Below are 225,107 nucleotides of genomic sequence, written 5' to 3'. Positions count from 1 at the left end.
ATAAACGACAAAACGGACGTCGATCGTTCGTTGCGCAAGGAGTCCTTCCCCCGTGCTGCCCACAAGAGCGCTGCTCGCCGCCTGCCTGCTGGCCCCCCTTCCCGTCGTCCTGCAGGGGACGGCGCACGCGGCCGCGTACTGCTCGATTCCCGACACGCCCGCCCTCACCGCCCAGGAGTCGGGGCCGCGTGAGGGTTACCTGGCCGGATCGGGCAGCGACGCCTTCGTGGACTGGGTCTACCCCAGCCCGCGCCCGGCGGCCAAGGAGCCGACGGCGGCCCAGCGCCGCGACTACGCCGGCTTCCCCAACCTCACCGCGATCGACGTGGTCCGGCCCGACGGCACGCCCGGCCAGAAACTGATCGCCACCTGGTCCACCAACGTGGACGCGGTCATGGCCCAGACCAGCGGCATGGCCGTCTCCGACGACGGCGGCCTGACCTTCGGCCCGGCGCGCAGCACGCCGCTGCGCGAGGCGCCGGTGCAGTTGCACGACGGCCGCCTGTTCGGCACCGCCTACTACCTGTCGAAGGTCGACGCCCACACCAACGAGCTGGACGTGCACACCTCCACCGACCTCGGCCAGACCTGGGACACCGCCAAGGCCACCTTCACCAGCCCGGACGAGCTGGTCGGCGGCGGCGTGGCGCACGGCGTGCCGATCCAGCTGGCCGACGGGACCGTCCTGGTGACCGTCTACGCCCGCTACGCCGCCACCGGCGGGAAGAACCAGGCCGAGGTGTACGCCAGCGCCGACGGCGGCCGGACCTTCGCCCGCCGCGGCGTCGTCGCCCGCCCGGCCGGCGAGGCGACGTACAACGAGACGGCCGTCGAGCAGACCGCCGACGGCAGCCTGCTGGCGGTCATGCGCAAGGACGGCGGCACCTACTCCACGCTGGCCTGGAGCCGTTCGACCGACGAGGGCCGCACCTGGTCGGCGGTGCGCGACCTGCAGCTGTCCGGCCAGAGCTGCACGGTGCGCGGCGTGGCCCCGCGCCTGCTGCTCATGCCCAACGGCGTGCTGGTGCTCAGCGCCGGCCGTCCGGACGACTGGCTGGCGATCTCCCCCGACGGCCGCGGTGACTCCTGGACGCAGCAGCGCGTGACCTACCACAACCGCGACGGCGTCTACGACACGCACGGCTCGTCCGGCTACACGGCGCTGGCCGCCGTCGGCGCCAACCGGCTGGTCCAGCTCTTCGACAACTGCAAGCTGCCCGGCGTCAAGGCCGACGGCACGCTGAACGAGACCGCCTGCCCGGCGAGCGGAAAATTCGAGAACGGCGGCTGGTACGCCGTCAAGCGCCGCCACCTGGACGTCCTGGCCCCCGGCGCGGGCCGGATCGACCTGGCCGCCAAGCAGCGCGCCGGCGAGCTGACCGTCGAGACGAACATGACCTGGGCCGACGCCCGGCGGCCGCGGGTGCGCCCCGACGGCGCCTTCGACGGCAGCACCGCGTACTGGTCCAGCGCCGTCTCCCAGGGCCCCGGCGAGTACGTCCTGCACCTGGACCGCGAGCAGACCTTCAACCGGATCGGCCTCAGCCTGCGCCCGGGACACCCGGCCTCGGCCAGTGTCTACGTCTCCAAGGACGGCGCCGACTGGGGCCGCCCGGCGGCCACGGTCACCGGGCGCACCGACTACGCGCTGCGCCACCAGCCGGTGAACGCCACCGGCCGGCACGTCAAGATCGTCGTCGAGGCCACACCGGACTGCGACGCCGAGATCGGCCCGAGCTGCGCGATGCTCAACGAGGTCGAGCTCTACTCCACGACCGACACCTTCGACAACGACCCGATCTGGCTGCGCCCGCGCGGCTACCAGAGCCTGTCGGCGGCGTGGGTGTCGCCGTACGAGGTGGGCGCCGACCGGGCGCTGACCCTGTCCGACAAGTCCACCACCCTCATGGCCAAGGCCGCCCGCACCACGACCGCGAGCGCGCGCAAGACCCTGGAGTTCCGCTACAAGCCGGTCAGCGTGACCAACTCCTTCCTGTTCACGGTGACCAGCGGGACGACGTCGGCCTACCACCTGAGCATCAGCAGGGCCGGCGCGGTCAGCCGCTACGACGCCGCCGCCAAGAAGTGGACGCCCCTGGCCCCCGCCGGGACGGTCGGCGAGGGCTGGACCAGGATCCGCCTGGAGGCCACCGCCTCCTCCGCCACCCTGTACGCCGGTGACCGGCAGATCGCCACGCTGCCCCGCACGGCCGCCGTCACCTCGATGGACGGCTACGCCTTCAGCAGCGCGGGCACCGCTCCGACCGGCGACGAGGCGCTGTTCGACGACGTGCGGTTCGAGGACCGCTGACCTCGCGCGGCGGCGCGGGAGCGTGCCCGCGCCGCCACCGTGGCCTGCCTTGCGCCGCCTCGACGGGCCGTGCCTATGATCGCGCCATGCCTCCCCTGACGCTTCCCCGCCAGCACGCCCGCACGGCTCGCTTCACCTACGGCGTCCCGCGGAACTTCACGATCTCCCCGGACGGCGCGCGGGTGATCTTCCTGCGGTCGTCCTCGGGCGAGGATCCGGTGCACCGGCTGTGGTCGTTCACCGTGGCCACGGGGGAGGAGCGCCTGCTGGCCGAGCCGGGAGCGCCCGTGCCCGGCTCGCGGCTGTCGGAGGCCGAGCGCGCCCGCCGGGAGCGCACCCGTGAGCGCGCCTCCGGCATCGTCGCCTACGCCACCGACGCGGCCGTCACCAAGGCCGTCTACGCGGCCGACGGGGCGCTGCACACCGTCGACCTGCTGACCGGCGAGGTGACCGCGCTCGGCCTGACCGGCTCCGACCCGCGGCTGGACCCCACCGGCGAGCACGTCGCGTTCGTCTCCGGCGGCGCGCTGCACGTGGGGGAGCGGCCGCTGTTGGTCCCCGACGGCACCGACGTGACGTGGGGGCTGCCCGAGCACGTGGCGGGCGAGTCGATGGGCCGTCACCGCGGCTACTGGTGGGCGCCCGACGGCACCCGCCTGCTGGCCGCCCGGGTGGACAACGCCGCGGTGCAGAAGTGGTGCCTGGCCGAGCCGGCCGAGCCCGGCCGGCCGCCGCGGACCATGGCCTACCCGCCGGCCGGCACGGCCAACGCCGACGTGTCGTTGTGGCTGGTCACGCTGGAGGGCCGGCGCACCCGGGTGGTGTGGGACCGCGCGGCCTTCGAGTACGTGGCGGCGGTGTCATGGACCGGTCAGGGCCTGCTGGTGCTGGTGCAGAGCCGCGACCAGCGCACCACCCGCGTCCTGGAGGTCGATCCGGCCACCGGGGCGACCACGCCGGTGCGCGAGGACACCGACGACGCCTGGCTGGAGCTGGTGCCCGGTGTGCCGTCGCGCACGGCCGCGGGCGAGCTGGTCTGGACGGTCGACCGCGACGACACCCGCCGCCTGATGGTCGGCCAGGACGTGGTGACCCCGCCCGGCCTGCAGGTGCTGGCGGTGCTGGCCGTCGACGGCGACACCGTGCTCCTCCACTGCTGCGAGGAGCCCACCGAACGGCACCTGTGCACCTGGTCCAGGGCCGAGGGCCTGGTCAGGGTGACCGCCGAGCCCGGCGTGCACACCGGCACGCGCGCGGGCGGGGCGACGGTCGTGGTGCGCCGTTCCCTGGAGGAGCACGGGGTGCGGGTGAGCGTGGGCGGCCGGACGATCGCCTCCCACGGCGCGGTCCCGGTGCTGCGGCCGCGGGTGGAGCTGGTGTCGCTGGGCAAGCGCGACCTGCGTTCGGCGGTCCTGTTCCCGTCCGGGCACGTGCCGGGGGCGGGGCGGTTGCCGGTGTTGTTGTCGCCGTACGCCGGGCCGATGGCGGCGCGGGTGCTGCGCGGCCTGGACGGCTTCGCGATCGAGCAGTGGTTCGCCGACCAGGGCTTCGCCGTGCTGGTGACCGACGGCCGGGGCACGCCGGGCCGGGGGCCGGCCTGGGAGCGCGCGGTCCGGTTCGACAAGCTGAGCGCCGCGCTGGAGGACCAGGCCGACGCGCTGCAGGCCGCCGCCGCCCGCCATCCCGACCTGGACCTGGGCCGGGTGGCGATCCGCGGCTGGTCCTACGGCGGTTACCTGTCGGCGGCGGCGGTGCTGCGTCATCCCGACGTCTTCCACGTGGCCGTCGCGGGCGCCCCGGTGACCGATCCCCGCCTGTACGACACCCATTGGCAGGAGCGCTACCTGGGCCATCCCGACGAGCATCCCGAGGCCTACGACCGCTGCTCGCTGCTGGCCGACGCGCCCGGCCTGAGCCGTCCGCTGATGCTGGTGCACGGCCTGGCCGACGACAACGTCTTCGCCGCCCACACGCTGCGCCTGTCGGCGGCGCTGCTGGCCGCCGGCCGTCCGCACACGGTGCTGCCGCTGAGCGGCGTGACGCACATGGCCCCCCAGGAGGACGTGGCCGAGAACCTGCTGCTGCTGGAGCTGGACTTCATCCGCCACCACCTATCCCAGGTTTGACTTATATAAGTCGCACCTGAAACACTGAGGTCGTGCACGCGTTCGACGTCCTCGGGGATCCGGTCCGCCGCCGGATCCTGGAGCTGCTGGCCGGCGGCGAGCAGAGCTCCGGCGAGGTCACCGCAGTCATCCAGCGAGAGTTCGGCGTCTCCCAGCCGGCGGTCTCCCAGCACCTGAAGGTGCTGCGCGACAACGGGTTCGCCAGCGTGCGGGCCGAGGGCACGCGACGGCTCTACGCCGTGGAGCCCGCGCCGCTGCGGGAGGTCGACCTCTGGCTCGACCGTTTCCGCGGCTTCTGGGAGCAGCGCCTCGACGCGCTGGCCACCGAGCTGGCGCGGGGCAGAAGAAAGAAGCACGATGGACAGCCTTGACGAGATATCCCGGATCAGGCGCGAGCTCACGGACGGCGAGCGCAAGTCCGTGACCCTGACCCGCCACTACGACGCGGAGGTGGCGGACGTCTGGGACGCCTGCACCGACGGTGAGCGCATAGCCCGCTGGTTCATGCCGGTCTCCGGCGACCTGCGGCTGGGGGGCACGTACCAGCTGGAGGGGAACGCGGGCGGGCAGATCCTCGCCTGCGAGCCGCCCTCCTACCTCAGGGTGAGCTGGTTGTTCGGGCCCGACCCCGGTTTCTCCGAGGTCGAGGTGCGCCTGTCGGCCGAGGACGGGGGCACCCGGTTCGAACTGCGCCACACCGCCGAGGTGCCGCCGGAGATGTGGGGCCGGTTCGGGCCCGGGGCGGTCGGCGTGGGCTGGGACCTCGGGCTCCTGGGCCTCCGGCTGCATCTGTCCGGGCTGCCGATGCCCGACAAGGCCGGCTTCGAGCTGACCGCCGACGGCCGCCGCTACATCACGGCCAGCAGCCGGGCGTGGGGCGCGGCCTTCGAGGAGGCCGGGGCGCCGCCCGAGGCCGCCGCCGCCGCGGTCGCCGCCACCACCGCTTTCTACCTACCGACGGAGGACCAGTCATGAGCCAGAAGACCACCACGTTCCTGATGTTCCAGAACCGCGACGCCGAGGAGGCGATGAACTTCTACGTCTCGCTGTTCGAGGACTCCAAGGTGGTGGCCGTCTCCCACTACGGCCCGGAGGGGCCGGGGCCCGAGGGAACCGTCATGCACGCCACGTTCACCCTGGCCGGCCAGGAGTACATGTGCATCGACAGCAGTGAGCGGCACGCGTTCGGCTTCACCCCCTCGATGTCGATCTGGGTCGCGTGCGACACCGAGGAGGAGATCGACCGGCTCTACGCGGCGCTGGCGGAGGGCGGCCAGCCGCTGATGCCGATCGGCTCGTACGGCTTCAGCACCAGGTTCGGCTGGGTCAACGACCGGTTCGGCGTCTCCTGGCAGCTCAACCTGGCCTGAGGGCCGCCCCGGACGACGAGTAGGGTGAGTAAGTGTTTACCCACCCTCTCGTGAAGGGGCCCGACATGAGGCTCGTCATCTTCGGCGCGACCGGCCGCACGGGGCTGGAGCTCGTCCGGCAGGCGCTCGACCTGGGGCACGAGGTCACCGCCGTCGTCCGCGACGCCGCCCGGTTGCCGGCCGGGCTGCGCGACCGGGTCGAGACCGTGACCGCCGACCTGGCCGATCCTCAGGCCGTCGCCCCGGCGATCAAGGGCGGGGACGCCGTCCTGATCGCGCTCGGCCCGCGCGGGCGCGGCCCGACGACCGTGCACACGACCGCCATGCGCTCGATCCTCCAGGCGATGGCGCGGGTCTCGGCCCGGCGGGTGCTGCTGGTGAGCGCCGCGGGCCTGGTCGCCGACGCCGGCGACGGCCCGTTCACGCGGTACGTGCTCAAGCCCCTCGTCTTGCAGCCGCTGCTGAGGAACTCCTACACCGACCTGGCCGAGTCCGAGCGCCTGCTGCGCGCCTCGGGCCTGGACTGGACGATCGTGCGCCCCTCCCGCCTGCTCGACGGCGGGCCCACCGGCCGCTACCGCACCGCCCTGGACCTCAACCTGCGCGGCGGCCGCTCCACCACCCGCGCCGACCTGGCCGACTGCATGCTGAAGCTGGCCGCCGACCCGGCCTCGGCGGGGCACGTCGTCTCGGTGGCCACCTGAGGGCCAAGGCCATGTGAGGTCCTGACGGCCACCACGCGACGCGCGTGGTGGCCGTCAGGGTCGGGTCAGTACACCTCGATCTTGTTGGCGTTGACGTCGTCGAGCACCCCGATGATGTCGCTGTAGCGAGCCGAGGTGCCGGAGTCGATCGGCAGCGCCATCGTCTCCTGGGCGTAGATCATCGCGGCGCGCACGGTGCCCAGGCCCAGCCGCCTGGTCGTCGCCGAGTCGATCGCCGTCCCGGCGTTGACGCGCCTGGTCGCCAGGTTGAAGTACGTGCCCAGGGCGTGCTCGCGGAGCACGGTCTTGGGCCCGTTGGCGTCGTGGAAGGCGGAGTCGATCTCGGCCGCCGACAGGGCGCCGCTCTGGTCGCTGTCGTAGCGCTGGTCGGTGGCCTGGATGCGGGCCAGGGACTCGGCCGTCCACTGTCCTGAATGGTTCGTCCAGTAGCCCTTGGACAGCGGATCCCTGGTGGGCGGAACGGCCGTGACCGTGGTCGTGGCCGAGTCCGAGACCGGGTCGAAGGTGCACGCCCCGCCGGTGTTCTTGTAGGTCACGGACACCTCGCTCGCGTACGCCGTGCCCGCCGTCGCCAGCAGTGTCGGCCGCGCGGTGAAGACGATGTTCCGTTCGCCGGACCTGGCGGGCAGGGCGCCCACGTTCCAGACCAGCGTCCTGGTGCCGTCGGCGTTGAGCGTCACCGAGTCCGGCTTCGGCCCGGCGCCCAGGTCGAGCGCCTTGCTGTAGTAGACGCCGGCGGGCAGCGTGCCGGTGACGACGGCGTCGGAGGCGCCGCCACCGCCGGTGTTCGCGTAGGCGATGGTGTACGTGATCGCCTCACCGGCGTTGACCGTGGCGGTCGCCGTCTCGTTCACCGTCAGCACCGGGGCGCGCACCGTGGTCGTGGCGCGCGCGGTGTTGTCGCTGGTGTACGGGTCGGGCACGCCGTTCGTGTCCTTGCCGGTCACCGTGACGGTGTTGGTGAGCACCGTGCCGTCGGTCGTGTCGCACGGCACCTGGTAGGTGAACTTCGGCGTGACGGTGTGCACGTCGTCCTTGTTCAGGTCGGGCACCGGGCGTTGCCGGGTGGTGCCGTCGGGCATCGTGTCGGTGAGCGAGACGGCGGTGGCCTTGCCCGGTCCGAGGTCGGTGACGTCCACGGTGTAGGTCACGGTGTCCCCGCCGTCGGCTTCGGCCTGGTCGGCGGACTTGGTGACCTTCAGGTCGGCCTGCTGCGACAGGGCCAGGACCATCTCCTCCGTCATCTCGTCGGGCGTGCTCCGCGGCACCCCGTCGTTGAAGCCGTCGGCGTTGAGCCTGGGGTTGTACTGCAGGTGGGCCCAGTCGTCGTAGCCGTGCAGCGTCTGGGTGTCATCGGTGATGTGGCATCCCTTGCCCGGGACGCCGATGGACTCGATGTAGTTGATGTCGGCGGGGATGTCGCCCTCTGTGTTGCCCTTTTCCCCGTTCCAGTCGATCGGGCCGCTGTTGGCGGGCTCGACGTGGGGTTTGCCCTTGATCCCGTACACGGTGTAGCGGTCGGGGTGCGGCGTTCCGCGCACGCCGAGGTTCTCGTTGAGGTGCTGCTCCACGAGCCGGGTGGGCTCGGTGGTGCCGAGCGCGGTGCCGGCGGCCGTGCTGCTGAAGTCCATGGGCCGGGTGAAGTTGATGTCGGGGAACTGGAGCGCGTAGTTCATCACGCTCAGGTAGTTGGGTTTGCAGTTGACGTCCTCGTCGCCGCCGTGGCCCAGGCTGAGCGTGTGCCCGAGCTCGTGCATGAAGGTCGAGGCCTGGGCGACCCTCAGTCCGCCGACGTCGTTGATCGCCTGGGCGCTCCACGTGCCGAGCGTCACGACGAAGTCGTTGCCGCCCTGGGGGCCGACGGCGTACCACTCGGAGTTGCCCGAGGAGTCGGGATCTTCGAGGTAGCTCTCGGCGAAGATCATGTAGCGGTACACGTCGCGTTTGGCCTTCAGGATGTTCGCGCAGTTCCCGTCGTTACGGTCGGCGCGGGTGCCGAAGTGTCCTGTGCAGGGGCCGGCCGGTTCGCCGTTCTTCAGCTCGTTGAAGTCCACGAGCACCGGATCGGACCTCTCGAACCGGATGTTGGACGTCTTCGGCAGTTCCTCGTCCTTCAGCACGTGGAGGTTGACGCCCAGGTATTTGGTCGCCGCCGGATGGGCCGGGTCGGGGTGATAGGGGTCGACCGGTGCTGCGGCGAAGGCGTCCACGACGTCGCCGAGCCCGAACCAGTCGGGCTCGTTGTCCTTCATGTAGTCCGCCTCGACGAACAGGTCCTTGCGGTAGGGCAGCGCGTTGTACGGCGGGTCGCCCAGGGCCAGGTCGACGTGGTTGTCGTTGTTGACGTCGTAGCCCACGCCCGGCGTCTCCCAGGCGTTCATGATGCCGTCGCCGTCGCTGTCGGCGGCGCCGCCCGTGGTCCTGGCCAGCGTGATGCAGGCGGGTGTGGTGATGGTGAAGAAGCCGCGGGCCGAGTCAGGGCCGGTGGTCTCGCTCTCCCCCGACAGGGTCAGGGCGCCGGCGCCCTGCTCGGCGGTCAGGCCGCCGCCGGTGAAGACGCACGTGTTCAGGTCGAACTTGAGATCCAGGTAATCGCCGTTCTTGGCCCAGTGAATGACGTTGTTCTGGCTCAGGTCGTCCTGGTCCCACAGTTCCAGGTGGATGTCGACGGGATTCCGGCTGGTGTCGACCGTGGCCTTGTGGACCCAGTTGGTCCGGAAGTCGGGGCCGTGGGCACAGCAGTAATCGTCCTCGCCGTCGTACAGGTCCTCGTTCCCGATCTTGAATTTGGGGTAGTAGTCGTTGCCGCAGGACTCGCCCGCGCCCTCGTCGCACGACAGCTCGACCACCCGGTACAGGCTGACGGTGACCTCCACGGTCGCCGCCTGGGCCGGGCTCGGACCGAGATACGCCAACCAGGCCAGCACCAGTAACGATGCGGCTAACGCACGAATGCTCCTCATTCCGCGTCCCCTCCAGACTGTGTATCCCGCTCAGTATGCGAAGGCGCGAAACAAGGCGCGTGAGTAACCGGGTACTCAAGCCGCGCGTCTCTATCATCGTGAACGTGCCTGGCATCCGCGGGACTTCGACGCCGATTCCGTACGACTCCTTCATCTCCTACAGCCGGGCCGCCGACGGGCTGCTCGGCCCCGCTCTGCGTGATGGGCTGCACCAGTTCGCCCGTCCCTGGTACAAACTGCGGGCGTTGCGGGTCTTCTGCGACACGCGCAGCCTGTCGGCGTCCCCGGGACTGTGGACGACGATCGAGGCCGCGCTCGATGCCTCGCGCTGTTTCGTCCTGCTGGCCTCCCCCGAGTCGGCGCGTTCGGTGTGGGTGCGGCGGGAGATCGAGCACTGGCGCTCGCTCGATCCGGGACGGCCCGTCTTCCTCATGCTCACCGGCGGCGACCTCGTCTGGGACCACGCGGCCGGGCACTTCGACCAGACCCTGACCACGGCGCTGCCCGAGTCGCTGCTCACGTCGTTCACCGAGGTCCCCCTGTGGGCGGACCTGCGCTCGATCCGCAGCCAGAGCGACCTCTCGCTCAGCAACCCGGCCTTCCTCGACGCCGTCGCGACGCTCGCCGCCACCCTGCACGGCCGGGCCAAGGACGAGCTCGTCGGCGACGACGTCCGGCAGCACCGGCTGGCCCGGCGCTTCCGGCGGCTCTCGTGGACCGGGCTGTCCGTCCTCACCACGGCGGCGGTCGTCGCGGCCGCCGTGGCCGTCCACGCGGCCGACGTCGCCGAGGCCCAACGCGTCAGAGCCGACGCCGAGCGCGACCAGGCCCTGTCGTACCTGGCCAGTGATCGCGGCATCCAGATCGGCGAGAGTGATCCGGTCGTCTCCGGCCTGCTGGCGGCCACCGCCTGGCACTTCGCCCAGACCCCCGAGGCCCGCTACGGCATGGTGGCCGCCCTGGCCTCCCCGGTGCGCGCCATCCTGGACAGCGGCTCCTACCACGGCGGCGCGGTGGCCTTCAGCCCGGACGGCCGGACCCTGGCCACCGGCGGCACGGACGGCACCACCCGCCTGTGGGATCCGGAGACCGGCCGGCCCGCTGGGGATCCGATCAAGGACGGCGGCCTCGCCCTGGCCTTCAGCCCGGACGGCCGGACCCTCGCCGTCGCCGGCTTCGACGGGACGATCAGGCTGTGGGACCTCTCCACCAGGACAGCGGTCCCGCTCACGGGTCATCGGTCCGTCGTGTGGGCCCTGGCCTTCAGTCCGGACGGCCGGACCCTGGCCAGCGCGGGCCAGGATCACACCGCCCGGCTGTGGGACCCCGCCACCGGGAAACCCGTCGGACGACCTCTCAAAGGCCACACCGGCGAGGTCAGCGGGGTGGCGTTCAGCCCGGACGGCGCAATCCTGGCCACCGCCGGCCGTGACGGGATCGCCCGCCTGTGGAATGCCGCCACGGGACGCCCCGTCGGAAAGCCCCTCAAGGGCCACACCGACGACATCCGAGCCGTCACGTTCAGCCCGGACGGCCGGACGCTGGCCACCGGCGGCTACGACGGAGAAATCCGGCTGTGGAACCCCGCCACCGGGGAACCCGTCGGACGACCTCTCACAGGTCACACCGGCGCCGTCACCGGACTCGCGTTCAGCAAGGACGGCCGGACCCTGGCCTCCGGCAGCTGGGACAGGACCGCCCGGCTGTGGAACCTGGCGACCCGGCGCCCGGCCGGCGACGCGTTCACCGGCCACAGCGGCTTCGTCTACGGCGTGGCGCTCAGCCCGGACGGCGCAACCCTGGCCACCGTCAGCGGGGACGGGACCACCCGGCTCTGGCGCGCCGCCGCCCGGCGGCCGGTCACCGACCCGCTCATCGGCCACGAGGACGAGGTCTCGCAGCTGGCGTACAGCAAGAACGGCGACATCCTGGTCAGCAGCGGAGCTGACGGAACCATCCGCGTCTGGGACCGGGTGACCGGCAGGCGACTCGGTCCGCCGATCCGCGGCAGGTACCCGTACACATGGCCGGTGGCGATCAGCCCGGACGACAGGACGCTGGCCGTCGGTGACGACGACGGCGGTCTCCACCTGTGGGACCTGGCCACCCGGCAGCAAATCGGCACCCCCGTCAAGGCCGCGGCCGGCACCATCTCCGTGCTGACATTCAGTCCGGACGGCAGGACCCTGGCCGTCGCCTCCGGCAAGGGAATCCTCCAGTTATGGGACCCCGCCGCCCGCCGTCCGGTCACCGCTCCGATCAAGGCCCACAGCGACGTCCTCCACCGGATCGTCTTCAGCCGGGACGGCAGGATCATGGCCACCGTGGGAGGCGGCACGGCCAGGCTCTGGGACGCCGCCACCCGGCGGCCGATCGGCGCCCCGATCGGGGACTCCAGCGTCACCTGGCTGGCGTTGAGCCCGGACAGCAAGCTCCTGGCCACCGTGGGAGAGCAGGGAACGGTCAGGATCTGGGACACGGCAGGCCGCCGCCCCAAGGGCGCCTTCAAGGACCGCACGGGCACCGTCTCCACCGTCGAGTTCAGCCCGGACGGCAGAACGCTGGCCACCGACGCCGCCGCGGGCGTCCAGCTCTGGGACGCGGCCACGACGAAGCCGATCGGGAACCCGTTCAAGAGCGGCGAAAGCGCTGTCTCGTCGCTGGCCTTCAGCCCGGACGGCCGGACCCTGGCCGGCTCCTACGACAAGGGCACGATCCTGCAATGGAAGGTGGACGTCCCGGCGGATCCGTTCCCCTCGCTCTGCGCGGCGGCCGGTCGCTCGCTCACCGAGCAGGAGTGGGGCCGCTACCTGCCGTCCGGCACCCCCTTCGAGAAGGTCTGCTGAAACCACGGCCGACCCTCTACAGCCGGAGGGGGATCACACGTAAAGTCTGATCGTCGCAGTCGGCCGAGGAATGGGACCCCCCGGATGAAGGCACGTGTCGTCGCGATCATGCAGGTGCGGTGGGTGCGGCTGCTCGCGTCGGCGCTCGTCGGCGCCGTCGTGGGCCTGGCGATCTTCGAGATGACCGAGGCGGGCGGCCGGTGGATCTTCGTCGTCACCGGTGCGGTCGCCGGCATGGCCGCCGTGATCATGGTCCAGTTCTATGCCAGGACGGCCAGGCTGACCGAGGTGAAGGTCACCGTGCCGCAGCTCAGCGAGCTCACCTTCCTGGTGAACAACGAGAGCCGCCAGGTGGCCTGGCACCTGTTCGTCGAGACCGTCACCCGGGTCTCCGTTCAGTCGCTCGACGACGAGGAGGGCCTGGTCAGGGAGGCCATGAACTCTCTGTACGGCCTGTTCGCCACCACCCGCGACGCCCTCAAGACCAGCCGCCCCTCGGCCCCCGTGCCAGGCGGGCAGACCGTGGAGTACTTCGCGATCTCGATGCTCAACAAGGAACTGCGCCCGTTCCTGTCCAAGTGGCACCCGCTGCTGACCGCCTGGGAACGGGCGCATCCCGGCGAACCGGAGTCGGCCTGGCCCGGCGACCAGGAGTGCCGCGCCCATCTGCGCCTGCTCCAGTCCGCCATCTCCGCGTACGCGGAGGGCTTCGGCCACCTCGCCGGCATCCGTGACCCGCAGACGCTGATCGCGGGCATGACGCCCGCCGGGTCGCAGGTCCCTCCGACCGCCGGCTGACCTGAACCCCACGGGCTTCGTGCCCAAAAGCTCAAGGCCATGACCTAAGGGCGGGCCGCGATCGAGGAGAGGAAGTCGTCGAGCAACGCGACCTGGACGTCCTCGGGGAAGCGGCCCGGGTCGAACAGCGCCTGGACGACGAGCCCATGGGTGAACGCCACCGCACCGGCCGCCAGCCGTTCGGGGTCGGCCTCCTGGGGCAGTTCGCCGAGGTCGCGGGCGGTCTCCAGGTGGGCACGCAGCGCCGAGCGCAGCCGGGTGTAGCGGGCGGCCTGGCCGGCGCCGAGGTCGTCGTCGGCCAGGGCCAGGTCCCATGAGCTGACCCAGATGCGGTTGCGGGCGACGTCGGCCGGGCCCAGCGGCAGGATGTCGAGCAGCGCGGCCCTGAGCGCCGCCAGGCCGGGGGCCGGGGGCTCGCGGCGGGGACGGGCGGCCGTGCGCCGCTCCAGCTGGTCGAGCGCGTGCCCGACCAGGGCCCGCTTGGTGGGGAAGTAGTGCATGAGCAGGCCGGTCGACACGCCCATGGCGGCGGCGACGGCGCGCAGCGTCAGCCCGCCGAACCCCTTGTCGGCCAGCACCTGCCAGACCGCCTGCGAGACGTCCTCACGGCGGGCTTCACGGTCTCCTGCTGCGGGCGGCATGCTGCTACCTTACATACCGAACGCTCGTTACGTACTTTGGGACGGTGTCCGTGTTCGCACTTCCGCTCGGCGACGAGGCCGAGCTCCGCCCGCTGGAGCCCTGGCGGGCCCAGGAGTTCCTCGATCACATCGACCGGGCCCGCCCGTCGGTGGACCCGTGGATCCCGTGGGCCGAGCGCAGCACCGACCTGGCCTCGGCGACGGCCGTCCTGCAGCGCTACGCCGACGACCAGGCCGCCGACGGCGCCCGCATCTACGGGATCTGGCTGGCCGGCACGCTGGTCGGCGGCGTGATGTTCACCCGGTTCGAGGCGGTCTCGGGGGTGTGCGAGATCGGCTGCTGGCTGGAGCCGGCCGGCGAGGGCCGGGGGCTGGTGACCCGGGCCTGCCGGCTGCTGATCGACTGGGCGTTCGCCGAGCGCGGCATGGCGCGCGTGGAGTGGTGGGTCTCGCCGGGCAACACGCGCAGCATCGAGGTCGCGCGCCGGCTCGGCATGACCCGCGACGGCGTGCTGCGCAGGCGTTTCCCGCACCGGGGCGAACGGCACGACAGCGAGGTCTGGTCGCTGCTGGCCGGCGAGGCGCCCGCCTCCGGCGTCAAGGCCGAGCTCGACCGGCTGATGGCGGCCTTCCTGGACGCCTTCACCAACACCGGCGGGCGCCGCCCGGACGTCGGCGCCGTCCGGGAGCTGTTCGTCCCGCAGGCGGTGATCGTCAACAACACCGGGCCCGAGCCCGTGGTGCACGATCTGGACGGTTTCGTCGAGCCCCGGCAGCGCATGCTCACCGACGGGACGCTGACGGAGTTCCGCGAGTGGGAGGTGGCCGAGCGCACCGAGATCTTCGGGTCGGTCGCCCAGCGGTTCAGCGACTACCGCAAGTCCGGCGTCCGGGACGGCGTGCGGTTCGCGGGCGCGGGCCGCAAGACCACCCAGTTCGTCCGGACGCCCGCCGGGTGGCGGATGAGCTCGATGGCCTGGGACGACGAGTAGCGGGCGGGTCAGGCGGTCACCTTGTCCAGGAAGGCGCGCACGTTGGCGTGCGCGCGGGCGGCCTTCTCGGCCGGCGTCAGCGACTCCTCCACGACGCCGGCGCCCGCGGCCTCCCTCTTGCCGCGCAGGTAGAGGGAACAGGCCAGGTCGGCGCACAGGTACTGCCCGACGGTGTTGCCCTGGCGGCCGGGCTCGCCGGTGCGGCGGGCGGTCATCAGGGCGACGCCGCCGCTGGTGTGCGTGGTCAGGCAGAAGGAGCACATGCTGCGCGCGGTGAAGGAGCGCGAGGCGCCGGAGGTGACCCGCAGGGCGACGCCGACCAGGGAGCCGTCGGCCTCGGCCACCAGGTAGGCGCGCTCGGGGGCGCCGGGATCCCGCCAGCCGAGGAAGTCGAGGTCGTCCCAGGGCAGGTCGGCCAGATCCCGGGGCAGGCCGGCGCGTTTGGCCTCGCCTTTGGAGCAGTTGATGAACGACGTGCGGATGTCGTGTTCGGTCAGGGGTCTCATGAGTGTGGAGGCTAGCTTTTCTTAACGGTAGTATGCAAATACTTAAAGGCTGTAAGAAAGGGTGTTGCCGTGGCCCGCGCGGGAGTGACCGTCGACCGCCTGACCAGGGCGGCCGCGGACCTGGCCGACGAGGTCGGCTTCCAGAACGTGACCGTCTCCGCGCTCGCCCGCGGCTTCGGCGTCAAGCCCGCGGCCCTGTACGCACACGTCAAGGACATCCAGGAGCTGCGGGTCAGGGTGGCCGGGCTGGCTCTGGGCGAGATGGCCGACCGGGCCGCCGCCGCGCTGGCCGGCCGGTCGGGCAAGGAGGCGCTGGTGCCCTTCGCCGCGGCCTACCGCACCTACGCCAAGGAGCATCCGGGCCGATACGCCGCCACCCAGCTGGAGCTGGACTCCGAGTCGCTGGACGTCAGCGCGGGCCGCCAGCACGCGGAGCTGACGCGGGCCGTCCTGCGCGGCTACGACCTGGCCGAGCCCGACCAGACCGACGCGCTGCGCATGCTGAGCAGCACGCTGCACGGTTACGTGACCCTGGAGATGGCCGGCGGGTTCCGCCGCCATCCCCGCGAGGTGGACGCCTCCTGGTCCAGGGCCCTCGACGCCCTGGACGCGGTGCTCAGGAACTGGCCGCCGGCCTGAGCCCGTGGTCAGACCGCGTGGTCAGACCGCGGCCCACAGCTGGGCCTTGTTGGTCAGCCCCGGCGAGCAGGGGAAGATCTTGACGAAGGTGTCCAGGGTGTCCAGGCAGCTGCCCGGCGCCAGGGACGAGCGGATCTGGTTGAACCCCGACCCCTTGACGAACGGCACCCCGCCCAGCGTGAACCAGCGGACGGCGGGGTCGGCGTCGCCGCAGGCCCGTTCCACCACCTGCGCGCCGAAACCGGCCGAGTCGGCCGCCACGCAGAGCCGGGTCAGCGGGTTGCGCAGCAGGAACGAGTCGCTCGCCAGCGGGACGATCTCCCACCGCTGCTCGTTGACGTCGTGGCAGGTGAAGCGCTGCAGCCGGGCGCCGGGGACGAAGATGTCGTCCTCGGTCCGGATGTCGAGGCATTTGCCCTGCTCGGCCTCCTTGACGTGGACCGGGGTGGCGGCTTGTGCGGCGGCGGGGACGAGGCCGAGGGCCAGCGCCACGCCCAGGGCGGACACGATCCGGAGCGGGTGTCGCATGCGGGTCTCCTTGTGGTCGACGGGGTGCCTGTCCTCAAGGGCGTTCCATGGCGTTCCATCGCGGTGTCCGCTGGCCGCGGCGGCGCCGGTGCCGCACAGTGGCCGGATGAGCGATGCGACGAAGGGCTGGGCCCTGTCCGGTGGCGTGGGCGGGGCGGCCGCGCTGGAGCCGCTGCTGCGTGAGGTGCTGGCCGCCCTGGCCGAGGGCGCGCGGCGGCGCGGCGGCCCGCTGCCCGCCCGCACGCCCCAGGAGCTGGCCGCCGAGGTGGCGCGAGTGTTCGCGCCGGAGGGCGAGCGGCTGGGGGCGCTGACCGAGCTGCTGGCCTATGGGAGCGCTGATCCGGCCGATCCGTTCTGCGCGGCGCACCTGCACTGTCCGCCGCTGGCGGTGGCGGTGGCGGCCGATCTGGCGGTCTCGGCGCTCAACCCGTCGCTGGACTCCTGGGACCAGGCGCCGGCCGCGACCGCGCTGGAGACGGCGCTGCTGGCCGAGCTGGCCCGGATGGTGGGGTTCGGGGCGGCCGCGGCCGGCGTGCTGACCTCGGGCGGCACCGAGTCCAACCTGATGGGCCTGATGCTGGCCAGGGATCTGGCGGTGGGCCGGTCGGCGGGCGTCCGGGCCGAGCTGTCGGGCCTGCCGGGCGGGGGTCCGCGGCTGCGGATCTTCGCCTCCGAGGCCGCGCACTTCTCCACCCGGCGGGCCGCGGCGCTGCTCGGGCTGGGTGAGGACGCGGTCGTCGCGGTCCCGGTCGACCGGGAGCTGCGGATGGAGGCCGGAGCGCTGGCCGGGGCGCTGCGGGCCAGCGCCGGGCGCGGTGAGCTGCCGGTGGCGGTGGTGGCCACGGCGGGCACCACGGACACCGGGGCGATCGATCCGTTGCGTGCGTGCGCGTCGCTGGCCGCCGAGCACGGCGCCTGGCTGCACGTCGATGCCGCCTACGGCGGTGGCGCGCTGCTGTCGGACCGGCTGGCTCCGCTCCTGGACGGTCTCGCGCTGGCCGACTCGGTGTCGCTGGACTGGCACAAGCTCGGCTGGCAGCCGGCCGCGGCCGGGGTGTTCCTGGTGCGCCGGGCCGAGACGTACGCCTCGCTGGCCCGGCGGGCGGTCTACCTCAACCCGGCCGACGACGAGGAAGCCGGTTACCCGAGCCTGCTGGGGCTGTCGCTGCGCACCACGCGCCGGGCCGACGCGTTCAAGATCCTGGTGACGCTGCGCACGCTGGGCCGGTCGGGGCTGGGCTGCCTGGTGGACGCCTGCCACGACCTGGCCCGGCACGGCGCGGCGGCGGTGCGCGCCCATCGGCGGCTGGAGCTGCACGCCGACCCGGTATTGACCGCGTTCCTGTTCCGGTACGTGCCGGCCGATCCGGCGCGCTCGGACGAGGTGAACGCGGGGCTGCGGCGCAGGCTGCTGCGGGAGGGCCGGGCGGTGGTGGGCCGGACCGAGCTGCCGGGGACGGGCCCGGGCCGGGTCCGGCTCAAGCTCACGCTGCTCAACCCGCACGCCAGGCCGGGCGACCTGGACCGGCTGCTGGCCGTGGTCGCCGCGGCGGGCGAGGCCGAGGAGTCCGGCCTCTGACCTCGCCTCCCGCCTGCCGGGGTCAGGTGAGCAGGGTGGACGGGTCGCGTTCCGGCGGGCCGGCGGGCCACCAGTGGCCGTCGTGCTCGGTGAAGGGGTACCAGCGGCCGTCGCGGCCGTAGCGGACCTGGCGGGGGCCGAGGGTCCAGCGGTTGCGCCAGGTCTCCAGCTGGGGCGGCGGGTCGCCGTCCCAGCCGGACTCCAGCAGCGCCTGGGCCCTGGCCAGCTCCTGGCGGGGCGGGGCCCAGGGGGTTTCGAGCACGTCGAGCCCGGGGGCGCCGCCGTACCGCCAGGCCCGGACGGCGGCGTCCAGGCCGAGGTCGAGGTCGTGCTCGGCGGCCAGGCGGACGCGGTCCTGGTACTCGGTCAGCGGTTCCAGGTGGCCGTGCAGCAGGATCTGGCGGGCGCGGGCGGCGGCGGAGGCGGCCAGCACGGCCAGGGCGGCCACGTCCACGCCGGGTGCGGGGTCCAGGGCGAGGGGGGTGAAGGCGGTCTCCGGCGGGGGCGGTTCGGGCAGCGGCGGCTCGCCGAGCGCGAACGCCTGCGCGGCGGGCACCCCGCCGCCGGCGTCCTGCTCGGTGGTTCCGCCGCCGGTCGCGCGGGCGGGGGCCGGGAGGGGCAGGTCGCGGTTCTGCAGGGCCTCGATCAGCTCCTGTTCGCCGCGTCCGCGCAGCAGCAGCAGGACGAACGGGTCGCCGTCCAGCAGCCAGGACGCCTGGTAGCACAGGGCGGCGGCGTGCTTGCAGGGGTGTCCCCAGTCGGGGCAGGAGCATTCGGGCTCCAGGTCGCCGACGGTGGGCAGCAGCGGCACGGCGGCGTCCTCGGCGGCCTCGACCAGGTCGTGCGGGACGTCGCGGTCGAGCAGGGCGGCGATGTGCCCGGCCTTGGCGGCGACCTGGTCGAGGAAGCGTTCCCAGGCAGCGTCGGTGAGCTGTTCGACGCGGACGACGGTGTCGTACTCGTGCTCGGTGACGGCGGCCAGCCGGCCGGGGCTGACGGTGATCGGGCCGACCTGGCCGGTCTTGGCATAGGCGCGGCCCTTGCGCAGCAGGGTCTGGTCGAGCGAGGTGTCCTCCAGGGCCTTGATCCACGCCTGGCCCCACCAGGTGGTGGCGAAGCGGGCGCCGGCGCGTTGCGGGGGGAAGGCGGCGAATCCGCGTACGGCGGTCATCTGAGCTCCACGAGTGCGGCGAGTTCGGCGTCGGTCAGCTCGGTGAAGGCGGCCTCGCCGGAGGCCAGGACGGCGTCGGCGAGCGAGCGCTTGGCGCCGAGCATGGCGGCGATGCGGTCCTCGATCGTGCCTTCGGCGATGAGCCGGTGCACCTGGACGGGCCTGGTCTGGCCGATGCGGTAGGCGCGGTCGGTGGCCTGGTCCTCCACGGCTGGGTTCCACCAGCGGTCGTAGTGGATGACGTGGTCGGCGCGGGTGAGGTTCAGGCCGGTGCCGGCGGCCTTGAGGGAGAGCAGGAAGACGGGGACGTGGCCGTCCTGGAAGCGGGCGACCATCTCCTCGCGACGGGCGACCGGGGTGCCGCCGTGCAGCAGCTGGGTGGCGACGCCGCGGCCGGACAGGTGGCGTTCCAGGAGCCTGGCCATGGCGACGTACTGGGTGAACACCAGCACGGCGCCGTCCTCGGCGACGATCGTGTCGACGAGCTCGTCGAGCAGTTCCAGCTTGCCCGAGCGGCCGGTCAGGCGGGGGGACGATTCGTGCAGGTAGTGGGCGGGGTGGTTGCAGACCTGTTTGAGCCCGGTCAGCAGTTTGACGATCAGGCCGCGCCGGGCCATGCCCTTGGCGTTCTCGATCTGGGTCATGCTCTCGCGGACGACGGCCTCGTACAGGGCGGCCTGTTCGGTGGTGAGGGGGACGGGCCGGTCGGTCTCGGTCTTGGGCGGCAGTTCGGGGGCGATGCCGGGGTCGCTCTTGCGGCGGCGCAGCAGGAACGGCCCGACGAGCCGGGCCAGCCGGGCGGCGGTGTCGGCGTCGCCGGACTCGACCGGTTTGGCCCAGCGGGCCCTGAAGCGGGCCAGGGGGCCGAGCAGTCCGGGGGTGGTCCAGTCGAGGATGGCCCACAGTTCGGACAGGTTGTTCTCCACGGGGGTGCCGGTGAGGGCGACGCGGGCGCCGGCGGGGATCTCGCGCAGCGCCCTGGCGGTGCCGGAGGCGGGGTTCTTGACGTGCTGGGCCTCGTCGGCGACCAGCAGCCCCCAGGGGTGGGCGCCCAGGGTGGCGGCGTCCAGGCGCATGGTGCCGTACGTGGTGAGCACGAATCCGTCGTCGGCCAGGGTGCGGGCGTTGCCGTGGTAGCGGCGGACCGGGACGCCGGGCGCGAACTTGGTGATCTCGCGTTCCCAGTTGCCCAGCAGCGAGGCGGGGCAGACCACGAGGGTGGGGCCGGTGCCGGCGCGGTGCAGGTGGAGCGCGATCAGGGTGATGGTCTTGCCCAGGCCCATGTCGTCGGCCAGGCAGCCGCCGAGGCCGAGCGAGGTCATCCTGGCCAGCCAGCGCAGCCCTTGGAGCTGGTAGTCGCGCAGGGTCGCGGCCAGGCCGGGCGGCGCCGGCACGGGTTCGGGGTCGGTGAGCCGGTCGCGCAGGTCGGCGAGCCAGGCGGTGGGTTCGACGGTGATCTGTTCGGGTTCGTCCCCGCCGTCGATCTCGACCGTGCCGGTCAGGGCCGCGCCGAGCGCCTGCAGGCCGGTCAGGGGCTTGAGGTCGCGCTGGCGGGCCTTGCGGGCCAGCGCGGGGTCGATGAGCACCCATTGGTCGCGCAGCCGTACGACGGGCCGGTGGGACTCGGCCAGCAGGTCCATCTCGGCGGCGGTCAGCGGGGCGCCGCCGAGCGCGAGCCGCCAGTTGAAGCTGGTCAGGTGGTGGCCGCCGAGGAAGGAGGGCAGGTCGGAGGGCGCGCTGTCGCGGTCGCCGACGACGGCCTGGGCGCTCAGGCCGCGGACCAGGGAGCGCGGCCAGTGGACCTCGACGCCGGCGGCGGCCAGCCGGTCGGCCGCGCCGGTCAGCAGGTCCGCCACGTCGCCGTCGGTGAGGGCGAGCTCGTCGGGCACGGCGTGCTCCAGCAGCCGTTCCAGGCGGGGCCAGGAGCGGGCGGCGCGGCGCAGGGAGAGGGTGACCTCGATCCTGGCGCGGAGGCCGAACCCGGGGTCGCGGCCCTGCCACAGGTCGGCGGCGTCCACGACGAGCGAGGGGTCGGCCAGGCCGTGCACCTGGACGACGGCCCGGAACTCGGCCTGGGCCAGGTCGTCGGCCTCCAGCCGGAGCGAGAGCCGCACGCCGGAGTCGAGCCCGGCCGAGACCTCCTCGGCCCAGGGCCGCAGGTGGGGCACCTTGACGGGCTTGACGGCGGCGAAGGCGGTGGTGCCGGTGGCGCGTACGGCTCCGGGCGAGCGCGGCATGGCGTCGGCCACGGCGTCGAGGAAGGCGCGCACCAGAGGCTCGGCGTCGGGCAGCAGCAGGTCGCCCACGGGGAGGGCGCGGGCGGCGGCGGGCATGGCCGCGGCCAGCTCGCGCACGCGGCGGGCGTCGGCGGCGTCGAGGGGGCCGGCGCGCCAGGAGTCGTGGCCGTCGGGCGAGACGGCGGGCAGGATGCGGCCACGGGTGACGAGCTGGAGGGCGACCAGCGCGACGGCGCCCCAGAAGCGGGTGGCCGGGTGGGCGGCGGCGTCGGCGCGGGCCCTGGCCAGCACGGCGACGGCGTCGGCGACCGGGATCTCGGTGACGGCGCGCTCGCGCGCGCGAGGTTGTCCGTCGTCGTCCTGTTCGATCACCGTGGCCGTGCCGTCGCCCTGGTCGTCGAGGAAGACCAGGTGGCCGGACCTGGGGGGATCGCCGGGACGGAAGATCGCTGGGTGTCGCGCCAGATCCGGAAGAGCACTCATAGGCCGTACAGTGTACGGTACATCGGGGTGTGGTTTACCACAGAGCACATCGGCCGTCCGCCTCATTACCGCCATAACGGATCATTCGTAGCCTGGGGGACATGACGGATTGGTTGATTGCGTTGATGGAGAACCTCGGCGCCTTCGGGGCCGGGCTGGCGATCATGCTGGAGAACCTGTTCCCGCCGCTGCCCAGCGAGGTGATCCTGCCCCTGTCCGGCTTCACCGCCAGCCAGGGCGAACTGGACCTGCTCGACGTGCTGGTGTGCACGACCCTCGGCTCGGTGGTCGGGGCGCTGGCCCTGTACGGGGTGGGCGCGCTGCTCGGCCGCGAGCGCACGCTGGCCATCGCCGCCAAGCTGCCGCTGGTCAAGGTGACCGACATCGAGAAGACCGAGGCGTGGTTCCTGCGGCACGGCCGCAAGACCGTGTTCTTCGGCCGGATGATCCCCATCTTCCGCAGCCTGATCTCCGTGCCGGCGGGGGTGGAGCGCATGCCGCTGGTGACGTTCACCCTGCTCACGACGGCCGGCAGCGCCATCTGGAACACCATCTTCGTGCTTGCGGGATACTTTCTCGGCGAGAACTGGTCGCTGGTCGAGGCGTACGTGGGGATCGGCACCTACGTGGTGATCGGCCTGGTGGCGCTGGCGATCGCGGTCTTCGTCGCGGTACGGCTGACGGAACGGCGTAAGGGAAGGCATGCGAACCGCCGCTGAGGGGCTGAGGGTGCTGGGCGCGGTGGTCCTGGGCGGGCTGACCGCCCTCGCCGGCGCGCTGTTCCTGCTGCTCACGCTGCCCTTCCTGGGCCGGCCGCGGATGCGGGCGCTGGCGGCGGGACTGGCCGGGTTCGAGGCGCGCCGCCTGCGCCTGGACACCGCCGCGCTGGACGCGTTGTCCGGCTGGGACACCCGGCCGGCGCGCTACCTGGCCGCCAGGATCCCGGCCGGGGTGCTGGGCGGGCTGGTGGTGGCGCTGCTGGTCCTCGGCGCGCGCACCGCGATCCTGCTGCTGGGGGCCTGGGCCCGCGGCGAGCCGTACGACGGGATGACGCCGACGCCGCCGCTGGTGTTGTACTTCCTGGTGGGCGGCTGCGTGTTGCTGTTCATCGCCGTGTCGGGGCTGGTGGGGGTGCACGCGCTGGAGCGGCGGCTGGCCGGGCGGCTGCTGGGGCCCGACCGGACCGAGGCGCTGGAGCGCCGGATCGCCGAGCTGGCCGAGAGCCGGGCCGGGATCGTGGCCGCGGTCGACTCCGAGCGCCGCCGGATCGAGCGTGACCTGCACGACGGGCTGCAGCAGCGCCTGGTGGCGCTGTCGATGCTCATCGGGCGGTCCCGGCGGGGGCGTCCCGAGCTGCTGGAGCAGGCGCACGAGCAGGCCCAGCAGGCGCTGGCCGAGCTGCGCGAGGTGGCCTGGCGGGTCTACCCGAGCGGGCTGGACTCCCTCGGGCTGGGTGAGGCGCTGGCCGGGGTGGCCGAACGCGCGGGCGTGCCGGTCAAGGTGGTGTGCGACCTGCCGAACCGGCCGCCGATGGCGGTGGAGACGGCGGCGTACTTCGTGGTGAGCGAGGCGGTGACCAACGCCGCCAAACACGCGGCCGCCACGATGGTGACGGTCGAGGTCAGACAGGAGGACGACAGGGTGCTCGTACGGGTGAGCGACGACGGCACGGGCGGCGCGCGCCCCTCGGGAGGCGGCCTGTCGGGGCTGGCCCGGCGGGTGGCGGCGCTGGACGGCGCCTTCGAGGTGGTCAGCCCGCCCGGCGGCCCGACGACGGTGGCGGCGGGGCTGCCGTGCGGGTGATCCTGGCCGAGGACTCCACGCTGCTGCGCGAGGGTCTGGTACGCCTGCTGGGCGAGGAGGGCCACGAGGTGCCGGCCGCCGTGAGCGACGGCGAGGCCCTGGTGGCGGCGGTGGCCGAGCACGCCCCCGACGTCGTGGTGGTGGACGTGCGCATGCCGCCGACCCACACCGACGAGGGGCTGCGGGCGGCGCTGGAGATCCGGCGGCGCTGGCCGCAGGTCAAGGTGCTGGTGTTGTCGCAGTACGTGGAGAAGCGGTACGCCACCGAGCTGATGAGCGCCGACGTCGAGGGCGTGGGCTATCTGCTGAAGGACCGCGTGGCGCAGGTCGGCGACTTCCTGGACGCGCTGGAGCGGGTGGCGGCGGGCGGGGCGGCCTTCGACCCGGAGGTGGTGCGGCAGTTGCTGGCCCGTACCACGCAGGTCGATCCGCTGGCCCGGCTGACGGCGCGCGAGCGGGAGGTGCTGGAGCGCATGGCCCAGGGCATGACCAACGCCTCGATCGCCGGGCAGCTGCACGTGTCGCAGAGCGCGGTGGAGAAGCACGTCAACTCGCTGTTCGACAAGCTGGGCCTGTCGCACGCCAGCGGGTACAGCCGCCGGGTGCTGGCCGTCCTGCACTTCCTGAAGTCCTGAAGGGGGACCTTCGTGCGTCCGCGCGTCTTTCGTCATGAGGACCTGCCGCGGCTGCGGCAGGTCCTGTCGGGGTGGATCGCCGAGGCCGGGCGGTGCGGCTACGACCACGCCGGTGAGCTGCCGCACCGGGTCTATGACAACCTGCGCGACCGCCGTCCGGCCGCCGAGCTGGTCCGGCTGTGGGAGGACGCCGGCGGCCTGGCCGGGATCGCGATCCTGCTGCGGTTCGGCTGCGCCTTCGACGTCTTCGCCGCGCCCCGGCTGCGCGGCGGGCCGGCGGAACTGGACATGCTGGAGTGGGCGGCCGGCGCCACCGCGCGCCGTGCCGCAGGACGCGCCGGGCCTGGCCGAGGCGCGTAACGCGGCGTTCGGCGACGACTGGACCGGGCCGCTCCACCGTTCTGCGGTGATGGAGCGGCCCGGCTACGACCCGGCCGACGAGATCGTGGTCCAGGCGCCGGACGGCCGGATCGCGGCCTTCGCGGTCGGCTGGCTCGACGGCCGCAACGCGACCGGTCACTTCGAGCCGGTCGGCACCCATCCGGCGTTCCAGCGCCGGGGTCTGGCGCGGGCGGCGATGCTGCACGCGATGCGCCGCATGCGGGCGGCGGGCATGACGGCGGTGACGGTGAACCACGACGCCGACAACGTGGCCGCCCGCGAGCTGTACCGTTCGCTGGGTTTCGTCCGCCGGCACGAGACCTACGGCTACCGCCGTCCGGCCGGCTGATCGGCCTGCTTGCCGTCGATCCGGCCCAGGGGGTGGGGGGCCGCTTCCAGGGCGGCGCGGGCGGCGGGCCAGGCGGGGTCGCCGGGGTTCAGGGCGGTGCGCAGGTAGGCGGTGGTGAGCCACTGCAGCAGGGCCAGGCGTTCGGGGCTCTCGTCGGTGGTCTCGGCGACGTGGTGTCCGGCGACGCCGCCGAGGGTGTGCTCGGCGCCGAACAGCGTCAGCAGGCTCTTGTCGCCGGGGCTGTGGCGGTAGCCGTCGGTGAACCAGTCCGGTCCTCGCGTCGACAGGGGTGAGTCGTCCTTGTCGCCGGCGACCAGCAGGGCCGGGGCCTTCATGAACTCGAAGGCGGGGTTCATGAAGGGGAAGTGCTCGGCGGCGAACGGTGACAGGTCCCGGCCGCCGGTGCCGGGCAGGGCGAGCAGCACGCCGGCCGTGACGCGCGGGTCGGACAGGTCCTGCCCTGGGTGGCCGGCGGCGTCCAGGATGCGGGCGCCGAGGAGCATGCTGGCGCTGTGGGCTCCCCAGGAGTGGCCGGCGACGGCGATGCGGCCGCGGTCCAGGCGTCCGGCCAGGCCGGGCAGGGCTTTCTCCAGGACGTCGAGGCCGTCGATGACGCGCTTGAGGTCTTCGACCCTGATGCGCCAGATGTGGGGGGTGCGGGGGTCGTCGGCGGGGAGGGCGAGCGTGCGCGAGTCGAGATGGGTGGGTTGCAGGACGGCGAAGCCGTGGGCGGCCCAGAAGTCGGCGAGGGGGGCGTAGCCGTCCATGGACCAGCCGTGGCCGTGGGACAGGACGACGACGGGCAGGTGGTCGCCGGTGGCGGGGGCCGAGACGCGGACCTGGAGGTCCTGGCCCCGTCCGGGGGCGGGCAGGACGACCGGCCGGACCGACACGACGGGGGCGGTGGGCGATGCGGGCATGGTGGTGCCTTCCGGGTGGAGTTGCCGCAGGTGGGCGTGGGAGAGGGCAGGGCTTGGCCGTCGGGCCTTCGCTCTGGCATGATGGTGCAAGCGGGACCGTGTCCCGTTTTTGACGATACGGGACCGTGTCCCGTTTAGCAATCCGACCCTGGGAGGAACGGCGTGGAGGAGTCGCGTCCGAAACGGGCCGATGCGCGACGCAACGAGGAGAACCTGCTGCGCGCGGCCGCCGCGGTGTTCGTCGCCTCGGGCGTGGAGGCGCCGATCCGCGACATCGCGGCCGAGGCCGGCGTCGGCACCGCCACGATCTACCGTCATTTCCCCACGCGGGCCGACCTCGTCATCGCCGTCTACCGCCACCAGGTGGAGTCCTGCGCGCAGGCCGGTCCGGCCCTGCTGGGCGCCGGTCCGAGCCCGTACGCGGCGTTGCGGGAGTGGATCGGGCTGTTCGTCGACTTCCTGGTCACCAAGCACGGGCTGGCCGCGGTGCTGCAACCGGACAACACCGGCTTCCAGGCGCTGCACGCCTACTTCCTGGACCGCCTGGTGCCGGTGTGCGCCCAGCTGCTGGAGGCCGCGGCGGCCGCCGGCGAGATCCGCGGCGATCTGGACGCCTTCGAGCTCATGCGCGGCGTGGGCAACCTGTGCATCGGGGCCGAGGCCGATCCCCGCTACGACGCCCGCCGCCTGGTCGGGCTCCTGGTCGCCGGGCTCAGCCGGAAAGGAAGACCTTAAGAGATCCGTAAGCCGGTCCGGCGAGACTTCAGGCATATCCCGAGACGCATGGAGAACCATCATGAGGAAGATCAGCGCGAACCTGTTCATCTCGCTCGACGGCGTCGTCCAGGACCCGGCGGACTGGCACTTCCCGTACTTCAACGACGAGATGGGCGCGGCGGTGACGGCGCAGATGGCCGACACGCTGCTGCTGGGGCGCGAGACGTACGACAGCTTCGCCGGGGCGTGGCCCGAGCGCGAGGCGGCCGGCGGCGAGGACGCCGACTTCGCCAGGACGATCGGCGACGCGCGCAAGATCGTGGTCTCCCGCCAGCCTCTGGAGTTCACCTGGCGCAACTCCGAGCTGCTGCAGGGCGACCTGGTCAAGGGCGTGACGGCGCTGAAGGCCGAGCCGGGCGGCCCGATCGCGATGAGCGGCTCGGTCTCGGTGGTGCGGCAGCTCCTGGCCGCCGGGCTGCTGGACGAGCTGCACCTGCTGGTGCACCCGATCGCGGTGCGCAAGGGCGAGCGGCTGTTCGACGAGGGCGACAGCTCGATCCCGCTGGAGCTGGTCAGCTCGCAGACGTTCACCACCGGCGTGCTGTACCTGGTCTACCGGCCGGCCGGGGCGGCCGGTGCGGGCTCCTACGACGACGCCAAGACCCACCTGCCCCAGGACGTCCGGTAACGCGCTCTGCCTGTTGCGACAGGCCCGGCCTCGCCTTCCGCGGCGGGCCGGGCCTTTCGTGCGCACGGGATCAGCGGGTCAGCGGGTCAGCGGGTCTGGGGGACAGCAGGTCGTCCAGCTCGGCGGTGAAGAGCAGGGCGGGGTCGAAGCCCATGCCGGCGAAGTGGCCGGCCAGTTCCAGGGACAGCACGCCGTGGATCCGGGTCCAGAAGCTGAGCGCCCGGTGCAGGACGGCGGGCGGGGCGGGGTGGTCGCCGGCCCAGTCGCGGTGGGCGGCCAGGTGGTGGTCGAGCGGGGTTTCGGGGCGCCGGGGCGGGGCGGCCGAGGCGGCGTCGAGCAGGAGGGTCATGATCTGGGCGGAGATGGCGGTGATGTCGTCGGGGGCGTGGTAGCCGGGGACGGGGGTGCCGTAGATGAGCAGGTAGCGCTGGGGGTCGCGCAGGGCCCAGCCGCGTACGGCGTGAGCCAGCCCGGCCAGCCCGCCCCCTTCGGCGGCCTTTTCGGCGGTTGAGCGGAGGGTGTCGGCGAGGCTGCGGTAGGCGTCGCGGATGAGTTCGGTGATCAGCTCGTCGCGGTTGGCGTAGTAGCGGTAGAGCGCGGGGCCGCTCATGCCCATCTGCTTGGCGATCGCGTTGAGGGACAGCGCGGAGGCCCCCGTCGTGGCGATCTGCTGCCAGGCGTGTTCCTTGATCTCGGCACGGATCTGGGCGCGGTAGCGCTCGCGCGGGGTCGCCGTGCCGGTGTCCGCCATGCCGTGCCGCCTTCCGTCGCTACACCCCAGAGATTTAGTTAGAGGCTATCACGAACGTTGTTGACACTTCTTTTCCTGTGCGGTTATAACTTCTAACGAAAGCACGAGCGTCTAGCCGTTCGTGTCCGTCCAGGTGAAGGGAACGTCATGACCACGTACCAGCCGTCCACCCGTCCCGGTCGTAGTACGCCGGTGGCGGTGAGCGTCGCCGCCTGGGCGGTCCCCGTCATGATCGTCGGCCAGTTCGCGCTGCTGGCGATCGTTCCGGTCGCGGTCGTGCTGGTCGGCGCGCTGCGCCATGCCCGGGACCGGCTGGTCCGGTGGGCGGCCGTGCTGGTGGCCCTCGCCTACGCGGCGCCGTTGGCCGTGTGGGTGGCCCGGCCCGGCGGTGCGCCGAGCCTGTCGAAGGACATGCACCCCGCCTTCGCCGTGCTGATCGTCGCCGCCTGCGCCGCGCTCGTCGCGGCCATCGTGCGGGCCGGACGGCGCTGACGGCGTCCCCGGCCTGGCAGCCCTTTTCTACGATCCCTCAACGAGAGGAACACCATGTTCAGCAACGTCCGCGTCGCCTCGATCCTGATCCCGTTCGCCGTGGCCGGCGTCCTGGTGGGCAACGTCCCGGCCGCCCACGCCGCCGCCCACGCCGCCGCCGGCGCGGCCCAGTGCCGGGGGGAGGGGGTCGACGCCTCCGCCCGCATCCGTTATCGGGCCGACATCGTCATCAAGGCTCCGCTGAGCAGGATCTTCGGACTGCAGACGCGGGTGGAGCAGTGGCCCGACTGGCAGCAGCCCGTCCTGTCCAGCAAGCGGCTGGACCACGGCCCGCTGCGCGCCGGTTCGTCGTGGCGGTGGACCACGCCCGCTCCGGCCACCGCCACCACCCCGGCCACCACCATGCACATCACCTCCACCCTCCGGCGCGTCAAGCGCGACGCCTGCCTGCTGTGGAGCGGCCCGGCGGTCGGCACGGGCGTGCGCATCGACCGGGGCGTGCACCTGTGGACGTTCACCGAGGTCAAGGACGGTGTGCGCGTGCACACCGAGGAGACCTGGACCGGCGGCCAGGTCGAGGCCGACGTGGCCACCGCCACCGAGCTCCTCGGCGCGGGGCTGGAGGCATGGCTGCGCGACCTGAAGGCCGCCGCGGAGTCCCGCTGACCGCCCGCGCGATGTGACGGGCGCCACTGTCCCCGGATGTCACGCGGCGGCGGCGACCGGCGTCTGGTGCGTGTGGCAAGGTCGAGAACCGACAGGCGGGAGCACGAGATGGACACCAGCGTCGAACCGGCCGACCAGGCGGACCAGGCCGACAGTGCGACCCGGACGTTCGTCGAGCATCGCAACCTGCTGTTCACCGTCGCCTACGAGATGCTGGGCTCGGCCGCCGACGCCGAGGACATCCTGCAGGAGACCTGGCTGCGGTGGGCGTCGGTCGAGCTGGGGTCCGTGCGTGACCGGCGCGCCTTCCTGGTCCGCATGGTCACCAGGAAGGCGCTGACGCGGCTGCGCACGATGCGCCGGCGCAAGGAGTCCTACGTCGGGCCGTGGCTGCCCGAGCCGCTGCTGACCTCGCCGGACGTGGCCGAGGACGTCGAGCTGGCCGAGAGCGTCTCGATGGCGATGCTGCTGGTGCTGGAGACCCTCCATCCCACCGAGCGCGCGGTGTTCGTGCTGCGCGAGGTGTTCGGCCTGGAGTACGACGAGATCGGCGAGGCCGTCGGCAAGACCCCGGCGACGGTGCGGCAGATCGCCCACCGCGCCCGGGGGCATGTGGCCGCACGGCGTCCTCGGGCGAGCGTGTCGGCCGAGCAGGCGGGTCAGGCGCTGGCGGCCTTCCAGAGCGCGATCGAGACCGGCGACCTGCAGCGTCTGCTCGACCTGCTGGCTCCTGACGTCGTCCTGCTCACTGACGGCGGCGGCGTGGTGCGGGCGGCGCTCGCGCCGGTCGAGGGCGCGGCCACGGTGGCCGCGGTGCTGTCCAGGATCGCCGGCACGGCCCGTCTGCGCCGGGCCCACGTCAACGGCCATCCGGCGCTGCTCGTCGACCTCGACGGCGAGATCGACAGCGTCGTGGCGATCCGCCTGGACGGCGGCCTCATCAGCGGCCTGTACGCCGTGCGCAATCCCGGCAAGTTGTCGCGGATCGGACACGAGACCGTTGTGAGCCGCTGACGGGCCGCGGGGAAATCCGGGTGCGGCCGCCGCCCGTCGTCGCCGATCATGACCGGTATGGGAACGTGCGTCTTCTGCGAGATCGTCGCCGGACGGACCGTGGCCAGCGTGGTCTACGGCGACGACGACGTCCTGGCGATCCTCGACCATCACCCGGCCACGCCCGGACACGTCCTGGTGATGCCGCGCGCGCACGTCGCCGGCCTGGCCGAGGCCGGCGACGCGGTCGGCGGGCCGATCTGGCGGGCGGCCCGGCGGGTGGCGGCCGCGCTGCGGGCCTCGGGGCTGCGTTGCGAGGGGGTTCGGCTGTCGCTGGCCGACGGCGAGGCCGCCGGTCAGGACGTCTTCCACCTCCATCTGCACGTGGTGCCGCGCTTCGCGGGCGACGGCGTGGTGGTCAGCGCCGAGTGGCGCAGCCGCTCGCGCGCCCGGCTCGACCAGGACGCGGCGCTGATCCGTGCCGCTCTGCCGCGCTGACCCGCCCGCCGCCCCGCTGACCCGCTGACCTGGGGCCGGCCGCGTGCACGGCATGTTGTTATGCTCCCCGCATGTTCCGCGAGGCCCGCCTTGACGACTTCGAGCACATCGTCCGCCTCTACCGGCAGTTGCAGCCGGATGACCCGGAGGTCGTGGAGGGGTCGGACGCGGCGGTCTTCCGGCAGATCCTCGCGTCCCCCGCGCTGCGTCTGTTCGTGCTCGAACTGGACGGGGCCGTCGTCGCGACGACCTACCTCAACGTGATCCCCAACCTCACGCGGTCGGCCTCGCCGTACGCCGTGATCGAGAACGTCGTCGTCGAGGCGTCCCGGCGGGGCGCCGGGCTGGGCAAGCAGATCATGGCCGCCACCCTCCAGGCCGCGTGGGAGGCCGGCTGTTACAAGGCGATGCTGATGACGAGCTCGCGCCGGCCTGCGACCCACGCCTTCTACCGCGCCTGCGGCTTCTCCGGCGACGCCAAGCACGCGTACGTGGCCCGTCCCTCCTGACGGGCCGCCGCCCGAGGCAGGGCGCGGCCGTCACAGGGAGCGTTCGAGGAAGCCGAGGATCGTGCGGGCCAGGGTGACGCGGTGGTCCGACAGGGCGTGGTCGGTGGGGAAGAGGTGGTCTTCGAGGCGTTCGACGGGGTGTGCCCGGTACGCGGCGACCAGGGGCTCGTGGTGCACTTCGTGCGGCGTGACGACGTCGTGGCCGGTGCCGGCGAGCAGCACGGGGCGGCCGGCCAGCCGGGGCGCGAGCCGGGCCAGGCGCCAGGCGTCGCCGTTCGCCTCCATCTCGTCGACCAGCGCCTGCCCGCTGGTGCCGCGCAGGGGGGCCAGCTCGCCGTCGAACGCCTTGACGTACCCGGCCCGTACCTCGGCGTCGGCGCGGCACAGCGCGGCGGCCACGCCCAGGTCGAACGCGGCGACGGAGGCGACGGCGGTCACGGACGGGTCCGCCGCGGCCGTCGTCAGCGCCGCGAAGCCGCCCATGCTGTGGCCGACCAGCGCCAGGCGCCGCGGGTCGAGCCGGTGGGCGGCGGCCAGGCCGGGCAGCGCGGCGACGACGGCGGCGGCGTCCTCCAGCACGTGTCCCCAGGACCAGGTGCCGCCCACGCCCCATGATCCGCGGTAGTGGAACACCAGGGCGGCGTAGCCGGCACGGCGCAGCGTCTGGGCGAGGTCGAAGTTGCGCTCGTTGCCGGGGAATCCGTGCAGCAGCACGACGACGGGGTGCGGGCCGCGTCCGGCGGGCAGGTGCAGCACGCCGAGCAGGCGCTCGCCGCCGCTGTCGAACGTCACGTGCGGCGTGGTGGCCGGGAAGTCGGGGTCGCGCGGCGGGTCAGCGGCAAGCGGGTCAAACATGGGTGAACTCCCCGAGATCGAACCGATCAGTACGACCCGAGACGTTAGCAGCCGATCGAACCGACCGGTACTATCCAAGCCATGCCCGTGGCCAAAGGCTCCACGATCGACCCCGCCCGCACCCGCGCCGCCATCCTGAGCGCCGCCACCGACCTGCTGTACGAGCGTGGGCTCGACGGCATCGGCGTCGCCGGGCTGTGCGCCGGGATCGGCATCTCCAAGGAGACCCTGTACCGGCACTTCGGCACCAAGGAGGGCCTGGTCGAGGCCGTGCTCCGGGAGCGCAGCGACCGGGTCGCCCGCTGGCTGGCCGGCCGCGTCCAGGCCGCGGGCGACGATCCGCGCGCCCAGCTGGCCGCGGTGTTCGAGGCCCTGCGGCAGTGGTACGCCGACCCGGGCTTCCGCGGCTGCGCCCTGCTGAACGCCGCCGCCCAGCACCACGCCGACCCCGTACGGGCCATCACCGCCCGCCACCTGGACCGCTACCTTGAGCTGCTGACCGGCATCGCCGAACGTGCCGGGGCCGGCGATCCAGGGCTGGTGGGGCGGCAGCTGCTGATGCTGGTCGAGGGCGCGACCGTCGTCGCGGCCCATCATGACAGCCCAGCCGCCGCCGACCACGCCCTTCAGGCCGCCCTGACCCTCCTGTCCGCCACCACCCCCTGAACGCCCTCCGCCCCCGCCCCTGGAAGCCCTTCCACCTAAGGCCGGAACGTTCCCCGCGACCGACACCGAAGGCGCTCCGCACGACTGATCCAGAGCGTTCCGCGGCAACCGGCGACCGGAGACCCGTCCACCGGCGAGCCGTTCCCACAGCCCCACACGGGAACCCCATCCGTGGTGGAGGCGGCTTGCGGCATGAGGGGCCGCCCTCAGGCCCGCCCCTGGGGCATGCTCGCCACACCGGGCCGGGAGGCATCCTCCGTGACCCGTGGCCCGGGCCCCGCCCGTCGCGATGGCGGCACATGCCCGGAGCACCACCCCCGGCGCCCTCGGCCCGAGAGCCGCCGCCCGGCCGGGGGGTGCGCAGATCCGCTCCCTCCTGAAGGGGGCGACCCGCGCCGGAGCCGTGCCGGCTCTACCGCTCCGTTCCTTCGGCACGCAGCCCTCGCCTTCCGGCCCGGCCATCACGTGCCCAGCAGGCACGAACGCGCACTTCGGACAACGGAAGTCGTCTTGACAACTTCATTTGTCGGTGGGAAGGTTGAGGCACCTCAGGAACTCAAGGAGCGACAATCATGCGAAAGATCACCGCGGGCCTGTTCATCTCCCTCGACGGCGTCGTCGAGGCCCCCGACACCTGGCACTTCCCGTACTTCAACGACGAGATGGGCCAGTCGGTGGGCGCGCAGATGCAGGCCGCCGACGCCATGCTGCTGGGCCGGCACACCTACGAGGAGTTCGCCGGATACTGGCCGCACCAGGACCCCGAGAAGGAGCCGATGGCCGAGGCGATGAACTCCTCGACCAAGTACGTCGTCTCCACCACGCTGACCTCGCCGTCCTGGCAGAACACCGAGGTCGTGAGCCTGGCCGACCTGGCGGCGTTGCGCGAGGGCCCCGGCGGGAACATCTCGGTCGTCGGCAGCGGCACCCTGGTCGTCTCGCTGCTGCGCGAGGGCCTGCTCGACGAGCTCAACCTGCTGCTCCACCCGATCGTCGTCGGCTCGGGCAAGCGCCTGTTCGACGACGCGCGCGAGCAGATCCCGCTCACCCTGACCGCCTCCACCACCTTCAGCACCGGCGTGCTGAACCTGATCTACACGAGGGCATGACATGGCCGCCAAGACCGTCGCCGACAAGCTGCTCATCAAGCCGGCGACCACCGTATGGGTCTCCGACCCCGCCCATCGGCCGCTCCTGGGGCCGCTGCCCGAGGGCGCCGGCGAGGCCGGAACCGTCAAGGAGGCGGACGTCGCGCTGATCTTCGCCCCCGACGCCGCCGCGGCCCGCCGGACCCTGGACGAGCACCGCGACGAGATCACCGCGCCGCCCGTGGTCTGGGTGGCCTACCCCAAGGGCAACAAGTCCGACATCAACCGCGACACGCTCTGGCCCATCGTCGGCGAGTACGGGCTGCGCCCCAACGGCCAGGTCGCGGTGGACGAGACGTGGTCGGCGCTGCGCTTCCGCGTACTGAAGGACGGCGAACCCCCCTTCACGGGCGGCCGCAGCTGACCCCAGCCGCCACCCGCCTGACCGGTCAGGCGGACGGGTCGTCGCCCAGCACCAGCAGCAGATGCTCGTCCTCGCCGTGCCGGACCGTTCCGGCGCGCCGGAACCCGTGGCGTTCCAGCAGCCGCACCGAGCCGGTGTTGCCCGCGAACGGGTCGGCGTACAGGGGTCTGGTCTTCTCCTCCGCCAGGAACAGCCCCAAAGCCGCGGTGCCGACGCCGCGCCCCCAGAAGGGGCGGCCCAGCCAGTAGCCGACGAACCGCCGCTGACCCTCCCACCAGGACACCACGTTCCCGGCCACCTCAGCCCCGACCGTGACCGTGCGCACCAGGACGGTGGGATCGCCGAGCACCCGGGTGGTCCAGTGGGTCATGAAGGCCGCCCGCTCGCGAGGGGCGAACCTGGACCGCCGGACGGCCTCCTCGTCGTGCTCCTGCTCCAGGAACACCTCCAGATCGGCCTGCAGGACGGGCCGCAGCCGCACGTCATCGCTCATGCCCGCCGAGTGTGCCACCAGGCACCGACAGTTCCGGCGGACACGCCTCTCAGCGCCGCCGTTCCCTCACCCAACGTGATCGCAGCCCTGCCTTTGGGCTGCTGACCGGGGATTTTACCCGGCCATCGAGCTTCACGGAGAGTGACATGGGGTAGTCACGGTGCAGAGTCGCCCGCTCGGGCAGGGAGGAGGAGCGCATGACAGGCACAGCCGTCAGCGGGCCGGGGGCCGTCGTCGAGGTGCCGACGGTCACGCTCGCCGGCGGCGGAGTCGCGGCTCGGGCCGCGACGGGCACGGGCACGTCCCCGGTCAGGGCCGCGAGCCGCTGCGGTCACCACGGTCACCCCGACGGTCACCCCCATGACGCGGGGCCGGCCGTTGTCCGCAGCGCAACCGCGTACCGCCCGGCCGGCCACGCAAGGCCGTACCCCACCGCGTACGGCATGGCCGGCCACGGCGGGAGCTCCTCGCCGGGGTCGTGATCCCGATGCCGGTCCCGCCGCCGGGTCTGACTTCCCCAGTCCTCAGCCCGGCGGCGGGACCTTCTCATGCCCACCCCTGCGCCCGCGCCGGGTTCGTCCGGCAGGATCATGAGCACGTATCTCATGTCCCGAAGAAGGAGCCGGCACACGAGGAGGCCAGGGATGAGACCGGTGTACGCGGGCGCGGCGGTGGAGGTGGCCGCGCGGCCGGAGGAGGTGTTCGCGCTGATCACCGACTGGTCGCGGCACCGCGAATGGATGTTCATGACGTCGGCGCGGCAGGTGGGCGAGCGCCGGGTGGAGGCCTACACCGGGGTGCGGCCGGTGGGGTTCCTGGACACGATGACGATCGTGGCCTTCGAGCCGCCGTCGTACGTGCTGATGGAGCACACCGGGCGGCTGGTGCGCGGGCGGGGCGCGATCCGGGTGCGGCCGTGGCGGGGCGGTAGCCGGGTGATCTGGGCCGAGGAGCTGCTGCTGCCGCTGGGCGCGGCCGGCCGGGCGTTGTGGCCGGCGGGACGTCCGGTCGTGACGGCCCTGGGCCGGCATTCGCTGCGCAGGCTGGCGCGCCTGCTGGAGGCGCCGGCCCGTTAGGTGGCGTCGTGGACGACCAAAGCCAGTTGCACCCGGTTGTCCAGGCCCGCCTTGGTCAGCACGCGCGAGATGTAGCCCTTGACGGTGCCCACGCTCATGTGCAGCTCGCCGGCGATGACCGCGTTGGGCTTGCCCTGCCCGACGGCGAGCGCCACCTGGCGCTCCCGCTCGCTGAGGGCCGACAGCATCCGGCGGGCCTCGGCGCGCCGCCGGTCGTCCTCCTCGGGCATCAGGTGGGCGATCAGGCGGCGGGTGACGCTGGGCGACAGGCTGGGCTCCCCGGCCGCCACCCGTTTGACGGCCTCGACGATGCCCTCGGGCGGGGTGTCCTTGAGCAGGAACCCGCCGGCTCCGGCGCGCAACGCCCGGAAGACGTGCTCGTCGGCGTCGAAGGTGGTCAGGATGATGACCTGCGGGGCGCCGGTGCGGGCGCGCAGCCGCCGGGTGGCCTCGATGCCGTCGAGGCCGGCCATGCGGATGTCCATCAGCACCACGTCGGGGGAGTGCTCGGCGACCGCGGCCTGGACCTGCCCGCCGTCGGCCACGGCCCCGACCACGCGCAGGTCGGGTGCGCCTTTGAGCATCAGGGTCAGCCCGGTGCGGACGAGCGCGTCGTCGTCGACGATCAGCACCCGGATCGGGCCGGGCTCACTCCGCGACTCCTCCACGGGGCCATGGTAGCCGTGCGGCCAGCCGGAACCCGCCGTCGCCGGCCGGTCCGCGGTCCAGCTTGCCGCCTGCCAGGGTGACGCGTTCCTCCAGGCCGGCCAGCCCCGCTCCGGCGCCGGTGTCGGCCAGTTCCGCCCGCGGCCCGGCGGGCGGCGGGTTGCGCACCTCGACGGTCAGCTCCCGGCCGGCCGTGCCGCGCACCTCGACGGTGACGGTCCGGCCCGGGGCGTGCTTGCGGGCGTTGGTCAGGCCCTCCTGGACGACGCGGTAGGCGGTGCGCCGGGTCGGCTCGGGCAGGTCGGCGAAGCGTATGCCGTGTTCGCGCAGGTCGATGCGCATCCCGGCCCGCCGTGACTCCGTCACCAGCGGCTCCAGCCCGGCCGGCGGCTGCTCGGCGGAGGGCCGCTCGGCGAAGGCGGGCTGGTCGCCGGGGTGCCGGCGCAGCACGCCGATGACGCCGCGCAGCTCCTGCAGCGCCTGGTGGGCGCTGGCGCGGATGACCTCGGCCGCCTCGGCGACCTCGGCGGGCGTGGCGGCGGCGTTGAAGCGCAACGCGCCGGCGTGCACGGCCAGCAGCGACAGCCGGTGGGCCAGCACGTCGTGCATCTCGCGGGCGATGTCCAGGCGTTCGGCGCGGCGCGCCTCCTCGGCGCGTTGCCGCTGGTCGGCCTCGGCGCGGCGGGCGCGTTCGGCCAGCGAGGCCAGCAGTTGGCGGCGGGTCCTGGCCAGGATGCCCCAGCCGGTGACCGCCCCGCCGAACAGCACCGCGACCAGCGCCCACACCGGGTACGGCGCCAGCCCCGGCGGCCGCAGGGCGAACCTGGCCAGTGAGGCGGCCACCCACGCCGCCCCGACGGCCACGGCCGCGGGCGGACGCCGGTGGAGCGCGACGACCAGCGTGGCGATCCCGGCGGCGACCGAGGCGGCGGCGGCCGGGATCGCCAGCGCGACGGCGGCCAGCCCGGCGGCCACCGGACGGCGGCGGCACCACCACAGCGCCGCGCACGCCGCCGCCCCGCCGATCACGTCGGCCCACAGGTGCCAGCGGGGCGTGCCGGACGCGAGGTCTCCCCACACCACCGAGACGGCGCCGGCCAGGGCGAGCACGACCCCTCCGGCAACCGCGACCCGCTCCCGCCGCGACCGCCCGCCCTGATTCTCGTCGCCCGTCTGCGGGCTGTTCGCCCCGAACACCATGGCCGATCGTAGCCCGCACCCGCCGTGCCGGGCGGCAACCGGGGTCACCGGCCGTGGCAACCAAAGTCGTGCCCGGTGCGCGACCGCGGTGGCCACGGACCGGCCGCAAGGCAGCAGCGCCGCCCCCGCGCGGGACGGGAACGTGGAGGCATGGTCTCCCTTCAGGCACGCGGCCGGTGGGCCGCGCTCGTCCTGGCCGGGCTCACCCCGGTCGTCGCCGAGCTCACGCTGGGCAATCCGCCGCTGCGCCAGGCGTGGCTGCTGCTGGTGTGGACGCCGATCTACGGCGCGGGCACCGTCCTGATCCGCGAGCTGGTACGCCGTGCCGGTCGCGGGTGGGGGTCGGTGCTGCTGCTGGGGGCGGCGTACGGGATCGTGGAGGAGGGGCTGGCGCTGCAGGCGCTGACCAGCCCCACCCTGTACGGCGCGGCGGGGTGGGCGCCGCGCGTCCTGGGCCTCAACAGCGCCTACACCGAGCTGAACATCCCCTACCACGCGGTGTTCAGCGTGGCGCTGCCGATCCTGCTGGCCGACCTGCTGTTCCCGGCGCTGCGCCACCGCCCCTACCTGGGACGGGCCGGGCTGGTGGTGGCGGGCGTGGTGTTCGTGCTGGGCGTGCTGCTGCTGCGCTGGACGGCGGCCTTCATGGACCCCGGCTACCTGGCGCCGTGGCCGGTGCAGGCGGGGCTGCTGCTGGCGGTGGCGGCGCTGGCGGTCCTGGCGTTGCGGGTCGTCCCCCCGCCGCCGGCCGGGTCGGCGCAGGCGGCCGGGGGGTCGGCGGGCGCGCCCGCTCCTGCGCTGGTGGCGGTGGGGGCCGGGGTCGTCGCGTTCGGGTATCTGGCGCTGCTGTTCCCCTTCGGCGGGGCCCGGCATCCGGCCTTCACCCAGGGCGGCTGGGTGGCGGCGCCGATGGCGGCCGCGGCGCTGCTGGCCGTGGTGGCCGCGCTGCTGGTACGGCGGTGGGCGGCGCACGGCGGCTGGGGCGACCGGCACAGCCTGGCGCTGGCGGGCGGCGCGCTGATCGGGCACACCGCCTTCGGCGTGCTCGCCAACGGCCAAACAGCCGCCGACCGGGTCTCGCTCACCGTGCTCGGCCTGGTGACGGCCGCTCTCCTGGCGCTGCTGGCCCGCCGTACGGGCCGACTCACACCGCCGGCCCGTACGCGCTGACCCGCAGCGCCGTACGGACTGACGTTCAGCGGGCCGCGGCGGCGGGCTGGGCCTGGCGCTGCACGGCGGCGGCGAACGCGGCGATCAGCGGGTGCGGACGCCGCCCGTCGCCGGCCAGCTCCGGCTGGAACAGCGTGCCGACGAAGAACGGGTGGCCGGGCAGCTCGGCCACCCGCACCATGCCGTCCTCGGCGTGGCCGGAGAAGACGAGCCCGTGTGCGGCCAGCGTCCCGCGGTAGGCGTCGTTGAGGCCGTAGGAGCAGCTGTAGGCCTCGACGATGGACGTGGTGCCCATGATCTGCTCGATCCGCGAGCCGGGGGTCAGGCGCACCAGCCCCTCGTGCCCGGCCAGCGAGCACGACAGCGGCTCCAGCAGGAACGCCCCGGCGCCGGGGGTGTTCTCGGCGTGCTCGACGTCCAGCCCGCACACGTTGCGGCCGTACTCCAGCAGCATGTGCTGGAAGCCGCCGCAGGTGCCCAGGAACGGGATGCGCCGCTCGCGGGCGGTGCGGGCTGCGTTGACGGCGCCGGCCTCGCTGGCGTACGGGCTGCCGGGCATGATCCAGATGCCGTCGAAGCCGTCGAGGTCGTCGGCCTCGGTGGTGGGGATCCAGTAGGGGTCCAGGGCGATGCCGTCGCGTTCGCGCAGCGCCTCGATCAGACGGGGGACGCGGGCGTGGGACCGGACGCCGGGTGAACGGTCTGCGACCAGGGCGATTCTCATGCCTCCCATCGTGACCTCCCCCCATCCTTAAGCGCCAACGATGATGTCTGCACCTGCTATAAGCATTGCTGATGGACCCGAATCTGTTGCGCACATTCGTGACGGTGGCCCGCCTGCGCTCCTTCTCGGCCGCCGCCCACGAGCTCGGCTACACCCAGTCGGCGATCTCCCAGCAGGTGGCGGCGTTGGAGGCCGATCTGGGGCTGCCGCTGCTCGGCCGCCGCCCGGTGGAGCCGACCCCGGCGGGTGAGCGGCTGCTGGAGCACGCGGGGCCGCTGCTGCTGCGCCTGCGGGCGGCGCGCGCCGACGTGCTGCGCGCGGCGGCCCAACCGGCCCACCGGCTGCGGCTGGCCGCGACCCCGCTGGCGGTCAACGCGGTGCTGGCCGGACGGCTGGCCGAGGCGCGCGCCGCCCAGCCGCGGCTGCGGGTGGAGGTGCGCACCTGTGACCGGGAGCTGCTGGCCGAGCTGCTGGCCGAGGGTGAGGCCGATCTGGGGCTGGCCGACGGCATCGCCGCGCCCAGCGACCCGCTGCGCCTGCCGGAGTCGGGCCCGATGACCACGGTGGGCGTCAGCGAGGAGGACCTGGTGGTGGCGTTGCCGCCGGGGCATCCGCTGGCGGGACGCCGGGCGTTGCGGCTGGCCGACCTCGTCGACGCCCGCTGGCTGCAGACGCCGCTGTGCCCGTTGCCGCGCCTGCGTGACCTGGCCGGTGACGGGTTCGCCGCCGCGCTGGTCTACCAGGGCGACGACGTGCACACCGTGCTCAACCTGGTGGCCGCCGGGCACGGGCTGACCCTGCTGCCTGCCTCGGCCGGGCGGGGGGTGCCGCTGGTGGCGCCGCGCCTGGTGCACCGCGTGGAGCTGGTGCACGGCGCGCTGCCGCCCGGCCCGGCCGCCACCCTGGCAAAGGCCCTGACCGGCCCGGCCGGCCTGACACCCCAGGCCGGTCCCCGTCCGCCGGCCTGACACCGCGAGCCGATCCCCGTCCGGCGGGCTGACGCCGTCGGCGTCCGGCCCGGTCCGTGTGCGGCGGCTGGGCGGGTCAGGCGTGCCAGCCGGCCACCCCGCCCGGCACCGGCGCGGCCGGGTCGTAGGGCTCGCGGGTGAAGACGAACGTGTTGAGGTCGAGGTGGTCGGCGGCCACGCGCAGCCTCTCGCCGGCGTAGTAGCCGTCCAGCCCGAGCCAGGTGCCGTCGTCCTGGGGCACGAACCGGGAGGCGCGCCCGCTGCCGTCGACGGGCGCCAGCGACAGCCCGCGGTCGGGCAGCAGCCGCAGCGCGTACGGCTTGGGCCCCCAGTGCCACAGCCCGGTCAGCGCCAGCAGGTCGGGGTCGGCGGGGGCGGGCTGCCATTCCTCGGGCAGGCGCGGCTCGTGCTCGTCGAGGATGTCGAGCAGGTCGGTGGGCAGGGAGCCGGTCATGCCGCTGGTGGTGTTGGCCATGAACAGCACGCCGACGCGTTCGGCCGGGTCGGCCCAAACGGTGGCCAGGAAGCCGGGCATGGACCCGGTGTGCCCGGCCAGGCGGCGCCCGCCGACGCGGGCCAGTTGCAGGCCGAGCCCGTAGCCGGCGGTCCAGGAGTCGCCGTCGGCGACGCCGGCCGGTTCGCGCATCTCGGCCAGGGTGTCGGGCGACAGCACGCCGCCGGTGTCGCCGCCGACGAAGGCGGCCCAGCGGGCCAGGTCGTGCGGGGTGGACCACAGCTGCCCGGCCGGCCCCATGGCCACGGCGTCGTGCTCGGGCTCGGTGAGCACCGTGTCGGCCCACGGGTGGACGGCGTAGCCGGTGGCGTGCGGGGCGCGGGGGCGGGCGGTGGTGGCGTTCATCTCCAGCGGCGCCAGCACCTCCTGCCGCACGGCCTGCTGCCAGTCGGTGCCGCGCAGCCGGGCCACCAGCTCGCCCAGCAGCGCGAACCCGACGTTGGAGTAGTGGTAGAGGCGGCCGGGCCGGTGCCTGACCTGGTCGGGGCCCACCCGCTTGAGCAGGTCGGGCAGCTCCAGGCCGGGGGTGCGCTCCCACCAGTCGGTCGGCGGTTCGGCGGTCAGGCCGGAGGTGTGCGACAGCAGCTGGGCGATGGTGGCCTGCCCGGCGGCGGTGCCGGGCAGGTGACGCTCCAGCGGGTCGGTCAGCGCGATCCTGCCCTCGTCGCGCAGCCGCATGACGGCCACGGCCACGATCGACTTGGTGATCGATCCCAGCCGGTACTGGGTGGCCGGGGTCGGCGGGCCGTCGCCGACGCGGCCGCGGCCGCCGAACCACACCGTCCGCCCGTCGCGGACGATCGCCGCCGTCAGCGACGGCACCCTGCACTCGGCCTGCTCGACGGCCAGCCTGCGCAGCAGCGCGCGGGCCGTCACCTGTCCCACCTGACTCATGGGCGACAACACTAGCGGCGTCGGGTGGCCGCCAGGTGCGTACCTGCCGCCTCGCCGCGGCCGGCCGGGCCGCCGGGCTGTCATCGATCGTGGTGCGGGGTGACCAGGCCGGCGTCGTAGGCGGCGATGACGAGCTGGACCCGGTCGCGGGCGCCGAGTTTGGTGAGCAGGCTGGCGATGTGGGCCTTGGCGGTGCCGGGGCTGATGTGCAGCTGGGCGGCGATCTCGGCGTTGGACAGGCCGCGCCCGGTCAGGGTCAGCACCTCGCGTTCGCGCGCGGTGACGCCCAGCGGCTCGCGCGGCAGCGGGCGGGGTTCGGGGCGGCCGGCGAACTCGGCGATGAGGCGGCGGGTGACGCTGGGCGCGATCAGCGCGTCACCGGCCGCGACCACGTGGACGGCGGACAGGATGTCCTCCAGCGCCATGTCCTTGACCAGGAACCCGCTGGCTCCGGCCCGCAGCGCGGCGTGGACGTTGGCGTCGTCGTCGAACGTGGTGAGCATGATGACGCGGGTGGCGGGGGATTCGGCGGTGATGTTCTGGGTGGCCTCGATGCCGTCCATGCCGGGCATGCGGATGTCCATCACGACGACGTCGGGGCACAGCTGCCGGGTGAGCTGGACGGCTTGGGCCCCCGTCCCGGCCTCCCCGGCGACGACGACGTCGGCGGTGCCGTCGATGACCATGCGCAGACCGGCGCGGATCAGCGGCTGGTCGTCGGCGAGCAGGACGCGGACGGTCACCGTGCCTCCTCGTGCGTGCTGCGGCCGCTCTCGCCCACCGGGGCGTGCTGCGGCAGCGGCAGGGCGGCGGTGACGCGGAAGCCGCCCTGCGGGCGCGGCCCGGCGCTGAGGCGGCCGTCGAGCAGGGCGACTCGCTCGCGCATGCCGGCGATCCCGTACCCGCCGCCGGGCGAGCCCGCGCCGGTTGAGGCGGTGCCGGTTGAGGCGGTGCCGCGTCCGTCGTCGGTGATGTCGAGGCGTAGTTCGCCGGGCGCGTAGTCGAGGACGACCTGGCAGTGGCGGGCGCCGGCGTGGCGGACGACGTTGGTCAGCGACTCCTGGACGATGCGGAAGGCGCACCGGTCGACGGCCGGGGGCAGCTCGCGTGGCGTGCCTCGGCGGCGCACGTCCACGTGGAGGCCGGCGGCCGTGGTCGTCGCGGCGAGCCGGTCGAGGTCCGCCAGCCCCGCCGGCAACCCCGACCCCGACCCCGCCCTCGTTTCCGACCCCGACCCCGACCCCGACCCCGACCCCGGCCCCGCCCCCGCCCCTGGCCCCGCCCACGTTTCCGGCTCTCCGGCGGCCGGGGGCTCGCGGAGCACGCCGAGCATGTGCCGCAGCCCTTGCAAGGTCTGCCGGCCGGCGGCCTCGATCGCGCCGAGCGCCTGGCGCGCCTGGTCCGGCCGGGTGTCGATCACCCGGGCGCCCGCGCCGGCCTGGATGGCGATGACGCCGATGCTGTGGGCGACCATGTCGTGCAGCTCTCGCGCGATGCGCAGCCGGTCGGCCGTGACCGCCTGAAGCTCGGCCTGCGCACGCAGCGCCTGCCCGTACTCGCGTCGTTGCCGGAGCGTCGTGCCCGCCGTCCAGGCGACCACGACGCCCAGGCCGAGCAGCAGCGACAGCGCGAGGAAGCCCGGCGCGGCGGCGCGCAGCCCCTGGGCCAGCAGGGTCCCGTGCCAGACCGCCTGCTGCACGATCAGCGTGGCGGCCGCCGCCACCAGCCCCCTCCGGCGCGTACGGGTGGCCGTGATGAGGCAGACCAGCAGGTCGGCCGCCGGCAGCAGCGGCCAGATCCGCTCGGCGGGCTGCGCCGAGGCCACCGCCACGACCAGTTCGGCCAGCAGCACCGCCAGCACCGCGCACGGCCGCCGCCGGGCCCACACCATCGGGACCGCCATCGCGGCGGCGAACCCGATGTGTGCCGCGCCCACCGGCAGCGGGCTCTCGCCGTCGGTCAGCGTCACGACGTACAGCAGCGGCAGGCAGGCCACCACGGCGCACCACGACAGCGCCGTCCGCACGCCGTGCGGCAGCCGCTGCGTCAAGGGTGGCCTGGGCGTTGGTTCGCGCACCCGGCCGATCGTAGTCACCGGTCGCCGCCGCGGGCATCGGCCCGCCGGCCTATGCCCGCGGGCCACCCCACCGGCAGGCGAACCGGCCTGCGGCCAGATGTGCCGCCTGCCCGGCCTGCGACACCGTTGGCCGGGTGATCGAAGTCAACCAACTGACCAAGCGTTACGGCGCGGTGAGGGCCGTCAACGCGCTGACCTTCACCGTGCGGCCGGGCTGCGTCACCGGGTTCCTCGGCCCGAACGGCGCCGGCAAGAGCACCACGATGCGGATGATCCTCGGGCTGAACAGGCCCACCAGCGGCACCGCCACCATCGGCGGCCGCCCGTTCGCCCGTCACCGCGCCGGCCTGCGGCACGCCGGCGCGCTGCTGGACGCCGGCGACGTGCACGGCGGGCGCACCGCGGCGGCGCACCTGTCGGCGCTGGCCCGCGGCAACGGCCTGCCGCGCCGCCGGGTGGGCGAAGTGCTGCGAGAGGTGGGCCTGGAGGGCGTGGCCCGCCGCCGGGTGGGCGGTTTCTCCCTGGGCATGCGCCAGCGGCTCGGCATCGCCGCCGCCTTGCTGGGCGACCCGCCGGTGCTGCTGTTCGACGAGCCGGTCAACGGCCTGGACCCCGAGGGCGTGCGCTGGGTGCGCGGCCTGTTCCGCCGCCTGGCCGCCGAAGGACGCACCGTGCTGGTCTCCAGCCACCTGATGAGCGAGATGGAGCACACCGCCGACCGGCTCGTCGTCATCGGCCGGGGCGAGTTGATCGCCGAGGAGAGCGTGGCCGAGTTCGCCGCCCGCGGCACCGGCTCGTCGGTGACCGTACGCTGCGGCGACCCCGCCGAACTGGCCGCCGTGCTGGCCCAGGCAGGCGCCCGCGCGCAGCAGGGCGACGACGGCGCGCTGACCGTCACCGGGCTGAGCGCCGCCCGCATCGGCGAGCTCGCCTTCGAGCGGCGCATCGTGCTGCGGGAACTCGCTCCGCGCCGGGCCTCGCTGGAACAGGCGTTCATGGAGCTGACCGCCGACCGCGCCGACCACCGCGCCGACTCCCATGCCGACTCCCATGCCGACTCCCTGGCAGGTGACCGGCGATGACGACCGCCCGCTTGCGTGACCTGCTGGCCGCCGAGTGGATCAAACTGTGGTCGTTGCGCTCCACCCGCTGGCTGCTCGGCCTCGGCCCGCTGGCCATCGTCGCCTTCGCCGCCCAGAGCAGCCTGAACGCCTACCGCGAGTGGCCGAGCTTCCCGCCGATGCAGAAGGCCACGTTCAGCCCCTTGAACGAGGCGTTCAGCGGGCTGTCGGCCACCATGTTCATGATCGGGGCGGGCGGCCTGGGCGCGCTGACGATCGTCGGCGAGTACGCCACCGGCCTCATCCGCACCACCCTGACCGCCGTCCCGGCCCGTCACCGCGTCGTGGCCGCCAAGCTCGCCGTCGTCGGCGGCGTGCTGCTGGCCAGCGGCGTGCTCGTCTCGGCCGCCACCTTCGGCGTCAGCCAGGCCATCCTGTCCGGCCGCGGCGTCGCCGTCGCCCTCGGCGATCCCGGCGTGCTGCGCGTGCTGGCCGCCAACGCGCTCCTGGCTCCGGTGTCAGGGCTGGTCGGCATGGGGATCGGCGCGCTGGTTCGGCACACCGCGGCCGCCGTCGTGTCCGTCTGCGCGGTGCTGGTCATCGTGCCGACGTTCTTCCGGCCGACCGTCCACCAGTGGCTCAACGACCTCTACGCCCTGGTGCCCTTCTACGTCTGGCGTACCTGCCTGGGGCTGCCCCAGCTCCGTGACGATCCCGCCCTGCCCACGGTGGCCGGATCCTGGGCCGTGTTCGCGGCCTGGCCGCTGGCCGCCGCCGTCCTGGCCGTGCTCCTCGTGCACCGCCGCGACGTCTGACCGCTCCTGAGAGGAATCCGATGAACTCCCTGCTGTTCCGGCCGCTGGCCGCCTGCCTGGCCCTGGCCGTCACGGCCTGCGCCACGCCGACCGCCTCGGCCACTCCCTCCGGCCCCGCCAACCCCGCCGGCCCCGCCAACCCCGCCGGCCCGGCCGGCCCGGCCGGCCCGGCCGCCACCGCGTCCCCGGCCGTTCGCCGGCTGGAACTGCCGCGCCCCACCGGCCCCGATCCGGTCGGCCGCGACGTCCTGTACCTGGTCGACACCAGCCGTAAGGACCCGTGGGTCCCGCGATCGGGCCCGCGCCGGCTGATGGTCTCGATGTACTACCCCGCTCGCTCGGCCACCGGCGCCCCGGCGCCCTTCATGACGGTGGAGGAGGCCGCGTCCCTGCTGCGGCGCAAGGCCCCCGGCGCCGACCTGCCCGCCGAGATCGTCAGCGGCATCCGCACCTACGCCCACACCGGCACGCCCCCCAGGCGCGGCCGCCGCCCGCTGGTGGTGCTCTCACCCGGCCTCGGCCTGCCGCGGGCCAGCCTCACCTCCCTGGCCGAGGACCTGGCCAGCCGCGGCTACGTCGTCGCCTCGCTCGACCACGCCTACGAATCGTCGGGGACCGTCTTCCCCGGAGTCGGCCTGCTCACCTGCGCACCCCTGTGCGACCAGCCCAAACCCCCCGAGGGCGGCAAAGCCGCCATCGCCCGGAACCGCGCCAAGGACGTCTCCTTCGTCCTGGACCGGCTGACCGGCCGCCACCCGGCCTGGAAACGCGCCGACCTGATCGACTCCAGGCGCGTCGGCATGGCCGGCCACTCCCTCGGCGGCGAGGCCGCCTCCACCACCATGGCGACCGACAAGCGCGTCAAGGCCGGGATCGACCTCGACGGCACCATCAGCGCAACCCTCCCCGCCACCGGCCTGGGCGATCGCCCGTTCCTGCTGATGGGCAGCCAGAGCGACCACAGCCCCGGCAAGGACGACACCTGGGACAGCGCCTGGCGGACCCTGCGCGGCTGGAAGCGCTGGCTCACCCTCGCCCAGGCCCAGCACGGCAGCTTCACCGACCTGGCCATCCCGCAGAGCAGGATCGGCCCGCCGGCTTCCGGCGTCATCGCCGCCGAACGCGGCCTGGCGCTCACCCGCGCCTACGTCGCCGCCTTCTTCGACCAGCACCTGAAGAACATCAGACGGCCCCTGCTCGACGGGCCCACCCCGGACAACCCCGAAGTCGGCTTCCACAACCCGTGACCCGGCACCGGGAGGCGCACGCGCCGCCTTCCCCGTCCGCCGCCTCCCCCTGATCGCCTCCGGGGCCGGTCAGCGGGTGGGGGCGCGGTCGAAGGCGTCGAGGATGAGGCGGCTGGCGTCCAGGTCGCGGGCGGTGTCGCCGAGGCCGGGCACCTCGATGGGGCCGGGCCAGGTGTGGCCGCCGCCGTCCACCGTGTACAGGCGCAGCGTGGCTCCCCGCGCGCAGGACGTCCACAGGCGCAGGCGGACGCGGCGCAGGGGGTGGCTGGTGGCGGGGGAGGAGCAGTGCTGGGCGGCGGCCCAGGCGTCCATGGTCTGCTCGACCGGGGGCAGCACGACGAGCGCGGCCAGGTGCCGCAGCTGGCCGCCGGGCTCGGGGTGGCCGCCGTCGTAGGGGACCAGGCGGTCGGCGGTGCCGTGGAAGGCGACGATCGTGGTGGGGACGGGCTGGGCGCAGGGCTGGGCGATGGGGATCCCGGCCACGGCGGCCACGCCGCTCAGGCGTCCGTCCAGGGCGCAGACGAGCGAGGCGGCCAGGCCCGCGCCATAGGACAGGCCGGCGGCGAACTCGCGTCCGGGGTGGGCGCACTGGTGGCGTTCGACCTCGTCCAGCAGGGCGGCCAGGTAGGCGGTGTCGTCGGGGCCGGCGGTGTGCGGCAGGGTCCAGGCCAGCCGTCCGGGCGCCGATCGGGGGGTGATGACGATGTAGCCGCGGCTCGGGCCGATCTGGGGCAGGCGGCTGTAGGCGGCCTGTTCGGCGGCGTTGGAGCCGAGGCCGTGCAGGTTGAGCAGCACGGGGTGGGGGCCGGGCCCGTCGGGCACGGCCAGCAGGTAGCGGCGGGTCAGCCCGGCGGTGGTCAGCTGGTGAGCACCGGAGGTGAGCCGGCGGGCCGTGGCCGCGCATCCACTGCTCGCCGCACCCCGCCCCCGCCCCCGCATCCGGCCCAGCGCGCGGTCCTGCGCCGGGCCTTGCGTCCGCGGGGGAGTCGCCTCCTGGGACGATCGAGGAAGGGGTGCCACTGCGGAGGGCGGCGAGGAGGCCCGCCCGCCGGCCGAAGGCGACCGTTCGCCTGCGCCCGGCAGAGAGGGCACCGCGCAGCCGGACAACACCGCCATCACCAGGAGCGACATCAACGCCAAGACCGTGGTGCCCGCGGCGCTGGTGGTGGTGATGCTTGCGCTGGTGGCCGTGCTGCTGCTCGCGGTGGTGTCTGCGCTCTTGCCCATCTCGCCCCCCCGCGCGTGCTGATGGTCGTACTGGCAAGTGTGCCTCGAACGGCCGTCCGTACGCGCGCATGCCGAAACCGGCCGCCCCCTGTGCCCGGGGGACGGCCGGTCAGGGGCGGCGGGTCAGCACACGATGAAGATGCTCTTCCAGCCGACGGGGGTGCGCTGCTCGGCGTTGCGGTTGGAGGCCAGTTCGAAGTGCATCACGCCGGAGGCGTTGGGCTGGTTGTACATGCGGCCGCTCTGGCCGTCGCCGTACCACTTGTAGGAGCCGTGGTAGGGGATGTTGGACACGCCGCAGGCGTCCAGGACGACCGAGCGGCCGGTGAAGCCGGGGCCTTCGTAGGCGACGTACTGGGAGGCGTACGCGGCGCCGGCCGAGGCGAGGACGAACCCGGCGGTGATCGCGGGGACGAGAAGGATCTTCTTCAACGTGTACTCCTTCGAGGGTTCCTGACGAATGCCCACGGTGGGTAATCGTATGGCAACCCTTCGTACACGTCGAGGCGTTTTCGCTGATGGCGAGGGCGAGGGGCCGTCGAGGACGGTCCACGGCAGCGGTCCGGGCCGTCGAAAAAGCCGCTCACCGCCGCGCCTGCCGGCGGCGGTGAGCGGCTGGAAGCCGGCCCGAGAAGGGAGGGGGAGCGGGGGAGCGGTCAGGACTTGGCGTGCAGGGCGCTGCCCTTCTTCCACTGCGAGAAGGGCAACTGCCAGTAGCCCCAGCCGTTGTTCCACTCCAGCTCGCGGTTGGTGCCGGTGATCTCCACGACGTCGCCGCGCTGGAAGTTGTCGTAGAACCACTTGGCCTGGTCGGGGCGGGAGTTGATGCAGCCGTGGCTGACGTTGCGCACGCCCTGGGCCCAGACGTTGTCCTTGGCGTGGACGTACTCGCCGGAGTTGGAGATGCGCACGGCGTGGTCGATCATCACGTCGTAGTAGCCGGGGTCGCCCTTCTTGCGGCCGGGGGAGATCATGCGCACCGGGTTGCCGCGTTCCATCGTCAGGTGCACGCCGGAGGTCGTGGTGTACTCGCGGGTGGTGGCCATGCCGGCGCTGATGCGCATGGTCTGCACGCGCTTGTTGTCCTTGTAGACGTACATCATGTGGGTCTTGGTGTTGACCTTGCTGATGACCTTGGCGCCGATCTTGAGGCTGGCGGAGTAGTCCTTCACGCCGTACAGGCCCTTGCCGGCCTTGACGCCGGTGATGCGGGCGTTGAAGGTGACCTTCTGGTGGGCGGGCCAGTACTTGGCGGTGCGGTAGATGACGGTGGTGTCGTTGATCCACCGCCAGGCGCCGGTGACGGGCTTCTCGGCCTCCACCTCCAGGGCGCGCTCGACGGCCGCCTTGCCGGTGACGGGCTGGTTGAAGGTGACGATGATCGGGGCGCCGACGCCGAGCGTCTCGCCCTTGGCGTTGGGGGTGACGTCGGCGACCTGCAGCTCCCGCTCGGGCTTGACCGTGGTGAAGGTGCTGGTGGCGGCGGTGACGCCGGCCTTGGCCGAGACGTTGTAGTTGGTGGAGGGCTTCAGCGGCGTCCGGGAGACCCATTTGGTCTTGTCGGCGTTGAACCTGCCCTCGACCATGTGGCCGCCGCCGTCGACGGTCACCTCCTCCAGCGCGCCGCCGGCGGCGGTGACCACGACCTTCTTGTCGGGGCTGACCTTGGCGCTGCCTTCGGCGGGGCTGATGGTGACGGTGGGCGCCTGCGGGGTGGCCACGGTGGTGGCCTCGGGCGCTTCCGGCCCGCGCGAAGCGGCGTTCCCGCTCGAGCAGGATGCCGTCAGGGCCGCGACCGCCAGCAGCGCGAGGCCGGCGGCAGACTTCGTCCATGCGGGCGCAACGTTCAAGACTGTCCTCTCCCCCAGGGCGGCAAACCCACCCCAAAGACTTTAATGCTCCTGCATGTATGACGCAGAAGCATTTAGGAGAGTTCGGTCACATTTGCATCACTAATTGCTGTCAACCCCAGGTCAACCTGCGTCAACGCGACGATCAACGTTCTTGCCCGTGAGGGGTTCAGCGCCGCTCCAGGCGGTGGGTCAGGCTCGTGTGCCGCCGTCCGGCGCCCTTGGTCCGTACGGCCTGGGCCAGCGCCCGCCGCGACCCCACGATCACCACCAGCCTCTTGGCCCGCGTGATCGCGGTGTAGAGCAGATTGCGCTGCAGCATCATCCACGCGCTGGTGGCCAGCGGGATCACCACCGCCGGATACTCGCTGCCCTGACTGCGGTGGATGGAGACGGCATAGGCGTGGGCCAGCTCGTCCAGCTCGTCGAAGGCGTAGTCGACCTCCTCGTCCTCGTCGGTGCGCACGGTCAGGCTGTGGTCGTCGGGACGGATGCCGGTGACGATCCCCACCGTGCCGTTGAACACCCCCGCCGCGCCCTTGTCGTAGTTGTTGCGCAACTGGGTGACCTTGTCGCCCACCCGGAACACCCGCCCGCCGTACCGGCGTTCGGGCATGCCCTCGCGGGCCGGCGTCAGCGCCTCCTGCAACGCCATGTTCAGCGCCCCCGCCCCGGCCGCGCCGCGGTGCATCGGCGCCAGCACCTGCACCTCACGCCGGGCGTCCAGCCCGAACCTGGACGGGATGCGCCGCGCGACGACGTCCACCGTCATCGCCGCGATCTCCTCCGGCTCCTCGCACGGGAACAGAAAGAAGTCCGACATGCCGGCCAGCACCGGATGGTGCCCGGTGTTGACCCGGTGGGCGTTGGTCACCACCCCCGACTCCTGCGCCTGACGGAAGATCTGCGTCAGGCGCACCCGCGGCACGTCCACGGCGGCCAGCAGATCCTTCAGCACCTCCCCGGCCCCCACCGAGGGAAGCTGGTCCACGTCGCCCACCAGCAGCAGATGCGTGCCCGGCGCCACCGCCTTGAGCAGCTTGTTGGCCAGCAGCAGATCCAGCATCGAGGCCTCGTCCACCACCACCAGGTCGGCGTCCAGCGGGTTGTCACGGTCGAAGGTGGCCTCCCCGCCCGGCCTCAGCTGCAACAACCGGTGAACCGTGGTGGCCTCGTGCCCGGTCAGCTCCGACAACCTCTTGGCCGCCCGCCCGGTCGGCGCGGCCAGGATCACCTTGGCCCGCTTGGCCCTGGCCAGCGTCACGATCGACCGCACGGTGAAACTCTTGCCGCACCCCGGCCCGCCCGTCAGCACCGCCACCTTGCACGTCAGCGCCAGCCGTACCGCCTGACGCTGCTCGGGCGCCAGCTCGGCGCCCGTCTGGGCCGCCAGCCACGACTCGGCCCGCTCCCAGTCGACGTCGGCAAAGGACCGCAGCCGGTCATGGCCGCTGTTCAGCAACGACAACAACCCGCCGGCCAGCGACAGCTCGGCCCGGTGGAAGGGCGGCAGATACACCGCCGGCACGCTGTTGTCCCCGGCGGGCACCTGCTCGCGCACCACCCCCTCCTCGGCCGCCAGCTCCTCCATGCACCGCGTGGCCAGCTCGGCCGGCACGTCGAGGATCTTGACCGCGTCGGCCACCAGGTTCGGCGCCGGCAGATAGCAGTGGCCGTCGTCGGCCGCCTGCGACAACGTGTACCGCAGCCCCGCCTTGACCCGCTCGGGACTGTCATGGGGGATCCCGACGGCCTGGGCGATCGTGTCGGCCGTCTTGAACCCGATGCCCCACACCTCGTCGGCCAGCCGGTACGGCTGCCCGCGCACCACCGAGATCGACGACTCCCCGTACTGCTTGAAGATCCGCACCGCGATCGAGGTGGACACCCCGACCCCCTGCAGAAAGATCATCACCTCCTTGATGATCTTCTGCTCCTCCCACGCCGCCGCGATCATCTTCGTCCGCTTGGGACCCAGCCCCGGAACCTCCACCAGCCGCTGCGGCTCCTGCTCGATCACCTCCAGCGTCCCCGTGCCGAAATGATCGACGATCCGCTCGGCCATCTTCGGACCGATCCCCTTGATCAGCCCCGACCCCAGATAACGCCGGATGCCCTGAACCGTGGCCGGCAACACCGTGGTGTAGGACCACACCTCGAACTGCCTGCCGTACCGCGGATGCGACGTCCACCGCCCCCGCAACCGCAACGACTCTCCGACCTGCGCCCCCAGCAGCGGCCCCACCACGGTCAGCAACTCCGCCCCCGACCGCTCGGTGGCCACCCGCGCGATCGTGTACCCCGTCTCCTCGCTGGCGAAGGTGATGCGCTCAAGCACCGCATCGAGGGACACACCGAGCGAACCGTTGGCGTCAGGCTTCACGCAAACCCCTCTGTTGCCTGTTTTGAAGGCAAGGGTAGAGCAGCAGGCGGACAAGGACGGGGGAGCCGCGTGCACCCCCGGCAGCCCTGCGCCTCCGGGCTTGTGTGGTTCTGTGTCGATCACGTGACTCGTATGAGAACGATAGTGATCACGAGGACCCGCGCCGAGATTCCCTGTCTCCCGAAGAGGCCGCACGGGCCGCATTCGCGCCCGGCGGGCCGATCGTGGAGGAACTGGCCGCCCTCGGTGAGGTCGACCACCATCTCATCGCCGACGTCCTCGCAGGTCAGAAGTGACAGCTCTGCGGCACCGCCATGGCGATGGCACGCCCGGGGAACTTCGGCAGGGGGTCAACTCGCCCCGGACCGGACCGCGGCAGGTTCGGAGGGGGCACCCTCACCTCTCTGACGCACCACCGGCGTGCGGCGGCCAACGTGCTGCTGTACGCCTCCATGCCAGTTACTCACCTGGCCCGACATGGGCCGAAACGGTCGAGATCAATGCGAGTGCCGTGCCCCGAAGGTTTCAGGGCACGGCAAGCGGCGTCAGCGGATCAGACCCTGTCGACTCAGTGGGGCGGCGTGATGTCGAGGAAGGGGCTGCAGTTGGCGGGCCAAGGCCGCGTCGCCATGGTGCCCGGAGGCGGGAAGACGGTGCACGTGCTCTGCGCTATGCGCGAGTGCGCGTTGAGGACAGTGATATGCACGGTCGTCCCCTCGTCGGGCGCAGCCAGGGTGATGTCGACCAGGCGGCCGAAGTTTCTGGGCAGCCGCGAGGACAGGTCGTGCCATCGTGGCGTCGTCCGCGGGTCCCTGATCAGTACCTTGTCCTCCCGAACGACCCCGACGAACTTGGTCGGCGGCCTCTCCTCGTCCTCGGGGTCCCCTTGGAAGGCCGAGTCGATCGCGACAGCGTTGTCGTCGTCCATCCCGCCGGGGAAGGAGCGATTCTTTGCTTTCACGACCTTGGCATCCGCGAGGCCGTGAACGCCGGCGACCGATGTCGTGTGGACGCCGGCAAAGGCTGGCGCTGGAACTGAAAGAGCCGTGAGTGCGCTGGTTGCCGTAGCGGCTAGAGCAAACGCCAGCACGCGTGTGATGCCGAGTGGGTGCGAAGCGCGCCCGCTCTGGTATAGAGCCACGTGTTTCCCCTGTAGATGCCAGATTCGAACGAAAGGGGCCAATAGCCGCCCCTAAATGGTTGCAAATTTGAAACTACCCCTTCGATGAAGCGATAAAGCGCATATGTTTTCTGCGGAAGGTAAGGAGTATCGAAAGACAAATAAAAAGCAATCGTTTCAGATATTTAGCGGCAAATAGGGGGAGGCGTGCATATTTGCGCATAATGATCCCGGACAGGGCGAATGAACTCCGGGGCTGCACGTACGGGCACAGACGCGACGGCCCGCCCCGGGCTCCGCCTCGCGCCCCGGGGGACGAGCTGTACGCGCGCGGGTGAAGCGGGACCCCGGTCAGACGACGTGACGGCGTCCACGGCGTCCACGGCGTCCACGGCCCGGAGTCGAAGGCCGTGCGCGCCGGCTACCAGGACAAGGTCGGTGCGACGCCGACCGGCGTCATCGACGAGACGACCCGGGATCCGACCTGGTCGTGGAGACCTGCGTAGCTGCCCGCTCGACTCCCGATGCCCCGAAGACGCCTAGAAGAGCACGACCCCTGTGAACGTGGTCAATGTCGCAGCCCACAGCAGCCAGCCTGCGAAGAAGTCCTTGTACTGACTTCGGAACAGGCCCACCAGTCCCGCGCCCAGAAGAAACACGCAAACCAGCAGGAACCCGACGGGCACGCCGACGGCCAGGCTACTGAACGCCAGCAACATCAGCGAACCGACTCCGGTCAGGAACAACCCGGCTGCGACATGCACTGCCTTGCCGATCGCCACGACGGCACTCCTTGATCCACGAGCAAGACGAAATCGCGATGAGAAGCACAGCGGCGTCAGATCGCGCTTCGCCGATCAAGAGCCTACAGATGTGCCGTCCCCAGCGAACTGGGCCCCCCTTCTTGCGCCGAATCAACCACTTGCCGAACAACTCCCAGCGTCCGCCCTGCTCGCAGTGGGCGCCTCCGCACAGCAGCACCCTGTGAAGGAAACCTCATGTGCCGCGTGGCCAATCGCCATCAGGGATGTCGCAACCCTCGCGCACGGCACATGCGCGGATGGCGTTCCCGGACGGCCGAGGCGGCGCCGCGGAGTCGAGCCCCCTGCCGATCCGGGCGCCCAGCGAGCACAAAGCCTGCCTGAGCTCGGCCGGTTCGATGTGTGCGAGATCGGCGTCGAACGTGAGCAGCAGCCCCGCCAGCCCCGGCCATGACCACGCGCCGAGCGTGAGCCGGCACGCGCCCTCGGAGACGTACTCCACCGTCGACCCGCCCGGAGCGAACCGGGCGACCGTGGCAGCGGGCAGAGCCAGAACAGCCGAACCGCGACACGGCCACTCAGCGGCGGCATCCCCACGGTCGTGCGCCGTCATCACGAAGACGACAGGATCACCGTGCGGGACGTCACGCCGGTCGAAAGGGACGTGCGTGGGCGGGTGCGGCGTGCAACGTCAAAGACGGCAACCAGCCCGGCTACTGGCCCCTCGCCCTCGCACTGCTCGCCGGCGGCCTCGGACTCGGCCTCGGCCTCGCCGCCCCCATCCTCGTCAACGTCGTCCTGGCAGGCATCCCCGGACGCAACGCAGGCGCCGCGAGCGGGGTCCTGTCCACCGTCAACCAGATCGGCGGCGCGGCCGGCATCGCCGTCCTCGGCACCATCTTCTTCACCACCGCCACCGCCACCCCACCAGCCGCCACACCACCGGCGCTGCCCGCCTACAGTCACACGCAGCATCGTCCTGATCGCCTCCACCGCGCTCTACCTCACCACCGCACTCGTGATGCTCGCACTCCCGAAAACCGCAACCACGAACGCCCCATAGAGACGACCCCCAGACGGGGGAGCGGGAACCACACCACGAACCCGGCCCCCGTCAGCACCCAACCCACCCACCACCCCTTACAGTGTCACCGGTGAAGATCAGAGAAGGCCGCCCCGGCGACGACGCCGTCCTCCTGACCATGTTCGACAGCGCCGTGCAATGGCTCGTCAGCCAGAACCGCACCGGCCAATGGGGCACCCGCCCCTTCACCGGCGACCCCCGCCGCACCCAGCAAGCCGCCGACTGGCTCGCCGGCGGCGGCATGCGCATCGCCGAGATCGACGACCAACCAGCCGGCTGCATCGTCGTCGGCGACGCCCTGCCCTACGTCACCCCCGCCACCGAACCCGAGCTCTACGTCCAGGTCCTCGTCATCGACCAACGCCACGCAGGACGATCCGTCGGACGACACCTCCTGCAATGGGCCCTGCAAGAAGCCCGCGACCGCGGCCTCGGACTCCTCCGCGTCGACTGCTACGCCGGCGACGACGAACGCCTCGTCTCCTACTACGAAAGCTGCGGATTCACCCGCGACCAGCCCTTCACCGTAGGGGAGTGGCCCGGCATGATCCTCCACCAACGCCCCTGACCCCGCAGATCACACCAGCGACAACTGAGCCACCGACGGCCCCCGACCCACCGGCTCCGGCGCACCGCACCGCATCCCATAAACCCGGCACAACTGCGCGATCTGCCCCGTGATCCGCTGCTCATAGCCGGGGGAGGGGAACCCCGCCCGATCGTAGAGCTCCTCATAACGCTCCACCAGATGCGGATGCGCCCCAGCCAACCACCGCAAATACCACTGCCGCGTCCCCGGCGGCAACCGCAACACCACCGGCTCCACCGCCACCGCCCCCGCACCCGCGATCCGCCGCACCGTCGCCGTCAACTGATCAGCCGCATCACTCAGCAACGGCAACACCGGAGCCATCAACACCCGGCACTCCACCCCGGCCTCCACCAGCGCCGACACCAACTCCAACCGCGCCTGCGCCCCCACCGCACCCGGCTCCACCGCACGCCTGATCCGCTCGTCCACGAACGCGATCGACACCGCCACCCGCGCACCCGCCCGCGCCAGCACCTCCGCATCCCGCAACACCAGCGCACTGCGCGTATACACCGTGAACGGCACCCCCGCCGCCCCCAGCGCCGCCACCACCCCCGGCATCAACCGATACCTCTCCTCAGCAGGCTGATAACCATCGCCCGCCACCCCCACCGCCAGCGGCTCGCCCTCCCACCGCCCCAACTCCGACCGCAACCGCTCCACCACATTCGCACGGACCACGATCCGCGCATCGAAATCAGCCCCCGCATCCAACCCCAGCTTGCGATGACCCGCCCGCGCCCCACACCCCAGACACGCATGCGCACAACCCCGATAAGGCGAAACCGCCCACCGCTCGACGATGCCCGCACTCCCAGGCACCCGCTCGATCACCGTACGGGCCTGCGTCTCATAAAAACCGTCACGCACCACCGCGCGCCGCTCGATCAGCGGCCGCTCATCGACCGCCTCGACAAGCGCCAGCGCATCCCAACCCACCCAACCAGTGGAACACGCATTCGACTACCTTTTCAAGCGGAACCCGCAACACCCACACCCCGAAGGAACCCCCCATGGCCTGGATCCTGCTCGCCCTCGCCATCGCCTCCGAAGTCCTCGCCACCACCGCACTCAAACTCAGCAACGGCCTCACCCACATCGGCTGGACCATCGCCGTCGCCACCGGCTACATCACCTCCTTCGTCCTGCTCGCCCGCGCCCTCAAACTCCAACTCGACATGGGCACCGCCTACGCCATCTGGTCCGGCGCCGGCACCGCCGCCATCGCCCTCATCGGCGCCACCCTCATGGGCGAAACCCTCACCCCCCTCAAGATCAGCGGCATCCTCCTCATCATCGGCGGCGTCATCGTCCTCAACCTCGCCGGCAGCCACTAACCCCACCAAAAACGCATTGAACACCCCCCAACCCCTCCCTACACTGCCCCCGTGCTCACACCCGAATACCCCCTCACCACCCCCCGCCTCCACCTACGCCCCTTCACCCCCGACGACCTCGACGCCCTCCACGCCTACGAATCCCGCCCCGACGTCGCCCGCTACCTCTACTGGGAACCCCGCGACCGCCAAACCACCCGCACCTCCCTCGACAAAAAAATCACCCGCCACACCCTCCACGACGAAGGCGACGCCCTCGACCTCGCCATCACCCTGCGCACCACCGGCCAACTCATCGGCAACGCCCTGCTCATCTGGACCAGCACACAACACCGCCAAGGCGAAATCGGCTACGTCCTGCACCCCGACCACCACGGCCACGGCTACGCCCCCGAAGCCACCCGCCCCCTCATCCACCTCGGCTTCACCCAACTCGGCCTCCACCGCATCACCGGCCGCCTCGACGCCCGCAACAAAGCCTCAGCCCGCGTCCTGGAAAAACTCGGCATGCGCCACGAAGCCACCCTCCTCGACAATGAAATCGTCAAAGGCGAATGGACCAGCGAAACCATCTACGCCATCCTCGAAACCGAATGGACCCCATGACCGTCCTCCACCACCTCGCCCTGCAAACCGACTGGCAACACGCCCAGCAAGCAGGGGAGTACCGCATCTCCACCCTCGGCCACACCCTCGACGACATCGGCTTCATCCACCTCAGCCACGACCACACCCAACTCCGCACCGTCCACGACACCTACTACACCGCCGTCACCCAACCCCTCCTCATCCTCGACATCGACCCCACCGGCCTCGACATCCGCACCGAGAACGGCTACCCCCACCTCTACGGCCCCCTCCCCGTCACCGCCGTCACCGCCACCCACCCCTACGCCCCCTGACCACCCGTCCACCCCATCGCCCGCAACAACCGCAACACATGCGGCGGCGTCCCCACCAACTGCGTACGCCCCGCCCGGCACGACACCACCAGCAACCGCGCCCCCTCCACCCCCAGAAAATCCAGCCCGCTCACATCCACCACCAGCGACTCGTCGATCCGCCGCGCCCGCCCCAACGTCTCGGCCAGCGCCACCTGATTCGTCGCGTCCACCTCGCCCACCAACCGGATGATCGACGGACCCGGCATCGGGCAGCACGTGATGCGCAATTGGTGATCGACATAGAGCAGATGGGGGAGGGACGCACGCCCGAGGGGGTCCGGGGTATTCACGACAAGCCGCCATTCCCGGGCTCTCACATGCCCGGTGTCGGAAGGGGGGAGTGGACCGTGGACCGTGCGGCCGGTGACATGCGCCGGGACCGCCGACCCCCCTGGACCAAGGCGGCCCCGCCGAGGCCGGAGGGGTTTCACGCCCCCTGTTCACACACCCGCACCCCGACAGCATAGAGCAGCCGTCCGACCGCCGTGCGTAATCACGGGGATCTCCAGAGCCCCCCGAGCAGCCCTGTTGCGGACGAATTACACAAACCACACAGAATCCACGTTCTGTACGGTATGAGCAGTTTGTCCGGCTAGAGGCGGTTCACGAAGCGGGAGGCGGCACGCTGGCTCATGCCGGTCTCGCCGCGTACCAGGAAGACGGCTTCCTGGATCTGGCCGAGGGCCTTGAGCTCCCGGGCCTGGTCCACCAGGTCGACGCTGGGGTTGGGGCGATTACGGGGGCTTTTGGTGAACCGTACGGCCAGAATGATCAGCCAGATGGCGGCGGCGACGATGACGGCGGTGAGTGCGACGAGGCCGGCCGTCGAGGCGGCCAGAGCCGGCGGGGCGGCGAGGAACTGGCTGGACGTCAGGCTGGGCATGGTGGAAATCTGCCCGGCGGGTGACTGTTCATGCGGGGTGTTTTTGCCGCGTCGTGGCGTTGGCTGGTTGCTCGATAATGAGCATTATGTCAAGTAGACCTGATCGAGGGCCTCCTCCGCGCTTCCGGTCGCGGGTGGGTGTGCCGTCGCGGTGGGTGGGTCGGCTGCGTACGGCAGCTGTGTGATCGAACTCGGGTGCGATCGCTGTCGTGCTCCCCGCCGGGGGTCTGCGCGTACGGGGCGGATGGGCGACCCGCTTCTGGCGCCTGAGGCTTGGCGGCGCGGTTCGGCCTCCCCTTTGCGGACGAGACCGATGGGCGGTTGTGTCGGCGGCGCTGCCTTCCGATGGTTGTCCATCGTTGGTTCGTGGCGCTACTCCCCCGTGCAGGGTGGTGGGGGCGGTGATCGTCTAGCCTTTCGTGCGGCATTGTCGTCGTCTGGGGTGTGGTGATCGGGATGAGCACGGTGTGGTTGTTCACGGGTGACAGCGTGACTCAGGGGGCGTTGCACACGTTCGGGTGGCGTGACTACACGCAGTTGTTCGCCGAGCGGGTGCGGTTCGAGCTGAACCGGCCGTCCGATGTGGTGATCAACACCGGGGTGAGTGGTCAGAAGGTCTGTCAGCTCGATGTGGAGAACGCGGTGTTGCGTCATCGGCCTGATGTGGTGGTGCTGATGTTCGGGCTGAACGACTGTGTGGCGGGGCCGGCGGGTCTTGCGGCTTTTGCCCGTGACTATGCCGCGGTGGTTTCCCGGGTGCGGGAGGCGGGGGCGAAGGTGGTGCTTCAGACGCCGAATCGGGCGCCGGAGTCCGGCTGGGCTGATCTGCCGGCTTATGCCGAGGTGGTGCGCTCGCTGGAGGCGGATGTGTTGGTGGATCATCATGCGGCCTGGGACGGTGGCGAGCATTGGATGGGGTCCGGGTGTCATCCCAATGAGTACGGGCATCGGGCGTTGGCGAGGAATCTGCTGCGGGCGCTCGGCCTGTGGGAGCCGGTGGGGGTGAGTGGGTCTTTGTTCATCCCGTGAGGGGTGCTGGGGTGGCAGGGGTGGGCTCCAGTGGGTGCCGTAGGTGAGTTGGAGGTGCGGCAGTCGCCAGTCGTCGCCGGTGACGGTTTCCCGGCAGCTGGGTGTGGCGCAGTGGCAGGTCATGGACCAGGTGGTGAGGCCGCTGTGGGTGGCGTAGTCGATGGTGAGCTCTTGGCCGGGGGTGATGTGTGTGCGGGCGGTCAGGGTGGTGGCGTCGGTGTGCCAGAGGTTGGGTTCGCAGGAGTGGTTGCCGTAGCGCGCCGGGTGGTCCGGGTCGAGGAGCAGGTGGAGGTTTTCCTCGACGGTGAGGCTGCTGTAGGGCGGGGTGAGGGTGGCCAGGGTGTGGTTGTCGATCAGGTGGCCGCCCAGCCGCATGACGATTTCGCCTTCGTGGATGTGTTCGCGGGCGAACAGGCCGGTGCTGTGGATGGGTGAGGTGGTGGCGTGGGCGTGTGGCGTGAGCCAGGACTGGGGTGGATAGGGGTGGCTCGTCATCGGTGGTTCCCTGGCGTTGCTTGTGGGGTTGGTGGGAAGTTTTTTCGGGCGTTTCCGCCTTCATTGTGATCTTGGCGGGTGAATTGTGGATGGGGGTGTGATCTGGGGTTTTGCGGGGTGATGGGGTGGTGTTGTGGGGCTCTCCTGGGGGCTGACGGGGGCTTTGACGGCGTGTTGATTCACTGTCTTTGTCATGTTCGGGGGTTTTAGGGTAGAGCTCCTGCTATTCGCTCAGCGAGAGGAGCAGCACGTGGGGAACCAGTCGGTTTTATGTCCGGTGTGTCAGGGGGTTCTGCCTGCTTCCGACAGGGAGGCGTACACCCCGCTGCGGGGGCGGTTGATCCTGACGAACGGGTATTGCGGGGGTGGGCACGCCGAGCGGCGTGCGGAGGTGGCGGAGGTTGAGGAGACGCGGCAGGTGGCGCGTCCGTTGCCGGTGCCGGGGGTGGTGGCGCCGGTGCCGATGGGGCGGCGCTGATTTCTCTGCTTATCGGTGGCCTGGGGTGGTGTGCCAGTAGTCGCGGGTCTGTACGGCCAGGCCGTCGGGGTTGAAGCGGGCGAAGACGCAGCCCGCGAGGGTGATGGGGTGGCCGTTGTCGAGGGCGTGGACCCGGTATTCGATGGCGGCCTGGTCGCCGTCGACGATGGGGGTGGTGAAGGTGACGTGGGGGTCGCTTTCGCCGGTGAAGGATTGCCGGATGTAGTCGGCGATGGCGTCTTTTCCGTGGTGGGGTGGGCGGAAGGGCATGCTGGTGTGGGTGGCGTCGTCGCTGTAGAGGGCGATGATGGCGGTGGTGTCGTGGTGGGTCCAGCCGTGTTGCCAGGTGTCGGCGAAGTGCTGGGCGGCGGCGCGGGTGTCCATGTGATCCATTGTGGGGTGGGTTGTCCCTTGCGGTGGGTTTCGGGTGGGGTTCCTGGTCGGGGTTGAGGTGTCTCCCCCGCCAGGATTTTTCCGGGCATATCAGGGCAATTTGGCTGCTCAGCCTGGCTGTCTGTGGTGATTTGTCAGCATCGGTGGAAGATTCGTGTCAACATCTAGAGATGCCTGGGCCTTATGGGACTGCCGTTAATGCCGGTACTGGTGGTGTTCGTCCGCTCGCGATCGGTTGACGCCTCTCCCCTGCCCGCTGCCCTTGACGTCTTGAGAAGGAAGTTCCGCGTTGCGCATCCTGCTCCTGTGTTCCTCGTTCAACGGCCTGACCCAGCGTGCCTGGCTGGAGCTGCGGCGGGCCGGCCATGATGTGAGCGTCGAGCTGGCGATCTCCGAGCGGGTCATGGTGGAGGCGGCCGAGCTGGTCAAGCCGGACCTGGTCATCTGCCCGTTCCTGAAGGAGCGGGTTCCGGAGGCGTTGTGGCGCGGGCACCGTACGGTGATCATCCATCCGGGGCCGCCCGGGGACCGGGGGCCGTCCTCGCTGGACTGGGCGATCGCCGAAGGCGAGCGCGAGTGGGGGGTGACGGCGCTGCAGGCGGTGGAGGAGATGGACGCCGGCCCCATCTGGGGGTGGCGGACGTTCCCGATGCCCTCGGAGCCGCCGCGCAAGTCGGCGCTGTACAACGGGCCGGTGGCCGACGCGGCGGTGGAGCTGGTGGCCGAGGTCGCGGGCAAGGCGGCCGATCCGTTGTTCGCGCCGGCGCCGCTGGACTACCGCTCCCCCGAGGTGACGGGGCGGCTGCGGCGGCCGATGCGGCACGCCGACCGGGAGTTCTCCTGGGAGCAGCCGGCCGAGGAGATCGTGCGGCTGGTGCGGGCGGCTGATGGGGCGCCGGGCGGCCGGGCCCGGTTGTGCGAGTTGCCGGTGCGGGTGTTCGACGTGCACCGGGGGCCGGATCTGGCCGGGGCGCCTGGGGCGGTGGCGGCCCGGCGTGAGGGTGCGGTGCTGGTGCACACCGGTCAGGGGACCGTGTGGGTGGGCCACCTGCGCCTGGAGGCGGGCGCAGAGGCGGGCGCAGAGGCGGGCGCAGAGGCGGGCTCGCAGGTGAGCGGGGTGAAGCTGCCGGCGACGATGGTGCTGGGTGAGCGGCTGGCGGGTGTGGGTGAGCGGGCCGGCTACAGCGAGATCACCTACGAGCGCGGCGAGGAGGTCGGGGTGGTGAGCTTCGACTTCTACAACGGCGCGATGTCCACCGACCAGTGCCGGCGGCTGGCGGCGGCGTTGCGGTACGCGGCGGCGCAGGACACGCGGGTGCTGGTGGTGCGCGGCGGCGAGGTGTTCTCCAACGGCATCCACCTGAACGTGATCGAGGCGGCGCGTCATCCGGAGCTGGAGGCGTGGATGAACATCAACGCGATCAACGCGGTGTGCCGGGAGATCGTGGCGTGCACGTCGCAGCTGGTGGTGACGTCGATCGCGGGGAACGCGGGGGCGGGCGGGGTGATGATGGGGCTGGGCGCCGACCGGGTGATCGTGCGGGAGCCGGTGGTGCTCAATCCGCATTACCGGACGATGGGGTTGTTCGGCAGTGAGTTCTGGACGTACGTGCTGCCGCGGCGGGTGGGGGCGCAGGCGGCGGCGGAGCTGACCGGGCGGGCGTTGCCGGTGGGGGCCGCCGAGGCGGTGGAGCTGGGGCTGGCCGATCGGGTGGCGGGCGGGTCGCGGCAGGAGTTCGAGCGGCGGGTGGTGGACTTCGCGCACCGGCTGGCCCAGGACTCCTCCTACGAGGCGTTGCTGGCGGCGCGGCGGCAGGCGCGGGAGGCCGACGAGCGGCGCAAGCCGCTGGACGCCTACCGGGCCGAGGAGCTGGCGGAGATGAGCCGGGACATGTTCGACGACCGCAACGGGTTCCGGGAGGCGCGCCGGGCGTTCGTGGGCAAGGCGCGGGCGCAGGCCACTCCCCCGCATCTGGCGGGTCATCGGGAGCTGTCCGGCGCGTCGGGCCCCGGGGTCGCGGCGGCATCTCATATGTGAGATATGGTCGTGTGTTGTGGCAGATGATTACCTTGTGCGGATCGGCCGGCTCATCCGGGATGCGCGTCAGCATCGCGGTTGGACGCAGCTTCAGCTGGCCGATGCGCTGGCGACGAGTCAGAGCGCGGTCAACCGGATCGAGCGCGGCAACCAGAACATCAGTCTTGAGATGATCGCCCGGATCGGGGAGGCGCTCGACAGCGAGATCGTGTCCCTGGGGTATGCCGGTCCGATGCATCTGCGGGTGGTGGGTGGACGCCGGCTGTCGGGCAGCATCGACGTCAAGACGTCCAAGAACGCCTGTGTGGCGTTGTTGTGCGCGTCGCTGCTGAACAACGGCCGCACGATCTTGCGCAAGGTGGCGCGGATCGAGGAGGTCTACCGGATCCTGGAGGTGCTGGCCTCGATCGGGGTGCGGGCGCGGTGGATCAACGAGGGCAGTGACCTGGAGATCGTGCCGCCGGCCCGGCTGGAGCTGGAGGCGATGGACACCGAGGCGGCCCGCCGTACCCGCAGCGTGATCATGTTCCTGGGGCCGTTGATGCACCGTACGGGGGAATTCCAGATCCCGTACGCGGGCGGCTGCGACCTGGGCACGCGTACCGTCCAGCCGCACATGTCGGCGCTGAAGCACTTCGGGCTGGACATCACCGCGACGGGCGGTTTCTACCACGCCAAGGTGGACGGCGGCGCCGCCCCGGCGCGGCCGATCGTGCTGACCGAGCGCGGCGACACCGTGACGGAGAACGCGCTGCTGGCCGCGGCCCGGCATCCGGGGGTGACGGTGATCCGCAACGCCTCCTCCAACTACATGGTGCAGGACCTGTGCTTCTTCCTGGAGCAGCTCGGCGTGCGGGTGGAGGGCATCGGCACCACGACGCTGACGGTGCACGGGCTGGCCTCCATCGAACGCGACGTCGACTACTCCCCCTCCGAGGACCCGGTCGAGGCGATGAGCCTGCTGGCGGCCGCGGTGGTGACCAGTTCGGAGCTGACGATCTGCCGGGTGCCGGTGGAGTTCCTGGAGATCGAGCTGGCGGTTCTGGAGGAGATGGGGCTCGACTGCGACCGCACGGGCGAGTACTGGGCGGCCAACGGGCGTACCCGGCTGGTGGACCTGACGGTGCGGCCCTCCAAGCTGGTCTCCCCCATCGACAAGATCCACCCGATGCCGTTCCCGGGGCTGAACATCGACAACGTGCCGTTCTTCGCCGCGATCGCGGCCGCGGCGCAGGGCTCGACACTGATCCACGACTGGGTCTACGACAACCGGGCGATCTACCTGACCGAGCTGACCCGGCTGGGCGCCTCGGTCAAGCTGCTGGACCCGCACCGGGTGCTGGTGGAGGGGCCCACGCGGTGGCGCAGCGCCGAGATGATGTGCCCGCCGGCGCTGCGCCCGGCGGTGGTGGTGCTGCTGGCCATGATGGCGGCCGAGGGCACGTCGGTGCTGCGCAACGTGTACGTGATCAACCGCGGCTACGAGGACCTGGCCGAGCGGCTGAACGCGCTGGGCGCGCGCATCGAGACCTTCCGCGACATCTGATTTTCGTCGGTGGCGGCCGCTACCGTCTCCTCTGCAAGCTGCATCCCTGCGCGCGGCGTCGTCCGCGGGTGGGTGCGTTCGGTGCGTCGCCGAGATGTGAGGAGGGGAGCCGGTGCGGCCCGCGGAGCTCGACAGGTTGACGGTGGGACAGGCGGCTGACCGCTACGTGGAGCTGGTGGTGGCCAAGACGTCGACGGGCGCGCTGTCCCCGGCCACGGCCGAGGTCTACGCGCGTGACGTGGCCACGCTGGTGGCGCTGGCCGGCGCCGACGTGGTGCTCGACGACCTGACCGGCGAGGACGTCGATGCGATCTTGCTGGCGTTCGCGCGCAAGCCCGACGCGCGGCAGGCGGGCGGGTCGGGGGCGGGGCAGTCGCCGTCCTCGCAGGCCCGGTTCCGGCGGTCGATCTCGGCGTTGTTCAAGCACGCCACCCTGGCCGGGTGGGTGCAGATCAACCCGATGACGGCGGCGACGGTGACGGCCAAGCAGCGAGGCGGGCTGCGTCCGGAGCGGCGGGCGCTGACGCGGGAGCAGGCCCAAGGGCTGATCGGCGCGGCGCGGCAGTTGCGGGAGGCGCCCGAGCAGGAGGGCAAGCGCCGCGACCAGCGCACGCAGTTGCGTGACGCGGTGATCGTGCTGCTGCTGTCGACGGTGGGGCCGCGGGTGTCGGAGCTGGTGCGCGCCAACGTGGAGGACTTCTACACCAACGACGGGGTGCGCTACTGGCGGATCTTCGGCAAGGGCGGCCGTACGCGTGACGTGCCGCTGCCCGACGACGTGGCCGAGGTGTTGCAGGCCTACCTGGCGCGGGGTCGCAGCCAGGTGGCCGGCGCCGACGACGGCAAGGCGCTGCTGCTGTCGTGGCGGGGGCGGCGGCTGGCGCGGGGCGACGTGCAGGCGGTGATCGACCGGGTGCAGCGGCACGTCGATCCCGATCAGCGGCGTTCGGTGACGCCGCACGGGCTGCGGCACACCACGGCCACGCATCTGCTGGCCGACGCGGTCGACATGGACGCGGTGCGGCGGGTGCTGGGGCACAGCGACCTGTCGACGCTGGGGCGTTACCGTGACGAGCTGCCCGGGGAGCTGGAGGTGGCGATGCGGTCGCACCCGCTGTTGCGTGACAAGCCGTCGCGATAGGGCCTGGGCCCCAGGGGGCGATCGGGGTCGTGATGGCGGCCATCGGGGTCGTGATTGGCCGGGGGCGGGCGGGGGCTGGTTAGCTCGGCCGCGTGAACGGACAGATCACCACCGGATGGGTGGACATCGCGGGCATGGCGGCCTACACGGCCCTGCCCGTGGGGGTGCGGCGGCCCGTGGGCGTGCTGGTCGCCGGTGAGATCTTCGGGGTGAGCGGGTACGCGCGGCGGATGGCCGACCGGCTGGCGGGGTTGGGGCATGCGGCCGTCGTGCCCGACTTCAACCACCGGCACGAGCTGCGGCCCTCCCCTGCTCCTTCGGGGGCTCCTTCGGGGGTAGACCCGGCGGGCCCGTCAACAGGCCCGTCAACAGGGACATCGGCGGGCCCGTCAGCGGGCCCCTCAGGGGATCTGTCAGCGTCCTTCCCCGCGGGCTCTTCGGCGGGGCTTGTGCGGGAGGGGGTCGGGGTGAGGGTTGCCGTGGATGCGGTGACGGGTGGCCCGCTGGGGCGGGTGGTGGAGTTGCCGGTCGATGCGGCCGGCCGGGAACGGGGGCTGGATCTGGCCTGGCTGCTGCGCCGGGAGCAGGTGCTGGATGACGCGCGCGCCGCGTCGGAGCACCTGCGGCGCGTGGGCGCCGGCCCCGCTGCGGCGGTCGGGTTCAGCCTGGGCGGGCACGTGGTGTGCTCGGTGGCCGGTGAGCTGGGGCTGGCGGCGGCGGTGGCGCTCTACCCGGGCTGGCTGACGGGCACCGAGCTGCCGCTGAGCCGGCCGGAGCCGACGCTGGAGCGGGCCGCGCGGTCGCCGGGGCGGCTGGTGGTGCTGCTCGGCGCCGACGACCCGATCATCGACGGCGCCCAGCAGCGGGCGATCGCCGAGCGGCTGGAGACGGTGGTGTATCCGGGGGCGAGCCACGGGTTCGCCGCCGACGAGCGTGACACCTTCCACCCGGCCGCGGCTCAGGACGCCTGGCGGCGCATCGAGGACGTGCTGGACGAGGTACGCCGCTCCCGTACGGAATGACCCCGGCCCGGACGGTCAGGCCCGGACGGGTCAGGTGCGGGCGGGGGTGGCGCGGACGGCCAGGCGGTCGAGGGAGATGCCCAGCACGTCGGCCAGTGAGGCGATGGTGAAGAACGCCGGCGTGGCGATGCGCCCGGTCTCGATCTTGCGGAGGGTCTCGGCGGACATGCCGGCCGCGGCGGCGACCTCGACGATGCTGCGCTCGCCTCGGGCCTGGCGCAGCATGTGGCCGAGCTGCTCGCCGCGCAGCCGCTCCTCGGGGGTCAGCGGGGATCGCACCATGCCGCCCACCCTACACCCGCGGGATACTTATACCGGTATTGTTATCGCCCCCGGGCGGACCTCCAAGCCGGCCTCAGGTCAGGGGATGCGGGACACCTCGGGGAAACGGCTGTCGGGCTCCTGGAACAGGCGGGTGGGCTTGCCCAGCAGGTGCAGGTCGAAGAACGCCCCGACGTAGGCGCGCTGGGCCGCCACCGACCGTTGCGGATCGATCGTGCCGACGAAGTCGGCGACCGGCACCCCGCTCTGCTTCTCGTCCTGCTTCTCGTCCTGTGCCTTGGGCAGCGCCGCGGCGATCTGCGGCAGCAGCGCCTGCAGGTCGGTGAACGAGCCGTGCGCGGCGCCCTTGAACCGCAGCTCCCGCTTCCACCCGGTCGAGGCCCGCCAGAACGATTTCCAGCTCGGCTCGCTGTCCCGTGTGTGCGTCTGGGCCGCCAGTTGCAGGAACGGCCTGGGCACGCCGGTGGCGGCGACCGGGCCGACGTAGCCGCCGTCGAGGTTGACCCCGGCGTCCACCCGCGGGTCGTCGTGGACGAGCTGGGCCGCCACCGACCCGCCCAGGGACTGCCCCAGCGCCCCCACCCGCGTCAGGTCGGGCGCGCCGCGCAACCCGGCGGGCATCTCCCCGCCACCGATGGCCCGTCCCTGCCCCAGGGCCGTGACCTGGTTCAGCACGAACCGCATGTCGGCCAGCCGCGCCCGCGCGTGCCGCTCCAGCAGCGCCGCGATGACGCGCGGGGTGAGCTTGGCCGGCAGCGGCAGCGCGCGCACGACCCGCCCGCCGGGGAACTCCACCTGGTCGGCCTCGTAGGTGTGGTCCACGGTGACGACGAGGTAGCCGCGCGAGGCCAGGTCCTGCACGAGCGTGGTGCCCAGCGTGCGCGGCCCGCCGTCGCCGGAGCCGAACAGCACGACGGGCAGCCGGCCCGCGCCGCGCTCGACCGGCGCGCCGGTACGGGCGGCGGTGCGGGTGGCGGCCCAGTCGACGGCGCCCTTGGCGATGCCCATGGGCGGCGCGGAGCGGCGGTCCCAGTCGGCGGCGGCCAGGGGCGCCATGTGGGGGGCGAGCGGCTGCGTGCCGCCCTTGGCCGGGTACCACAGGCTGACCATCAGCTCGCGGTACGGCTTCGACCGCACCAGGGGGTCGCGGCGGGAGCGGTCGACCAGGCGCAGGGCGACGGTTCCCACCGGGTGGGGGCCGCCGGGCGCGGGCAGGGCGACCGTGACCGCCTGCCGCGCCTGCTGTGCCTGTTGCGCGTGCAGGGGGACGGTGACGGGCGTGAGGGTCAGGGCGGCGACGGCCAGAGGGGCCGCGTACGTCTTCACGGGCATGCCGGTGTTCTCCTCGAACGGGACGGAAGGCGGGGGGTGTGGTCCGAGGCTGGCAGGCGGGCTGGCGGGCGGGCCAGCGGCCAGGGACTGACCTGCGGGTACGACTTTCGGATGAGGGGCCGAGATGTTCCTCCTTGCGGAGGATGGGGGGCGCCGGGGCGCGGCCTTTAGGGTGGGCGCATGACTCCGGCCGCCCGCCCGACCGCGCCGCCCCGCTCGACGGTCGACTCGGCAGTCCGCCCAGTGGTTCGCTCGGTGATGGGTTCGGTGATGGGTTCGGTGATGGGTTCGACGGTTCGCCCAGTGAGCGGCTCGACTGTCGGCTCGGCGATCCGTTCGGTGATCCGTTCGTTGATCGGCTCAGTAATCGGTTCGGTGCCGCCTGTGGCTGCCGACGCGTTGCTGGCTGCTGTGATCTTCGTGGTCACGCTGGGGCCGGGCCGGGTGGCCGAGGGCGGCCCTGCGGTGCTGGCCCTGCAGGTGGCTCTGGTGGCGCCGCTGGCATGGCGGCGGCGCGCCCCGCTGCTGGCGCTGTGCGCGATCGGCGGCACGGCCGCCCTGCAGTGGGCCATCGACGTGCAACTTCCGGCCGACGCGGCGCTGCTGGTCGCGCTCTACACGGTGGCGGCCCGCCGTTCGTGGGGGGCGACGCTGGCCGCCGCGTTCGTGTTGGAGGCCGGGGTGGTGGCGGCCGCGGCGCGGTGGGCGCCGCCTGGCCGGATGCCGTTGACGGTGGCGGCGCTGAGCGCGATGTCGGCCGCCGCCCTGGCAGCCGGGCTGTGGGCGCGGGCCCGGCGGGCGTACGTCGCCTCCCTGGAACGCGACCGCGACCAGCGGGCACGTCTGGCGGTCGCCGAGGAGCGTGCCCGGATGACGCGCGACATGCACGACATCGTCACCCACAACCTGTCGGTCATGGTGGCGCTGGCCGACAGTGCCGCCTACGTCCACGACCGTGCGCCCGGTCAGGTTGTGGCCGCGATGGCGCAGATCGCCGACACCGGCCGCCAGGCGCTGCGCGACATGCGCCGCTCCCTCAGCACCGACCAGGACACCGACCGAGCCACCTATCAAGCCACTGACGGAAGCGCCGACCGAGCCGCCGACGGATCCGCCGGTCAGGGCGTCGAGCGAGGTGTTGACGGAGGTGTTGACAGAGGTGTTGACAGAGGTGTTGACGGAGGCATCGGCCAGGGCGTCGGCCAGGAGCAGGAGCCGGGCATCGCTCCGCTGCACCCGGCGCCCGGTATCGCCGACCTCGGCCCGCTGGCCGACCGGATGCGCGCCGCCGGCCTGCCGACCCGGCTGCGGGTCGACGGCGACCCCGCCGACGTCCCAGCCGCCGCGCAGCTCACCCTCTACCGGCTGGCTCAGGAGGCGCTGACGAACACGCTGCGGCACGCCCCAGGCGCTCGCGCGCACGTCCAGGTGCACCTGACCCGCCGGCGGGCCGATATCGAGATCACCGACGACGGCGGCCGTCCGGCGCCCCTGCGGCCCGCCGGACGGGGGCTGGCCGGGATGCGCGAACGCGTCGCCGCCTACGACGGCACCCTGCACGCCGGCCCGGCCCCCGGCGGCGGCTGGCGGGTCGCGGCCGTCCTCGACCTGACCGGCCCGGACACGCGATGAGCCTCGACCTGACCGGCCCGCACCTGACCGGCCGGGACGTGCCATGAGCATCCGGCTGCTGATCGCCGACGACGAGGCGCTGCTGCGGATGGCCTTCCGCATGGTGCTGGACGCCGAACCCGACCTGCACGTCGCCGGCGAGGCCGCCGACGGCGAACAGGCCGCCCTGCAGGCCCGCCGGCTGCGCCCCGACGTCGTGCTCATGGACGTCCGCATGCCCGGCCTGGACGGCATCGAGGCCACCCGCCGGATCGTCCGCGACTGTCCCGCCTCGAAGGTGCTCATCCTGACCACCTTCGACCTCGACGAGTACGCCTTCGCCGGGCTCAAGGCCGGCGCCGCCGGGTTCCTGCCCAAGAACACCCCGCCCGCCGACCTGCTCACCGCGATCCGCAACGTCGCCGCGGGCGAGGCCGTCCTGTCGCCGCGCGTCACCCGCCGCCTGCTGGACAGGTTCGCCCCCCAGCTCACCCCCGGCCCCCGCGAACAGCACCGTCTGCTGGACCTGCTGACCGCCCGCGAGCACGACGTGCTCGTCCAGGTGGCGCGCGGCCTGTCCAACGCCGAGGTCGCCGCCGCCCTGCATCTGGCCGAGGCGACCGTCAAGACGCATCTGAGCCGTGTGCTGCTCAAACTCGGGCTGCGTCACCGCGCCCAGGTCGTGGTGTTCGCCTACGAGAGCGGCCTGATCCGCCCCTCCTCGTGATCCCTCTCCGCCCGGTGGACCAGCGCGGCGATCCTGGCGCTCACCTGCCGCCACACCCCCGGCGGGAACCCGTGTCCCATCCCCTCGACCAGCAGGAACTCCGCGCCCGGGATCGCCTGCGCCGTGGCCCGCCCACCGGCGGGGTCGGCGGCGGCGTCGGCCGCGCCGTGGATCACCAGCGCCGGCACCTCCAGCCGAGACAATCCTTCCCGCCGGTCGCCCGACCCGATCACCGAGGCGGCCTGCCGCAGCATGCCGGCCAGCGACCAGCCGCGGTCCCAGGCCCGCTCGGCCACCGCCCGTACCGCCTCCAGATCGGCGGCCACGCCGCGGGCGCTCGCGCCGGCCACCATGCGCGCCACGTACAGCTCGCGGGTGGTCGGCGGCGGCCCCGGGACGCCGCGCGTGGCGCCGGGGCGCGCCGGTGGGGGTGTCATGCGGTCGCCGTGCGTGGACATGATCGAGGTGAGCGACCTGACCCGCCCAGGGTGGGCGACGGCGACCGCCTGGGCGATCATGCCGCCCAGCGACGCGCCCACCAGGTGGACGCTGTCCAGGTCCAGGACGTCCAGCAGCCCCACGGTGTCGGCGACCAGATCGGCCAGCGTGTAGGCCAGCGAGGACAGGTCACCGGCCAGCGCCGCGGTGAAGTCCGGCTCGCCGGCGCCGTCGAAGTGGGTGGAGCGCCCGCAGTCACGTCCGTCGAACCGGATCAGCTGCAGGCCGTGCCCGGCCAGCTCGGCGCACAACCCGTCGGGCCAGTTGATCAGTTGACCGCCCGCCCCCATGATCAGCAGCACGGGCGGCGCGGCCCGGTCGCCCAGCCGCTCGTACACGAGGTCCAGCCCGGCCGGCCCGACCCCGGACGCCGTCTCCTCGCCCACTTCCTGGCCCACTTCCTCGCCCCCCTTCCGACCCTTCCCGGCACGGACGGAAATTGTCGGCGCCCGTCGCTACCGTGACCGCATGGACGACAGCATTGTCATCACCGGCGCGCGCGTGAACAACCTCAAGAACCTGTCCCTGCGCATCCCCAAGAACCGGCTCGTCGTCTTCACCGGCGTGTCCGGCTCCGGCAAGTCGTCGGTCGTCTTCGACACCGTCGCCGTGGAGTCCCAGCGCCAGCTCAACGAAACCTACTCCTGGTTCGTCCGCAACCGGCTGCCCAAACACGAGAAACCCGAGGCCGAGGCCATCGACAACCTCGGCGCCGCCATCGTCGTCGACCAGAAGCCGGTCGGCGGCAGCTCGCGTTCCACCGTCGGCACCATGACCGACATCCTGCCGATCCTGCGCGTGCTGTTCTCCCGCTACGGCACGCCCAGCGCCGGCTACTCCTACGCCTACTCCTTCAACGACCCCCACGGCATGTGTCCCGGCTGCGACGGCCTCGGCCGGGCCGTCCGCCTCGACCTCGACGCGCTGCTCGACCCCGGCAGGTCCCTCGACGAGGGCGCCATCCGCTTCCCGCTGTTCGGGGTCGGCACGTGGCAGTGGCAGATCTACGCCCGTTCCGGCACCTTCGATCCGGCCAAACCCGTCGCCGACTACACGGAGGAAGAGCGCCACCTGCTGCTGCACGGCGGCGGCTTCACCGTCGAGGTGCGCGGCAAGAACGGCACCCTCAACAAGGTCGACTACGAAGGCGTCGCCGACCGTTTCACCCGCCTCTACCTCAAACGCGACCTGTCGGGGCTGAGTGACAAGACCCGCGAGGCGGTCCTGGCCTTCGTCACCGAGGGCACCTGCCCCCAGTGCCGGGGCGCGCGTCTCAACCAGGCCGCCCTGGCCACCATGATCGGCCCCCACAACCTCGCCGACCACGCCGCCATGGAGATCACCGACCTCATCGGCGTCCTGACCGGGCTCGGCAACCCCGTCGCCGACACCGCGGCCGCCGCGTTGCGCCGCATCGACCAGATCGGCCTGGGCTACCTCACCCTCGACCGCGAGACCACCACCCTGTCCGGCGGCGAGAGCCAGCGTCTGAAGACCGTCCGCCATCTCGGCTCCAGCCTCACCGGCATGACCTACGTCTTCGACGAGCCCAGCGCCGGCCTCCACCCGGCCGACGTCGGCCGGCTCAACACGCTGCTGCTGGCCCTGCGTGACAAGGGCAACACCGTGCTGGTGGTCGAGCACGACCCCGACGTCATCGCCGTCGCCGACCACGTCATCGATCTCGGGCCGGGAGCCGGTCTGCACGGTGGCACCGTCGTCTATCAGGGCTCCGTCGAAGGGCTGGCGCGCTCCGGCACCCTGACCGGCCGCCACCTGCGGGCCCGCACCCCGCTCAAGAGCGCCGTGCGCCGCCCGACCGGGCACCTGACCATCACCGACGCCGCCCTGCACAACCTCGACCATCTCACCCTCGACGTGCCGACCGGTGTGCTGACCTGCGTCACCGGCGTCGCGGGGTCCGGCAAGTCGACTCTCATCGGCGAGGTGTTCACCGCCCAGCATCCCGGCGCGGTCGTCGTCGATCAGGGCGCCGTGAACGTCTCGGCCCGCTCCAGCCCGGCCTCCTTCATCGGTGTCCTGGATCCGGTCCGCCGTCTGTTCGCCCGCGCCAGCGGCACCCAGCCGGGCCTGTTCAGCTACAACTCCACCGGCGCCTGCCCCGCCTGCGAGGGCCGCGGGGTCATCCACACCGACCTGGCGTTCATGGACCCGGTCACCGCCGTGTGCGAGATGTGCGGCGGCAGCCGCTACAACCCCGAGGCCCTGCGGCACCGGCTGCGCGGGCACACCATCGTCGATGTCCTGGCCCTGACCGCCGAGCAGGCCGCCGCGTTCTTCACCGAGCCGGCCATCCGCGACCGCGTCACCACGCTGGTCGACGTCGGCCTGGGCTATCTCACCCTCGGCCAGCCCACTTCCACGCTGTCGGGCGGCGAACGCCAGCGGATGAAACTGGCCGGCGAGCTCACCAAGACCGGCGCCGTCTACGTTTTGGACGAGCCCACCACCGGCCTGCACCTGTCGGACGTCGACACCCTCATCGACCTGCTCGACCGCATCGTCGACGCCGGCAACACGGTCATCGTGGTCGAACACCACATGCAGATGGTCAAACGGGCCGACTGGGTCATCGATCTGGGGCCGGGCGGCGGCAAGCACGGCGGCCGCCTGATGTTCCAGGGCACCCCCGCCGACCTGCTGACCGCTTCGGGGTCCCGTACCGCCGAGCATCTGGCGGCCGCGATTGCCTGACCGGCCGCGGGAGGGGTGGGGCTGATCGTGCCGGGGGCGGCACGATCAGCCCTGGGACCAGCCCAGTGTCAGCCCTGGGGGCAGCTCTGAGGTCAGCCCGGTGTCAGCCCTGGGGGCAGCTCTGAGGTCAGCCCGGTGTCAGCCCTGGGGTTCCTCCGCCGGGCAGCCGATGCCCTTGGCGGGTACGGACGCCGAGATCAGGTAGCTGTCCATGGCGGCCGTGGTGCAGGTGGTCATGCCGTAGACGCCGTGGCCCCAGCCGTCGTAGGTGAGCAGGGTGGCCTTGGGGCCCAACTGACGGGCCACGTTGGCCGACCACGCGTACGGCGTGTCGGGGTCGTGCCTGGAGGTGGCCACCAGCAGCGGCGTGCTGCCCTTGTACCGCAGCGGGTGCTGGGGGTTGTTGACCGGATGGCCCTGGCAGATCGGCATGTCACCCATCGGCATCGGGTTGTAGCGCATGTCGGGGGCCACCGCGTTGGAGGCGCGCATCACCTCGGCGTACTCGGCGTAGCCCCGCAGCGACAGGTTCCAGTCCTGGCACAAGATCGCGGTGGGCAGTTCGGCGTACTGGCCGTTCACCGGCCAGTTGCCGGGAGGGCCGGGCATGTCCTCGGGCACCGGGCCGCCCGCCAGCGCGAGCAGCACCTTGGCCTCCAGCCGCCAGGCGGGCGCCTCGTTGAGCACCACGCCCAGCCACTGCAGGTTGTGCGCGCTCACCGGGCGGCCGTCGCCCGGCCACAACAGCTGACCGCGGCCGGCCTTGGCCAGCAGCCCCTTCCACAACGCCCGGATGTCGCGGCCGCGCAGGACGCAGTCGCTGTCGCGCTCGCACCAGGCGATGAACTCCTCGAAGCTGTCCTGGACGGTGGCGGCCTCGCTCACCTGGAACGCCTTGACGTCCAGGCTGTGGTCCATGTTGCTGTCCAGCACCATGGCGCGGATCCGGCCCGGGAACAGCTCGGCGTACATCTGCTGGGCCAGCGTGCCGTAGGAGACGCCGTAGGAGGTCAGTCTGTCCTCACCCAGCGCGGCGCGGATGGCGTCCATGTCGCGGGCCACGTTGACCGAGTCGAGGTGGTCGTACAGGGGGCCGGTGAGCTTGCGGCAGTCGGCGCGCAGCCTGTTGTCGAAGGCGACCCACGTCAGGTAGTCGGCCTGGCTGGTCATGACCGGGTAGGGCATCTGGTTGTACACCGAGGCCGAGCAGGTCACCGAGCGGCTGCGGGCGACGCCGCGGGGGTCGTAGCCGACGATGTCGAAGCGCCGCTGGATGTCCTGGCTGAAGCCGGAGGGGCGCAGGATGTCGTTCACGCCGGAGTTGCCGGGCCCGCCGGGGTTGGTCAGCAGGGAGCCGATCCGCGCCGACGGGGTGGTGGCCTTGCGGCGGGCCAGGGCCAGGTCGACGGTCGGCCCGTCGGGCTCGGACCAGTCGATGGGCACGGCCAGCGTGCCGCACTCGACAGTGGGTTCTTCCTCGCACGGCCCCCAGGTGATGCCGCGCTTGCCGACGGCATCCGTGACGTCCTGCCGGGTCACCGCCGCGCCGGCCGTCCCCGCCATGGGGACGGCTAACAGCGTCGCCATCGCCATGAGGGCGGTGGCGAGCAGGGATGTTCTTCTCAGCACATTGCTCCTATCGTCGATCGGCACGTCGATCGGCGGGCGGGGCTGCTCGCACGGCGCGTGATCGGGCCCCCTGGCCTGGCCGCGGAGCATCGCCCGTCCTGCCTCAGCGGTCTGTTGCGGGGCCGCTGCCGTGCCTCTCCTTGATCACGACTCGGAATCTAACAGGCGAAGGACGCGCCGGTGGACATTACGTCAGAATCTGGACACATGCGGGTGCGGGGGTGTCAGGGTCTTACGGACGTGACCCGTTCGGCTCCATGGCGCGACGGTGCGGACCCGCCCTCCGGCTCGTGACCGTTCGCCACCTCGGGCGCTTCCCCGGGCACCTGGTGACGGGTCCAGCCTGGCAGGGCCCGCCGAACCCATCACCACGTGCGAGTCAGGCGCCGGTGATCGCCTCGTCCGAGCGCAGGGTCTCGGTCCGGGTCCGCAGGAACGTGCGCAGGGTCTTCGCCTCGGCGTCGACCTCGGCGGTGTCGCCGCCGTCGTTCAGCTTGTAGGCGGCGACGAGGTCGTCGAGCAGGCCGGAGGCGGCGCCGCTGCCCAGCAGCTTGGTGTACAGGGCGCGGTACTGCTCCTCGTACATCTTCTTGAAGGTGGCGTTCTTGAGGAACTTCTCCTTCAGGGGGTGGCTCATGCCCATCATGCCGCCGCCGGGACGCCCCTGCCCGCCGCCGGGCGCGGTGAGGCCCTGGGGCGGCTGCCCCTGCCAGGGTTGCGCCGGCTGACCCTGCTGCTGGCCCTGCGGCTGACCCTGCTGCTGGTTCTGCGGCTGGTTCTGCTGGGGACGCCCAGGGCCGAAGCCGCCCATCCCGATCGTGTCGTGCACGCCGCTCTTGGCGTCGCCGTTGAAGGCGAGGTTGAGGTCCCAGGTGATGACCTTGAACTTCCTGGTGGCCGTGTCGTACCACAGGTAGTAGTTCTTGCCGGGGCCGGCCATGTCGTCGAAGTTGATCATGATGTGCTGCAGGGCCAGGTAGCGGGCGAACGAGGTCACGTCCAGGCGGTCGGCCAGGCCCTCGGCGAACTCGGCGTCGGAGGCTTCGCCCGTCCACCTGACCAGGTCGATGACCGGCTGCAGGTCCTTGCCGCCGACCTTGTTGATCTGCTTGAAGTCGCCGGCGTACTCGGTCTGGTCCTCGCCCTTGTAGGTGAAGGAGCCGGTGGCCAGCGACTTGTACAGCACCCCGTCGCCGAGCTCCGCCGCGTAGCCCTCGTCCAGGTACTCCACCACCAGGCGCGGGGTGGACGCGCGGCCGTTGACGGTGAACGAACTGTAGGCCGAGCGCTGGGTCGGCTCACCGGAGGCGCCGACCAGCGCGATGCCGAGCGCTTCGTTCAGCATCGTCGTCGAGCCCATCGCGGCCGGCCGTACGGCGACCTGGGTCCGCCCCTGGTAGCGGCGGCCCTCCACGAACTCGTCGAAGCTGATCAGCCAGGGCAGCTTCTCCGGCTCCTCGGCCTTCAGGGAGGCGCCGGGCATGCCGCCGCCGCCCTGCGGCTGCCCGTTCCGGGGTTGCCCGTTCCGGGGTTGCCCGTTGCCGGGCGGCGGGAAGCCGCCGGGCACGGCCCGCCGCTTGGACTGCCCCTTCCAGGTCAGCTGCCCCAGCGTGGAGTTGCCCTTGAGACGGACGCCGACGCTCGGGACGCGGGTGCCGTCGATCGTCAGGTCGGCTTCGACGTACTTCTTCTCGCCGTCCTTGAAGTACTCGCTCAGCATGTCCTGGTAGGCCTCGTCGGTGAAGGTGAGCTCCACCTCGTGCGCGGTGGAGGCGTCGAACAGGTCCTTGGTGCCGGTCAGGTTCGTGGTGACGGTCCTGGCCTCGGCGGCCTGAGCGGTGGTGACGTACGGACGGATCGTGCCGCTGCCGAAGACGCCCCAGCAGGCGGCCAGGAACGCCGCGCACAGCGCGACGAGCCTCCAGTTCTGCCGGAGCCTGACGGGGACACGGTGCTTGAGCCGCTTGGTCTGTGCCATGTGCCGGGCCTACAGGTCGGTCTGGTCGTACCCGGTCAGGACGGTGACCGACTGGCCGTGGTTGCGCTCGCGCAGGGCGGTGATCAGGTCGCCCGGCTCACTACCCTTCTTGATCTTGACGGTGTACATGAGCTCGGTGAGCGCGCCCGCCCTGATCGACTCCATGCTGACCAGCTCGAACTCGTCGGTGTGCCGGACGAGCACGTCCTGGATCGAGGCGGCGAGGTCCTCCTGCGAGGGAACCTGGACCTTCACGACCTGACGCCGCACGTCCAGCTGGAACCAGTCGAACCGGTGCATGACCATGACGATCAGCGAGATGGCGACGGCGGCGACGACGCCCAGCAGGTAGAAGCGGGTGCCGACGGCCATGCCGACGCCCATCACCAGGAAGATGAACCCGACGTCGCGGGTCTCCTTGATGGCGTTGCGGAACCGCACCACCGACAGGGCGCCGACCAGGGCGAAGGCGCGGGCGATGTTGGACCCGACGACCAGCATGATCAACGAGATCAGCATGCCCAGGACGACCAGCGTCTGGACATAGGACTGGCTGTAGGACACGTTGCGGTGCGTGGCCCGGTACACCCAGCCGATCATGGCGCTGAGCACGAACGACAGGGCCATCGCGACGGCGATGTCGGCCACGCTGAACGTGCCGGACAGGTCCTGGAAGGAGAAGTCCATCGGGGTCATGCCTCCGGAAGAACGGTCGACGGGACGAGATCGTGGTCGGGAACGTGGAAGATCGAACGCGGCGCCAGCCCGTGGGCCTCGACGCTCTGGCAGTACTTGGAGACCCGCACCACCTGCAGGTTCCGCTTGGCGGTCAGATCGGTCAGCCAGTACGGCACGCGCTCGTCGGCCTTGACCTCCACGATCGACTTGCCCGCCGGGACGATGAACCGGTTCTCGGCGTCGGCGCCGAGGTGGAAGTCCCGGTCACGGCCGCGGATGCGCCGGTCGAACGTCACCCGCAGGCCCACGTCGGCGTCGCGGCCGAGGTAGGCATGCCGCTGGTAGCCGGTCATCGCGACGGGCCGCAGGTCCAGGCGCAGCACCAGGTCGAGCACCTCCTCCAGGAAGGCCCGCTGGGACGGGTCGTGCTCGACCATCTGCCGCCCGTCGCACAGGCGCAGCGCGTCGGCGTACGCCAGGGACACCCGCCGCTTCTGGGTGACCCGGTTGACCCGCTGCTTGATCTCGACGAACACCGGCGTGGCGCCGTCCACGCGCCAGCGGTCGCCGTAGTGGCGCACCCGCAGCTTCCTGCGGAACTTCAGCCCTTCGATCTTCTCCCAGTAGAAGCGCAACTGCCGGGTGTCGTAGTAGACGCTCCAGATGCCGTAGCCCGCCTCGCCGCTGTGCTGGTCGCGATCGAGCCGCTGCTCGATCTCCTCCCGCAGCGCGACCGCCTCCCAGGCGTCCACGAGGTACTTGATCTCGTAGCGGTTGAAGGCGTGCAGCTTGCTGGGGGCCCGCAGCCGGTGGCCCTGGTCACCGACCGCCTCCGACGGCGGCTGACCGGCCTGCTCAGCTGCGGAAACGGCTGATTTGCGGAACCTTTTCAGCAATGTCCCTCCCTTCGTCAGCACACATCTGACCGCACGAAGCTGGGAGCAATGTGTGAACCGCACCTGACGAGAGGATGAACGGCCGGAGTGCTCAGCCGTCGCGATGCTGCTCAAGGGGCAGCAGCACACGGAAGGCGGTGCCGCGCCCCGGAACGCTGGTCACCTCGATCCGGCCGTCGTGCGCCTGCACGAGCGCCGCGGCGATGGCCAGGCCCAGCCCCGTTCCACCACTGTCACGGGAACGGCCGGGATCGGCCCGGTAGAAGCGGTCGAACACGTGCGGCAGATGACCGGCCTCGATGCCCTGCCCTTCGTCGCGCACCTCGACCAGCGCGGCCCTGGCGTGCGGAGCGGGCCCGCCGCCGACGTGCACCACCCCGGCCGCGGGAACCCCGGCCACGGCGCGAGGGGCCACCTCCACCCGGATCTCCGCCTCCGCAGCCGTGTGCCGCATCGCGTTGCCGACCAGATTGGCGATGACCTGGTGCAGCCGATGTTCGTCGCCCAGCACGAACACCGGCTCGGCCGAGACGACCAGCCGGATCGGCCGCTCGCGGTCGCGGGCCTGAGCGGCATGAACGACATCCCCGGCCAGCACGTGCAAATCCACGACGGTGGGCGCCAAGGCGGGCTCCTGGTCCAGCCGCGCCAGCAGCAGCATGTCCTCCACCAGGACGCCCATGCGCTCGGCCTCGGCCTCGATCCTGCGCAGCAGCCGCTCGGCCACCGCGTCCCGGGGGCCCTGGCCGTGATGGTAGAGCTCGGCGAAGCCCCGGATGGAGGTGAGCGGGGTGCGCAGTTCATGGGAGGCGTCGGCGACGAAACGGCGCAGCCGCTGTTCCGACTGCCGGCGGGCGCGCAGAGCGGCCGACAGTCGCTCCAGCATCGTGTTGAGCGTCTGGCCGAGCCGCCCGATCTCGGTGCGCGGATCGGCATCGGCGACCCTCCGGTCCAGATCACCGGCGGAGATCGCCCGCGCCGTGCGCTCGACGCGCGTGAGCGGGCGCAGGCCCAGCCGCACCACCGCCCAGGCCACGGCGCCCAGCAGCACGAGCACCAGCGCTCCCGCGGCCGCCTCGATGACCAGCAACTGCCGCACGGTGGCACGGTTGGCCTCCAACGACATCGACAAGGCGACGCGCTCGCCGTTCGGCAACTGCCTGAGCAGCACCCGCCAGTCCTCCCGCCCACTCCGGTCCTGCACCGTGAACGGCCGGTACGGCACCGACCTGACCGCCTCGGCCGGGACCTGCGGGCCGCCCGTCGCGTCCGCGGGGACCAGCCGAGCCAATCGCCCGGCACGGTCATAGACGGCGATCCGGAACTGGGTCGGCAACTGGACGCTCCCGGGCGGCGGCGGAGGCCCGATCGGCGGCCGGCGGGCAGAGGTGGTCGCGGAGAACTCGGCCAGCTGCGCATCCACGCGCGACAGCAGCGACTGCTCCAGCATCACGGTGCCGGCGACCGCGAAGACGGCCAGCCCCGCCGCCGCCAGGCCGAGCAGAGCCACCAGCAGCCGCAACCGCAACGGCCACGGACGGCGAGCCACCCTCACGACGTGCTCTGCAGCCGGTAACCCACGCCACGCAGAGTGTGGATCAGCGGCGGGCCACCGGCGTCGATCTTCCGCCGCAGGTAGCTGATGTAGGACTCGACGATCCTGCTCTCGCCGTCGAAGTCGAAGTCCCACACGCGGTCGAGGATCTGCGCCTTGCTGACCACCCGTCCCGCATTGATCATCAGGTACCTGAGCAGGCTGAACTCCGTCGGCGACAGGTGGATCGGCCGCCCGGCCCGGCGCACGGTATGGGCCTGTACGTCCAGCTCCAGGTCCGCATACCGCAGGACGCCGTCGTCGGCCTGCTCCTCCGGCGGGCGCGTCCTGCGCAGGATCGCCCGCAACCGCAGCACGACCTCCTCCAAGCTGAAGGGCTTGGTCACGTAGTCGTCGCCGCCGGCGGTCAGCCCCGCGATCCGGTCAGGCACCGCGTCCTTGGCGGTCAGGAAGAGCACCGGAGGGCTGTCACCGGCCGCACGAAGCCTGCGCGCCACCGTGAACCCGTCCAGGCCGGGCATCATCACGTCCAGCACGATGATGTCCGGCCGCTCCCGGGCCACCTCCTCCAGCGCCCGGCGGCCGTCCGAGACCGCCCGCACGGCGAAGCCGTTCAGCTCCAGGGCCTCAGACAGCAGCTCGCGGATGTTCGGCTCGTCGTCGACCACCAGCACCCTCGCGGCGGATTGTTCGTTCACCACATCGTTCTACCTGCACATGGTGAGAAAAACGTGTGAGCGTCCGCGACGCCATCGGCACAACCCCTGGGGGCCGCCGAACGGCGACCCGACCCAGAACTGTGCCTCAGCAGCTCAGGTCACGCTCGGGCAGGCGGCCCGTCACCAGGAAGTCGGTGACGGCACGGTCACCGCAGGCGTTGCCGTTGGCCAGATACACCCCGTGACCACTGGAGTCCACCGCGACCATCCGGGCCCGCTGCCCGAGCGCCGCACGCATCTTCAGCGCCCCGCTGTAGGGCGTGGCCGGATCCCGCAGATTCTGGATCAGCAGGACGTTGGCCGGACCCCGCGAACCGATCCGCGTGGCTCGCTCGGCAGGCCGGAACGGCCAGTACGCACACGGCCCCAGATTCACCGGCATGCCCGCCGTCAACGGGTAGGCGGCCCGGCTGCGCCGCACCTGCTGCTCGTGCCGGGCGAGCGAGCTCGGCCACACCACGTCGTTGCACATCGTGGCACCGGCGTGCGCGGCGGTGTTCTGCAGAGCGGCCTGCGGCGGCTGGTTCGGCGCGGGCAGCTCGTCGCCGCTCAGCGCGGCCTTCAACAGCCCGGCCAGCATCGGGTAATTCGCCCGCGAGTACAGCGCGTTGAGCAGGGTCTCCCGCAGCAGGTTGCCGGTCAGCCGCTGCTCCGGCCCGGACCCCGGCCAGGCGAGCGGCTCACGGTCCAGCCGGGCGGCCAGCTCCAGGAACGTCCGGCGCACCGCGGCCACGTCGGCGCCCAGTCCGTAGTCGCCGTCACGCGCGGCCGCCCACGCGCCGAAGTCGGGGAAGGCGTCCTGCACACCGACGGCGTAGTTGGCCAGCCACTGGCGCGCCACCTTGTGCGGATCGGGGTCGTCATTGCTGTCGAGGATCACCCGATCAGTGGTGCCGGGGAACATCGTGGCGTGCACGGCGCCCGCGTAGGTGCCGTACGAGACGCCCCAGTAGGAGATCTTGTCCTCGCCGAGCGCCACCCGGATCCGGTCGATGTCCCTGGCGTGGTTGCGGGTGCTGATGTGCCGGATCAGCGACCCGCCGTTACGGGCGCACGCCTCGGCGATCCGGCGCGACCACGCCGCGTTCCCGGCGATCCCGCCGTCGGCGTCGGGGTAGGGCTTCATACGCGTCAGCGACAGGTCGGCGGGCGCGAGCCCGCAGGAGACCGGCGAGCTCTTCCCGACGCCACGCGGGTCGAACCCGACGATGTCGAAGCGGTCGAGCACGTCCTTGGGCAGCTTCTTCACCAGGGTGCTGGGCCGGTTCAGCCCCGGGCTGCCCGGACCGCCCGGGATGATCAGCAACACGCCACGGCGCACGTCGGGGCGAGCCGTCCTGATCCTCGACACCGCCAGCGTGACCGACGGGCCGCCGACGGCGGAGTAGTCCATCGGCACCTCGATCGTCGTGCACTCCTGGCGGGGATCGACGCCCTCGCCCGGCCGGCAGGAGCTCCACGAGGTGACGGCGGCGTGCGCCGGAGCCGCGAGGACAGTGGCCGTCAGGGCGGACGCGGACAACAGGGCAAGGGATTTCATCAGGGGCCTTTCGGTTCCGGTGGGGACGTCCACGACTCTGCCGGGTCGTTGATCGCCGAACCAGAGACCTCGTCACCGGCCGCCCGTGACCTCATCACGAAACCGACAAATCACCCACCACCGGAACCAGTACATCCGTCACCAACTTCCCAGGAGGCGTACACCCCGGATCCGACACATACACCTCCCGCACCGCACCCCTCACCACCAGCCGCCGCTCAGCACACCACGCCAGCACAGCATGCACCGTCAACGCGATCTGGTCATAAGGCCCCACATGAGTCGCCCGCGCGAACACCCCACCCGGCAACACCCCCACCTCGAAACCCTGACCGACCTCCCCCTCGTCGTCCAGCAACAACGCCACCCGGACGTCCACCACCTCACCCACATCAACCGGAAACAACCCCACCAACCGCACCGGCCCGAACCCCTCCGGCAACCCCGCCACCAACCGCGCCACCGCCGCGGACGTAGCCCGCCCCACATCCTCCAACCCCGCCGCCCGCTCACCCGCGAACGCCGCCCGCCCCCCGCCCTGCCGCACCACATCCACCTCAGCCGCCGGCAACCCCACAGCCAGCACCCGCTCCAACGACGCCAACGTCCGCCGCCGACGCGCCAACTCCACCTCCAACGACACCCGAACCGACTCCAAAGCCCCCACCTCCCCCGACAACACCCGCCCCACCACCGCCAACGGCACATCCAACGACCGCAACAACCCGATCGACAACGCCTCCCGCGCCTGATCGGCCCGGTAATACCGGTAACCCGTCACCTCATCCACATACGCCGGACGCAACAACCCCAACTCGTCGTAATGCCGCAACTGCTTCACACTCAACCGACCAAGCCGCGCAAACTGCCCAATCGGCAGCAACTCCTCATCCACCACCACACCCACCCTCACGTAACGTCAGACCCATGACCCTGTCCATCGGCCAAGTCGCCAAACTGGCCGGCATCACCGTACGAACCCTCCACCACTACGACGAAATCGCCCTCCTCACCCCCAGCCAACGCACCACCGCCGGCTACCGCCGCTACACCGACGACGACCTCCTCCGCCTCCAGCAAATCCTCCTCTACCGCGAACTCGGCTTCCCCCTCGAACAGATCACCCACATCCTCGACCACCCCCACACCGACCACCTCACCCACCTCCACCGCCAACACCAACTCCTCACCCGCAAAGCCCAACGCCTCCACCAGGTCATCACCAACGTCGAACGCGCCATCCAAGCCCACACCCACCACCTCACCCTCACCCCCGAAGAACGCTTCGACGTCTTCGGCCACTTCACCCCCGAAGACCACCACGCCGAAGTCCAACGCCGCTGGGGCCACACCGACGCCTACGCCGAAAGCCGCCGCCGCGCCGCCGCCCACACCAAGACCGACTGGCTCCAGCTCACCGCCGAAGCCACCGCCATCGACGACGACATGCGCGCCGCCCACGCCCGCGGACTCGCCCCCGACCACCCCGACGTCATGGACATCGCAGAACGCCACCGCGCCCACATCACCCGCTGGTTCTACGACTGCACGCCCGAACTCCACCGCGGCCTCGGCGACCTGTACGCCACCGACCCCCGCTTCACCGCCACCTACGACGACCGCGCCCCCGGCCTGGCCGCGTACTACCGCCAGGCCATCCACGCCAACGCCCGCCGCGTCTGACCTGGTTGCGGGTTTTTCTGGTCGGAAAAATTGAATCTTGTTCAGGTCCGGCACCTTTACAATGTAGATTTCTAAGCTGGGAGGTCCAGCGCGGCCGCCGTCAGTGCGCGCGCCCGGCGGGGCGAGGTCAACAGCTCCACCGTGTCCGACAACTGGTCCACGCACCCCGCCACCGGCAGCCCCCTGACCACCGGATCCGTCACCGACGCCATCAGCGACCGCGCGAACCGCTCCCCGCCGATCACCCGGAACGGCCGGTCGTGGAACCCCCGCACCCCCTCCTCCAGCCGCTCGGTCAGCGCCATGCGGTTCTGCAGCGCCGCCAGCCGTCCGTACGCCGCCGTCAGGCCCTCCTCCCGCTCGCGCCACGACCGCGCCGCCATCGCCGCCCCCAGCGCCTCGCCCAGCTCGGCCGAGCCCGGCAGCCGGGTCAGCGCGCTGCCCAGCCATTTGGGGTACGGCGGATAGCGGCGCCGCAGCAGCAACGCCAGCCGCATCACCTCCCGCGCCAGCCGCGCCCCCACCACGGCCGACCCCAGCTCGTCCCCCACCTCCGCGCACCGCCCCGGGAACGGCTCCTCCTGGCCGATGCGCTGCCACTGGCAGGCCAGCACGTACCGCCACACGTCCTGCGGATACCAGCGCAACGCCTTCCGAGCCGCCTCCAGCCCCACACCCGGCAACCCGTCGCAGAAGACCTCACCGCCCGTCACCTCGGCCAGCGTCTGCCATGGCACGGACAACCAGTCCAGCAGGGACACGCCCGCACGCGGATCGAACCCGAGCCGCCCGACCAGCCACTCCCCCAGCTCGGCGACCACCACCCCCGGCTGCCGCACCCCGTGGTACTCGAACACGGTGTCAAACCCCCCGAACCGGTCGGGCAGCCCCGCCGTCACCCGCTCCCGTACCGGCTCCACCTGACCGGCGGGCACGAACAGCAGGACCCGCGGCCCCCAGTCGTGGTCGGCCGAACGGGCCGTGTCGAACGCGAGCACCTCAGACCCCGGGCCGATCAGCGCGGCGCTGTGCCGCACCCCGGGAAGCAGCGGCGCGACGACTTCGCCGTAGAAGGCACGAGAAAGCTCAATACCAGGCACAAAGTTGGACATCACGCCGTCAACTCTGCACGAGCACCGCCCGAACCTCACCCGGTTTTCCCAGCGCCGATGACAGCGTGGTGACCGACCGGACACGCCAGGGGGAGGGACCCGTTGAGCAAGGTCGTCGCCGACATCTCGGTATCGCTGGACGGCTACGTCACCGGCCCCGACCCCGGCCTCGAACACGGCCTCGGCACCGGCGGCGAACTGCTGCACGCCTGGGCCCGCCGGCCCACCGACGTCGACGCGCGCGTCCTGGGCGGCGCGGTCCGCGCCACCGGCGCCGTCATCATGGGACGGCGCACCTTCGACGTGGTCGACGGCCCCTACGGGTGGGGCGACCCGCTCGGCTACGGCTCGGCCCGCGAGCAGGCGCAGGCCACGCCCGTGTTCGTCGTCACCCACGTCCCGCCCTCAGCGGTACGCCGGCCCGAACTGTTCACCTTCGTCACCGACGGCCCGGCCGCGGCCGTCGAGCACGCCCGCACCGTGGCCGGGGACGGCGACATCGTCTTCATGGGCGGCGCCGACCTGATCGGCCAGGCCACCGACGAAGGGCTGCTCGACGAGCTGCGCCTGCACCTGGTGCCGCTGCTGCTCGGCGCGGGCACCCGCCTGTTCGCCCAGGTGCGCCCCCGGCAGTGGGAGCCGGTCGAGACGCACTTCTCCCCCCTGGCCACCCACCTGACCTACCGCGCCATCACCTGACCCGCCGCCTTCGAGCGGGGGGTTCAGCCGGCGACGTGGCAGGCCAGCACCAGGCGCCGGCGGTAGCCGATCCGCTCGTACACCTTGATCGCCGCGGCGTTGACGTCGTCCACCATCAGCGCCGCGCGGCCGTGCGTGGCCACGAGCTGGGACGACATCCAGCCGCACACCCGCTCGGCCAGCCCCCGCCCGCGGAAGCGGGCGGCCGTGGCGACCCCGGCCAGCAAACCCACCGACGGCGCCGACCACGCGTCGGCCGCCACCGCCGCCAGCTCGCGCCCCACCCGCACACCCGCCCAGCGCCGCACCCCGGCCGCGCCCGGCACCGCGTACGACGAGGGCGCGTCCCCGGCCAGCAGCGCCGTGATCTCCTGCTCGGCGTCGCCGTCCAGCCAGCCGACCACCGGCGGCGGGCCGGCGTCCAAGGGTGCGGCGTCCAAGGGTGCGGCGTCCAGGCGCGAGGCGCCGGCCTGGCCGGCGCGAGCGCCGGCCGGCGGCCCCTGCAGGCTCATCCAGGAGAACGCGCCGCTCTCCCGCACGCCCTCCAGCCTCGCCGCGACCCGCCGCATCAGCTCCCGCTCGCCCAGCGGCCGGTAGGTGGGCCCCAGCTCGGCCAGCGCGTGCCGGACCAGCTCGGCCGCGTCGTCCGGGTCGCCCCACACCGCCAGCCGGTCGTGCCGGGCGATGCCCGGGGCGGCGGCCACCACCGCCTGCCGTAACGCCCAGGCGCTGGCCTGACCACTCAGGTCCTGGGCCGTCCACACGACCAGGTCGTCGTCGCCGCACGCGGCCCGCAGCGCGCCCGGGTCGCCGAGCCGGTGGATCACAAGATTTCGCCCGGCCGGTACGCGGCGGCCTGCGGGTGCTCGGCCACGACCTGCCCCACCTGCCGCACCACCTCGGCCACCTGCGCGGCGGCTGCGCCGGTGAAGGAGACCCGGTCGGCCAGCAGCGCCTCCAGCTCGGCGCGGTCCAGCGGGAAACGCTCGTCGCCGCCCAGCAGGTCCAGCAGCTCGTTGGACGCGCCCCGCGACCGCATCGCCAGCGCCGCCGCCACCGCGTGCTCCTTGATCAGCTCGTGGGCCTGCTCGCGGCCCATGCCGGCGCGCACGGCGGCCATCAGCATCTTCGTCGTGCCCAGGAACGGCAGGTAGCGGCCCAGCTCGGCCGAGATCACCGCCGGGAACGCGCCGAACTCCTCCAGCACCGTCAGCATCGTCTCCACCAGCCCGTCGAAGGCGAAGAACGCGTCCGGCAGCGCGACCCGGCGCACCACCGAGCAGGACACGTCGCCCTCGTTCCACTGGTCGCCGGCCAGCTCGCCCACCATCGAGGCGTAGCCGCGCAGCACCACGGTCAGGCCGTTGACGCGTTCGCAGGAGCGGGTGTTCATCTTGTGGGGCATCGCCGAGGAGCCGACCTGCCCCTCCTTGAACCCCTCGGTGACCAGCTCGTGCCCGGCCATCAGCCGGATCGTCCTGGCCAGCGAGGACGGGGCGGCCGCCAGCTGCACCAGCGCCGAGACCACCTCGAAGTCCAGGGACCGCGGGTAGACCTGCCCGACGCTGGTCAGCCGCCGGGAGAACCCCAGGTGGGCGGTGACCTTCTCCTCCAGCTCGGCCAGCCTGTCCTGCCGGCCGCCCAGCAGGTCGAGCATGTCCTGGGAGGTGCCGACCGGGCCCTTGACGCCGCGCAGCGGGTAGCGGCCGATCAGCTCCTCCAGCCGGTGGTAGCCGGCCAGCAGCTCGTCGGCGGCCGAGGCGAACCGCTTGCCCAGCGTCGTCGCCTGCGCCGCCACGTTGTGCGAACGCCCGGCCATGACGGTGGCGGTGTGCTCCTCGGCCAGGGAGGCCAGGCGGGCCAGCAGCGCCACGACGCGGTCGCGGACCAGCAGCAGGCTGTCGCGGATCTGCAGCTGCTCGACGTTCTCGGTCAGGTCGCGCGAGGTCATGCCCTTGTGCACCTGCTCGTGCCCGGCCAGCGCGTTGAACTCCTCGATGCGCGCCTTGACGTCGTGGCGGGTGACGCGCTCGCGCGCCGCGATCGAGTCCAGGTCGACCTGCTCGACCACCTTCTCGTAGTCGGCGACCGCGCCCTCGGGCACCGCCACCCCGAGCTCGGCCTGCGCCCGCAGCACCGCCAGCCACAACCGCCGCTCAGCGATGATCTTGTACTCGGGAGACCACAGGCGGGCCAGCCCGGGTGAGGCGTAGCGGGTGGCCAGGACGTTCGGGATGCGCGGCTTGGAAGTCACGTTGGACAAGTCTATTCACACCCCGTCACCCCCACCGCATCCAGCCCGCACAGGCTTCCCGGCGGCCGCGTCCGCCCTCACGCAGGGGCGCTGACCAGCGCCGTCACGCGCCCGGCCGGACGCGCGCCATGTTTCCGCCCGCCCTGGCCGGTAAGTACAGGAAGTCGCGAGGACCCGACCAGAAAGGCATGAACATGAGCACCGACGACAAGATCCGCAACAAGGCCCAGGAGCTCAAGGGACGCGCCAAGGAGAACATCGGCGACGCCACCGACAACGAGAGCCTCCAGGCCGAAGGCCGCGCCGACCAGACCGAAGGCGGCCTGAAGCAGGCGGGCGAGAAGGTCAAGGACGCCGGCAAGAAGGTCAAGGACGCCTTCAAGAAGTGACCGCCGCGGCCTTGGGGGGCGGCGCGGCGGGTCGTTTCGACCTCGCACCGCACCGCCTCCCCCGCTTCCCGGTCACCGGCCCCCGCTACCGGGCCGGCCGGACCGTCGTCGGAAGCGCGGGCCCCGCGTCGGCTAGCTGTTGCACTCCCGGGACAGGACCTTGCCGGTCTTGGCGTCCGTGCAGGTCTTGCACGTACGGTCCGGGCTCCCCGTGATCGGCTCCTTGGTGGTCTTGCACTCGCGCTCGGTCGACTGCTCCGGCTGCTTGGTCTTCTGCTCGCAGTACTGCTTCTTGTACCCGCCGCCCTTCTTGTCGCGGCAGTAGTAGCACCGCTTGTTGCCTTCCTCCAGGTATTTGCACTTGGGCGCGTTCCCGGCGGCGCCGCCCGCGGCACAGTCGGCAAGCGCGGCCGACGTGGCGGGCGTGGCGGTGGTGGCGTGGACTTTCTCCCCCAGTGCCTGCGAGGCCATCGAAGGGGCGAGGGCGGCAGCGACAAGGGCGCTCACGGCGCATGCTTCCTTGAACACGTTTCCTCCCACAGGACATCTTCCTCTGGCCCCTCCATCGTGACCCGCCATTACCGGCAACCGTCAAGGCGTCCGCCCGGAATTTGTTTTTCGCCCGCGAACGCATATCCGCCCCCGAAACGCTCACCCGCATTTCCATTGCGCCGCCGAAATCGCCGGCGAAGGCATTCTTTACTTCATGCCGCCCCTCTTTCCTTTTCGTTGCCCGCACGGACGACCGCTTCGGACCACCTCAGGCTGACCGGAGCGTGCGCTGAGGCCGGCGGTGTGGCGGGGGCGGCACGGCGGTTCACACTCGCCCCCCACAGCGCACCTCTTCTCCCCACCTCCCCGCCCGCCGACGCCTACGGGATTGGCGACGCCGTCATCAAGGCGTCTGCCGCACGCTGGATACTGCGCTCCCTGGACAGCCCCCACCTGCGGGCCCGTCCCGTTGGTGCACATGCACTCGCCACGCTGGCTGACGACCGGGAGAGGAACCGATTGATGCGCGTCGACGTTTTGTGCGCCCGTTTGTGCATGCTCTCGGCCTCTGAACATGACGTGAGCAGCGAGCCACAACGCACATCCCCTGACGAGCCATGCATGAGGCCAGTTCGACCATATGGCGTCTGATCCCTGCCCGCCTCAAGGCCGTGACTCCCCTTCCTGGCATGGCGGCGACCTCGACTTCACTGAGGTCCGACGCTGCTGGAACTGCCTGATGGGTCGCGCCGGCTACGTGGAGGGATCGCTGTCCGTGATGCCGACATGTTGATCATTGAGCTCTTTTCATCCTCGTTCACCAAGCGCCTTGGATGGAGGCCGATGTGGCACCGCCGTGCGGCCTGCCGGGCAGCGGTTCACCCGTTCTCCACTATCCGTTGGCCAGCCATGATGCTGCGGCTGCTGGATGAGGAAAGGCCGGCGCCGACCGCTGAAAGTGCGCCAGGCTTAGGGACATGACCACCAACAAGGTGCTGGATGACGCGGTACTCGCAGTACAAGGTGACATGGGCGTGACCGGTGTCGCCGGACGACTCGGCTTCGACATCCCGGAGTGGGACGAGCACGGTTACCTGCGCGTCGAATACAAGGGTCGATACTCCAGCCAAGGACTGCGTGCTGACGAAGAGCATGAACCGGTTGCCACCCTCGTGCTGATCGCCGGCCTGGCCCAAGCGGTGATCGCCGAGCAGGATGGGAAGGCCTGGCCGACCTGCCCGGCACACTCCTTCGGGCTGCATCCGGAACAGGTGGGCGGGGCAGCGCGCTGGACCTGCAAAGGCGGTGGGTGGCACGTGGTGGCCGCTATCGGAGAGCTGCGGTGAGCGCTTGTCATCCTGAGTAGCGGCCTTCTTGGATGAGTTGCAGGACGAGGATGGCCTGCACGATCGTGGTGGCGCGGTGCGGACAGCAACGCAGGCGGGCCAGGACCTTCCAGGTCTTCAAGGTGGCAACGGCGCGTTCCCCGCAGCCGCGGATGCGAGCGTGCGCGCGGTTGACCGAGCACTGATGGCGACAGCGGCGGCCGCAGCCGATGACCCTTGAACGGCGTGCGGATGCAGCCGCCCGCGCCTTGATATCCCTTGTCGGCGAAGGTCTTCACTCCGGCGGTGGTCAGCGCGTCGATCAGGCCGGTGGCGCGTGCTGCAGTCAGGTCGTGCGGTATCGGAACTCCTCCGGCTGATTACCTTCAATACCCCCTGAAACCCACTACCAAGCCATATGCAGGTGCAGGCTGCGCTCCGAGTATCGCCTGGACGGTCTTCGTAGACGTCTCTCCGAAGGTTGCTGGATTCGAGATGATGCTTGACAGATACGTTTCTTCAAGACGAGGAGAAACAATCGAACCGTCCAGCCTCAGCTCGAATTCGGCAGTGTTGTGCAACCATGACTTGCGCGCGTCATGGCCGAGCGGCTGCAGGCGGAAGCGAACCTTTCTTATCTTGTCCAGCCCCCCACGCTCGCACGACAGGATGTCGTCGAATAATCTCCCGACTCGCGAACATGATAGGCAGGATTGGTCACCTTTGCCGCCCCGACCAGAGTGAACTTGGTCCGATCGAGGCCGCCATTGCACCCCAGGGCCCAGGCCAGAGGCCCCAAACAAGCCCCGAGAATGCCGCGCATATCATGGCTGCAAGGACAGCCGTCCGTCGAGTCGCGCGTGTGGCCGTTGGCCGGTCGCACCTCTCTCAAGATCCGTATCCTGGATGCCGACGAATGGCCATCCAAGCTTCGAGTCGAAGCCCAGATGGCCATTCGATCAAGCCCGTGTTGCTAAAGCTTCTGGTTCGGGAAGTGCTTTCGCCTGGTGGAGGTGACGCTGCATTCCATCAGCCTCGACCACTCCGTGGTATTACCGAGGAGATCCGTGTCGATCTCACGGTTCACGAGCCAATAGAGATCATGGGTCCATGGCTGGTAGTGATAGTTTGCTCTGTCCTTCTTCCCTCTGCCAGCCTTTACTGTCCAGGTGAAGTTGACCGTCACCACGTTGGTGAGCTGCTGTTCGTACTGATTGATCGTACAGGTGCTCAGCGCGCTTTCTTTGCACTTCGAGCGTATCGGCGGTATGGCGGAAACGTAGGTTCGCTTTTCGCTGAGGTCGATCATGTCGTCGGCGACATCCGTCCCTACGCAGTCGTCTTCTTTTGCATGCTGAACCTCCAGGCTGATCCCTCCTGTCACGCTCGGCTTGCCGTCGAAGCCACCACTGATATCCAGGCTGGGAGACCAAGAGGTGCTGTCATGAACGAAACACGCGTGGCTCTTCATGAAGACCTTCGTGTTCGGCGAATTCTCTGACGGCTTGGCGGCATCCTTGCTCCAGCCGGTGAGGACTTTGCCGAAGGCCGAAGCGGCGCCATATTTCTTGCTTTTCGAGGCGAAGGTAAGCGATGTTACGACATCATCGAGCCGCCATATTTCATCCTCATCGTAGATGTCCGTTTCCTGGCTGCGGTCCCACTGGGCCCGCACCGTGTTATCCCAGTACCAGCCCTTCGCACCCAGAGGTTCATGGATCTTACAGGTCATGCGAGTGAAGTCTTTGACGCGATATTCCTCTGGTTTGTCCCCTCGAACTCCTCCTGGGACCTGGATGCCGCACGAGGAGGCGTATCCCGCATCGTCGCTTTCCCCGCAATGAGGGGTGGCCGCCGCGCGATTGGTCGCACTGCCCTCGATCGTGTCGCCGCAGCTGCCGGCGTCGTCGAAGTCGCTGCCGTCCTGGTTGGCATCATCGGGGAGCGCGACATCGATGATGCCGCCCTCGCACCCGAAGACGAAGATACTGATGGTCGCTTGGCTCGGTTCGACCTGCCCCGCGCCGGCCTTCGTGGCAGCCGCAGGCGACTGAGAGGCCGTCTCCTTCCAGGAACGCTTGATGGAGGCCGTCACCTGCACGGTGCCATCCGGCATGGCCTGGGGAACGACGTTGAACACCTCGACCACCGAATCCGACCTTGTGATCCCACCCTTGTCGAGCTGCTCCTTCTCCGCCACCAGCACCGGGTTGAGCAAAGACAGCTTGGCTGTCATGGGATGACTCGCCACGACTCCGGGCGCCTCGAAGACCGTGGCCGCCTGCCCCTCCAGCACGGCGTCCTGCGCCTTGAAGTAGTCATTGATGCGCTGCTTGTAGGCATCAACCGACGAGGCGGCCGAGTCGTCGATTGCCGCCTGTCCGGTTGCGGCCGGCCGGTCCAGGCATCGATCGTTCCCGCCACCACCGGGCGCGGGAGGAGGCGGTGCCGGCTTCGGAGTGACGGTGGCTGCTTCCCATTCACCCACGCCGTACTTCGTCCTTGCGCGGACCCGAACGGTGTAGGCGGTGCCGTTGGCCAGCTGCCCGACCGCTATCGACGGCTGATCGGTGTCCCAGCTGCTCACCACCTGTCCGGCACCATCGACGATCTCCACGTCGTAGCCGTCCAGCAGCACCAGACCGCCGGTGTCTTCCGGCAGGCCCCAGCTGGCGACCAAGCCCTTGTCGCCAGCGGATGCGTTGAGGTTCAGGACCTTCGACGGCGGGCCGGGCAAGATGTAGGTCAGTGCGAGGCTGAGCTGCTCAGCAGCGCTCGGGCCGCCCAGAGTGACCGGCTGCTCGTGCTCTGCGGTCACCAGGTACCACATCGCCGTACTGTCTTTGAGATCGACCTGGCCGACAGACAACGGCAGATCGTTGACATCGGCCGCATCCACATCAGCGGCCAGATCTGAACCTCTGCTGTCCTGAGTCACGCTGTTGTTCAACCCGGAGACTTTCAGAACCACGCCGTCTGGGCATGCAGCTCCTCCACACAGAGCACTTCCGGGTTTGAAAATGGCCCCGATGAAGCTGGCTCCGTCGGGCACCTCATCCAGCCGCACCCCGATGACTGAGGCGACCTTGTCCTGGGCGGCACCTCCTGCCTGAAGGGCATCTGAGTCGACCAGCGGACACGGCGCGCCGTCGCAGGCGGTCGGGTCGGTCTTGGCGGTCTTGATGACGAAGTTGTCCTTGCCCAGCGTCAGGTGCCGGACGTCCTCCACCGGGGGCGGCGGTGGCGTGCCCGGGGTGGTGAAGGAGACGGGGGCGGTCTTGGAGGTGCAGACCTCTTCGAGCATCGGGGTCGTCGGTGTGGTCGGTGTGGTCGGTGTGGCAGTGGGGGTAGGGGTCGGGGCCGGGGGTGCGCCGATCGGGGTCTGCATGTCCGCCTGGATCTCGGCGGCGCTCTGCGCGCGGCTGTAGATGCGCAGTTCGTCGATCGTGCCGCCGAAGTACTCGCCCCAGTTGGTGTTGGCGCCGATCTGCAGGGCGCCGCCGGAGTCCTCCAGAGCGCCGACGGCCTTCTGCGCGACCTGTTGCCCGTTGACGTACAGGCGGGCGGTGGTGCCGTCGTGGGTGACCGCCAGGTGGGACCAGGTGCCGGTGGAGAGCGCCGCCGTGCCGTCGACCTGCTGGTGGACGCCGCCGGAACGCAGCCAGCTGCTGGGGGCCGTGCCGTTGGAGGCGTACAGGCCGTAGCCGACGCCGCCCGTGTAGTCCTTGAAGGCGACGCTGCGCCAACCGCTCACGCTGGTGGGGTTGACCCATGCGGACATGGTCATGCCCCGCGGCAGCACCAGGCCGGCGTCGTGCGGGACGGAGACCTTGCTGGACGTGCCGTTGAAGGACAGCGCCTTGCCGTACTTGCCGGCGGTCCAGGTCGTGTTCTGGGCGGTTCCGGTGTTGTTCTTGCCGGAGACGTCGCCGACGCTCGTGCCGGCGCCCTCGTTCATGCCGTAGGCCGCCACGAGCCCCTGGGGAAGCGGCGTGGGGGTCGGCGTCGGTGTGGGCGTGGGGGCCGGCGTGTCGCCCGGCGTCGTGGTGCCGCCCTGGCCGACGGCGCAGGCCACCATCTGCCACTTGTAGGTGCTGCCGGGCTGGACCGTGTTGGCCGGGATCTGGAAGGAGGCGCGTTCGCCGCCGCTGACCTTCCGGGTCCCGAGCGGAGCCGACCCGACCGGGGTTCCGGCGTTGTCGTACAGGTAGTACTTGGCGGTCACCGGCCCGCCGGAGGGGCGGTTGACCATGCCGGACAGGATCGGCTGGACAGGGTCGGCCATGCCGGTCTCGGTGTCGGTGGGCAGCGTCGCCGCGTCGGAGGTGATGCGGTAGGCCGGGCTCTCGTTGCAGGACGGCGGCGTCACCCCGGTCCGGCACGCCTTGACCACGAACTTGAAGCTGGCCGGATTGTCCAGCGAGAAGATCCTCTCCGGGGCCTGACCGGCGGGCACGCCGTTGTTCGTCGTCGTGCCGGGAGCGGTGACCATCGTGCGCAGATCGGCCGGCGACAGCACCCGCTGGTAGGCGTGGACGTCGTCGATCGCGCCGGTGAAGGGCGTGTGGTCACCGGCGATCTGCCCCTTGCCGAACTGGAAGGCGCCGCGGGCGTTCCAGTTCGCGGTGTGATCGCGTTCGTCGGCCAGCTCGCCGTCGACGAACAGCCGGATCTTGTGAGCGGTCTGGTCGTACTGGACGGCCACATGGCTCCATCGGCCGACCCGGGCGATGTTCTTGGAGACCGCCCACTGTTCGTAGATCCGATCGGGGATGTCCTGGGTGACCATGGTGAGAACCCACCGCTGATCGACCTCGGGCACCGTCGAGCGGGCGTAGGCCAGGGTGAAGGCGGGCTGGTTGACGCCCTGCTGGGAGAAGACCACCTGGTCCTCGGCGCTGTCCTCCAGCTTGACCCAGGCCGTCACCGTGTAACTCTGATCGGTGTTGAGCACCGGCCCGGCGGTGGCGCCGGTGCCGCCGGACAGTTTGAGAGCCTGGCCGACCTGCCCGGGGACGCGGCTGTAGGCGCCGGTCAGGGTGGCGTTCAGGTTGTGGCCGGAGGCGTCGGCCGCGCCGGCTCCGGACGTCTCGTCCAGCTTCCAGTAGGCGGCCTCGCCGGTGGGAAGCTGCGCGGGGGGCGGGGCCATGGTGGAGTCGTTGACGCTGACGGTGTAGTCGAGCGGGGTCGCCTCGGGCACGCTGGACTTGTAGGTGACCTTCACCGCCGTGGAGCGGGCGATGGCGTCAGTGCCGCTCAGAGAGTCGATGGACTCGGCGGCCACAGTCGGGATCTCCGGCGGCAGCACCCAGTCCACGCTCAGCTTGGGCACGTTCTGGCCGAACATCTGCGCCCAGAAGTCGAAGTTCTCGCTGGCGTTGGAGGGGGGCGTGGTCTCGGTGCCCAGTTGCAGCATCAGCCCGTGGTTGGGGGTGCCGCCGGCCCAGGCCTGAGCCATCGCGGTCAGATCCCAGCTCCACACCGCCCCGGCGGTCTGCGGCTGGATGCACGGATTGATCGAGGAGCGTCCGTCGGGGGTGGTGGCGGGCTGCCTGCTCCAGAACGTGTCGTCGGCCACCCAGGCTTCGGTGATCCGGTGCGCGAAGATCGACTGGTAGTTGACCAGGCAGGAGCTGGCGTTGGCCCGCAGGGTCAGCTGCATGGTGGCCTTGAGCACGTTCCGGTTGGCGATCGACGTGGTGTCGAAGGCCATCAGCGCCCGCAGCGTCTCCGGCCTGTCGGCGCAGGTCTGGTTGGGCCACGTCCCGGTGCAGTACCGGTAGTTCTGGCGGCCGACCCTGCCCGGGGAGATCTGGGAGTTGGGCGACATGATCCCCACCTCTTGGGTGACGCCCAGAGTGGTGGTGGGATCAACGGTCACCGGGTACCGGGTGGCCGGGTCGGCCAGCCAGGCCGGGTCCGGCTTCAGCACCAGGACGGTCCGGCCGTCCTTGCTCTCCACGCTCGTCCTGACCTTGGCCTCGCGGCCCGGCCGGCCGTCGGCGGTGTCGGCCGCGGCGGCGTCCCACATCCGGGGCGCCGGAGCCGACAGGGCGGTCTTGCCCTTGTTGTTCTTCAGCGCCAGCCCGCCCCCCTTCGACATCGAGAGCGTCAAGCCGTCGGTCTCCACCGGCAGCCGGAACTCCACCGGCTTCGTGGGCCGCTCGCGCAGGACGACGTCGTGCCGGAACCCGGTGGGCAGGGCCGTGGCCACGAGATCGGCGCCGGGCCCGGCGGCGTCGGCGTACCGGGCCTTGTCGCCGGTGATCTCCGGGCGTGGCAGCGGCGCGCCCCAGGACAGGGCGACCCGCTGTTTCCCGTCACGTGCCAGTGAGGCGAACGGGCCGTCGCCCCCCAGCGAGAAGCTCACGTCGGCCTTGGCCAGCTTCGGCCTCAGCACGCCGTCCCGCTCCACCAGGCTCGTGTCGATCGGGGCCCAGCCGCCATCGGCCTGTTTGAGCTGCACCGGCCCGTCGTAGGCCTGGGTGGTCAGGTGCCCGTCGGGATAGGCCCACACGCGGGCGGACTCGGTGAAGGCCGCCTCCACCGGCACCGGCTGCCCCGACCTGCGCGCCTGGGCCACCGCCGCCCGCAGCGGCGCGTCCGGATCGTCCGGCTTGGGGAAGGTCGTCATCGACGGAGGAGCGGGGGTCGCGGTCGGAGCCGGTTCGGGATCGGCCGACGCCACCGTGGCGCCGGCCACCAGCAGCGACGCCGCCACCATGAGCGTCGCGGCGACGGCGAGGCGCCTGGGCGGCTTCCCGCTCACCGTTACCGCGCTGACTAACTTGTTCACTGACACTCACAATCTGTGCCGAGTCGGATTAGCAAACAAGATTTACCTACGGTCAAGATCGCCGGGCAACAAGATCAGGGATCACAATAAGGTAAACATAAAATCTGTAACGGCCGCCTTCTCCGGCACGATGTACCTGGCCGAATTACTGGTAATTGCCATTCTCACAACACGCGGAGTGGCAAGGCGATCACGCCTGCAAAACCGGCCCTCCACGGCGCACTGTGGTGCCCGCGTCCCCCATAACCACCACAGCCCAGCCCGCTGTGGACCAAATGAACACGTTGCCGCCCGCCGACCGCAGAAATTACATATGAAGCACCTGGCCCCGCGCCAGAAAACCGAATTCCCGCAACGAAAGGAACGGCGCATGCCCCATGCCGACGGAACACACCGCGACCGCCGCATTCTCCTCCGCCGGGCGGCAGCAGTGCTCAGCGCGCTCCTGATGAGCGCCTCTCTCGTGGCCGGCGCCACGACCCCCGCGCACGCCGCCGGCGGCTGCGCCGACAGGTCGCAGAACGGCTGGACCATCCGGCTCTGCGCCAGCAAGAACGGGCTCGACCTGATCTCCGACATGTACGTCATCGCCAAGGGACAGACCGGCAACGGCTGCAGAGGCGAAGGCCACGCCACCTCATCCGGCCAGCCGATGGGATACCTCGACCTCACCGGCTGCGCCAACATCGCCGTCAACGCCCACTACGTCATCGCCTCGCAATGGGCGGTCGGCGGCGCGCAGGTCACCACCCGCGCGGTCATCTTCGAGAGCCTCTACCCCTTCCGCACACTGTTCGACCAGAGCGCCTCCTTCAACGACGTGTGACGCCCCCGACCCGGTGAGGCCCAGCCGCACCCCGAACGGCCGGATGCCCGGCGCGAGGTGAGAAACCTCGCACCGGGCATCCACGACCCCACCCGGCCCCGGCGCCGCATGAGGTCGGCGCCGGGGTGCTCCGCTCACGACGTCGGCGTGAGGACCTTGGCCTCGTGCTTGGGCGCGGACGGCTTGCGCCCCATCCGCTCCTTCACCCGCTCCACCACCGTGTACAACGTCGGAACCAGCACCAGCGTCAGAAGCGTCGAGGACACCAGGCCGCCGATCACCACGATCGCCAGCGGCTGCGAGATGAACCCGCCCGACCCGGTCACCCCCAGCGCCATCGGCGTCAGCGCGCAGATCGTGGCCACCGCCGTCATCAGGATCGGCCGCAACCTGCGCCGGCCGCCCTCGATCACCGCCTCGACCACGCCCAGCCCCTGATCCCGGTACTGGTTGATCAGGTCGATCAGCACGATCGCGTTCGTCACCACGATGCCGATCAGCATCAGCATGCCGATCAACGCCGGCACGCCCATCGCCGTGTCGGTCGCCACCAGCAGACCCACCGCGCCGGTCGCCGCGAACGGGATCGACACCAGCAGGATCAGCGGCTGGACGAAGCTCCGGAACGTCGCCACCATGATCATGAACACGATCGCGATCGCCGCCAGCATCGCCATGCCCAGGTCGGAGAACGCGTCCGCCTGGTCGGCCGAGGCGCCGCCGATCTCGTACCGGGCGCCGGCGCCCAGCGCCACCGACTTCATCTTCGTCGTCAGCTCCTGGGTGACCGTGCCCAGATCCGACGCCTCCACCTTGCCCGACACCGTCGCCGAACGCTCACCGTCGATCCTGGTCACCTGCGTCGGACCGGCCACCTGCTCCACCTTGGCCACCGACGACAACTTCACCAGCCCCGCGGCCGTCGGCAGCTTCAGGTCCTCGATCGCCTTGACGTCCTCGGGCGCATCGCCCCCGCGCAGCACCAGGTCGCTGCTGCGGCCGTCCAGGGTGATCTGACCCAGCGGCGCGCCGCGGAACGCCTGCGCCACCGCCTGGCCGACCTGACCCTCCGACAGCCCCTTGGCCGCCGCCTTCTCCCGGTCCACCGCGACCTCGATGCGCGGCGCGCTGGCCTCCAGGTTCGACGACAGGTCACGCAGACCCTTCACCTGGCCCATCGCACCCTTGACCGCCTCGGTCGCCGTGCGCAGCGACTCGGCGTCGGGCGCCTGCACGATCACGCTCACCGCGTCGGAGGAGAACCCGCCCCCGCCGGCGCCGCCGACCGTCACCTCACCGACCCCGGACAGACCCGTGATCTTCTCGCGAAGCTGCTGCTCCACCGTCGCCGGCTCGGCGCCGTCCTTGACCGTCACCGAGAACGACGCCCGGTCCGCGCCACCGCCCACGCCGCCCTGCATGGCGTTGCCGCCACCCACGTTGACCTGGTACGTCTCCACACCGGCCAGCCCCGACAGCACGCCCTCGACCTTCTTGGCCGCCTTGTCCGTCGTGGCCAGATCGGTGCCGACCGGCATCTTCTGCGTCAGCGAGATCGTGTTCTGCCCGGAGGAGTCCAGGAAGTTCGTCCGCAGACCGCCCGCCAGGCCCATCGTCCCGACGAACACCGCCACCCCGATCAGCACCGTCACCAGCTTGAACCGCGTGGCGAACCGCAGCACCGGCAGGTACGCCCGCTGCAACGGGCTGCGCAGCTCCTTGGCCTCGGCCTCCTCACGCTGGGCCCGAGCCTGCTCCGGCGACAACGACGGCGCCTTGAGGAACCAGTACGCCAGCACCGGCACCACCGTCAGCGACACCACCAGCGAGGCCAGCAACGCCACCGCCACCGTCACCGCGAACGGCCGGAACAACTCACCGACCATGCCGCCCACGATCGCGATCGGCGCGAACACCGCCACCGTCGTCAGCGTCGAGGCCGTCACCGCCCCCGACACCTCCCGCACCGCGGTCAGGATCGCCTGCAGCTTGGCCTCGCCGTAACCCAGATGGCGCTTGATGTTCTCCAGCACCACGATCGAGTCGTCGACCACCCGGCCCACCGCGATCGTCAGCGCGCCCAGCGTCAGCATGTTGAGCGAGTAGTCACCCGCCCACAGCGCCAGCAGCGCGATCACCACCGACAGCGGGATCGACACCGCCGTCACCAGCGTCGAACGCACCGACAGCAGGAACACCAGGATGACCAGCACCGCGAACGCCAGCCCCAGCAGGCCCTCGGTGGTCAGGTTCTCGATCGACTCCTCCACGTACGGCGCCTGGTCGAACACCACCGACACCTGCGTGTCGGAGGAGTCGCCCAGCGACCGCGTCAGCTCCGGCAGCTTCTCGCGGATCTCGTGGGAGATCGTCACCGCGTTGCCGTCGGGCGTCATCGTCACCGACACGCCGAGGCTCGTCTTGCCGTCGGTACGGGTGATCGTCGAGGCGTCGGCCAGGCCGCGCCTGATCTCGGCCACGTCACCGAGCTTGACCGGCTTGAGCGGCTTGGGCCGCGCCACCTGCTGCGGCAGCGCCGCCCGGCCCGTCTGGGCCGGCTGCCCGGCCTGCGGACGGCCCTGCGCCTGCCCCGGCGTCTGGGCCGGGGACTGGGCCTGCTGCTGGGCGGGCTGCGCGGGGGTCAGGTAGAGGTTCTTCAGCTTCTCCAGCGAGTCGACCCGCGACCCCACCTGCACGGTCAGCGACCTGCCGTCGGAGGTCAGCGACCCGGCCGGGATCGGCGTGCCGTTCGCCTTGAGCACCTCGGGGATCTGCGCCGCCGACACCCCGGCCAGCGCCATCTTCTTGACGTCCGGCTCGATCGTGACGACCTCGTCACGGGTGCCGGTGACCGCCGCCTCGCGCACCCCCTCCACGCTCTGCAACTCCGGCACCATGATCCGGCGCAGCTTGTCGGCCATCGCCCGCTCGTCGCCGCCGTCGCCCACCGCCAGCACCAGCACCGGGATGTCGTCGGTGTTGCCCGCCACCACCTGCGGGTCGACGCCCTGCGGGAGCGTGATCCTGGCGACGGCCTGCTGCATCTTGTTCAGCGAGGCCTCGATGTCGGTGCCGTACTCGAAGGCCACCTGGATCTGGGCCATGCCCTCCTTCGACGTGGAGGTCATCTGCTCCATGCCGGGGATCCCCTGGAAGGAGTCCTCGATCGGCTTCGTCACCTGGTCTTCGACGATCTCCGGCGAGGCGCCGGGGAAGGGCGCGATGACGAACGCGCCCGGGAACGCCAACGACGGCAGGAGCTGCTGCTTCAACTGCGGAATCGTGAACGCGCCGAACGCGGTGATCACGACCGCCACCAAGATCACAAGACTGCGGTTGACCAGACTCAACCGGGCGAAAGCGGTCATAGGCTCCCCTCCAAAGTTCGCCCCAGACTAACACTTTGCCTTATACGAATATTTAGCCTGATCCAGCTTTCCTGATAACCTTCTCAGGAAGCGAGAGGTGAGCGTGAGCGACGACCGCGAAGACCTGATCCGCCGGATCACCGAGACACAGCGCGACCTGGGAAGACTGTTCACCCAGCAACAGTCCCCCCTGTTCAGCTCCAACCTCACCATCCGGCAGCTCCGCGTCGTCATGCAGCTGTCGACGCACGGCTCGGCCTCGGGCCAGGACCTCGCCCACACCCTCGGCGTCAGCCTCGCCACCGTCACCGGCATCGTCGACCGCCTGGTCGCCCAGGACCTGGTCAGCCGGCACGAAGACCCCAACGACCGCCGGGTGCGCCGGGTCGAGCTCACCCCCGCCGGCGCCACCCTGATCGCCGAGATCAACGACGCGGGCCTCAGACACTACAAGCGCATCATGTCCCACCTCGACACCGAGACCCTGCGTGCCCTCGACCACGCCACCCGCCGCATCCGCGAAGTCGCGGACAAGCTCTACAACGAATGACCCGCCCGGGGCGCTCCCGATCGTCGCCGTTTTTCCGATGACTTACGAGGGAATGTCACCAGCCCAGCAGCTTTACATTGTAGATCTCAAGCGGGACAACATCGACGGCAGCTCGCCCTCATGGGCCACCGTCAGCCGCCGCGTCGCCCGCGTCACCGCCACGTACAGGTCGTGGCCGCCCATCGGCGACTGCTCCAGGATCCCCGCCGGATCGACCACCACCACCCCGTCGAACTCCAGGCCCTTGGCCTGCGTCACCGTCAGCACCACCACCGGCGCGTCCAGGTCCGCCGACCCCGGGAACAGGGCCGCCACCCGCGCGTGCAGCCCGTCGGGGGTGATGACCCCCAACCGGCCGCCCTCGCCCCGCGCGCCCAGCTCGGCCCGCTCCGCCGCCACCAGCGCCGGCAGCTCGGCCACCGCCGCCCGCACCGCGCGCGGCTCGTCGCCGCCGTCCCGCACCGACTCCGGCGGCTCCTGCCCCGGCGCCACCGCCGCCAGCACGTCGGCCGCCACCCGCATGATCTCCACCGGCGTGCGGTAGTTGACCAGCAGCCGCTCCTCCCGCCAGCGCCCCTCCAGGTACGGATCGAGCACCTGCGCCCACGAGCGCGCCCCCGCCGCCGACCCCGTCTGGGCCAAATCGCCCACCACGGTCAGCGACCGCGCCGGGACCCGCCGCACCACCGTCCGCCAGGCCATCGGCGACAACTCCTGCGCCTCGTCCACGATCACGTGCCCGTACGCCCACGTGCGGTCGGCCGCCGCCCGCTCGGCCGTCGTCAGCCCCGCGCCGTCGTCGGCCTGCCGCTCGGCCAGCACGTCGGCCCGGTCGAAGACGCCCTCCTCCAGCAGGCCGGTGGTCTCCAGCACCTCGCGCGCGTACAACTCCTGCTCGGCCCACTCCTCCCCCGCCCGCCGCGCCGCCACCCGGTCGGCCGAGTCGTCGTGGCCCAGCAGCTCGGCCGCCTCGTCCAGCAGCGGCACGTCGCCGACCGTCCACGGCGACTCGCGGGGCCGCACCAGCGGCGTCCAGTCCAGGCCCGGCGGGCACACCGACCACAACGTGTCCGGCGCGGACAGCAGATCGGCGACCAGCTCCTGCGGCGTCAGCTCCGGCCACAGCTCGGCCACCGCGCGCCGCACCGGCTCCTCCCCCCACAGCCGCTCGGCCGCCAGCGCGATGTCCGTCTCGTCCAGATCGCCCTCCAGGTCCAGCGGCTCGGCCAGCTCCGGGTCGTCGACCGCCAGCTCCTCCAGGTGCAGCGACTCCTCCAGCGCCCGCGCCTCCGCCCTGGCCAGCTCCTTCAGCAGCTCGGTGACGTACAGCTTGCGGGCCATGTTGTGCGGCAGGCGCACCGCCCGCGCCCGATCGCGCAGCCGCACGCACACCGCGTGCGGCACGCGCAGCCGCAGCCCGTCGAGCTCCACCTCCAGATCGCCCGCGGGCACCCGCTGCCGGTCGGCCACCGCCGCGGCCACCACCTCGGCCATCCGCAGGTCTCCCTTGACCACCGCGGCCGCCGGCGGATCGGCCGCCACCGCCCGCACCCCCGGGAACAGCTCGCCCACCGTGGCCATCACCACCTGCGTCTCCCCCAGCGCCGGCAGCACCTGCCCGATGTAGCGCAGGAACATCGGGTTGGGCCCCACCACCAGCACCCCGCGCCGCTCCAGCGTGTCGCGGTGGGTGTAGAGCAGGTAGGCGGCCCGGTGCAGCGCCGCGACGGTCTTGCCGGTGCCCGGCCCGCCCTGCACCACCAGCGCCCCCTGCAGGCCCGCCCTGATCACCCGGTCCTGCTCGATCTGGATCGTGGCCACCACGTCGCCCATCCGGCCGGTACGGCCGCGCCGCAACGCCGCCAGCAGCGCCGCCTCCCCCACCAGCGTGCGCCGGTCGCCGTCGGACATGCCGTCCAGGTCGAACACCTCGTCGTCGATGCCGACCACCGTGCGGTCCTTCAGGTGCAGATGGCGGCGCCGCACCAGGCCGCCCGGGTCGGTGGCGGTGGCCACGTAGAACGGGCGCGCGGCCGGGGCCCGCCAGTCGATCAGCACCGACTCGTGGTCCTCGTCGCGCAGCCCGATCCGGCCGACGTACGTGCTGACGCCGCCGGAGTCGTCGATCCGGCCGAAGCACAGGCCGCGCTCGACCGCGTTGAGCTGGGCCAGCCGCCGCGCCTGCTCGGAGGCGGTCACCTCGCGCTCGACCCGCGCCTGCCGGGTGCCCAGCGCGCCGCCGCCGGCGTACACCTGGCGCAGCGTCGCCTGCGCCCGCTCCCTGGCCGCGTCGAGCCTGGCGTACAGCCACCGGACCGTACGCTGCTCGCTGTCAAGGGCTTCCGCGAGACCATCTTGACGATTAGCCATTCCCTGCTATACTCCTTTACGGGAGCTCTATGGAGCCGCTTCTCGTATTGTCGAGCTCACGAGCCTAGCCCTCCTTCGCCGTTCCGGCAACCGACGCCGCCCGTCCGCGTTCCCGCGGCTGGTGCTAGCTTGAGCGGTCGTGTCGGACTATCTACGCGACCTGTTCTCCCTGCACGGCCGCCGCGCGCTCGTCACCGGCGGCAGCTCCGGCATCGGCCTGGCCATGGCCGAGGCGATCGGCCGGGCCGGAGCCGAGGTCGTCCTCGCCGCCCGCAGGCCCGCCGAGCTCGACCGGGCCGCCGAGCGGCTGCGCGCCCACGGCGTCACCACCTCCGCCGTCAGCGCCGACCTGCACGACCGGGACGACCTGGCCCGCCTGTGCGCCGCCGCCGGAGAGATCGACATCCTGGTCAACGCCGCCGGCAACAACATCCGCAAACCCATGGCCGAGCTCACCCCCGGCGACTACGAGCAGACCATCGCCGTGCACCTGACCGCCCCCTACCTGCTCGGCCAGCACTTCGGCCCCCGCATGGCCGCGCGCGGCCGGGGCCGCATCATCAACGTCGGCTCCCAGCAGTCCATCAGCGCCTTCGGCCACAGCGGCGTGTACGGCGCGGCCAAGGCCGCCGTCGCCGGTCTCACCCGCTCGCAGGCCGAGGCGTGGTCGGCCCACGGCGTCTGCGTCAACACGATCATCCCCGGATTCGTGCTCACCCCCCTCACCGAGCCCGCCCAGGCCGTCCCCGGCCGCGTCGAGGAGTTGGCCGCCCGGCACATGACCGGCCGCAACGGCGTGCCCGGCGACTTCGCGGGCGCGGCGGTGTTCCTGGCGGGGGACGCCTCGGCGTTCGTCACCGGCCAGCTGCTCTTCGTCGACGGCGGCTTCTCCGTGCACTGACGGTGGTGGCCGGCCCGGTCCCGACGCCTTTACGTTGTAGATCAGGTGCGGCGGCGGGCGCGGTAGGCGCTGGCCTTGGCGCGGTTCTGGCACGACAGGCCGCAGAACCGGCGCGAGGCGTTGCGGGTGGCGTCGAAGAAGACCAGCTCGCACGCCGCCGCCTCGCACGTGCGCAGCCGCACCCCCTGGCCGACGCCGATCACCATGGCCAGCGCGGTGGCCGTGTCGGCCGCCCACGCGTCCACCAGGCCGGCGGCGGGCCCGTGGAAGGCCAGGACCGGTGGGTCGCCGTGCAGGTTGGGCACGGCGCCGTGCCGCAGCAGGGCCCGGTTCAGCGCGGCCGGCGCGGCGGGGCTCGCGGTGAAGGCGGGCCGGAGCTCGTCGGCCACCTCGGCGAGCCGGTCGGCGTCGGCGCCGGTCAGCGCCCTGCTGGGGGTCCATCCATGCTGGACGAAGGCGGCGTCGAGGGCGGCGCGCCGGTCGGCCGGCGGCCCGGCGGGACGACCACGCACCTGGGTGACGGCCAGTTCGTTGACCAGCAGCACGGCCAGATCCACCCACCTACCGACATAACTGTCTATCTGGGACTGGCCGGTGATGCGCCACACGTCTGTCGTCACCGGCGAAGCCTACCTAGGCAGTGAGGTCGGCGAGGGTCACTCGAAGCCGGGGGCGGGCTGCCACAGGCTGATCTCGGTGCCCTGGTCGTCGGTGCAGGAGCAGCCGCGGCCGGACTTGCTCTCGTACACCTCGCCCGTCGTGCCGCCGAGCTCGCGCACCCGCTCGACGGCGGCGTCGATGTCCTCGACGTGGTAGTAGAGGTTGGGCTGCGCGGACCGGCCGCCGGCGCGCAGGCCCATCGGCACGTCGGTGTTGGTGACGTGCAGGTAGCGCTCGTGCTCGCGCCTGAACTCCCAGCCGAACAGCGGCCCGTAGAAGGCCGCCGCCCGTTCCAGGTCCTCGACCGACAGGGTGTAGTAACCCAGCTGGACACTCATGCACGTCTCCCCGCAACAATTGCCGTTATCGTTAAGCATCAACACCATAACGGAAGCAGGCAAAGATTAACAACGACGTTAACGACCTGGACGCCACGCTGGCCGCCCTCGCCGACCCCACCCGGCGCAAGGTGATCGACCTGCTGCGCGAGGGCCCGCGCCCGGCCGGCGAGCTGGCCCAGGCGGTGCGGATGAGCGCCCCCGCGCTCAGCAGGCACCTGCGCGTGTTGCGGGCCGGCGGCCTGGTGCGGGCGGAGGCGGGCGGCGAGGACGCCCGGCTGCGGCTCTACACCCTGCGCCAGGAGCCGTTCGCGGCGCTGCAGGCGTGGCTGGACCAGGTGCAGGCGTTCTGGGCCGAGCAGCTCGGCTCGTTCAAGGACCACGTGGAGCGCGGGCGGTGAGCACGGTGCGGGCGGTGGTCGTCGTGCCGGTCGATCCGGCGACCGCGTTCCGGATGTTCACCGACGAGATCGACCAGTGGTACGTGCGCGGCCGCCACAGCTGGGTCGATCCCGCCCGCGCGGTGGCCATCCGCTTCCAGGACGGCTACCTGCGCGAGCTGTGGGACGACGGCGGCCACGCCGACCTGGGCCGGATCGTGCACTGGGAGCCGCCCCGCCGCCTGGTCTGGGCCGACCTGCTCAACCCGGGCGGCCGGATGGAGATCGAGGTGGCCTTCACCGCGGTCGAGGACGGCACGCGGGTGCTGCTCGAACACCGCGGCCTGGACACTCTGCCGCCGGACGTGGCCGGGCGCATCCGCCGCGGCTACTCCTGGAACATCGTGCTGGGCTGGTTCGCCGCCCGATGGACGCGGGCGTGATCAGCGGCGGCCGTACTTCTTGTGCACGGCCTGCTTGCTGACGCCGATCGCGTCGGCGATCTGCGACCAGGGCAGGCCCGCCACCCTGGCCCGGCGCACCTGGACGGCCTCCAGGCGCTCGATCTCGCGCCGCAGCGCGGTGGTGGCGTGCAGGGCCAGCAGCGGATCGTCGTCCTGCGCCTGCCTCATCAGGGACGCCAGGTCGTTGGTCATGCCCTAACGGTAGTCCACGATCTCCCGCCGCTCAGCGGGTCATCGCGCGTCCAGGACCAGGCGGACGCCGAGGCCGATGAGCACGACGCCGGAGATCTGCTCCAGGCGGCGCCTGACGGCCGGGCGGCCGAGGAAGTCCCTGGCCCTGGCGACGGTCCAGATGAGCAGGCCGTACCAGACGGTGTCCACCAGCACCCAGACGACGGCGAGGGTCACCAGCGTCAGCGGCACGTTCTGCCCGGCCGGCACGAACGGCGGCAGGAACGACATCGCGAACACCGCGGCCTTGGGATTGGCCAGGCAGGTGCCGAGCCCCGACAGGTAGGACCCGCGCAGGCCGGCCACCGCCTCGACCTCCACCGGCGGGGTGCCCCGGCGCGCGTTCCACAGCGCCTGCGCGCCCATCACCACCAGCACGACCGCGCCCGTGACGCGCATGACGTCGTAGGCGACCTGCGAGGCCATCAGCAGCGCCGACAGCCCGAACGCGGCGGCCAGCCCCCACAGCAGGATGCCGGTCTCGTTGCCCAGCGCGGCGGCCAGGCCGGAGCCGCGGGAGCGGAGCGTCTGACGCAGGATGACGGCGGTGCTCACGCCGGGGGCCATGGCCACCAGGAAGCACGCGCCGACGAAAGCCAGAAGGTACATGCTGGGCATGCTGACAGAGAAGGCGGCCTTTTTCTCGCGATTTATCCTGGCTAGTTGATCTAGAGGTACAGCTTGCCGAGGCCGGCCACCGCCTCGGCCATCAGCGCCCGCAGCTCGGCCGGCTCCAGCACCTCGACGTCGGCGCCCATGCGCAGCAGCAGCCAGCGCGCGTGGGTGAGCGACTCGACCGGCACGGTGAGCGTCCGCCAGCCCTCGGGGTCGGGCTCGCCCGCCGCGGCCAGCGCCGCCGCGACCACGTCGGACCCCATCGTGTACGCCAGCAGGTCCTCCCGGCCGGGCGCCAGCCTGATGACGGCCTCGGCGGTGTACATGCGCTCGCGGAACTCCTTGGCGTACGCCCGCCAGAACGCCGCCAGCTCGAACCCCTCCGGCCTGCGGAACCGGCCCGGGAGCTGCTCGACGGTGAGGATGCGCGAGACCCGGTAGGTGCGCGGCGAGCCCTCGGGCGGGGCGGCGACCAGGTACCAGGAGCCGCCCTTGAGCACCAGCCCGTACGGGTGGATCACCCGGTCGACCTCCCGCTGCCCCCACCGGCGGTAGGTCATGTGCAGCGGCCGCTGCTCCCACACCGCCTCGGCCACGTCGCTCAGGTGCGGCACGTCGTCGGCCGAGCGGTACCAGCTGGGCACGTCCAGCAGGAAACGCTCGCGCATGCGCGAGGCGTGCGAGCGCGGCTCGGGCGGCAGCGCGGCCAGCAGTTTCAGCTCCGCGGTCGCCGCGACGTCGGCCAGCCCCAGCTCGGCGGCCGGTCCCGGCAGCCCGGCCAGGAACAGCGAGGACGCCTCCTCGGCCGTCAGCCCGGTCAGGCGGGTGCGGTAGCCGTCCAGGAGCTGGTAGCCGCCCGCCGGTCCGCGGTCGGCGTAGACCGGGACGCCGGCCGCCGACAGGGCCTCGACGTCCCGGTAGACCGTGCGGATCGACACCTCCAGCTCGGCGGCCAGCTCGGGCGCGGTCATCCGGCCCCGCGTCTGCAGCAGCAGGAGGAGGGAGAGCAGGCGGCTGGCACGCATATTCGTCATTGTATTGCGCACATTTTCGGTGTTTGTATGAACAGATGGAACGTTTGACCGCCATCATGAACGCCCTGCGCGCCCAGGACAGCGTCTTGGTGACCGAGCTCGCCGAGCGGCACGGCGTGTCGGAGATGACGATCCGGCGCGACCTGGACGAGCTGGCCCAGCAGGGCGTGGTCCGCCGGGTCAGGGGCGGGGCGCTGTCCCTGCTGCTGCGCGGCGAGGAGCCGCCGTTCGGGGTGCGCGAGCGGGAGGCGGTGGAGGCCAAGCGGCGCATCGGCGTCCGGGTCGCGGCGCTGATCGCCGACGGGGAGGCGGTCGTCCTGGACGGCGGCACCACCGTGCTGGAGGTGGCCCGCGCCCTGACCGGGCGGCGGCTGACCGTGCTGCCGCTGGCGTTGCAGGCCGTCTCGCTGCTGGCCGCCGCGCCGCGGGTGCGCCTGGTGCTGCCCGGCGGCGAGGTCCGCAAGGGCGAGCTGAACGTCACCGGCCCGCTCGCCGAGAGCTCGATCGCGGCGCTGCGCTTCGACACCGCGGTGATCGGTTGCTGCGGCCTGTCGGCCGAGCACGGCCTGACCGCGCACGACCTGCCCGAGGTCGCGGTCAAACGGGCGGCCATCGCCGCCGCCCGGCGGGTGATCGTGGCCTGCGACTCGGGCAAGTTCTCCCGCACGGCCTTCGGCGCGGTCTGCCCGATCTCCCGCCTGGACGTCGTGGTGACCGACGAGGGCGTGCCGCCCGAGCAGCGTGACGCGCTCCTCGCGGCCGGGGTGGACGTCAAGGAGGCCGGATGAGACGCGAACGGACGGCCGTCTACTTGCTGTTCTTCCTGGCCGGCCTGGCCATCGGCACCTGGACGGCCCGCATCCCCGCCATCAAGGAGGCCCTCGGGCTCGACGCGGGACGGCTCAGCCTGGCGCTGCTGGCCATCGCCGCGGGCGCCGTGGCGGGCATGACGACCGTAGGCCGCCTGGTGGACCGGTACGGCAGCAGCCGCGTCATGATCCCGGCGGCCCTGTTGCAGGGCGTGGTGCTGGTGCCGCCCGCCTTCGCCCCCGGCCTGGGCGCGCTGGCCGCCGCGCTGCTGGTCTTCGGGATCGTCCACGGCGTCCTGGACGTGTCCATGAACGCCAACGCCGTCGAGGTGGAGCGCGCCTGCGGTCGGCCGGTGATGTCGTCCTTCCACGCCGTCTACAGCGTCGGCGGGTTCGCCGGGGCCACCACGGGCGGGCTGTTCGCGCAGGCCGGGCTGCCGCCGTCGGTGACCTTCGGGTGCGTGGGGGCGGTGATCGCCGTGCTGGCGGTGTGGGCCTGGCGGTGGGCGCTGCGCTCGACGCCCGCTCCCCTGCCGGCCGGCGGCTCGGGGTCCGGACGGCCCAAGGGCATCCTGTTCCTCGGCGTGCTGGCCTTCTGCTGCCTGGTGGGCGAGGGCGCGGCGGCCGACTGGAGCTCGGTCTACCTGCGCGAGAACCTGGCCTCCTCGGCGGGGTTCGCCGCCGCCGGGTACGCCGCGTTCTCGATCGCGATGACCGCGGGGCGGCTGGCGGGCGACCGGCTGGCCGCCCGGTTCGGGCCGGTGGCGCTGGTGCGGTGCTGCGGGCTGCTGGCGGCGGCGGGACTCGGGCTGGCGCTGCTCGGCGGGGGGCCGGTGGCCGGGGTGGTGGGGTTCGGCTGCTTCGGGGCGGGGTTGTCATGCATCGTGCCGCAGGTGTTCTCGGCCGCCGGGCATCGGGACCCGGCCTTCGCCGGGCGGGCGCTGGCGCGGGTGGCGTCCGTGGGGTACCTGGGGTTCCTGTCGGGGCCGGTGATCATCGGGGCGGTGGCCCAGCTCGCCGGGTTGCCGCGGGCGCTGGCCGTACCGGCGCTGATGGCGGCCTTCGTCGCCCTGACGGCCCCCGCCCTGCGGTCTTAGGCGTCCGATCGCGGGCGGCGTGCCGGGGACCAGCGGCGTGCCGGGGATCAGCCGAACTGCTGCCAGCCGAGCCTGATCACCATCGCCACCACCACGCACAACAGCACGACCCGGACGAACGCCGTGCCGCGCCTGATCGCCATCCTGGCGCCGAGCTGGGCGCCGGCCACGTTGCACAGCGCCATGCCGAGCCCGAGCGCCCACTGCACGTGGCCCTGCAGCCCGAACACCGCCAGCGCCCCGAGGTTGGTGCCCACGTTGATGATCTTCGCCGAGGCGGAGGCGGCGACGAAGTCCAGGCCGAGGATGGTGGTGAAGGCGATGATGAGGAAGGTGCCGGTGCCCGGCCCCATGATGCCGTCGTAGAAGGCGATGCCCACGCCCGCCGCGGCCACCGCCGCCACCACCCGGCCGTCGGTCCGCAGGTGCGGCTGCGGCAGGGCGCCCATCGAAGGACGCAACGTGACGAACGCCGCCACGCCGAGCAGCACCACCATCACGGCCGGGCGCAACACGTCGGCCGAGATCGCCGCCGCCGCCCACGCGCCCAGCCCGGCGCTCACCACGGCCAGCGCCGCACCCGGTAACGCCACCTGACGGTCGATCTTGGTGGAGCGCGCGTACGCCACGGCGGCCGAGGCCGTGCCGAACACCGAGGAGAACTTGTTGGTCGCCATGGCCTGGACGGGCGGCATGCCGGTCATCAGCAACGCCGGCAGCTGCACCAGCCCGCCGCCGCCCACGACGGCGTCGACCCATCCGGCGCCTGCCGCGGCCGCCAGCAACACCACAACCTGCTCCAGCGGCACGCCGCTCCCCCACTCCCCCAGGAAACGCCCAGAAGACTACAGCCCCCCTCCAACCATCCACCGCAGGCCACCCCCTCACCCCCCCATGCCCTTCACCCCCCGCCCCCTTCACCCCCGGCACGATCTCCTGCACACCGTCTACCCGCCGCGCGGGTGACCGGCGGGCGCCGTCCCGGCCGGATAGACGAGACTGGACCGGTGACGATCGAGAACGGACCGCCCGCGTCGAGCACCTCCATCGTGGTGCTCACGCTGGCGCGGCGGGTCGAGACGGAGCTCTCCGCCGAGCTGGCGCCGCTTGAGCTGACGATCAGCCGCCTGGGGCTGCTGGGACACATCGCCGGGGTGCCCGGCGCGTCCTTCAGCGACCTGGCCCGCATGTCGGGCATCTCGGTGCAGAGCGTGCACGCGGCGGTCAAGGGGCTCGCCCAGGCGGGGCTGGTGCGCGACCGTACGGCGCGGGCGGGGTCGGCCTCGACCATCGAGCTCACCCCCGAGGGGCAACGCCTCCTGCGGGAGGCCGCCCAGGCCATCACCAAGGTCGACGAACGCCTCTTCGGCCCCGACGCCGACCCGATCCACCAACAGGTGGGCGAAGCGATCCGCACCGCCTTCCCCACTCCCTGACCTCTTCCCCCACCGCCCGGCCTCCGCCCCCTCCGTCGCCGCTTCAGCGGTGGAGCCCTGCGACGGCCGCCAGCACCTGCTCGCGGGCGGTGGTCGCGGAGGTGACGCCAGTGAGCACGTAGGCGGCCAGCCCTTCGGCCAGCGCCGCGATGGCCTAGAAGGCGAAGGCGAAGGCGCGGGTGCGCCGTAGTCCCGAATGACAGGGCGACTTTCAGGGTGGCTGAAGGTTTCGCTAGGCTTCAGTCACCCTGAAGGTTGGAGGCGATCCATGAATCATGTCCTGTTGTCCATCCACGTGCTGGCGGGGATCGTGTTCGTCGGCGGTTCGGCGGTCGCGTCGAGCTTGTTCCCCCGTTACGCCCCCGTCGCATCCACGACGCCCATCACCACCACCGGCTCTGCCACGGCCACCGGCTCTGCCAAAGCTGCCGGCGCGGAGCGCAGTGCCGCCGTAGCCGCTGCGCTGCACCGCATCACCGGTGGTTACGCCGCGTTCGGGTTGATCGTCCCGTTGGCCGGGATCGTGCTGGCCAGTGTGCAGGGACGGATGGGGCAGACCTGGATCATCGTGGCGATGATCCTCACCGCCGTCGCGGGCGCCCTGCTGGCCACCCAGATCCACCCCCGCCAGCGCCAGGCCCTCGACGCCCCCGACGACGGCCGCCGACTCCGTACGCTGACGATGCTCACCGGCGTCTACAACCTGCTGTGGGCGGCCGTCGTCGTGCTCATGATCGTGCGTCCGGGCGAGCAGACGGGAGCCTGAGCGTGCTGACCCTGCGCATCGCCGCCGCCGCCGAGGCCGTCACGCTGGCGGTTCTGCTGACCAACCTGCTCACCGTGCACGCCAAGGCGATCACGACCTACGCCGGCCCGCTGCACGGCATGGCCTACCTCATCGTCATCGCCACGGCGGCCATGACACCCAGGGCGCAAAGCACGCCCGGGGCGCGCTGGAGCGCGTTCGTCCCCGGGGTCGGCGGGCTGCTGGCCCTGCGACGCCTGCGCGCCGTACCGGACGGCCGGGAGGGATGATCCCGGGCTCGGGTAGGGCCCCAAGGAGGCCAGCAGGCCGAGCCCCAAGCAGGACGCCGATCCCGCGGTCCAGGCAGGACCACGGCCGGGCGACCCGAAGGGTCCCGGGCAGACCAGCCCGCAGGAGGCACAGGCTAACCAGCGGGCACGAGGCACAGGCAACCCAGCCCACAGAGAGCCGGGGAGACCAGCGACAGGCCAGCCCGCACGAGCCCAGGCAGCCACCCGCAGGGCCCCGACGAGACCAACGGGCAGGCCGGCACCGGACAGGCCAGCGGGCCCAGGGGGACCAGCGGGCCTGGGCCCGGACCAGGCCCGGGCCGTAGGTCAGTGGGCGGCGGCCAGGGGGCGTTTCCTGGAGGCGTAGATGTCGTCGATCAGCCGGTAGCTGCGCGCCTGCTCGGCGGTGAAGATGCGGTCGCGCTCGATGTCCTTCCTGATCTCCAGCACCCCGCGCCCGGTGTGCCGGGCCAGGATCTCCTCCTGCTGGTCACGCATCCGTACGATCTCCCTGGCGTGGATCTCCAGGTCGCTCGACTGCCCCCGGCCGCCCTCCGTGGCCGGCTGGTGGAGCAGGACGCGTGCGTGCGGCAGGGCCGCCCGCTTGCCCGGCGTGCCCGCCGCGAGCAGGACGGCCGCCGCCGAGGACGCCTCCCCGATGCAGACCGTGTGGATCTCCGGCCGGACGAACTGCATCGTGTCGTAGATGGCCGCCATCGCGGTGAACGACCCGCCCGGCGAGTTGATGTACATGTTGATGTCCTGGTCGGGATCGAGCGACTCCAGCGTGAGGAGCTGGGCCATGACGTCGTTGGCCACCGTGTCGTCGATCGGGGCGCCGATGAACACCACCCGGTCCTCGAACAGCTTGTTGTACGGGTTCATCTCCCGCACCCCGTAGGAGGTGCGCTCGGTGAAGGAGGGCAGCACGTAGCGACCGCTCATGGTCAGTTCATCCCTTCGGCGATGTGGTCCACGAACCCGTACTCCAGCGCCTGCTGGGCGGTGAACCACCGGTCGCGGTCGGAGTCGGCCTGGATGCGCTCGAGCGGCTGGCCGGTGTGGTGGGCGATGATCTCGGCCATCCTGCGCTTGGTGTAGAGCATGTTGTCGGCCTGGATCTGGATGTCGCTGGCCGAGCCGCCGATGCCGCCCAGCGGCTGGTGCATGACGATGCGGGCGTTGGGCAGGGCGTAACGCTTGCCCGGCGCCCCGGCGGTCAGCAGGAGCTGGCCCATGGAGGCGGCGAAGCCCATCGCCACCGTCGCCACGTCGCACGGGACGAACTGCATCATGTCGTAGAGCGCCATGCCGGCCGTCACGGAGCCGCCCGGCGAATTGATGTAGAGCGTTATGTCCCGATTAGGGTCTTCGGCTGCCAGCAAAAGCAGCTCACCGCAGAGCCGGTTGCAAATCTCGTCGTCGACCTCCTGGCCGAGCACCACGATGCGTTCCTTCAGCAGGCGCTGACTGAGCTGGTCAGGCCAGGCCGCGCGCTGGGTCTCCGTCATTGACGTCGCCTTTCTGCCGAAACTAATTCTGCGAAAAACGCTAGACCCGGCGGCGGTGAATTCCGGCCTATTTTCGCTGGGGGCGCATTTCACTCAAGGCGCATTACTCCCAGCGCGAAAAAGTATCGACATACAATCCCGGATGTGAGAAGGAACCTCCCCCGCCGTTGGGCGTGCCTCATCCTGGGCGGGGCGCTGCTGATGCCGTACATGATGGCCGGGGTGCTGGTCGCCGGGTTGTGGCGCGGCGCGTCGCCCGACCTGCTGATGCCGATCCAGGTCGGGGTGTTCGTCGCGGTGCTGCCGGTGGTGGCGGTGACCGGGCTGTTCCTGCCGGTGCGCGCGCTGGAGGTGAACGCCGCCCAGGGGCTGCTCGGGGCCCGCGTGGAGACCCCGCCGCGGCAGGCCCGCCGGTCGTGGCAGGAACGGCGGCGCACCGCCGCGTGGTTCACGCTGCATCTGGCGGTGGGCGGCGTGGTGAGCGGGTTCACGCTGGCGGTGGTGCCGTTCACGATGTTCACGATGGCGCTGCCGTTCATCGGGGAGCCGATGCCGGTGCTGGGCCTCACGGCCGAGCCGGGGTGGCCGTCCGTGCTGTGGGCGGCGGCGGGCGTGGGGGCGCTGGCGCTGCTGGTGGCGGGCGCGGCGGGCGCGGGCGCGCTGCTGGCCGCCCTGGCTCCCCCGCTGCTCGGCCCCACCCCCGCCGAGCGGCTGGCCGCCGCCGAAGATCACGCCCGTACGCTGGCCGAACGCAACCGGCTGGCCCGCGAGCTGCACGACTCGGTCGGGCACGCGCTCAGCGTCGTCACCCTGCAGGCCGCCGCGGCCGGACGCGTCCTCGACCGCGACCCGGCCACCGCCAGGACCGCGCTGGCGGCCATCGAGCAGTCGGCCCGCGCCGCACTGGAGGACCTCGACCACGTGCTCGGCGTCCTGCGCGAGGACGGCCGCGCGGACGCCCGCGCGGACGGGCGCGACGATGCAGGCGCCGATGCAGGCGAGGACGGGCGGGAGGGGCGCCGCGAGGGCCACCGGGAGGACGGCGAGGAGGGGCGGCGGGCGCCGCAGGCGACGTTGGCCGACCTCCCGGCCCTGGTGGCGGGCTCCGGCGCCGAGGTGCGGCAGGACGTGGGCGACCTGTCCGGCGTGCCCGCCGTCGTCTCCAGGGAGGCGTACCGCATCCTGCAGGAGGCGCTGACCAACGCGATCCGGCACGGCGGCGGCACGGTCCGGCTGGCCGCCGCCGTCCAGGGCGAGGACCTGCGGCTGGAGGTCAGCAACGCCAGCGGGAGGCACGGTGAGAGGCACGGTGGGAGGCGCAGGCGGGGCGGCGGCCGGGGCGTTGACGGCATGCGCGAACGGGTACGCCTGCTCCGCGGCGACCTGCGCGCCGGCCCCGACGAGGACGGCTGGACGGTCTCGGTCCGCCTCCCCCTGCGCCCGAGCCCATGACCCCCGCACCCCGGCTGATCCCCTCCAGACGGCTCCCTCCCAAGACGGGCCCCCGCTGATCCCCTCCAGGCGGCTCGCCCCCGGGACAGGCCCCGCCGCCGTCAGCCCAGGACACCCGCGAAACCTCCCCACCCAGGTGCCGCTACGGTCAGGGGCATGACACTCAAGGTCGTGATCGCCGACGACGAGGACCTCATCCGCGCCGGGCTGCGCGTCATCATCGACGCCGAGCCCGGCCTGCGCGTGGTCGGCGAGGCCGGGGACGGCGCCGCGGTCCTGCCGGTCGTCCGCCGCGAGCGCCCCGACGTCGTGCTGATGGACGTCCGCATGCCCGCCATGGACGGCATCCAGGCCACCCGCCGGCTGGTGACGCTCGACGACCCGCCCAAGGTCCTGGTCGTGACCACGTTCGAGAACGACGACCACGTCTACGACGCCCTGCGCGCCGGAGCGAGCGGCTTCCTGCTCAAACGCACCAGACCGGACGACCTGATCCAGGCGATCAGGCTGGTGGCGGCCGGGGAGTCGCTGCTGTTCCCGGCCGCGATCCGCACCCTGGCCGGCCGCCGCCCGCGCGCCCACGTGCCGGGCATCGACCGGCTCACCGGCCGCGAGGGCGACGTTCTGCGGCTGATGACCAGGGGCATGTCCAACACCGAGATCGCCGCCGAGCTGGTCGTCAGCCAGGAGACCGTCAAGACGCACGTCGGCAACGTCCTGGCCAAGCTGGGCGCGCGCGACCGCACCCAGGCCGTGATCGCCGCCTACGAGTCCGGGTTCGTCTCCCCCAGCTGATCGAGCAGCTGCGCGGCCGGCAGCAGGGTGGCCTCGGCGGCGCTCAGCCCCTTCGCGGCCAGGGCGCGGTCCACCAGCCGCAACCCCACCGCGTACCCCGCCATGTCGGGGATGCCGCGGGGTTCCTGGCCGAAGCGCCGCATGGCGCTGTCGCCCAGCACGTACGCCGGGGTGTTCCCCATGCCCTCCAGGTAGAACGCGTCCATGATCAGCCCGTGGGCGCGTTCCAGCTCCTCCCCGGTCACCATCCGCGACCAGGGCCCCATGGCCTGCGGGCCGGACAGCTCCCGGACGAACGCCTCGGCCAGCCCCTCGGCCACCACGTGCTCGCCCACGGTGACCTTCCGCGGGTCCCACTCGACGTTGGTGTAGCGCACGTTGTGGTGGAACTCGTGCACCGCGCAGTGCGCGATCCGGCCGATGACCTCCTCCGACGGCCAGCCCAGCAGGTACAGCCAGCCGGGCGAGCCGCCCATCCCGTAGTAGCCGCCGCTGATCCTCATCAGGTGCTCGTTGTCGGGGTCGCCGAGCACGAACATCACCTGCAGCGAGGAGGCCTGCCTGGCCTCCTTCAGCGCGTGGGAGGCGCGCTCCAGCTCCCTGCGCACCTGGCCGAGCACGTCGGCCTCGATCATGGCCCGGACGGCGGGCAGGTAACGGGCGTCCTCGGCGTCGACGCGGAAGCCGCCGCCCTGGTGGTGGATGTCGACGATGTGGCCGGGCACCGGGATCGCCGGCCGGATCGGCGCCAGCATCTCCCGCAGCGCCTCGGGCCGGTCGGCGAGCGGCCGGGCGAGCAGCTCCGCCATGGTCGTGAGCGTGTCGTGAACGATGAACTCCATGCCGCGGACGCTAAAGCCTCACGTAACGTGAGGCTCAAGCGCGTTAAAGCGGCGACTCGCCCAGTTCGTCGCCCGGCGACTGCCCCGGCGTGCCGGGGCCGGTGCGCGTCGGCGACGGCGACTGCGACGGCGAGGGCTCCGGCACCGGCGTGGCGGGCGTGGGCGGCGGCGTGGGCACGAACACCGTCGGCGGGAGCTGCCGGGGCATCGGCTCGCTGTCGCGCCTGCCGAACAGCAGCAACAGCAGGATCGTCGTGACCAGCACCAGCAGCAGCGCCAGCGCCAGCGCGGCCAGCAGCACCCGCCGCCGCGTCTCGGTCAGCGGCAGCCGCCGCGCCAGCGGCCCCGGCAGCGCGGGCGCGCGGTCGGTCAGCCAGTACGGCACGAAGTCCGGCCCGTGCGCCTGCCCGATGAACGTCCCGCCCACCATGACCGGGTCCAGGAACCGTTCGGCCCCCGGCTGCCCCGGCGCGTACGGCACCGCCACCCACGGCGCCGGCCCGTCGTGCACGTCGAGCACCTCGGGCGTCCCGTCGAGCACCGAGGCGCGCGCCCGGCCGAGCCCCAGCCACCCGCGCCCGCCGGACCGCCCCGGCGCCTCCTTGATCGCGGTCAGGAACCGGTCGCGCGCCGCCGCGTCGAGGGCGGCGCCCCGGGTGAGCACGGCCAGCGACACCGCGCGCCCGTCGGGTCCCTGTCCCAGGTAGACGAACCCGGCCGGAGCCGTGTGCAGGCGGGCCTGCACGACGTAGCGCCCCAGCTGGGGCGGATCACCGTACTGCAGGGGACTTGCCACGTTTGCCATGAAAGCACAGACGTGGCGTCGTGCACGTTCGCGGCGCGTTTGGTGGAATGGCGTCATGAGCGTCGCCGAAGAGTTGCCAGGCGGAAACGACGCGGCAGTGCTGCGTCGAAGTCTCGACGAGGTCCGGCGTGTCATCGTGGGACAGGAGCACATGGTCGAGCGGCTGGTCGTGGCCCTGCTGGCCCGCGGTCACTGCCTGCTCGAAGGTGTGCCGGGAGTCGCCAAGACCCTCGCCGCCGCCACCCTGGCCACCGTCGTGGGCGGCACGTTCGCCCGGATCCAGTTCACCCCGGACCTCGTGCCGAGCGACATCGTCGGCACCCGCGTCTTCCACCCCTCCAACGAGAAGTTCGACGTCGAGCTGGGTCCGGTGTTCGTCAACTTCCTGCTGGCCGACGAGATCAACCGCGCCCCCGCCAAGGTGCAGTCCGCGCTGCTGGAGGTGATGGCCGAGCGCCAGGTCACGCTGGCCGGCGTCACGCATCCGCTGCCCAGGCCGTTCATCGTGCTGGCCACCCAGAACCCGATCGAGTCCGAGGGCGTCTACCCGCTGCCCGAGGTGCAGCGCGACCGTTTCCTGTTCCGCGTGCGGGTGCCGCACCCCAGCGCGCACGAGGAGCTGGAGATCCTCCACCGCATGAGCGTCACGCCGCCCGTGCCCGACCGCGTGCTCGACCCGGCCCGGCTGCTGGCCCTGCAGCAGGCCGCCGAGCAGGTCTCGGTGCACCAGCTCGTGGCCGACTACGTGGTGCGCCTGGTCATGTCCACCCGCGCGCCCGCCGACTACGGGCTGGGCGGCCTGGCCGAGACGATCGAGATCGGCGTCAGCCCCCGTGCCACCCTCGGCCTGGTCTCGGCCGGGCGCGCGCTGGCCCTGCTGCGCGGCCGCGACTACCTGCTGCCCGACGACGTGCGCGACGTGGCCGTCGACGTCATGTCCCACCGGCTCATGCTGACCTTCGACGCCCTGGCCGACGGCGTCGATCCCGAGCAGGTCGTCAAGCAGATCCTGCACGCCGTGCCGCCGCCCCTGGTCGTCTGGAACCAGAACCGTTGAACTCCGCCGAACAGGCGCTGCGACGGCTGGAGCTGACCGTCACGCGGCGGCTCGACGGCCTGCTGCACGGCGCCCACCAGGGGCTGCTGCCCGGCACCGGCAGCGAGACCGGCGACAGCCGCCTGTACGTGCCCGGCGAGGACGACGTGCGCCGCATGGACTGGGCCGTCACCGCCCGCACGACCGTCCCCCACGTCCGCGACCTGATCGCCGATCGCGAGCTGGAGACCTGGGCGCTGGCCGACCTGTCGGCCAGCATGGACTTCGGCACCGCCGACACCGACAAGCGCGACCTGGTCGTGGCCGCCGTCGGCGCGATCGGCTTCCTGTCCAGCCGCATGGGCGACCGGTTCGGCGCGCTGGTGCTGCACGAGGAGTACATCCACCGCATGCCCGCCCGTACCGGCCGCCCGGCCCTGTACGGGCTGCTCAACTCCCTCATGGACGCCCCGCGCGGCCGGGCCGTGCCCGACGCCCCCGACCTGGCCGAGGGCATCGACGTGCTGGCGGCCACCCGCCGCCGCAGGGGCCTGCGGCTGATCGTCTCCGACTTCCTCGACGACCGCCCCGAGCTCGACCCCGACGCCGAACGCCCCTGGGAACGCCCGATCAGGCGGCTGGCCGCCCGCCACCAGGTGCTGGCCGTGGAGGTCATCGACCCGCGCGAGCTGGAGCTGCCGGACGTCGGCCGGGTGGCGTTCACCGATCCCGAGACCGGGAACGTACGTGAAGTGCACCTTTCTCCCAAAGTCCGGCAAGCATATGCCGAGGCCGCCGCCCTCCAGCGTGAGGGCACCCGGCTCGCCCTGCGCCGCGCCGGGATCGCCCACCTGGTGCTGCGGACCGACCGGGACTGGGTGTTCGACGTGGCGCAGTTCGTCCTGCGCCAGCGCCGCATGAGCCACCTCGCCCACCGGAGACCCGTATGACGTTTCTCGCGCCCGGCTGGTTGTGGCTGTTCGTGCTGGTGGCGCTGCTGGTGGCCGGATACGTCGTGGCGCAGTTCGCCCGCCGCCGCTACACCGTGCGCTTCACCAACCTGGCGCTGCTCAACCTCGTCGCCCCCGCCGGGCCGGGCTGGCGGCGGCACGTGCCCCCGGCGCTGTTCCTGGTCATGATGTCGTTCCTGGTGGTCGGCGCCGCCAAACCCGCCGACCAGGTACGCGTCCCCCGCGACCGCGCGACCATCATGATCGCCCTCGACGTCTCCCTGTCCATGGACGCCGGCGACGTCCAGCCCAATCGCATCAGCGCCGCCAAGGCCGCAGCCCAGGCGTTCGCCAGGGAGCTGCCCGACCGCTTCAACGTCGGGGTGGTCTCCTTCGCCCGCTCGGCCAACGTCGTCATCTCCCCCACCACCGACCACCAGGCCGTCGTCACCGCCATCGGCAACCTGACCACCCGGCCCGGCACCGCGATCGGCGAGGCCGTCTTCAACTCGCTCGACTCGGTGCGCTCCTTCGACCAGCAGGCCGCCACCGACCCGCCGCCCGCCGCGATCGTGCTGCTGTCCGACGGCGACAACACCTCCGGCCGGTCGGTGACCGAGGCCATCGAGGCCGCCCAGCAGGCCCACGTCCCGGTCTCCACCATCGCGTACGGCACCCAGGAGGGCACCGTCGACATCGACGGCAGGCCGGTGAACGTCCCGGTCAACAAGCAGACCCTGCAGTCGCTCTCCGACGGCACCAGCGGCCGGGCCTACGCCGCCGAGTCCGGCAGCGAACTGCGCGACGTCTACGAGCAGATCGGCACCTCCCTGGGGTTCAAGCTGGTCAGCCAGGAGATCACCCAGTGGTTCATCGTGGCCGCGATCATGCTCGGGCTGCTGGTGGCCGGCGCCGCGGTCTTGTTCGGCACCCGCATCCCGTAACGTTTTCCCACGTGGCCCACTACTTCTCCGAACGTCCCGAGACCGCGAGCAGGCCGGGCTCGGTCGACCTGGTCCTGCCCGACCTGCACCTGCGGCTGGAGACCGACCGGGGCGTGTTCTCACCTGACCGGGTCGACGTCGGCACGCGCGCGCTGCTGGAGTCGGTCCCGCCGCCGCCGCAGGAGGGCGACCTGCTCGACCTGGGCTGCGGCTACGGGCCCATCGCGCTGACGATGGCCTCGCGGGCGCCCGGGGCGACGGTGTGGGCCGTCGACGTGAACCGGCGCAGCCTGGAGCTGACCGGACGGAACGCCCAAGCCGCCGGCCTTTACAAAGTAAGACCTGTTCATGTTGATGAAGTGCCGGATGACGTGAAATTTCGGGCCATCTGGTCCAATCCCGCCATCCGGATTGGCAAGCCGGCTCTGCACGAGATGCTCACCAGGTGGCTCACCCGGCTGACGCCCGACGGCGTCGCCTACCTGGTCGTCCAGAAACACCTCGGCTCGGACTCCCTGCAGCGCTGGCTCGGCGAGCAGGGCTGGCAGGCCTCCCGCGAGGCCTCCCGAGCCGCCTACCGCATATTGAAGGTGGCCCGATGAGAAGGCAGCTGCGCCCCACCGACGTCAAGCGGCTCAACCGCACCTGGCGCAGGAACACCGACAACCGGCTCGCGCTGATCCTGGAGTCGGTGACGGGCCCGTTCAACGTCGGCTCGATCTTCCGCAGCGCCGCGGCGTTCGGCGTCGACCAGATCTGGCTGGCGGGCAACGCCACGCCGCCCACCAACCCCAAGGCGGGCAAGACGGCGCTCGGCACCGAGCGCCTGGTCACCTGGCACGAGCCGGTCCCGGCCACCGAGGCGGTCAAGGCCGCCAAGGACGACGGCTACGCCGTGCTGGCCATCGAGCTGACCGGCGAGGCCGTGCCGCTGCACCGCGCCGACCTCGGCCGCGACGTGTGCCTGGTGGTCGGCAGCGAGGACCACGGCTGCTCCCCCGCCCTGCTGGAGGCCGTCGACGGCGTCTGCTACATCCCGCAGGTCGGGCGGGTCGGCTCGTTCAACGTGTCGGTGGCCGCGGCCATCGCGCTGGCCGAGGCGCGCCGCCAGGAGTGGGAGAATCTCCCCGAACCGTGACCGAACCGTCCACCATCGGAAGGGACACCGGGTCGTGCTCAGCCGTCGTTTCGCCTTTCTCGACCATCCGGGGCCGCTGGCCTTCGCCCACCGCGGCGGCGCGCTGGAGGGCGCCGAGAACTCCCTGGCGGCCTTCGAACGCGCGGTCGGGCTCGGCTACGACTATCTGGAGACCGACGCGCACGCCACCGCCGACGGCGTGCTGCTGGCCTTCCACGACCACACCCTCGACCGGGTGACCGACCGGCGGGGCCGCATCTCCGAGCTGCCCTACCGGGAGGTCCGGCAGGCCCGCATCGCCGGCGTGCACGAGATCCCGCTGCTGGAGGACCTGCTCGGCACGTGGCCGCAGGTGCGCTTCAACATCGACGTCAAGGAGGCGGCGGCCATCGCGCCGCTGGCCGAGGTGGTCCGCCGCACCAACGCCTACGACCGCGTCTGCCTGACGTCCTTCTCCGACGAGCGCCTGGTCATGGCCAGGGCCGCCATGGGCCGCGAGGTGTGCTCGGCGCTCGGCCCGCGCGGTGTGGCCGCGCTGCGGGCCGCCGCCACCACCTCCGGCTACGGCCGGCTGCTGGCCCGCCTGTCGCGGGCCGGGATCCCGTGCGCGCAGGTGCCGGTCGGCTTCCGCGGCCTGCGCGTCACCACCCGCCGCCTGGTCCGCACCGCCCACGCCATCGGCATGCAGGTGCACGTGTGGACGATCAACGACACCGTCCGCATGGAGCACCTGCTCGACCTTGGCGTCGACGGCATCATGACCGACAACGTCACCGGCCTGCGCGACGTCCTCGAACGGCGGGGCCTGTGGCACCCGCGCGGCATGGCGGCCTGACCCGCCCGGCGGCGGCCACCTTCCTCTCCTGAGGTGATCACTGTAAGGTCATGGGCACGACACGTGGACGTGACCCACGACCTGCGAAGATGGGCACTTCGTCAGGCATGACCCCCCGTGGCCGCAGAGGAGCGACACGACACCATGGCCTCCACCGCACCCCCCGCGGCCCTCGACGACTCCCCCGCGGCGCGCCGCCGCGAGCAACGCGGCTGGTACTTCTACGACTGGGCCAACTCGGCGTTCTACACCACGATCATCTCGGTCTTCCTGGGCCCGTACCTGATCCCGGTCGCCAGAACCGCGGCCTGCGCCAAGGACTTCCCCGCCCTCGCGCCCGCGACGTGCGCGTCCCAGTTCGACGCGCTGGTCCTGCGCCACCCCGGCCTGGGGTACGTCGACGTGCTCGGCGCCGACATCAGGCCCGCGGCCTTCTTCGGGCTGACGCTGACGGTGGCGGTGTTCCTGCAGATCGTGTTCCTGCCCATCGTGGGCGCGCTGGCCGACCACACCGGCCGCAAGCGGGAGCTGCTCGGCGGGTTCGCCTACGTCGGCGCGCTGGCCACCATGGGCCTGTACTTCGTCGAGGGCGACCGCTACCTGCTGGGCGGCGTGCTGTTCGTGGTGGCCAACCTGGCCTACGGCTCCTCCGTGGTGGTCTACGACTCCTTCCTGCCGCAGATCTCCACCCCCGAGGAGCGCGACGGGGTCTCCTCGCGCGGCTGGGCGATCGGCTACCTCGGCGGCGGGCTGCTGCTCCTGCTCAACCTGGCGCTGTTCCTGCAGCACGACAGCCTGGGGCTGAGCGAGGGCATGGCGGTGCGCATCAGCATGATGTCGGCCGGCCTGTGGTGGGCGACGTTCACGGTCATCCCGCTGCTGCGGCTGCGCAACCGTCCCGTGGCGGCGCACGAGACCACGGCGCTGCGCTCGGTGCGCGGGAGCTTCCGCCAGCTCGGCCGTACGCTGGCCGAGTTGCGGCGGTACCCGCTGACGCTGCTGTTCCTGGTGGCCTACCTGGTCTACAACGACGGCGTGCAGACGGTCATCGGCAACAGCGCGGCCTTCGCCTCCGAGGCGCTCAAGCTGGACAAGACCGTCCAGATCACGGCGATCCTGATGGTGCAGTTCGTGGCGTTCTTCGGGGCGCTGCTGCTGGGGCGGCTGGCGCGCAGCTTCGGCACCAAGCGCACGGTGCTGGCCAGCCTGGTGTTGTGGACCGGGATCGTGGTGGTGGCGATGTTCGTCGGCGAGGGGCAGGCGCTGCAGTTCTACCTGATGGCCTTCGCGATCGCGATCGTGCTGGGCGGCACGCAGGCGTTGTCGCGGTCGTTGTTCTCGCAGGTGATCCCGAAGGGGCGGGAGGCGGAGTACTTCAGCCTGCTGCAGATCAGCGACAAGGGGTCGGCGTTCATCGGGTCGCTGACCGTGACGATCGCGCTGCAGGTCACCAACAGCTACCGGATCGCCATCGTGTCCATGATCATATTCTTCGTGGTGGGCTTCGTGCTGCTCGCCCTGACGAACCTGCCCAAGGCCATCAGGGCGGCCGGCAACGAGGTCCCGTCGCGGATCTGACGCCCGTCAGGGGCCGTACCGGCGCGAGAGCCAGTACGAGGCGCCCACCAGGGCGCCGGTGCCCAGGATGGCCAGCAGCACCAGCGGTCCGACGTGCCCGCCGCCGGTCATGGCGCCGCTCTCCAGCCGGATCTCGGCCCGACCGGGGGCCTCGGCCGGGCGGGTGACGGGCTCGGGGGGCCGGGAGTCGCGGGCCTCCAGGCCGGGGATGGCCTCGACGTCGTCGTCCCGGCGGGGGGCGTGGGCCTGTTTCCTGGCCGGTTCGCGCCGCCCGGACCGGGGGGCCGCCCGGTCGTCGTCACCGTCGTCGTCGCCGCCGTCGTCGTCATGGACGGCCTGGGCGAGCGCCGGGGGCGGCCCGGCCGCCGCCTGGGCCGGAAGCAGCATCCCTCCCCCGGCGAGGACGAACGCGAGCGCGGCGGCCGCCGCGGGCCAGCGTGGCATGAGATCCATCTACGCCTCCTGATCGACGTCGCGGTCCCCTGAAGCCTGCGGGGCCGCTGTGGGGCGGCCGTGAGCGGGCCATGAGAGTCCTCTCACGAAGGGTTGCGCGTCAAACACCGAGCGTCACAGATCTGCGGCCAGCACCATGGTGCCCGGTCCCCGGGCCGCTCCGGGACCGGGCATCGGCAGCACGGTCTCGGCCGTGGCCTCGCCGCCGCAGTGGGGGCAGGTGACGACGGGCGTGAACTCCCGCCCGCAGGAGTGGACGAGCAGCGCGGGCGGCCCGCCGGGCGGGGTGGACCACCGGTCGCCCCAGGCCATGAGCGTCAGCAGGGCGGGCACGACGTCACGCCCGGCCTCGGTCAGCAGGTATTCGTGGCGCACCGGACGCTCCTGGTAGGGCCGTTTCTCCACGACCCCGGTGGCGACGAGATGGTCGAGCCGGCGGGCCAGCAGGTTGCGCGAGATGCCCAGGTCCTCGGCGAGGTCGTCGAACCTGCGCAGGCCGAGGAACAGGTCGCGCAGGATCAGCGGGGTCCACGGCTCGCCGATGACGCCGACGGCCTGGGCGATGGAGCAGTGCATCTCACCGAACCTGTTCATGCACCCATGATAGTGGGTTGATAATGTGAACCCATGACAGTTCACATTCAGGACTCAGCCGCCGGCGCGTACCGCCGGGCCGGCGAGGCGCACGACGCCCAGGCGCTCAAGGCCACCCTCGCCGACGGCGTGGTGTTCCACTCCCCGCTGAGCTACCGGGCCAGGTTCGAGGGCCTGACACAGGTGGGAGCGCTGTTCGAAGCCGTCTTCGACGTGCTGTCGGACCTGCGCTACCAGAGCGACATCGGCGACGGCCGCACCCGCATGCTCACGGCGACCGCCCGGGTGGGCCGCCAGCCGCTGAACGAGGTGGCCCAGCTCGAACTGGACGACGACGGCCTGGTCCGGGAGATCACCATGTGGATCAGGCCACTGCCGGGACTGACCGCGCTGATGGCCGCCCTGGGCCCGCGCATCGCCAGGGACAAGGGCAAACCGGGCCTTCCGCTGCTGGTGGGGGCAGCCTCCGCGCCGCTGGCCGCGATGACGAGGTTCGGCGACCGGACCCTGGTGCCGCTGCTGACCTGACATCCGGGTTGCGGTCGTCGCTCTGAACAGAGAGCAGTGCTCTTGACACGGGAACACCTGTCACGAGAGCATTGCTCTCACAACAGAGCGACGCCCTCAGCCAGGAGTTACCATGACCTCCCCCCGCCTCACCTCCGCCGCCTTCGCCGTCGGCGGTGTGCTGCTGTTCGTCTACCCGGTGGTGCGGCCGTCCGGCGACGACGCCGTCGCCATGGCCTCGACCGCGTGGGTCACCGGCCATCTGGCCGCGATGCTCGGCTTCGTGCTGCTCGGGCTGGGCACGCTCGGGCTGCACCAGGTGCTCGGCGACCGCCTGTCGCTGCGCGCGGCCGCGGTGACCTGGGCCGGCGCCGGCCTGACACTCCCCTACTACGGGGCCGAGGACTTCGGCCTGCACGTCATCGCGCAACGTTCGCTGCGCGACGGCGCGCCCGCGCTGATGGAACTGGCCGAGCAGTTCCGCTTCGCCCCGACGGCGGTCACCATGTTCGCCGCCGGGCTGGCGCTGCTGGGCGCCGGCACGGTGATGGCGGCCGTGGCCGTGTGGCGTTCGGGGATCCTGCCCAAGGGGGCCGGGACGGCGCTCGCGCTGGGTCTGGCGTTGTTCATCCCGCAGTTCTTCGGCCCGTACCCGGTGCGGATCGCGCACGGTGCGCTCATCATGATCGGCGGGTTGTGGCTGGCGGCGAGCCTGCTCAGAGCCCCGCGGACGACCGCCGCGGCCTGAGGACGAGGGACCGCTGGGAGCGGGCTCGAATACCCGAGGCCCCAAGCGCGATTGGATCACCCCGCGGGTGGGAATCCCATCACGGTACCAAGCGTTAGACACCGTGGGAGACAGACCCCCCACGTATGGGGGCCCTGTAGGAGGCATTTAGACATGGGCGAGCGCGCGCTTCGTGGCACCCGGCTCGGGGCAACCAGCTACGAGAACGACCGTAACACGGATCTGGCCCCACGCCAGGAGGTGTCCTACACCTGTCCTAAGGGCCATCGCTTCGAGGTTCCGCTTGCCGCCGAGGCCGAGATCCCCGCGACCTGGGAGTGCCGCATGTGCGGCGCGACCGCGGTGCGGGTCGACGGTGAGCAGCCGGAGTCGAAGAAGACCAAGCCCCCACGGACTCATTGGGACATGCTGCTGGAACGGCGGTCCATCGAGGATTTGGAAGAGGTGCTCAACGAGAGGCTCGCGGTCTTGCGCGCCCAGCGCCGCAAGAGCGCCTGACCACTTCTCACGGTGAAAACCCCCGGGCGACGCCCGGGGGTTTTGCTGTGCCCGCCCCCGCTACCAGCGCTGACGCGCCTCCTCGGCCCAGCCGGTGAGGCCGTCGAGGTCCACCCACGCGCCGTCGTCGTCCTGGACGCGGCCGGAGAAGTGGCCGAAGCACTGGTGGGTCTCGCTGGCCACCACGCCCAGCTGGGTGCGGGCCACCTTCTCGTGGAACGGCCGGAACTCCACCTCGACCCGCGGGCCGGTGATCCGCCAGGGGCGCAGCCAGTCGCCGCGGTCGTAGGTCCACTCCAGCTCGTCGCCGATCTTGTGCAGCCGGCCGCCGGTGAACAGGGCGTTCTCGGTGACGCCGGTGCCGTCGGTCCACTTGCCGCCGAGCTGGACGGACCGGCCGGGCCCGCTGCCGGCCGCCCAGTTCCAGGTCACCGCGTACGGCCACTTCCCCCGGCCGTGGTCGAGCACCGCGAAGGAGTCGGCGGGGTCGATCGCGAACTCGTCCGGGCCGAGGCGCAGGCGTCCGCGTGCCGGGCGGCCGACGTCCTTGACCGTGTACTGGAACCGGTTCGGGCCCCAGGGGACGACGACGCCGAGCGACTCGTGGCCCTCCGGCAGCGGCACCTCCAGGTCGATCCGCACGCCGGGGGCGGTGGCGCGGATGACGGTGGCGGCCGGGTCCTGCCGGATGTCGATCGCCAGCCCGCCGCCGCGCACGGACACCGTGCCGGCGCCGCTGCGGTCGGGGAAGGAGGCGCCGCGGGCCAGCGGCACGACGACGTCCTTGGCGAACTCCGCGCCGGTGGCCCGGTCGAGCACGTAGACGCCGTGCACCCCGGCGTAGTCCAGCGAGGAGGCCACCAGGCCGATGATGTGGGAGGGGGTGACGACGCCCCAGTACTCCCAGCGCTTGCGCCGTCCCCAGCCGCGCAGGTTGGCCCGGTGCAGCGGCGTGCGGGTCCAGCCGACCGCGGCGGGGTTCAGCCGGCCGCCGGGCAGGCACAGGTCGGCGGGGGCGGTGAGCTCCCGTTCATGGGTGGTCATGGAAGGCGAGCCTCCTCGTGACGGAGCGGATGAGGTCGGCGGGCAGCTTCAGCTCGGCCCGGTCGTAGGTGAGCAGGCCGTTCAGCTCGTCCTCGACGTCGGAGAGCTGGGTGTAGACGGTGGCGCTCAGACCCTGGCGGATGGCCGGGACGATCTGCTCCTCGTGCAGCCGGACGAACGCCGCGCCCAGCTCGTCGGCGGTGCGGTAACGCCGGTAGCCGAACTCCTTCTCGCCCCAGGTGTGGCCCTCGACGGCCAGGCTGTAGCCACCGTACTCGGTCAGGGCCAGGACGCGGCCGTCCGGGCGGGGCGGGCGGAAGCGGCGGAAGTAGACGTGCAGGCTGAGCAGGTCGCCCGCGCCCTGGTCGTGCCAGCCGCTGGCGTGGTCGATCGTGCGGGTGGGGTCCAGGCGGGCCAGCTCGCCGGCGATCCGCGCGGCGTCGAACTGGCCCCAGCCCTCGTTGAACGGCACCCAGACCGCCAGGCCGACCACGTTGCGCAGGTGCTCGACGGTCTCGCGCAGCTCGGCCTCGAACGCGGCCCGCCCGGCGGCGTCGGCCCGTCCGAAGCGGTGGTGGCGGCGGTCGTCCAGGCGCAGCGGCAGCAGCGCGGGGGTGGTGACGACCAGCGGCCGGTAGGTCTCCCCGCCGTTGACCAGGTCCTGCCAGACGAGCATGCCGAGCCGGTCGCAGTGGTGGTACCAGCGCAGCGGCTCGATCTTGATGTGCTTGCGCAGCATGGTGAAGCCGAGCTGCTTCATCATGACGATGTCGTCCACCATGGCCTCGTCCGAGGGCGGCGTGTAGAGGCCGTCGGGCCAGTAGCCCTGGTCGAGGATGCCGGCGTGGAAGTACGGCCGGCCGTTCAGCAGCAGCCGGGGCACGCCGTCGGCGTCGGGGCCGACGGAGAAGGAGCGCATGCCGACGTAGCCGCGGACGCGGTCCTCGCCGAGCGAGACGCTCACGTCGTACAGGAAGGGGTCCTCGGGGCTCCACGGACGCGCGCCGGGCAGCGGGACGCGCACCGGCCGCCCGGCGGGGACGGTGGCGCGGGCCGCCACCCGGCCGCCGGCGAGGATCTCGACCTCGGCCTCGCCACCCGCGGCGTGCACGGTCACCTCGACGCACTCCTCGGCGAGCACGGGCGTCAGCGTGAGCCGTTCCACGTGCCGATCCGGCACGCGCTCGGCCCAGACGGTCTGCCAGATGCCCGACTGGGCGGTGTACCAGATGCCGCCGCGGCGCAGCCGCTGCTTGCCACGCGACTGCCCGCCGGTGTCGCTGTCGTCCTGGACGGCCACGTCGAGGGTGTTGGCGCCCTCGGTCAGCGCGTCGGTGACGTCGAAGGAGAAGGGCAGGTAGCCGCCGCTGTGACCGCCCACCTCGACGTCGTTGACCCACACCCGGCAGGTCTGGTCGACGGCGCCGAAGTGCAGGAGCACCCGCCCGCCCGCGGGCCCGGCGGGCGGCTCGAACGTGCGCCGGTACCACAGGGTCTCCCCCGGCAGCAGCTGCCGGCCGACGCCGGACAGCGGCGCCTCCGGCGAGTACGGCACGAGGATGTCGCCGTCGTACGACGCGGGCCGCGAGCCGTCGTTGATCGCGTACCGCCAGCGGCCGTTGAGGTTGACGTAGCTGTCGCGGACGAGCTGGGGCCGGGGGTACTCCGGCAGCGGGATCGGGTCGCCGGTCACGAGAGCCACACCGCCGTGTCGGCGGGCAGGGCGCCGCCGTCCAGGGGGCCGCTGGCCAGCAGGACGTCGTGGTGCGGGGGCAGCGGCACCGTGTCCGGGCCGAAGTTGACCATGAGCGTGAAGCCGGGCTCGCGGCTGAGGGCCAGCACGCCGGGCGGCGCGTCGAGCCAGGTCAGGTCGCCGTCGCCGAGCGCGGGGTGCTCGCGGCGCAGGGCGATGGCGGCTCGGTGGAGGTTGAGGGTGGAGCCGGGGTCGTCGCGCTGGGCGGCGACGGTGAGGTGCGCCCAGTCGGCCGGCTGGGGCAGCCAGGTGCCGCCCGGCCCGAACCCGTACGGCGCGGACGTGCCCGACCAGGGCAGCGGCACGCGGCAGCCGTCCCTGCCGATGAAGGCGCGGCCGGTGCGCTCGAACATGGGGTCCTGCCGCGCCTGCGCCGGCATGTCGAGGTATTCGGGCAGGCCGAGCTCGTCGCCCTGGTAGAGGTAGGCGGCGCCGGGCAGGGCGAGCAGCAGCAGCATGGCGGCGCGGGCGCGCCTGAGGCCGAGCTCGCGGTCCACGGCGACCTTGCCGAGCAGCACGTCGGCGGTGGGGGCGCGGACGAGGTCCTGGTCGATGCCGAACCTGGTCGCCATCCGCGGCACGTCGTGGTTGCCCAGCACCCAGGGGATCGAGCCGCCCGTCTCGCGGGCCAGCCGGTGGGACTCCTCGATCACCGCGCGGAACTCCCCGGCCGACCACGGCAGGGGCATCAGGCGGAAGTTGAACAGCTGGGCCAGGCCGTCGCCGGTGAGGTAGGGCCGGGCCTGGGCGGGGTCGGCGAACCAGATCTCGGCCACCGTGCCGCGCGGCCCGGGGTAGGCGGCCAGGATCTTGCGCCAGGACCGGTACAGCTCCAGCAGCTCGGGCTGGTGCTCGTACGGCACCGCGGACTGTCCGGGCGCCAGCGGCGCGCCCTGGCTGCCGGGGACGACGTCGGGCAGGCCGTCCTCCTTGAACAGCATGGCGGCGACGTCGATGCGGAACCCGGACACGCCGCGGTCCAGCCAGAACCGCAGCACGTCCTCGAACATGGCGGTGACGCCGGGGTGCCGCCAGTTCCAGTCGGGCTGGGCGGAGTCGAACAGGTGCAGGTACCACTGGCCGTCGGGGGCCTGGGTCCAGGCGGGGCCGCCGAACATGGACTGCCAGTTGTTGGGCTCGTCGCGGAAGACGAACCAGTCGCGCTCGGGGCTGCCGGGGCCGGCCGCCAGCGCCTGCTGGAAGCGCGGGTGGGCGGCGGAGCAGTGGTTGGGCACGATGTCGACGATGACCTTGATGTCCCGGGCGGTGGCCGCGGCCACGTAGGCGTCGAAGTCGGCCAGCGTGCCGTAGCGGGGATCCACGTCGGTGTAGTCGGCGACGTCGTAGCCGCCGTCGGCCAGCGGTGAGGGGTAGAACGGGCTCAGCCAGACGGCGTCCACGCCTAGGTCGGCCAGGTGGTCCAGGCGGGCCAGCGCGCCGGGCAGGTCGCCCTGGCCGTCGCCGTCGGCGTCGGCGAAGCTGCGGGGGTAGATCTGGTAGACGACGGCCTCGCGCCACCAGGCGTCGCCGTCGAAGGCGACGGATCGGTGGGGCACTGCGTTATCGGACGCTTTATCGGACGCTTTATCGGACACTGCGGATTCTCCAGATGAGGCAGGCGCCGAGCGCGGCGAAGGCCGCCGCGACGGCGTACATGAGCGGGTAACCGCCCGCGGAGGTGACCAGGGGCGCGGCGATGACCGGCCCGAACGTGCTGGAGGCGGAGTTGGCCAGGCTGACGATTCCCAGGTCCTTGCCGCGGTCGGCGTCGGCGGGCAGGAGCTGGGTGACCATGGCCTGGTCCACGGCGGCGAACATGCCGTAGCCCGCGCCGAGCAGGACGCTGGCGGCGATGGCGGCGGGCCAGCTGGTCAGGAAGGTCAGCACGAGCCCGGAGGCGGCCATCGTGAGCCCGCCGACGAAGACGGCCGTGCGGCGGTTGCCGAACCGGTCCGACAACCAGCCCGCGACCAGGGTGGGCGCGACGCTGCTCAGCGTGAAGACCGCGACCAGCACCACGACGCCCTGCTCGACGGTGGAGCCGGGGAAGAGCGCCTCGTAGCCGACGCCGTCGCGCAGGTAGTACTGCAGGTAGCCGATCGCCATGGCGAGGGTGAGGGTGATCAGGAAGCGGCTCAGCCAGGCCCAGGCGAAGTCGGGGTGCTTGCGCGGGCTCACCTTGAAGCTGCGCAGCAGCGCGCGCGGCCCGAACGGCGGCAGGTCGGCCGGCGCGCTCTCGGGCTCCTTGGTGAACAGGCTGAACGGCAGCACCAGCAGCAGCACCAGGACGGCCATCGCGACGAACCCGGCCTGCGAGCCGGTCGCCACGACGGTGACCACCACGCCGCCCAGCAGCGGCCCGGTGAGCTGGCCCACGCCCGCCAGCGCCGAGGCCTTGCCGCGCTGGCTGATCGGCACCTGGTCGGGCACGGTGGCGATGGCGGTGGCCAGGGCGGCGGTGAAGGCGAGCTGGGCGACCGCCCAGCCGACGACCAGCCCGGCCAGGGAGTCCTGGCGGGACAGGAAGACCAGGGACGCGGCGCAGACCAGCGCGCCGCCCGCGATCCAGGGGCGGCGCCGGCCCATCCGGGCGCGGGTGCGGTCGGACAGGGCTCCGAACAGCGGGTTGGCCACGATCGTGCAGACGGCGGCGACGGCGAAGACCACCGCCAGCGACGCCTCCTTGTGCTGCGGATCGATGCGCGCCACGTGGGAGGGGAGCAGGATCTGGTTTCCGACGGTCATCGCCATGATGACCCCCATCTGGGCCAGCGCCAGCAGGGACATCCAGCCCGCGGACACCCGTCTGTCAGGCGCGAGGCGCGGTTCGGCCATGCAGGTCCTCCCTGGGGGGAACGTGAGAGGATGTCACGTTAGAACATGACAGGTCGTTATGTTAAGACTTGTTCGTGGAGAACCCCGGCATCCGGCGCCGACCGGTCCAGCGGCGCAGCATCGACAGGGTCGAACGCATCCTCGACGCCTGCGCCCGCCTGCTGGACGAGGTCGGCCTGGACGCCCTGACGATCTCCGACGTCGCCAGGAGCGCCGGCGTGCCCTCCGGCACGATCTACCAGTTCTTCGACGGCAAGCCGGGCATGCTGCGCGAGCTGGCGCTGCGCAACCTGGAGGTGCTGCTGGCCCGGCTGCGGGCCAGGGTCGCCGAGGAGCCGCCGCTGACCTGGCCGCGGGCGGCGGAGCTGGTGCTGGCCGAGACGGTGGAGATGCGCAGGAGCGTGCCGGGCTTCACCGTGGTCGACTTCGCCGACACCCGGCCGGGCGGCCCGTCGTTCCTGCCCGCCGGGCGGGTGCGGGAGAGCGGGGACGTGCTGGCCGAGCGGCTCTACCACTTCGCGCTGGAGGAGGCGGGGCTGCCGGCGCTGCCCGATCCGTACCGGGTGATGCGGCTGGCGATCCAGTCCACGGCGGCGGTGTTGCACCTGACGTTCTCCGCGACGCCGCAGGGCGATCCGGCCATGATCGAGCAAGGACGCAGGCTGCTGCGGGCCTACTTCGTGGACGTGGCCTCAGAAACATTCCGGTAACAAGGATTGACCGTTCAAAACCGGACGAACTACCGTCTTCCACATTCTATAGAAAGCAGAATGCAGGAGGCGGTGCATGGACGCGACGGGACGCGCGGCGATCGTCACCGACGTCGCGGGAGCGGTGGAGGTGCGCGAGTACGGCCTGCCGCAGCCCGGTCCGGGAGAGTTCGTCCTGGAGGTCGAGCTGTGCGGCATGTGCGGCACGGACGCCCACATCTACCGGGGCCGGCTGGCCAGCGTGCGTTTCCCCGCGCTGCTCGGGCACGAGATCGTCGGCCGGCTGGCCGCGCTCGGCGACGGCGTCGCGACCGACCACGCGGGACGGCCGGTGGCCGTCGGCGACCGGGTGGGCGTCTTCCCGTCGCTGAGCTGCGGCCGGTGCTTCGAGTGCCAGGTGCGCCGCAGGCCGGGCAGCTGCCCGGACCGGCGGCCGTCCTACGGGTTCGCCTCCCCCGCCGACCGGCCGCCGTACCTGACCGGCGGCTTCGCCACCCACCTGTACGCCTCGAACGCGGGAACGGTGTTCTACCGGACCGATCTGCCCGCCGAGGTCGCCGTGCTGCAGGAGCCGCTGTCGGTGGCCCTGCACGGTGTGGAACGTTCCGCGATCCGGATCGGCTCCACCGTCGTGGTCCAGGGGGTCGGCGCGATCGGCCTGATGGCCGTGGTCGCCGCCCGCGCCGCCGGGGCGGCCAGGGTGGTCGCCGTCGGCGCCCCGGGCGCCCGGCTGGAACTGGCCGCGCTGCTCGGCGCGGACACCGTCGTCGATCTCGGTGAGGGGCCCTCCGGGCGCCGCCGGGCGGTGTTCGACGCGCTGGGACGCGCCGGCGCCGACGCCGTCATCGGCACCGCGGGCTCGCCCGAGGCGTTCACCGAGGCCCTCGGCCTGGTCGCCGACGGCGGCGTGCTGGCCGAGCTGGGCAACTTCACCGACCGCGGCGCCGTCCCCTTCAACCCCTACAGCGACCTGCTGAAGCGGGACCTCACGATCGCCGGCGTCTACGGCGCCGGCCCCGACATGCAGCGCCGCTACCACCAGGCGCTGACGATCCTGGAACGCGGCGGCAGCCCCTTCGAGCGCGTGGTCAGCCACCGCGTGCCGCTCGGCCGGGTCCGCGAGGCGCTGGAGGCCCTGGGCTCGGGTCACCCGCTGGACGGCCGGGACGTCGTCAAGCTCGCCGTCGACCCCTCCGCCTGAAATCCCCCATTCCCCTCCGGGAGGACACCCGTGTTGAACAACACCCGGCTCGTCACGGCCGCGGCCGTGCTCGCGCTCAGCGTCGCCGCCTGCGGCTCGTCGTCGCAGGAGGTCGCGGCCGACGGCGGCGGCCTCGGCACGGCGCAGGCCCCGGTGTCGATCCGCGTGATCGCCAACGACGCGTTCGCCAAGCAGTGGCAGGACAAGCTCGTGCCGGAGTTCGCCAAGAAGTACCCGAACATCAAGGTCACCGTCGACGGCATCCCCTACAACGACCAGCTGCCCAAGACGATGCTGGAGCTGACCGGCACCACCGCCACCTACGACGTGGTGCTCGCCGACGACCCCTGGCTGCCGCAGCTCGCCAAGACCGGCGCCCTGTACGACCTCAAGGGCCCCGAGCTGGCCAAGTGGAACGACCCCGGCTACGACTGGGCCGACTTCAACCCCTCGCCGCTGGCCGCCGGGGAGTGGGAGGGCAAGCAGTACGCCGTGCCCGTGCGCTCCAACCTGCTGCTGATGTTCTACAACAAGTCGCTGTACAAGAAGGCCGGCGTGGCCGAGCCGACCGCCGAGACCACCTGGGAGCAGTACTTCAAGGACGCACCCAAGCTCGTCCAGGACACCGACGGCGACGGCAAGACCGACTCCTGGGCCGTGGGCACGTACTTCACCAAGGACCCGCTGACCCCCACCGTGTGGCAGACCGTGCTCAACTCCGACGGCGGCAAGATCCTGGACGGCACGAAGGTCGCCTTCGGCGGCCCGGCGGGCGTCAAGGCCCTGCAGACGCAGGTCGACCTGCTCAAGTACGCGCCGCCCGGGGCGAGCACGTACCAGTTCAACGAGCCGCTGGAGGCCTTCCGGCAGGGCAAGACGGCCACCATGTTCATGTGGGGCAGCGTCTACAAGGGCACCGCCGTGGACAAGGAGACCACCACCCTGACCCCCGAGCAGGTGGGCCTCACCACCCTGCCCGCCGGATCGACCTCGCCGGGCGCCCACCGCGGCATCTGGACGGCGGGCATCTCCAAGAAGTCCACGCACCCGGCCGCCGCCTGGACGTGGCTGCAGTGGGTGACCTCCAAGGAAGGCGAGCAGTTCACCGGCAAGGCGTTCGGCACCTTCCCCGCCCGCGACTCCAGCCTCGACGGCACGCCGCCGGCCGAGTGGGCCGGCCCGGTCTACAAGGCGCTCAAGGACGGCTACGAGGTCGTCTCCAAGGGTGAGATGTGGCGGCCCAGGCTGCCCGAGTCCGACGCCGTGCAGCAGATCCTGGCGCTGCAGACCAGCCGGGCCATGTCCGGGCAGGCCACCGCGCAGCAGGCGATCGACCAGGCCGCCAAGGAGATCGGCGACCTGCTGACGGCCAAGGGCTACAACCAGTGAGGCGTGCCCGACTGGGAGAGCCGGGCACGGCCTGGCTCTTCCTGGCCCCCGCCCTGCTGCTGCTGGCGGGCATGCTGCTCTACCCGATCCTCTACACGGCCTGGGTGAGCGTGTCCGACTTCGACCTGGCCTCCTTCCAGCCGTCCGGATGGGTCGGCTGGCGGCACTACGAGGCCGTGCTGCGCGATCCGGGCTTCCTGGACTCGCTCCGGGTCACCGGCGTCTACCTGGTGATCGCGCTGCCGCTGCAGATGGTGCTCGGGTTCGCCATCGCGTTCCTGCTCAACGTCGCCTGGCGGGGCAGGGGCGTGCTGCGCGCCCTGTTCCTCATCCCGATGGTGGTGGCCCCCGTGGTCGCCGGCGGCGTGTGGCGGATGTTGCTCGACCCGCTGTGGGGCGTCGTCAACTACGCCCTCGGCCTGGTCGGCGCCGGGCCCGTCGAGTGGATCGGCGACCCGACGCTGGCCATGGTCAGCCTGATCGTCATCGACACCTGGCGCTGGACGCCGTTCGTGGTGCTCATCGCCTCGGCCGGGATCATGGCCCTGCCCGGCGACGTGTACGAGGCCGCCCGCTCCGACGGCGCCGGCCGCTGGGCGATCCTGCGGCGCATCACGCTGCCGCTGCTGGTGCCGGTGATGGCCGCCGCGTTCGTGGTGCGCTGGCTGGGCGCGGTCAAGATGTTCGACATCGCGCTGGCCGCCACCAGGGGCGGGCCGGGCAACGCGACCAACGTCATCAACCTCTACATCTACGAGAAGGGGTTCCGGAGCCTGGAGTTCGGCTCGGCCTCCTCGATGGCGACGATCGTCCTGGTCCTGACGATGCTGATCACCTTTGTCCTGTTCCGCGTGACCCGGCGTCTGGAGAACCGATGGTGAGACGGTACGCGGCCGTCACCGGGGCCGTCCTGGTGACGCTGGCCTTCCTGTTCCCCGTGCTCTACATGGTCTCGATCTCGTTCAAGCTGCCCAGGGACATCTTCACGGTGCCGCCGCGGTGGCTGAGCGAGTTCACCCTCGACAACTACGTCAGCTACTTCCAGCAGGCGCGCATCCTGCCCCGCATGGTCAACACGGTCATCGTGGCGGCCGGCGCCTCGGCCATCTCCATGGTCGCCGGCTCGATGGCCGGGTACGCGCTGTCGCGGCTGCGGATGCGCGGCGCGGGCGTGGTGGGCGGGCTGATCCTGGCCTCGCGCGCGGTGCCGCCGATCGCGCTGGTGGTGCCGCTGTTCCTGGTGGCCAGGAAGCTCGGGCTGACCGACCAGTACATCACCGTGATCCTGGCGTACGTGACCTTCCTGGTGCCGTACGTGGTGTGGCTGATGCGGGCCTTCTTCCGCGGGCTGCCCAAGGAGCTGGAGGAGGCGGCGATGATCGACGGCTGCTCGCGGTTCGGGGCGTTCTTCCGGATCATCGTGCCGACGAGCCTGACCGGCCTGGTCTCGACGTTGATCTTCTGCATCATCCTGGCCTGGGAGGAGCTGCTGTTCGCGCTGATCCTCACCAACGACCGGGCGGTCACCATCCCCGTCGCCATCGCCGGGATCGCGGCCGACACCGAGAAGGGCGGGATGTGGGGGCCGCTGGCCGCGGTCGGCGTGCTGACCGTGCTGCCCGTCGTGGTCTTCGCGCTGCTGGTGCAGAAGTACCTGATCAAGGGTCTCGCGGACGGCGCGACCAAGGGGTGAGGAGCCGATGAGGATCACAGACGTCCGCGCGCGGGTCATCGAGCTGCCCTATCCCCGGCCGTTCGTGCCGTCGTGGGCCCCGGAGGGCGCGCACCGGGCGATGTCGGCGGTCATCGTCGAGGTCGAGACCGACGAGGGCATCGTCGGGGTGTCCGGCGGCGACATGGGCCACGGCACCGGGCCGATGCTGCTGGAGGCGATCCGCGGCTGGATCCGCCCGCAGCTGGTCGGCCTGGACGCCTTCGACACCACGCACGTCGCCAACCGGCTGCGGTACGTGGCCGAGTACGTCTTCCCCCGGCCGTGGGTCGTCGGCGTCGCCGTGTGGGACGCCGTCGGCAAGGCCTGCGGGCAGCCGCTGTACAAGCTCTGGGGCGGGCACTCGGGAGCTGTCCGCGCGTACGCGAGCTTCGGCGAGCTCCGCGACCCGGCCCAGCGGGCCGAGGACGCCCTGGCCGCCGTCGAACGGGGCTTCCAGGGGATCAAGTTGCGCGTGCACGCGGCCACGATCGCCGAGGACGTGCGGCAGGTCGCCGCCGTGCGCGAGGCGGTCGGCCCCGACGTGGCGATCATGGTGGACGCCAACCAGGCGGCCGCCCGCTGGCGCTACGCCCCCGACGGCACCCGCCTGATCTGGGACTTCGACCGCGCCCTCGCCACCGCCAGGGAACTGGCCGGGCTCGGTGTGGCGTGGCTGGAGGAGCCGCTGCCCCGGCACGACTACCGCGCCCTGTGCGAGCTGACCGCGGCCTCGCCGATCCCGATCGCGGGCTGCGAGCACAACCGGGGCATCGGCCAGCTCGTGCGCATGCTGGAGGATGGTTGCTTCGACATCTTTCAGCCCGACGCGAACGAGAGCGAGGAGATCGGCGCGCTGCGCGACTTCGGCGCCATGGCCGCCGCCCGGCAGCGCAAGGTCATCCCGCACGCCTGGGCCACCGGGCTCGGCGTGGCGGGCAACCTGCAACTTTGCGCCTCGCTGCCGAACTGCGACTGGCTGGAGTACCCCTACGATCCGCCGGTGATCGTCCCGGAGGTGTTCCACGCCATGCTGACCGAACCGCTGCTGCCCGACTCCCGCGGTCTCGTCGCCGTTCCGACGGGGCCCGGAATCGGTGTAGAGCTGGACCACGCGGCGATCGAGCCGCTCACCGTCCAGCGGGTCTGAAGGGCTCCTCAACCATGGCCGAATCGCGTTCCCCCTTCCGCACCAAGGCGGATCTTGCGGCGGAGCACATCAAACATCTGATCATGAGCGGCGAGGCGCCTCCCGGCACCAAGATCACCACCAGGGTGGTGGCCGAGGCCGTGGGCATCAGCGAGACGCCCGTGCGCGAGGCGATCAAACAGCTCTGCTCCGAGGACTGGCTGGTCGAGCGCCCGCACGTCGGCGCCGTGGTCGCCGAGCTCACGGTGGCCAACGTGCGCGAGCTCTACAGCGTCCGGGCCGCGCTCACCGCGCTGGCGCTGGAGCTGGGCGGCGTGCCGCTGGAGGGCGCGCGGCTGGCCGAGGTCGACGCGGTGCTCGCCGAGTGCGAGACCGCCGTCGCCCGCGAGGACGTCGCCGCCTTCGCCCGCCTCAACCGGCGCTTCCACTCCCTGCTGTGCGACACCGAGCACAGCAAGCTCACCCACCGCATGCTGCAGAGCCTGTGGGCCCGCACGGAGACCGCCCAGCGCGGCTTCCGCCTGGTGCCCTGGCGGCTGCCCAAGTCGCACGCCGAGCACATCGCCATCAGGAACGCCCTGGTCGAGGGCGACATCCCGCTGGCGGGCAGGCTGCAGCACGCGCACGAGATGGCCGCCATGAAGGCCCTCATCGAAGGAATTCAGGAGACACATGGCTGACACCCGCAAGGCTCTCATCGGAGCCGCATGGCAGGAGGCCGACCAGACCTTCACCGTCCGCTCCCCCGCCACCGGCGAGCCGCTGGCGCAGGTCGCCGACTGCGGCCCCGAGCTGGCCACGCGGGCGGTCGACGCGGCCGCGGCGGCGCTGCCCGGCTGGCGGGCCATGCCCGCCCACGAGCGCGCCGGTCTCATGCGGGCCGCCGCCGGCGAGCTGACCGCGCGGGCGGACCGGATCGCCGCGATCATGACGGCCGAGCAGGGCAAGCCGCTCGCCGAGGCGACCGGCGAGGTGCTCTCGGGCGCCGACCACCTGTTGTGGGCCGCCGAGGAGACCCGCCGCCTGTACGGCGAGACCGTGCCCGGCGCGCACGAGGGCAACCGCATCTGGCTGCTGCCCGAGCCGGTCGGCGTGGTCGCGGGCATCACGCCGTGGAACTTCCCGGTCTCGATGATCACCCGCAAGCTCGGCCCGGCGCTGGCCGCGGGCTGCACGGTCGTGCTCAAACCGGCCGAGCAGACCCCGCTGTCAGCGATCGCGGTGGCCGAGGCGTTCGTCGCGGCCGGGCTGCCGCCGGGCGTGTTCAACCTGGTCACCACGTCCCGGCCGGCCGGGTTCGGCCAGGCGGTGATGACCGACCCGCGGGTGCGCAAGGTGTCCTTCACCGGCTCCACCGAGGTCGGCCGCGAACTGATCAGGCAGAGCGCCCACGACGTCAAGCGGCTCAGCGTCGAGCTGGGCGGGCACGCGCCCGTGCTGGTCTTCCCCGACGCCGACCCGGTCGCCGCCGCCCGCGCGGTGGCCCGCAGCAAGTTCCTCAACGCCGGGCAGGCCTGCACCTCGCCCAACCGGATCTTCGTCCATTCCTCGCTGGCCGCCGCCTTCACCGACGAGCTGGTGCGCCAGGCGCGGGCGGCCGAGCTGGGCCCGCTCATCGACGAGGCGGCCGTGGCCAAGGTGAGCAGGCACGTCGAGGACGCCGTCGCGAAGGGCGCGGCCGTCCTGACCGGCGGGCGGCGTCCGGAGGGGGCGGGCACGTACTACCCGGCGACCGTGCTGGGCGGGGTGAGCGAGGACATGCTGGTCTGCCGCGAGGAGACGTTCGGGCCGGTCGCGCCGGTGCTGGAGTTCGACGACTGCGACAAGGTCGTCGAACGCGCCAACGCCACCCCGTACGGGCTGACCGCCTACGTGTGGACCAACGACCTGACCAGGACCCTGCGCGTGGCCGAGGAGCTGCAGTTCGGCATGGTCACCGTGAACGGCGGCCCGCTGGCGCCGCCGCAGGCGCCGTTCGGCGGGATCAAGAGCAGCGGCTACGGGCGCGAGGGCGGCCACCACGGGGTGGCCGACTACCTGGAGTACAAGTACCTCAGCGTGGGGCTGGGACGATGACGGAGAGCACGATGAAGACGAGCCCGCGCGCGGTCGCCGAGCGCGAGATCACCCGCCGGGTCGACCTGTGCCTGCCCGACGGGCGGCTCAACCCGGCCGCGGTCGGCTGGAGCCGCACCCCGCTGCACCGCGCCAACATCCGCGGCTGGGGCCGCACCATGCGCTGGGACTACTGGTGCGTCACCAGCCCCGGCCACGTGTTCGCCTTCAGCGCCAGCAGCCTCGACTACCTGGCCGGCGAGTCGGCGTTCTTCCTCGACCGGCGCACCGGCGAGCAGGTCTCCAGCCGGGGCCTGCTCGTCCCGGCCAGGGGCGTGGCCTTCTCCGAGCGCGGCGGCGAGGGCAGCGTGCGCATCGGCGCCGGCCCGGTCCGCATCAGCGTCGACGAGACCGCCGACGGCACCCGGCTGCGGCTGAAGTCGGCCGAGATCGCCGCCGACGTGCTGGTGCGCCGGGTGCCGGGCCGCGAGAGCCTGTCGGTCGTGGTGCCCTGGGGCCCGCGCCGCTTCCAGTACACGGTCAAGGACGTCGGGCGGCCCGCCGAGGGCACCGTGCGCGTGGGCGGCCTGACCTACGAGTTCGACCCCGCCGACGCCCTGGCCACGCTCGACCTCGGGCGCGGGCGCTGGCCCGGCGACATCCGCTGGAACTGGGGCGCGGCCGCCGGACGGCCCGGCGGCCGCGACGTCGCCCTGCAGATCGGCGGCAAGTGGACCGACGGCACCGGCAGCGTGGAGAACGCCCTGATCCTCGACGGCCGCCTGCACAAGATCAGCGAAGAGCTGGTCTGGCGGTACGACACCACCGACTGGCGGGCGCCCTGGCGCATCGAGGGCGAGCGCGTGGACCTGGAGTTCGTCCCCGAGCACGTGCGCGAGGCCGACGTGCGGCGCGCGTTCTACATGCGCAGCCAGGAGGCCCAGGCGTTCGGCCACTACCGCGGCACGGTCGTCGCCGACGACGGCGAGCGCGTCACGATCGACGGCCTGTACGGCTGGGCCGAGGAGGTCTACCGGCGCTGGTAACGCCGTCAGGCGTCGCGGTCGTCGTGGATGACCTCGCCGCGGATGACCTCGCCGTGCACGACCTTGCCGCCCTGAGAGGCCCGGTCCACGCCGGGCGCCGACGGGAACATGTTCGCGTACGGCGAGGCCGCCGCCACCCGCTTGACCCGCCGGTCGAAGAACGACGACGCCAGCCGCCGCATCAGCGGCCGGGTGAAGGGCAGCACGAAGACGAAGCCGACGACGTCGGTGAAGAAGCCCGGGATCATCAGCAGGGCGCCGCCGGCCAGCACCAGGCCACCGTCGGCCAGCTCCCGGTCGGGCACCCGGCCCTCCGACAGCGCCGCCTGCAGACGCCGCCAGACCCGGCGGCCCTCACGGCGCACCAGCCAGGCGCCCAGCAGGCTGCCCGCGACGAGCAGGCCGACGGTCGGCCATCCGCCGATCATCGATCCGACCTGGATCAGCAGCCAGACCTCCAGCACCGGGACGCCCAGCAGGGCCAGCAACAGCAGCAGCCGCATCGTTTCCTCGATTCCGCGCACACGTACATCAGGAACAACGTCCGGCGGGCCGCGCGCGTTCCTGGACGCGGATCCTCGGGCGCCCGTCAGCCGCCGGTCAGCCGCGGGTGCGGCGCAGGCGGCGGGGCAGGCCGGTGACGCCCCACATGCCGATGCGCCACAGCGCCTCGGACATGACCTTGCCGTTCATCTTGCTCTTGCCGACCGTGCGCTCGACGAACGTGATCGGCACCTCCACCACCCGCAGCCCGTGCCTGGACGTGCGGAGCGTGAGGTCGACCTGGAAGCAGTAGCCCTGCGACTCGACCCCGGCCAGGCCCACCTTCTCCAGCGTGGCGGCCCGGTAGGCGCGGAAACCGGCGGTGGCGTCGCGCACCGGCAGGCCGAGCATCACCCGGGTGTAGATGTTGGCGCCCTTGGACAGCAGCTCGCGCCGGTGGGGCCAGTTGACCACCTTGCCGCCGGGCACGTAGCGGGAGCCGATCGCCAGGTCGGCGCCGTCGGCCAGCGCCTGCAGCAGCTTGGGCAGCTCCTCGGGCTGGTGGGAGCCGTCGGCGTCCATCTCGACCAGCACGTCGTAGCCCTCGCCCAGGCCCCAGCGGAACCCGGCGATGTAGGCCGCGCCGAGCCCCTGCTTGCCCGGCCGGTGCAGCACGTGGACGTGCTCGTCGGCCTCGGCCAGGGCGTCGGCGACCTCGCCGGTGCCGTCGGGGCTGTTGTCGTCGGCCACCAGCACGTGGGCGTCCGGCACGGCGGCGCGCACCCGCTCGACGATCGCGGGCAGGTTGTCGCGCTCGTTGTAGGTCGGGACGACGACGAGCACCCGGCCGACAGTCTCCATCATGAGCCGTTTTCCATTCGGTCGCCTCGCCTGCCGCGCCGTGCGGCGACTCCCACAGCCACCGCTCCCATCAACATCAATGCCCATTCAGGAAGCTCGCCCACCTTTGTGGCGATCGTTTCCTGGGTGCGTACGGGCACCTTGACCACGTTCATGTCAGGGACAAGTTCACGGGTCTGCCAGGAGACCTTACCGTCAGGCGTGACATATGCGGAGATCCCGGTCGTGGCGGCCGTGACGACGGCCCTGTTGTGCTCGACGGCCCGCAGCTTGGACATCGCGAGCTGCTGCGGGGGCAGGTTGGACAGCGCGTAGCTGGCGTTGTTGGTCTGCACCACCAGCGGGGTGCCGCCGGCGCGCACGGTGCCGCGCACGGTGTCGTCGTAGGCCACCTCGTAGCAGTTGACCGCGCCGATGGTGACCGGGCCGAGCTTCAGGTCGCCCGGCTCGGTGCCCGCGACCGACTGGCGGCCGACCAGGTTGGCCCGCTCCCACAGGGCCAGCACGATCTCCTTGAACGGCGTGTACTCCCCGAACGGCACCAGGTGCTGCTTGTCGTAGTAGGCGCCGGGACCGCTCACCGGGTCCCACACCAGGCTGCGCGTGGCGCGGTGCTCGTCGCCGATGGCCACGACTGCGCCGACCAGGGTGGGGACGCCGACGTACTTGACCGACTCGTCGATGACCTGGCGGGCGAAGGCGCTGGTGTAGGGGTCGATGTCGGTGGAGTTCTCGGGCAGGACGACGATGTCGGGCTTGGGCAGGGCCCCGGCGCGCACGGCGTCGGCCAGCCGTTTGGTCTCCTCGGCGTGGTTGCGCAGGACGACGGCCGGCTCGTCGCCGAGCGGGTGCATGCCGCGCCCCGGGACGTTGCCCTGCACGATGCCGACGTTGATCGAGCGGCCCTCGTCGCCCGGCCTCGGGATGGCCAGCGTGAGCAGCGGCACGGCCAGCGCCGCGGCCACCGGGACGGCCCTGCGCACCGCTTTGTTCACGGCCTTGCCCGCGGCCTTGTCTGCGGCCTTGTCCGCAGCTGTGTCCGCGGCCTTGCCCGCGGTGGCGGCGGGCCGCACCAGGACGGCGTGGGCCAGCAGGGCGCCGCACAGCGTGACGGCGAAGGACACCAGCGGCGCACCGCCCAGCGCGGCGTAGGAGGTGAACAGCGACTCGCCCTGGCTGAAGGCCACTCGCGCCCACGGGAAGCCGCCGACGGGCACCAGGCCGCGGGCCCACTCCATCGTCACCCACAGCGCGCCGAACCACAGCGGCCACAGCCGCAGCCGGAACACCAGGGCCGCCAGGGCGGCCATGACGGCGTAGAACACGCTTTCGGTGGCCACCAGCATGACCCAGACGTCGTCGCCGATCGTGCGCACCCAGGCAAGGGCCGGGAACAGGAACACGGCGGCGCCCAGATAACCCAGCCACGCGGCGCGCCGGGGACGGGCGCGGTAGAGGCCGGCGACGATCAGCCCGATGCCGACCGGCGCGCACAGCCACCAGTCGAGCGGCGGGAAGGCGGTGTAGAGCAGCAGCCCGCCGGCGACCATGGCCGCGACCCGCGCGGCGAGCACCCACCGGCCCTCGCCCTTGACGCGAACGCCGTCGCCCTCACCCGAAGAAGAGGCGGAGTCGGTGTCGGCAGGGGTGTCGGCGGTGTCGGGGGCGTCCGCCTCGGGAGCCGGTTCGCGCCCGGGGACGGGCGGAACGCTCGTCTTGTCCTGAACCACGCCGGGTCTCCTCGCAAAATCGCACGCCTGCTTGCGAAAACGCTACCGCCCCGGGGCCGCGCTCAAGCCAGCGACGCACGCGGAGATCGAAACCGGCCGCTCACAGGCGGCCGGCTGGGTGATCCCGTTGGGACGGGATCACCCGGCGCGATCCGCGATCCTGCGCACGAGAGCGGGAAGAGGGCCCGGAAACCCTTCGGACCGGACCCGTCTCGTCGGCGGCGAGCGCGGAATTCCGTTGTCTACTGGGCTCCCGGACCCGTCCCGGGTCCAACCCCCCAACCGGTTGGGGTGCCCCGACTCGACGGACCGACGGCCCTGCACCTGGCTGTGTGGACGAAGTCACGCTCCGTCACGGACGCAGGATCCGGCGATGTCAGAGACGGCCAACCGGCCAAGTCCCGTGCTGGACTGCGCAGCAAACTACCGACTCCACCTCAGATGTCAACCGTGTCCCGATCAGCGGGAACATCAAGTTTCCGCAGGTGGGACATGTTCGGCCTGCCGTCGTAAAGCGGGTCAAAGCCCATTTGCCGACGTCGGGGACCTGCCCGGCAGGCCCGACAGCGCCTGCGACAACGGCCCTTCGTGGACGACGCCCAGCCGTTGCGTGGCACGCGTCAGAGCAACATACAGGTCGCTCGGCCCGCGTGGCGACTGGGCGGCGATGAGGTCCGGCTCGGCCACGATCACCGAGTCGAACTCCAGGCCCTTGGCGTCGGCCACGCCCATCACCGCCAGGGGCGCGTCGAGGGCGGCGGCCCCGGCGGCCCGTCCGGCGCCGGGCGTGACCACCGCGGCGCCCTCCACCGCCGCGACCAGCCGCGCGCCGAGCGTGTCCAGCAGCGCGTCGGGCACCACCACGGCGACCTTGCCGCCCTCCCCGACCTCGGACCTGGCCAGCTCGGGCAGCGCGGGCAGCGGCGCCGACCAGGGCCGCGCGCCGAGCTCGCGCACGGACGTCGGCGCCTCCAGGGCCGGGTCGATGGTGGCCAGCACCCGCGCGGCCACCTCCATGAGCTCCACGGGCGTGCGGTAGTTGACCGTCAGCCGCTCCTGACGCCAGCGCCCGGCCACGTACGGGTCCAGCACCTGCGCCCACGAGCGCGCCCCCGCCGCCGAGCCGGTCTGGGCGATGTCGCCGACGATCGTCATCGACCGCGTCGGGCAGCGCCGCATGACCGCCCGCCAGGCCATCGGCGACAGCTCCTGCGCCTCGTCCACGATCACGTGCCCGTAGGCCCAGGTGCGGTCGGCGGCGGCGCGTTCGGCGGTGGTGAGGTAGGGGCCGTCGCCGCGCTGGCGCTCGGCCAGCCGCTCGGCCTCCATGACGTCGGACAGGCCGGTCAGCTCCAGCACCTCGCGCGCGTAGGCCAGCTCGGCCTCGCGCTGGTGCTCCTCGGCCTGGCGGGCCGCGGCCAGCTCCTCCTCGGCCTGCATCGCCGAGGCGCGCAGCACGTGCTCGTCGATGTCGCCCAGCAGTTCGGCGGCCTCGTCCAGCAGCGGCACGTCGGCGTCGGTCCACTCGGCCGAGTCGCGGCGCAGCAACGCCCTCTCCGCGGGGCTGAGGACGCCCCCCGCCGCGTCGAGCCGCTCGGGCGACCCGTACAGGCCGAGCAGCAGCCGCTGGGGCGTCAGGTACGGCCACAGCCGGTTGAGCGCCGCCTTGACCACCGGCTCGGTCCGCAGCTCCTCGCGCAGGTCGGCCAGCTCGTCGTCGTCGATGAGCCCCTTGCCGATCTTGCGGGCCTGCTGCCGGGCCAGCGCGTTCAGCAGCGACCTGACGAACACCGCGCGCGCCTGGTTGTGCGGGCGGCGCGAGCGCACGGCCTTGTTCTTGGCCGCGTCGAGCATGGCGCGGTCGACGGTGAGCGTCAGCCGGCCCATCGTCAGCTCGATGGGCTTGCGCGGCACCTTCTGCCGCTCGCGCACCGCGCGCTCGATCACCTGGGCCATCCGCGCGTCGCCCTTGACCGCAGCCACCTCCGGACGGTCGCGCCGGGTGGCGGTCACGCCCGGGTACAGCTCGCCCACGGTGGACAGCAGCACGTCGGTCTCGCCGAGCGAGGGCAGGACCTGCTCGATGTAGCGCAGGAAGGTGAGGTTGGGGCCGAGGATGAGCACGCCGCGGCGCTCCAGGCGCTCCCGGTGGGTGTAGAGCAGGTAGGCGGCCCGGTGCAGGGCCACGACGGTCTTGCCCGTGCCGGGGCCGCCCTGCACGACCAGGACGCCGTTGAGGTCGCTGCGGATGACGCGGTCCTGCTCGGCCTGGATGGTGGCGACGATGTCGCGCATGCGGCCGGTGCGGCGCTCGTCGAGGGCGGCCAGCAGCGCGGCCTCGCCGTTGAGGGTGGCGCGGTCGTCGTCGGTGAGCGCGTCGAGGTCGAGCAGGTCGTCGTCGACGCCGACGACGCTGCGTTCCCTGGTCTGCAGGTGGCGGCGCCTGGTCACGCCCATGGGCGCGGCGGGGGTGGCGCGGTAGAACGGCTGCGCGACGGGCGCGCGCCAGTCGATGAGCAGGCGTCGTTGCTCGTCGTCGGTGAGGCCGAGCTTGCCGATGTAGAGCCGGCCCTCCTCGACGTGGTCGAGCCGGCCGAAAACCAGGCCGCGCTCCACCGCCCAGAGCCGGGCCAGCCGCCCGGCGTACATGTCGGCGAAGGAGTCGCGCTCGGATCTGTTCTGCATCGTGCCGACGGCGCCCGTGGCCAGCACCTCCTTGAGCCGGCGCTGGGTGCGCTCGCGCAGCTCGTCGAGGCGGTCGTACAGACCGGTGACGTAGGACTGCTCCTTGGCGAGCTCCGTTTGACGAGTTGCCGCCTGACCATTATTGTGGTTAATGGGACACTCCGGGCCATTCTGCTTGTTGTTGCGACAAACGATGACATTAGCACGCCTGTCGAGGCACTCCCATCTTCCCTTCCCCCTTCCGGGTCACGGCTTGGTTTCGCCCTCTTGACCAGTATGGGAGAACTCCCTATGTTCACGAGTTAGGAAAGTTTCCTAACTTCGTCGAAGGAGTCCTCCTGATGAGCGGTCCGGTTCCGGGAACGCCCAGCCTGCTGCGCGCGATCAACGACCGCGCGGCCCTGCGGGCGCTCCTTGAGCGCGGGTCGCTGACCCGCCCGGAGCTGGGCGCCCTGACGGGCCTGTCCAAGCCCACCGCCTCCCAGCTGCTGTCGCGCCTTCAGGACGCCGGGCTGGTGGTCCTGGACGGCATCAGGGAGGGCCTGCCGGGCCGTACCGCCGAGGTCTACCGGATCAACCCGGCGGCGGCCTACGTGGGCGCCCTCGACGTCACCCCCGACCGCATCGAGGCCCGCGTCGCCGACATCACCGGCACGGTCGTGGGCTCGTACACGCTGCCCACGCCCCGGCGGCCGGGCGGTGAGCTGGTCGACCGGCTGGGCGCGGCGCTGGCCGGCGCGAACCCGCCGGACAAGCTGCGCCGGGTCGTGATCGGCGTGCAGGCGGCGATCGACCCGGCCACCGGCCGGCTCGGCTACGCCGCCGCCAAGGACGTGCCCGGCTGGCAGATCGACGACCTCGTGCCCACCCTCAGCGCGGGTCTCGGCACGGCCGTGGACGTGGAGAACAACGTCAACCTCGTCGCCCTGGCCGAGCAGGCGCACGGCGCGGCGCGCGGGCACTCCGACTTCGTGCTGCTATGGGCCGACGAGGGCATCGGCTCGGCCATCGTGCTCGGCGGGCGCATGCACAGGGGCGCGACCGGCGGCGCGGGCGAGGTCGGGTACATGCCGACCCCGGGCGCGCCGACGGCCCGCGAGGCCGGCCGCTACGCCAACCACGGCTACCAGGCGCTCACCGGCGGCCCGGCCGTGCTGCGGCTGCTGCGCTCCTACGGCGTGCACGGCACCGACTTCCGCCAGGCCATCGCCAAGGCGGTACGCGTGTCGGAGGGCTCGGGGCAGAAGGCCGACGACGCCAGGGCGGGGCTGCGCGACATCGCCGCCCGCCTGGCGGTGGGCCTGGCGGCCATCACCTCCGTCATCGACCCCGGCCTGATCGTGCTGACCGGCGGCGTCGTGCTGTCGGGCGGCGAGCCGCTGCGCGAGCTGGTCGAGCACGAGCTGCACGCGCTCACCATCCCCCGCCCCGTCGTGCGGCTGTCGCACGTGGAGGGCAACCCGGTGCTGGCCGGCGCGCTCGACCTGGCCCTGGACACCGTACGCGACGAGGTCTTCAGCTCGACCGTCCCTTCGTGAGCCATTTTTCCCTTTCATGATCCCCCAGCGGCAGGAGGCACCCCCCGTGCGCTTCGTCCCCCTGGCGGCCGTCGCGATCCTCGCGCTCGCCGCCTGCACCGCCGGCAGGGAGGCCGGGCCCTCGCTCGGCTCCCAGCCCAGACCCTCGGGCTCGGCCTCCGCGGCCCTCCCGGCGGCCACCATCCAGCTCTGGCACGGATTCTCCACCGACGCCGAGGTCAAGGCGTTCGAGGAGGCCATCGCCGGGTTCCACGCCAAGTTCCCGCAGATCACCGTCAAGGCCACCAAGGGCGTCCAGGACGACCAGATCACGCAGGCCATCCGGGGCGGCAACGCGCCGGACGTGGCGGCCTCGTTCACGACGGACAACGTCGCCCAATGGTGCAGGTCGGGATCGTTCCAGGACCTCACCCCGGTCATCAAGCAGGACGGCATCGACCTGTCGGTGCTGCCCGAGGTGGCACGTTCCTACACCGGCTTCGGCGGCCGGCAGTGCACGCTGCCGCTGCTGGCCGACGCGTACGGCCTCTACTACAACAAGGCCCTGATGAAGGGCAACCAGCCGCCCAAGACGCTGACCGAGCTGGCCGAGCTGGCCAAGAAGCTGACCGTCCGGGACGCGAACGGCGACATCAAGGTGGCCGGGTTCGTCCCCAGCACGCAGTACTACGAGAACAGCCCCAGCCACCTGGCCCCCATGGTCGGCGCCACCTGGTACAACGCCGACGGCACCTCGGCCATCGGCACCGACCCGGCGTGGAAGGCCCTGCTGCGCTGGCAGAAGGACCTCATCGACTGGTACGGCTACGACAAGCTGGAGAAGTTCCGCAAGAGCCTGGGCGACGAGTGGAGCGCCGACCACCCGTTCTACAAGGGCAAGATCGCGATGGTCCTGGACGGCGAATGGCGCAACGCCATGATCGCCAATGACGCCAAGAAGCTCGACTACGCCACCGCTCCCCTGCCGGTCGCCGACGACAAGCCCGACCTGTACGGCAGCGGCTTCACCGCCGGCACCGTCATCGGCGTCCCCAAGGGCGCCAAGAACCCGCAGCAGGCCTGGGAGCTGGTCAAGTACCTGACCACCGACACCAGCTCGCTGGTGACGCTCTCCAACGCCCTGCGCAACGTGCCCACGACCAAGGCCGCGATGGAATCGCCCGACCTGGCCAAGGACGAGAACTTCGCCACCTTCCTCGACGTCTTCTCCCATCCCAAGACCTCGACGCTGCCGCCGAGCGTCAACAGCGTGTTCAACCAGGAGGCGCTGGCGACCTTCGTCGTCAAGTGGGAGAAGGGCGCGGTCACCGACCTCGACGCCGGGCTCAAGGGCGTGGACAAGCAGATCGACGACAAGCTGAAACTGTCCGGGGGCTGATCGGCGATGGCCTCCTCCCCCCACGCCGCGCCGCCGAGGCGGCGCGGCGAGGGCCTGCGCGCCCTGCTGTGGTTGTCGCCGTGGATCGCCGGAGTGTCGATCTTCTTCGTCTATCCGCTGCTGTCCACGGTGTACTTCTCCTTCTACCGCTACGACATGACCAGCACGCCGGAGTTCATCGGGCTGGACAACTACGCCTACCTGCTGCACGACCCGCGGGTCGCGATGTCGGCCAAGAACACGCTGTGGCTGGTGGCGATCATGGTGCCGGCCACGGTGCTGTTCTCCCTGGCCCTGGCGCAGCTCGTGGTCCGGCTCAAGGCCGGCGTCGGCGTGCTGCGGACGATCTTCTACCTGCCGTCGCTGGTCCCGCTGGCGGCCGGGACGATCACCTTCGTCTTCCTGATGAACCCGGCCACCGGGCCGTGGAACAAGTTCCTGGCCCTGTTCGGCATCCACGGGCCTGACTGGTTCGGCGACCCGGCCTGGTCCAAGCCGAGCCTGACGCTGCTGTCGCTGTGGAGCTGCGGCCAGCTCGCCGTGATCTTCATGGCGGCGCTGCTGGACGTCCCCCGGCACCTGTACGAGGCCGCCGCCATCGACGGCGCCGGGGCCTGGCGGCAGTTCCGCAGCGTGACGCTGCCGACGATCGCGCCGGTGCTGATGTTCGCCCTGGTCACCAACGTCATCTACGCCCTGCAGTACTTCACCCAGGCGATGATCGCCTCCCGGGTGGCCTCGGGCTCGACCGACTCCCCCGGCTCCACCTTCACCCCCGGCTATCCGGACGAGTCGCTGCTGACACTGCCTCAGTGGCTCTTCCAGTCGGGCTTCCGCGACTGGACGATGGGCTACGCGTGCGTGCTGGCGCTGCTGCTGTTCGCCACGTCGATGATCTTCACGTTGATCCTGCTGCGGCAGTTCCGCCGGGCCGAGGAGGCGATATGAGCGCGACCATGACCGCCCCAGCCCCGCCCGCGGCCCCCGCGCGGCGGCAGGGGGTCAGGGCGCGGCGGCGGCGCACGCTGATGTGGATCGCCACGCACGCGACGGCGATCGTGCTGGCCCTGATGTTCCTGGCGCCGGTGGTGTTCCTGACGCTGACCGCGCTGATGACCGACGAGCAGGCGCTGACCGGCGACCTGTGGCCGCGCACGTGGAACTTCGACAACTTCGTGGTGGTGTTCGAGAAGTCGAAGCTGCTGCGCTGGGGGATCAACACGCTGCTGTACGCGGGCCTCGGCACGGTCTTCACGCTGGCCTCCTCGATCCCGGTGGCCTACGCGCTGGCCCGCTTCCGCTTCCGGGGACGCCGGGCGGCGTTCCTGCTGGTGATCACCGCCATGATGCTGCCGCCGCAGGTCATCGCGGTGCCGATCTACCTGGTGTGGGCCCGGCTGGGGCTGACCGACAGCCTGTGGCCGCTGATCCTGCCGATGTTGTTCGGCGACGCGTTCTCGATCTTCCTGCTCCGCCAGTTCCTGATCACCATCCCGCGCGAGTACATCGACGCGGCCAAGGTGGACGGCTGCTCGGACTTCAGGACGCTGGTGCGGGTGATCCTGCCGATGGCCCGTCCGGCGGTCGCCGCCGTCGCCCTGTTCCAGTTCTTCTACTGCTGGAACGACTACTACGGCCCGCTGCTGTACGCCGGCGTCGAGCAGGAGGGCTGGACGCTCTCGCTCGGCCTGGCCACGTTCAAGGCGTTCCACAGCGTCCAGTGGAACCTCACCATGGCCGCCACCCTGCTGGTGACCGCCCCGGTGATCATCGTGTTCTTCCTCGCCCAGAAAGTCTTCATCGAGGGCGTGACCTTGACAGGAGTGAAGGGTTGAAACTCGCCGTGGTCGGGGGCGGCTCGACGTACACGCCGGAGCTGGTCGACGGGTTCGCGCGGCTGCGTGACGAGCTGCCCGTGACGGAGATCGCCCTCATCGATCCGGATCCGTCCCGTCTTGAGCTGGTATCGGGGATGTCGCGGCGCATGCTGGCGCACGCCGGGCATCCGGCGCGCGTGCTGGCCACCTCCTCGGTGGCCGAGGGGGTCGCGGGGGCCGAGGTCGTGCTGTTCCAGCTCCGGGTGGGCGGGCAGGCGGCCAGGAACGTCGACGAGACGCTGCCGCTGGAGTGCGGCTGCGTGGGCCAGGAGACGACCGGCGCGGGCGGCCTGGCCAAGGCGCTGCGCACGGTCCCGGTCGTGCTGGAGCTGGCCGAGACCGTACGCCGGCAGGCCCCGGACGCCTGGATCGTCGACTTCACCAACCCGGTCGGCATCGTCACCAGGGCGCTGCTCGACGCCGGCCACCGGGCCATCGGGTTGTGCAACGTCGCGATCGGCTTCCAGCGCCGCTTCGCCGCGGGGCTGGGCGTCGACCCCGGCCGCATCTCGCTGGGGCATGTCGGGCTGAACCATCTGAGCTGGGAGCGTTCGGTCCATCTCGACGGCCGGGACGTGCTGCCCGACATCATCGACCGGGCCGGCGAGGAGATCGCCGAATCCCTCGGGCTGCGGGTGGAGCTGATCCGGCGGCTCGGCGTCATCCCGTCGTACTACCTGCGTTACTTCTACGCCCACGACGCGGTGGTGCGCGAGCAGCGCGACAAGCCGTCCCGGGCCGCCGAGGTGGCCGAGATGGAGGCGCGGCTGCTGGAGATGTACGGCGACCCGTCGGTGGTGACCAAGCCGGAGCTGCTGGACCGGCGGGGCGGCGCGTTCTACTCCGAGTCGGCGGTGGCGCTGATCGCCTCGCTGCTCGGCGACCGGGGCGACGCCCAGGTCGTCAACGTGCGCAACCAGGGCACCCTGCCCTTCCTGGACGACGACGCCGTCATCGAGGTGCCCGCGGCCATCACCGCCGCCGGCGCCGCGCCGCTGCCGGTGCCGCCCGTCGAGCCGCTGTTCGCGGGGCTGATCGCGCACGTGTCGGCGTACGAGACCCTGGCCCTGGACGCCGCCCGCCGGGGCGGCGCGGACCGGGTGCGCGACGCCCTGCTGGCGCACCCGCTGATCGGCCAGGACGACGTCGCCGAGGAGCTGACCGGCCTGCTGCTGGCGGCCAACCGCGAGCACCTGCCCTGGACGGTGGGCTAGTGGCGGGCCCCCGGCTGCTCCTGGCCGTCGACGGCGGCAACAGCAAGACCGACGTCGCGGTGGTCGCGGACGACGGCGAGGTGGTCGCGACCGGCCGGGCGGGCCCCTTCGAGCCGCAGAGCGCGGGCGTGGCGGCGGCCGTGGACGTGGTGGCCGAGGCGGCGGCCCGCACCGGCCGGCCGGCCCAGGCGTTCTGCCACGTGTCGGCCTGCCTGGCCGGGGCCGACTTCCCGGTGGAGGAGGAGGCGCTGGCCGCCGAGTTCGCCGCCCGCGGGTTCGGCGACGTGGTGGTGCGCAACGACACCTTCGCGCTGCTGCGGGCCGGCACGTCGGCCCCGTGGGGGGTCGCGGTGGTGTGCGGCGCGGGCATCAACGCGGTCGGCGTCTCACCCGGCGGGCAGGTCGCCCGCTTCCCCTCGCTCGGCCGGATCAGCGGCGACTGGGGCGGCGGCCAGGGCGTGGCCGAGGAGGCGCTGTGGCACGCCGTGCGCGCCGAGGACGGCCGCGGCGCCCCGACGGCCCTGGCGGAGCTGGTCACGGCCCACTTCGGCACGGCCACCGTCGAGGAGCTGGTGCTCGACCTGCACTTCGGGCGCGTGGACGAAGGGCGGCTGCACGAGCTGGCCCCCGGCGTGCTGGCCGCCGCTGCGGCCGGGGACGCGGTCGCCCGGTCGCTGGTCCAGCGGCAGGCCGAGGAGGTCACCGTGATGGCCGAGGTGTGCCTGCGGCGGCTCGGCCTGCTGGGGACGCCGGTCGAGGTGGTGCTCGGCGGCGGCATGCTGACGGCCCGGGACCCGCTGCTGACGCCGCTGCTGGAGGCGGCGTTCGCGGCCAGGGCGCCGCGGGCCGAGCTCGTGGTGGCCGACCTGCCGCCGGTGGCGGGGGCGGCGTTGCTGGGGCTGGAGCATCTGGGCGCTCCGGAGAGCGCGCTGGCCCGGCTGCGCTCCCACTTCGCGCTCCCGGTCACCCGCTGACCCGGCCGCCGAGGTGCGTGTCCGGTTTGCCGGGTACGGGCGCCGGTCCTGCGGGGGGCGGCGCCCGGTGGGCTTTCAGGCGGAGGCGTTCTGGTCGGGCTCGGCGGGTGTGACGTCGGGGGCGACGACGGGGGCGCGGTGCTCGTAGGGCGTGCTCAGCACCACGGTGGTGCGGGTGGAGACGTTGGCCGAGGCGCGGATCTGCTGCAGCAGGTCCTCCAGCGCCACCGGCGAGGCCACGCGCACCTTGAGGATGTAGCTCTCGTCCCCGGCGACGCTGTGGCAGGCCTCGATGGCGCTCAGGTGGGCCAGCCGCACAGGGGCGTCGTCGGGCGCGGCGGGGTCGATGGGCTTGATCGACACGAACGCGGTCAGCGGCAGCCCGATCGCGTCGTGGTCGATGACGGCGGCGTAGCCGCGGACGACGCCGCGCTTCTCCAGGCGGCGTACGCGCTGGTGGACCGCGGAGACGGAGAGCCCGGTCTCCCTGGCCAGGTCGGTGAAACTCATGCGGCCGTCGTGGGCGAGCAGCGTGACGATCCGGCGGTCGATCTCCTCCATCGGTCAAAGGTAGCCGGTGATGGTCACGACATGGTCCCGACGGGAGCGACCCCTCGGTTCATCGCGTGCTCGACCAGGGTGATGAGCACCTGGCGGCCGGAGTCGCGCCTGCGGGCGTCGCACAGCACGATGGGCACGTCGGGCTCCAGCCCGATGGCCGAGCGCACCTCGCCGACGGTGAACGGGCGGGTGCCCTCGAAGCAGTTGAGCGCGATGATGAACGGCTGCTCGCGCTTCTCGAAGTAGTCGACGGCCGGGAAGCAGTCGGCCAGGCGGCGGGTGTCGGCCAGCACCACGGCTCCCAGCGCGCCCATGGCCAGCTCGTCCCACACGAACCAGAAACGTTCCTGACCCGGGGTGCCGAACAGGTAGAGCATGTAGTCGTCGCGGATGGTGATGCGGCCGAAGTCCATCGCGACGGTGGTGGTGAGCTTGCGCTCGACGCCCGACAGGTCGTCGACGTGCGTGCCGACGTGGGTGAGCGCCTCTTCCGTGCGCAGCGGGCGGGTCTCGGAGACGGCGCCGACCATGGTGGTCTTGCCCGCGCCGAATCCGCCGGCGATCAAGATCTTGATCGCGGTCGGCAGCCGCCAACGGTCGACGCGACCGAATTCCATCCAGCACCGCCCGTACAGGTCCCGCGCACGTCGCGGCCTTCGCGCCTGGTCAGTGAAATCTGTCAAGGCGCGTGGTGAAGGCCGTACGACGTGCCTGGCATCGAGCCACCCTAGCAACGCCACATTTTCCACTCAAGACATAAACTTTTACAACGAACCAAATGTCACGATTTATCGTCGGTAGTCCTATAAATCGCCTCGCGGGCGACGGGCGGTCAAGAGGCTTGTCAGCTTATTCGACGAGATCGTTAGGTTGCGGGGCCCAGGTCCGAAATGCCGGTGAAGCCGGCGTTGAAGCCGATCCGTCGGCCCAGGTAGGCGGCCGTCCGCGGGCTGCAGCCGCGCAACGCCTCGATCAGGCCGGTCGCCTCGCGGGCCAGACCGGCCATCGCCGCGGTGACCTCGCCGCCGGTGACGCCGAGCCCCAGGACGTTCAGGTCGCCCCAGCTCAGGTCCCTACGGTAGGAGGCGACGTCGCCGAGCAGGTGCAGGTATCGCTGCACCTGGCGGCTGACCGTCCGCAGCTCGTCCAGGTGGCCCCTGGTCCAGCCGTCGCCGGTGTAGATCCAGTGGGACAGGTCCACGAAGCAGGAGCCGCGGCTGTCGGCGTTGTCGAGGTAGCGCTCCAGGGTGGGCACGGCGCTGGTGTCCCGCCACACCCAGGCCCTGGCCATCCCGGCCAGCGTCCGGGCGAGCTGGTCGTGCCAGAGCCGCCGCGCCGGCCCGAACCCCTCGACGGTGGCCAGCTCGTCACGCAGGTCGGCCAGGAAGCGGGTGACCGGCGACCGCGGCACCGCGCCGCCGGCGACCTCCATGCACTCGCGCGTCAGCCGGTCGACCTGCTCGCGGGTGGTGGCGGTGTGGTCGACCAGACGGCCGACGGCCAGCACCCACAGGGCGCTGCGGTTGACCGCCTTCAGCCCGCCCGCGCCCGCCCAGGGGGCGCTGAAGGCGGTGCCGAGCGTCAGGGCCTGGTAGAACTCGGTGTCGAAGGCGGCGCCGGGGAACAGGCCGTCGTACAGCTGGGCGCAACGCCGCAGGTCCCTGCCGCACTCGGCGGCCAGGGCGCAGGTGCGGCCGAGCCGGTACGCCTCCTCCAGCTCCTCGCCGGGCACCCTAGGGCCACCCGCACGGTACACAGCTCATGGCGACGCCCCCCAACAGCCGGCCGGACGAATGCACCTGCCGAAGAATTCTTTCATGATCACATACACCCATCAAGCCATTCCCACCTCCGCGAACCGGCGGAGGGGCGGCGGCGCAAGCCAGATGGAAGAGCGGCGTCACGCAAAGGGCACCCGCAGCCGGAAGGCGGCGTCAGGTGGGAGCGCGGCGTCAGGGGGAAGGGAAGGCGGCCCAGAGGGCGGTGGCGTCGTCGTGGGGTTTGCCGCGCACCGCCCCGCGTTCGACCTCCAACCCCCGTACGGCCGAGATCACCGCCTCCGGCCCCCCGCCGGCCAGCTCGGCCAGCACGGACTCCCAGCTCCACCCGTACCACTCCACCAGCCGGGTCACCCCGTCGGTGAACAGCCCGGCCCCCAGCAGCCCGGACGCCTCCACGACCCCGCTGACCGCCTGACCGGCGGCCTCGGGCCGGGTGGAGGCCACCCAGAACCCGCCCTCGGCGTTGCGCATGCGCCGCACCAGCTCCGGCGAGTACGGCCGCCCGCCCGGCAGCCGTTCCACCCGGTCGTCGCCGATGACCTCGGCCCCGCCGTCGGCCCGCGCGAGCACCACCGGGGAGTCCCCCAGCACGAGGTACTCCACCACTCCCCCGCCCAGGCGCATCATGGCCACGGTCGTGGACGGCGAGTCGGGGTCGCCCAGGTCGCACGTGCCCGCATGGGCGCCCATGGTGACGGAGATGGCCTCGGCCAGGATGTCGGCCAGCGGCGAGCGCCCGCCGGCGGCCAGTCCGGCGGCCAGCGCCCCGCCGAGCCGCCCGACCAGCCAGGCGACCCCGTGGGCGCACCCGCCGCCGGCCCCGGCCGCCGCCGTGGCCCCGTCGAGCACGACCGCCCACGAGGGCCCGGCCACCGCCAGGTCCTCGTTGGGCCGCGCCGACCCGGGCCGGGTAGCGTACCTGACCTCGGTGAACATGCCGTTACGGCTGGACGGTCACCAGCTCGCGCGGCGTGTTGTTCAGCCGCTCGCCGCCGGTCTCGGTGCAGACGACGATGTCCTCGATGCGGGCGCCGTGGCGGCCGGGCAGGTAGATGCCGGGCTCGACGGAGAAGGCGAACCCGGCCTCCATCGGCTCGTCGTTGCCCGAGACGATGTAGGGCTCCTCGTGCGTCTCGATGCCGATGCCGTGGCCGGTGCGGTGGATGAAGTAGTCGCCGTAGCCGGCCTCGGCGATGACCTCGCGGGCCGCCGCGTCGATCGACTCGCACGACACGCCCGGCCGCACCGCGGCGCAGGCGGCTTCCTGGGCGCGGCGCAGCACCTCGTAGTAGGCGGCGAACTCGGCGGGCGGCTCGCCCACGCTGTAGGTGCGGGTGGAGTCGGAGCAGTAGCCGTTGTGGAGCTGGCCGCCGATGTCGACCACGACCGGCTCGCCGGCCTGGATCACCCGGTCGGACACGTCGTGGTGGGGGCTGGCGCCGTTGGGCCCGGAGGCGACGATGACGAAGTCGACCGTGGCGTGGCCGGCGGCCAGGATCGCCTCGGCGATGTCGCGGCCCACCTCGCGCTCGGTGCGACCGGCGCGCAGCAGCTCGGGCACCTGGCGGTGGACCGCGTCGATGGCCTCGCCGGCCTCGCGCAGGGCCGCCACCTCGGCCGGCGACTTGCGCATGCGCAGGTCGCGCAGCACCGTGCCGGCCAGCACCTGCTCGGCCTCCGGCAGCACGTCGCGGAAGCGCAGCGACGACATGGCCCACATGCGGTCGGCCAGCCCCACCTTGGCCACCCGGCCCAGCCGGGAGGCGGCGATGCCGTAAGGGTCGTCGGTCTCGTCCCAGGCCACGAACTCCAGTCCGAGCCGGGCGGCGGGCGAGGCCTGCGCGGCCGGCAGCTCAAGGCGGGGCACCATCATGTACGCCTCCCCCGAGGCGGGCACCACGAGGCAGGTCAGCCGCTCCAGCGGCTTGGCGTCGTAGCCACTGACATAGCGCAGGTCGGGCCCGGGGGTGAGCAGCAGGGCGTCGAGGCCGGCCTTGGCGGTGGCCTCCTGCGCGGCGGCAAGACGGGACACGGGATACAGGTCTGAGGACGTCACGAGCCAAATCTACTCGGACGCCCGGCGCCCCCACTCCAGCAGGCCGCTTGTCCGCCGAGGGCTAAAATCCGCGAAAACTTCTCACAACATGAGAGCCCATGACTACACTCCGTTCCACATTGATCACGTAGTGTGGGACCAATTGTCCAGTTCCACTGCACTTTGAGAGTGAGGCCATGGTCGACTTCGCAGGCGCGGCAGAGCTGGTCAGGGAGGCCCCGCACGGGCGGGCGCGCGGGGCGGGGGCGGAGCTGCTGGCCGTCCGGCTGGCCCACGCCGAGCGGCTGGGCAACATGGGCTGGGCCGAATGGAACCTGCGCACCGGGGCCGCCATCTGGTCCGACCAGGTCTACGCGATCTTCGGAAGAGACCGTGAGGAGGGGCCGCTGTCCCTGCCCGACCTGGCCGCCATGGTCGAGCCGGCCGACCTCGACGCGCTCGACCGGCTGCTGTGGCACGTGGTGGAGGGCGTCGAGCCCGTGCACGCCGAGTTCCGCGTCAGGCGCGGCACGGGCGAGCTGCGCGACCTGCGCGTCGTGCTCGAACCGCTGATGTCGCCCGGGGGCCCGGTCGGCATGCACGGCGTCATCCAGGACATCACCGGCCGCCGCCGGGCCGAGCGCATGATGTCGGAGTCGCGCCGCCAGCTCCTGGAGGCCCGCGAGCAGGCGGCCGAGGAGCGCAACGTGATGCTGGCGCTGCGCGAGGCCATCCTGCCCGCGCCCACCGGCTGCCTCGACCTGCCGGGTGCCAGGATCGCCGTCCGCTACGTGCCGGCCGAGAAGACCGCGAGCCTGGGCGGCGACTGGTTCGAGGCCGCGACCACGCCCGACGGCCGCCTGCTGCTGGCCATCGGCGACGTGTCGGGCCACGGGCTGCCCGCCATCGCCCACATGGCCCACCTGCGCCACGCCCTCGTCGGCCTCACCATGACCGGCCGGCCCGCCGACCGCCTGTTGTCGTGGCTCAACGACCTCGTCCTCCACCAGCTGAAGGACACCACCGCCACGGCCGTCATCGGCCACCTCGACCCCGAGACGCTGCTGTTCAGCTGGGGGCAGGCGGGCAACCTCGACCCGATCCTGGTGCGCGGGGGCCGGGCGGCCCTGCTGGGCAGGCCGCGCGGCGTGCTGCTCGGCGCGGACTCAGGGCGGCCCTACGAGCTGGCCCACACCCGGCTGCGCCCCGGCGACCTGCTGCTGATGTTCACCGACGGGCTGGTCGAGCGGCGCACCCGCGACATCGACGTCGGCCTGGAGCTGGTCCTCGCCGCCGCCGGGGCCCTGTCCGCCCACGACCTCGACGCCGGGCTCGACCGCCTGCTGGCCGGCATCGGCGGCCCCAACCCCGAGGACGACGCGTGCCTGCTGGCCGTCGCCGTCCCGGAGCCGGACGGGAGGGCGGCGGGAGTGCGACCATAGACGGGTGCTCATGCTTCTGGACACACCGTCCCTCTACTTCCGCGCCTTCTACGGCGTGCCCGAGTCGGTCAAGGCGCCCGACGGCTCCCCGGTCAACGCGGTGCGCGGGCTCATCGACATGATCGCCACACTGGTCCGTCAACATTCCCCGGCGGCGCTGGCCGCCACCATGGACGCCGACTGGCGGCCCGCCTTCCGGGTGGCGGCGATCCCGACCTACAAGGCGCACCGGGTGGCCCACGGCGACGTCGAGGAGGTGCCCGAGGCGCTGGTGCCGCAGATCGCCGTGATCAACCAGGTCCTCGACGCCGTGGGCATCGCCCGTCCCGAGTCGCCCGGCTACGAGGCCGACGACGTGATCGGCACCCTCACCCACCAGGCGCGGGGCGCCGTCGAGATCGTCACCGGCGACCGCGACCTGTTCCAGCTCGTCGAAGACTCCCGCCCGGTCCGCGTCCTGTACACCGCGCGCGGCATCCGCAACCTGCAGTTCGTCGACGAGGCGTTCGTCACCGCCAAGTACGGCGTGCCCGGCCGCGCCTACGCCGACTTCGCCACGCTGCGCGGCGACCCCAGCGACGGTCTGCCCGGCGTGCCCGGCGTCGGCGAGAAGACGGCGGCGGCCCTGATCACCCGGTTCGGCTCGCTCGCCGCGCTGCTGGAGGCGCTCGACTCCGGCGTCACCGAGGGCTTCCCGGCCGGCAGCCGCAACCGCCTGGCCGCCGCCCGCGACTACCTCGACGCCGCGCCCGCCGTGGTGGAGGTGGCCTCCGACGCGCCGCTGCCCGCCGCCGACCTGACGCTGCCGGACAAGCCGCGCGACCCGGAGGCCCTGGTGGCCCTGGCCGACCGATACGGCCTCGACAGCCCGCTCAACCGCCTGCTGGAGGCGCTCAGGAGCTGAGGAACTCCCGCACGGCGTCCTGGGCCGCCTCGCGCAGGCGGCCGTGCACGGCGGCGTTCTCCTCGCGGTCGGTGCGCACCTCCACCACCCGCGGCCCCTCGCCGCGCATCGCCTTGGACAGCTCGCTGACGTCCCCGAGCAGCGTGTACGGCGTCCCGCTCGCGGCGGCGGCGTAGGCCAGGTCCACGCCGTGCGGCGTGCCGAACACCCGCTCGAACGGGTCGCGCACCGCCGCCTGCGGCAGCAGCGAGAAGATGCCGCCGCCGTCGTTGTTGACGACCACCACGCACAGGTCCGGCCTGGGCTCCCGGGGGCCGAGGATCAGCCCGTTCTGGTCGTGCAGGAACGACAGGTCGCCGAGCAGCGCGTACGAGGGCCCGTTGTGCGCCAGCGCGGCCCCCATGGCCGTGGACACCAGCCCGTCGATGCCCGAGGCGCCCCGGCTGGCCATCAGCCTGATGCCGCGCCGCGGCCGCATGAACTGGTCGAGGTCCCTGATCGGCATCGAGGAGCCGCAGAACAGCAGCGCGCCGTTGGGCAGCGCGTCGGCCAGGTCGCGGGCCAGGCGCGGCTCGGAGGTGCCGGAGACGTCCAGGACCGCGTCGAGGGCCGACCGGACGGCCGCGTCGGCCTGCCGCCAGGCGTGCAGCCAGCTGTCGTCGCCGGAGGCCACCGGGATCTCCACGGCCTGCGCGACCTGGGTGGCCGACCTGGTCGGGTCGGGCCAGCGGTCGAGGTCGGGGGCGACCACGATGTGCTCGTCCGTCCGCTTCAGCCAGGACAGCAGCGGCCGCGACAGCCCGGGCCGGCCCAGCGTGACGACCACGTCGGGACGGTGGGAGTCGGCGAACTCGGGCGTGCCGAGCAGGTAGTGGTAGCTGGAGATGGAGTGGTCGCCGTAGCGGGCGCCGCCGTTGGGCTCCGACAGCACCGGCCAGCCGGCCATGCCGGCGGCGGCCACGTAACGCCGGACGTTGGCCGCGCCGTCGCCGACGACCAGCACGCCGCGCCTGGTGGGCGGGATGTGCAGGGCGATGGGCGGAGGCGCGACGCGGGCCCGCACCCAGGGGCCGTTCGCGCCGCCGTCGAGCGGCTCGGACCAGCTCGTGTCGCCGTCGGGGATCAGCGGCTCCCGGAAGGCCAGGTTGAGGTGCACGGGGCCGGGGTTGGCCGCCCCGGCGGCCCGCTGGTAGGCGCGGCAGGCCAGCGAACGCCAGTAGGCGACCATGCCGGGACGGTCTTCCGGCACGCCGACCTCGGCGAACCAGCGGACGGCGGTGCCGTACAGCTTGACCTGGTCGATCGTCTGGTTGGCGCCGGTGCCGCGCAGCTCGGGCGGACGGTCGGCGGTCAGGACGAGCAGCGGCACGCCCGACTCGTCGGCCTCGATCACCGCCGGATGGAAGTTGGCCGCGGCCGTGCCGGAGGAGCAGATCAGCGCCACCGGCCGCTCGGAGCGCTTGGCCAGGCCGAGCGCCAGGAAGGAGGCCGAGCGCTCGTCGATGCGCACGTGCAGGCGCACCCGCGACTCGGCGTGCAGCGCCAGGGCGAGGGGGGCCGAGCGGGACCCGGGGGCGAGCACCACGTCGGTCAGGCCACAGCGCACCAGCTCGTCGACGAGCACGGTGGCCAGCGCGGTTGCGGGGTTCAAAGCGACGCCTCCTGCATCCGGCCGAGCCACTGGGGAGATTCAATCTCAAATTCCGACAAATGCTGAAAATTCACCGGGGGGCGGCGCACCGGGAGCCATCCGTCCACGGGCACCAGCGAGTCGTCCACCACGTCGCCCGCCAGCAACGACATCGTGCCCAGCCCGCACGCGTACGGCAGCGACGGCAGCGCCGCCGCCAGCGCGACCCCCGCGGCCAGCCCCACCGACGTCTCCACGGCGCTGGAGACCACGGCGGGCAGCTCGCACGCCTCCACCACCCGCAGCGCGGCGCGCACCCCGCCCAGCGGCTGCACCTTGACCACCGCGATGTCGGCCGCCTCGGCCGCCCTCACCTTCAGCGGGTCCTCGGCGCGCCGGATCGACTCGTCGGCCGCGATCGGCACGTCGACCGCCCTGCGCACCGCCGCCAGCTCCTCCAGGGTCGCGCACGGCTGCTCGGCGTACTCAAGACCGAACCGGTCGAGCCGCTTGAGCCGGGTGACGGCCTCGTCGACCTCCCAGGCGCCGTTGACGTCGACCCTCAGCCGCCCGGACGGCCCCAGCGCGTCACGCACCGCCTCCACCCGCGCCAGGTCGTCGGCGAACGTCTGGCCGCGCTCGGCCACCTTGACCTTCGCCGTGCCGCAGCCTGAGCGCCGCACCAGCTCGTGGGCCTGCTCGGCGTCGACCGCCGGGACGGTGGCGTTGACCGGGACGCGGTCGCGCACCGGCTCGGGCCAGCCGTCGAAGGCGGCCTCACGGGCGCACGCCAGCCAGCGGGCGCACTCGCGCGGACCGTACTCGGGGAACGGGGAGAACTCGCCCCAGCCCGCCGGGCCGTGCAGCAGCACGCCCTCCCTGACGGTCTGCCCGCGAAACCGCGTCCGCATCGGAATCCGGAAGACCACGGGAGAACGCGTCACGACCCTACCCTGCACCTGTGTCCGACCTGTCGCCATTAACCTTACGAGCATGTGGAGGAACCCGTCGCATCCGGACCGTCCGCTGCATGCCATTGTGCAGCCTCCCGGCCCCGGCCTTTTCACCGCGATCCGCGACGCCCTCTCCGGCGACGGCCCGGCCGTCCTGCCGCTCCAGCCGGGCCACGAGCACCAGGCCCTCCAGGCTCTGCGGCCCACGCACGCCGGCGGCGAGCCGTGGCCCGGCGGCGAGGGCGTCCCCGGCGACGTGGCGGTCGTCATCGCCACCAGCGGCAGCACCGGCGCGCCCAAGGGCGTGCAGCTGTCGGCCTCGGCACTGCGCGCCTCGGCGTCGGCCTCGCTGAGCAGGATCGGGGCCGCCGAGGGCGACCGGTGGTTGTGCTGCCTGCCCGTCTCCCACGTCTCCGGCCTGCAGGTGCTGGTCCGCGCGCTGCTGTCGGGCAGCGAGCCGATCATCCACCCCTCCTTCGACGTGCGGGCCGTGCTGTCCTCCGGCGCCCACCACGTCTCCCTGGTGCCGACGCAGCTCCACCGGCTGGTCGAGACGGGCGCCGACCTGTCGGTGTTCCGCACGATCCTGCTCGGCGGCGCGGCGCCCAGGGCGGGGCTGGTCGAGCGGGCCGTGGAGCTCGGCGCCCGGGTGTTCACCACGTACGGGATGAGCGAGACGTGCGGCGGCTGCGTCTACGACGGCCGCCCCCTTTACGATGTAGATCTCAAAATCGGCGAGGACGGCCTGATCAGGATCGCCGGGCCCGTGCTCTTCTCCGGCTACCGCTTCGCCGGCCGGACCGCCTTCGACGGCGACTGGTTCGTCACCTCCGACCTCGGCGAGCTGAACGGCGGCCGGCTGCGCGTGCTCGGCCGGGCCGACGACGTCGTCAACACCGGCGGCGAGAAGGTCGTGGCCGCCGTGGTGAGCGCGGTGCTCGGCACCCACCCCGAGGTCGCCGACGTGGCGGTGGCCGGCCTGCCCGACCCCGAGTGGGGCGAGGCGGTCACGGCGTTCGTGGTGCCGGCCGACCCGGCCGCGCCACCCACGCTGGCCGAGCTGCGCGCCTACTGCCGCGACCGGCTGCCCGCCCACGCCGCGCCGCGCGACCTGCGTCTCCTCCCCCGCCTGCCGCTGCTGCCCAACGGCAAGACCGATCTCATGCGGCTGCGGACAGGAACCTGACGCGGCGCGGCTGCGTCATAACGGGGAGAGAAGGAAGGGAGCCTTCATGAACCAGACCCGCAAGATGTGGGCGTCCGCGGCGGTCGTCGGCGTGATCGTCGTCGGCGGCGCGTCGGTCGCGGCGGCCGCCTCGGCGGGCAAGCTCGACGCTGTCGCCAGGGAGACCCGGGCCGTGGTCGACCAGAGGGTCGACCAGAGGGCCGACCAGAGGGCCGACCGGAGCGCCGAGCAGACGTCGCCGACCGGCCGTCCGGTGCCCTCGCCCGGCGACACCGAGGGCGTCGTGGTCTCCACGGAGGTCAATCCCGATCCACGCGAGGTCATCGACTACTGGACCGACAAGCGCATGGAAGAGGCCGAGCCGATGCCCATGCCGGAGGGGACCGGAAGCTTCGAGGTGGCGGAGTAGCTCCCGCCTTCCGGGGGTGGCACGCCCTCTGGGCGTTCCGCCCCTTTTTCATCCCTCCGGGAACAAATAGCGGTGGATGGCGTTATTGATACTGGTGCGCCGTGCGGAGTGACCACCGCCCCACCACAACCTGCCTGATCGCTTCGACTCCGTACGGAGGAGGTGTCCTCATGCCCAGAACCGCCGTGGCGACCCCACCCGCGACTCTCGACCAGCTCATTGAACGAGGGCGAGCCCAGGGTCACCTTTCTCTGGCGGAGCTGCGCGACGCGTTCGCCGAGGCCGGCATCAGCCCCTCTGAAGGCCGCACGATTCTGCGCGAGCTCTCGGAGGCCGGTGTGAGCCTGGCTGCCGAGAACGAGCCGTCGCTGGCCAAGACCGCCGCCAGGAAGACCACCCAGAAGACCGCGAACAAGAGCGCCCCCAAGCCGAGGAAGGCTTCCGGGGCAAAGGCTACCGGCCGCACGGCCGCCGAGGCAAAAAGCCCGGTGGACGGCAAGCCGGAGCACGAGGAGGACGTGGCCCCCGACGACCTCGAACTCACGGCCGAGGACGCCGAGATCGAGACCGAGGCCATGGACCTGGACGACAACCAGTCCGTGATGGGCGACTCGGTGCACACGTACCTGAAGTCGATCGGCCGCCGTACCCTGCTCACCGCCGCCCAGGAGGTCGAGCTGGCCCGCCGGATCGAGGCCGGCCTGTACGCCGAGTACAAGCTGGAGACCCACCCCGACGTGCCGCCGTCCGTGCGCGACGACCTGCACCTGGTCATCGAGGACGGCCGGCAGGCCAAGGACCACATGCTGGAGGCCAACCTGCGCCTGGTGGTCTCGGTGGCCAAGAAGTACACCGACCGCGGCATGTCCCTGCTGGACGTCGTCCAGGAGGGCAACCTGGGGCTGATCAGGGCCGTGGAGAAGTTCGACTACACCAAGGGCTTCAAGTTCTCCACCTACGCCATGTGGTGGATCCGGCAGGCCATCCAGCGCGGCTTCGCCGACTCCGCCCGGACGATCCGGCTGCCCGTCCACGTGCTGGAGATGCTCTCCAAGCTGTCGCGGGTCGAGCGGGACATGCACCAGAGGCTGGGCCGCGAGCCCACGCCCGAGGAGCTGGCCGTCGAGCTGGACAAGACGCCGGACCAGATCGAGGAGCTGCTGCGCACCAGCCGCCAGCCGATCTCGCTCAACGCGACCATCGGCGAGGACGGCGAGACCACGATCGGCGACCTCATCGAGGACGTCGACTCGCCGGAGGCGTCGGAGATCGTCGACCGCCAGCTGCTGGGCGACCAGCTGCGCGGCGTGCTCGACAACCTCTCGCCGCGCGAGGCGAAGATCATGGCCCTGCGGTTCGGCCTGGTGGACGGCAAGCCGCACACCCTGGACGAGATCGGCAAGCACCTCGGCCTGACCCGCGAGCGCATCCGCCAGCTGGAGAAGGAGTCGCTGTCGAAGCTGCGCCACCCGAGCAACACCCGCCCGCTGCTCGACTGGGCCAGCTGACCCGCACCGCCCCGGCCGTCGCCGTCAGGACCTGACCGCGACGGCCCAGGGACGCGCCCCCCGGCCGTCAGGACCTGACGGTCACGGGCCTGGAACACACGAAGAGCCCCGGCGCGCACGGCGCCGGGGCTTTCGTGTGCCTTCGGTCAGACGGTGGCGGGCACCGGCCGGGGCACGCGCGGGATGCCCCACATGCGGTTCTCCTCGCGCAGCGTGCGCAGCCGGTCGACCTCGGCCGTCCACATGGCCCCGCGGGGGGTGGCCTTGGCCTTGCGGCGCGCGATGCGGTCGTCGTACGAGCGCACGCCGAACGTGGCCCGCTGCCCGGCCTCGGCGGCTCGCAGCGCCTCGGTCAGCGCGACGTCGAACGCCTGGCCCGCCGCCAGCAGCTCGATCTCGTCGGCCGCGGCCGCACGCAGGTCGCGCACGATCTGCTCGGCCTGCCTGGCCTTGTCAAGCAGCTGCGGGAAGCCCTTGGAGATCTCCTGGTCCGCGTGGTAGCGAACCTCGGCCTCCCGGCTCACCCGCGGACGGAAAAACGCCATCGACCCTGCCCTTCACGCAGTCTTTGCTGTTCAACCCACAAGGGTACGCCGTCCGACACCGCCCCCGAACACCGGGCGACGGACGGGGCCGCCCAGTAAGATGATCACCATGCCCGCAAAGAGACCTCCCGTCCCACTCTCCCGCGAGCGCATCATCGAGGCCGCACTCCACATCGCCGACAGCCAGGGGCTGCGCCGGCTCACCATGCGCCGGCTGGGCGACGCCCTGGAGGTGGAGGCCATGGCCATCTACCACCACCTGCCCCGCGGCAAGGAGGCGCTGATGGACGCGCTGGCCGAGCACGTCACGTCCGTGCACGTGGAGCAGGCGGCCACCTGGCAGGAGACGGCCAGGGCGTGGTGCCGGGCGGGCCGGGAGCTGCTGCGCGAGCATCCGGGCGTGCTCGCGCTGGCCCTGACCAAGCCGCCCAAGGGCGCCACCGCCGTCGCCATCAGGGAGCAGACCGAGCAGCTCGCCGACGGCGGCCTGAACGACGCCCCCGAGGCCGTGCGAGCGCTGCGCGCGTTCGTGTTCGGCAGCGTGGCGGTCGAAGTCCAGCAATCCGGATGGGCTGACCCGGAAGTCGATGAATGGGTCAGGCGGGACGAAAGGGCGGATGTGGACTTCGAAAGAGGACTCGACGCTTTGCTCAAGGGGTTGCAAACGTAGTGCGCGTGTCGCGCTTGGCCCGTTATCCTGCATAAGGCACGCTGTGTCGAAGGTCACACGACCGGGGGATCCTCCTGTAACAGTCCGAACGGGCTATGTCGGACCGTGTGACACACGTCGCACACTTGCCAGAACAACAAACCCGAGCCGCTCCCGTCCCTCTCCCGGGAGCACCCACGAGATATCGGAGGCACGCCGATGTGCCCGCACGACCCGGCCTGTCCGTCTGCCGAGGCGCCGGACCGCGAGGCAGCACGCACCCTCGCATGCCACCCCGAGCAGGGGTGGAGCCTTCTCTGCAACGGCGTCGTCCTGTTCGAGGACACCGGGGAGCTGCTGCCCAGCGGCACCGTCATCGCGCCGCACCGGCCCGACCCCCTGGTGGGCGCCGCCTGACGGCGGCGTAATCACCGATCCACCGGGCCACGACCTCGCCCACCCGGGCGGGGTCCCGCTTCAGGTCGTGGCCCTCGCCCGGCAGCACCACCAGCCGGGCGCAGTCCGCGGGATCCGGCACTCCGAACGGATCCCGGTCCCCGTTGACCACCAGCACGTCGACCCCGGCCCCGCGCAGCTCCTCGGCCCTGGAACGCTCCGGCCTGCCGGGCGGGTGCAGCGGGAAGGCCAGCGCCACCACCGCCGCCGCGCCCACCGCCGAGGCCGTACGGCAGGCCACCCGGGCGCCGTTGCTCCGGCCGCCCTGCACCAGCGGCAGCCCCGGCCACCCGGCGCGCAGCTCGCCCAGCACCGCTTCCCACGCCTCGTCCTGCCGGGCGGCCGAGCCCGGCGCCCGCGCCCCCGCGACCCGGAACGCCTGCGACACCCTGGCCACGGTCGCCCCCACCCCGAGCGCGGCGTCACGGACGGCCAGCAGGTCGGGCGCGTCCACTCCCCCGGCCGAGCCGTGGGTCAGCACCAGCAGCAGCCGGGGCTCGGCCGCCTCGTCGACCTGCACCAGCGCCGGCCCCCGCGGAGTCATGATCTCCATGGCAGCACCGTACCTGGGGAGGATCCGCCCTTGGCCCCCAGGTCTGATGACGGCGCGCCGGACAACCGGGATGATGGCTTGCATGCCAGAGATGCGCCCCATCCGGGATGACCTGCAGGCCACCCTCGACGCCCGCCGCGACCTCGGCCCCGACTACGAGGCCGCGCTCGTCGAGTCCTTCGTCGAACGGCTCGACGCCACCATCGCCGCCCGCGTCCAGGCGGAGCTGAGCGGCCACGGCCTTCCCCCGGCCAAGCCCAGGCAGCGGCAGAACAACGGCGCGGCGATGATCCCCGTCGCGCTGGGCTCGATGGGCCTCGGCATCCCGCTGACCGCCATCGCGTCCGGCAATTCGGGGCTGGTCGGCCTGACGATCACGTGGCTGGCGATCGTCGCCATCAACGTGGCCGCCGCCGTGGCCATCATGCGCCGCGGCTGAGCCGCCTCACGGCACTCAGGTGTCGCGGTGGAACCGCAGCCGGACCTCGGCGGCCATGGTCTGGTCCTCGTGTTCGAGGCCGTAGGTCCACACCTGGCCGGCGTCCTCGGTGCGGCCGCGCAGCGGCAGCGTGCGCGCCAGCAGCTCGATGGCCAGCGCGCCCGTCTGGGGGTCGGCCCCGCTCTCGACGGCCTCGGCGAACTCGGCGCAGGCCAGTTCCAGGTGCGCGATGCCGAGCAGCACCCGCAGCCCCGGCAGCTCCCGCGCCGGGGCGAACTCCAGCGCGTCCAGCAGCAGCCCGGCGGCCTCCCCCGGGTCGCCGTACTCCAGCAGCGTCTCGGCGAGCTGGCGGGCCGCGTGCGCGGCGGCCTCGGCGTCGCCTGAGTCAAGGCTCGCCTCAAGGGCGGAGCGCAGCTCCCTGCCGGCCTCCTGCGGGCTGCCGGCCAGCCGGGCCAGCGCGAGGTGCGCCAGCGGGACGTAGGCCGGCGTGCCGACGCCGAGCACCGCCTGCCAGGCGGCCCTGGCCTGGTCGTCGCGGCCCTCGCGCTCGAAACCCTGGGCCAGGTGGCAGGCGGCCTGGGCGGCGTACTCGGGATGGCCGGTGGCCAGCGCGGTGCGGGCCGCGGCGCGGGCGGCCTCGGTGTCGCCGCGCTCGTCGAGCACCACGGCCAGCCCCACGGCCGCCTGGGCCCGGTCGGGGCTGTCGGGGTCGGCGACCAGCTCGGTCAGGATCGCCGCCGCACCCTCCAGGTCGCCGCCCTCGGCCAGGCGGCGGGCGGTGTCGAGAGGCGGGGTCTCCAGCTCTGAGAACGTCAAGAGAGCTCCTTCAGGCGACGGATCGCACCGAGCCTAACGGCTCGTCGCGATCATGTCTGCTCACTTGACGGTGCCGGACTGGGCCAGATCCGGCGCGGGCCCCCGGCCGGGGACCCGCGTGGACGGATCAGTCCTCGTACGCCTCCAGCGGCGGGCAGGAGCACACCAGGTTGCGGTCGCCGTACGCCTGGTCGATGCGGCGCACCGGCACCCAGTACTTGCCCTCGCGCAGCGAGGCCACCGGGTAGGCCGCCTCGGTCCGCGAGTACGGGTGGGCCCACTCGTCGGCGGTGACCGACTCGGCCGTGTGCGGCGCGTTGCGCAGCGGGTTGTCGGTCTTGTCGTAGTCGCCGGAGGCCACCTTGGCGATCTCGCCGCGGATGGCGATCATGGCGTCCACGAACCGGTCGAGCTCGTCCAGGTCCTCGCTCTCGGTCGGCTCGATCATCAGCGTCCCGGCCACCGGGAACGACATGGTCGGCGCGTGGAAGCCGTAGTCGATCAGGCGCTTGGCCACGTCGTCGACGGTGACGCCGGTCTCCTTGGTGATCTGGCGCAGGTCCACGATGCACTCGTGGGCCACCAGGCCGCCGCGGCCGGTGTAGAGCACCGGGTAGTGCGGGGCCAGGCGCCGGGCCAGGTAGTTGGCCGACAGGATGGCCTGCTCGGTGGCCGCGGTGAGGCCCTCGGAGCCCATCATCCGCACGTACGCCCACGAGATCGGCAGGATGCCCGCCGAGCCGTACGGGGCGGCCGAGACCGGCCCGACCGGGCCGCCGTCGCGCAGCGGGTGGCCGGGCAGGTAGGCCGCCAGGTGGCCGCGGACCGCGACCGGGCCGACGCCGGGGCCGCCGCCGCCGTGCGGGATGCAGAACGTCTTGTGCAGGTTGAGGTGGGACACGTCGGCGCCGAACTCGCCCGGCTTGGCCAGGCCCACCAGGGCGTTGAGGTTGGCGCCGTCGACGTAGACCTGGCCGCCGGCCTCGTGCACCTTGGCGCAGACCTCGGTGATCGACTCCTCGTACACGCCGTGCGTGGACGGGTACGTCACCATGATCGCGGCAAGCTTGTCGCGGTGCTTGGCGATCTTGGCGTCCAGGTCGGCCAGGTCGATGTTCCCGTCGCTGTCGCAGGCCACGACGACGACCCGCATGCCCGCCATGACGGCGCTGGCCGCGTTCGTGCCGTGGGCCGAGGACGGGATCAGGCACACGTCCCGCTCGGTGTCGCCGTTGGCCTGGTGGTAGGCGCGGATGGCCAGCAGGCCGGCGAACTCGCCCTGGGAGCCGGCGTTCGGCTGGATGGAGACCGCGTCGTAGCCGGTCACCTCGGCCAGCCAGCCCTCCAGGGTGCCGATGAGCTCCCGGTAGCCCTCGGTCTGGGCCTCCGGCGCGTACGGGTGCACGCCGGCGAACTCCGGCCAGGTGATCGGCTCCATCTCGGTGGTCGCGTTCAGCTTCATCGTGCACGAGCCGAGCGGGATCATCGAACGGTCGAGCGCGATGTCCTTGTCCTGGAGTCTGCGCAGGTAGCGCAGCATCGCGGTCTCGGAGCGGTGGCTGTGGAAGACCGGGTGGGTCAGGTAGTCCGACTCGCGCAGCAGGTCGGCCGGCAGCGCGTCGGCCTCCAGCGCCACCTCCTCGCGCTCGACGCCGAAGGCGGCCCACACCTTGACCAGCTCGGCGGCGCCGGTCTTCTCGTCGCAGGCGATCGAGACGTGATCGTCGCCGGCCTGCCACAGGTTGACGCCCCGCTCGGCCGCGGCGGCCACCACCTCGGCGGCCCTGCCGGGAACCCGGACGAGCACGGTGTCGAAGAACTCGCCGTGCACGACCTCCAGGCCGGCCTCGCGCAGCCCGCCGGCCAGCGCGACGGCGTGCCGGTGCACGCGGTGCGCGATCCGGCGCAGGCCCTCGGGGCCGTGGTAGACGGCGTACATGCCGGCGATCACGGCCAGCAGGACCTGGGCGGTGCAGATGTTGCTGGTGGCCTTCTCGCGGCGGATGTGCTGCTCGCGGGTCTGCAGGGCCAGCCGGTAGGCGGGGTCGCCGTCGACGTCGACCGACACGCCGACCAGACGGCCGGGCATCTGCCGCTGCAGGCCCTCGCGTACGGACATGTAGGCCGCGTGCGGCCCGCCGAACCCGAAGGAGACGCCGAAGCGCTGGGAGGAGCCGACGGCGATGTCGGCGCCCAGCTCGCCGGGGGCGGCCACCAGCGTGAGGGCCAGCAGGTCGGCGGCGGCCACGACGAGCGCGCCCGCCTCGTGCGCCCTGGCGGCCACGTCGCGGAAGTCGCGCAGGCGGCCCGAGGCGCCCGGGTACTGGACGAGCACGCCGAAGCACTCGGGCAGCTCGCCGTCGAGGTCGTGCTCGACCAGCGTGATGCCGAGCGGCTCGGCGCGGGTGGCCAGCACGGCCTTGGTCTGGGGCAGCGTGTCGGCGTCGACCACGAACACGTCGCTCTTGGACTTGCCGGCCCGGCGGGCCAGCGTCATGGCCTCGGCCGCGGCGGTGGCCTCGTCCAGCAGGGAGGCGCCGGCGACGTCGAGGCCGGTCAGGTCGGAGACGACCGTCTGGAAGTTCAGCAGCGCCTCCAGGCGGCCCTGCGAGATCTCCGGCTGGTACGGCGTGTAGGCGGTGTACCAGCCCGGGTTCTCCAGCAGGTTGCGCCGGATGACGGCGGGCGTGACGGTGTCGTAGTAGCCCAGGCCGATCATGGAGGTCAGCACCCGGTTGCGGGAGGCCAGCTCGCGCAGCTCGGCGATGGCCTCGGTCTCGCTCGCGGCGGCCGGCAGCTTGAGCCGGTCCTTGACCCTGATGGCCTCGGGCACGGCCACGGCCACCAGATCGCCGACGGACTCGAAGCCCACGGCCTCGAGCATGCGCTGCTGCTCGGACTCCGATGGGCCGATGTGCCTGGACGAGAACGGCGGAGCGGACAGGTCGGTCATGGAGGTTGCCTCCCGAGGCTTGGAGACCGGCGCCAGGGCGCGGGCGAGTGCCGGATCTCCCCCTCTGTCATCGCGACGTCATCGCGACCTGAGAGCTTCACCCCACCGTGGGGCTTGCACCGTCGGTGAGGTGCGCCTGGCGGGCGCACCTGCTTTCCAGAGTTGCCTCACCCGAGCGGTACGGGATGCCTGAGAGATTCCGGGGAGGGTTGCTCCTTCGGCGCCCCAGGACCGAAGCCCAGGGACTCTCCCGCACGGGGTCATCAGCCTTACTCTGTCCTAGATTACTACGGTGTGTTCAGCGGTTCAGCTCACCCCGTGCGGCGTGCGCGACGCCGCTTGGCGAGCTCGTCAGCGGGATGGTCGGCCGGGACGGTGTCCTCGACCGCCGCCCGTTCCCCCGGCAGCTCCGCGAGGGAGCCCTCGACCTCTCGCCAGACCCGGCCGAGGGCGATGCCGAACACGCCCTGGCCGCCCTGGAGGAGATCGATCACCTCGTCGGCCGAGGTGCACTCGTAGACGCTGACACCGTCGCTCATGAGCGTGATCTGCGCGAGGTCGGCGACCCCGCGGTCACGCAGATGCTGCACCGCGGTGCGGATCTGCTGCAACGACACCCCGGTGTCGAGCAGCCGCTTGACGACCTTGAGCACCAGGATGTCGCGGAAGCTGTAGAGCCGCTGCGAGCCCGAGCCGTGCGCGGCTCTTATCGTGGGCTCGACCAGGCCCGTGCGCGCCCAGTAGTCGAGCTGCCTGTAGGTGATGCCGGCCGCCGAGCAGGCTGTGGGCCCGCGGTATCCGATGTCGTCGGGCACCGTCGCGGGCTGCTCGTCGAAGAGCAGTCCCTGCTCTCCGGCACGCTGCCGCGCGCTCTCGCGCCGCACCGGATCTTCCTGGCCGGCCGTCTTTCCCTCGCCGCTGCTGACCGCCACGCGGACCTCCGGCTTTCTCTCATCCCATGGCCTGATCTGGGGGTTCGTAAAGGGCGACCACGGGTTTCACTTGCACCGTAGGACCGTGACCATGCTCAGTCAACGATCCGGCTCGGCGCGTCGTGAAGCGTAAATGCACTGAAATACCTACCCCGCCCTGCCGAAGTCCTCGGGAGTGATCGTGTCAAGGAACTCCCTGAACTTCTCCACCTCGTCCTCCTGGTCGTCAGGGATGATCACACCGGCCTCCTGGACCACCTCTTCGCTGGCGAAGATGCGCGCGCCGGTGCGCAGCGCCAGGGCGATCGAGTCGGAGGGGCGGGCGCTGACCTCCACGCCGTTGGAGAACACCAGGTCGGCGAAGAAGATGCCGTCACGCAGGGCCACGATGTTGACCGCGCGCAGCCCGACGCCGAGCGCGCTCAGCACGTCCCTGAACAGGTCGTGGGTGAGCGGCCGGGGCGGCGGCTCCTCGGCCTGCGCCAGGGCGATCGCGGTCGCCTCGGTCATGCCGATCCAGATCGGAAGGAACCGTTCCCCGTGTGCCTCCTTGAGCAAGACGATCGGCTGATTTGTGGGCATCTCAACTCGAACGCCCACGACCTCCATCTGCAACACGGGCTGCTCCGTATTCGGCCGGCCGGTCGCCCGGCACAGCTGTTGACTGGGTCGTTTCTGCTACACGCTTATGCATTTCAACGTAACACCCGTCAGGCCTGGAATGTGCCCCGGCCTTCCAGCTCTGTGCCCTCAGCGGCCCAGGACAGACCTGACGCCGAGGCGCACCAGGGAGGCGTGCAGGTCGAGCAGGAGCGTGGACAACTCCCTGGCGGCCTCGTCGGCCTCGCCGATGGCGCCGGGCGCGCGCCGCTTGAGTATGGGCGCGACGGTCTGCTCGACCAGCCCGCACTCCCGCTCGGCGGCGGCCTTGACCGCGCGCAGGTGGCGGGCGTGCAGGCCGAAACGGGCCAGGGCGCCGACGCTGCGCGCGATCTTCAGCGCCTCCTCGTCGTAGCGCCTGGCCACGGGGGCCAGCAGGCCGTAGTCCTCCAGCTCGGCGAGGGTCTCCTCGTCGATGCCGGCCGCCTCCAGCAACTGGGCCCGGTCGTAGCGGATCTCCTGGGTCTGCTGCACCGCGCGCGGACGGCCGAAGCTCTCGGCCATCTTGTCCTTGATCACCCGCAGCGGCAGGTAGTGGTCGCGCTGCTCGGTCAGGATGAAACGCAACTGCTCGACGTGGAGATGGGTGAACTTGCGGTAGCCCGAGGGGCTGCGCTCGGGCTCGATCAGCCCCTCACCCTCCAAGAAGCGGATCTTGGACACGGTGACGTCGGGGAACTCGCCCTGCAGCAGGGCGAGCACCTCCCCGATGCTCATGTGCGAGCGTGCCGCCTGTGAGCTCATGCGCCGGCGTTGACCCTCATCAGGAAGACGAGGCGGAACTTGCCGATCTGCACCTCGTCTCCGGAGTGCAGGGGAACCTCCTCGATGCGCTCCCGGTTGACGTAGGTGCCGTTGAGGCTGCCCACGTCGCGTACGGAGAACTGGCCGCCGCGGTGGCGGTAGAACTCGACGTGGCGACGGGAGACGGTGATGTCGTCGAGGAAGATGTCGCTCTCCGGGTGGCGCCCGGTCGTGGTGAGGTCTTTGTCCAGCCGGAACCGGCTGCCCTGGTTGGGCCCCCTGGTGACCGTGAGCAACGCCGTGCCGGGCGGGAGCTGTTCGACCAGCGCCCGTTCGGCCAGGAGCATGTCGCCTGTCTCAGCCTCGTACGCCTCGATTCCCGCGACCGAGATCGTCGACGTGGTGTCCCCGGAGACCTCGGGTCTGGTCAGCGGTGACCCACAGCGGGAACAGAAACGGGCATCCTCGGGGTTGGCGTGCCCGCACTGCGTGCAGTAGACGCTCGGCATCGATCGGCTCGGCCTCCTACCGCGAAGACGCGGCGACGGTGCTGGGGACGCGCCTGCCTTCGCTCTTCAAGTTTGCGAATGCCGCAACTTACGCTGATCAGCGGCAAAGGTCAAGGCGGGGCGCTGGACTGCGGTTCGGACGCTGACAAAGTTACCGCCGCCCCCACCCCGTGGTCCATGCCGCCGCGCGTTTCTACATTACGATCTTGCGGCACTCCGCGCGCACATCTCGGGCGAAGGCTTTTCGGCTACTCTACGTGATCAGACGGCCGCCTGCTCGACCACGCGGGCCCACCGTTCGAGCAGTGCCTGCGCGCCGTCCATGTCGGGGGCCTCGGCCCACAGGTCGGTGACCGGCTCGGCGGCGGCGGGCAGGATCAGCACCCACGACCCGTCGTCGCGGGCGACCCGCACGCCGTCGGTGGTGTCCACGCGCCAGCCGTCGGGCTCGGCCTCGGCGGCCTCGATGACCGAGCGCATCACCGCGCCCTTGGCCGCCCACTGGGTCGGGACGCTCCGCCGCAGCAGCTTGACCTCGGGGATCCTGGCGTCGATCTGGCTGAGCGACAGCCGGGTGCGGGCCACCAGCCCCAGCAGGCGCATGAACGCGGCCAGGCCGTCGATGGCCGGACTGAACTCCGGCACGACGAACCCGCCGCGCCCGTCGGCCGCGAAGATCATGTCGGGGCCCTGGGCGGCGGAGGTCAGGGCGTCGAGCGCGGTCGAGGTCCACTGCACCTGCACGCCGTGGAAGCGGCAGACCTGCTCGGCGACCCGCGTGGTGGTGACCGGCAGGGCCACCCGGCCGCCCCGGCGCTCGGCCGCCACCAGGTCCAGCACGACCAGCAGGGCGCGTTCCTCGCTGATGAGCTGGCCGGTCTCGTCCACCAGGGCGATGCGTTCGCCGACCGGGTCGAAGCGCACGCCGAAGGCCGCCCGCGAGGAGCTGACCAGCTCCGACAGGCGTTGCAGGTCGCGGCGGCGCTCGGCCAGCGTCTCGGTGGGCGAGACGTCGTCCAGCCGGGCGTTGACGGTGAGCACCTCGACGCCGGCGCGGCTGAGCAGCGTGGGCATCACCAGGGAGGAGGTGCCGCCGGCGCAGTCGACCACGACCTTCATGTCCTTGACGCCGGTGACACCGATGGCCCGCATCAGCTCGTGCGTGTAGCCCTCGACGGCCCTGGCCGGGTAGTGCAGCTCGGCGATCTCGCCGGGGAAGGCCCGCCGGTACTCCTGGCGGGAGAAGACCCGCTCCAGCTTGCGCTGGGCGGCCGGGGGCAGGTCGGCGCCGCGGTCGTCCATGATGACGATGTCGACGCTCTGCGGGTCGCCGGGCGTGGTGCGCAGGGCGATGCCGCCGGCGGCCGACTCGCGGGCGGTGTGGAAGCGGGCCACCGGCAGCGGCGCGGCCTCCAGGTCCAGGACGTTGATCGCGGCGGCGGTCAGGGCGCCGATGACGGCCCGCTTGAGCGCCCTGGCGGCCAGGGAGCAGTCGCGGGAGGTGACGACGTAGGCGCCCTTGCGCAGGGTGGTGGCGTACGCGCCGGCCAGCCGGACGCACAGCTCGGCGGTGATCTCGACGTTGACCAGGCCGCTGACCCCGCGCGGGCCGAACAGGTTGCGCTGGCCGCGCGACTCCCAGATGACGCTGGTGTTGACGACCGCGCCGGCCTCGATGGTCTTGAACGGGTAGACCTTGACGCCGCTGGAGACGTACGCCTCGGCCTCGATGACGCACTCGTCGCCGATGACGGCGTTCTCCTCGACCCGGGCGCCGCCCATGACGTCGGTGCTCTTGCCGATGACGCAGCCGCGCAGATGGGCGCCGGGACCGACGTAGACGTTGTCGTGGACGACCGCGCGGTGCAGGAAGGCGCCCTCGCGCACGACCGCGTTGTTGCCGAGCACGGTGTACTCGCGCAGTTCGGCGCCCGCCTCCACCTTGGCGTAGTCGCCGATCAGCAGCGGGCCCTTCAGGACGGCGTCGGGATCGACCGTGGCCGAGTCGGCCACCCAGACGCCCGGGGAGAGCTCGAAGCCGCCGATGTCGAGGCGGACCCGGCCGGACAGCGCGTCGGCCTGGGCCTTGAGGTAGCTGGCGTGGGTGCCGACGTCCTCCCAGTAGCCGCCCGCGACGTAGCCGTAGATGGGGGCGCCGCGTTCCAGGAGGGCGGGGAAGACGTCGGAGGACCAGTCGACCGGTTCGCCGTCGGCCACGGCGTCGAGGATCTCGGGCTCCATGACGTAGATGCCGGTGTTGACGGTGTCGGAGAAGACCTGGCCCCAGGTGGGCTTCTCCAGGAAGCGCTGCACGCGTCCGTTCTCGTCGAGGATGATGATCCCGAATTCGAGCGGGTTGGGAACGCGTTTCAGGCCGATGGTGACAAGAGCCGAATTTTCGCGATGAAAACGGATCATGTCGGATAAATCGATATCTGTGAGGGCGTCGCCGGAGATGACCAGGAAGCGGTCGTCGCGCAGGCGGGCGGCGGCGTTCTTGACGCTGCCCGCGGTGCCGAGCGGCAGGTCCTCGGTGGCGTACTGGAGGTTCATGCCCAGCTCGTCGCCGTCGCCGAAGTAGTTGCGCACGAGGGCCGCCAGGAACTGCAGGGTGACCACCGTCTCGGTGATGCCGTGCCGTTTGAGCAGGCGCAGGACGTGTTCCATGATCGGACGGTTGACCACCGGGAGCAGAGGTTTGGGCTGGTTGGCGGTCATCGGACGCAGCCGAGTCCCCTCCCCGCCCGCCATGACGACCGCCTTCACCCGATCACTCCTTCGTGGTCGCGGTTACGAGTTGGCGCACCTGCACCACATACAGGATCCCTGCCCACCAGTACAGGCCGGTGCCCCAGATCGCGAAGGCCCACCCGGCAATTCGCGCTATATCGGCATACCACCCGGTGTGGGAAGCAAGGAAGAGCAGCGGGAAGGCGTACATGAGGTTGAACATGGCGGCCTTGCCCAGGAAATGCACCTGAAGTGCCTTATATCCGTGTTTGCGAAGTACGGGGAACGAACAGGCGACGAAGAGCTCCCGCGCCACGATGACGGCCACCAGCCACCACGGGATGACCTCGCGCAGCAGCAACGCCAGGATCGTGGCGAAGACGTACAGCTTGTCGGCGGCCGGGTCGATCACCCGGCCGAGCTTGCTGGTCTGGTTGAACGCGCGAGCGATCTTGCCGTCGAGCCAGTCGGTGAACCCGGCCACGATGAGGATGGCGATGGCCCACCCGTCCGCCCTGGGCCCCAGAACCAACCAGAGGAACACGGGCACGCCGAGCAGGCGCAGGAAGCTCAGCAGGTTGGGAACCGTCCAGATCCGGTCCTCGGCGGAAGTTTCGCTCACGCAGAGACCCTACTGCGTGGAACTCCGGCACAGACGCCCCACCAGCGACCATTCCCCGCGGGGCCGGTGGGGGTTGATGGCGTTTCGCGGCATGTGGAGGCGGGAAAAGGCTGGATGATCGATCCCCCCGCGCTGCCGGCCTGCCTTGGGGGGATCGGATGTGGCCCTGGGAGTCCGGCGTGCTGCGGGACGCGCCGGAGATCGCCTTGTTCCTCTGCCTGGCCCTCGGGTTCGCCCTGGGCAGGCTCAGGTTCCGCGGGGTGGCACTCGGCGGCGCGGCCGGGACGCTGGCCGCCGCCCTCGCCGTCGGGCTGCTGACCGGCGGCGTCGAGGTCCACCAGCAGGTGCGGGTGATCGCCTTCTCGATCTTCGCCTTCACCCTCGGCTACACCCTCGGGCCCGCCTTCTTCGCCGCGTTCTCCGCGCGCAACCTGCGGTACCTGTGGTTCACGGTCGTCGAGGTCGTCGGGGCGCTGGCGGTCGCGGCGCTGGTCGCGGACGCGCTCGGGCTCGACCCGGGCACCACCGCCGGGCTGGTCGCCGGGGCGGCGGCCGGGCCGGTGGCCTTGGGCACGGCGGCCGACGCCCTGCGGGCCGCCGGGATCGCGCACCAGGCGCTCGGGCCCGCGTACGTCCTGTCCTACCTCCTCGCCCTGGTCACCGTCGCGCTGCTGACCGTGCGGGCCGCGCCCGCGGCGCTCCGGTTCGACCCCCGGGAGGAGGCCGCGGCGCTGTGGCGGCGGCTGGACGGCGCGGAGGAGACGCCGCCGCCGGCGGTGCTGGGCCGGGCCCACCAGGTCACCACCGGCGAGGGCAGGACGGTCGGGCAGGCGGAGATCGCCATGGGCACCCGGGTCTCGGTGGAGCGACTGCGCAGGAACGGCCGCCCGATCCCCTTCGGCCCCGACACGCTGCTGCAGCGGGACGACGAGGTCGTGGTGGTCGGCGTGCGGCAGGACGTCGTCAACGCCGGCGCGGTGGTCGGGCCCGAGGTGCCGGGCGGGCGGGAGCTCGACCTGGACCTGGAGGTGGCCGACGTCATGCTCGGGGGCCGGCCGCCGGCGACCGTGCGCGACCTGCGCGCCGGGCTGTCCGGCCAGGGGGTGCAGGACCTGCACGTGTGCGAGGTGCGGCGGGTGGGGTGCCGGTTGCCGGTCCGGCCCGGCACGCAGCTGTGCGCCGGTGACGTGGTGCGGGTGACCGGGCTGAAGCGGGACGTGGACCGGGCGGCGTCCTGGCTCGGGGCGCGGGCGGAGGCCGGGCGGCGGGCCGACGTCGTCTACCTGGCCGCCGGGCTCGTGGCGGGGCTGGTGGCGGGCCTGGCGGGGGGCCTGACGGCGTCGCTCGGCTGCCTGGCGGCCGGGCTGGTGTTCGGCCGGGCACGGGCGGGACGGGCCGGCTTCGGGCAGTACGACGCCGGCGCCGCGCGGGTGGTGGGCGAGGTGGCGCTCGGCGTGTTCGTGGCGGCGCTCGGGCTGTCGGCCGGGCCGGCGGCGGTGGAACTGGTGGCGCGGCACGCCTGGCAGGTGGCCCTGGGCGCGGTCGCCACGGCCGCCGTGCCGGTGGTGATCTCGCTGGCCATGGGGGCCAAGCTGATGATGTCGCCGCCGCCGCTGGTGCTGGGCGCGGTGACCGGGCAGCACGGCCTGACGACCGTCCTGGGCGGGGTGCGCGCGATGTCGGGGAACGGGACGCCGCTGCTGGCGTACACGGTGGTGCACGCGTTGTCGGGAGCCGTGCTGGCCCTGCTGGGCCCCGCGGCGGTGGCCCTGGCCCGCTGGGTGGGCGCCTGAGCGCCACCGGCTCTTCGGGCCGGTCAGGTGCGCAGGAAGGCGTGGGTGTGGCCCACCGGCTCGAAGCCGAGGCGGGCGTAGAACTCGCGCGGCCAGTCGGCGGCGTCGGCGACCAGGAACGTCAGCTCGGCGCCGGCCGTGGCGGCCAGCAGCGCGGTCAGCAGGGCGCGGGCGAAGCCCTGGCCGCGGTGGCGCTCCAGGGTGTAGACGTTCTCGATCTGGGCGACGCCTTCGTGCACGTAGAGGTCGGCGTGGGCGGCGATCTGCCCGCCGGGGGCGCGTACGGCGTGGAACTCGACCCGGTCCGCGCCGGACACGCGGGCGGCGGCGCGGGCGGCGAGCCCGTCGACCACGCCCGGCGACGCCTGCGGCAGCGACTCGCGCCACTCCTCGCGCAGCACGGGCAGCAGCTCCTCCAGCGTGAGCGGCTCGGTGGCGACGGCGGGCGCGGCCGGACGGGCGCCGCGATAGGCCATGACGACGTTGGTCTCGTGGCCGTAGCCGGCGGCGGCGAAGGCGGGCCGGAACTCCTGGCCCAGCCGGTCGTCGTCGACGCACACCAGGCGGTGGCCGAGCCCGGCGAGCCGCTCCTCGGCGGCCGCGAGCACCGGCCCCGGGCGGCCGCTCCAGACCACGAGCTTGTTGTCGTCGTGGGACATCGGGTAGCGCTCGTCGAGCACCGCGAACCCGCCGGGAACCGGCGCCACGACGGGCGCCTTGCGCCGGGCGAAGCCGTGCACGAAGGAAAGGGCCCGCGCCAGCTCGTCAGCCACCGCGCGCGGCCCGCAGGAAGGCCCTGATCAGGGCGGAGTCCTTGACGCCCGGCGCGGTCTCGACGCCGCTGGACACGTCGACCCCCCACGCGCCGGCGGCCTCGGCGGCCTCGGCCACGTTGGCCGGGTCGAGCCCGCCGGCCAGCATCCACCGGCCGGACGGGCGGCCGCGCACCGCCGCCCAGTTCCACGGCTCCCCCGAGCCGGGACGCGGGGCGTCGACGATGAGCAGGTCTTCGTCGAAGGCGCCGCACCGCAGGTCGGCGGCGGCGTCGACGGCCCGCACGAGCGGCCGGCCGAGGTCTTTCAGCGTGGTGAAGTCGGCGTGGGGGTGGTGGCCGTGCAGCTGCACGGCGCGCACGCCCGAGGCCAGCGCGGCGGCCCGGACCTCCTCGGGGGTCTCGCCCCGGAAGACGCCCACGGTGAGCACGTGGGCCGGGATCGGCGCGGCCAGCTCGGCCGCCCGCTCGGGCGTGACCCTGCGCGGGCTCCGGGTGAGCACGAACCCGATGGCGTCGGCGCCCGCCTCGACGGCGGCCTCGACGTGCTCGGGCTCGCTCAACCCGCAGATCTTCACATACACACCTCAGACCTTAGCGGCGCCGCGCGGCCGACGGCGACCACGACCAGACCAGCAGCGCGCCGATGAGGCCGAACAGCAGCACCCCGTTGGGCAGGTGGGCGCCCAGCCAGAGCCAGGTGACGTGCTGGAGCCCGCCCACGACGAACAGCGCGACGCTGGCCCACACCGGCCAGCCGGCGCCGCGTCCTGGCCGCCAGACCAGGATCGCCAGCACGATCTGCACGAGCGCCACCAGGTGGACGACCATGCCCGCCATGACGTGCGTCTCGGCCACCGGGCCGCCGCCCGCCGACACGGCCTGCCCGGCGAACGAGGCGGCCACCAGCAGCGCGGCCGCCTGGGCGATGATGGCGACGCGCAGACTGTAGAGCAGCCCGGCCGACACCTGCCGGGTCGTGCCGGGACGCGGCATGACCTGTGTCTCCCCCATGATGTGGATCCTTTCTGCGAACGAAGGACCCACATCGTGTCGAGGACGGCCTCATGCGGTCGTCAGCCTGCGGGATGACCTCCCGGTCCCCCACGTGGCGGACGGACCGGGCGGAAGGCGGCGTCCACGAGACCGGAACGGTGGGCGACCACGGCGGCCTGGATGCGGTTGCGCAGGCCGAGCTTGTCCATGGCGGCGGCGATGTGCGTCTTGACGGTGGTGACGCCGACGTGCAGCTCCTCGGCGATCTCGGCGTTGGACAGGCCGGTGCCGACCAGGGCGAGCACCTCCAGCTCCCGCTCGGTCAGCCCGGACGGCGGCGGCACGGCGGCCTGCTCCTCGGCAGCCAGGAACCGTTCCACGACCCGGCGCAGCACCGAGGGGGCCAGCAGCTGCTCCCCCGCGGCGGCCCTGCGCACGGCGTCGACCATGCGTTCCGGCTCGTCGTCCTTGACCAGGAAGCCGACGGCGCCGGCGCGCAGGGCGGCGTGCACGTCGGCGTCCTCGGCGAAGGTGGTGAGCACGACCACGCGGGCCGCCGGGCGGGCCGCCAGCACCCGCCGGGTCGCCTCCAGGCCGTCGACGCGGGGCATGCGCAGGTCCATCAGGATGACGTCGGGCACGTGGCGTTCGGCCAGGCGGACGGCCTCGGCGCCGTCCTCGGCCTCGCCGACGACCTCCATGTCCCCCGCGGCCTGCAGCAACATGCGCACGCCCGCGCGGACCAGCGCCTGGTCGTCGGCCACCAGGACGCGGATCACGCGGCGCTCCTGGCGGGCAGGCTGGCCAGCAGCAGCCAGCCGCCGTCGCCGTCCGGGCCGGCGCTGAGGGTGCCCCCGAGGGCGCGCACCCGTTCGCGCATGCCGGCCAGGCCGCGGCCGGAGGAGGGCAGCCGCTCGATGACGGTGGGCGGGCGGCCGTTGCGGATCTCGATGGACAACCCTTCCTGCGCGGGGGCCACGGTGACGCGGACCCGGGTGCCGGGTCCGGCGTGTTTGAGCACGTTGGTGAGACCTTCCTGGACGATGCGCGCGGCGGAGGCGCGGGCGATGAGCGGGGCGCGGTCGCTGGCCGGATCGAGGTCGAGGTCGACGACGAGGCCGGCGGCGGCCATGCGTTCGGCGGACTCGCGGACCACGTCGGCCGGGTTGGCCAGCAGGTCGGGGCCGCGGTCGGGGTCGCGCAGCAGGTCGAGCAGGTCGCGCAGGTCCTGCAGCACCTGGTGGCCGGTCTCGCGGATGTCGGACAGCGCGTCGGCGACCGGCCCGTCGGGCGCGGTGTAGCGGGCGGCGCTGGCGCGCAGCACCATGGCGCCGACGTGGTGGGCCACGATGTCGTGCACGTCGCGGGCGATGCGCTCGCGCTCGGCGAGCTGGTCGGCGCGCACCTGGGCGACCGCGAGCCGGGCCGACTCCTCGGCGCGCAGGCGTTCGGCGGCGGCGGCGGCCTGCCGCATGCCGAGGTAGCGGCCGATCGCGATGGGCGTGGCCACCAGCGTCATCAGCACGCCGACGCGGAGCGGGGTGATCTCGGTGCCGTCGCCGACGACGGCGATGGCGGTCAGCAGGCAGCCGGTGAGGTACGCGGCCCCCGTCCAGGCCCAGGAGGCGACGCGCATGGAGAACACGCCGATCGCGATGAGCGTGAGGATCAGGCAGGTGTTGACGGCGTCGTTGAGATAGGTGTCGGCGGCGATCAGCAGCACGCCCTGCAGCAGCAGGACCAGGCCGGGCAGGCGCCGGGCGACGCCGAGCGACAGCCCGCCGACCACGGCCAGCAGGCCGATCACCCACACGGGCAGGGCGCCGCTGTGCCAGGAGGTCCAGGTGCTGAGCACGGTGATGGCCACGCCGCCGGCGGCCAGCAGCGCGTCGGGCGTGACGTCGCGCTCCTCCAGCCGCTCGGCCGAGCTGCGCAGGTAGGCCCCGAGCACGGTGGGGAAGACGGGCAGCAGCACCGAGTACATCCAGGTGTTGCCGGTCATCGCGATGCCGGGGTCGGCGATGTTGACCGCCGTGGCCAGGACGGTGGCGCCCACACCGGCCATGGCGGGCCGCCACGGGACGCGGAAGCCGACCACGCCGAGCGCGACGCAGATGAGGATCTGCGCGGTGTTGGAGGTGTAGGAGCCGAGCTGGTCGCTGAGCACGAGGAAGACGGCCAGGTAGAGGGTGACGGCCAGTGGCCACCGCCGTACGAGCCCCATGGGCAGGCCCACCAGGAGGGCCATGGGGATGTTCATCGCCGCCGGCAGGTACGCGGTGTCGCCCGCGTGGGCCGTCGTCAACAGATCCAGCCCCACGCCTGATGCCGCGAGCAGGACATCGAGCGGCACACCACGCCAACGCATGGCCTCACGCTATCCACCCTCGGCCGATACCTGATCCTCCGCGCGGAGGACCCCGTCTCCTCCTACTGGCCGCAGGTTCGTCCAGAGGAGGGAGCGCAGCGGGTGATCTTCCCGATACGTTCGGGGCCATGTCCAACGACACCGCGATGTTCCTCGGCCAGTTCCTGCGCGCCCCCGCCGTGATCGGCGCCGTCGCCCCGAGTTCGCGCCGGTTGGCGGCGGCCGTCTGCGCGCCGGTCCCGGAGCGCGGCGAGCCGACCGTGGTGGAGCTCGGGCCGGGCACGGGCCCGTTCACGGCGGAGATCCAGCAGCGGCTGGCCGGGCGCGGCCACCACCTGGCCGTCGAGGTGAACGAGCGGCTCGCGGTGCTGCTCGCGGCGCGCTTCCCCGCCGTGGACGTGGCCCACGCGGACGCGGCGCGCCTGGGCGAGCTGCTGGCCGGGCGCGGGCTGAGCCACGCCGACGTCGTGGTGAGCGGCCTGCCGTGGGCGGCCTTCCCCACGGGGCTGCAGCACGAGCTGCTGGACGCGGTGACGTCGGTGATGAGCCCCGGCGCGGCCTTCACCACCTTCTCCTACATCCACGCCATCCCGCTCAGCTCGGCCCGGCGGTTCCGGGCGCTGCTGGCCGAGCGGTTCGAGGAGGTCGTGCCCGGACGCACGGTGTGGCGCAACACGCCGCCGGCCTTCGTCTTCCACGCCCGCAGACCTCGACCCTGAACAGAACGAACTTCTACGATGGCGTGATGGATTTCACCCTTCCCGAGAGCGCCCAGGCCGTCCAGCGCGGCGTCGCCGAGATCTGCGCCCGCTACGACCTCGACTACTGGCAGCGGTGCGAGAGCGACAAGCGCTGGCCGGAGGAGGTCTGGGCCGACCTGGCCAAGGGCGGCTGGCTGGGCCTGGCCGTGCCGGAGGAGTACGGCGGGGGCGGGCAGGGGCTGCTGGAGCTGGCGGTGGCCACCGAGACGCTGGCGAGCTCGGGCGCGGCGGGCGGCTCGGCCTTCACGTACGTGCTCACCCCCGGCTTCGGCGCGCTCACCCTGGCCCGGCACGGCACCGCCGAGCAGCGGGCGGAGCTGCTGCCCCGGCTGGCCACGGGCGAGGTCGAGACGTGCTTCGCCCTGACCGAGCCGGACGCCGGCTCCAACTCGCTGGCGATCACCACCTCGGCCCGCCGCGACGGCGGCGACTACGTGCTCAACGGCCAGAAGATCTGGATCACCGGCGTGCAGCGCGCCACCTGGATGCTGCTGGTGACCAGGACGGTCCCGGCGGCCGAGGCCAGGCCGCGCACCCATGGGCTGACCGTGTTCCTGGTGAACGTGCCCGAGGCGGTCGCCGCCGGGCAGCTGTCCTTCCGGCCGATCCCCAAGATGGGCGCCAACACCACGCCGTCCAACATGGTGTTCGTCGACGACCTGCGGGTGCCCGCCACGAGCGTGGTCGGCGAGGTGGACGGCGGCGCGGCCGTGCTGTGGGACATCCTCAACCCCGAGCGGGTGCTGCTGGCCGCCTCCGCGCTGGGCGGCGCCGAGGTGGCGCTGCGGGTGGCGGTCGGCTACGCCAAGGAGCGCGAGGTGTTCGGCCGTCCGATCGGCGCCAACCAGGCCATCGCGTTCCCGCTGGCGCAGGTCAAGGCCAAGATCGAGCTGGCGCGGCTGATGCTCTACAAGGCTGCCTGGTCCTTCGACCGGCGGCTGCCGTGCGGCACCGAGGCCAACGTCGCCAAGCTGACCGCCTCCCAGGCCGCGTGGGAGGCGGCCGACGCCGCGTTCCAGACGCACGGCGGCATGGCGTACTCGCTGGAGTACCCGGTGGCCAGGCTGCTGGCCGACGCCCGTATCGGAAGGGTGGCACCCGTGACGGAGGAGCTTCTGCTCAACTACCTCGCGACACAGGTGCTCGGGTTGCCCCGGAGTTTCTGACGGCCCTCAGGCCCTGCCCGTCGCCTTGCGGATCACGTCACGGGCCCTGTCCATGATCGCGGCGGGCGGGCCCGCCAGCAGGTTCTTCGGCGCGGTCTCGACGCCGGCGTGCGGGTGCGTGGGCGCGAGCGCCTCGGCGGCCTTGACGCCGATCGCCATCGCGTGCAGCTCCTTCTCACCGGCGGCCTGCCTCAGCCGGGGGAACTCCTCGCGTTCCTCGGCCTCGGCGTGCTCGACGACGGCCTTGCGCAGCGTGGCCAGGTTGGCCGCGAACTGCGGGTCGTCGACGCCCGCCCGCTCCATCTGGGTGAGCATGTCCTTGGCCGCGTTCTCCTCGGCCAGTCGCTCGTCCACCAGGTCGTCGCCGTCGTCGACGTGGCGGCGCGCGTACGGGTGGACGATCTCCTCCTCTGCTGTCTCGTGGACGGCCAGCAGGCGCACCAGCCTCTGGAAAGCCGCTGCTTTGTCCTCGGGGGCAGCGTTCTCGACCTCCGTGAACTGGCTCTTGATCTGCTCGTGCTGGCGCACCAACAGGTCGACCACATCGTTGTCCGTCATGAAAATGCGCCTACCCCGGGCCCGGACAAGCACACGCGCCCGGCTCAGCCGAAGGAGGGTGGCCGCTTCTCGCGCACCGCGCGCACGCCCTCGACCACGTCGGGGCCGGTGAAGCCGAGGAACTCCATCGCCAGCGAGGCGTCGAAGGACGGGCCGGCCAGGCGCAGCCAGTTGTTGAGCGAGTATTTGGTCAGCCGGATCGCCTCCTGGGAGCCCTGGGCGAGCCGGACCGCGATCTCCATCGCCTTGTCGTGCACCTGGTCGTCGTCGACGCACAGGCTGACCAGGCCCATGCGCTCGGCCTGCTCGCCGGTGACGGGCTCGCACAGCAGCAGGTGGTACTTGGCCTTGGCCATGCCGCACAGCAGCGGCCAGATGATCGCGGCGTGGTCGCCGGCGGCGACGCCGAGCCGGGTGTGGCCGTCGATGATGCGCGCGGTGCGGCCGGCGACCGAGACGTCGGCCAGCAGCGCCACCGCGAGCCCGGCGCCCACGGCCGGGCCCTGGACGGCCGAGACGATGGGCTTGGAGCAGTTGAGCACGTTGTAGACGATGTCGCGGGCCTCGGCGAACACGCGCATCCTGGTGGCGTGGTCGCGGGTCATCTCCTCGATCATCGACAGGTCGCCGCCGGCCGAGAACGCCGTGCCCTCGCCCCTGACCACGATCGCCCGGACGGAGTCGTCGCGGTCGGCCTCGCGCCAGATCTCGCTCAGCTCGCGGTGGCCGGTCATGTCGACGGCGTTGAGCCTGCCGGGCTCGCTGATCGTGACGCGCAGCACGCCCTCGGCCGGGGTGTCGAGCTTGAGCTTGGTGTAGGTCACAGGTGCTCCCGCAGGCGGTCGGCGATGTACTGCCTGGCCTCGGCCGCCTGGTCGAACAGGCCGGGCAGGCCGAAGAAGCCGTGGATCGCGCCGTCGAACCTGCGCGCCTCCACCGGCACGCCGGCCTCGGCCAGGCGGCGGGCGTAGTGTTCGCCCTCGTCCCTGAGCACGTCGCACTCGGCGGTGAGGACGGTGGCCGGCGGCAGGCCGGTCAGGTCGTCGATGCGTAGCGGGCTCAGCAGCGGGTCGGCGGGGTCGGCGCCGGGCGCGTAGCGCTCGGCGAACCAGGCCATCTCGGCGGCGTCGAGCCCGAAGCCCTTGGCGTAGGCGCGGTAGCTCGGGGTGTCCATGGCCGTGTCGAGCACCGGGTAGACCAGCGCCTGGTGGGCCAGCCGGATGCCGGACCCGGCGGCCCGCCAGGCGGCGACGGCGGCCAGGTTGCCGCCCGCGCTGTCGCCGACGACGGCCACGCTGCCGTTGCTCTGGTAGAAGGCGGGCCTGGCGAAGACGTCGCGCACGACGGTCCAGGCGTCGTCGGCGGCGGCCGGGAAGGGGTGTTCAGGGGCCAGCCGGTAGTCGGCCGAGACGACCACGGCGCCGGTGCGCAGGGCCAGGTCGCGGCCGAGCGCGTCGTTGCGCCTGACGCTGCCGAAGACCCAGCCGCCGCCGTGGAAGTAGACCACGACGGGCAGCAGGCCGTCGCCGGGGTCGGCGCGGTAGATGCGGATCGGCACGTCGCCGGCGAGCTCGTCGCGGACGAACGGGAGTTTGGTCAGCGGCCCCCGCTGGGCCGCGAAGCCGTCGTGCGCGCGCATCTCCTGGATCGTGGCCAGGTCGAGCGTGGCCAGGTCGGTGTTGAGGTCCGACGGGTAGAGGGCGACGTAGTCCCGCGCCTGGGGGTGCAGCGGCATGAGCGCAGCCTAGCGGGCCGCCTCGACGAACGCATCGAAGAGCCGATTGTCCCCGCCGCGTTCGGGATGCCACTGGACGCCGACGCAGAACCGGTGGCCCTGGAGCTCGACGCCCTCGACGATCTGGTCGTCGGCCCAGGCCACCGCGAGCAGGCCGCTGCCCAGGCGGCGCACGGACTGGTGGTGCGGCGCGACCGCCTCGACGTGGTCGCCGACCGCCTTGCCGAGCCTGCTGGACACGCTCACCTGGATGTCGTGCACCGCGCCCGGCTCGCCGTGCCGCTCGTGGCCGAGCACCTCGGGCAGCCACGGGATCAGCGTGCCGCCCTGGGCGACGTTGAGGACGTGCAGGCCGCGGGCGATGGCCAGGATCGGCAGGCCGGCCCGGACGGCGGCCCCGGCCAGGGCCAGCTCGTACCGGTCGCGGTGGGGCTGCGGCTCGGGCGCGCGCTCGTCGTGCTCGCCGCCGTAGGCCGCGGCGCCGAGGCCGGCGCCGCCGGCCAGCAGGACGCCGGACAGGCCGCCGACGTGGTCGCCGGCGACATGGGGGTCGAGCGGCGGCAGCAGCACCGGCGCGCCGCCGGCCCGCTCGACCGCCTTGGCGTAGGACGGCGGTGACAGCACGGCCTCGCGCACCCAGTCGCCCCAGCGGGCGGCCTCCAGGTAGGCGGTGATGCCGATGAGCGGTCGGGACATGCGGATCTCCAGGGGCGGGTCAGGGCAGGCGGGAGGCCGTCCCGGCGGTCAGCCGGGCCTCGCCGGGCCGGGGTGGAGGACCGCCATGGCGGGATGCTACGCCCCCGCCGCCCGGCGGGAAACACCGGAATCCGAAAGACGAAAATCACTTTTATTCATTTTCTCCGCCGGAAAAGCCCATATCGCAATTGGGGTGAATCGGTTGTGACGCATCAGAGGTGGTGTAAGACTCATTTCCGAGCGCGCCGGATGTGCCGGGGCACGCAGCGCGTTCACGACCCGGAGCCGTCAGGAGGTGGCCGACGCGGCCGGAATCGATTTTCCGGTCCAATGGGGTGGGGTTGAGTGCATGTCGTTGAATCCGCGACTGGTGAAGGAGAGCTTCTCACTCGTCGAGCCCGTGGCCGACAAGGCGACCGCGTACTTCTACGGACGGCTGTTCGCCGCGAGCCCGCACCTGCGGGGGATGTTCCCGCCCGCGATGGACGTCCAGCGCGACCGGCTGTTCGGCGCGCTGACCCGGATCGTGTGGAGCCTGGACAGCCCGGACGGCCTGGCCGCCTACCTCGGCCAGCTCGGCAGGGACCATCGCAAGTACGGGGTGCTCGCCGAGCACTACACGGCCGTCGGCACCGCCCTGCTGGCCACGATCCGGCGCTTCGCCGCCGAGGTGTGGAACGACGAGATCGAGGCGGCGTGGGTGTCGGCGTACACGGCGGCGGCCAACCTGATGATCGAGTCGGCCGAGTCGCAGGCGGGCGTCTCGCCGGCCTGGTGGCCGGCCGAGGTCGTCGACCACGAGCTGCGCCGTCCCGACATCGCGGTGATCACGCTGCGGCCCGCGCAGCGGCTGCCGTACACGGCGGGCCAGTACGTCACCGTCCAGACCGCGCGCTGGCCGCGGGTGTGGCGCACGTTCTCCATCGCCAACGCGCCGCGCCCGGACGACACGGTCACGCTGCACGTGCGCTCGGTGCCGGGCGGCTGGGTGTCCACGGCGCTGACCAGGCACACCAGGATCGGCGACACGGTCATGCTCGGGCCGCCGATGGGCACGATGACGCCGTGCGAGCACAGCGCCCGCGACCTGCTGTGCGTGGCCGGCGGCACGGGGCTGGCCCCGCTGAAGGCGATCGTCGAGCACGTCATCGCCTCGGGCCGCCGGCCGCGGATCCACCTGCTGCACGGCGTGCGCACCGCCGACGAGCTGTACGACCTGCCCGACCTGCTGGCGATGCAGGCGTCCTTCCCGTGGCTGCAGGTGCTGCCGGTGGTCTCCGGCGACCCGTCCTACGCCGGGATGCGCGGCCACCTGCCGGAGGTGACCGGGCGCTTCCACTCCTGGCGCGAGCACGACGTGTACGTCTGCGGCCCGGGCGGCATGGTGGACGGCACCGTGCGCCGCCTGCAGGCCGATGGCGTGCCACTGGCGCGCATCCACCGCGACGTCGTCCCCGGTGAACGCTAGGACTGAACGTCCACGGTGGTCGTCAGGAGGCCGCCGGGTCGCGGCGGAAGGCGGCGGCGGTCTCCTCGTCGGCCGGCCAGAACGTCTCGATGGCCAGCTCCGAGACGGTCACGTCCATCGGCGTGCCGAAGGTGGCGATGGTGGTGAACATCGACAACACGCGGTCGCCGTCGGCGATGCGCAGCGGCAGCAGGATGTCGCCCGGTCCCGGCACGTGGGCCACGTTGAGGTTGACGCCGGGGTAGGTGTAGGCGGCCAGCTCGTCGTGCAGCTCGGCCAGGCGGCCGTCGGCCGACGCCTCGGCCTGCCTGCGGAGCTGGTGCAGCAGGTACGCGCGGACCTCGGCCAGGTTCAGCAGCCTGCCGCCCATCGCGTCGGGGTGCAGCGACAGCCGCATCACGTTGACCGGCTCGGCCAGCAGCTCGGCGGGCACGCCGGCCATGAACATGGCGGCCGCCGAGTTGGCCGCCACCAGGTTCCACGCCGCGTCCACGACCAGCGCCGGGTACGGCTCGTGCCCGGCCAGGATCTTGTCCAGCGCCTGGCGGACGACGGCCATCTCCGGGGCGCGCACCTCGCGCTCGGGGAAGACCGGCGCGAACCCGGCGGCGACCAGCAGCCGGTTGCGGTGGCGCAGCGGCACGTCGAGCTCCTCGGCCAGCCGCATCACCATCTCGCGGCTGGGCCGGGCGCGGCCGGTCTCCAGGAAGCTGACGTGCCGGGAGGAGACGTCGGCCTCGATGGCCAGGTCGAGCTGGCTCACCCGGCGCCGCTGCCGCCACGACCGCAACAAATCACCAAAAGTCTCTTCTTGTATCGCTACTGCTCCCATGTCAGGAAATCTAGCGGGGAGAGGGAAGTATCACGATTACCTGTCGGGTAATGCCCGCGCCGTCCCGGCCGTCCGCCGGCGGCCGGTCGGCAGGCGTGCGGCAAATCTCCCAGTCCTCGGCACCGCCGCCGCGCGCGTGGCACGATGGCGGCAAGCGAACATGGGAGCGATGCTATGAGTGACGCAGTCCTCGCGATCGGCACCCGCAAGGGCCTGTTCCTCGCCCGTTCGGCGGGCGGCGGCCCGTTCGAGATCGAGCCGATCCGGTTCTCCACGGTCGCGGTGCCCTCGGTGGCCGTCGACACCCGGGGAGGCACCCCCCGGTTGCTGGCCGGCATCGAGTACGGCCATTTCGGCCCGTCCGTGATGTACTCCGATGATCTCGGCGAGTCCTGGGGCGAGGCGCCCCAGCCGCCCATCGCCTTCCCCGACAAGACCGACGCGACGCTGGCCCGGGTGTGGCAGCTCACGCCCTCGCCGTCGGAGCCGGGCGTGGTGTGGGCCGGCGTGGAGCCGGCCGCGCTGTTCCGCTCGGAGGACAACGGCGTGACCTACCGGCTGGTCGAGGGCCTGTGGGACCATCCCCACCGGCCGCGGTGGCAGCCGGGCGGCGGCGGGCTGTGCCTGCACACGATCGTCCCCCATCCCACCGACCCCGAGGTCATGGGCATCGCGGTCTCGGCGGCCGGCTTCTACCGCACCCGCGACGGCGGCATGTCGTGGGAGGCCGCCAACCAGGGCATCCGGGCGCCGTTCCTGCCCGAAGGGCAGCAGTATCCCGAGTTCGGGCAGTGCGTGCACAAGGTCTGCCGCGACCCCGCCCGGCCCGACCGGCTCTATCTCCAGCACCACTTCGGCGTCTACCGCAGCGACGACTTCGGCGGCAGCTGGCACGACATCGGCTCCGCGCTGCCCTCCGACTTCGGCTTCCCCATCGTGGTCCACCCCACCCGCCCCGACACGATCTTCGTGCTGCCGCTGACGGCCGACGTCGACCGCACCCCGGTCGGCCACCGCTACCGGGTCTGCCGCAGCCAGGACGCCGGCGCCACCTGGCAGGAGCTGGGCGAGGGCCTGCCCGAGGGGCCCGTGCACGCCACCGTGCTGCGCGACGCGATGACCGCCTCCCCCGCCGGGCTGTTCTTCGGCACCCGCGACGGCGAGGTCTACTGCTCGCGCGACGACGGCGAGAGCTGGTCGCAGGTCGCCCGCCACCTGCCCGACGTGCTGAGCGTGCGCGCGGCGGTGCTCTGACCGATGGCCAGGTCATTCACCAAGCCCGTGACGATGGTCGTGTTCGTGCTGCCCAGCTCGCTGCGGCGGTGGGTGAGCGGGCGCACCGAGGTGAAGGTGTTCGCGGTCGGCGCCGACCGCGACTCCCCGCCCACGCTCGGCTCGGCGCTCGACATGCTGCGGCGCACCCATCCGCTGCTGGAGGAGCGGCTGCGCGACGACTACGGCCGCATCCGCCGGCACATCAGCATGATCGTGTGCGGGGAGAACGCCCGCGGGCTCGGCGGCCTGGACTGCGCCCTGCCGCCGGGCGCCGAGGTCTACGTGCTGCCCGCGCTCGCCTGACGCCTCAGACCTTGCGCCAGCCCGGCACCCAGGCCCCGTCCTCGACGACGTAGTCGCCGAACAGGGCGGGCGCCTCCTTGCGCATGAGCTCGCCGATGCGCTGGAAGAGCAGGCGGATCTCCTCCTCCGCGCCGACGGCGGTGCGGGCCTCGATCGTGTGCCGCAGCGTGCGCACGTTGGCCGTCCAGACCAGGCCGGTGGCCAGGCCCTCGGGGGCGAAGCGGCGCATGAACGACGTGCGGTGCTTCTTCTCCGAGAACGGCACGCCCTCCTCGTCGAGCCCGAAGTGCCCGGCCATCCAGAGCTGGAACTGCTCCAGCTGCTCCAGCACGGCCGTGGCCCGCTTCATCAGCTCGGGGTCCTGCTGGGCCCACTCGGGGAACCAGAACGGCAGCTCGTCGAGCCGGACGAAGCGCAGCGACTCCTGGGAGATGGCCACGCCGGGCCGGTGGCGTACCAGCTCGTGCGTCAGGACGCGGCTGACGTTGTGCAGCACGAAACTGAAGCTGACGTGTTCGAGGACCGAGCCGTGCGCGCTGGCCAGGATGTTGCGCAGGTAGTCGTCCTGGTTCTCCCTGATGCGCACCACGTTGGGGTTGAGGCCCGGCTCGAAGGAGCGGTAGCAGAGGCGGCCGGCGAACTCGGCGAGGTTCTGGGCGTCGAGGTCGCCGCGGTCGAGCCGCTCCAGCCAGCTCTCGCCGCCGACCTCGCCCAGGTATCGGGCGAGCTCGTCGTAGTCAAGCTCAGGACGGGCGACGATGAAGACCTCGGGTTCGACACTGCGCATAAGGGAGCCCCCCGCTCGGGTTCTGTGGTTTGTGACGGGCTCAAGCAAACCAGCTCGCGGGGCTGCGCGCGACTCGGCGCCCGCCGTCCCCCTCCGGAGGCACGGCGGGCGCCGGGCGGACGCCCTTGCCAGGTCAGCAGCGGTGCGCGGGCCTGTCGCGGGTCACCAGGTCGGTGTCGCCGGCGGTCCCGTCCAGCCACAGGACGCGACCCGCCGCGCCGGCGGCGAACAGCGCCTGCTCCCCGCGGTTGCAGGAGTAGCGCTCAAGGGCCCCGCCGGTGACCGGAACCTGGTAGATCTTGGTCAGGTTCGCGTTCTCCAGCGTGGTCCCGTCCGGCTGCACGCCGACGGTCACCCGCGACTCGCTCGCGTCGAGCCAGGTGGCGTACGGCGCCTGCGGCCCGTCCGGCACGACCGGCGTCTGGCCGGTGCCGTCCAGGGCGGCCCGCATGACGCCCATCCGGCCGTCGCGGTCGGCGTCGTAGAGCCAGACGACGTGCCCGGCGGTCAGCGCCGGGCGGATCGACAGCGACGGGATCGCGCCGGTCGGCGGCACCTCGGGCACCACGACCTCCTTGCCGGTCGCCAGGTCGTGCACGACGGGCGTGCTGTGGCTGCCGCCGGAGACGAAGCTCACCCGCACGTAGACCAGCCGGCCGCCGGTGACCGAGGGCATGTACCCGGCCACGCCCTTGTCGGCGGTGAGGTTGACCGGGGCGGCGTTCCCGCGCTTGAGCCACAGCTCGACCTCGCCGGTCGCGGGGTCCTCGCCGGACCAGGCCACGGCGTCGCCCGAGACCGCGGCGGCGTAGACGTAGCCGGTGGTCTCGTGCAGGACGGTGGACGGCGCCGAGGCGTCGAGCGGCCGGGAGCGGACCTGGAAGCGGCCCGACTCGGGGTCGAGGGCGACCCACACCGCGCGCCTGCCGTCGGTGGCCGGCGTCCAGTCCCAGCGGCCGTCGTCGGAGACGGTGGTCGCGGGGCCGCCGCTCACGCGTCCGGTCCTGATGACGGTGGGGCCGTTCGCGTCGGGGGTGCTGTCGGTGACGGCGTACCGGTCACCGGCCAGGGCGGGCGGGTCGAGGGAGTCGGTGAGGCCGTCCAGGACGACGCGGCTGTCGGTGCGGATCAGCCCCTCCCAGCCGGGCCTGATGCCGTGCCGCTCGAAGGCCGCCGCGACCGCCAGCCGGTCGCGCCCCGACAGCCCGGCGGCGCGGGCGGCCGACTCGACGGCGCGGCGGCCGTCGGCGAAGTCGTCGAGCGGGGTCATGTACTCGGTCAGCGCCTTGTAGACGACCTTGTCGAAGCCGGCGCCGAGCTGCTCCCTGACGTCCCACAGGGCGCCGGAGAAGATCGTGGAGTTGAGGTGCACGCCGCCGGCGTCGATCGCGGTGGTGACGCCGAGGTAGTCCTTGGCGGCGTTGCGGTCGTCGTCGAGGTCGCGGGTGGCGCACTGGGCGGGCGGCAGGCTCTTGCACAGGTCCTCGCCGAGCAGGCTGGCGTCGGGGTCGCTCATCGGGATGCCGAGCGCGCCGGTCTGGATGGCGTTGCCGAAGTAGTCGGCCAGGCCCTCGTTCATCGCGCCCGACTGGCCCTGGTAGACCAGGTCGGCGCTGTGGGTGATGACGCCGTGGGTCATCTCGTGGCCGACGACGTCGAGGCTGGCGGCGAAGGAGTGCAGGTCGGCGCCGCCGCCGCCGTAGACCATCTTGGTGCCGTCCCAGAAGGCGTTCTCGAACGGGCTGCCGTAGTAGGTGACGTTGACGACCGAGTACATCGTGCCGCCCTTGCCGTCGAGCCCGTCGCGGCCGAGCCCCTTGTAGTACTCGTAGACCTTGCCCGCGCCCCACTGGGCGTCCACGGCGCCGCTCTCGGTGTGCTCGGGGCCGAAGGCGGGCGTGGGCGACTTGGCGAGCTCGGTGCCGGCCGGCACGCCGGGTTCGAGGAACTGCTGCACGTCGGCGCCGGCGGCGTCGTAGGTGAGGATCTCGCCGGTGGTGCCGTTCCACATCGGGCGGGCGCGGTCGCGCAGCTCGTACGCGCCGTCGGCCCGCTGGTAGACGTTGAGCGGGACGGTCCTGCCGTGCGCGGTCTGCCCGCTGCCGGTCGCCGGGCCCTCCATGCGCAGCCGGTCCAGGGCGAACAGCGGCCGGCCGGAGTGGGCGTCCACGTAGGCGTCCAGCAGGACGGGCCGCTTCCTGGCCGCGTCCGCGCCGGTCAGGGTGACGTGCCAGGCCAGCACGCCCTTGCCGCGCGGCAGCACGACGAGCTCACCGGGCGTGGCCTTGACCGTGGCGCGGACCTGGTCGTCCCGGACGAGCCGGGCGCGGGCCAGCCGGGCCGCCAGCGCGGGGGTGACCGTGGGCGTGGTGTTCACGTCGAGCTCGGTGAGGAAGCGGCCGCCGGCGCCGGTGACCTCGCGCTTCGCGCCGTCCTTGCGGAAGCGGACCAGGTACTGGGCGCCGAAGACGGGCAGGTTCCGGTACCGCTGGGCGAACCTGACGGTCTCGTCCTGGCCGTTCACGACCGTGCGCAGCGGTACCAGGTCGGCGGGGTCGAGGTGGTAGCGCGGGTCGGCCAGGTGGGCCTTGGCCGCGGCGACGGGGTCCGCTGCGGCGGCGGGCTCGGCCAGCCCGCTCACCTCGGCGGGGGCCCGGGTGCCGGCCCGGGACTCCACCTGCGGCTGCGGCGGGTCGTCGGCCGCCGCGGCACCGGGAACGGCCAGCGCGAGTGACAGGGCTGCGGCCGTGAGGACGAAGGGACGCCAGGACACGACACCTCCAGGTGTGGCGTAGGGGTTCTGGCGTCCACGATCATCACAGCAATATTGACAAATAGACAAATCACAATTTGATTACCGGAAATGTAAATTTCCGATTAGTGAGGGAAATGTCGTGAATTAATGGCATTCCGTTACTGCGACAACGCGCACCGCCGCCACCGGCGCGCACCGCCGCCGCCAACGGGTGCCCGCCGGGCGGCCCGCAGGCGCCGCCAGCGGGCGCCACCAGCGGGCGTTGCCCTGAGCCGCCACCGGCGCGGGCGGGCGTCAGAGGCGGTACACCCGGCGGGCGTTGCCCGAGCCGATCATGTGGGCGATCCTGGCCGCGTCGGCCGGGCTCCACTCCCCCGCCTCCAGCCTGGCCAGCAGGGCCGCGCCCAGCGCCTGCCGGTGGTACAGGGCGCCGAGGTAGCCGGTCTCGGCCACGCCCCGGCAGCCGGAGCTGAACAGCTGCTTGTGGAACGGCGCCAGCTCCAGCAGCTCGTCCATGACGCGGGCCGAGGCGGCGGCGGTGTGCGGCAGGGCCGGGCCGACGTCGACGTAGACGTGCGGGTAGACGCCCGCCAGGTAGGCGGCGGTGCGGTGGTAGGGGTAGCAGTGGAGCAGGATGACCGGCACGCCGAGGGGCTGCAACGCGTCCATGAGGGCGCTGAGCCTGGCCGGGTCCGTACGGTGCAGGTCGGGGCCGCGCCCGCCGAACCCGGCCTGGAACTGCACCGGCAGGCCCCGCTCGCGGGCCACGTCGATCGCGCTCCACAGCAGGTGGCGCAGCAGCACCGGGTCGGTCAGCGGCCGTTTGGGGTCGGCCAGCCGGCGGTTGGCGCCGGCGATGACCGAGCCGGTGCTCGGCCTGGCCGGGTCGAAGTCGAGCCCGCAGCGGCCCGCGATGACCGTCTTGAGGCCGACAGCCCTGGCGGCCCTGGCCGACAGCTCGTCGGCCAGGCCGTCGAGGTAGTCGACGGCGAGCTGCGCCGACTCGGCGACGTCCTGCTCGATCTGCTCGATCCGGACGATCTCGTCGGCGGCGGCTCCGCCGTGGCGGCCCATCTCGGCCGCCGACAGCAGGTCGATGTCCTCGTCCCCGGTGTCCACCAGGAACGCCACCACCCCCGCCCCGGCCAGCAGGCGCCGGTTGACCTCGCCCGCGCCCAGCTCGGCCCGCCGGGCTAGGTAGACGGCCGGGGGCGCGTGCGGCTCCAGGCCGAGCAGCGGGGCGCACCAGCGGCGCAGGCTCATGCCGACCGGCGAGTCGAAATGCGTGGTGCCGGGCGGGGCCGGCGCGCCGCCGGCGTTGATCAGCGGCTCGAACTGGGCCCGGGTCAGGTCGTCCCGGCGAACCCCGTGACAGTGGTGGTCGACGAGCGGGGCGAGCAGCGCGTCACGCACCGTGTCGGGCAGGGCTACGGGGAGCATGCGGAGACTCTAGGGGAGCCCCGCACGCCCCCGCGGACGTTTTGCCCTACGACAGGAACACCCTGCCCCTTCCCAGACGAAACCGGCCCGGGTCAGCGCCGGGTGAGGCGCAGCACGTTCGCGATGATCTTCGCGCCCGCGCCGCCCTCCTGGGTGAGGATCGACTCGGGGTGGAACTGCACGGCGAAGCGCCGCCGCTCGACGTCCTCGATGGCCATGACGTTGCCGTCGGGCGTGAGCGCGGTCGGGGTGAAGCCGACCACGCCGGGCCGCTTGGCGTGCAGCGAGTGGTAGCGGGCCGCGGTGAACTCCTCGGGCAGCCCCTCCAGCAGCGCGCTGTCGCCCAGGCGGCTGACCTGGCCGCGCTTGCCGTGCTCGGGGTAGTCGAGCAGCTCCAGCGAGCCGCCGGCGTGCTCGACCATGGCCTGCAGGCCCAGGCACACGCCGAAGACGGGCAGGTCGCGGGCGTAGATCTCGTCGATGAGCGCCGCCATGCCGAAGTCGGACGGCCAGCCGGGGCCGGGCGAGAGCACGACCAGGTCGGGCGCGACGTCGTCGATGGTGTGGGCCGGGAAGCCGTGGCGCAGCGTCACCACGTCGGCCCCCTCCTGGCGGAAGTAGTCGGCCAGCGTGTTGACGAAGGAGTCCTCGTGGTCGACGAGCAGCACCTTCATGCCGGCCCCCGGCTGCTCCCTGACCACGGCGGGCGGGACGGCGTCGGGCTGGTTGACCGAGGCCAGGGCGCCGAGCAGGGCGCTGGCCTTGAGCTCGGTCTCGCGCTCCTCGGCCTCGGGGTCGGAGTCGAACAGCAGGGTCGCCCCGGCCCGGACGGTGGCCACGCCGTTCTTGATCTGGGCGGTGCGCAGGGTCAGGCCGGTGTTCATGGAGCCGTCGAAGCCGATGAAGCCGATGGCGCCGCCGTACCAGCGGCGGGTGGTGGCCTCGTGGTCCTCGATGAACTGCATGGCCCACGTCTTGGGGGCGCCGGTGACGGTGACGGCCCACATGTGGGTGAGGAAGGCGTCGAGGGCGTCGAACTCGGGACGCAGGCGGCCCTCGATGTGGTCGACGGTGTGGATCAGGCGCGAGTAGAGCTCGATCTGGCGGCGGCCGATGACCTTGACCGTGCCGGGGACGCAGATGCGCGACTTGTCGTTGCGGTCGACGTCGGTGCACATGGTCAGCTCCGACTCCTCCTTGACGCTGCTCAGGAGGGTGCGGATGGCCTCGGCGTCCTCGACCGGGTTGCTGCCGCGGGCGATGGTGCCGGAGATGGGGCAGGTCTCGACGCGGTCGCCGTTGACCCGGACGTACATCTCGGGCGAGGCGCCCACGAGGTGCTCGCCGTCGCCGAGGCTGATGATGAACTCGTACGGCGCCGGGTTGCTGTGGCGCAGGCCGCGGTAGAAGGCCGACGGGTCGGTGCAGACGGCGTGGAAGACCTGGCCGGGCACGACCTCGAACAGGTCGCCGCGCTTGAACCGCTCCTTGGCGGCGGCCACGACCTTGGCGTACTCGCCGCGCACCGGGTCCTTCGGCAGCTCGCCGGGGACCACCTGCGGGACGGAGCTGCCGGTGCGCTCCAGGCCGCGGGTGGTGGCGCCGTCGACGGTGAACTCGTAGCGGTACTCGACGCTGGTCTCGCGCTGGCGGTCGATGACGACGATCCGGTCGGGCAGGTGGAGCACCAGGTCGCGCTGGTCGTCGGGACGGGCCAGCTCCTGCCGGATGGGCTCGAACTGGAAGGCCAGGTCGTAGCCGAAGGAGCCGTAGAGGCCGAGGTGGGGGTCGTCGCCCGCGAAGGCGGCGATGACCTCGCGGATCGCGGTGAACACGGTGGGCCGGCGGCTGCGCATCTCCTCCGGCAGCAGGTCTTCGGACTCCGGGACGTGCACCTCGACGCGGTCGGGCGTCGGCTCGCTGACCGGCTTGCCCGCGGCGAGCAGGCAGGAGGCCACGGCGGGCAGCACGACCCTGCCGCGCTCGTTGAGCGCGGTCGCCGAGATGACCCGCCCCTTGGCGACCAGCTCCAGGCAGGGGTCGACGTAGCCGAAGGCCCATCGGCTGTAGCGGCCCGGGTAGTCCATGCCCGACGAGAAGGCGCCGCCGCGCCGTTCGCCGAGCGCGGTCACGATCTCTTCGAGCGCCTCTTCCGACACGTCGCGTGCCTCGCGCTCGACGCCGACGCCCCCGGCGGTGGTATATCCGCTGGTCTCCACTTGCTGCCCCTTACCACGTCACATCATGAGGCCCCGGGGGCGGACACGAGAAAGGCCGCCATCCGGGGCGGCCGTCCTTTGAGAGGAATGCGAAAACGCGCCGCCTAGGAGCGGCGCCACCACTGGATCTGAGGGCGATTTCGCATGCCCCCCAGGTTAACCGCCGGACCAAGATCGCGCAACGCGACACCCGCTCAGGCAGTGACAAAGGGCGGGCAATGGATCTAGCCTCGACGTCCATGGAACGGCCCTGGGCGTGGCGTCCGGTGACGGTGACCGCGGTCCTGACCGCCGGCGTGGCCCTCGCACTGAGCCCCTGGTACGGCTACCACCGCGACGAGCTGTACTTCCGGGTCCTGGCCGGCCACCCGGCCTGGGGGTACGTCGACCAGCCCCCGCTGACGCCCATGCTGGGCAAGGCGGCGCTCGGGCTGTTCGGCGACACGGTGACGGCGCTGCGGGTGTTCCCCGCGCTGGCCGCGGCGGCCGTGGTCGTGCTGGTGGCGCTGGTGGCGCGGGAGCTGGGCGGCGACCGGCTCGCCCAGACGATGGCCGCCGTGGGCGCGGCGACCGGGGCGTACACGCTGATCGCGGCGCACACGCTGCTGACGGTCAGCTTCGACCTGCCGCTGTGGACGGCGGCGATCCTGTTCGCGCTCCGGGCGCTGCTGCGCGAGCAGCCGCGCTGGTGGCTCGCGGCGGGCGCGGTGATCGGGCTGGCCACCTACAACAAGCACCTCATCGCGCTGCTGGTGCTGGGCCTGGCGGCGGGCCTGCTGATCGCCGGGCCGCGGCGGGCGCTGGGCAGCCCGTGGTTGTGGGGCGGCGCGCTGGTGGCCGCCGCGCTGGCCGCGCCGAACCTGGTCTACCAGGCCACGCACGGCTGGCCGCAGCTGTCGATGGCCGCCGCGCTCAGCGCCGACAAGGGCGCCGAGATGCGGGTGATGTTCGTGCCGATGCAGCTCACGCTGTTCGGGCCGGTGGTCTCGGTGGTCGCGGCGCTGGGGTTCGTCCGGCTGTGGCGCGACCGGCGGGTGCGGGCGGTGGCGGTGGCCTATCCGGTGACGGCGGTGCTGACGCTGGTCAGCGGCGGGCGGTTCGACTACACCGCGGGGCTGATCGTGGCGTTGTTCGCGGCCGGGTGCGTGAGCGTGTCGCGGGCGCGGGCCGGGCGGGTGCGCGCGGCGTGGGCGTTCCTCGTGGTCAACGCGGCGGCCTGCGCGGTGCTCGCGCTGCCGCTCGTGCCGGTCGGCGCGCTGGCCGCCACGCCGGTGCCGGCGATCAACGAGGTGGCCCGCGAGTCGGTCGGCTGGCCGCGCTTCGCCGCGGCCGTCGGCGGCGTGCTGCGGGCGCTGCCGCCGGACGAGCGGGCCCGCGCGGTGGTCGTGACGGGCAACTACGGCGAGTACGGCGCCCTCGACCGGGCGGGCCTGACCCGGGTGTACTCCGGCCACAACCAGCTCTGGGCGTACGGCCCGCCGCCGGACGACGCGACCGTGGCGATCCTGGTGAACGCGGGCGGCCGGGCCCGCGCGCTGTTCGGCTCCTGCGAGCAGAAGGCCCTCGTGGACAACGGCGTGGACGTCGACAACGAGGAGCAGGGCCTGCCGGTGTGGCTCTGCCGGGATCCCGTCCGGCCGTGGTCCGCCACCTGGCCGATGTGGCGACATTTCAGCTGACCACATTACATTTCGGGACTTATCCGAGCTTGTTAGGATCAGCGCCCTTGCTTTCCCGACAGGATCTCTTCACCCTTCTCGACAGAGGCGGAAAGATCACCTCTTCCTCACCGTCGTGAACGTCGTGAAGGAGAGCACGTGCGCAACACCCTCACCTGGCGTGCGATCCTGACCGGGATCGTCACCGCCGCCGCCCTGGCCGTCCCCCAGGCCCCGGCGCACGCGGCGCCCGATCCCGGCAAGATCTCCCAGACCGTCCAGGCCGAGCTGGACAAGGACGGCAAGGCCACCTTCTGGGTCCGGATGAAGGGCACCGCCGACCTCGGCGCCGCCCGCCGGGCCGCCACCAAACGGGCCAGGACGCAGCTGGTCTACCAGGCCAAGACCGAGCGGGCCAAGACCTCGCAGGCCGGGCTGGTCAAGCTGCTGGACGCCCAGAAGGCCGACTACACCTCGTACTGGATCGTCGACGCCGTACGGGTGACCGCGGACGCCAAGCTGGCGTCGGCGATCAGCGAGCTGCCCGAGGTGGACCGGATCGACCCGGTCACCGTCGTCGCGCTGCCCAAGCCCGTGACCGGCCGGGCCGAGCCCAGGGCCGGCGCGGTCGAGTGGAACGTCGACCGGATCGGCGCCCCGCGGGTGTGGAGCGAGCTGGGCGACCGGGGCGAGGGCATCGTGGTCGCCTCCATCGACTCCGGCGTCCAGTACGACCACCCCGACCTGGCCGCGAGCTACCGGGGCAGGAACCCCGACGGCTCCTACACCCACGACTACAACTGGTTCGACCCGGCGCGCATCTGCCCGTCGGCGGCGCCGTGCGACAACAACGGCCACGGCACGCACGTCATGGGCACGATGGCGGGCGCGAACGGCATCGGCGTGGCGCCCGGCGTGCGCTGGATCGCCGCCAAGGGATGCGAGGTCAACACCTGCACGGACGCCTCGCTGCTGGCCGCCGGCCAGTGGGTGCTGGCCCCGACCGACCTGAACGGCCGCAACCCGCGTCCCGACCTCGCGCCGGACATCGTCAACAACTCCTGGGGCGGCAACGGGTTCGACCCCTGGTACGTCGAGACCGTCCAGGCGTGGGTGGCGGCGGGCATCTTCCCCGCCTTCGCCAACGGCAACGAGGGCCCGGCCTGCCGCACCAGCGGCTCGCCCGGCCAGTACGCGATCAGCTACAGCGCGGGCGGCTTCGACGTCAACAACGTGCTGTACAGCAGGTCGAGCAAGGGCGAGGGCCAGGACGGCGAGATCAAGCCGAACATCGCGGCCCCCGCGGTGAACGTGCGCTCCTCGGTCCCGGACGACGACTACGACTCCTACACCGGCACCTCGATGGCCTCGCCGCACGTGGCCGCCACGGTGGCGCTGATCTGGTCGGCCGCGCCCCGGCTGCAGGGCGACGTGGCCGCGACCCGGCCGCTGCTGGACCGCACGGCGATCGACGTGGCCGACACGAGCTGCGGCGGCACCGCGGGCGACAACAACGTCTGGGGCGAGGGCCGGCTGGACGCCTACGCCGCCGTCCAGGCCGCGCCGGACGAGGGGCTGGGCGAGCTGCGCGGCACGGTCACGGCGGCGGGCGAGCCGGTGCCGGGCGTGACGGTCAAGGTGACCGGGCCGCTGGCCCGCGCGGTCGTCACCGGGCAGGACGGCACGTACACGATCCCGCGCCTGCTGCCCGGCGAGTACGCGCTGACGGCGGAGAAGTTCGGCTACGACCGCGGGACCGCCACCGCCACGGTGACCGCCGAGCAGGTCACGACCGGCGACGTGACGCTCGTCCGGCAGCCGTCCGGCACGCTGTCGGGCACGGTCAGCACGGCCGGCGTGCCCGAGCCGGGCGCGACCGTGGCCGCCGGCGGCACGCCGGTGAGCGCGATCACCGACGCCTCCGGCCGGTACACGATGACGCTGCCGCGCGGGACGTACACGCTGACGGTCACCCCGGTCTCGCGCTGCTCCAGCGGCGCGAGCGCGCAGGTCACCGTGGACGGGGACGACGGGAGCACGGTCAGGGACGTGGAGCTGCCGCTGCGCGGCGACGGCTTCGGCTACACCTGCCGGGCGGCGGCGCAGCCGTACGTCGCCGGGACCGAGAAGCTGGCGCTGACCGGCGACGACGAGGCCGTGCAGGTGACGCTGCCGTTCGCGGTCCCGTTCTACGGAACCGGGCAGTCCAGGGCGTGGATCAGCACGAACGGGTTCGTCACCTTCGCCGCCGACCGGGTCACCACGGGCAGCAACAGCCGCCTGCCGGGCACGGGCACGCCGAACAACGCGGTCTACCCGTACTGGGACGACCTGAAGGTGGACGCCGAGGCGGGCGTCTACACCGGCGTGGCAGGCACGGCCCCGCACCGCCAGTACGTCGTGGAGTGGCGCAACGTCACCTTCTACAGCGGGACCGGCGAGCGGGTGTCGTTCGCGGCGCTGCTGGGCGAGGACGGCTCGATCTCCTTCCGGTACAAGGACGTCGAGAGCGAGCGCGACCAGGGCTCCAGCGCCACCGTCGGCATCGAGAACGCGGCCGGCACGGACGCGCTGCTCTACTCCTACGAGGAGGCCGCGCTGGCCACCGGCCGCGGCGTGACGTTCACCGCGAGCCGGCACGGCCTGGTGACCGGCGTGGTCACCGACGCCAACGACGGCGAGCCGCTGGCCGGGGCGTCGGTGAAGCTGGGCGACGTGGCCTCGTTCACGACCGGCGCGGACGGGTCGTTCTTCGGGCAGGTCCCGGCGGGCGACCACGACGTGGTGGTGGCCAAGGAGAACTACGGCACCTTCACCAAGCCGGTCACGGTCGCGCCCGGCACGCTGACCAGGATCGACACCGCCCTGGTCACCGGCCGGGTGAGCGCCTCGGCCGCCGAGCTGACCGCGGTCATGCCCGCCGGGGCGACCAGGACGCGCACGCTGGAGCTGACGAACCTGGGCTCCCCCACCGCCTACACGGTGACCAGTGACGCCGACTGGGCGTCGGTCACGCCGCAGGCGGGCGAGCTGGCCAAGGGCCAGAAGGCGACGCTGCGGGTGACGCTCTCCGCCGCCGGGGTGACGCCCGGCGGGATGCGCACCGGCAAGCTGGTCGTCAAGTCGGCCAGCGGGCGGCAGCCGGCCATCGAGATCAAGGTGACCGTGGTGGTGCCCAAGTTCCAGGTGGCCGTCGACGCCGGCGGGACGAAGGCGCTGACCGACGCCGACGGCGACGCCTGGGCGCCCGACCGCCGCTGGGCCCAGGGCGGGTACGGCTACGTGGCGACCTCGACCAAGACGGCGAGCACGTCCAGGACCATCGCGGGCACCGCCGACCAGGCGCTGTTCCGGACGGCCAGGGAGGGCATGCTGGAGTACCGGTTCGACGGCGTGCCCGCCGGGACGTACACGGTGGAGCTGGACTTCGCCGAGGTGAAGAGCACGCAGATGGGCAAACGGGTCTTCGACGTGCTCGTCGAGGGCCAGCTCGCGATCCCGGCACTGGACCTGGCGCTGGAGGCGGGCACGTACACGGCGGTGGCCAGGCAGTACACGGTGAAGGTGACCGACGGTCAGCTCAACGTGCGCTTCGCCGCCCGGCAGGGGGCCACGCTGGTCAACGGCGTGCGCGTCTCCGAGCGCCCGGACAAGGCGCTGCCCTGACCGCCCGGGGTCCCGCCGTTCCTGGTGCGGCGGGACCCCGGGCCGGGCCGGGATCGGCGGCGGGGATCGGCGGCGGGCCGGGAAGCGGGCCGGGGCCGGGAGCGGGGTCAGCGGCCGGCGGTCGGCAGCGGGGCGAGGTCGGGGCGCTTGGGCGCGACGCCGTCGCCCGAGGAGCGCCGGTTGATGCGCCTGCCGATCCACGGGCCGAGGTAGGTCCTGGCCCAGCGCAGGTCCTCGCGGCGGGCGGCCGTCCAGACCGGCGGCCGCCTGGCCGGGTACGCCTCGCGCCAGTCCTCCGCCACCGGCACGCCGAGCACCTCGGCGGCCCGCAGCGCCACCCGGCGGTGGCCGTCGGGGCTGAGGTGCAGGCGGTCGGCGTTCCAGGCGCGCGGGTCGCGCAGGACCGGCATCGGCCACAGGTCCACCAGCAGCGCGTCGTAGCGGCGGGCGATGTCGTGGATGTGCAGGTTGTAGACCTCGATCTTGGAGTGGGCCAGCCGCATCACCGGCACGTGCCGCAGGTCGAAGCCGGTGAACATGAGCACCCGGCTGCCCGCCTCGGTGAGCGTCCTGACGCCCTCCTCCAGCCGCCTGGCCACGGACGCCGGTCCGCTGCCCGGCCGCAGGATGTCGTTGCCCCCGGCGCACAGCGAGACCAGGTCGGCGCCGAGCTCGACCGCCTTCGGCACCTGCTCCGACACGATCTGCTCGATCAGCCGGCCGCGGACGGCGAGGTTGGCGTACCGCAGTCCGGGCTCCCCGGCCTGGCGGCGGTCGGCCTCGATGTGCTCGGCCAGCCGGTCGGCCCAGCCGCGGAAACCGTGGTCGGCCGGGTCCTCAAGTCCTTCGGTGAAACTGTCCCCTAGGGCGACATACGAAGTGATTCGTCCCATGACCGGATAGTTTCCCAAGGACCTTTGTCCCTACGCGACCGTAACCCCGGCTACCACCCGTCCCGCCCGATCTGTTACTGGTTAGGACATGAGACGCGTGCGGCTCCGGCGGGACATCCCCGTCCCGATGCCCGACGGTGTGACGCTGCTGGCCGACCACTACGCCCCGGCTCATGGGCGGCCGGGCCCGGCGGTGCTGATCCGTTCGCCGTACGGCCGGCGCGGCCTGTTCGGCTGGATGTACGGCCGCGGCTTCGCCAGGAACGGCTTCCACGTGCTGATCCAGAGCTGCCGGGGCGGCTTCGGCTCCGGCGGCAGCCTCGACCCGCTCGGCGACGAGCACGACGACGGCCTGGCCACCATCGCCTGGCTGCGCGAACAGCCCTGGTACGGCGGCTCGTTCGCCATGTTCGGCCCCTCCTACCTCGGCTACGCCCAGTGGGCCGTCGCCGCCGAGGCCGGGCCCGAGCTCAAGGCCATGGCCACGCAGATCACCGCCTCCCAGTTCAGGGACGCCGCCTACGTGGGCGGCGCGTTCGCGCTGGAGTCGACGCTGAGCTGGACCACGCTGACCGACACCATGACGCGCCGCTTCGTCGGCGGGGCCGCGATGCTGACCGCCCCCAGGGTGACCCGCCGGGCCGTGTTGTCGGGGCGGCCGGTGGCCGAGCTGGACGTGGCCTCGGCGGGGCGGCCGCTGCGGTTCTTCCGCGACCTGCTGGCCCACCACGCCGACCCGGCCGTGCCGTACTGGCACAAGCGCGACTTCTCGCTCAAGGTCGGCGAGGTGGAGGCGGCGGTCACCATGCTCGGCGGCTGGTACGACGTCTTCCTGCCCTGGCAGCTCAAGGACTACGCGGCGATGCGGGCGGCCGGGCGGCGGCCGTACCTGACGATCGGGCCCTGGTACCACGTCGACTCCCGGCACGGGAGGCCCTCGAAGGCCGAGGCGCTGGCCTGGTTCCGCGCCCACCTCATGGACGACCCGTCCGGCCTGCGGACGGACCCGGTGCGGCTCTACGTCACGGGGGCCGGCGAGTGGCGCGACTACCCCGACTGGCCGGTGCCGGGCGTGCGGGAGCAGCGCTGGCACCTGCGGCCGGGCGGCGGGCTGGACCCGCGCGAGCCCGAGGAGGCCGGGTCCGACCGGTTCCGCTACCACCCCGCCCATCCGACGCCGGCGATCGGCGGGCCCGTGCTGCTGGCCGACTCCAGGCCGCGTGACCAGCGGCGCCTGGAGGCCCGGCGCGACGTGCTGGTCTACAGCTCCGCGGCGCTGGAGGCCGACGTGGAGATGATCGGCCCGGTGCACGCCGACGTCTACGTCCGGTCCAGCACGCCGTACGTGGACGTCGTGGTCCGGGTCTGCGACGTGCACCCCGACGGGCGCTCGCTCAACCTGTGCGAGGGGGTGCGCCGGCTGGGCCCGCCCACCGCCGATGACGGGAACGGTGAAGGGAACGGCGACGGTGTGCGCCGGGTACGGGTGGAGTTGTGGCCGATCGGCCACCGGTTCCGCCGCGACCACCGGATCCGGGTGCACGTGGCGGCCGGCGCGTACCCGACGATCGCCCGCAACCCGGGCACCGGCGAGCCGGTGGGCGCGCCCGGCGGCCCGATGGTGCCGGCCGACGTCGAGGTGTTCCACTCCCCCGCCCGCCCCTCGGCCGTGGTGCTGCCGCTGTGCGCGCCGCGCGGCTGATGTCGCTGGTCCTGCTGCTGCAGGCCAGGGGCGGGATGACGGCGGCCGAGCTGGCCAGGGAGCTGGAGGTCTCCGAGCGCACGGTGCACCGCGACGTGCTGGCGCTGTCGGAGGCGGGCGTGCCGGTCTACGCCGACCGCGGGCGCGGCGGCGGCTACCGGCTGCTGGACGGCTACCGCACCCGGCTGACCGGGCTGGACCGGGCCGAGGCCGAGGCGCTGTTCCTGTCGGGGGTGCCCGCGGCGCTGCGCGAGATGGGGTTGCAGGAGGTGGCCGCGACGGCCCGGCTCAAGGCCGCCGCGGCGCTGTCGCCCTCGCTGCGCGACGCGCCCGCCACGGCCGCGCAGCGTTTCCACCTGGACGCGCCCGGCTGGTACGCCGCCGACGCGCCGCCGCCCCCGGCGCTGGCCCCGCTGGCCAGGGCCGTGTGGAACGACCTGCCGGTCACGGTGGTCTACAAGGAGCGCACGCGGGAGCTGGAGCCGTACGGGCTGGTGCTGAAGGCGGGCGCCTGGTACCTGGTGGCCCGCCTGCGCGAGCGGTTCCTGATCTTCCGGGTGGACCGCATGGGGGACGTCCGCGCGCGCGAGCCGCGTTTCGAGCGGGACGCGGACTTCGACCTGGCCGCGTTCTGGGCCGGGCAGGCGGCCGAGTTCAGCCGCTCCCTGCTCAGGGACGTGATCACGTTGCGGCTGACCCCGGCCGGCCGGCGCATGCTGCGGTACGTCGCCGACCCGGCCGCTCTGGACGACGCGCTGGCCTCGCTCCAGCCGGACGGGACCGTGCGGCTGGCCGTGGAGTCGACGCGGGTGGCCTTCACCCAGGTGCTGCGGTTCGGCCCGGAGGCCGAGGTGCTGGCGCCGGAGGAGCTGCGCGCCCAGGTCGCCGACGCCGCCGCCCGCATGGCCGAGCTCTACCGGCGCTGAGGACGCCCGCGTGACCGGGCTCCACCTGCTTTGAGAACGGCCCGGCCGCGCGGCGGGTGTCAGCGGTAGTCCTCCCAGCCGCCGTCGCCGCCCTTCTCCATGACCTCGGCGATGTAGCGCCACACCTGCGGCCGGCTGCCGTCCACGTCGGTGACGCCGTACGCCTCGGCCAGCTCGCCGCTGGACACCGAGGACCCCGACCACCGGCGCCGGTCGGGGTCCTGGGCGAGGGCGGCCACGCCACGACCGGCGTAGGCGGGGGTCTCGGAGACCATCCACGCGCTGTCCGCCTTCGCCTCGCGCCAGTTCTCCTCGGTGACGCCGAAGCCGTCCAGCATCGTCTCCGAGCGCAGGAACCCGGGCGTGACGGCCACCGCCGTCCCGCCGTACGGGCGCAGCTCGTGGGACCAGGCGAAGGCCAGCCGGTTGACCGACAGCTTGGCCAGGTCGAAGTAGACGTTCTCGCGGTAGCGGGTCCGGTGGAACTCCCAGGTGCCGTCGGTGACCTCCACGACCAGGCCGCCCTCGTGCCGGATCAGCAGCGGCAGCAGGTGGCGGGCGCTGATGAGGTGGGTGTCGACGGCCAGCCTGAGCAGGCGCAGCCCGTCGTCCAGGTCCTGCTCCCAGACGGGGGTCTCCCACTTCCACAGGTGGTCGCCGCCCCACACGTCGTTGACCAGCACGTCCAGGCGGGCCTGTTCCCGTTCGACGCGGGCGGCCAGCCCGGCCACCGCCGCCGGGTCCAGGAAGTCGACGGGGACCGCGATGCCCGTCCCGCCGGCCGCGCTCACCAGCTCGGCGGTCTCCTCGATCGTCTCCGGACGGTTCATCTCCGAACGGCGCTCGCGCGTGCTCCGTCCGGCGCAGTAGACCGTCGCTCCGGCCGCCCCCAGGGCGACCGCCATTCCTCGTCCCGTTCCGCGGGTCGCGCCCGCCACCACAACAATCACGGGCACGATCGTGGCCCGGATACCCGCCACCTCCTGTCATGTTTTCCGCAGGAACGCTGTGATAAGTAGTTGATTACCATGAACAGCGAATTCGAGCTCCGCGGGGTCAACCACATCGCCCTGGTCTGCTCGGACATGAAGCAGACCGTCGACTTCTACTCCGGCGTGCTGGGCATGCCGCTGATCAAGACGATCGAGCTGCCCCTGGGCTGGGGCCAGCACTTCTTCTTCGACTGTGGCGGCGGCAACGCGCTGGCCTTCTTCTGGTTCCCCGACGCGCCCGAGGGCGTGCCGGGGGTCTCGGCGCCGAAGAACCTGCCGGACCGGGGCGAGCTGCTGTCGGCGGTCGGCTCGATGAACCACATCGCCTTCGACGTGCCGCCCGAGCGCATCGAGGAGTACCGCGACCGGCTGGTGGCCAAGGGCATCGACGTGGGCGTGCTGCTCAACCACGACGACAGCGAGTTCGGCGTGGCGCCCGCGATGCACGAGGGCGTCTTCGTCCGGTCCATCTACTTCAAGGACCCCGACGGGATCCTGGTGGAGTTCGCCGCCTGGACGCGGCCGGTCGGGCAGCCGGGCGACGTCCGGCACGAGCCCAGGACCGCCGCCGACCGGACCGTCTGATGCCGCGGCTGCGGCGGGTGCCGCCCGAGGAAGTGACCGACCCCGTCGTCCGGTTCTTCCACGACCGGCTGCTGTCCCCCGACGGCACGGGGACCGCGACCGGCTCGCCGGGCGACTGGTGGACGGTCTTCGCCCTCGACCCCAAGATCTTCCGCCACTGCGTCAAGGGCTTCCAGATCTACCGGGAGTCACGGCTGGACCCGGTGCTGCGCGAGCTGGGGCAGACCAGGGCGGGCTGGGCGCGGCAGAGCCAGTTCGTCTACTCCCAGCACTGCAAGCAGCTCAGGGCGCTCGGCGTGTCCGAGGAGAAGGTGCGGGCGGTGGCCTCCTGGCAGGTCAGCGACCGGTTCGGCGAGCTGGAGCGGGCGGTGCTGGCCTACACCGACGGCCTGGTGCTCGACGGCGGCCGGGTGCACGACGAGGTGTTCGCCGTGCTGCGCGCCCACCTGCCCGACGAGCAGATCCTGGAGCTGACCTACATCGTCTGCCTGTACGAGATGCACGCCACCATGGCGCGGGCGCTGCGGCTGGAGTTCGACGACCGCCCCGACCCGATCACCGAGGTGCCCGCCCCCGAGGGGTACGGGACGCGCGACATCGCCGACGAAGTGACCGTTCGTCGCGAGTAGCCGACCATTCGCCGATCGCCCGGTTCCGCGCGGCGCGCGAGCGACTTAACGTGCCGTTGGCGAGGGGTGGCTTGGTCTCACATATTGAGATTTCATCTCGACATTTAGGCCAAACCGTAATGTTCCGGACATTGGGTTTAATACCCCCGGAAAGCTAATCTCCCTCCATTGACGACGTTGTCAGGAGCCGGTCAACACGCCGCTCCTGATCCCCCAATCGGAGGGCCGATGACTACCGGGGAATCCGGGCAGCCGCCGCGTACCGACCGCAGCCCGTGGAACTGGCTGCTGGTCGTGCCGATCGTGCTGCCGCTGCTGACGTTCCTGTTCAACTCCGACGAGCCGCGCCTGCTCGGCTTCCCGCTGTTCTACTGGCTGCAGCTCGCCTTCATCGTGGTCGGCGTCGGCTGCACCACGATCGTCTACAGGATGACCAAATGAGCGGGCACGTGACCGAGCTGGTCGTCTTCGGGCTGCTGTTCGTCCTGGTCAGCGGCATGGGCTTCGTGGCGGCCCGCTGGCGGCGGCCCACCGACCTGGCCAGCCTCAACGAGTGGGGCCTCGGCGGCCGCAGCTTCGGCTCCTGGGTCACCTGGTTCCTGGTCGGCGGCGACCTCTACACCGCCTACACGTTCGTGGCCGTGCCCGCGCTGGTGTTCAGCTCCGGCGCGCTCGGCTTCTACGCGCTGCCCTACACCGTGGTGGTCTACCCGCTGGTGTTCCTGGTGCTGGCCCGGATGTGGTCGGTCTCGCACGTGCACGGGTTCGTCACGCCCGCCGACTTCGTCCGGGCCCGGTTCGGGTCGCCGACGCTGGCGCTGCTGATCGCCATCACCGGGCTGGTGGCCACGATGCCGTACATCGCGCTGCAGCTCGTCGGCATCGAGGCCGTGCTGAAGTCGATGGGCATCACCGGGCACCTGCCGATCATCATCGCCTTCGCGATCCTGGCGGCCTACACCTACCAGTCGGGCCTGCGGGCGCCCGCGCTGATCGCCTTCGTCAAGGACGCGCTGATCTACATCGTGATCCTGGCCGCGGTCATCTACATCCCGGCCAAGCTGGGCGGCTGGGGCAACATCTTCGACATGGCGCAGGCCAAGTTCGACAAGACCCCCGCGCCGGGCGACGGCATCCTGCTCAACGGCGCCAACCAGCTCCAGTACGTCACGCTGGCCTTCGGCTCGGCCCTGGCGCTGTTCCTCTACCCGCACAGCCTCACCGGCGTGCTGGCCTCCAAGAACCGCAACGTCATCAAGCGCAACATGTCGGCGCTGCCCGCCTACAGCTTCGTGCTCGGCCTGATCGCGCTGCTGGGCTTCATGGCCATCGCGGCCGGCACCAAGCCGGTCGGCGGCGACCCGAACACGATCGTGCCGAACCTGTTCGACCAGCTCTTCCCCGACTGGTTCGCCGGCGTGGCGTTCGCGGCCATCGGCATCGGCGCGCTGGTGCCGGCGGCGATCATGTCGATCGCGGCGGCGAACCTGTTCACCCGCAACATCTACCGCGAGTACATCAACAAGCAGGCCACCGACGCCCAGGAGGCCAACGTCTCCAAGGTCGTCTCGCTGGTGGTCAAGGTGGGCGCGGTGCTGTGCATCCTGCTGCTCGACCCGCAGTTCTCGATCGACCTGCAGCTCATCGGCGGCGTGATCATCCTGCAGACGCTGCCGTCAGTGGCGCTCGGCCTGTACACCCGCTGGTTCCACAAGGGCGGCCTGATGGCCGGCTGGGCCGCGGGCCTGGCGGCGGGCATGTGGATGCTCTACCTCATCCCCAACCCGGCCAAGGGCAAGGAGCACTTCGGCGGCTCGGCCTTCGGCCTGTCGAACCTGGGCCTGGACACCAAGATGACCCTCTACGCGGGCTTCCTCGCGCTGATCGTCAACCTGGTCGTGGCCGCGGTCGCCACGCTGATCTTCCGGGCGGCCAAGGTGGCCGACGGCGCGGACGCCACCCGGCGCGGCGACTACTTCGCCGATGAGGGCGACCCGGACGTCAAGGACCTGGACCTGGCCGGCTCCCACTGACGCTCACGGCCGCTGGAGGTAGCCGGGATCGGCCACCTCCAGCTTGGCCCGGACGGCCTGGACCAGGGCGGTGGTGAGCGCGTCGTCGCCGTCGAAGCGGCCCGCGCGGACGGCGGCGGCCAGCTCGGCGTCGTCGGCCACGCCCAGCGCCGCCAGCCGCGCGGCGTGCTCGGCGGCCTGGTCCTGGCCCAGCTCCATCTCCCGTTCGACCATGGCGAGCACGTTGATCGCCACCCGCGTGTGGAAACGCACCCGCCCCTCGACCGCGGGCAGCACGTCGTCCCGCAGGAACCCGCGGACGGCCGCGACGAGCTGCGCGGCGGTGGGCACGTCATGGGGCTGCGCCATCGGCGGCACTCCCGTCACCTCGGCTCCGGAGCCGTACGCCCGCGCACGGCCAGTCGTGAGCCCAGGCATATGGATCACCGCCCTGCCTGTCAAGGCCCCCGGCCCACGGATGACCTTTCTCCACCCCTGGGACGACAGACCTCCGCCCACGATCGGCGTGTCTCTACCGAGCCGCCCGTACCGGCGGTGGCGGGCCCCCGCGCGACGATGGCACGCTTCCCGAGCGGCCCGGCCCTCCGGGGTCACGCGGACGGCCCGGACGGCTGGGAAAGTCGCCCGGCGCAGCTCCCGGCCCCCGGCCTCCCGGGCCGCTCAGCCGCAGTCAACACCCGAGGGAGCGCAGCATGAACGACGACGTACGCGTCAAGGCCTGCCGCATCAACGACCACGTGGAGCTCATCCACGACTCCTCCCCGGACGTCGTCCTGGAGATCCCGCGCCGCGACTGGCAGCACTTCCTGGAGGCGGTCAGGTCGGGCGCGTTCGAGCTGGAGGTCCTGCCCCGCAAGGCCGAGGAGAACGCGGCCTGACCCCGTCCCCTCCGAAGGGCCCGGCGGCCGCGGATGCCCTGCGGCCGCCGGGCCCTTTCCCGTGCCGCGGCGCGTCCGCGCGGGCCGGGCGGCCGCGGGCGGCACGACGGGAGCCGGTTCTGTCGGTGGGCACGCGTACGGTCGGTCCAACCGGACGGTGGGTGATGTCGGTGACCGAGGAGCAGGCCGCGGTGCTCGCCCTGACCAGGGCCACCGCCGGGCCGTGGCACCACACCGCGCGGGTCGTGGAGGCCCGGGGCAGCGCGCTGCGACTGGCCCGCGGCGACCTCGGCGGGCTCGGCGAGCATGACAGGGCGCACGCCGCGCGGGTCTGCGCGCGGCTGCGGCCGGGCGACCTCGGCCGGGCCGAGGCGCTCATCGCCGCCTGCCCCGCCGCGCTGGTGACCGTGCTCGACGACGGCTATCCGGGCAACCTGGCCTGCGCCCACAACCTCCAGCCGTTCCTGTGGGTGCGCGGCCGGCTGGGGACCGGCGACCACCGGTCGGTGGCGGTCACCGGCGACGCCCCCGGCGCCCGCGCCGCGGCCCGCGCGCTGGCCGCGGCCGGCCTGACCGTCGTGTGCGACGCGCCGCGCACCGCCGGTGCGGCGGCGACGGCCGGCGGCCGCGCGATCGTGGTCGGCCCGGACGACGGTCAGCCGACGGCCGTCGTGGCGGTGTCGCCGTTCTGGCCGGGCACGGCCGCGACGGCCCGGACGCGGGCGGTGACCGGGCTGGTGACCAGCGGGCTGGCCGCCGCGCTCTACGTCACCGGCGACGGCGACGGCGAGCGGGCGGCGATGGCGCTGTCCCAGGGCAAGCACGTCTTCGCCGCGCCCGGCCTGCCCTGGACGCCCCGGCTGGCCTACCGGGGAGGAGTCACTGTCGTAGCGGGCATTGACGAGCTGGCGCGCCAGGCGGTCAATCTTGTAGATGTGACCCGGCTGACGACCGTCTTCTGACCATGGGCGACGCCCGCGCGGTGACCGAGGCGTACCTGCAGATCTTCCGCAACGTCCCGGCCGCCGGCCCCGGCGTCTGCCGGATCTGCCACACCGGCACCGGCGGGCCGTCCGGGCTCTGCGTCACCTGCGCGGTCACCACCCAGGGCCTGTACCGCCACACCGAGCACGTCGTGCCGGTCTCGCTGTGCGTGCGCGACGGCGACGGCGCCCAGCTGCACGCGATCGTGACCCGCCGCAGGGACCCGCCGGGCAGCGTGCGCCGGGTGCCCTTCCTGGCCGCCACCGTGGCGCGTTTCCACCGGGCCCACGCGACCTGCCTGACCCGGCTGGCCGGCGGCCCCTTCACGATGGTCACCACGCTGCCCGGCACCCGGCTCGACCGGCCCATCGAGGTCTTCGGCCCGATGCCGCGGATCGTGGACATGGTGGGCGACCTGCGCGGGCTGCACCGTCCCGTGCTGATGGCGGGGTCGGCGCAGGCGGCCGAGAACCTCGCGCGGCGGCGTTCGGACGAGCGGGCCTTCCAGGTGCTGGGCCGCGTCGACGGCGCGCGGGTGTTGCTGGTGGACGACCTGTTCGTCTCCGGCGCGCACGTCCAGAGCGCGGCCTCGGCGCTCTACCTGGCCGGGGCGCGGGCGGTGGTCGCGCTGGTGATCGCGCGGCTGGTCTTCCCGCGCGCCTGCGGCGACACCGCCCGGCTGTGGGAGCGGGCCTGCGCCGAGCGGTTCGACTTCGATCGGTGCTGCCGCGCGGGCGCGCCGACCGTTGACCGCGCAACGGATTTCGGTTGAGATCACCCCATGAGCTTCGCCGTACCCGAGCACGTCCGGCCGATCCGCGACGCCGTGCGCGCGTTCATGACCGAGCGCGTCGAACCGGCCGAGGAGGTGCTGCACGAGGGCGGGCCGCAAGCCGCCGCCACCATGGCCGGGCTGCGGGACGAGGCCAGGAAGGAGGGCCTGTGGGCCCTCGGCCACCCGCGCGAGCTGGGCGGCGGCGGGCTGCCGTTCCTCGACTACGTCTACGTCAACGAGGTCCAGGGCCGCAGCGAGTACGGGCAGCTCGCCCTCGGCACGTTCACCCTGCAGGACTCGCTCATGCTGCACGAGCACGCCTCCCCCGAGCAGCGCGAGCGCTACCTGGAGCCGCTGGTGCGCGGCGACATCTCGCCCAGCTTCGCGATGACCGAGCCGGAGGTCTCCAGCAGCGACCCCACCCAGCTCACCACCTCCGCCGTGCTCGACGGCGACGAATGGGTGATCAACGGGCACAAGTGGTTCACAACGGGCGCGTCGGTGGCGGCGTACACGACCGTGATGTGCCGGACCGAACGGGACGCGCCGCCCCACCGGGCCTTCTCCATGATCCTCGTGCCGACGGACACGCCCGGCTACACGATCGTGCGCGAGACCCCCGTGCTGGGTCTCGGCGGCGCGCACTGCGAGGTGCGCTACGAGGACGTGCGGGTGCCGGCCGCGAACCTGCTGGGCGAGCGCGGGCACGGCTTCGTCATCGCCCAGCGGCGTCTCGGGCCCGGCCGGATCTTCCACTGCATGCGCTGGCTCGGGCAGGCGCAGCGGGCCTTCGACCTGATGTGCCGGCGGCTGCACGCGCGCACCGCCTTCGGCGAGCCGCTGGCGGCCAAACAGCTCATGCGGCAGCACGTGTTCGACTCCTACACCGAGATCCAGGCCGCCCGCCTGCTCACGCTCCAGGCCGCCGAGGCCGTGGACGCCGGCTCGCAGGCCCGCGTCGAGATCGGCGCGATCAAGGTGGTGGGGGCGCGCATGCTGCACAACGTCATCGACCGGGCCGTCCAGGTGTACGGCGCGGCCGGCCTGACCCCCGACACGCCGCTGGACCGCATGTACCGGCACGCCCGCGCCGCGCGCGTCTACGACGGCCCCGACGAGGTGCACGTCGACGCGGTCGGCCGCCGCCTCCTGGGCGCGTACGCGGCCGGCGGCGCCTGGGAGTTCGGCCCCCGATGAACCGGGTCGAGACGATCGTCCGCGAGGTGTACGGCCCGGACGCGGCCGTCCCGTACGCGGTCAGGCTGCCCGGCGGGGCCTCCAGGGAGACCTGGGCCCTGGACGTGGTCGTCCCCGGCGGCGACCGGCACGAGCTGGTGCTCCGGCTTGACAGGCCGGGGGCCGCCCTGGAGGCGGGGACGGGGCTGGCCGAGGAGGCGCGGCTGATGCGGGCGGCGGCCGACGCCGGGGTCCCTGTCCCGCACGTCGTGGCCGCCGCCGGACCGCCCACCGGACCGCCCGCCGGCCCACCCACCGGCCCACCCACCGGCCCACCCACCGACTCGCCCACCGGCCGGCCCCCTGGGCCGCCCGCGCGACCGCTGGCCGAACCGCCCGCCCCGCCGCCCGCCCGGCCGCCCGCCGGGCCGTACGTCCTGATGAGCCGGGTCCCCGGCGAGACCATCCCGCGCCGGATCCTGCGGGACGAGGCGTACCGGGAGGCCAGGCCGAAACTGGCCGCCCAGTGCGGGCGGGCGCTGGCGGCCATCCACCGCATGCCGCTGTCCTGCCTGCCCGAGACCGGACCCGCGACCGAACCCGAGACCGGACCGGCGACCGAACCCGAGACCGGACCCGAACCCGCGACCGCGCCGCAGGCCGTGCCCGCCGACCCGCTGCGCTTCTGGCGTGACGTGCTCGACCTGACCGGCCAGCCGCACCCGGTGTTCGAGCTGGCCCTGCGCAGGCTGGAGGCCGATCGGCCGCCCGCCGTCCCGGCGAGCGTCGTGCACGGCGACTTCCGCAACGGCAACCTGATCGTCGGCCCGGAGGGCGTCAGGGCCGTGCTCGACTGGGAGCTGGCCCACGCCGGCGACCCGCTGGAGGACCTGGGCTGGCTGTGCGTCAAGGCGTGGCGGTTCGGCTCGCCGCTGCCCGTGGGCGGGTTCGGCGGCTACGACGAGCTGACCGCCGCCTACGAGGAGGCCGGCGGCCGGCCCGTCGACCTGGACGCGCTGTGCTGGTGGGAGACGTTCGGGGTGCTGAAGTGGGGGATCATCTGCGTCATGCAGACCATGCGGCACCTGCGCGGCGGCGCCTCCTCGGTGGAGCTGGCCGCCCTCGGCCGCCGCGCCTGCCAGAACGAGTGGGACCTGCTCGGCCTGCTGACCTGACCTGACCTGACCTGACACGGCCGCCCGCCGGTCGGCCCGCCGGAGCCCTCAGCCCCCGGCGACGGCCGCCGCGATCACGTCCACCAGCCCCTCCACCACCTGCGATCGGTCGACCTCCGGATGCTCCAGCCACCAGTCGCCCGTCGTCTGCACCATGCCGACGAACGCGTGGCCGAGCACCTGCGCCCGCACCGGGTCGGCCACCACCCGCTCGTCGGCCAGCACCCGGCCCAGCTCCTCGCCCAGGCCGCGCACGAGCGAGGTCATGTGGGAGCGGATGCGGGTGTCCTCGGCGCTGGCCCGGTGGAACAGGAAGCGGTAGAGGTCGAGGTTGGCCGAGATCAGGTCGAGATAGACGCCGATGGCGGCGCGGGCACGGGCCCGCAGGTCGGTGCCGGGCCCGGCGAACTGCGGGCGGAGCTGGGCGATGACCGTGCGCACGTGGCGGTCGGCCAGCGCCTGGTACAGGCCGCTCTTGTCGCCGAAGTGGCGGTAGAGGACGGGTTTGGTGATGCCGGCCTCGGCGGCGATGGCCGCCATCGACACCTCGGGGCCCTCGGCCAGGATGGCCCGGTCGGCGGCGTCGAGCAGCGCCCTGCGCCGGTCGGGGTCCCGTCTGCTCATCTGCTCAGGATAGATCGCAGACGACGCGGCAGCAGCGCCGAGAAGACCAGTAACGCGCCGGTGTAGGCGTACAGGCCGGTCGCCCCTGCGAGGGTGCCGGGCGGCTCGGCCCACGGCGGCTCCCACAGGCCGGGCAGCGCGCCCGCCAGGCCGATCGCGGCCCGCAGGTCGAGGGCGAACAGCACGCCCGCCACCGCCAGCGGCACCCCGCAGGCCAGCGCCGCGGCGGGCCAGGCGGCCAGCACCGCGACGATCAGGGCCGCCGCCGCCAGCAAGCCCACCCCGGCGGGGGCCGGGGCGAAGGCCGCCTGCCCGGCCCGCAGCGCTCTGGCGCCCGCCTCGGTCAGGTAGTAGACGGGGGGAACGGCGGCCAGGCCCACGCCGACGCCGATCAGAACTCGTACCTCACCGGTCACAGAGGCCATCGTCCCCCGCTCACGGACGGCTCACGCGGCGGTTAGGTTTTTGGGCATGAAGAACACCGGCACAGGCCCAGGCGCCATCACCCCCGACGGATCCCCGGTCGAGTTCTACACCCTCCTCCAGCCCGGCCGAGACGCCGACGTCGTCATCCAGGAGACCCCGCCGGGCGGGTCCGTCCTGGAGCTCGGCGCCGGCGTCGGCAGGGTCACCCACGCGCTCGTCGAGGCCGGGTTACAGGTCGTGGCCGTGGACGAGTCCACCGAGATGCTGGCGCACGTGCGCGGGGCCGAGACCGTGCACGCGCGGCTCCAGGACCTGCGGCTCGACCGGCGCTTCGACACCGTCACGCTGGCCTCCCAGCTCGTCAACGTCGTCGACGTGGAGGTCAGGCGATCCTTCCTGGCGGCGTGCGCGCGGCATGTCAAGCCGGGCGGGGCGGTGCTCGTCCAGTGGATGACGGCCGAGCGGCACGACGGCTGGCGGGCCGGCTCGGGCAGGAAGGACGGCGACGTCACGATCACCCTGGCGGAGGTCGAGGAGATCTCCCCCGGCGTGTTCGCCGCGACCATGCGCTACGAGCACGGCGACCGGGTCTGGACCCAGTCGTTCACCTCGCGGCGCATGACCGACGACGAGCTGGCCGACGCCCTGGCCGCCGAGGGGCTGCGGCTGGAGCGGTTCGTCACCGAGGACCGCATGTGGTTCCTGGCCCGCCCCTTTACATCGTAGATTTCGGTGTAAATACTGGGAAATACTGGAACTGTTGATACCCTCGCGCCATGAGTGACCCGCTGGACGAGCTGGAGCGGCGGATCGACGGGCTCCGGGCCGGCGTGCGCAAGGCCATGCGCGTCAGGGACGGCGCGACGGCCCGCGTCCTGCGCGCCGAGCTGCGCGCCGCCGAGCGCGCCTGGGACGCCCTGGTGAGCGGCGAGCAGCCGCGCGCCAGGGCGGAGGGGCCCCGGCTGGTCACCGTGCGCGAGCAGGTCCACCAGGCGCTCGCGCTGCTCGGTGCCGCCGCGCAGCCGCGCCTGGTGGTGGCGGTCAGCGGCGCGTTCTTCGCCGGCACCATCCGCAGCGCCCAGCTCACCAGCCTGCGCCGCGACGAGGAGCGCTCGTTCCGGTCCACGCCGCACGGCAGGCCGTACTACCTGTGCGCGGCGCTGACCGACCGCCTCTCCCCCGCCCGCGGCCTGCTGACGCTCAGCACCTGGCCGCTGGAGCGGCGGGTGGTCGGCCCGCTCAGCCCCCGCGTCGACTTCCTGACCTGCGCCATCGCGGTGGCCTCGCACGACGGCGAGGACGAGCGGGCCCTGCGCTTACTGGCGCGGATGGCCAGGAACGTGCCCGGCGCCACGGCCACCGACCTCGGGCCGCCCGACCGCCGGCGGATCGCCGAGGCGGCCAGGGCCGAGCTGGCGGTGCACGCAGAACGCGACACGCGCGACCGCGCCGAGCTGGCACGACGCGCCACATCCCAGCTCGGTGACGTGGCCAGGCTCTTCGGCGCCGCTACGCTGGGCACGATCAAGGAGGAGACAGCGACGTGAGCGGCTTGAGACGCGAGGACGGCCCGGCCCACCGGCTCGACGCGCTGCGCGGCACGACGCCGCCCAAGCCGCACGACGCCAGAGCGATCGCGGCCCTGGCCGCCAACCCCGGCTGCACCCGCCGGGCCCTCATGGACGGCGCCGGCGTCGACAAGGACGCCGCCGCCCGCCACCTGGGCTTCCCGGCGCCGTTCGGCCAGTCGCCGTTCGCGATCACCCGCGGGAACGCGTTCGAGGCGCTGGTCAAGGCCGACGGCTGCGCCGAGCTGCTGCGCCTGCTGCGCGAGGTGCTGGACCTGCCGGTCGCCGAGGTGGCCTACCACGACGTGGAGAACGTCGGCGCCCACCTGCGCCACACCCACACCCGCGCCCTGTTCGACCGGGCGGCGCGCGGCGACCAGGACGCCGGCACGCTGTTCGACCACCCGCTGCTCAGCCTGGAGATCGCCGGCCACACCGCGTTCCTCGAACCCGACGTGGTGGCCTTCCAGCTCGGCGGGCGCTTCCACGTGGTGGAGATCAAGTCGTTCGCGGTGGTCGACGGGCAGGCCGAGCCGGCCGCGGTGGCCGCCGCC

At 72.3% G+C, this 225,107-nt stretch carries 219 protein-coding genes, 2 pseudogenes and 1 riboswitch (1 of these 222 cut by a window edge); of the genes and pseudogenes, 116 read left to right on the top strand and 105 right to left on the bottom strand.

Annotated elements, in window-relative coordinates; translation table 11 throughout:
* Nucleotides 1-52: 52 nt before the first annotated feature.
* The 6 genes from AB0C33_RS13250 (at nt 53) to AB0C33_RS13225 (ending at nt 6,511) form a co-directional block, all read left to right on the top strand.
* On the top strand, nt 53-2,311 hold the full coding sequence (locus AB0C33_RS13250; protein ID WP_358286792.1) for an exo-alpha-sialidase: 2,259 nt from the start codon (nt 53-55) through the stop codon (nt 2,309-2,311).
* 86 nt (nt 2,312-2,397) lie between these two features.
* Complete coding sequence (locus AB0C33_RS13245) at nt 2,398-4,437, top strand: prolyl oligopeptidase family serine peptidase (protein ID WP_358286790.1); 2,040 nt, start codon at nt 2,398-2,400, stop codon at nt 4,435-4,437.
* 32 nt (nt 4,438-4,469) lie between these two features.
* Nucleotides 4,470-4,808: a metalloregulator ArsR/SmtB family transcription factor gene (locus AB0C33_RS13240; protein ID WP_352356418.1), complete on the top strand. Its 339-nt coding sequence runs from the start codon at nt 4,470-4,472 to the stop codon at nt 4,806-4,808.
* Nucleotides 4,795-5,412 carry an SRPBCC family protein gene (locus tag AB0C33_RS13235; RefSeq protein WP_358286788.1) on the top strand — a complete coding sequence of 206 codons (618 nt, stop codon included), beginning with the start codon at nt 4,795-4,797 and terminating at the stop codon, nt 5,410-5,412. Before AB0C33_RS13240 ends, AB0C33_RS13235 begins: the two co-directional genes overlap by 14 nt.
* Nucleotides 5,409-5,807 carry a VOC family protein gene (locus tag AB0C33_RS13230; RefSeq protein WP_358004655.1) on the top strand — a complete coding sequence of 133 codons (399 nt, stop codon included), beginning with the start codon at nt 5,409-5,411 and terminating at the stop codon, nt 5,805-5,807. Before AB0C33_RS13235 ends, AB0C33_RS13230 begins: the two co-directional genes overlap by 4 nt.
* Nucleotides 5,808-5,872: 65 nt before the next feature.
* A complete protein-coding gene (locus AB0C33_RS13225; RefSeq protein WP_358286786.1) occupies nt 5,873-6,511 on the top strand; it encodes an SDR family oxidoreductase in 639 nt (212 codons plus the stop codon).
* 65 nt (nt 6,512-6,576) lie between these two features.
* On the opposite strand, the gene AB0C33_RS13220 is transcribed toward AB0C33_RS13225, so the two are convergent.
* Complete coding sequence (locus AB0C33_RS13220; protein WP_358286785.1) at nt 6,577-9,447, bottom strand: hypothetical protein; 2,871 nt, start codon at nt 9,445-9,447, stop codon at nt 6,577-6,579.
* Between the two features lie 152 nt (nt 9,448-9,599).
* On the opposite strand from AB0C33_RS13220, the gene AB0C33_RS13215 reads away from it, so the two are divergent.
* Together AB0C33_RS13215 and AB0C33_RS13210 are read left to right on the top strand one after the other, a co-directional pair.
* Nucleotides 9,600-12,341 carry a hypothetical protein gene (locus tag AB0C33_RS13215; RefSeq protein WP_358286784.1) on the top strand — a complete coding sequence of 914 codons (2,742 nt, stop codon included), beginning with the start codon at nt 9,600-9,602 and terminating at the stop codon, nt 12,339-12,341.
* 84 nt (nt 12,342-12,425) lie between these two features.
* On the top strand, nt 12,426-13,139 hold the full coding sequence (locus tag AB0C33_RS13210) for a hypothetical protein (protein WP_358286783.1): 714 nt from the start codon (nt 12,426-12,428) through the stop codon (nt 13,137-13,139).
* Nucleotides 13,140-13,183: 44 nt separating this feature from the next.
* Here AB0C33_RS13210 and AB0C33_RS13205 read toward each other — a convergent pair whose 3' ends face one another.
* Complete coding sequence (locus AB0C33_RS13205) at nt 13,184-13,780, bottom strand: TetR/AcrR family transcriptional regulator (protein WP_358286781.1); 597 nt, start codon at nt 13,778-13,780, stop codon at nt 13,184-13,186.
* A 44-nt stretch (nt 13,781-13,824) separates the two neighbouring features.
* Between AB0C33_RS13205 and AB0C33_RS13200 the strand changes: the two genes are divergently transcribed.
* The gene (locus AB0C33_RS13200) at nt 13,825-14,772 is read left to right on the top strand and encodes a GNAT family protein (protein WP_358286780.1); all 948 of its coding nucleotides are present in this window, start codon (nt 13,825-13,827) and stop codon (nt 14,770-14,772) included.
* Nucleotides 14,773-14,780: 8 nt separating this feature from the next.
* Here AB0C33_RS13200 and AB0C33_RS13195 read toward each other — a convergent pair whose 3' ends face one another.
* Nucleotides 14,781-15,278 carry an FBP domain-containing protein gene (locus tag AB0C33_RS13195; protein WP_358286779.1) on the bottom strand — a complete coding sequence of 166 codons (498 nt, stop codon included), beginning with the start codon at nt 15,276-15,278 and terminating at the stop codon, nt 14,781-14,783.
* 69 nt (nt 15,279-15,347) lie between these two features.
* Between AB0C33_RS13195 and AB0C33_RS13190 the strand changes: the two genes are divergently transcribed.
* Nucleotides 15,348-15,917, top strand: a complete 570-nt coding sequence (locus AB0C33_RS13190) for a WHG domain-containing protein (RefSeq protein WP_358286778.1) — start codon at nt 15,348-15,350, stop codon at nt 15,915-15,917.
* 21 nt (nt 15,918-15,938) lie between these two features.
* Here AB0C33_RS13190 and AB0C33_RS13185 read toward each other — a convergent pair whose 3' ends face one another.
* A complete protein-coding gene (locus AB0C33_RS13185) occupies nt 15,939-16,445 on the bottom strand; it encodes a ricin-type beta-trefoil lectin domain protein (protein WP_358286777.1) in 507 nt (168 codons plus the stop codon).
* A 106-nt stretch (nt 16,446-16,551) separates the two neighbouring features.
* On the opposite strand from AB0C33_RS13185, the gene AB0C33_RS13180 reads away from it, so the two are divergent.
* Nucleotides 16,552-18,024: a pyridoxal-dependent decarboxylase gene (locus AB0C33_RS13180; RefSeq protein WP_358286776.1), complete on the top strand. Its 1,473-nt coding sequence runs from the start codon at nt 16,552-16,554 to the stop codon at nt 18,022-18,024.
* Between the two features lie 22 nt (nt 18,025-18,046).
* Here the strand turns inward: AB0C33_RS13180 and AB0C33_RS13175 are convergent, their stop codons facing one another.
* A complete protein-coding gene (locus tag AB0C33_RS13175; RefSeq protein ID WP_358286775.1) occupies nt 18,047-19,195 on the bottom strand; it encodes an SWIM zinc finger family protein in 1,149 nt (382 codons plus the stop codon).
* The gene (locus tag AB0C33_RS13170; protein ID WP_358286774.1) at nt 19,192-21,915 is read right to left on the bottom strand and encodes a DEAD/DEAH box helicase; all 2,724 of its coding nucleotides are present in this window, start codon (nt 21,913-21,915) and stop codon (nt 19,192-19,194) included. Before AB0C33_RS13170 ends, AB0C33_RS13175 begins: the two co-directional genes overlap by 4 nt.
* A 101-nt stretch (nt 21,916-22,016) precedes the next feature.
* Here AB0C33_RS13170 and AB0C33_RS13165 point away from each other — a divergent pair, with 101 nt between their 5' ends.
* The 5 genes from AB0C33_RS13165 to AB0C33_RS13145 are packed head-to-tail and all read left to right on the top strand — an operon-like array spanning nt 22,017 to nt 25,083.
* Complete coding sequence (locus AB0C33_RS13165; protein ID WP_358286773.1) at nt 22,017-22,634, top strand: DedA family protein; 618 nt, start codon at nt 22,017-22,019, stop codon at nt 22,632-22,634.
* On the top strand, nt 22,618-23,718 hold the full coding sequence (locus AB0C33_RS13160) for a histidine kinase (RefSeq protein WP_358286772.1): 1,101 nt from the start codon (nt 22,618-22,620) through the stop codon (nt 23,716-23,718). Before AB0C33_RS13165 ends, AB0C33_RS13160 begins: the two co-directional genes overlap by 17 nt.
* Complete coding sequence (locus tag AB0C33_RS13155; RefSeq protein ID WP_358286771.1) at nt 23,709-24,353, top strand: response regulator transcription factor; 645 nt, start codon at nt 23,709-23,711, stop codon at nt 24,351-24,353. Before AB0C33_RS13160 ends, AB0C33_RS13155 begins: the two co-directional genes overlap by 10 nt.
* 12 nt (nt 24,354-24,365) lie before the next feature.
* The gene (locus AB0C33_RS13150; protein ID WP_358286770.1) at nt 24,366-24,713 is read left to right on the top strand and encodes a hypothetical protein; all 348 of its coding nucleotides are present in this window, start codon (nt 24,366-24,368) and stop codon (nt 24,711-24,713) included.
* Nucleotides 24,676-25,083 carry a GNAT family N-acetyltransferase gene (locus AB0C33_RS13145; RefSeq protein WP_358286769.1) on the top strand — a complete coding sequence of 136 codons (408 nt, stop codon included), beginning with the start codon at nt 24,676-24,678 and terminating at the stop codon, nt 25,081-25,083. The genes AB0C33_RS13150 and AB0C33_RS13145 overlap by 38 nt, the downstream gene beginning before the upstream one ends.
* Here AB0C33_RS13145 and AB0C33_RS13140 read toward each other — a convergent pair.
* The gene (locus tag AB0C33_RS13140; RefSeq protein WP_358286768.1) at nt 25,062-26,003 is read right to left on the bottom strand and encodes a chlorophyllase; all 942 of its coding nucleotides are present in this window, start codon (nt 26,001-26,003) and stop codon (nt 25,062-25,064) included. The genes AB0C33_RS13145 and AB0C33_RS13140 overlap by 22 nt on opposite strands.
* Nucleotides 26,004-26,165: 162 nt before the next feature.
* Here AB0C33_RS13140 and AB0C33_RS13135 point away from each other — a divergent pair, with 162 nt between their 5' ends.
* Together AB0C33_RS13135 and AB0C33_RS13130 are read left to right on the top strand one after the other, a co-directional pair.
* On the top strand, nt 26,166-26,738 hold the full coding sequence (locus AB0C33_RS13135) for a TetR/AcrR family transcriptional regulator (protein ID WP_358286767.1): 573 nt from the start codon (nt 26,166-26,168) through the stop codon (nt 26,736-26,738).
* A gap of 61 nt (nt 26,739-26,799) precedes the next feature.
* Complete coding sequence (locus AB0C33_RS13130; protein WP_358286766.1) at nt 26,800-27,408, top strand: dihydrofolate reductase family protein; 609 nt, start codon at nt 26,800-26,802, stop codon at nt 27,406-27,408.
* A 70-nt stretch (nt 27,409-27,478) separates the two neighbouring features.
* Here AB0C33_RS13130 and AB0C33_RS13125 read toward each other — a convergent pair whose 3' ends face one another.
* Entirely contained in the window at nt 27,479-28,159 is a 681-nt protein-coding gene (locus tag AB0C33_RS13125; RefSeq protein ID WP_358286765.1) for a TetR/AcrR family transcriptional regulator, read from the bottom strand.
* Nucleotides 28,160-28,306: 147 nt separating this feature from the next.
* Here AB0C33_RS13125 and AB0C33_RS13120 point away from each other — a divergent pair, with 147 nt between their 5' ends.
* The 5 genes from AB0C33_RS13120 (at nt 28,307) to AB0C33_RS13100 (ending at nt 31,317) form a co-directional block, all read left to right on the top strand.
* Complete coding sequence (locus AB0C33_RS13120; RefSeq protein ID WP_358286764.1) at nt 28,307-28,651, top strand: hypothetical protein; 345 nt, start codon at nt 28,307-28,309, stop codon at nt 28,649-28,651.
* Between the two features lie 54 nt (nt 28,652-28,705).
* A complete protein-coding gene (locus tag AB0C33_RS13115) occupies nt 28,706-29,317 on the top strand; it encodes an SRPBCC family protein (protein ID WP_358286763.1) in 612 nt (203 codons plus the stop codon).
* A 108-nt stretch (nt 29,318-29,425) separates the two neighbouring features.
* Nucleotides 29,426-30,331, top strand: a complete 906-nt coding sequence (locus tag AB0C33_RS13110; RefSeq protein WP_358286762.1) for an RNA polymerase sigma-70 factor — start codon at nt 29,426-29,428, stop codon at nt 30,329-30,331.
* Nucleotides 30,332-30,388: 57 nt separating this feature from the next.
* Entirely contained in the window at nt 30,389-30,808 is a 420-nt protein-coding gene (locus AB0C33_RS13105) for an HIT family protein (protein ID WP_358286761.1), read from the top strand.
* A gap of 71 nt (nt 30,809-30,879) precedes the next feature.
* The gene (locus tag AB0C33_RS13100; RefSeq protein ID WP_358286760.1) at nt 30,880-31,317 is read left to right on the top strand and encodes a GNAT family N-acetyltransferase; all 438 of its coding nucleotides are present in this window, start codon (nt 30,880-30,882) and stop codon (nt 31,315-31,317) included.
* A gap of 30 nt (nt 31,318-31,347) precedes the next feature.
* Here the strand turns inward: AB0C33_RS13100 and AB0C33_RS13095 are convergent, their stop codons facing one another.
* Nucleotides 31,348-32,172, bottom strand: coding sequence for an alpha/beta fold hydrolase (locus tag AB0C33_RS13095; RefSeq protein ID WP_358286759.1), 825 nt, complete (start codon nt 32,170-32,172; stop codon nt 31,348-31,350).
* A gap of 81 nt (nt 32,173-32,253) precedes the next feature.
* On the opposite strand from AB0C33_RS13095, the gene AB0C33_RS13090 reads away from it, so the two are divergent.
* The 3 genes from AB0C33_RS13090 to AB0C33_RS13080 all read left to right on the top strand — a co-directional run bounded on the left by AB0C33_RS13090 (nt 32,254) and on the right by AB0C33_RS13080 (nt 34,350).
* A complete protein-coding gene (locus tag AB0C33_RS13090; protein WP_358286757.1) occupies nt 32,254-32,838 on the top strand; it encodes a TetR/AcrR family transcriptional regulator in 585 nt (194 codons plus the stop codon).
* Between the two features lie 572 nt (nt 32,839-33,410).
* Nucleotides 33,411-33,947, top strand: a complete 537-nt coding sequence (locus AB0C33_RS13085) for a dihydrofolate reductase family protein (protein ID WP_358286756.1) — start codon at nt 33,411-33,413, stop codon at nt 33,945-33,947.
* Nucleotide 33,948: 1 nt separating this feature from the next.
* Nucleotides 33,949-34,350 (top strand): hypothetical protein, encoded by a 402-nt coding sequence (locus tag AB0C33_RS13080; RefSeq protein WP_358286755.1) that lies wholly within the window; start codon nt 33,949-33,951, stop codon nt 34,348-34,350.
* 25 nt (nt 34,351-34,375) lie between these two features.
* Here the strand turns inward: AB0C33_RS13080 and AB0C33_RS13075 are convergent, their stop codons facing one another.
* Nucleotides 34,376-34,843: a GNAT family protein gene (locus AB0C33_RS13075; RefSeq protein ID WP_358286754.1), complete on the bottom strand. Its 468-nt coding sequence runs from the start codon at nt 34,841-34,843 to the stop codon at nt 34,376-34,378.
* A 197-nt stretch (nt 34,844-35,040) separates the two neighbouring features.
* Here AB0C33_RS13075 and AB0C33_RS13070 point away from each other — a divergent pair, with 197 nt between their 5' ends.
* Together AB0C33_RS13070 and AB0C33_RS13065 are read left to right on the top strand one after the other, a co-directional pair.
* Nucleotides 35,041-35,325, top strand: coding sequence for a hypothetical protein (locus tag AB0C33_RS13070; RefSeq protein ID WP_358286753.1), 285 nt, complete (start codon nt 35,041-35,043; stop codon nt 35,323-35,325).
* Nucleotides 35,326-35,487: 162 nt separating this feature from the next.
* On the top strand, nt 35,488-35,919 hold the full coding sequence (locus tag AB0C33_RS13065) for an SRPBCC family protein (RefSeq protein WP_358286752.1): 432 nt from the start codon (nt 35,488-35,490) through the stop codon (nt 35,917-35,919).
* Here the strand turns inward: AB0C33_RS13065 and AB0C33_RS13060 are convergent.
* Nucleotides 35,916-36,587: a response regulator transcription factor gene (locus AB0C33_RS13060; RefSeq protein ID WP_358286750.1), complete on the bottom strand. Its 672-nt coding sequence runs from the start codon at nt 36,585-36,587 to the stop codon at nt 35,916-35,918. The two genes, AB0C33_RS13065 and AB0C33_RS13060, sit on opposite strands and share 4 nt — an antisense overlap.
* Complete coding sequence (locus tag AB0C33_RS13055) at nt 36,568-37,785, bottom strand: histidine kinase (protein WP_358286748.1); 1,218 nt, start codon at nt 37,783-37,785, stop codon at nt 36,568-36,570. The genes AB0C33_RS13060 and AB0C33_RS13055 overlap by 20 nt, the downstream gene beginning before the upstream one ends.
* A 150-nt stretch (nt 37,786-37,935) precedes the next feature.
* On the opposite strand from AB0C33_RS13055, the gene AB0C33_RS13050 reads away from it, so the two are divergent.
* The gene (locus AB0C33_RS13050; RefSeq protein WP_358286746.1) at nt 37,936-38,955 is read left to right on the top strand and encodes a hypothetical protein; all 1,020 of its coding nucleotides are present in this window, start codon (nt 37,936-37,938) and stop codon (nt 38,953-38,955) included.
* Nucleotides 38,956-38,980: 25 nt separating this feature from the next.
* On the opposite strand, the gene AB0C33_RS13045 is transcribed toward AB0C33_RS13050, so the two are convergent.
* Nucleotides 38,981-39,679, bottom strand: coding sequence for a gamma-glutamyl-gamma-aminobutyrate hydrolase family protein (locus AB0C33_RS13045; protein WP_358286744.1), 699 nt, complete (start codon nt 39,677-39,679; stop codon nt 38,981-38,983).
* Nucleotides 39,680-39,750: 71 nt separating this feature from the next.
* Between AB0C33_RS13045 and AB0C33_RS13040 the strand changes: the two genes are divergently transcribed.
* Entirely contained in the window at nt 39,751-40,647 is an 897-nt protein-coding gene (locus AB0C33_RS13040; RefSeq protein WP_358286742.1) for a LysR family transcriptional regulator, read from the top strand.
* Nucleotides 40,648-40,723: 76 nt separating this feature from the next.
* On the opposite strand, the gene AB0C33_RS13035 is transcribed toward AB0C33_RS13040, so the two are convergent.
* From AB0C33_RS13035 to AB0C33_RS13025, 3 genes are all read right to left on the bottom strand, one after another.
* Nucleotides 40,724-42,055, bottom strand: a complete 1,332-nt coding sequence (locus tag AB0C33_RS13035; protein WP_358286740.1) for a serine hydrolase domain-containing protein — start codon at nt 42,053-42,055, stop codon at nt 40,724-40,726.
* An 80-nt stretch (nt 42,056-42,135) separates the two neighbouring features.
* On the bottom strand, nt 42,136-42,798 hold the full coding sequence (locus AB0C33_RS13030; protein ID WP_358286738.1) for a response regulator transcription factor: 663 nt from the start codon (nt 42,796-42,798) through the stop codon (nt 42,136-42,138).
* Nucleotides 42,795-44,132, bottom strand: a complete 1,338-nt coding sequence (locus AB0C33_RS13025; protein WP_358286736.1) for a histidine kinase — start codon at nt 44,130-44,132, stop codon at nt 42,795-42,797. Before AB0C33_RS13025 ends, AB0C33_RS13030 begins: the two co-directional genes overlap by 4 nt.
* A 134-nt stretch (nt 44,133-44,266) precedes the next feature.
* Here AB0C33_RS13025 and AB0C33_RS13020 point away from each other — a divergent pair, with 134 nt between their 5' ends.
* The 3 genes from AB0C33_RS13020 to AB0C33_RS13010 are packed head-to-tail and all read left to right on the top strand — an operon-like array spanning nt 44,267 to nt 47,255.
* Nucleotides 44,267-45,214 (top strand): ABC transporter ATP-binding protein, encoded by a 948-nt coding sequence (locus AB0C33_RS13020; RefSeq protein ID WP_358286734.1) that lies wholly within the window; start codon nt 44,267-44,269, stop codon nt 45,212-45,214.
* A complete protein-coding gene (locus tag AB0C33_RS13015) occupies nt 45,211-46,008 on the top strand; it encodes a hypothetical protein (RefSeq protein ID WP_358286732.1) in 798 nt (265 codons plus the stop codon). The genes AB0C33_RS13020 and AB0C33_RS13015 overlap by 4 nt, the downstream gene beginning before the upstream one ends.
* 20 nt (nt 46,009-46,028) lie before the next feature.
* Nucleotides 46,029-47,255, top strand: a complete 1,227-nt coding sequence (locus AB0C33_RS13010) for an alpha/beta hydrolase (RefSeq protein WP_358286730.1) — start codon at nt 46,029-46,031, stop codon at nt 47,253-47,255.
* A gap of 69 nt (nt 47,256-47,324) precedes the next feature.
* Here the strand turns inward: AB0C33_RS13010 and AB0C33_RS13005 are convergent, their stop codons facing one another.
* From AB0C33_RS13005 to AB0C33_RS12970, 8 genes are all read right to left on the bottom strand, one after another.
* The gene (locus AB0C33_RS13005; RefSeq protein ID WP_358286728.1) at nt 47,325-48,482 is read right to left on the bottom strand and encodes a hypothetical protein; all 1,158 of its coding nucleotides are present in this window, start codon (nt 48,480-48,482) and stop codon (nt 47,325-47,327) included.
* 123 nt (nt 48,483-48,605) lie between these two features.
* Nucleotides 48,606-48,914 carry a MiAMP1 family antimicrobial peptide gene (locus AB0C33_RS13000; protein ID WP_352329610.1) on the bottom strand — a complete coding sequence of 103 codons (309 nt, stop codon included), beginning with the start codon at nt 48,912-48,914 and terminating at the stop codon, nt 48,606-48,608.
* 224 nt (nt 48,915-49,138) lie between these two features.
* Nucleotides 49,139-50,332 (bottom strand): Ig-like domain-containing protein, encoded by a 1,194-nt coding sequence (locus AB0C33_RS12995; protein ID WP_358286726.1) that lies wholly within the window; start codon nt 50,330-50,332, stop codon nt 49,139-49,141.
* A gap of 169 nt (nt 50,333-50,501) precedes the next feature.
* On the bottom strand, nt 50,502-52,715 hold the full coding sequence (locus AB0C33_RS12990) for an ATP-dependent RecD-like DNA helicase (RefSeq protein ID WP_358286724.1): 2,214 nt from the start codon (nt 52,713-52,715) through the stop codon (nt 50,502-50,504).
* Nucleotides 52,716-53,283: 568 nt separating this feature from the next.
* The gene (locus AB0C33_RS12985) at nt 53,284-53,805 is read right to left on the bottom strand and encodes a hypothetical protein (RefSeq protein WP_358286722.1); all 522 of its coding nucleotides are present in this window, start codon (nt 53,803-53,805) and stop codon (nt 53,284-53,286) included.
* A 569-nt stretch (nt 53,806-54,374) separates the two neighbouring features.
* Nucleotides 54,375-54,617, bottom strand: coding sequence for a hypothetical protein (locus AB0C33_RS12980; RefSeq protein WP_358286720.1), 243 nt, complete (start codon nt 54,615-54,617; stop codon nt 54,375-54,377).
* Nucleotides 54,618-54,831: 214 nt separating this feature from the next.
* Nucleotides 54,832-55,209: a hypothetical protein gene (locus AB0C33_RS12975; protein WP_358286718.1), complete on the bottom strand. Its 378-nt coding sequence runs from the start codon at nt 55,207-55,209 to the stop codon at nt 54,832-54,834.
* The gene (locus AB0C33_RS12970) at nt 55,209-55,589 is read right to left on the bottom strand and encodes a hypothetical protein (RefSeq protein WP_358286716.1); all 381 of its coding nucleotides are present in this window, start codon (nt 55,587-55,589) and stop codon (nt 55,209-55,211) included. Before AB0C33_RS12970 ends, AB0C33_RS12975 begins: the two co-directional genes overlap by 1 nt.
* 161 nt (nt 55,590-55,750) lie before the next feature.
* Here AB0C33_RS12970 and AB0C33_RS12965 point away from each other — a divergent pair, with 161 nt between their 5' ends.
* On the top strand, nt 55,751-56,248 hold the full coding sequence (locus AB0C33_RS12965; protein WP_358286714.1) for a GNAT family N-acetyltransferase: 498 nt from the start codon (nt 55,751-55,753) through the stop codon (nt 56,246-56,248).
* Nucleotides 56,249-56,257: 9 nt separating this feature from the next.
* On the opposite strand, the gene AB0C33_RS12960 is transcribed toward AB0C33_RS12965, so the two are convergent.
* Nucleotides 56,258-57,211, bottom strand: coding sequence for a radical SAM protein (locus AB0C33_RS12960; protein ID WP_358286713.1), 954 nt, complete (start codon nt 57,209-57,211; stop codon nt 56,258-56,260).
* Nucleotides 57,212-57,285: 74 nt separating this feature from the next.
* Between AB0C33_RS12960 and AB0C33_RS12955 the strand changes: the two genes are divergently transcribed.
* Genes AB0C33_RS12955 through AB0C33_RS12945 form a run of 3 tightly spaced genes read left to right on the top strand, consistent with a single transcriptional unit; the run spans nt 57,286 to nt 58,511 of the window.
* Nucleotides 57,286-57,609 carry a multidrug efflux SMR transporter gene (locus AB0C33_RS12955; protein WP_358286711.1) on the top strand — a complete coding sequence of 108 codons (324 nt, stop codon included), beginning with the start codon at nt 57,286-57,288 and terminating at the stop codon, nt 57,607-57,609.
* A 51-nt stretch (nt 57,610-57,660) separates the two neighbouring features.
* Nucleotides 57,661-58,215: a GNAT family N-acetyltransferase gene (locus tag AB0C33_RS12950; RefSeq protein ID WP_358286709.1), complete on the top strand. Its 555-nt coding sequence runs from the start codon at nt 57,661-57,663 to the stop codon at nt 58,213-58,215.
* Nucleotides 58,212-58,511: a DUF952 domain-containing protein gene (locus AB0C33_RS12945; protein ID WP_358286707.1), complete on the top strand. Its 300-nt coding sequence runs from the start codon at nt 58,212-58,214 to the stop codon at nt 58,509-58,511. Before AB0C33_RS12950 ends, AB0C33_RS12945 begins: the two co-directional genes overlap by 4 nt.
* On the opposite strand, the gene AB0C33_RS12940 is transcribed toward AB0C33_RS12945, so the two are convergent.
* Both AB0C33_RS12940 and AB0C33_RS12935 read right to left on the bottom strand, forming a co-directional pair.
* The gene (locus AB0C33_RS12940; RefSeq protein WP_352350632.1) at nt 58,499-58,843 is read right to left on the bottom strand and encodes an STAS domain-containing protein; all 345 of its coding nucleotides are present in this window, start codon (nt 58,841-58,843) and stop codon (nt 58,499-58,501) included. The two genes, AB0C33_RS12945 and AB0C33_RS12940, sit on opposite strands and share 13 nt — an antisense overlap.
* 302 nt (nt 58,844-59,145) lie before the next feature.
* A complete protein-coding gene (locus tag AB0C33_RS12935; RefSeq protein ID WP_358286705.1) occupies nt 59,146-59,436 on the bottom strand; it encodes a hypothetical protein in 291 nt (96 codons plus the stop codon).
* 456 nt (nt 59,437-59,892) lie between these two features.
* Here AB0C33_RS12935 and AB0C33_RS12930 point away from each other — a divergent pair, with 456 nt between their 5' ends.
* Nucleotides 59,893-60,465 (top strand): SGNH/GDSL hydrolase family protein, encoded by a 573-nt coding sequence (locus AB0C33_RS12930; protein WP_358286703.1) that lies wholly within the window; start codon nt 59,893-59,895, stop codon nt 60,463-60,465.
* Between the two features lie 213 nt (nt 60,466-60,678).
* Here the strand turns inward: AB0C33_RS12930 and AB0C33_RS12925 are convergent.
* Together AB0C33_RS12925 and AB0C33_RS12920 are read right to left on the bottom strand one after the other, a co-directional pair.
* Nucleotides 60,679-60,840: pseudogene (locus tag AB0C33_RS12925) on the bottom strand (hypothetical protein); the annotation flags it as partial.
* A gap of 607 nt (nt 60,841-61,447) precedes the next feature.
* Complete coding sequence (locus AB0C33_RS12920) at nt 61,448-61,822, bottom strand: nuclear transport factor 2 family protein (RefSeq protein ID WP_352326029.1); 375 nt, start codon at nt 61,820-61,822, stop codon at nt 61,448-61,450.
* Nucleotides 61,823-62,120: 298 nt separating this feature from the next.
* Here AB0C33_RS12920 and AB0C33_RS12915 point away from each other — a divergent pair, with 298 nt between their 5' ends.
* The 4 genes from AB0C33_RS12915 (at nt 62,121) to AB0C33_RS12900 (ending at nt 67,578) form a co-directional block, all read left to right on the top strand.
* A complete protein-coding gene (locus tag AB0C33_RS12915; RefSeq protein WP_358286701.1) occupies nt 62,121-63,869 on the top strand; it encodes an enoyl-CoA hydratase-related protein in 1,749 nt (582 codons plus the stop codon).
* 16 nt (nt 63,870-63,885) lie between these two features.
* Nucleotides 63,886-65,415 carry a UDP-N-acetylglucosamine 1-carboxyvinyltransferase gene (locus AB0C33_RS12910; RefSeq protein ID WP_352326032.1) on the top strand — a complete coding sequence of 510 codons (1,530 nt, stop codon included), beginning with the start codon at nt 63,886-63,888 and terminating at the stop codon, nt 65,413-65,415.
* Between the two features lie 112 nt (nt 65,416-65,527).
* Complete coding sequence (locus AB0C33_RS12905; RefSeq protein WP_358286699.1) at nt 65,528-66,556, top strand: tyrosine-type recombinase/integrase; 1,029 nt, start codon at nt 65,528-65,530, stop codon at nt 66,554-66,556.
* 92 nt (nt 66,557-66,648) lie between these two features.
* The gene (locus AB0C33_RS12900; RefSeq protein ID WP_358286697.1) at nt 66,649-67,578 is read left to right on the top strand and encodes a dienelactone hydrolase family protein; all 930 of its coding nucleotides are present in this window, start codon (nt 66,649-66,651) and stop codon (nt 67,576-67,578) included.
* Between the two features lie 30 nt (nt 67,579-67,608).
* On the opposite strand, the gene AB0C33_RS12895 is transcribed toward AB0C33_RS12900, so the two are convergent.
* From AB0C33_RS12895 to AB0C33_RS12885, 3 genes are all read right to left on the bottom strand, one after another.
* Entirely contained in the window at nt 67,609-67,860 is a 252-nt protein-coding gene (locus tag AB0C33_RS12895) for a helix-turn-helix transcriptional regulator (protein WP_358286695.1), read from the bottom strand.
* Between the two features lie 78 nt (nt 67,861-67,938).
* Nucleotides 67,939-69,192: a lipase gene (locus AB0C33_RS12890; RefSeq protein WP_358286693.1), complete on the bottom strand. Its 1,254-nt coding sequence runs from the start codon at nt 69,190-69,192 to the stop codon at nt 67,939-67,941.
* 167 nt (nt 69,193-69,359) lie between these two features.
* Nucleotides 69,360-69,620: a hypothetical protein gene (locus AB0C33_RS12885; protein ID WP_358286691.1), complete on the bottom strand. Its 261-nt coding sequence runs from the start codon at nt 69,618-69,620 to the stop codon at nt 69,360-69,362.
* Between AB0C33_RS12885 and AB0C33_RS12880 the strand changes: the two genes are divergently transcribed.
* Both AB0C33_RS12880 and AB0C33_RS12875 read left to right on the top strand, forming a co-directional pair.
* On the top strand, nt 69,604-70,824 hold the full coding sequence (locus tag AB0C33_RS12880) for a histidine kinase (RefSeq protein WP_358286689.1): 1,221 nt from the start codon (nt 69,604-69,606) through the stop codon (nt 70,822-70,824). The two genes, AB0C33_RS12885 and AB0C33_RS12880, sit on opposite strands and share 17 nt — an antisense overlap.
* 43 nt (nt 70,825-70,867) lie before the next feature.
* The gene (locus AB0C33_RS12875; protein ID WP_358286687.1) at nt 70,868-71,530 is read left to right on the top strand and encodes a response regulator transcription factor; all 663 of its coding nucleotides are present in this window, start codon (nt 70,868-70,870) and stop codon (nt 71,528-71,530) included.
* Here the strand turns inward: AB0C33_RS12875 and AB0C33_RS12870 are convergent.
* A complete protein-coding gene (locus AB0C33_RS12870; protein WP_358286685.1) occupies nt 71,497-72,426 on the bottom strand; it encodes an alpha/beta hydrolase in 930 nt (309 codons plus the stop codon). The two genes, AB0C33_RS12875 and AB0C33_RS12870, sit on opposite strands and share 34 nt — an antisense overlap.
* Nucleotides 72,427-72,496: 70 nt before the next feature.
* Between AB0C33_RS12870 and AB0C33_RS12865 the strand changes: the two genes are divergently transcribed.
* On the top strand, nt 72,497-74,743 hold the full coding sequence (locus AB0C33_RS12865; RefSeq protein ID WP_358286683.1) for an excinuclease ABC subunit UvrA: 2,247 nt from the start codon (nt 72,497-72,499) through the stop codon (nt 74,741-74,743).
* Nucleotides 74,744-74,881: 138 nt separating this feature from the next.
* Here the strand turns inward: AB0C33_RS12865 and AB0C33_RS12860 are convergent, their stop codons facing one another.
* The 8 genes from AB0C33_RS12860 to AB0C33_RS12825 form a co-directional block, all read right to left on the bottom strand.
* Nucleotides 74,882-76,372, bottom strand: a complete 1,491-nt coding sequence (locus AB0C33_RS12860) for an alpha/beta fold hydrolase (protein ID WP_358286681.1) — start codon at nt 76,370-76,372, stop codon at nt 74,882-74,884.
* A gap of 379 nt (nt 76,373-76,751) precedes the next feature.
* Nucleotides 76,752-78,350: a CotH kinase family protein gene (locus AB0C33_RS12855; protein WP_358286679.1), complete on the bottom strand. Its 1,599-nt coding sequence runs from the start codon at nt 78,348-78,350 to the stop codon at nt 76,752-76,754.
* 9 nt (nt 78,351-78,359) lie between these two features.
* Nucleotides 78,360-79,046: a DUF4956 domain-containing protein gene (locus tag AB0C33_RS12850; RefSeq protein WP_358286677.1), complete on the bottom strand. Its 687-nt coding sequence runs from the start codon at nt 79,044-79,046 to the stop codon at nt 78,360-78,362.
* The gene (locus tag AB0C33_RS12845; RefSeq protein ID WP_358286675.1) at nt 79,043-79,924 is read right to left on the bottom strand and encodes a polyphosphate polymerase domain-containing protein; all 882 of its coding nucleotides are present in this window, start codon (nt 79,922-79,924) and stop codon (nt 79,043-79,045) included. Before AB0C33_RS12845 ends, AB0C33_RS12850 begins: the two co-directional genes overlap by 4 nt.
* A 91-nt stretch (nt 79,925-80,015) precedes the next feature.
* On the bottom strand, nt 80,016-81,479 hold the full coding sequence (locus AB0C33_RS12840) for an ATP-binding protein (protein ID WP_358286673.1): 1,464 nt from the start codon (nt 81,477-81,479) through the stop codon (nt 80,016-80,018).
* A complete protein-coding gene (locus AB0C33_RS12835) occupies nt 81,476-82,177 on the bottom strand; it encodes a response regulator transcription factor (protein ID WP_358286671.1) in 702 nt (233 codons plus the stop codon). The genes AB0C33_RS12840 and AB0C33_RS12835 overlap by 4 nt, the downstream gene beginning before the upstream one ends.
* A 106-nt stretch (nt 82,178-82,283) precedes the next feature.
* Nucleotides 82,284-83,738 carry an alpha/beta hydrolase gene (locus tag AB0C33_RS12830; protein ID WP_358286669.1) on the bottom strand — a complete coding sequence of 485 codons (1,455 nt, stop codon included), beginning with the start codon at nt 83,736-83,738 and terminating at the stop codon, nt 82,284-82,286.
* A 94-nt stretch (nt 83,739-83,832) separates the two neighbouring features.
* Nucleotides 83,833-84,636, bottom strand: coding sequence for a MerR family transcriptional regulator (locus AB0C33_RS12825; RefSeq protein ID WP_358286667.1), 804 nt, complete (start codon nt 84,634-84,636; stop codon nt 83,833-83,835).
* 29 nt (nt 84,637-84,665) lie between these two features.
* Here AB0C33_RS12825 and AB0C33_RS12820 point away from each other — a divergent pair, with 29 nt between their 5' ends.
* A complete protein-coding gene (locus AB0C33_RS12820) occupies nt 84,666-85,421 on the top strand; it encodes a MerR family transcriptional regulator (RefSeq protein WP_358286665.1) in 756 nt (251 codons plus the stop codon).
* Between the two features lie 71 nt (nt 85,422-85,492).
* Here the strand turns inward: AB0C33_RS12820 and AB0C33_RS12815 are convergent, their stop codons facing one another.
* Nucleotides 85,493-86,533, bottom strand: a complete 1,041-nt coding sequence (locus AB0C33_RS12815) for a DUF4037 domain-containing protein (RefSeq protein WP_358287566.1) — start codon at nt 86,531-86,533, stop codon at nt 85,493-85,495.
* Between the two features lie 102 nt (nt 86,534-86,635).
* Between AB0C33_RS12815 and AB0C33_RS12810 the strand changes: the two genes are divergently transcribed.
* Nucleotides 86,636-87,232 carry a dihydrofolate reductase family protein gene (locus tag AB0C33_RS12810; RefSeq protein ID WP_358286663.1) on the top strand — a complete coding sequence of 199 codons (597 nt, stop codon included), beginning with the start codon at nt 86,636-86,638 and terminating at the stop codon, nt 87,230-87,232.
* 23 nt (nt 87,233-87,255) lie between these two features.
* Here the strand turns inward: AB0C33_RS12810 and AB0C33_RS12805 are convergent, their stop codons facing one another.
* Together AB0C33_RS12805 and purB are read right to left on the bottom strand one after the other, a co-directional pair.
* Entirely contained in the window at nt 87,256-88,059 is an 804-nt protein-coding gene (locus AB0C33_RS12805; RefSeq protein ID WP_358286661.1) for a GNAT family N-acetyltransferase, read from the bottom strand.
* Nucleotides 88,056-89,486: an adenylosuccinate lyase gene (gene purB / locus AB0C33_RS12800; protein WP_358286659.1), complete on the bottom strand. Its 1,431-nt coding sequence runs from the start codon at nt 89,484-89,486 to the stop codon at nt 88,056-88,058. Before purB ends, AB0C33_RS12805 begins: the two co-directional genes overlap by 4 nt.
* Before the next feature lie 194 nt (nt 89,487-89,680).
* Between purB and AB0C33_RS12795 the strand changes: the two genes are divergently transcribed.
* On the top strand, nt 89,681-89,875 hold the full coding sequence (locus AB0C33_RS12795; RefSeq protein ID WP_352350685.1) for a CsbD family protein: 195 nt from the start codon (nt 89,681-89,683) through the stop codon (nt 89,873-89,875).
* Between the two features lie 132 nt (nt 89,876-90,007).
* Here the strand turns inward: AB0C33_RS12795 and AB0C33_RS12790 are convergent, their stop codons facing one another.
* Entirely contained in the window at nt 90,008-90,382 is a 375-nt protein-coding gene (locus tag AB0C33_RS12790; RefSeq protein WP_358286657.1) for a hypothetical protein, read from the bottom strand.
* A 962-nt stretch (nt 90,383-91,344) separates the two neighbouring features.
* On the opposite strand from AB0C33_RS12790, the gene AB0C33_RS12785 reads away from it, so the two are divergent.
* The gene (locus AB0C33_RS12785; RefSeq protein WP_358286655.1) at nt 91,345-91,713 is read left to right on the top strand and encodes a hypothetical protein; all 369 of its coding nucleotides are present in this window, start codon (nt 91,345-91,347) and stop codon (nt 91,711-91,713) included.
* Nucleotides 91,714-91,720: 7 nt separating this feature from the next.
* Here the strand turns inward: AB0C33_RS12785 and AB0C33_RS12780 are convergent.
* Nucleotides 91,721-92,048: pseudogene (locus tag AB0C33_RS12780) on the bottom strand (transposase family protein); the annotation flags it as partial.
* 617 nt (nt 92,049-92,665) lie between these two features.
* Complete coding sequence (locus AB0C33_RS12775; RefSeq protein ID WP_358286653.1) at nt 92,666-98,488, bottom strand: LamG-like jellyroll fold domain-containing protein; 5,823 nt, start codon at nt 98,486-98,488, stop codon at nt 92,666-92,668.
* 448 nt (nt 98,489-98,936) lie between these two features.
* On the opposite strand from AB0C33_RS12775, the gene AB0C33_RS12770 reads away from it, so the two are divergent.
* The gene (locus AB0C33_RS12770; RefSeq protein WP_358286651.1) at nt 98,937-99,314 is read left to right on the top strand and encodes a hypothetical protein; all 378 of its coding nucleotides are present in this window, start codon (nt 98,937-98,939) and stop codon (nt 99,312-99,314) included.
* A gap of 134 nt (nt 99,315-99,448) precedes the next feature.
* Here the strand turns inward: AB0C33_RS12770 and AB0C33_RS12765 are convergent, their stop codons facing one another.
* A complete protein-coding gene (locus AB0C33_RS12765; protein WP_358286649.1) occupies nt 99,449-102,682 on the bottom strand; it encodes an efflux RND transporter permease subunit in 3,234 nt (1,077 codons plus the stop codon).
* 97 nt (nt 102,683-102,779) lie between these two features.
* On the opposite strand from AB0C33_RS12765, the gene AB0C33_RS12760 reads away from it, so the two are divergent.
* Entirely contained in the window at nt 102,780-103,232 is a 453-nt protein-coding gene (locus AB0C33_RS12760) for a MarR family transcriptional regulator (protein WP_358286647.1), read from the top strand.
* Nucleotides 103,233-103,304: 72 nt separating this feature from the next.
* On the opposite strand, the gene AB0C33_RS12755 is transcribed toward AB0C33_RS12760, so the two are convergent.
* Nucleotides 103,305-105,602, bottom strand: a complete 2,298-nt coding sequence (locus AB0C33_RS12755) for an ATP-binding domain-containing protein (protein WP_358286645.1) — start codon at nt 105,600-105,602, stop codon at nt 103,305-103,307.
* A 139-nt stretch (nt 105,603-105,741) separates the two neighbouring features.
* On the opposite strand from AB0C33_RS12755, the gene AB0C33_RS12750 reads away from it, so the two are divergent.
* Nucleotides 105,742-106,503 carry an SDR family oxidoreductase gene (locus AB0C33_RS12750; protein WP_358286644.1) on the top strand — a complete coding sequence of 254 codons (762 nt, stop codon included), beginning with the start codon at nt 105,742-105,744 and terminating at the stop codon, nt 106,501-106,503.
* Between the two features lie 41 nt (nt 106,504-106,544).
* Here the strand turns inward: AB0C33_RS12750 and AB0C33_RS12745 are convergent, their stop codons facing one another.
* Nucleotides 106,545-107,123: a CGNR zinc finger domain-containing protein gene (locus AB0C33_RS12745; protein ID WP_358286642.1), complete on the bottom strand. Its 579-nt coding sequence runs from the start codon at nt 107,121-107,123 to the stop codon at nt 106,545-106,547.
* A 36-nt stretch (nt 107,124-107,159) separates the two neighbouring features.
* Complete coding sequence (locus AB0C33_RS12740; protein ID WP_358286640.1) at nt 107,160-107,501, bottom strand: VOC family protein; 342 nt, start codon at nt 107,499-107,501, stop codon at nt 107,160-107,162.
* 65 nt (nt 107,502-107,566) lie between these two features.
* Here AB0C33_RS12740 and AB0C33_RS12735 point away from each other — a divergent pair, with 65 nt between their 5' ends.
* Both AB0C33_RS12735 and AB0C33_RS12730 read left to right on the top strand, forming a co-directional pair.
* A complete protein-coding gene (locus tag AB0C33_RS12735; RefSeq protein WP_358287563.1) occupies nt 107,567-107,902 on the top strand; it encodes a metalloregulator ArsR/SmtB family transcription factor in 336 nt (111 codons plus the stop codon).
* On the top strand, nt 107,899-108,324 hold the full coding sequence (locus tag AB0C33_RS12730) for an SRPBCC domain-containing protein (RefSeq protein WP_358286638.1): 426 nt from the start codon (nt 107,899-107,901) through the stop codon (nt 108,322-108,324). The genes AB0C33_RS12735 and AB0C33_RS12730 overlap by 4 nt, the downstream gene beginning before the upstream one ends.
* On the opposite strand, the gene AB0C33_RS12725 is transcribed toward AB0C33_RS12730, so the two are convergent.
* Genes AB0C33_RS12725 through AB0C33_RS12715 form a run of 3 tightly spaced genes read right to left on the bottom strand, consistent with a single transcriptional unit; the run spans nt 108,325 to nt 110,216 of the window.
* The gene (locus AB0C33_RS12725; RefSeq protein WP_358286636.1) at nt 108,325-108,537 is read right to left on the bottom strand and encodes a hypothetical protein; all 213 of its coding nucleotides are present in this window, start codon (nt 108,535-108,537) and stop codon (nt 108,325-108,327) included. It abuts the gene before it with no gap.
* A 39-nt stretch (nt 108,538-108,576) separates the two neighbouring features.
* Entirely contained in the window at nt 108,577-109,185 is a 609-nt protein-coding gene (locus AB0C33_RS12720) for a LysE family translocator (protein WP_358286635.1), read from the bottom strand.
* A gap of 59 nt (nt 109,186-109,244) precedes the next feature.
* Nucleotides 109,245-110,216, bottom strand: a complete 972-nt coding sequence (locus AB0C33_RS12715; RefSeq protein WP_358286633.1) for a YafY family protein — start codon at nt 110,214-110,216, stop codon at nt 109,245-109,247.
* Nucleotides 110,217-110,260: 44 nt separating this feature from the next.
* Here AB0C33_RS12715 and AB0C33_RS12710 point away from each other — a divergent pair, with 44 nt between their 5' ends.
* A complete protein-coding gene (locus AB0C33_RS12710) occupies nt 110,261-111,013 on the top strand; it encodes a DeoR/GlpR family DNA-binding transcription regulator (protein ID WP_358286631.1) in 753 nt (250 codons plus the stop codon).
* Nucleotides 111,010-112,131, top strand: a complete 1,122-nt coding sequence (locus AB0C33_RS12705) for an MFS transporter (protein ID WP_358286629.1) — start codon at nt 111,010-111,012, stop codon at nt 112,129-112,131. The genes AB0C33_RS12710 and AB0C33_RS12705 overlap by 4 nt, the downstream gene beginning before the upstream one ends.
* A gap of 47 nt (nt 112,132-112,178) precedes the next feature.
* Here AB0C33_RS12705 and AB0C33_RS12700 read toward each other — a convergent pair whose 3' ends face one another.
* Nucleotides 112,179-112,940, bottom strand: coding sequence for a TSUP family transporter (locus AB0C33_RS12700; protein WP_358286627.1), 762 nt, complete (start codon nt 112,938-112,940; stop codon nt 112,179-112,181).
* Nucleotides 112,941-113,138: 198 nt separating this feature from the next.
* Here AB0C33_RS12700 and AB0C33_RS12695 point away from each other — a divergent pair, with 198 nt between their 5' ends.
* The 3 genes from AB0C33_RS12695 (at nt 113,139) to AB0C33_RS12685 (ending at nt 114,602) form a co-directional block, all read left to right on the top strand.
* The gene (locus AB0C33_RS12695; RefSeq protein ID WP_358286626.1) at nt 113,139-113,567 is read left to right on the top strand and encodes a MarR family winged helix-turn-helix transcriptional regulator; all 429 of its coding nucleotides are present in this window, start codon (nt 113,139-113,141) and stop codon (nt 113,565-113,567) included.
* Nucleotides 113,568-113,835: 268 nt separating this feature from the next.
* Entirely contained in the window at nt 113,836-114,333 is a 498-nt protein-coding gene (locus tag AB0C33_RS12690; protein WP_358286624.1) for a hypothetical protein, read from the top strand.
* 2 nt (nt 114,334-114,335) lie between these two features.
* Entirely contained in the window at nt 114,336-114,602 is a 267-nt protein-coding gene (locus AB0C33_RS12685; protein ID WP_358286622.1) for a DUF3817 domain-containing protein, read from the top strand.
* 327 nt (nt 114,603-114,929) lie between these two features.
* Here the strand turns inward: AB0C33_RS12685 and AB0C33_RS12680 are convergent, their stop codons facing one another.
* A complete protein-coding gene (locus tag AB0C33_RS12680; RefSeq protein WP_358286620.1) occupies nt 114,930-115,547 on the bottom strand; it encodes an ATP-dependent Clp protease proteolytic subunit in 618 nt (205 codons plus the stop codon).
* 2 nt (nt 115,548-115,549) lie between these two features.
* Nucleotides 115,550-116,113, bottom strand: coding sequence for an ATP-dependent Clp protease proteolytic subunit (locus AB0C33_RS12675; protein WP_357975757.1), 564 nt, complete (start codon nt 116,111-116,113; stop codon nt 115,550-115,552).
* Nucleotides 116,114-116,257: 144 nt separating this feature from the next.
* Between AB0C33_RS12675 and AB0C33_RS12670 the strand changes: the two genes are divergently transcribed.
* Both AB0C33_RS12670 and AB0C33_RS12665 read left to right on the top strand, forming a co-directional pair.
* Nucleotides 116,258-117,565 carry a histidine kinase gene (locus AB0C33_RS12670; RefSeq protein WP_358286618.1) on the top strand — a complete coding sequence of 436 codons (1,308 nt, stop codon included), beginning with the start codon at nt 116,258-116,260 and terminating at the stop codon, nt 117,563-117,565.
* A gap of 156 nt (nt 117,566-117,721) precedes the next feature.
* On the top strand, nt 117,722-118,360 hold the full coding sequence (locus AB0C33_RS12665) for a response regulator transcription factor (RefSeq protein ID WP_352350739.1): 639 nt from the start codon (nt 117,722-117,724) through the stop codon (nt 118,358-118,360).
* Here AB0C33_RS12665 and AB0C33_RS12660 read toward each other — a convergent pair.
* Nucleotides 118,330-119,202: a DUF2268 domain-containing putative Zn-dependent protease gene (locus AB0C33_RS12660; protein ID WP_358286616.1), complete on the bottom strand. Its 873-nt coding sequence runs from the start codon at nt 119,200-119,202 to the stop codon at nt 118,330-118,332. The genes AB0C33_RS12665 and AB0C33_RS12660 overlap by 31 nt on opposite strands.
* Before the next feature lie 43 nt (nt 119,203-119,245).
* A complete protein-coding gene (locus AB0C33_RS12655) occupies nt 119,246-120,007 on the bottom strand; it encodes a hypothetical protein (protein ID WP_358286614.1) in 762 nt (253 codons plus the stop codon).
* Nucleotides 120,008-120,062: 55 nt separating this feature from the next.
* On the opposite strand from AB0C33_RS12655, the gene AB0C33_RS12650 reads away from it, so the two are divergent.
* From AB0C33_RS12650 to AB0C33_RS12620, 7 genes are all read left to right on the top strand, one after another.
* Complete coding sequence (locus tag AB0C33_RS12650) at nt 120,063-121,064, top strand: MoxR family ATPase (RefSeq protein WP_358286612.1); 1,002 nt, start codon at nt 120,063-120,065, stop codon at nt 121,062-121,064.
* Complete coding sequence (locus tag AB0C33_RS12645) at nt 121,061-121,993, top strand: DUF58 domain-containing protein (RefSeq protein ID WP_358286610.1); 933 nt, start codon at nt 121,061-121,063, stop codon at nt 121,991-121,993. The genes AB0C33_RS12650 and AB0C33_RS12645 overlap by 4 nt, the downstream gene beginning before the upstream one ends.
* On the top strand, nt 121,990-122,937 hold the full coding sequence (locus AB0C33_RS12640) for a VWA domain-containing protein (RefSeq protein ID WP_358286608.1): 948 nt from the start codon (nt 121,990-121,992) through the stop codon (nt 122,935-122,937). The genes AB0C33_RS12645 and AB0C33_RS12640 overlap by 4 nt, the downstream gene beginning before the upstream one ends.
* 11 nt (nt 122,938-122,948) lie before the next feature.
* Nucleotides 122,949-123,539 (top strand): methyltransferase, encoded by a 591-nt coding sequence (locus tag AB0C33_RS12635; protein ID WP_352350751.1) that lies wholly within the window; start codon nt 122,949-122,951, stop codon nt 123,537-123,539.
* Complete coding sequence (locus tag AB0C33_RS12630) at nt 123,536-124,075, top strand: TrmH family RNA methyltransferase (RefSeq protein WP_352350753.1); 540 nt, start codon at nt 123,536-123,538, stop codon at nt 124,073-124,075. Before AB0C33_RS12635 ends, AB0C33_RS12630 begins: the two co-directional genes overlap by 4 nt.
* A gap of 34 nt (nt 124,076-124,109) precedes the next feature.
* On the top strand, nt 124,110-124,910 hold the full coding sequence (locus AB0C33_RS12625) for a glycerophosphodiester phosphodiesterase (protein ID WP_358286606.1): 801 nt from the start codon (nt 124,110-124,112) through the stop codon (nt 124,908-124,910).
* 144 nt (nt 124,911-125,054) lie between these two features.
* Nucleotides 125,055-126,488, top strand: a complete 1,434-nt coding sequence (locus AB0C33_RS12620) for an MFS transporter (RefSeq protein WP_358286604.1) — start codon at nt 125,055-125,057, stop codon at nt 126,486-126,488.
* A 6-nt stretch (nt 126,489-126,494) separates the two neighbouring features.
* On the opposite strand, the gene AB0C33_RS12615 is transcribed toward AB0C33_RS12620, so the two are convergent.
* Both AB0C33_RS12615 and AB0C33_RS12610 read right to left on the bottom strand, forming a co-directional pair.
* Complete coding sequence (locus AB0C33_RS12615; protein ID WP_358286602.1) at nt 126,495-126,941, bottom strand: hypothetical protein; 447 nt, start codon at nt 126,939-126,941, stop codon at nt 126,495-126,497.
* A 114-nt stretch (nt 126,942-127,055) separates the two neighbouring features.
* Nucleotides 127,056-127,535 carry a helix-turn-helix domain-containing protein gene (locus AB0C33_RS12610; protein WP_352350760.1) on the bottom strand — a complete coding sequence of 160 codons (480 nt, stop codon included), beginning with the start codon at nt 127,533-127,535 and terminating at the stop codon, nt 127,056-127,058.
* 33 nt (nt 127,536-127,568) lie between these two features.
* Here AB0C33_RS12610 and AB0C33_RS12605 point away from each other — a divergent pair, with 33 nt between their 5' ends.
* The 3 genes from AB0C33_RS12605 (at nt 127,569) to AB0C33_RS12595 (ending at nt 129,288) form a co-directional block, all read left to right on the top strand.
* Nucleotides 127,569-128,063 (top strand): nuclear transport factor 2 family protein, encoded by a 495-nt coding sequence (locus tag AB0C33_RS12605; RefSeq protein WP_358286600.1) that lies wholly within the window; start codon nt 127,569-127,571, stop codon nt 128,061-128,063.
* A 112-nt stretch (nt 128,064-128,175) separates the two neighbouring features.
* Nucleotides 128,176-128,790 (top strand): hypothetical protein, encoded by a 615-nt coding sequence (locus AB0C33_RS12600; RefSeq protein ID WP_358286598.1) that lies wholly within the window; start codon nt 128,176-128,178, stop codon nt 128,788-128,790.
* A gap of 153 nt (nt 128,791-128,943) precedes the next feature.
* Entirely contained in the window at nt 128,944-129,288 is a 345-nt protein-coding gene (locus tag AB0C33_RS12595) for an RNA polymerase-binding protein RbpA (protein WP_043625492.1), read from the top strand.
* Between the two features lie 60 nt (nt 129,289-129,348).
* On the opposite strand, the gene AB0C33_RS12590 is transcribed toward AB0C33_RS12595, so the two are convergent.
* Genes AB0C33_RS12590 through AB0C33_RS12575 form a run of 4 tightly spaced genes read right to left on the bottom strand, consistent with a single transcriptional unit; the run spans nt 129,349 to nt 134,920 of the window.
* Nucleotides 129,349-130,332, bottom strand: a complete 984-nt coding sequence (locus tag AB0C33_RS12590) for a DUF2804 domain-containing protein (protein WP_358286596.1) — start codon at nt 130,330-130,332, stop codon at nt 129,349-129,351.
* Nucleotides 130,319-132,025, bottom strand: coding sequence for a sugar-binding domain-containing protein (locus tag AB0C33_RS12585; RefSeq protein ID WP_358286594.1), 1,707 nt, complete (start codon nt 132,023-132,025; stop codon nt 130,319-130,321). The genes AB0C33_RS12590 and AB0C33_RS12585 overlap by 14 nt, the downstream gene beginning before the upstream one ends.
* Entirely contained in the window at nt 132,022-133,641 is a 1,620-nt protein-coding gene (locus tag AB0C33_RS12580; RefSeq protein ID WP_358286592.1) for an alpha-amylase family glycosyl hydrolase, read from the bottom strand. Before AB0C33_RS12580 ends, AB0C33_RS12585 begins: the two co-directional genes overlap by 4 nt.
* 28 nt (nt 133,642-133,669) lie before the next feature.
* A complete protein-coding gene (locus AB0C33_RS12575; RefSeq protein ID WP_358286590.1) occupies nt 133,670-134,920 on the bottom strand; it encodes an MFS transporter in 1,251 nt (416 codons plus the stop codon).
* A 74-nt stretch (nt 134,921-134,994) separates the two neighbouring features.
* Between AB0C33_RS12575 and AB0C33_RS12570 the strand changes: the two genes are divergently transcribed.
* From AB0C33_RS12570 to AB0C33_RS12530, 9 genes are all read left to right on the top strand, one after another.
* Nucleotides 134,995-135,630: a TetR/AcrR family transcriptional regulator gene (locus tag AB0C33_RS12570; RefSeq protein WP_358287560.1), complete on the top strand. Its 636-nt coding sequence runs from the start codon at nt 134,995-134,997 to the stop codon at nt 135,628-135,630.
* Nucleotides 135,631-135,706: 76 nt separating this feature from the next.
* Entirely contained in the window at nt 135,707-136,831 is a 1,125-nt protein-coding gene (locus AB0C33_RS12565; RefSeq protein WP_358286588.1) for an alcohol dehydrogenase catalytic domain-containing protein, read from the top strand.
* Between the two features lie 30 nt (nt 136,832-136,861).
* On the top strand, nt 136,862-138,220 hold the full coding sequence (locus AB0C33_RS12560) for a sugar ABC transporter substrate-binding protein (RefSeq protein WP_358286586.1): 1,359 nt from the start codon (nt 136,862-136,864) through the stop codon (nt 138,218-138,220).
* Nucleotides 138,217-139,101 (top strand): sugar ABC transporter permease, encoded by an 885-nt coding sequence (locus tag AB0C33_RS12555; RefSeq protein WP_358286584.1) that lies wholly within the window; start codon nt 138,217-138,219, stop codon nt 139,099-139,101. The genes AB0C33_RS12560 and AB0C33_RS12555 overlap by 4 nt, the downstream gene beginning before the upstream one ends.
* Complete coding sequence (locus AB0C33_RS12550; RefSeq protein ID WP_352324937.1) at nt 139,095-139,913, top strand: carbohydrate ABC transporter permease; 819 nt, start codon at nt 139,095-139,097, stop codon at nt 139,911-139,913. Before AB0C33_RS12555 ends, AB0C33_RS12550 begins: the two co-directional genes overlap by 7 nt.
* A 7-nt stretch (nt 139,914-139,920) precedes the next feature.
* Nucleotides 139,921-141,081: a mandelate racemase/muconate lactonizing enzyme family protein gene (locus tag AB0C33_RS12545; protein ID WP_358286582.1), complete on the top strand. Its 1,161-nt coding sequence runs from the start codon at nt 139,921-139,923 to the stop codon at nt 141,079-141,081.
* 14 nt (nt 141,082-141,095) lie between these two features.
* Nucleotides 141,096-141,761: a GntR family transcriptional regulator gene (locus tag AB0C33_RS12540; RefSeq protein ID WP_358286581.1), complete on the top strand. Its 666-nt coding sequence runs from the start codon at nt 141,096-141,098 to the stop codon at nt 141,759-141,761.
* Nucleotides 141,754-143,157 (top strand): NAD-dependent succinate-semialdehyde dehydrogenase, encoded by a 1,404-nt coding sequence (locus tag AB0C33_RS12535; RefSeq protein ID WP_358286580.1) that lies wholly within the window; start codon nt 141,754-141,756, stop codon nt 143,155-143,157. The genes AB0C33_RS12540 and AB0C33_RS12535 overlap by 8 nt, the downstream gene beginning before the upstream one ends.
* 11 nt (nt 143,158-143,168) lie before the next feature.
* A complete protein-coding gene (locus tag AB0C33_RS12530; protein ID WP_358286578.1) occupies nt 143,169-144,182 on the top strand; it encodes a DUF2804 domain-containing protein in 1,014 nt (337 codons plus the stop codon).
* A 5-nt stretch (nt 144,183-144,187) separates the two neighbouring features.
* Here the strand turns inward: AB0C33_RS12530 and AB0C33_RS12525 are convergent, their stop codons facing one another.
* The 4 genes from AB0C33_RS12525 to AB0C33_RS12510 form a co-directional block, all read right to left on the bottom strand.
* Nucleotides 144,188-144,685, bottom strand: coding sequence for an FxsA family protein (locus tag AB0C33_RS12525; protein WP_358286576.1), 498 nt, complete (start codon nt 144,683-144,685; stop codon nt 144,188-144,190).
* 97 nt (nt 144,686-144,782) lie between these two features.
* On the bottom strand, nt 144,783-145,529 hold the full coding sequence (locus AB0C33_RS12520) for a polyprenol monophosphomannose synthase (RefSeq protein WP_358286574.1): 747 nt from the start codon (nt 145,527-145,529) through the stop codon (nt 144,783-144,785).
* Nucleotides 145,526-147,256 carry an apolipoprotein N-acyltransferase gene (lnt, locus tag AB0C33_RS12515; RefSeq protein ID WP_358286572.1) on the bottom strand — a complete coding sequence of 577 codons (1,731 nt, stop codon included), beginning with the start codon at nt 147,254-147,256 and terminating at the stop codon, nt 145,526-145,528. The genes AB0C33_RS12520 and lnt overlap by 4 nt, the downstream gene beginning before the upstream one ends.
* 519 nt (nt 147,257-147,775) lie before the next feature.
* Nucleotides 147,776-149,968 carry an ATP-binding domain-containing protein gene (locus tag AB0C33_RS12510; RefSeq protein ID WP_358286570.1) on the bottom strand — a complete coding sequence of 731 codons (2,193 nt, stop codon included), beginning with the start codon at nt 149,966-149,968 and terminating at the stop codon, nt 147,776-147,778.
* Nucleotides 149,969-150,282: 314 nt separating this feature from the next.
* Here AB0C33_RS12510 and AB0C33_RS12505 point away from each other — a divergent pair, with 314 nt between their 5' ends.
* From AB0C33_RS12505 to AB0C33_RS12480, 6 genes are read left to right on the top strand one after another with little or no spacing between them, the layout of a single operon-like run.
* Nucleotides 150,283-151,479: an ROK family transcriptional regulator gene (locus AB0C33_RS12505; protein WP_358286568.1), complete on the top strand. Its 1,197-nt coding sequence runs from the start codon at nt 150,283-150,285 to the stop codon at nt 151,477-151,479.
* A gap of 46 nt (nt 151,480-151,525) precedes the next feature.
* Nucleotides 151,526-152,857 carry an ABC transporter substrate-binding protein gene (locus AB0C33_RS12500; RefSeq protein WP_358286566.1) on the top strand — a complete coding sequence of 444 codons (1,332 nt, stop codon included), beginning with the start codon at nt 151,526-151,528 and terminating at the stop codon, nt 152,855-152,857.
* A 6-nt stretch (nt 152,858-152,863) separates the two neighbouring features.
* Entirely contained in the window at nt 152,864-153,805 is a 942-nt protein-coding gene (locus AB0C33_RS12495) for a sugar ABC transporter permease (protein WP_358286564.1), read from the top strand.
* Nucleotides 153,802-154,692, top strand: coding sequence for a carbohydrate ABC transporter permease (locus AB0C33_RS12490; RefSeq protein WP_352350803.1), 891 nt, complete (start codon nt 153,802-153,804; stop codon nt 154,690-154,692). Before AB0C33_RS12495 ends, AB0C33_RS12490 begins: the two co-directional genes overlap by 4 nt.
* Entirely contained in the window at nt 154,689-155,948 is a 1,260-nt protein-coding gene (locus AB0C33_RS12485) for a 6-phospho-beta-glucosidase (protein ID WP_358286562.1), read from the top strand. The genes AB0C33_RS12490 and AB0C33_RS12485 overlap by 4 nt, the downstream gene beginning before the upstream one ends.
* On the top strand, nt 155,948-156,922 hold the full coding sequence (locus AB0C33_RS12480) for a BadF/BadG/BcrA/BcrD ATPase family protein (protein WP_358286560.1): 975 nt from the start codon (nt 155,948-155,950) through the stop codon (nt 156,920-156,922). The genes AB0C33_RS12485 and AB0C33_RS12480 overlap by 1 nt, the downstream gene beginning before the upstream one ends.
* A gap of 75 nt (nt 156,923-156,997) precedes the next feature.
* Here the strand turns inward: AB0C33_RS12480 and AB0C33_RS12475 are convergent, their stop codons facing one another.
* From AB0C33_RS12475 to AB0C33_RS12455, 5 genes are all read right to left on the bottom strand, one after another.
* Nucleotides 156,998-157,483 (bottom strand): Lrp/AsnC family transcriptional regulator, encoded by a 486-nt coding sequence (locus tag AB0C33_RS12475; RefSeq protein ID WP_358007428.1) that lies wholly within the window; start codon nt 157,481-157,483, stop codon nt 156,998-157,000.
* Between the two features lie 23 nt (nt 157,484-157,506).
* Nucleotides 157,507-158,100 carry an ATP/GTP-binding protein gene (locus AB0C33_RS12470; RefSeq protein ID WP_352326803.1) on the bottom strand — a complete coding sequence of 198 codons (594 nt, stop codon included), beginning with the start codon at nt 158,098-158,100 and terminating at the stop codon, nt 157,507-157,509.
* Nucleotides 158,101-158,348: 248 nt separating this feature from the next.
* Nucleotides 158,349-159,215, bottom strand: coding sequence for a terpene synthase family protein (locus AB0C33_RS12465; protein WP_358286558.1), 867 nt, complete (start codon nt 159,213-159,215; stop codon nt 158,349-158,351).
* Nucleotides 159,216-159,435: 220 nt separating this feature from the next.
* On the bottom strand, nt 159,436-160,200 hold the full coding sequence (locus AB0C33_RS12460; RefSeq protein ID WP_358286556.1) for a protein phosphatase 2C domain-containing protein: 765 nt from the start codon (nt 160,198-160,200) through the stop codon (nt 159,436-159,438).
* A gap of 4 nt (nt 160,201-160,204) precedes the next feature.
* Entirely contained in the window at nt 160,205-161,320 is a 1,116-nt protein-coding gene (locus tag AB0C33_RS12455) for a Xaa-Pro peptidase family protein (RefSeq protein WP_358286554.1), read from the bottom strand.
* A 176-nt stretch (nt 161,321-161,496) separates the two neighbouring features.
* Between AB0C33_RS12455 and AB0C33_RS12450 the strand changes: the two genes are divergently transcribed.
* Complete coding sequence (locus tag AB0C33_RS12450) at nt 161,497-162,741, top strand: SpoIIE family protein phosphatase (protein WP_358286552.1); 1,245 nt, start codon at nt 161,497-161,499, stop codon at nt 162,739-162,741.
* A gap of 10 nt (nt 162,742-162,751) precedes the next feature.
* Nucleotides 162,752-163,645 carry a 5'-3' exonuclease H3TH domain-containing protein gene (locus AB0C33_RS12445; RefSeq protein ID WP_358287557.1) on the top strand — a complete coding sequence of 298 codons (894 nt, stop codon included), beginning with the start codon at nt 162,752-162,754 and terminating at the stop codon, nt 163,643-163,645.
* On the opposite strand, the gene menD is transcribed toward AB0C33_RS12445, so the two are convergent.
* Entirely contained in the window at nt 163,635-165,296 is a 1,662-nt protein-coding gene (gene menD, locus AB0C33_RS12440) for a 2-succinyl-5-enolpyruvyl-6-hydroxy-3-cyclohexene-1-carboxylic-acid synthase (RefSeq protein ID WP_358286550.1), read from the bottom strand. The genes AB0C33_RS12445 and menD overlap by 11 nt on opposite strands.
* Complete coding sequence (locus AB0C33_RS12435; protein WP_358286548.1) at nt 165,293-166,219, bottom strand: o-succinylbenzoate synthase; 927 nt, start codon at nt 166,217-166,219, stop codon at nt 165,293-165,295. The genes menD and AB0C33_RS12435 overlap by 4 nt, the downstream gene beginning before the upstream one ends.
* Before the next feature lie 49 nt (nt 166,220-166,268).
* Between AB0C33_RS12435 and AB0C33_RS12430 the strand changes: the two genes are divergently transcribed.
* The 3 genes from AB0C33_RS12430 (at nt 166,269) to AB0C33_RS12420 (ending at nt 169,331) form a co-directional block, all read left to right on the top strand.
* Nucleotides 166,269-167,414, top strand: a complete 1,146-nt coding sequence (locus AB0C33_RS12430) for an AMP-binding protein (protein WP_358286546.1) — start codon at nt 166,269-166,271, stop codon at nt 167,412-167,414.
* A 46-nt stretch (nt 167,415-167,460) separates the two neighbouring features.
* Entirely contained in the window at nt 167,461-167,823 is a 363-nt protein-coding gene (locus tag AB0C33_RS12425) for a hypothetical protein (protein ID WP_358286544.1), read from the top strand.
* A gap of 170 nt (nt 167,824-167,993) precedes the next feature.
* A complete protein-coding gene (locus tag AB0C33_RS12420) occupies nt 167,994-169,331 on the top strand; it encodes an RNA polymerase sigma factor (RefSeq protein ID WP_358286542.1) in 1,338 nt (445 codons plus the stop codon).
* 146 nt (nt 169,332-169,477) lie between these two features.
* On the opposite strand, the gene AB0C33_RS12415 is transcribed toward AB0C33_RS12420, so the two are convergent.
* Nucleotides 169,478-169,876, bottom strand: a complete 399-nt coding sequence (locus tag AB0C33_RS12415; RefSeq protein WP_358286540.1) for a hypothetical protein — start codon at nt 169,874-169,876, stop codon at nt 169,478-169,480.
* A 109-nt stretch (nt 169,877-169,985) separates the two neighbouring features.
* On the opposite strand from AB0C33_RS12415, the gene AB0C33_RS12410 reads away from it, so the two are divergent.
* Nucleotides 169,986-170,546 carry a TetR/AcrR family transcriptional regulator C-terminal domain-containing protein gene (locus AB0C33_RS12410; RefSeq protein WP_358286538.1) on the top strand — a complete coding sequence of 187 codons (561 nt, stop codon included), beginning with the start codon at nt 169,986-169,988 and terminating at the stop codon, nt 170,544-170,546.
* Between the two features lie 198 nt (nt 170,547-170,744).
* A complete protein-coding gene (locus AB0C33_RS12405) occupies nt 170,745-170,942 on the top strand; it encodes a DUF5999 family protein (protein ID WP_125637444.1) in 198 nt (65 codons plus the stop codon).
* Here the strand turns inward: AB0C33_RS12405 and AB0C33_RS12400 are convergent.
* Nucleotides 170,899-171,534, bottom strand: a complete 636-nt coding sequence (locus tag AB0C33_RS12400) for an alpha/beta family hydrolase (protein ID WP_358286536.1) — start codon at nt 171,532-171,534, stop codon at nt 170,899-170,901. The two genes, AB0C33_RS12405 and AB0C33_RS12400, sit on opposite strands and share 44 nt — an antisense overlap.
* Before the next feature lie 82 nt (nt 171,535-171,616).
* Here AB0C33_RS12400 and AB0C33_RS12395 point away from each other — a divergent pair, with 82 nt between their 5' ends.
* A complete protein-coding gene (locus AB0C33_RS12395) occupies nt 171,617-171,973 on the top strand; it encodes a hypothetical protein (protein WP_358286534.1) in 357 nt (118 codons plus the stop codon).
* Nucleotides 171,974-171,988: 15 nt separating this feature from the next.
* Here AB0C33_RS12395 and AB0C33_RS12390 read toward each other — a convergent pair whose 3' ends face one another.
* The 8 genes from AB0C33_RS12390 to AB0C33_RS12355 all read right to left on the bottom strand — a co-directional run bounded on the left by AB0C33_RS12390 (nt 171,989) and on the right by AB0C33_RS12355 (nt 181,939).
* A complete protein-coding gene (locus AB0C33_RS12390; RefSeq protein WP_358286532.1) occupies nt 171,989-172,789 on the bottom strand; it encodes a hypothetical protein in 801 nt (266 codons plus the stop codon).
* 127 nt (nt 172,790-172,916) lie between these two features.
* Nucleotides 172,917-175,742, bottom strand: coding sequence for an aminomethyl-transferring glycine dehydrogenase (gene gcvP / locus AB0C33_RS12385; protein ID WP_358286530.1), 2,826 nt, complete (start codon nt 175,740-175,742; stop codon nt 172,917-172,919).
* Between the two features lie 166 nt (nt 175,743-175,908).
* Nucleotides 175,909-176,005: riboswitch (glycine riboswitch) on the bottom strand.
* Nucleotides 176,006-176,053: 48 nt separating this feature from the next.
* On the bottom strand, nt 176,054-176,674 hold the full coding sequence (locus tag AB0C33_RS12380; RefSeq protein WP_352325612.1) for a MerR family transcriptional regulator: 621 nt from the start codon (nt 176,672-176,674) through the stop codon (nt 176,054-176,056).
* Between the two features lie 147 nt (nt 176,675-176,821).
* The gene (locus AB0C33_RS12375; protein WP_090771501.1) at nt 176,822-177,292 is read right to left on the bottom strand and encodes a bifunctional nuclease family protein; all 471 of its coding nucleotides are present in this window, start codon (nt 177,290-177,292) and stop codon (nt 176,822-176,824) included.
* Nucleotides 177,293-177,424: 132 nt separating this feature from the next.
* Nucleotides 177,425-178,051, bottom strand: a complete 627-nt coding sequence (locus tag AB0C33_RS12370) for a MerR family transcriptional regulator (protein WP_358286528.1) — start codon at nt 178,049-178,051, stop codon at nt 177,425-177,427.
* Between the two features lie 23 nt (nt 178,052-178,074).
* Complete coding sequence (locus AB0C33_RS12365) at nt 178,075-178,587, bottom strand: FHA domain-containing protein (protein WP_352325615.1); 513 nt, start codon at nt 178,585-178,587, stop codon at nt 178,075-178,077.
* Between the two features lie 261 nt (nt 178,588-178,848).
* Nucleotides 178,849-181,353 (bottom strand): mannose-1-phosphate guanyltransferase, encoded by a 2,505-nt coding sequence (locus tag AB0C33_RS12360; RefSeq protein ID WP_358286526.1) that lies wholly within the window; start codon nt 181,351-181,353, stop codon nt 178,849-178,851.
* 4 nt (nt 181,354-181,357) lie between these two features.
* Nucleotides 181,358-181,939 (bottom strand): CDP-alcohol phosphatidyltransferase family protein, encoded by a 582-nt coding sequence (locus AB0C33_RS12355; RefSeq protein WP_352350843.1) that lies wholly within the window; start codon nt 181,937-181,939, stop codon nt 181,358-181,360.
* Nucleotides 181,940-182,097: 158 nt separating this feature from the next.
* On the opposite strand from AB0C33_RS12355, the gene AB0C33_RS12350 reads away from it, so the two are divergent.
* The gene (locus AB0C33_RS12350) at nt 182,098-183,732 is read left to right on the top strand and encodes a hypothetical protein (RefSeq protein ID WP_358286524.1); all 1,635 of its coding nucleotides are present in this window, start codon (nt 182,098-182,100) and stop codon (nt 183,730-183,732) included.
* A 23-nt stretch (nt 183,733-183,755) separates the two neighbouring features.
* On the opposite strand, the gene AB0C33_RS12345 is transcribed toward AB0C33_RS12350, so the two are convergent.
* The 5 genes from AB0C33_RS12345 to AB0C33_RS12325 form a co-directional block, all read right to left on the bottom strand.
* A complete protein-coding gene (locus AB0C33_RS12345; RefSeq protein ID WP_358286522.1) occupies nt 183,756-184,505 on the bottom strand; it encodes a GNAT family N-acetyltransferase in 750 nt (249 codons plus the stop codon).
* Entirely contained in the window at nt 184,498-185,088 is a 591-nt protein-coding gene (locus AB0C33_RS12340; protein WP_358286520.1) for a phosphoribosylanthranilate isomerase, read from the bottom strand. The genes AB0C33_RS12345 and AB0C33_RS12340 overlap by 8 nt, the downstream gene beginning before the upstream one ends.
* Nucleotides 185,089-185,098: 10 nt before the next feature.
* Nucleotides 185,099-185,518, bottom strand: a complete 420-nt coding sequence (locus tag AB0C33_RS12335) for a hypothetical protein (RefSeq protein WP_358286518.1) — start codon at nt 185,516-185,518, stop codon at nt 185,099-185,101.
* A gap of 62 nt (nt 185,519-185,580) precedes the next feature.
* Nucleotides 185,581-186,279, bottom strand: coding sequence for a response regulator transcription factor (locus tag AB0C33_RS12330; protein WP_358286516.1), 699 nt, complete (start codon nt 186,277-186,279; stop codon nt 185,581-185,583).
* Nucleotides 186,276-187,868, bottom strand: coding sequence for a histidine kinase (locus tag AB0C33_RS12325; protein WP_358286514.1), 1,593 nt, complete (start codon nt 187,866-187,868; stop codon nt 186,276-186,278). Before AB0C33_RS12325 ends, AB0C33_RS12330 begins: the two co-directional genes overlap by 4 nt.
* 128 nt (nt 187,869-187,996) lie before the next feature.
* Here AB0C33_RS12325 and AB0C33_RS12320 point away from each other — a divergent pair, with 128 nt between their 5' ends.
* Nucleotides 187,997-188,587: an SAM-dependent methyltransferase gene (locus AB0C33_RS12320; protein ID WP_358286512.1), complete on the top strand. Its 591-nt coding sequence runs from the start codon at nt 187,997-187,999 to the stop codon at nt 188,585-188,587.
* Between the two features lie 26 nt (nt 188,588-188,613).
* Nucleotides 188,614-189,795 carry an acyl-CoA dehydrogenase family protein gene (locus tag AB0C33_RS12315; protein ID WP_358286510.1) on the top strand — a complete coding sequence of 394 codons (1,182 nt, stop codon included), beginning with the start codon at nt 188,614-188,616 and terminating at the stop codon, nt 189,793-189,795.
* Nucleotides 189,796-189,801: 6 nt separating this feature from the next.
* Here AB0C33_RS12315 and AB0C33_RS12310 read toward each other — a convergent pair whose 3' ends face one another.
* From AB0C33_RS12310 to AB0C33_RS12295, 4 genes are read right to left on the bottom strand one after another with little or no spacing between them, the layout of a single operon-like run.
* Nucleotides 189,802-190,353: a hemerythrin domain-containing protein gene (locus tag AB0C33_RS12310; protein WP_358286508.1), complete on the bottom strand. Its 552-nt coding sequence runs from the start codon at nt 190,351-190,353 to the stop codon at nt 189,802-189,804.
* A 44-nt stretch (nt 190,354-190,397) separates the two neighbouring features.
* Nucleotides 190,398-191,177: an enoyl-CoA hydratase/isomerase family protein gene (locus AB0C33_RS12305; RefSeq protein ID WP_358286506.1), complete on the bottom strand. Its 780-nt coding sequence runs from the start codon at nt 191,175-191,177 to the stop codon at nt 190,398-190,400.
* On the bottom strand, nt 191,174-192,088 hold the full coding sequence (locus AB0C33_RS12300; protein WP_358286504.1) for an alpha/beta hydrolase: 915 nt from the start codon (nt 192,086-192,088) through the stop codon (nt 191,174-191,176). The genes AB0C33_RS12305 and AB0C33_RS12300 overlap by 4 nt, the downstream gene beginning before the upstream one ends.
* A gap of 9 nt (nt 192,089-192,097) precedes the next feature.
* Nucleotides 192,098-192,784 (bottom strand): gamma-glutamyl-gamma-aminobutyrate hydrolase family protein, encoded by a 687-nt coding sequence (locus AB0C33_RS12295; protein ID WP_358286502.1) that lies wholly within the window; start codon nt 192,782-192,784, stop codon nt 192,098-192,100.
* Between the two features lie 349 nt (nt 192,785-193,133).
* On the opposite strand from AB0C33_RS12295, the gene AB0C33_RS12290 reads away from it, so the two are divergent.
* Entirely contained in the window at nt 193,134-194,252 is a 1,119-nt protein-coding gene (locus tag AB0C33_RS12290; protein ID WP_358286500.1) for a globin domain-containing protein, read from the top strand.
* A gap of 22 nt (nt 194,253-194,274) precedes the next feature.
* Here AB0C33_RS12290 and AB0C33_RS12285 read toward each other — a convergent pair whose 3' ends face one another.
* A complete protein-coding gene (locus tag AB0C33_RS12285) occupies nt 194,275-195,084 on the bottom strand; it encodes a helix-turn-helix transcriptional regulator (RefSeq protein WP_358286498.1) in 810 nt (269 codons plus the stop codon).
* 174 nt (nt 195,085-195,258) lie between these two features.
* On the opposite strand from AB0C33_RS12285, the gene AB0C33_RS12280 reads away from it, so the two are divergent.
* Together AB0C33_RS12280 and AB0C33_RS12275 are read left to right on the top strand one after the other, a co-directional pair.
* The gene (locus AB0C33_RS12280) at nt 195,259-196,338 is read left to right on the top strand and encodes an exo-alpha-sialidase (protein WP_358286496.1); all 1,080 of its coding nucleotides are present in this window, start codon (nt 195,259-195,261) and stop codon (nt 196,336-196,338) included.
* A gap of 3 nt (nt 196,339-196,341) precedes the next feature.
* Complete coding sequence (locus tag AB0C33_RS12275; protein WP_352330107.1) at nt 196,342-196,662, top strand: hypothetical protein; 321 nt, start codon at nt 196,342-196,344, stop codon at nt 196,660-196,662.
* Between the two features lie 4 nt (nt 196,663-196,666).
* Here AB0C33_RS12275 and thyX read toward each other — a convergent pair whose 3' ends face one another.
* The 4 genes from thyX to AB0C33_RS12255 form a co-directional block, all read right to left on the bottom strand.
* Nucleotides 196,667-197,449 carry an FAD-dependent thymidylate synthase gene (thyX, locus tag AB0C33_RS12270; RefSeq protein WP_352350875.1) on the bottom strand — a complete coding sequence of 261 codons (783 nt, stop codon included), beginning with the start codon at nt 197,447-197,449 and terminating at the stop codon, nt 196,667-196,669.
* Between the two features lie 133 nt (nt 197,450-197,582).
* Nucleotides 197,583-200,222 carry a M4 family metallopeptidase gene (locus AB0C33_RS12265; RefSeq protein ID WP_358286494.1) on the bottom strand — a complete coding sequence of 880 codons (2,640 nt, stop codon included), beginning with the start codon at nt 200,220-200,222 and terminating at the stop codon, nt 197,583-197,585.
* A gap of 276 nt (nt 200,223-200,498) precedes the next feature.
* Complete coding sequence (locus tag AB0C33_RS12260) at nt 200,499-201,644, bottom strand: amidohydrolase family protein (protein ID WP_358286492.1); 1,146 nt, start codon at nt 201,642-201,644, stop codon at nt 200,499-200,501.
* Between the two features lie 92 nt (nt 201,645-201,736).
* Nucleotides 201,737-203,863 (bottom strand): anthranilate synthase component I, encoded by a 2,127-nt coding sequence (locus AB0C33_RS12255; RefSeq protein ID WP_358286490.1) that lies wholly within the window; start codon nt 203,861-203,863, stop codon nt 201,737-201,739.
* A gap of 239 nt (nt 203,864-204,102) precedes the next feature.
* On the opposite strand from AB0C33_RS12255, the gene AB0C33_RS12250 reads away from it, so the two are divergent.
* Both AB0C33_RS12250 and AB0C33_RS12245 read left to right on the top strand, forming a co-directional pair.
* Nucleotides 204,103-205,542, top strand: coding sequence for a glycosyltransferase family 39 protein (locus tag AB0C33_RS12250; protein ID WP_358286488.1), 1,440 nt, complete (start codon nt 204,103-204,105; stop codon nt 205,540-205,542).
* Between the two features lie 138 nt (nt 205,543-205,680).
* On the top strand, nt 205,681-209,187 hold the full coding sequence (locus AB0C33_RS12245) for a S8 family serine peptidase (protein ID WP_358286486.1): 3,507 nt from the start codon (nt 205,681-205,683) through the stop codon (nt 209,185-209,187).
* Nucleotides 209,188-209,294: 107 nt separating this feature from the next.
* Here AB0C33_RS12245 and AB0C33_RS12240 read toward each other — a convergent pair whose 3' ends face one another.
* Nucleotides 209,295-210,080: an SGNH/GDSL hydrolase family protein gene (locus AB0C33_RS12240; RefSeq protein ID WP_358286484.1), complete on the bottom strand. Its 786-nt coding sequence runs from the start codon at nt 210,078-210,080 to the stop codon at nt 209,295-209,297.
* 88 nt (nt 210,081-210,168) lie between these two features.
* Between AB0C33_RS12240 and AB0C33_RS12235 the strand changes: the two genes are divergently transcribed.
* Together AB0C33_RS12235 and AB0C33_RS12230 are read left to right on the top strand one after the other, a co-directional pair.
* Nucleotides 210,169-211,782, top strand: coding sequence for a CocE/NonD family hydrolase (locus tag AB0C33_RS12235; RefSeq protein ID WP_358286482.1), 1,614 nt, complete (start codon nt 210,169-210,171; stop codon nt 211,780-211,782).
* Nucleotides 211,764-212,708 carry a WYL domain-containing protein gene (locus tag AB0C33_RS12230; RefSeq protein WP_358286481.1) on the top strand — a complete coding sequence of 315 codons (945 nt, stop codon included), beginning with the start codon at nt 211,764-211,766 and terminating at the stop codon, nt 212,706-212,708. Before AB0C33_RS12235 ends, AB0C33_RS12230 begins: the two co-directional genes overlap by 19 nt.
* A 59-nt stretch (nt 212,709-212,767) precedes the next feature.
* Here AB0C33_RS12230 and AB0C33_RS12225 read toward each other — a convergent pair whose 3' ends face one another.
* Nucleotides 212,768-213,658 carry an SDR family oxidoreductase gene (locus AB0C33_RS12225; RefSeq protein WP_358286479.1) on the bottom strand — a complete coding sequence of 297 codons (891 nt, stop codon included), beginning with the start codon at nt 213,656-213,658 and terminating at the stop codon, nt 212,768-212,770.
* Nucleotides 213,659-213,736: 78 nt separating this feature from the next.
* Here AB0C33_RS12225 and AB0C33_RS12220 point away from each other — a divergent pair, with 78 nt between their 5' ends.
* From AB0C33_RS12220 to mctP, 4 genes are all read left to right on the top strand, one after another.
* The gene (locus AB0C33_RS12220) at nt 213,737-214,285 is read left to right on the top strand and encodes a VOC family protein (protein ID WP_358286477.1); all 549 of its coding nucleotides are present in this window, start codon (nt 213,737-213,739) and stop codon (nt 214,283-214,285) included.
* Entirely contained in the window at nt 214,285-214,914 is a 630-nt protein-coding gene (locus AB0C33_RS12215) for a carboxymuconolactone decarboxylase family protein (protein ID WP_358286475.1), read from the top strand. The genes AB0C33_RS12220 and AB0C33_RS12215 overlap by 1 nt, the downstream gene beginning before the upstream one ends.
* Nucleotides 214,915-215,142: 228 nt before the next feature.
* Nucleotides 215,143-215,355 (top strand): DUF3311 domain-containing protein, encoded by a 213-nt coding sequence (locus AB0C33_RS12210; RefSeq protein ID WP_352329975.1) that lies wholly within the window; start codon nt 215,143-215,145, stop codon nt 215,353-215,355.
* A complete protein-coding gene (gene mctP, locus AB0C33_RS12205; protein ID WP_358286474.1) occupies nt 215,352-216,947 on the top strand; it encodes a monocarboxylate uptake permease MctP in 1,596 nt (531 codons plus the stop codon). The genes AB0C33_RS12210 and mctP overlap by 4 nt, the downstream gene beginning before the upstream one ends.
* Before the next feature lie 3 nt (nt 216,948-216,950).
* On the opposite strand, the gene AB0C33_RS12200 is transcribed toward mctP, so the two are convergent.
* Complete coding sequence (locus tag AB0C33_RS12200; RefSeq protein ID WP_358286472.1) at nt 216,951-217,295, bottom strand: DUF6285 domain-containing protein; 345 nt, start codon at nt 217,293-217,295, stop codon at nt 216,951-216,953.
* Nucleotides 217,296-217,639: 344 nt separating this feature from the next.
* On the opposite strand from AB0C33_RS12200, the gene AB0C33_RS12195 reads away from it, so the two are divergent.
* From AB0C33_RS12195 to AB0C33_RS12175, 5 genes are all read left to right on the top strand, one after another.
* Nucleotides 217,640-217,825, top strand: coding sequence for a hypothetical protein (locus tag AB0C33_RS12195; protein WP_352350903.1), 186 nt, complete (start codon nt 217,640-217,642; stop codon nt 217,823-217,825).
* Nucleotides 217,826-217,995: 170 nt separating this feature from the next.
* Nucleotides 217,996-218,787 (top strand): hypothetical protein, encoded by a 792-nt coding sequence (locus AB0C33_RS12190; protein ID WP_358286470.1) that lies wholly within the window; start codon nt 217,996-217,998, stop codon nt 218,785-218,787.
* A 2-nt stretch (nt 218,788-218,789) separates the two neighbouring features.
* The gene (locus AB0C33_RS12185) at nt 218,790-219,581 is read left to right on the top strand and encodes a hypothetical protein (protein ID WP_358286468.1); all 792 of its coding nucleotides are present in this window, start codon (nt 218,790-218,792) and stop codon (nt 219,579-219,581) included.
* A gap of 9 nt (nt 219,582-219,590) precedes the next feature.
* Nucleotides 219,591-220,781: an acyl-CoA dehydrogenase family protein gene (locus AB0C33_RS12180; RefSeq protein ID WP_358286467.1), complete on the top strand. Its 1,191-nt coding sequence runs from the start codon at nt 219,591-219,593 to the stop codon at nt 220,779-220,781.
* Nucleotides 220,778-221,935, top strand: a complete 1,158-nt coding sequence (locus AB0C33_RS12175; RefSeq protein ID WP_358286465.1) for a phosphotransferase family protein — start codon at nt 220,778-220,780, stop codon at nt 221,933-221,935. The genes AB0C33_RS12180 and AB0C33_RS12175 overlap by 4 nt, the downstream gene beginning before the upstream one ends.
* 48 nt (nt 221,936-221,983) lie before the next feature.
* Here AB0C33_RS12175 and AB0C33_RS12170 read toward each other — a convergent pair whose 3' ends face one another.
* Both AB0C33_RS12170 and AB0C33_RS12165 read right to left on the bottom strand, forming a co-directional pair.
* The gene (locus tag AB0C33_RS12170) at nt 221,984-222,559 is read right to left on the bottom strand and encodes a TetR/AcrR family transcriptional regulator (RefSeq protein ID WP_357975501.1); all 576 of its coding nucleotides are present in this window, start codon (nt 222,557-222,559) and stop codon (nt 221,984-221,986) included.
* Nucleotides 222,556-222,975, bottom strand: a complete 420-nt coding sequence (locus AB0C33_RS12165) for a hypothetical protein (RefSeq protein WP_358286463.1) — start codon at nt 222,973-222,975, stop codon at nt 222,556-222,558. Before AB0C33_RS12165 ends, AB0C33_RS12170 begins: the two co-directional genes overlap by 4 nt.
* Nucleotides 222,976-223,030: 55 nt before the next feature.
* Between AB0C33_RS12165 and AB0C33_RS12160 the strand changes: the two genes are divergently transcribed.
* The 3 genes in view from AB0C33_RS12160 to AB0C33_RS12150 are tightly spaced (at most 50 nt apart) and all read left to right on the top strand, a layout consistent with a single transcriptional unit that may run on beyond the window.
* Entirely contained in the window at nt 223,031-223,711 is a 681-nt protein-coding gene (locus tag AB0C33_RS12160) for a class I SAM-dependent methyltransferase (RefSeq protein WP_358286461.1), read from the top strand.
* A gap of 50 nt (nt 223,712-223,761) precedes the next feature.
* Nucleotides 223,762-224,532, top strand: coding sequence for a hypothetical protein (locus tag AB0C33_RS12155; protein WP_358286459.1), 771 nt, complete (start codon nt 223,762-223,764; stop codon nt 224,530-224,532).
* Nucleotides 224,529-225,107: the 5' portion of a hypothetical protein gene (locus AB0C33_RS12150; RefSeq protein WP_358286457.1), read on the top strand. Its footprint extends 552 nt past the window's final position; only the first 579 of its 1,131 coding nucleotides appear in the window; it begins with the start codon at nt 224,529-224,531; its stop codon lies off the right edge, out of view. The genes AB0C33_RS12155 and AB0C33_RS12150 overlap by 4 nt, the downstream gene beginning before the upstream one ends.

Source organism: Nonomuraea sp. NPDC048881 (assembly GCF_040649795.1).
Lineage (GTDB): Bacteria > Actinomycetota > Actinomycetes > Streptosporangiales > Streptosporangiaceae > Nonomuraea.
The sequence above is the reverse complement of the archived record's forward strand: the minus strand, read 5'-3'. Positions and strand labels throughout refer to the sequence as shown.

Coding starts and splice junctions, on each gene's coding strand:
- AB0C33_RS13245 (WP_358286790.1), top strand. CDS start 2,398: ATGCCTCCCCTGACGCTTCCCCGCCAGCACGCCCGCACGGCTCGCTTC.
- AB0C33_RS13235 (WP_358286788.1), top strand. CDS start 4,795: ATGGACAGCCTTGACGAGATATCCCGGATCAGGCGCGAGCTCACGGAC.
- AB0C33_RS13230 (WP_358004655.1), top strand. CDS start 5,409: ATGAGCCAGAAGACCACCACGTTCCTGATGTTCCAGAACCGCGACGCC.
- AB0C33_RS13225 (WP_358286786.1), top strand. CDS start 5,873: ATGAGGCTCGTCATCTTCGGCGCGACCGGCCGCACGGGGCTGGAGCTC.
- AB0C33_RS13210 (WP_358286783.1), top strand. CDS start 12,426: ATGAAGGCACGTGTCGTCGCGATCATGCAGGTGCGGTGGGTGCGGCTG.
- AB0C33_RS13205 (WP_358286781.1), bottom strand. CDS start 13,780: ATGCCGCCCGCAGCAGGAGACCGTGAAGCCCGCCGTGAGGACGTCTCG.
- AB0C33_RS13195 (WP_358286779.1), bottom strand. CDS start 15,278: ATGAGACCCCTGACCGAACACGACATCCGCACGTCGTTCATCAACTGC.
- AB0C33_RS13185 (WP_358286777.1), bottom strand. CDS start 16,445: ATGCGACACCCGCTCCGGATCGTGTCCGCCCTGGGCGTGGCGCTGGCC.
- AB0C33_RS13180 (WP_358286776.1), top strand. CDS start 16,552: ATGAGCGATGCGACGAAGGGCTGGGCCCTGTCCGGTGGCGTGGGCGGG.
- AB0C33_RS13175 (WP_358286775.1), bottom strand. CDS start 19,195: ATGACCGCCGTACGCGGATTCGCCGCCTTCCCCCCGCAACGCGCCGGC.
- AB0C33_RS13170 (WP_358286774.1), bottom strand. CDS start 21,915: ATGAGTGCTCTTCCGGATCTGGCGCGACACCCAGCGATCTTCCGTCCC.
- AB0C33_RS13165 (WP_358286773.1), top strand. CDS start 22,017: ATGACGGATTGGTTGATTGCGTTGATGGAGAACCTCGGCGCCTTCGGG.
- AB0C33_RS13160 (WP_358286772.1), top strand. CDS start 22,618: ATGCGAACCGCCGCTGAGGGGCTGAGGGTGCTGGGCGCGGTGGTCCTG.
- AB0C33_RS13140 (WP_358286768.1), bottom strand. CDS start 26,003: ATGCCCGCATCGCCCACCGCCCCCGTCGTGTCGGTCCGGCCGGTCGTC.
- AB0C33_RS13130 (WP_358286766.1), top strand. CDS start 26,800: ATGAGGAAGATCAGCGCGAACCTGTTCATCTCGCTCGACGGCGTCGTC.
- AB0C33_RS13125 (WP_358286765.1), bottom strand. CDS start 28,159: ATGGCGGACACCGGCACGGCGACCCCGCGCGAGCGCTACCGCGCCCAG.
- AB0C33_RS13120 (WP_358286764.1), top strand. CDS start 28,307: ATGACCACGTACCAGCCGTCCACCCGTCCCGGTCGTAGTACGCCGGTG.
- AB0C33_RS13115 (WP_358286763.1), top strand. CDS start 28,706: ATGTTCAGCAACGTCCGCGTCGCCTCGATCCTGATCCCGTTCGCCGTG.
- AB0C33_RS13110 (WP_358286762.1), top strand. CDS start 29,426: ATGGACACCAGCGTCGAACCGGCCGACCAGGCGGACCAGGCCGACAGT.
- AB0C33_RS13105 (WP_358286761.1), top strand. CDS start 30,389: ATGGGAACGTGCGTCTTCTGCGAGATCGTCGCCGGACGGACCGTGGCC.
- AB0C33_RS13100 (WP_358286760.1), top strand. CDS start 30,880: ATGTTCCGCGAGGCCCGCCTTGACGACTTCGAGCACATCGTCCGCCTC.
- AB0C33_RS13095 (WP_358286759.1), bottom strand. CDS start 32,172: ATGTTTGACCCGCTTGCCGCTGACCCGCCGCGCGACCCCGACTTCCCG.
- AB0C33_RS13090 (WP_358286757.1), top strand. CDS start 32,254: ATGCCCGTGGCCAAAGGCTCCACGATCGACCCCGCCCGCACCCGCGCC.
- AB0C33_RS13085 (WP_358286756.1), top strand. CDS start 33,411: ATGCGAAAGATCACCGCGGGCCTGTTCATCTCCCTCGACGGCGTCGTC.
- AB0C33_RS13080 (WP_358286755.1), top strand. CDS start 33,949: ATGGCCGCCAAGACCGTCGCCGACAAGCTGCTCATCAAGCCGGCGACC.
- AB0C33_RS13075 (WP_358286754.1), bottom strand. CDS start 34,843: ATGAGCGATGACGTGCGGCTGCGGCCCGTCCTGCAGGCCGATCTGGAG.
- AB0C33_RS13070 (WP_358286753.1), top strand. CDS start 35,041: ATGACAGGCACAGCCGTCAGCGGGCCGGGGGCCGTCGTCGAGGTGCCG.
- AB0C33_RS13065 (WP_358286752.1), top strand. CDS start 35,488: ATGAGACCGGTGTACGCGGGCGCGGCGGTGGAGGTGGCCGCGCGGCCG.
- AB0C33_RS13055 (WP_358286748.1), bottom strand. CDS start 37,785: ATGGTGTTCGGGGCGAACAGCCCGCAGACGGGCGACGAGAATCAGGGC.
- AB0C33_RS13050 (WP_358286746.1), top strand. CDS start 37,936: ATGGTCTCCCTTCAGGCACGCGGCCGGTGGGCCGCGCTCGTCCTGGCC.
- AB0C33_RS13045 (WP_358286744.1), bottom strand. CDS start 39,679: ATGAGAATCGCCCTGGTCGCAGACCGTTCACCCGGCGTCCGGTCCCAC.
- AB0C33_RS13040 (WP_358286742.1), top strand. CDS start 39,751: ATGGACCCGAATCTGTTGCGCACATTCGTGACGGTGGCCCGCCTGCGC.
- AB0C33_RS13035 (WP_358286740.1), bottom strand. CDS start 42,055: ATGAGTCAGGTGGGACAGGTGACGGCCCGCGCGCTGCTGCGCAGGCTG.
- AB0C33_RS13015 (WP_358286732.1), top strand. CDS start 45,211: ATGACGACCGCCCGCTTGCGTGACCTGCTGGCCGCCGAGTGGATCAAA.
- AB0C33_RS13010 (WP_358286730.1), top strand. CDS start 46,029: ATGAACTCCCTGCTGTTCCGGCCGCTGGCCGCCTGCCTGGCCCTGGCC.
- AB0C33_RS13005 (WP_358286728.1), bottom strand. CDS start 48,482: ATGGGCAAGAGCGCAGACACCACCGCGAGCAGCAGCACGGCCACCAGC.
- AB0C33_RS12975 (WP_358286718.1), bottom strand. CDS start 55,209: ATGACGGCGCACGACCGTGGGGATGCCGCCGCTGAGTGGCCGTGTCGC.
- AB0C33_RS12955 (WP_358286711.1), top strand. CDS start 57,286: ATGGCCTGGATCCTGCTCGCCCTCGCCATCGCCTCCGAAGTCCTCGCC.
- AB0C33_RS12945 (WP_358286707.1), top strand. CDS start 58,212: ATGACCGTCCTCCACCACCTCGCCCTGCAAACCGACTGGCAACACGCC.
- AB0C33_RS12935 (WP_358286705.1), bottom strand. CDS start 59,436: ATGCCCAGCCTGACGTCCAGCCAGTTCCTCGCCGCCCCGCCGGCTCTG.
- AB0C33_RS12930 (WP_358286703.1), top strand. CDS start 59,893: ATGAGCACGGTGTGGTTGTTCACGGGTGACAGCGTGACTCAGGGGGCG.
- AB0C33_RS12920 (WP_352326029.1), bottom strand. CDS start 61,822: ATGGACACCCGCGCCGCCGCCCAGCACTTCGCCGACACCTGGCAACAC.
- AB0C33_RS12895 (WP_358286695.1), bottom strand. CDS start 67,860: ATGGTGCGATCCCCGCTGACCCCCGAGGAGCGGCTGCGCGGCGAGCAG.
- AB0C33_RS12890 (WP_358286693.1), bottom strand. CDS start 69,192: ATGCCCGTGAAGACGTACGCGGCCCCTCTGGCCGTCGCCGCCCTGACC.
- AB0C33_RS12875 (WP_358286687.1), top strand. CDS start 70,868: ATGAGCATCCGGCTGCTGATCGCCGACGACGAGGCGCTGCTGCGGATG.
- AB0C33_RS12865 (WP_358286683.1), top strand. CDS start 72,497: ATGGACGACAGCATTGTCATCACCGGCGCGCGCGTGAACAACCTCAAG.
- AB0C33_RS12855 (WP_358286679.1), bottom strand. CDS start 78,350: ATGGCACAGACCAAGCGGCTCAAGCACCGTGTCCCCGTCAGGCTCCGG.
- AB0C33_RS12850 (WP_358286677.1), bottom strand. CDS start 79,046: ATGACCCCGATGGACTTCTCCTTCCAGGACCTGTCCGGCACGTTCAGC.
- AB0C33_RS12830 (WP_358286669.1), bottom strand. CDS start 83,738: ATGAAATCCCTTGCCCTGTTGTCCGCGTCCGCCCTGACGGCCACTGTC.
- AB0C33_RS12820 (WP_358286665.1), top strand. CDS start 84,666: ATGACCCTGTCCATCGGCCAAGTCGCCAAACTGGCCGGCATCACCGTA.
- AB0C33_RS12815 (WP_358287566.1), bottom strand. CDS start 86,533: ATGTCCAACTTTGTGCCTGGTATTGAGCTTTCTCGTGCCTTCTACGGC.
- AB0C33_RS12795 (WP_352350685.1), top strand. CDS start 89,681: ATGAGCACCGACGACAAGATCCGCAACAAGGCCCAGGAGCTCAAGGGA.
- AB0C33_RS12785 (WP_358286655.1), top strand. CDS start 91,345: ATGACCACCAACAAGGTGCTGGATGACGCGGTACTCGCAGTACAAGGT.
- AB0C33_RS12770 (WP_358286651.1), top strand. CDS start 98,937: ATGAGCGCCTCTCTCGTGGCCGGCGCCACGACCCCCGCGCACGCCGCC.
- AB0C33_RS12765 (WP_358286649.1), bottom strand. CDS start 102,682: ATGACCGCTTTCGCCCGGTTGAGTCTGGTCAACCGCAGTCTTGTGATC.
- AB0C33_RS12755 (WP_358286645.1), bottom strand. CDS start 105,602: ATGGCTAATCGTCAAGATGGTCTCGCGGAAGCCCTTGACAGCGAGCAG.
- AB0C33_RS12740 (WP_358286640.1), bottom strand. CDS start 107,501: ATGAGTGTCCAGCTGGGTTACTACACCCTGTCGGTCGAGGACCTGGAA.
- AB0C33_RS12725 (WP_358286636.1), bottom strand. CDS start 108,537: ATGACCAACGACCTGGCGTCCCTGATGAGGCAGGCGCAGGACGACGAT.
- AB0C33_RS12720 (WP_358286635.1), bottom strand. CDS start 109,185: ATGTACCTTCTGGCTTTCGTCGGCGCGTGCTTCCTGGTGGCCATGGCC.
- AB0C33_RS12715 (WP_358286633.1), bottom strand. CDS start 110,216: ATGCGTGCCAGCCGCCTGCTCTCCCTCCTCCTGCTGCTGCAGACGCGG.
- AB0C33_RS12710 (WP_358286631.1), top strand. CDS start 110,261: ATGGAACGTTTGACCGCCATCATGAACGCCCTGCGCGCCCAGGACAGC.
- AB0C33_RS12705 (WP_358286629.1), top strand. CDS start 111,010: ATGAGACGCGAACGGACGGCCGTCTACTTGCTGTTCTTCCTGGCCGGC.
- AB0C33_RS12690 (WP_358286624.1), top strand. CDS start 113,836: ATGAATCATGTCCTGTTGTCCATCCACGTGCTGGCGGGGATCGTGTTC.
- AB0C33_RS12680 (WP_358286620.1), bottom strand. CDS start 115,547: ATGAGCGGTCGCTACGTGCTGCCCTCCTTCACCGAGCGCACCTCCTAC.
- AB0C33_RS12675 (WP_357975757.1), bottom strand. CDS start 116,113: ATGACGGAGACCCAGCGCGCGGCCTGGCCTGACCAGCTCAGTCAGCGC.
- AB0C33_RS12665 (WP_352350739.1), top strand. CDS start 117,722: ATGACACTCAAGGTCGTGATCGCCGACGACGAGGACCTCATCCGCGCC.
- AB0C33_RS12660 (WP_358286616.1), bottom strand. CDS start 119,202: ATGGAGTTCATCGTTCACGACACGCTCACGACCATGGCGGAGCTGCTC.
- AB0C33_RS12655 (WP_358286614.1), bottom strand. CDS start 120,007: ATGGCAAACGTGGCAAGTCCCCTGCAGTACGGTGATCCGCCCCAGCTG.
- AB0C33_RS12650 (WP_358286612.1), top strand. CDS start 120,063: ATGAGCGTCGCCGAAGAGTTGCCAGGCGGAAACGACGCGGCAGTGCTG.
- AB0C33_RS12640 (WP_358286608.1), top strand. CDS start 121,990: ATGACGTTTCTCGCGCCCGGCTGGTTGTGGCTGTTCGTGCTGGTGGCG.
- AB0C33_RS12630 (WP_352350753.1), top strand. CDS start 123,536: ATGAGAAGGCAGCTGCGCCCCACCGACGTCAAGCGGCTCAACCGCACC.
- AB0C33_RS12620 (WP_358286604.1), top strand. CDS start 125,055: ATGGCCTCCACCGCACCCCCCGCGGCCCTCGACGACTCCCCCGCGGCG.
- AB0C33_RS12615 (WP_358286602.1), bottom strand. CDS start 126,941: ATGGATCTCATGCCACGCTGGCCCGCGGCGGCCGCCGCGCTCGCGTTC.
- AB0C33_RS12610 (WP_352350760.1), bottom strand. CDS start 127,535: ATGAACAGGTTCGGTGAGATGCACTGCTCCATCGCCCAGGCCGTCGGC.
- AB0C33_RS12605 (WP_358286600.1), top strand. CDS start 127,569: ATGACAGTTCACATTCAGGACTCAGCCGCCGGCGCGTACCGCCGGGCC.
- AB0C33_RS12600 (WP_358286598.1), top strand. CDS start 128,176: ATGACCTCCCCCCGCCTCACCTCCGCCGCCTTCGCCGTCGGCGGTGTG.
- AB0C33_RS12595 (WP_043625492.1), top strand. CDS start 128,944: ATGGGCGAGCGCGCGCTTCGTGGCACCCGGCTCGGGGCAACCAGCTAC.
- AB0C33_RS12590 (WP_358286596.1), bottom strand. CDS start 130,332: ATGACCACCCATGAACGGGAGCTCACCGCCCCCGCCGACCTGTGCCTG.
- AB0C33_RS12575 (WP_358286590.1), bottom strand. CDS start 134,920: ATGGCCGAACCGCGCCTCGCGCCTGACAGACGGGTGTCCGCGGGCTGG.
- AB0C33_RS12565 (WP_358286588.1), top strand. CDS start 135,707: ATGGACGCGACGGGACGCGCGGCGATCGTCACCGACGTCGCGGGAGCG.
- AB0C33_RS12550 (WP_352324937.1), top strand. CDS start 139,095: ATGGTGAGACGGTACGCGGCCGTCACCGGGGCCGTCCTGGTGACGCTG.
- AB0C33_RS12545 (WP_358286582.1), top strand. CDS start 139,921: ATGAGGATCACAGACGTCCGCGCGCGGGTCATCGAGCTGCCCTATCCC.
- AB0C33_RS12540 (WP_358286581.1), top strand. CDS start 141,096: ATGGCCGAATCGCGTTCCCCCTTCCGCACCAAGGCGGATCTTGCGGCG.
- AB0C33_RS12535 (WP_358286580.1), top strand. CDS start 141,754: ATGGCTGACACCCGCAAGGCTCTCATCGGAGCCGCATGGCAGGAGGCC.
- AB0C33_RS12530 (WP_358286578.1), top strand. CDS start 143,169: ATGAAGACGAGCCCGCGCGCGGTCGCCGAGCGCGAGATCACCCGCCGG.
- AB0C33_RS12525 (WP_358286576.1), bottom strand. CDS start 144,685: ATGCGGCTGCTGCTGTTGCTGGCCCTGCTGGGCGTCCCGGTGCTGGAG.
- AB0C33_RS12520 (WP_358286574.1), bottom strand. CDS start 145,529: ATGATGGAGACTGTCGGCCGGGTGCTCGTCGTCGTCCCGACCTACAAC.
- AB0C33_RS12505 (WP_358286568.1), top strand. CDS start 150,283: ATGAGCGGTCCGGTTCCGGGAACGCCCAGCCTGCTGCGCGCGATCAAC.
- AB0C33_RS12495 (WP_358286564.1), top strand. CDS start 152,864: ATGGCCTCCTCCCCCCACGCCGCGCCGCCGAGGCGGCGCGGCGAGGGC.
- AB0C33_RS12490 (WP_352350803.1), top strand. CDS start 153,802: ATGAGCGCGACCATGACCGCCCCAGCCCCGCCCGCGGCCCCCGCGCGG.
- AB0C33_RS12475 (WP_358007428.1), bottom strand. CDS start 157,483: ATGGAGGAGATCGACCGCCGGATCGTCACGCTGCTCGCCCACGACGGC.
- AB0C33_RS12470 (WP_352326803.1), bottom strand. CDS start 158,100: ATGGAATTCGGTCGCGTCGACCGTTGGCGGCTGCCGACCGCGATCAAG.
- AB0C33_RS12460 (WP_358286556.1), bottom strand. CDS start 160,200: ATGTTCACCGAGGTCAGGTACGCTACCCGGCCCGGGTCGGCGCGGCCC.
- AB0C33_RS12450 (WP_358286552.1), top strand. CDS start 161,497: ATGGTCGACTTCGCAGGCGCGGCAGAGCTGGTCAGGGAGGCCCCGCAC.
- AB0C33_RS12445 (WP_358287557.1), top strand. CDS start 162,752: ATGCTTCTGGACACACCGTCCCTCTACTTCCGCGCCTTCTACGGCGTG.
- AB0C33_RS12430 (WP_358286546.1), top strand. CDS start 166,269: ATGTGGAGGAACCCGTCGCATCCGGACCGTCCGCTGCATGCCATTGTG.
- AB0C33_RS12425 (WP_358286544.1), top strand. CDS start 167,461: ATGAACCAGACCCGCAAGATGTGGGCGTCCGCGGCGGTCGTCGGCGTG.
- AB0C33_RS12420 (WP_358286542.1), top strand. CDS start 167,994: ATGCCCAGAACCGCCGTGGCGACCCCACCCGCGACTCTCGACCAGCTC.
- AB0C33_RS12415 (WP_358286540.1), bottom strand. CDS start 169,876: ATGGCGTTTTTCCGTCCGCGGGTGAGCCGGGAGGCCGAGGTTCGCTAC.
- AB0C33_RS12410 (WP_358286538.1), top strand. CDS start 169,986: ATGCCCGCAAAGAGACCTCCCGTCCCACTCTCCCGCGAGCGCATCATC.
- AB0C33_RS12405 (WP_125637444.1), top strand. CDS start 170,745: ATGTGCCCGCACGACCCGGCCTGTCCGTCTGCCGAGGCGCCGGACCGC.
- AB0C33_RS12400 (WP_358286536.1), bottom strand. CDS start 171,534: ATGGAGATCATGACTCCGCGGGGGCCGGCGCTGGTGCAGGTCGACGAG.
- AB0C33_RS12395 (WP_358286534.1), top strand. CDS start 171,617: ATGCCAGAGATGCGCCCCATCCGGGATGACCTGCAGGCCACCCTCGAC.
- gcvP (WP_358286530.1), bottom strand. CDS start 175,742: ATGACCGACCTGTCCGCTCCGCCGTTCTCGTCCAGGCACATCGGCCCA.
- AB0C33_RS12370 (WP_358286528.1), bottom strand. CDS start 178,051: ATGAGCATCGGGGAGGTGCTCGCCCTGCTGCAGGGCGAGTTCCCCGAC.
- AB0C33_RS12365 (WP_352325615.1), bottom strand. CDS start 178,587: ATGCCGAGCGTCTACTGCACGCAGTGCGGGCACGCCAACCCCGAGGAT.
- AB0C33_RS12350 (WP_358286524.1), top strand. CDS start 182,098: ATGTGGCCCTGGGAGTCCGGCGTGCTGCGGGACGCGCCGGAGATCGCC.
- AB0C33_RS12335 (WP_358286518.1), bottom strand. CDS start 185,518: ATGGGGGAGACACAGGTCATGCCGCGTCCCGGCACGACCCGGCAGGTG.
- AB0C33_RS12325 (WP_358286514.1), bottom strand. CDS start 187,868: ATGCGTTGGCGTGGTGTGCCGCTCGATGTCCTGCTCGCGGCATCAGGC.
- AB0C33_RS12320 (WP_358286512.1), top strand. CDS start 187,997: ATGTCCAACGACACCGCGATGTTCCTCGGCCAGTTCCTGCGCGCCCCC.
- AB0C33_RS12315 (WP_358286510.1), top strand. CDS start 188,614: ATGGATTTCACCCTTCCCGAGAGCGCCCAGGCCGTCCAGCGCGGCGTC.
- AB0C33_RS12310 (WP_358286508.1), bottom strand. CDS start 190,353: ATGACGGACAACGATGTGGTCGACCTGTTGGTGCGCCAGCACGAGCAG.
- AB0C33_RS12300 (WP_358286504.1), bottom strand. CDS start 192,088: ATGCCGCTGCACCCCCAGGCGCGGGACTACGTCGCCCTCTACCCGTCG.
- AB0C33_RS12295 (WP_358286502.1), bottom strand. CDS start 192,784: ATGTCCCGACCGCTCATCGGCATCACCGCCTACCTGGAGGCCGCCCGC.
- AB0C33_RS12290 (WP_358286500.1), top strand. CDS start 193,134: ATGTCGTTGAATCCGCGACTGGTGAAGGAGAGCTTCTCACTCGTCGAG.
- AB0C33_RS12285 (WP_358286498.1), bottom strand. CDS start 195,084: ATGGGAGCAGTAGCGATACAAGAAGAGACTTTTGGTGATTTGTTGCGG.
- AB0C33_RS12280 (WP_358286496.1), top strand. CDS start 195,259: ATGAGTGACGCAGTCCTCGCGATCGGCACCCGCAAGGGCCTGTTCCTC.
- AB0C33_RS12275 (WP_352330107.1), top strand. CDS start 196,342: ATGGCCAGGTCATTCACCAAGCCCGTGACGATGGTCGTGTTCGTGCTG.
- thyX (WP_352350875.1), bottom strand. CDS start 197,449: ATGCGCAGTGTCGAACCCGAGGTCTTCATCGTCGCCCGTCCTGAGCTT.
- AB0C33_RS12260 (WP_358286492.1), bottom strand. CDS start 201,644: ATGCTCCCCGTAGCCCTGCCCGACACGGTGCGTGACGCGCTGCTCGCC.
- AB0C33_RS12250 (WP_358286488.1), top strand. CDS start 204,103: ATGGAACGGCCCTGGGCGTGGCGTCCGGTGACGGTGACCGCGGTCCTG.
- AB0C33_RS12240 (WP_358286484.1), bottom strand. CDS start 210,080: ATGGGACGAATCACTTCGTATGTCGCCCTAGGGGACAGTTTCACCGAA.
- AB0C33_RS12235 (WP_358286482.1), top strand. CDS start 210,169: ATGAGACGCGTGCGGCTCCGGCGGGACATCCCCGTCCCGATGCCCGAC.
- AB0C33_RS12220 (WP_358286477.1), top strand. CDS start 213,737: ATGAACAGCGAATTCGAGCTCCGCGGGGTCAACCACATCGCCCTGGTC.
- AB0C33_RS12215 (WP_358286475.1), top strand. CDS start 214,285: ATGCCGCGGCTGCGGCGGGTGCCGCCCGAGGAAGTGACCGACCCCGTC.
- AB0C33_RS12210 (WP_352329975.1), top strand. CDS start 215,143: ATGACTACCGGGGAATCCGGGCAGCCGCCGCGTACCGACCGCAGCCCG.
- mctP (WP_358286474.1), top strand. CDS start 215,352: ATGAGCGGGCACGTGACCGAGCTGGTCGTCTTCGGGCTGCTGTTCGTC.
- AB0C33_RS12200 (WP_358286472.1), bottom strand. CDS start 217,295: ATGGCGCAGCCCCATGACGTGCCCACCGCCGCGCAGCTCGTCGCGGCC.
- AB0C33_RS12195 (WP_352350903.1), top strand. CDS start 217,640: ATGAACGACGACGTACGCGTCAAGGCCTGCCGCATCAACGACCACGTG.
- AB0C33_RS12185 (WP_358286468.1), top strand. CDS start 218,790: ATGGGCGACGCCCGCGCGGTGACCGAGGCGTACCTGCAGATCTTCCGC.
- AB0C33_RS12180 (WP_358286467.1), top strand. CDS start 219,591: ATGAGCTTCGCCGTACCCGAGCACGTCCGGCCGATCCGCGACGCCGTG.
- AB0C33_RS12175 (WP_358286465.1), top strand. CDS start 220,778: ATGAACCGGGTCGAGACGATCGTCCGCGAGGTGTACGGCCCGGACGCG.
- AB0C33_RS12170 (WP_357975501.1), bottom strand. CDS start 222,559: ATGAGCAGACGGGACCCCGACCGGCGCAGGGCGCTGCTCGACGCCGCC.
- AB0C33_RS12160 (WP_358286461.1), top strand. CDS start 223,031: ATGAAGAACACCGGCACAGGCCCAGGCGCCATCACCCCCGACGGATCC.
- AB0C33_RS12155 (WP_358286459.1), top strand. CDS start 223,762: ATGAGTGACCCGCTGGACGAGCTGGAGCGGCGGATCGACGGGCTCCGG.